The 227286-nt window shown below is 60.8% G+C and carries 220 protein-coding genes and 1 pseudogene (1 of these 221 only partly in view); 127 read left to right on the forward strand and 94 right to left on the reverse strand.

Annotated elements, in window-relative coordinates:
* The first annotated feature begins 85 nt into the window (after positions 1–85).
* From tnpB to B9N88_RS07620, 3 genes and pseudogenes are all read left to right on the forward strand, one after another.
* Entirely contained in the window at positions 86–445 is a 360-nt protein-coding gene (gene tnpB / locus B9N88_RS07610) for an IS66 family insertion sequence element accessory protein TnpB (RefSeq protein WP_019412232.1), read from the forward strand.
* Between the two features lie 18 nt (positions 446–463).
* Positions 464–1996, forward strand: a complete 1533-nt coding sequence (locus tag B9N88_RS07615) for an IS66 family transposase (protein WP_027604575.1) — start codon at positions 464–466, stop codon at positions 1994–1996.
* Between the two features lie 46 nt (positions 1997–2042).
* Positions 2043–2282 (forward strand): annotated as a pseudogene (locus B9N88_RS07620) (DUF4113 domain-containing protein); the annotation flags it as partial.
* 152 nt (positions 2283–2434) lie between these two features.
* Here B9N88_RS07620 and B9N88_RS32300 read toward each other — a convergent pair.
* From B9N88_RS32300 to B9N88_RS07645, 6 genes are all read right to left on the reverse strand, one after another.
* Entirely contained in the window at positions 2435–3415 is a 981-nt protein-coding gene (locus tag B9N88_RS32300) for a hypothetical protein (RefSeq protein WP_133822124.1), read from the reverse strand.
* Positions 3416–3492: 77 nt separating this feature from the next.
* Positions 3493–4161, reverse strand: a complete 669-nt coding sequence (locus tag B9N88_RS07625; protein WP_027604574.1) for a hypothetical protein — start codon at positions 4159–4161, stop codon at positions 3493–3495.
* A gap of 404 nt (positions 4162–4565) precedes the next feature.
* Complete coding sequence (locus tag B9N88_RS32880; RefSeq protein WP_256221149.1) at positions 4566–4700, reverse strand: hypothetical protein; 135 nt, start codon at positions 4698–4700, stop codon at positions 4566–4568.
* 137 nt (positions 4701–4837) lie between these two features.
* The gene (locus B9N88_RS07635; RefSeq protein ID WP_027604573.1) at positions 4838–5350 is read right to left on the reverse strand and encodes a GIY-YIG nuclease family protein; all 513 of its coding nucleotides are present in this window, start codon (positions 5348–5350) and stop codon (positions 4838–4840) included.
* 661 nt (positions 5351–6011) lie between these two features.
* Positions 6012–6338 (reverse strand): DUF2388 domain-containing protein, encoded by a 327-nt coding sequence (locus B9N88_RS07640; RefSeq protein WP_027604572.1) that lies wholly within the window; start codon positions 6336–6338, stop codon positions 6012–6014.
* Between the two features lie 135 nt (positions 6339–6473).
* On the reverse strand, positions 6474–6689 hold the full coding sequence (locus B9N88_RS07645) for a hypothetical protein (protein ID WP_027604571.1): 216 nt from the start codon (positions 6687–6689) through the stop codon (positions 6474–6476).
* Positions 6690–6950: 261 nt separating this feature from the next.
* Here B9N88_RS07645 and B9N88_RS32560 point away from each other — a divergent pair, with 261 nt between their 5' ends.
* From B9N88_RS32560 to recX, 23 genes are all read left to right on the forward strand, one after another.
* Positions 6951–7103 carry a hypothetical protein gene (locus tag B9N88_RS32560; RefSeq protein ID WP_155954374.1) on the forward strand — a complete coding sequence of 51 codons (153 nt, stop codon included), beginning with the start codon at positions 6951–6953 and terminating at the stop codon, positions 7101–7103.
* A gap of 80 nt (positions 7104–7183) precedes the next feature.
* Positions 7184–7927 (forward strand): LexA family transcriptional regulator, encoded by a 744-nt coding sequence (locus B9N88_RS07650; RefSeq protein WP_169899530.1) that lies wholly within the window; start codon positions 7184–7186, stop codon positions 7925–7927.
* Between the two features lie 594 nt (positions 7928–8521).
* Positions 8522–8866: a phage holin family protein gene (locus B9N88_RS07655; protein WP_027604569.1), complete on the forward strand. Its 345-nt coding sequence runs from the start codon at positions 8522–8524 to the stop codon at positions 8864–8866.
* Between the two features lie 20 nt (positions 8867–8886).
* A complete protein-coding gene (locus tag B9N88_RS07660) occupies positions 8887–9402 on the forward strand; it encodes an ATP-binding protein (protein WP_027604568.1) in 516 nt (171 codons plus the stop codon).
* Between the two features lie 3 nt (positions 9403–9405).
* A complete protein-coding gene (locus B9N88_RS07665; protein WP_027604567.1) occupies positions 9406–10017 on the forward strand; it encodes a phage baseplate assembly protein V in 612 nt (203 codons plus the stop codon).
* 9 nt (positions 10018–10026) lie between these two features.
* Positions 10027–10359 carry a phage baseplate protein gene (locus B9N88_RS07670; protein ID WP_027604566.1) on the forward strand — a complete coding sequence of 111 codons (333 nt, stop codon included), beginning with the start codon at positions 10027–10029 and terminating at the stop codon, positions 10357–10359.
* On the forward strand, positions 10356–11351 hold the full coding sequence (locus tag B9N88_RS07675; protein ID WP_027604565.1) for a baseplate J/gp47 family protein: 996 nt from the start codon (positions 10356–10358) through the stop codon (positions 11349–11351). The genes B9N88_RS07670 and B9N88_RS07675 overlap by 4 nt, the downstream gene beginning before the upstream one ends.
* Positions 11348–11977 carry a phage tail protein I gene (locus tag B9N88_RS07680; RefSeq protein ID WP_027604564.1) on the forward strand — a complete coding sequence of 210 codons (630 nt, stop codon included), beginning with the start codon at positions 11348–11350 and terminating at the stop codon, positions 11975–11977. The genes B9N88_RS07675 and B9N88_RS07680 overlap by 4 nt, the downstream gene beginning before the upstream one ends.
* A complete protein-coding gene (locus B9N88_RS07685; RefSeq protein ID WP_027604563.1) occupies positions 11978–13483 on the forward strand; it encodes a phage tail-collar fiber domain-containing protein in 1506 nt (501 codons plus the stop codon). It abuts the gene before it with no gap.
* Positions 13484–13492: 9 nt separating this feature from the next.
* A complete protein-coding gene (locus B9N88_RS07690; RefSeq protein WP_081744401.1) occupies positions 13493–13924 on the forward strand; it encodes a phage tail assembly chaperone in 432 nt (143 codons plus the stop codon).
* 84 nt (positions 13925–14008) lie between these two features.
* Positions 14009–14200: a hypothetical protein gene (locus tag B9N88_RS07695; RefSeq protein WP_027604561.1), complete on the forward strand. Its 192-nt coding sequence runs from the start codon at positions 14009–14011 to the stop codon at positions 14198–14200.
* 2 nt (positions 14201–14202) lie between these two features.
* Positions 14203–15369 (forward strand): phage tail sheath protein, encoded by a 1167-nt coding sequence (locus B9N88_RS07700; protein WP_027604560.1) that lies wholly within the window; start codon positions 14203–14205, stop codon positions 15367–15369.
* On the forward strand, positions 15369–15875 hold the full coding sequence (locus B9N88_RS07705; protein WP_027604559.1) for a phage major tail tube protein: 507 nt from the start codon (positions 15369–15371) through the stop codon (positions 15873–15875). Before B9N88_RS07700 ends, B9N88_RS07705 begins: the two co-directional genes overlap by 1 nt.
* A gap of 50 nt (positions 15876–15925) precedes the next feature.
* Positions 15926–16498 carry a phage tail assembly protein gene (locus B9N88_RS07710; RefSeq protein ID WP_027604558.1) on the forward strand — a complete coding sequence of 191 codons (573 nt, stop codon included), beginning with the start codon at positions 15926–15928 and terminating at the stop codon, positions 16496–16498.
* 128 nt (positions 16499–16626) lie between these two features.
* Positions 16627–17766 carry a hypothetical protein gene (locus B9N88_RS07715; protein ID WP_027604557.1) on the forward strand — a complete coding sequence of 380 codons (1140 nt, stop codon included), beginning with the start codon at positions 16627–16629 and terminating at the stop codon, positions 17764–17766.
* A complete protein-coding gene (locus B9N88_RS07720) occupies positions 17766–18149 on the forward strand; it encodes a phage tail protein (protein ID WP_027604556.1) in 384 nt (127 codons plus the stop codon). The genes B9N88_RS07715 and B9N88_RS07720 overlap by 1 nt, the downstream gene beginning before the upstream one ends.
* Positions 18142–18354 (forward strand): tail protein X, encoded by a 213-nt coding sequence (locus B9N88_RS07725; RefSeq protein ID WP_027604555.1) that lies wholly within the window; start codon positions 18142–18144, stop codon positions 18352–18354. The genes B9N88_RS07720 and B9N88_RS07725 overlap by 8 nt, the downstream gene beginning before the upstream one ends.
* Positions 18355–18363: 9 nt before the next feature.
* Complete coding sequence (locus tag B9N88_RS07730; RefSeq protein WP_027604554.1) at positions 18364–19374, forward strand: contractile injection system protein, VgrG/Pvc8 family; 1011 nt, start codon at positions 18364–18366, stop codon at positions 19372–19374.
* A 22-nt stretch (positions 19375–19396) separates the two neighbouring features.
* On the forward strand, positions 19397–19954 hold the full coding sequence (locus B9N88_RS07735) for a glycoside hydrolase family 19 protein (protein WP_027604553.1): 558 nt from the start codon (positions 19397–19399) through the stop codon (positions 19952–19954).
* Entirely contained in the window at positions 19942–20442 is a 501-nt protein-coding gene (locus B9N88_RS07740; RefSeq protein WP_043293401.1) for a lysis system i-spanin subunit Rz, read from the forward strand. Before B9N88_RS07735 ends, B9N88_RS07740 begins: the two co-directional genes overlap by 13 nt.
* 81 nt (positions 20443–20523) lie before the next feature.
* Entirely contained in the window at positions 20524–21024 is a 501-nt protein-coding gene (locus tag B9N88_RS07745) for a CinA family protein (protein WP_027604550.1), read from the forward strand.
* 83 nt (positions 21025–21107) lie between these two features.
* Entirely contained in the window at positions 21108–22166 is a 1059-nt protein-coding gene (gene recA, locus B9N88_RS07750) for a recombinase RecA (protein WP_003189042.1), read from the forward strand.
* 8 nt (positions 22167–22174) lie between these two features.
* Complete coding sequence (recX, locus tag B9N88_RS07755) at positions 22175–22642, forward strand: recombination regulator RecX (protein WP_016977936.1); 468 nt, start codon at positions 22175–22177, stop codon at positions 22640–22642.
* A gap of 265 nt (positions 22643–22907) precedes the next feature.
* On the opposite strand, the gene B9N88_RS07760 is transcribed toward recX, so the two are convergent.
* Positions 22908–24020, reverse strand: a complete 1113-nt coding sequence (locus B9N88_RS07760) for an LOG family protein (protein ID WP_027604549.1) — start codon at positions 24018–24020, stop codon at positions 22908–22910.
* Between the two features lie 377 nt (positions 24021–24397).
* Positions 24398–24838 (reverse strand): PA3611 family quorum-sensing-regulated virulence factor, encoded by a 441-nt coding sequence (locus B9N88_RS07765; RefSeq protein WP_027604548.1) that lies wholly within the window; start codon positions 24836–24838, stop codon positions 24398–24400.
* Positions 24839–25017: 179 nt separating this feature from the next.
* Here B9N88_RS07765 and B9N88_RS07770 point away from each other — a divergent pair, with 179 nt between their 5' ends.
* From B9N88_RS07770 to B9N88_RS07785, 3 genes are all read left to right on the forward strand, one after another.
* Positions 25018–25737, forward strand: a complete 720-nt coding sequence (locus B9N88_RS07770) for a tRNA-uridine aminocarboxypropyltransferase (RefSeq protein ID WP_027604547.1) — start codon at positions 25018–25020, stop codon at positions 25735–25737.
* Positions 25738–25989: 252 nt separating this feature from the next.
* Positions 25990–26640 carry a response regulator transcription factor ErdR gene (gene erdR, locus B9N88_RS07780; protein WP_027604545.1) on the forward strand — a complete coding sequence of 217 codons (651 nt, stop codon included), beginning with the start codon at positions 25990–25992 and terminating at the stop codon, positions 26638–26640.
* A 75-nt stretch (positions 26641–26715) separates the two neighbouring features.
* On the forward strand, positions 26716–27078 hold the full coding sequence (locus tag B9N88_RS07785) for a diacylglycerol kinase (RefSeq protein ID WP_027604544.1): 363 nt from the start codon (positions 26716–26718) through the stop codon (positions 27076–27078).
* 3 nt (positions 27079–27081) lie between these two features.
* On the opposite strand, the gene B9N88_RS07790 is transcribed toward B9N88_RS07785, so the two are convergent.
* On the reverse strand, positions 27082–28008 hold the full coding sequence (locus tag B9N88_RS07790) for a LysR family transcriptional regulator (RefSeq protein ID WP_027604543.1): 927 nt from the start codon (positions 28006–28008) through the stop codon (positions 27082–27084).
* 124 nt (positions 28009–28132) lie between these two features.
* Between B9N88_RS07790 and fpr the strand changes: the two genes are divergently transcribed.
* A complete protein-coding gene (gene fpr / locus B9N88_RS07795; protein WP_027604542.1) occupies positions 28133–28912 on the forward strand; it encodes a ferredoxin-NADP reductase in 780 nt (259 codons plus the stop codon).
* Positions 28913–29029: 117 nt separating this feature from the next.
* On the opposite strand, the gene tsaA is transcribed toward fpr, so the two are convergent.
* From tsaA to B9N88_RS07830, 7 genes are all read right to left on the reverse strand, one after another.
* Positions 29030–29725 carry a tRNA (N6-threonylcarbamoyladenosine(37)-N6)-methyltransferase TrmO gene (tsaA, locus tag B9N88_RS07800; RefSeq protein WP_027604541.1) on the reverse strand — a complete coding sequence of 232 codons (696 nt, stop codon included), beginning with the start codon at positions 29723–29725 and terminating at the stop codon, positions 29030–29032.
* 3 nt (positions 29726–29728) lie between these two features.
* Complete coding sequence (locus B9N88_RS07805; RefSeq protein WP_027604540.1) at positions 29729–30190, reverse strand: YehS family protein; 462 nt, start codon at positions 30188–30190, stop codon at positions 29729–29731.
* A 69-nt stretch (positions 30191–30259) separates the two neighbouring features.
* Positions 30260–30970 carry an rRNA pseudouridine synthase gene (locus tag B9N88_RS07810; RefSeq protein WP_027604539.1) on the reverse strand — a complete coding sequence of 237 codons (711 nt, stop codon included), beginning with the start codon at positions 30968–30970 and terminating at the stop codon, positions 30260–30262.
* Positions 30971–31041: 71 nt separating this feature from the next.
* A complete protein-coding gene (locus B9N88_RS07815; RefSeq protein ID WP_027604538.1) occupies positions 31042–31515 on the reverse strand; it encodes a GNAT family N-acetyltransferase in 474 nt (157 codons plus the stop codon).
* A 99-nt stretch (positions 31516–31614) separates the two neighbouring features.
* On the reverse strand, positions 31615–32955 hold the full coding sequence (gene rimO / locus B9N88_RS07820; RefSeq protein ID WP_005785474.1) for a 30S ribosomal protein S12 methylthiotransferase RimO: 1341 nt from the start codon (positions 32953–32955) through the stop codon (positions 31615–31617).
* 180 nt (positions 32956–33135) lie between these two features.
* Positions 33136–33471, reverse strand: coding sequence for an addiction module antidote protein (locus tag B9N88_RS07825; RefSeq protein ID WP_043293399.1), 336 nt, complete (start codon positions 33469–33471; stop codon positions 33136–33138).
* Entirely contained in the window at positions 33468–33791 is a 324-nt protein-coding gene (locus B9N88_RS07830) for a type II toxin-antitoxin system RelE/ParE family toxin (RefSeq protein WP_027604536.1), read from the reverse strand. The genes B9N88_RS07825 and B9N88_RS07830 overlap by 4 nt, the downstream gene beginning before the upstream one ends.
* Positions 33792–34204: 413 nt before the next feature.
* On the opposite strand from B9N88_RS07830, the gene B9N88_RS07835 reads away from it, so the two are divergent.
* The 3 genes from B9N88_RS07835 (at position 34205) to B9N88_RS07845 (ending at position 37795) form a co-directional block, all read left to right on the forward strand.
* Complete coding sequence (locus B9N88_RS07835; protein ID WP_027604535.1) at positions 34205–36106, forward strand: potassium transporter Kup; 1902 nt, start codon at positions 34205–34207, stop codon at positions 36104–36106.
* Between the two features lie 126 nt (positions 36107–36232).
* On the forward strand, positions 36233–37339 hold the full coding sequence (locus B9N88_RS07840; protein WP_027604534.1) for an NADH:flavin oxidoreductase/NADH oxidase: 1107 nt from the start codon (positions 36233–36235) through the stop codon (positions 37337–37339).
* Between the two features lie 270 nt (positions 37340–37609).
* Positions 37610–37795, forward strand: a complete 186-nt coding sequence (locus tag B9N88_RS07845; protein ID WP_027604533.1) for a hypothetical protein — start codon at positions 37610–37612, stop codon at positions 37793–37795.
* Positions 37796–37840: 45 nt separating this feature from the next.
* Here B9N88_RS07845 and B9N88_RS07850 read toward each other — a convergent pair whose 3' ends face one another.
* The 8 genes from B9N88_RS07850 to B9N88_RS07885 all read right to left on the reverse strand — a co-directional run bounded on the left by B9N88_RS07850 (position 37841) and on the right by B9N88_RS07885 (position 48047).
* Positions 37841–39466, reverse strand: a complete 1626-nt coding sequence (locus tag B9N88_RS07850) for a glucan biosynthesis protein D (protein ID WP_027604532.1) — start codon at positions 39464–39466, stop codon at positions 37841–37843.
* 361 nt (positions 39467–39827) lie between these two features.
* Positions 39828–41252, reverse strand: a complete 1425-nt coding sequence (locus tag B9N88_RS07855; RefSeq protein WP_027604531.1) for a gamma-aminobutyraldehyde dehydrogenase — start codon at positions 41250–41252, stop codon at positions 39828–39830.
* A 169-nt stretch (positions 41253–41421) separates the two neighbouring features.
* A complete protein-coding gene (locus B9N88_RS07860) occupies positions 41422–42231 on the reverse strand; it encodes an ABC transporter permease (RefSeq protein ID WP_027604530.1) in 810 nt (269 codons plus the stop codon).
* Positions 42221–43150, reverse strand: coding sequence for an ABC transporter permease (locus B9N88_RS07865; protein WP_027604529.1), 930 nt, complete (start codon positions 43148–43150; stop codon positions 42221–42223). The genes B9N88_RS07860 and B9N88_RS07865 overlap by 11 nt, the downstream gene beginning before the upstream one ends.
* Before the next feature lies 1 nt (position 43151).
* Positions 43152–44186: an ABC transporter ATP-binding protein gene (locus B9N88_RS07870; protein ID WP_027604528.1), complete on the reverse strand. Its 1035-nt coding sequence runs from the start codon at positions 44184–44186 to the stop codon at positions 43152–43154.
* Positions 44187–44322: 136 nt separating this feature from the next.
* Complete coding sequence (ydcS, locus tag B9N88_RS07875) at positions 44323–45474, reverse strand: putative ABC transporter substrate-binding protein YdcS (RefSeq protein ID WP_027604527.1); 1152 nt, start codon at positions 45472–45474, stop codon at positions 44323–44325.
* A 71-nt stretch (positions 45475–45545) separates the two neighbouring features.
* The gene (locus tag B9N88_RS07880) at positions 45546–47003 is read right to left on the reverse strand and encodes a gamma-aminobutyraldehyde dehydrogenase (RefSeq protein ID WP_027604526.1); all 1458 of its coding nucleotides are present in this window, start codon (positions 47001–47003) and stop codon (positions 45546–45548) included.
* A 132-nt stretch (positions 47004–47135) separates the two neighbouring features.
* The gene (locus B9N88_RS07885) at positions 47136–48047 is read right to left on the reverse strand and encodes a LysR family transcriptional regulator (protein WP_027604525.1); all 912 of its coding nucleotides are present in this window, start codon (positions 48045–48047) and stop codon (positions 47136–47138) included.
* 167 nt (positions 48048–48214) lie between these two features.
* On the opposite strand from B9N88_RS07885, the gene B9N88_RS07890 reads away from it, so the two are divergent.
* The 16 genes from B9N88_RS07890 (at position 48215) to B9N88_RS07965 (ending at position 64847) form a co-directional block, all read left to right on the forward strand.
* Positions 48215–48922, forward strand: coding sequence for a tellurite resistance TerB family protein (locus tag B9N88_RS07890; protein ID WP_027604524.1), 708 nt, complete (start codon positions 48215–48217; stop codon positions 48920–48922).
* A 218-nt stretch (positions 48923–49140) separates the two neighbouring features.
* Complete coding sequence (locus tag B9N88_RS07895) at positions 49141–50763, forward strand: methyl-accepting chemotaxis protein (RefSeq protein WP_027604523.1); 1623 nt, start codon at positions 49141–49143, stop codon at positions 50761–50763.
* Positions 50763–51275, forward strand: a complete 513-nt coding sequence (locus tag B9N88_RS07900) for a chemotaxis protein CheW (RefSeq protein ID WP_027604522.1) — start codon at positions 50763–50765, stop codon at positions 51273–51275. Before B9N88_RS07895 ends, B9N88_RS07900 begins: the two co-directional genes overlap by 1 nt.
* Positions 51272–52525, forward strand: a complete 1254-nt coding sequence (locus tag B9N88_RS07905; RefSeq protein ID WP_027604521.1) for a CheR family methyltransferase — start codon at positions 51272–51274, stop codon at positions 52523–52525. Before B9N88_RS07900 ends, B9N88_RS07905 begins: the two co-directional genes overlap by 4 nt.
* The gene (locus tag B9N88_RS07910) at positions 52522–53223 is read left to right on the forward strand and encodes a chemotaxis protein CheW (protein WP_027604520.1); all 702 of its coding nucleotides are present in this window, start codon (positions 52522–52524) and stop codon (positions 53221–53223) included. The genes B9N88_RS07905 and B9N88_RS07910 overlap by 4 nt, the downstream gene beginning before the upstream one ends.
* On the forward strand, positions 53220–55502 hold the full coding sequence (locus tag B9N88_RS07915; RefSeq protein WP_027604519.1) for a hybrid sensor histidine kinase/response regulator: 2283 nt from the start codon (positions 53220–53222) through the stop codon (positions 55500–55502). The genes B9N88_RS07910 and B9N88_RS07915 overlap by 4 nt, the downstream gene beginning before the upstream one ends.
* On the forward strand, positions 55499–56509 hold the full coding sequence (locus B9N88_RS07920; RefSeq protein WP_027604518.1) for a chemotaxis response regulator protein-glutamate methylesterase: 1011 nt from the start codon (positions 55499–55501) through the stop codon (positions 56507–56509). Before B9N88_RS07915 ends, B9N88_RS07920 begins: the two co-directional genes overlap by 4 nt.
* Before the next feature lie 49 nt (positions 56510–56558).
* Positions 56559–57560: a response regulator gene (locus tag B9N88_RS07925; RefSeq protein WP_027604517.1), complete on the forward strand. Its 1002-nt coding sequence runs from the start codon at positions 56559–56561 to the stop codon at positions 57558–57560.
* A gap of 156 nt (positions 57561–57716) precedes the next feature.
* Positions 57717–58812, forward strand: a protein-coding gene (gene prfB, locus B9N88_RS07930) for a peptide chain release factor 2 (RefSeq protein WP_098465888.1) whose coding sequence is annotated in 2 segments (ribosomal slippage) — positions 57717–57788 and positions 57790–58812 — 1095 coding nt in all. Because the reading frame shifts where the segments join, the coding sequence is not laid out codon by codon here.
* A gap of 91 nt (positions 58813–58903) precedes the next feature.
* Positions 58904–60406 (forward strand): lysine--tRNA ligase, encoded by a 1503-nt coding sequence (gene lysS / locus B9N88_RS07935; protein WP_027604516.1) that lies wholly within the window; start codon positions 58904–58906, stop codon positions 60404–60406.
* Between the two features lie 106 nt (positions 60407–60512).
* Positions 60513–61229: a TetR/AcrR family transcriptional regulator gene (locus B9N88_RS07940; protein WP_027604515.1), complete on the forward strand. Its 717-nt coding sequence runs from the start codon at positions 60513–60515 to the stop codon at positions 61227–61229.
* Between the two features lie 15 nt (positions 61230–61244).
* The gene (locus B9N88_RS07945) at positions 61245–61793 is read left to right on the forward strand and encodes a hypothetical protein (protein ID WP_027604514.1); all 549 of its coding nucleotides are present in this window, start codon (positions 61245–61247) and stop codon (positions 61791–61793) included.
* Between the two features lie 21 nt (positions 61794–61814).
* Positions 61815–63092 carry a flavohemoglobin expression-modulating QEGLA motif protein gene (locus tag B9N88_RS07950; protein WP_027604513.1) on the forward strand — a complete coding sequence of 426 codons (1278 nt, stop codon included), beginning with the start codon at positions 61815–61817 and terminating at the stop codon, positions 63090–63092.
* Between the two features lie 27 nt (positions 63093–63119).
* Positions 63120–64025: an alpha/beta hydrolase gene (locus B9N88_RS07955; RefSeq protein ID WP_027604512.1), complete on the forward strand. Its 906-nt coding sequence runs from the start codon at positions 63120–63122 to the stop codon at positions 64023–64025.
* Positions 64022–64348: a hypothetical protein gene (locus B9N88_RS07960; protein WP_003172217.1), complete on the forward strand. Its 327-nt coding sequence runs from the start codon at positions 64022–64024 to the stop codon at positions 64346–64348. The genes B9N88_RS07955 and B9N88_RS07960 overlap by 4 nt, the downstream gene beginning before the upstream one ends.
* A 169-nt stretch (positions 64349–64517) precedes the next feature.
* Positions 64518–64847 (forward strand): hypothetical protein, encoded by a 330-nt coding sequence (locus B9N88_RS07965; protein WP_043293396.1) that lies wholly within the window; start codon positions 64518–64520, stop codon positions 64845–64847.
* A 438-nt stretch (positions 64848–65285) separates the two neighbouring features.
* Here B9N88_RS07965 and B9N88_RS07970 read toward each other — a convergent pair whose 3' ends face one another.
* The 3 genes from B9N88_RS07970 to B9N88_RS07980 all read right to left on the reverse strand — a co-directional run bounded on the left by B9N88_RS07970 (position 65286) and on the right by B9N88_RS07980 (position 67179).
* A complete protein-coding gene (locus B9N88_RS07970) occupies positions 65286–66071 on the reverse strand; it encodes a lipotoxin F family OmpA-related protein LptF (protein WP_027604511.1) in 786 nt (261 codons plus the stop codon).
* 55 nt (positions 66072–66126) lie between these two features.
* Positions 66127–66552 (reverse strand): DUF4398 domain-containing protein, encoded by a 426-nt coding sequence (locus tag B9N88_RS07975; protein WP_027604510.1) that lies wholly within the window; start codon positions 66550–66552, stop codon positions 66127–66129.
* Between the two features lie 282 nt (positions 66553–66834).
* Entirely contained in the window at positions 66835–67179 is a 345-nt protein-coding gene (locus tag B9N88_RS07980) for a hypothetical protein (RefSeq protein ID WP_027604509.1), read from the reverse strand.
* 184 nt (positions 67180–67363) lie between these two features.
* Between B9N88_RS07980 and ppc the strand changes: the two genes are divergently transcribed.
* The 7 genes from ppc (at position 67364) to B9N88_RS08015 (ending at position 74600) form a co-directional block, all read left to right on the forward strand.
* Positions 67364–70009, forward strand: coding sequence for a phosphoenolpyruvate carboxylase (gene ppc, locus B9N88_RS07985; RefSeq protein ID WP_027604508.1), 2646 nt, complete (start codon positions 67364–67366; stop codon positions 70007–70009).
* Positions 70010–70308: 299 nt separating this feature from the next.
* The gene (gene adk / locus B9N88_RS07990; RefSeq protein WP_010212617.1) at positions 70309–70956 is read left to right on the forward strand and encodes an adenylate kinase; all 648 of its coding nucleotides are present in this window, start codon (positions 70309–70311) and stop codon (positions 70954–70956) included.
* Between the two features lie 89 nt (positions 70957–71045).
* Complete coding sequence (tsaB, locus tag B9N88_RS07995; protein ID WP_027604507.1) at positions 71046–71732, forward strand: tRNA (adenosine(37)-N6)-threonylcarbamoyltransferase complex dimerization subunit type 1 TsaB; 687 nt, start codon at positions 71046–71048, stop codon at positions 71730–71732.
* Between the two features lie 160 nt (positions 71733–71892).
* Positions 71893–72183: a hypothetical protein gene (locus B9N88_RS08000; RefSeq protein WP_027604506.1), complete on the forward strand. Its 291-nt coding sequence runs from the start codon at positions 71893–71895 to the stop codon at positions 72181–72183.
* The gene (locus tag B9N88_RS08005) at positions 72183–73043 is read left to right on the forward strand and encodes a DUF72 domain-containing protein (RefSeq protein WP_027604505.1); all 861 of its coding nucleotides are present in this window, start codon (positions 72183–72185) and stop codon (positions 73041–73043) included. The genes B9N88_RS08000 and B9N88_RS08005 overlap by 1 nt, the downstream gene beginning before the upstream one ends.
* A 27-nt stretch (positions 73044–73070) precedes the next feature.
* Positions 73071–73898, forward strand: coding sequence for an isocitrate lyase/PEP mutase family protein (locus B9N88_RS08010; protein WP_027604504.1), 828 nt, complete (start codon positions 73071–73073; stop codon positions 73896–73898).
* 3 nt (positions 73899–73901) lie between these two features.
* Positions 73902–74600, forward strand: a complete 699-nt coding sequence (locus tag B9N88_RS08015) for an extensin-like domain-containing protein (protein WP_027604503.1) — start codon at positions 73902–73904, stop codon at positions 74598–74600.
* Here B9N88_RS08015 and B9N88_RS08020 read toward each other — a convergent pair.
* Positions 74597–75217 (reverse strand): hypothetical protein, encoded by a 621-nt coding sequence (locus B9N88_RS08020; RefSeq protein WP_027604502.1) that lies wholly within the window; start codon positions 75215–75217, stop codon positions 74597–74599. The two genes, B9N88_RS08015 and B9N88_RS08020, sit on opposite strands and share 4 nt — an antisense overlap.
* 96 nt (positions 75218–75313) lie before the next feature.
* On the opposite strand from B9N88_RS08020, the gene B9N88_RS08025 reads away from it, so the two are divergent.
* The gene (locus B9N88_RS08025) at positions 75314–76096 is read left to right on the forward strand and encodes a class I SAM-dependent methyltransferase (protein ID WP_027604501.1); all 783 of its coding nucleotides are present in this window, start codon (positions 75314–75316) and stop codon (positions 76094–76096) included.
* Positions 76097–76140: 44 nt separating this feature from the next.
* Here B9N88_RS08025 and B9N88_RS08030 read toward each other — a convergent pair whose 3' ends face one another.
* Positions 76141–76794 (reverse strand): TetR/AcrR family transcriptional regulator, encoded by a 654-nt coding sequence (locus B9N88_RS08030; RefSeq protein ID WP_027604500.1) that lies wholly within the window; start codon positions 76792–76794, stop codon positions 76141–76143.
* Between the two features lie 93 nt (positions 76795–76887).
* Between B9N88_RS08030 and B9N88_RS08035 the strand changes: the two genes are divergently transcribed.
* The 4 genes from B9N88_RS08035 (at position 76888) to B9N88_RS08055 (ending at position 83719) form a co-directional block, all read left to right on the forward strand.
* Positions 76888–77988, forward strand: coding sequence for an efflux RND transporter periplasmic adaptor subunit (locus B9N88_RS08035; RefSeq protein WP_027604499.1), 1101 nt, complete (start codon positions 76888–76890; stop codon positions 77986–77988).
* Positions 77989–77994: 6 nt separating this feature from the next.
* Positions 77995–81057 (forward strand): efflux RND transporter permease subunit, encoded by a 3063-nt coding sequence (locus tag B9N88_RS08040; protein WP_027604498.1) that lies wholly within the window; start codon positions 77995–77997, stop codon positions 81055–81057.
* A 611-nt stretch (positions 81058–81668) separates the two neighbouring features.
* Complete coding sequence (locus B9N88_RS08050) at positions 81669–82262, forward strand: LysE family translocator (RefSeq protein ID WP_027604497.1); 594 nt, start codon at positions 81669–81671, stop codon at positions 82260–82262.
* 92 nt (positions 82263–82354) lie between these two features.
* The gene (locus B9N88_RS08055; RefSeq protein ID WP_027604496.1) at positions 82355–83719 is read left to right on the forward strand and encodes a Fic family protein; all 1365 of its coding nucleotides are present in this window, start codon (positions 82355–82357) and stop codon (positions 83717–83719) included.
* A gap of 48 nt (positions 83720–83767) precedes the next feature.
* Here the strand turns inward: B9N88_RS08055 and B9N88_RS08060 are convergent, their stop codons facing one another.
* The 3 genes from B9N88_RS08060 to plsB are packed head-to-tail and all read right to left on the reverse strand — an operon-like array spanning position 83768 to position 87437.
* On the reverse strand, positions 83768–84457 hold the full coding sequence (locus B9N88_RS08060; RefSeq protein ID WP_027604495.1) for a DUF4197 domain-containing protein: 690 nt from the start codon (positions 84455–84457) through the stop codon (positions 83768–83770).
* Positions 84458–84479: 22 nt separating this feature from the next.
* Positions 84480–84881: a YbaY family lipoprotein gene (locus B9N88_RS08065; RefSeq protein ID WP_027604494.1), complete on the reverse strand. Its 402-nt coding sequence runs from the start codon at positions 84879–84881 to the stop codon at positions 84480–84482.
* Positions 84882–84932: 51 nt separating this feature from the next.
* Entirely contained in the window at positions 84933–87437 is a 2505-nt protein-coding gene (gene plsB / locus B9N88_RS08070) for a glycerol-3-phosphate 1-O-acyltransferase PlsB (protein ID WP_027604493.1), read from the reverse strand.
* 180 nt (positions 87438–87617) lie between these two features.
* Here plsB and B9N88_RS08075 point away from each other — a divergent pair, with 180 nt between their 5' ends.
* Positions 87618–87827: a cold shock domain-containing protein gene (locus B9N88_RS08075; protein WP_017529713.1), complete on the forward strand. Its 210-nt coding sequence runs from the start codon at positions 87618–87620 to the stop codon at positions 87825–87827.
* A gap of 131 nt (positions 87828–87958) precedes the next feature.
* Here the strand turns inward: B9N88_RS08075 and B9N88_RS08080 are convergent, their stop codons facing one another.
* From B9N88_RS08080 to B9N88_RS08095, 4 genes are all read right to left on the reverse strand, one after another.
* Entirely contained in the window at positions 87959–88336 is a 378-nt protein-coding gene (locus B9N88_RS08080; protein WP_027604492.1) for a hypothetical protein, read from the reverse strand.
* A 54-nt stretch (positions 88337–88390) separates the two neighbouring features.
* Positions 88391–89200, reverse strand: coding sequence for a putative RNA methyltransferase (locus B9N88_RS08085; RefSeq protein ID WP_027604491.1), 810 nt, complete (start codon positions 89198–89200; stop codon positions 88391–88393).
* Entirely contained in the window at positions 89200–90351 is a 1152-nt protein-coding gene (dapE, locus tag B9N88_RS08090) for a succinyl-diaminopimelate desuccinylase (RefSeq protein WP_027604490.1), read from the reverse strand. Before dapE ends, B9N88_RS08085 begins: the two co-directional genes overlap by 1 nt.
* A gap of 111 nt (positions 90352–90462) precedes the next feature.
* Positions 90463–93054 (reverse strand): glycosyltransferase, encoded by a 2592-nt coding sequence (locus B9N88_RS08095; protein WP_027604489.1) that lies wholly within the window; start codon positions 93052–93054, stop codon positions 90463–90465.
* A 218-nt stretch (positions 93055–93272) separates the two neighbouring features.
* On the opposite strand from B9N88_RS08095, the gene tcdA reads away from it, so the two are divergent.
* Positions 93273–94082: a tRNA cyclic N6-threonylcarbamoyladenosine(37) synthase TcdA gene (gene tcdA / locus B9N88_RS08100; RefSeq protein ID WP_027604488.1), complete on the forward strand. Its 810-nt coding sequence runs from the start codon at positions 93273–93275 to the stop codon at positions 94080–94082.
* Positions 94083–94102: 20 nt separating this feature from the next.
* On the opposite strand, the gene B9N88_RS08105 is transcribed toward tcdA, so the two are convergent.
* The 4 genes from B9N88_RS08105 to B9N88_RS08120 all read right to left on the reverse strand — a co-directional run bounded on the left by B9N88_RS08105 (position 94103) and on the right by B9N88_RS08120 (position 97158).
* The gene (locus tag B9N88_RS08105) at positions 94103–94516 is read right to left on the reverse strand and encodes a SufE family protein (protein WP_027604487.1); all 414 of its coding nucleotides are present in this window, start codon (positions 94514–94516) and stop codon (positions 94103–94105) included.
* On the reverse strand, positions 94513–95718 hold the full coding sequence (locus tag B9N88_RS08110) for an aminotransferase class V-fold PLP-dependent enzyme (RefSeq protein WP_027604486.1): 1206 nt from the start codon (positions 95716–95718) through the stop codon (positions 94513–94515). Before B9N88_RS08110 ends, B9N88_RS08105 begins: the two co-directional genes overlap by 4 nt.
* Before the next feature lie 64 nt (positions 95719–95782).
* Positions 95783–96817, reverse strand: coding sequence for a 2,3,4,5-tetrahydropyridine-2,6-dicarboxylate N-succinyltransferase (gene dapD / locus B9N88_RS08115; RefSeq protein ID WP_027604485.1), 1035 nt, complete (start codon positions 96815–96817; stop codon positions 95783–95785).
* 32 nt (positions 96818–96849) lie between these two features.
* Positions 96850–97158: an arsenate reductase gene (locus B9N88_RS08120; protein ID WP_231982825.1), complete on the reverse strand. Its 309-nt coding sequence runs from the start codon at positions 97156–97158 to the stop codon at positions 96850–96852.
* Between the two features lie 281 nt (positions 97159–97439).
* Here B9N88_RS08120 and B9N88_RS08125 point away from each other — a divergent pair, with 281 nt between their 5' ends.
* Positions 97440–99083, forward strand: coding sequence for a Na+/H+ antiporter (locus B9N88_RS08125; RefSeq protein WP_027604483.1), 1644 nt, complete (start codon positions 97440–97442; stop codon positions 99081–99083).
* Between the two features lie 9 nt (positions 99084–99092).
* Here the strand turns inward: B9N88_RS08125 and dapC are convergent, their stop codons facing one another.
* The 3 genes from dapC to map all read right to left on the reverse strand — a co-directional run bounded on the left by dapC (position 99093) and on the right by map (position 103902).
* Positions 99093–100292, reverse strand: a complete 1200-nt coding sequence (gene dapC / locus B9N88_RS08130; RefSeq protein ID WP_027604482.1) for a succinyldiaminopimelate transaminase — start codon at positions 100290–100292, stop codon at positions 99093–99095.
* Positions 100293–100351: 59 nt separating this feature from the next.
* Entirely contained in the window at positions 100352–103054 is a 2703-nt protein-coding gene (locus B9N88_RS08135; protein ID WP_027604481.1) for a [protein-PII] uridylyltransferase, read from the reverse strand.
* Between the two features lie 65 nt (positions 103055–103119).
* A complete protein-coding gene (map, locus tag B9N88_RS08140) occupies positions 103120–103902 on the reverse strand; it encodes a type I methionyl aminopeptidase (protein WP_012722594.1) in 783 nt (260 codons plus the stop codon).
* Between the two features lie 387 nt (positions 103903–104289).
* Between map and rpsB the strand changes: the two genes are divergently transcribed.
* From rpsB to ispD, 23 genes are all read left to right on the forward strand, one after another.
* Positions 104290–105027, forward strand: a complete 738-nt coding sequence (rpsB, locus tag B9N88_RS08145; protein ID WP_003219330.1) for a 30S ribosomal protein S2 — start codon at positions 104290–104292, stop codon at positions 105025–105027.
* Between the two features lie 192 nt (positions 105028–105219).
* Positions 105220–106083, forward strand: a complete 864-nt coding sequence (tsf, locus tag B9N88_RS08150) for a translation elongation factor Ts (protein ID WP_027604480.1) — start codon at positions 105220–105222, stop codon at positions 106081–106083.
* Between the two features lie 211 nt (positions 106084–106294).
* Complete coding sequence (gene pyrH, locus B9N88_RS08155; RefSeq protein WP_003172271.1) at positions 106295–107038, forward strand: UMP kinase; 744 nt, start codon at positions 106295–106297, stop codon at positions 107036–107038.
* Positions 107035–107592 (forward strand): ribosome recycling factor, encoded by a 558-nt coding sequence (frr, locus tag B9N88_RS08160; RefSeq protein ID WP_027604479.1) that lies wholly within the window; start codon positions 107035–107037, stop codon positions 107590–107592. The genes pyrH and frr overlap by 4 nt, the downstream gene beginning before the upstream one ends.
* A gap of 17 nt (positions 107593–107609) precedes the next feature.
* Entirely contained in the window at positions 107610–108365 is a 756-nt protein-coding gene (gene uppS / locus B9N88_RS08165) for a polyprenyl diphosphate synthase (protein ID WP_027604478.1), read from the forward strand.
* On the forward strand, positions 108366–109175 hold the full coding sequence (locus B9N88_RS08170) for a phosphatidate cytidylyltransferase (RefSeq protein ID WP_027604477.1): 810 nt from the start codon (positions 108366–108368) through the stop codon (positions 109173–109175).
* Positions 109172–110362, forward strand: coding sequence for a 1-deoxy-D-xylulose-5-phosphate reductoisomerase (gene ispC, locus B9N88_RS08175; RefSeq protein WP_027604476.1), 1191 nt, complete (start codon positions 109172–109174; stop codon positions 110360–110362). Before B9N88_RS08170 ends, ispC begins: the two co-directional genes overlap by 4 nt.
* 54 nt (positions 110363–110416) lie before the next feature.
* Positions 110417–111769 carry a sigma E protease regulator RseP gene (gene rseP / locus B9N88_RS08180; protein WP_027604475.1) on the forward strand — a complete coding sequence of 451 codons (1353 nt, stop codon included), beginning with the start codon at positions 110417–110419 and terminating at the stop codon, positions 111767–111769.
* A gap of 74 nt (positions 111770–111843) precedes the next feature.
* Positions 111844–114231 carry an outer membrane protein assembly factor BamA gene (bamA, locus tag B9N88_RS08185; RefSeq protein WP_027604474.1) on the forward strand — a complete coding sequence of 796 codons (2388 nt, stop codon included), beginning with the start codon at positions 111844–111846 and terminating at the stop codon, positions 114229–114231.
* A gap of 45 nt (positions 114232–114276) precedes the next feature.
* The gene (locus B9N88_RS08190) at positions 114277–114780 is read left to right on the forward strand and encodes an OmpH/Skp family outer membrane protein (protein WP_003219314.1); all 504 of its coding nucleotides are present in this window, start codon (positions 114277–114279) and stop codon (positions 114778–114780) included.
* A 3-nt stretch (positions 114781–114783) separates the two neighbouring features.
* Complete coding sequence (lpxD, locus tag B9N88_RS08195) at positions 114784–115839, forward strand: UDP-3-O-(3-hydroxymyristoyl)glucosamine N-acyltransferase (RefSeq protein WP_027604473.1); 1056 nt, start codon at positions 114784–114786, stop codon at positions 115837–115839.
* 110 nt (positions 115840–115949) lie between these two features.
* On the forward strand, positions 115950–116390 hold the full coding sequence (gene fabZ, locus B9N88_RS08200; RefSeq protein ID WP_003172281.1) for a 3-hydroxyacyl-ACP dehydratase FabZ: 441 nt from the start codon (positions 115950–115952) through the stop codon (positions 116388–116390).
* Positions 116387–117163, forward strand: a complete 777-nt coding sequence (gene lpxA / locus B9N88_RS08205) for an acyl-ACP--UDP-N-acetylglucosamine O-acyltransferase (RefSeq protein ID WP_027604472.1) — start codon at positions 116387–116389, stop codon at positions 117161–117163. Before fabZ ends, lpxA begins: the two co-directional genes overlap by 4 nt.
* Before the next feature lie 2 nt (positions 117164–117165).
* Positions 117166–118305 carry a lipid-A-disaccharide synthase gene (lpxB, locus tag B9N88_RS08210; protein WP_027604471.1) on the forward strand — a complete coding sequence of 380 codons (1140 nt, stop codon included), beginning with the start codon at positions 117166–117168 and terminating at the stop codon, positions 118303–118305.
* The gene (gene rnhB, locus B9N88_RS08215; protein ID WP_027604470.1) at positions 118302–118934 is read left to right on the forward strand and encodes a ribonuclease HII; all 633 of its coding nucleotides are present in this window, start codon (positions 118302–118304) and stop codon (positions 118932–118934) included. The genes lpxB and rnhB overlap by 4 nt, the downstream gene beginning before the upstream one ends.
* A 77-nt stretch (positions 118935–119011) precedes the next feature.
* Positions 119012–122533 carry a DNA polymerase III subunit alpha gene (gene dnaE / locus B9N88_RS08220; RefSeq protein ID WP_027604469.1) on the forward strand — a complete coding sequence of 1174 codons (3522 nt, stop codon included), beginning with the start codon at positions 119012–119014 and terminating at the stop codon, positions 122531–122533.
* A gap of 128 nt (positions 122534–122661) precedes the next feature.
* Entirely contained in the window at positions 122662–123609 is a 948-nt protein-coding gene (locus tag B9N88_RS08225; protein ID WP_027604468.1) for an acetyl-CoA carboxylase carboxyltransferase subunit alpha, read from the forward strand.
* A gap of 161 nt (positions 123610–123770) precedes the next feature.
* Positions 123771–125081: a tRNA lysidine(34) synthetase TilS gene (tilS, locus tag B9N88_RS08230; RefSeq protein ID WP_027604467.1), complete on the forward strand. Its 1311-nt coding sequence runs from the start codon at positions 123771–123773 to the stop codon at positions 125079–125081.
* Between the two features lie 274 nt (positions 125082–125355).
* On the forward strand, positions 125356–126987 hold the full coding sequence (locus B9N88_RS08235; protein WP_027604466.1) for a CTP synthase: 1632 nt from the start codon (positions 125356–125358) through the stop codon (positions 126985–126987).
* Positions 126988–126992: 5 nt separating this feature from the next.
* Positions 126993–127838 (forward strand): 3-deoxy-8-phosphooctulonate synthase, encoded by an 846-nt coding sequence (gene kdsA / locus B9N88_RS08240; protein ID WP_027604465.1) that lies wholly within the window; start codon positions 126993–126995, stop codon positions 127836–127838.
* A 157-nt stretch (positions 127839–127995) separates the two neighbouring features.
* A complete protein-coding gene (eno, locus tag B9N88_RS08245) occupies positions 127996–129285 on the forward strand; it encodes a phosphopyruvate hydratase (RefSeq protein WP_027604464.1) in 1290 nt (429 codons plus the stop codon).
* Positions 129286–129455: 170 nt separating this feature from the next.
* A complete protein-coding gene (gene ftsB / locus B9N88_RS08250; RefSeq protein WP_003172294.1) occupies positions 129456–129734 on the forward strand; it encodes a cell division protein FtsB in 279 nt (92 codons plus the stop codon).
* Positions 129731–130438, forward strand: coding sequence for a 2-C-methyl-D-erythritol 4-phosphate cytidylyltransferase (gene ispD / locus B9N88_RS08255; protein WP_027604463.1), 708 nt, complete (start codon positions 129731–129733; stop codon positions 130436–130438). The genes ftsB and ispD overlap by 4 nt, the downstream gene beginning before the upstream one ends.
* Here the strand turns inward: ispD and B9N88_RS08260 are convergent, their stop codons facing one another.
* Positions 130439–131335 carry a LysR substrate-binding domain-containing protein gene (locus tag B9N88_RS08260; RefSeq protein WP_027604462.1) on the reverse strand — a complete coding sequence of 299 codons (897 nt, stop codon included), beginning with the start codon at positions 131333–131335 and terminating at the stop codon, positions 130439–130441.
* A gap of 108 nt (positions 131336–131443) precedes the next feature.
* On the opposite strand from B9N88_RS08260, the gene B9N88_RS08265 reads away from it, so the two are divergent.
* The 8 genes from B9N88_RS08265 to rpoS all read left to right on the forward strand — a co-directional run bounded on the left by B9N88_RS08265 (position 131444) and on the right by rpoS (position 138561).
* The gene (locus tag B9N88_RS08265; RefSeq protein WP_017137160.1) at positions 131444–132556 is read left to right on the forward strand and encodes an S-(hydroxymethyl)glutathione dehydrogenase/class III alcohol dehydrogenase; all 1113 of its coding nucleotides are present in this window, start codon (positions 131444–131446) and stop codon (positions 132554–132556) included.
* Between the two features lie 8 nt (positions 132557–132564).
* Positions 132565–133410 (forward strand): S-formylglutathione hydrolase, encoded by an 846-nt coding sequence (fghA, locus tag B9N88_RS08270; RefSeq protein WP_027604461.1) that lies wholly within the window; start codon positions 132565–132567, stop codon positions 133408–133410.
* A gap of 54 nt (positions 133411–133464) precedes the next feature.
* Positions 133465–133938 (forward strand): 2-C-methyl-D-erythritol 2,4-cyclodiphosphate synthase, encoded by a 474-nt coding sequence (ispF, locus tag B9N88_RS08275; protein WP_012722614.1) that lies wholly within the window; start codon positions 133465–133467, stop codon positions 133936–133938.
* On the forward strand, positions 133935–134993 hold the full coding sequence (gene truD, locus B9N88_RS08280; protein ID WP_027604460.1) for a tRNA pseudouridine(13) synthase TruD: 1059 nt from the start codon (positions 133935–133937) through the stop codon (positions 134991–134993). Before ispF ends, truD begins: the two co-directional genes overlap by 4 nt.
* A complete protein-coding gene (gene surE, locus B9N88_RS08285; protein WP_027604459.1) occupies positions 134981–135730 on the forward strand; it encodes a 5'/3'-nucleotidase SurE in 750 nt (249 codons plus the stop codon). Before truD ends, surE begins: the two co-directional genes overlap by 13 nt.
* A gap of 41 nt (positions 135731–135771) precedes the next feature.
* On the forward strand, positions 135772–136407 hold the full coding sequence (locus B9N88_RS08290; RefSeq protein ID WP_169899534.1) for a protein-L-isoaspartate(D-aspartate) O-methyltransferase: 636 nt from the start codon (positions 135772–135774) through the stop codon (positions 136405–136407).
* Positions 136408–136614: 207 nt separating this feature from the next.
* Positions 136615–137451 (forward strand): peptidoglycan DD-metalloendopeptidase family protein, encoded by an 837-nt coding sequence (locus tag B9N88_RS08295; protein ID WP_027604458.1) that lies wholly within the window; start codon positions 136615–136617, stop codon positions 137449–137451.
* Between the two features lie 105 nt (positions 137452–137556).
* Positions 137557–138561 carry an RNA polymerase sigma factor RpoS gene (gene rpoS / locus B9N88_RS08300; protein ID WP_025855149.1) on the forward strand — a complete coding sequence of 335 codons (1005 nt, stop codon included), beginning with the start codon at positions 137557–137559 and terminating at the stop codon, positions 138559–138561.
* A 209-nt stretch (positions 138562–138770) separates the two neighbouring features.
* On the opposite strand, the gene B9N88_RS08305 is transcribed toward rpoS, so the two are convergent.
* Positions 138771–138980: a cold-shock protein gene (locus B9N88_RS08305; protein ID WP_002554837.1), complete on the reverse strand. Its 210-nt coding sequence runs from the start codon at positions 138978–138980 to the stop codon at positions 138771–138773.
* 389 nt (positions 138981–139369) lie between these two features.
* On the opposite strand from B9N88_RS08305, the gene dcd reads away from it, so the two are divergent.
* Both dcd and B9N88_RS08315 read left to right on the forward strand, forming a co-directional pair.
* Positions 139370–139936, forward strand: a complete 567-nt coding sequence (dcd, locus tag B9N88_RS08310; protein ID WP_003172320.1) for a dCTP deaminase — start codon at positions 139370–139372, stop codon at positions 139934–139936.
* 107 nt (positions 139937–140043) lie between these two features.
* Complete coding sequence (locus tag B9N88_RS08315) at positions 140044–140244, forward strand: hypothetical protein (RefSeq protein ID WP_027604457.1); 201 nt, start codon at positions 140044–140046, stop codon at positions 140242–140244.
* 15 nt (positions 140245–140259) lie between these two features.
* Here B9N88_RS08315 and pdeM read toward each other — a convergent pair whose 3' ends face one another.
* The 15 genes from pdeM to B9N88_RS08390 form a co-directional block, all read right to left on the reverse strand.
* A complete protein-coding gene (gene pdeM / locus B9N88_RS08320) occupies positions 140260–140910 on the reverse strand; it encodes a ligase-associated DNA damage response endonuclease PdeM (RefSeq protein WP_027604456.1) in 651 nt (216 codons plus the stop codon).
* On the reverse strand, positions 140910–143390 hold the full coding sequence (locus tag B9N88_RS08325) for a ligase-associated DNA damage response DEXH box helicase (protein ID WP_027604455.1): 2481 nt from the start codon (positions 143388–143390) through the stop codon (positions 140910–140912). Before B9N88_RS08325 ends, pdeM begins: the two co-directional genes overlap by 1 nt.
* Positions 143391–143447: 57 nt before the next feature.
* The gene (locus B9N88_RS08330; RefSeq protein WP_016973168.1) at positions 143448–144212 is read right to left on the reverse strand and encodes an ABC transporter ATP-binding protein; all 765 of its coding nucleotides are present in this window, start codon (positions 144210–144212) and stop codon (positions 143448–143450) included.
* 13 nt (positions 144213–144225) lie between these two features.
* Entirely contained in the window at positions 144226–145344 is a 1119-nt protein-coding gene (locus B9N88_RS08335) for a succinylglutamate desuccinylase/aspartoacylase family protein (protein WP_027604454.1), read from the reverse strand.
* A gap of 9 nt (positions 145345–145353) precedes the next feature.
* The gene (locus B9N88_RS08340; RefSeq protein WP_027604453.1) at positions 145354–146064 is read right to left on the reverse strand and encodes an ABC transporter permease; all 711 of its coding nucleotides are present in this window, start codon (positions 146062–146064) and stop codon (positions 145354–145356) included.
* Positions 146061–146789: an ABC transporter permease gene (locus B9N88_RS08345; RefSeq protein ID WP_027604452.1), complete on the reverse strand. Its 729-nt coding sequence runs from the start codon at positions 146787–146789 to the stop codon at positions 146061–146063. The genes B9N88_RS08340 and B9N88_RS08345 overlap by 4 nt, the downstream gene beginning before the upstream one ends.
* Positions 146790–146846: 57 nt before the next feature.
* Positions 146847–147626 carry a transporter substrate-binding domain-containing protein gene (locus B9N88_RS08350; RefSeq protein WP_027604451.1) on the reverse strand — a complete coding sequence of 260 codons (780 nt, stop codon included), beginning with the start codon at positions 147624–147626 and terminating at the stop codon, positions 146847–146849.
* A gap of 233 nt (positions 147627–147859) precedes the next feature.
* Positions 147860–149494 (reverse strand): ATP-dependent DNA ligase, encoded by a 1635-nt coding sequence (locus B9N88_RS08355; RefSeq protein ID WP_027604450.1) that lies wholly within the window; start codon positions 149492–149494, stop codon positions 147860–147862.
* Positions 149491–150495, reverse strand: a complete 1005-nt coding sequence (locus tag B9N88_RS08360; RefSeq protein ID WP_027604449.1) for a ligase-associated DNA damage response exonuclease — start codon at positions 150493–150495, stop codon at positions 149491–149493. Before B9N88_RS08360 ends, B9N88_RS08355 begins: the two co-directional genes overlap by 4 nt.
* A 201-nt stretch (positions 150496–150696) precedes the next feature.
* Positions 150697–153138, reverse strand: coding sequence for a penicillin acylase family protein (locus B9N88_RS08365; RefSeq protein WP_027604448.1), 2442 nt, complete (start codon positions 153136–153138; stop codon positions 150697–150699).
* Between the two features lie 142 nt (positions 153139–153280).
* Entirely contained in the window at positions 153281–153925 is a 645-nt protein-coding gene (locus B9N88_RS08370; RefSeq protein WP_027604447.1) for a glutathione S-transferase N-terminal domain-containing protein, read from the reverse strand.
* A 175-nt stretch (positions 153926–154100) separates the two neighbouring features.
* Positions 154101–154301, reverse strand: coding sequence for an SEC-C metal-binding domain-containing protein (locus B9N88_RS08375; protein ID WP_003189235.1), 201 nt, complete (start codon positions 154299–154301; stop codon positions 154101–154103).
* Entirely contained in the window at positions 154298–154780 is a 483-nt protein-coding gene (locus B9N88_RS08380; RefSeq protein ID WP_027604446.1) for an LEA/WHy family protein, read from the reverse strand. Before B9N88_RS08380 ends, B9N88_RS08375 begins: the two co-directional genes overlap by 4 nt.
* A gap of 19 nt (positions 154781–154799) precedes the next feature.
* Positions 154800–155270: a YchJ family protein gene (locus B9N88_RS08385; protein ID WP_027604445.1), complete on the reverse strand. Its 471-nt coding sequence runs from the start codon at positions 155268–155270 to the stop codon at positions 154800–154802.
* Positions 155271–155273: 3 nt separating this feature from the next.
* Positions 155274–155771, reverse strand: coding sequence for a DUF6231 family protein (locus B9N88_RS08390; RefSeq protein WP_027604444.1), 498 nt, complete (start codon positions 155769–155771; stop codon positions 155274–155276).
* A gap of 192 nt (positions 155772–155963) precedes the next feature.
* On the opposite strand from B9N88_RS08390, the gene B9N88_RS08395 reads away from it, so the two are divergent.
* Together B9N88_RS08395 and B9N88_RS08400 are read left to right on the forward strand one after the other, a co-directional pair.
* The gene (locus B9N88_RS08395) at positions 155964–156659 is read left to right on the forward strand and encodes a PA1041 family peptidoglycan-binding anchor lipoprotein (RefSeq protein WP_027604443.1); all 696 of its coding nucleotides are present in this window, start codon (positions 155964–155966) and stop codon (positions 156657–156659) included.
* A 155-nt stretch (positions 156660–156814) separates the two neighbouring features.
* Entirely contained in the window at positions 156815–157573 is a 759-nt protein-coding gene (locus B9N88_RS08400) for a hypothetical protein (RefSeq protein WP_027604442.1), read from the forward strand.
* 45 nt (positions 157574–157618) lie between these two features.
* On the opposite strand, the gene B9N88_RS08405 is transcribed toward B9N88_RS08400, so the two are convergent.
* Positions 157619–158083, reverse strand: coding sequence for a CopD family protein (locus B9N88_RS08405; RefSeq protein WP_027604441.1), 465 nt, complete (start codon positions 158081–158083; stop codon positions 157619–157621).
* A 99-nt stretch (positions 158084–158182) separates the two neighbouring features.
* On the opposite strand from B9N88_RS08405, the gene dinG reads away from it, so the two are divergent.
* The 5 genes from dinG to pdxH all read left to right on the forward strand — a co-directional run bounded on the left by dinG (position 158183) and on the right by pdxH (position 165933).
* Entirely contained in the window at positions 158183–160327 is a 2145-nt protein-coding gene (gene dinG / locus B9N88_RS08410; RefSeq protein WP_027604440.1) for an ATP-dependent DNA helicase DinG, read from the forward strand.
* 98 nt (positions 160328–160425) lie between these two features.
* A complete protein-coding gene (locus tag B9N88_RS08415; protein ID WP_027604439.1) occupies positions 160426–162723 on the forward strand; it encodes a beta-galactosidase in 2298 nt (765 codons plus the stop codon).
* 82 nt (positions 162724–162805) lie between these two features.
* On the forward strand, positions 162806–163951 hold the full coding sequence (locus B9N88_RS08420) for an EstA family serine hydrolase (RefSeq protein WP_027604438.1): 1146 nt from the start codon (positions 162806–162808) through the stop codon (positions 163949–163951).
* Positions 163952–164094: 143 nt separating this feature from the next.
* Positions 164095–165258: an OmpA family protein gene (locus tag B9N88_RS08425; RefSeq protein ID WP_027604437.1), complete on the forward strand. Its 1164-nt coding sequence runs from the start codon at positions 164095–164097 to the stop codon at positions 165256–165258.
* A gap of 27 nt (positions 165259–165285) precedes the next feature.
* Positions 165286–165933, forward strand: coding sequence for a pyridoxamine 5'-phosphate oxidase (gene pdxH / locus B9N88_RS08430; protein WP_027604436.1), 648 nt, complete (start codon positions 165286–165288; stop codon positions 165931–165933).
* A 36-nt stretch (positions 165934–165969) separates the two neighbouring features.
* On the opposite strand, the gene B9N88_RS08435 is transcribed toward pdxH, so the two are convergent.
* Entirely contained in the window at positions 165970–166230 is a 261-nt protein-coding gene (locus tag B9N88_RS08435; protein WP_027604435.1) for a hypothetical protein, read from the reverse strand.
* Positions 166231–166387: 157 nt separating this feature from the next.
* On the opposite strand from B9N88_RS08435, the gene B9N88_RS08440 reads away from it, so the two are divergent.
* Positions 166388–166852 (forward strand): outer membrane lipoprotein, encoded by a 465-nt coding sequence (locus tag B9N88_RS08440; RefSeq protein WP_003189251.1) that lies wholly within the window; start codon positions 166388–166390, stop codon positions 166850–166852.
* Between the two features lie 77 nt (positions 166853–166929).
* Here the strand turns inward: B9N88_RS08440 and nhaA are convergent, their stop codons facing one another.
* Positions 166930–168105, reverse strand: coding sequence for a Na+/H+ antiporter NhaA (nhaA, locus tag B9N88_RS08445; protein ID WP_027604434.1), 1176 nt, complete (start codon positions 168103–168105; stop codon positions 166930–166932).
* A 216-nt stretch (positions 168106–168321) separates the two neighbouring features.
* Here nhaA and B9N88_RS08450 point away from each other — a divergent pair, with 216 nt between their 5' ends.
* Positions 168322–169416 carry a PLP-dependent cysteine synthase family protein gene (locus B9N88_RS08450; RefSeq protein WP_027604433.1) on the forward strand — a complete coding sequence of 365 codons (1095 nt, stop codon included), beginning with the start codon at positions 168322–168324 and terminating at the stop codon, positions 169414–169416.
* Positions 169417–169477: 61 nt separating this feature from the next.
* Here B9N88_RS08450 and B9N88_RS08455 read toward each other — a convergent pair whose 3' ends face one another.
* From B9N88_RS08455 to B9N88_RS08465, 3 genes are all read right to left on the reverse strand, one after another.
* On the reverse strand, positions 169478–171091 hold the full coding sequence (locus tag B9N88_RS08455; protein WP_027604432.1) for an NAD(P)/FAD-dependent oxidoreductase: 1614 nt from the start codon (positions 171089–171091) through the stop codon (positions 169478–169480).
* 106 nt (positions 171092–171197) lie between these two features.
* Positions 171198–171869, reverse strand: coding sequence for a COG3650 family protein (locus B9N88_RS08460; RefSeq protein WP_027604431.1), 672 nt, complete (start codon positions 171867–171869; stop codon positions 171198–171200).
* A gap of 96 nt (positions 171870–171965) precedes the next feature.
* Positions 171966–172565: a short chain dehydrogenase gene (locus B9N88_RS08465; RefSeq protein ID WP_027604430.1), complete on the reverse strand. Its 600-nt coding sequence runs from the start codon at positions 172563–172565 to the stop codon at positions 171966–171968.
* 103 nt (positions 172566–172668) lie between these two features.
* Between B9N88_RS08465 and B9N88_RS08470 the strand changes: the two genes are divergently transcribed.
* Positions 172669–173577: a LysR family transcriptional regulator gene (locus B9N88_RS08470; protein ID WP_027604429.1), complete on the forward strand. Its 909-nt coding sequence runs from the start codon at positions 172669–172671 to the stop codon at positions 173575–173577.
* On the opposite strand, the gene B9N88_RS08475 is transcribed toward B9N88_RS08470, so the two are convergent.
* The 9 genes from B9N88_RS08475 to B9N88_RS08515 form a co-directional block, all read right to left on the reverse strand.
* Complete coding sequence (locus B9N88_RS08475; protein WP_027604428.1) at positions 173574–174059, reverse strand: DoxX family protein; 486 nt, start codon at positions 174057–174059, stop codon at positions 173574–173576. The two genes, B9N88_RS08470 and B9N88_RS08475, sit on opposite strands and share 4 nt — an antisense overlap.
* Positions 174056–174832 carry an HvfC/BufC N-terminal domain-containing protein gene (locus B9N88_RS08480; RefSeq protein ID WP_027604427.1) on the reverse strand — a complete coding sequence of 259 codons (777 nt, stop codon included), beginning with the start codon at positions 174830–174832 and terminating at the stop codon, positions 174056–174058. The genes B9N88_RS08475 and B9N88_RS08480 overlap by 4 nt, the downstream gene beginning before the upstream one ends.
* Positions 174829–175707, reverse strand: coding sequence for an MNIO family bufferin maturase (locus tag B9N88_RS08485; protein WP_027604426.1), 879 nt, complete (start codon positions 175705–175707; stop codon positions 174829–174831). The genes B9N88_RS08480 and B9N88_RS08485 overlap by 4 nt, the downstream gene beginning before the upstream one ends.
* 22 nt (positions 175708–175729) lie before the next feature.
* Complete coding sequence (locus B9N88_RS08490; protein WP_027604425.1) at positions 175730–176026, reverse strand: BufA1 family periplasmic bufferin-type metallophore; 297 nt, start codon at positions 176024–176026, stop codon at positions 175730–175732.
* Positions 176027–176202: 176 nt separating this feature from the next.
* On the reverse strand, positions 176203–176904 hold the full coding sequence (locus tag B9N88_RS33235; protein WP_017844798.1) for an ABC transporter ATP-binding protein: 702 nt from the start codon (positions 176902–176904) through the stop codon (positions 176203–176205).
* A gap of 1 nt (position 176905) precedes the next feature.
* On the reverse strand, positions 176906–177673 hold the full coding sequence (gene livG, locus B9N88_RS08500) for a high-affinity branched-chain amino acid ABC transporter ATP-binding protein LivG (protein WP_027604424.1): 768 nt from the start codon (positions 177671–177673) through the stop codon (positions 176906–176908).
* Positions 177670–178923 (reverse strand): high-affinity branched-chain amino acid ABC transporter permease LivM, encoded by a 1254-nt coding sequence (locus B9N88_RS08505; protein ID WP_027604423.1) that lies wholly within the window; start codon positions 178921–178923, stop codon positions 177670–177672. Before B9N88_RS08505 ends, livG begins: the two co-directional genes overlap by 4 nt.
* The gene (gene livH / locus B9N88_RS08510) at positions 178920–179843 is read right to left on the reverse strand and encodes a high-affinity branched-chain amino acid ABC transporter permease LivH (RefSeq protein ID WP_003172375.1); all 924 of its coding nucleotides are present in this window, start codon (positions 179841–179843) and stop codon (positions 178920–178922) included. The genes B9N88_RS08505 and livH overlap by 4 nt, the downstream gene beginning before the upstream one ends.
* Positions 179844–180072: 229 nt before the next feature.
* On the reverse strand, positions 180073–181200 hold the full coding sequence (locus B9N88_RS08515) for a branched-chain amino acid ABC transporter substrate-binding protein (RefSeq protein WP_027604422.1): 1128 nt from the start codon (positions 181198–181200) through the stop codon (positions 180073–180075).
* A 342-nt stretch (positions 181201–181542) separates the two neighbouring features.
* Here B9N88_RS08515 and B9N88_RS08520 point away from each other — a divergent pair, with 342 nt between their 5' ends.
* Together B9N88_RS08520 and B9N88_RS08525 are read left to right on the forward strand one after the other, a co-directional pair.
* Complete coding sequence (locus tag B9N88_RS08520; RefSeq protein ID WP_027604421.1) at positions 181543–181845, forward strand: DUF2288 domain-containing protein; 303 nt, start codon at positions 181543–181545, stop codon at positions 181843–181845.
* Between the two features lie 260 nt (positions 181846–182105).
* Positions 182106–183197, forward strand: coding sequence for a hypothetical protein (locus B9N88_RS08525; protein ID WP_027604420.1), 1092 nt, complete (start codon positions 182106–182108; stop codon positions 183195–183197).
* A 36-nt stretch (positions 183198–183233) separates the two neighbouring features.
* Here the strand turns inward: B9N88_RS08525 and B9N88_RS08530 are convergent, their stop codons facing one another.
* The 3 genes from B9N88_RS08530 to B9N88_RS08540 all read right to left on the reverse strand — a co-directional run bounded on the left by B9N88_RS08530 (position 183234) and on the right by B9N88_RS08540 (position 188382).
* Positions 183234–185411 (reverse strand): hypothetical protein, encoded by a 2178-nt coding sequence (locus B9N88_RS08530; protein ID WP_027604419.1) that lies wholly within the window; start codon positions 185409–185411, stop codon positions 183234–183236.
* A 202-nt stretch (positions 185412–185613) separates the two neighbouring features.
* Positions 185614–187878: a putative bifunctional diguanylate cyclase/phosphodiesterase gene (locus B9N88_RS08535; protein ID WP_027604418.1), complete on the reverse strand. Its 2265-nt coding sequence runs from the start codon at positions 187876–187878 to the stop codon at positions 185614–185616.
* Positions 187879–188016: 138 nt separating this feature from the next.
* Positions 188017–188382, reverse strand: a complete 366-nt coding sequence (locus tag B9N88_RS08540; RefSeq protein WP_027604417.1) for a YkgJ family cysteine cluster protein — start codon at positions 188380–188382, stop codon at positions 188017–188019.
* A 251-nt stretch (positions 188383–188633) separates the two neighbouring features.
* On the opposite strand from B9N88_RS08540, the gene B9N88_RS08550 reads away from it, so the two are divergent.
* Positions 188634–189980: a spinster family MFS transporter gene (locus B9N88_RS08550; RefSeq protein WP_027604416.1), complete on the forward strand. Its 1347-nt coding sequence runs from the start codon at positions 188634–188636 to the stop codon at positions 189978–189980.
* A 121-nt stretch (positions 189981–190101) separates the two neighbouring features.
* On the opposite strand, the gene rapA is transcribed toward B9N88_RS08550, so the two are convergent.
* Positions 190102–192948, reverse strand: a complete 2847-nt coding sequence (rapA, locus tag B9N88_RS08555; RefSeq protein ID WP_027604415.1) for an RNA polymerase-associated protein RapA — start codon at positions 192946–192948, stop codon at positions 190102–190104.
* Positions 192949–193166: 218 nt separating this feature from the next.
* Between rapA and B9N88_RS08560 the strand changes: the two genes are divergently transcribed.
* Positions 193167–193508, forward strand: coding sequence for a hypothetical protein (locus tag B9N88_RS08560; protein ID WP_027604414.1), 342 nt, complete (start codon positions 193167–193169; stop codon positions 193506–193508).
* Here B9N88_RS08560 and B9N88_RS08565 read toward each other — a convergent pair.
* From B9N88_RS08565 to B9N88_RS08575, 3 genes are all read right to left on the reverse strand, one after another.
* Entirely contained in the window at positions 193505–194686 is a 1182-nt protein-coding gene (locus B9N88_RS08565; protein WP_027604413.1) for an aminotransferase class V-fold PLP-dependent enzyme, read from the reverse strand. The two genes, B9N88_RS08560 and B9N88_RS08565, sit on opposite strands and share 4 nt — an antisense overlap.
* A complete protein-coding gene (locus tag B9N88_RS08570; protein WP_027604412.1) occupies positions 194683–195153 on the reverse strand; it encodes a RidA family protein in 471 nt (156 codons plus the stop codon). Before B9N88_RS08570 ends, B9N88_RS08565 begins: the two co-directional genes overlap by 4 nt.
* Before the next feature lie 91 nt (positions 195154–195244).
* On the reverse strand, positions 195245–196117 hold the full coding sequence (locus tag B9N88_RS08575; protein WP_027604411.1) for a LysR substrate-binding domain-containing protein: 873 nt from the start codon (positions 196115–196117) through the stop codon (positions 195245–195247).
* A gap of 100 nt (positions 196118–196217) precedes the next feature.
* Here B9N88_RS08575 and B9N88_RS32320 point away from each other — a divergent pair, with 100 nt between their 5' ends.
* The gene (locus B9N88_RS32320) at positions 196218–196412 is read left to right on the forward strand and encodes a hypothetical protein (protein ID WP_131697188.1); all 195 of its coding nucleotides are present in this window, start codon (positions 196218–196220) and stop codon (positions 196410–196412) included.
* 143 nt (positions 196413–196555) lie between these two features.
* Entirely contained in the window at positions 196556–196672 is a 117-nt protein-coding gene (gene ccoM, locus B9N88_RS33060; protein WP_017530457.1) for a cytochrome c oxidase subunit CcoM, read from the forward strand.
* 136 nt (positions 196673–196808) lie between these two features.
* On the opposite strand, the gene B9N88_RS08580 is transcribed toward ccoM, so the two are convergent.
* Together B9N88_RS08580 and B9N88_RS08585 are read right to left on the reverse strand one after the other, a co-directional pair.
* Positions 196809–198284, reverse strand: a complete 1476-nt coding sequence (locus B9N88_RS08580) for an inorganic phosphate transporter (RefSeq protein WP_027604410.1) — start codon at positions 198282–198284, stop codon at positions 196809–196811.
* Between the two features lie 312 nt (positions 198285–198596).
* Entirely contained in the window at positions 198597–198797 is a 201-nt protein-coding gene (locus B9N88_RS08585; RefSeq protein ID WP_003172389.1) for a hypothetical protein, read from the reverse strand.
* A 552-nt stretch (positions 198798–199349) separates the two neighbouring features.
* Between B9N88_RS08585 and pcaR the strand changes: the two genes are divergently transcribed.
* The 11 genes from pcaR to pcaC all read left to right on the forward strand — a co-directional run bounded on the left by pcaR (position 199350) and on the right by pcaC (position 210258).
* A complete protein-coding gene (gene pcaR, locus B9N88_RS08590) occupies positions 199350–200192 on the forward strand; it encodes a pca regulon transcriptional regulator PcaR (protein WP_025855315.1) in 843 nt (280 codons plus the stop codon).
* 145 nt (positions 200193–200337) lie between these two features.
* The gene (locus B9N88_RS08595; RefSeq protein ID WP_027604409.1) at positions 200338–201678 is read left to right on the forward strand and encodes a 4-hydroxybenzoate transporter PcaK; all 1341 of its coding nucleotides are present in this window, start codon (positions 200338–200340) and stop codon (positions 201676–201678) included.
* Positions 201679–201824: 146 nt separating this feature from the next.
* Complete coding sequence (locus tag B9N88_RS08600) at positions 201825–202682, forward strand: CoA transferase subunit A (protein WP_027604408.1); 858 nt, start codon at positions 201825–201827, stop codon at positions 202680–202682.
* Complete coding sequence (locus tag B9N88_RS08605) at positions 202682–203461, forward strand: CoA-transferase subunit beta (protein WP_027604407.1); 780 nt, start codon at positions 202682–202684, stop codon at positions 203459–203461. The genes B9N88_RS08600 and B9N88_RS08605 overlap by 1 nt, the downstream gene beginning before the upstream one ends.
* Positions 203458–204660, forward strand: coding sequence for a 3-oxoadipyl-CoA thiolase (gene pcaF, locus B9N88_RS08610; protein ID WP_169898478.1), 1203 nt, complete (start codon positions 203458–203460; stop codon positions 204658–204660). Before B9N88_RS08605 ends, pcaF begins: the two co-directional genes overlap by 4 nt.
* Before the next feature lie 17 nt (positions 204661–204677).
* On the forward strand, positions 204678–205382 hold the full coding sequence (gene pcaH / locus B9N88_RS08615; RefSeq protein WP_027604405.1) for a protocatechuate 3,4-dioxygenase subunit beta: 705 nt from the start codon (positions 204678–204680) through the stop codon (positions 205380–205382).
* Between the two features lies 1 nt (position 205383).
* Positions 205384–205950 carry a protocatechuate 3,4-dioxygenase subunit alpha gene (gene pcaG, locus B9N88_RS08620; RefSeq protein ID WP_027604404.1) on the forward strand — a complete coding sequence of 189 codons (567 nt, stop codon included), beginning with the start codon at positions 205384–205386 and terminating at the stop codon, positions 205948–205950.
* 155 nt (positions 205951–206105) lie between these two features.
* A complete protein-coding gene (locus B9N88_RS08625; RefSeq protein ID WP_027604403.1) occupies positions 206106–207401 on the forward strand; it encodes an MFS family transporter in 1296 nt (431 codons plus the stop codon).
* A 10-nt stretch (positions 207402–207411) separates the two neighbouring features.
* Complete coding sequence (locus B9N88_RS08630) at positions 207412–208776, forward strand: 3-carboxy-cis,cis-muconate cycloisomerase (RefSeq protein ID WP_027604402.1); 1365 nt, start codon at positions 207412–207414, stop codon at positions 208774–208776.
* Between the two features lie 10 nt (positions 208777–208786).
* On the forward strand, positions 208787–209578 hold the full coding sequence (pcaD, locus tag B9N88_RS08635; protein ID WP_027604401.1) for a 3-oxoadipate enol-lactonase: 792 nt from the start codon (positions 208787–208789) through the stop codon (positions 209576–209578).
* Positions 209579–209865: 287 nt separating this feature from the next.
* Positions 209866–210258, forward strand: coding sequence for a 4-carboxymuconolactone decarboxylase (gene pcaC, locus B9N88_RS08640; protein WP_027604400.1), 393 nt, complete (start codon positions 209866–209868; stop codon positions 210256–210258).
* On the opposite strand, the gene B9N88_RS08645 is transcribed toward pcaC, so the two are convergent.
* The 4 genes from B9N88_RS08645 to B9N88_RS08665 form a co-directional block, all read right to left on the reverse strand.
* On the reverse strand, positions 210259–211158 hold the full coding sequence (locus B9N88_RS08645) for a polysaccharide deacetylase family protein (protein WP_027604399.1): 900 nt from the start codon (positions 211156–211158) through the stop codon (positions 210259–210261).
* A gap of 84 nt (positions 211159–211242) precedes the next feature.
* The gene (locus B9N88_RS08650) at positions 211243–212493 is read right to left on the reverse strand and encodes an OprD family porin (RefSeq protein ID WP_027604398.1); all 1251 of its coding nucleotides are present in this window, start codon (positions 212491–212493) and stop codon (positions 211243–211245) included.
* 142 nt (positions 212494–212635) lie between these two features.
* Positions 212636–214249 (reverse strand): J domain-containing protein, encoded by a 1614-nt coding sequence (locus B9N88_RS08660; protein ID WP_027604397.1) that lies wholly within the window; start codon positions 214247–214249, stop codon positions 212636–212638.
* A 10-nt stretch (positions 214250–214259) separates the two neighbouring features.
* Complete coding sequence (locus B9N88_RS08665; RefSeq protein WP_027604396.1) at positions 214260–215957, reverse strand: molecular chaperone HscC; 1698 nt, start codon at positions 215955–215957, stop codon at positions 214260–214262.
* Positions 215958–216152: 195 nt separating this feature from the next.
* Here B9N88_RS08665 and B9N88_RS08670 point away from each other — a divergent pair, with 195 nt between their 5' ends.
* Entirely contained in the window at positions 216153–217145 is a 993-nt protein-coding gene (locus B9N88_RS08670) for a hypothetical protein (protein WP_139202106.1), read from the forward strand.
* Positions 217146–217230: 85 nt separating this feature from the next.
* Here B9N88_RS08670 and adeC read toward each other — a convergent pair whose 3' ends face one another.
* Genes adeC through B9N88_RS08685 form a run of 3 tightly spaced genes read right to left on the reverse strand, consistent with a single transcriptional unit; the run spans position 217231 to position 222998 of the window.
* A complete protein-coding gene (gene adeC / locus B9N88_RS08675) occupies positions 217231–218688 on the reverse strand; it encodes an AdeC/AdeK/OprM family multidrug efflux complex outer membrane factor (RefSeq protein ID WP_027604394.1) in 1458 nt (485 codons plus the stop codon).
* Entirely contained in the window at positions 218685–221846 is a 3162-nt protein-coding gene (locus B9N88_RS08680) for an efflux RND transporter permease subunit (protein WP_027604393.1), read from the reverse strand. The genes adeC and B9N88_RS08680 overlap by 4 nt, the downstream gene beginning before the upstream one ends.
* A gap of 3 nt (positions 221847–221849) precedes the next feature.
* Complete coding sequence (locus tag B9N88_RS08685; protein WP_027604392.1) at positions 221850–222998, reverse strand: efflux RND transporter periplasmic adaptor subunit; 1149 nt, start codon at positions 222996–222998, stop codon at positions 221850–221852.
* Positions 222999–223283: 285 nt separating this feature from the next.
* On the opposite strand from B9N88_RS08685, the gene B9N88_RS08690 reads away from it, so the two are divergent.
* Positions 223284–223916: a TetR family transcriptional regulator gene (locus B9N88_RS08690; RefSeq protein ID WP_027604391.1), complete on the forward strand. Its 633-nt coding sequence runs from the start codon at positions 223284–223286 to the stop codon at positions 223914–223916.
* Positions 223917–224211: 295 nt separating this feature from the next.
* Here the strand turns inward: B9N88_RS08690 and B9N88_RS08695 are convergent, their stop codons facing one another.
* Genes B9N88_RS08695 through B9N88_RS08705 form a run of 3 tightly spaced genes read right to left on the reverse strand, consistent with a single transcriptional unit; the run spans position 224212 to position 226802 of the window.
* The gene (locus B9N88_RS08695) at positions 224212–225267 is read right to left on the reverse strand and encodes an alkene reductase (RefSeq protein ID WP_027604390.1); all 1056 of its coding nucleotides are present in this window, start codon (positions 225265–225267) and stop codon (positions 224212–224214) included.
* Between the two features lie 28 nt (positions 225268–225295).
* Complete coding sequence (locus B9N88_RS08700; RefSeq protein ID WP_027604389.1) at positions 225296–226462, reverse strand: MFS transporter; 1167 nt, start codon at positions 226460–226462, stop codon at positions 225296–225298.
* Between the two features lie 13 nt (positions 226463–226475).
* Positions 226476–226802 (reverse strand): ArsR/SmtB family transcription factor, encoded by a 327-nt coding sequence (locus B9N88_RS08705; protein ID WP_027604388.1) that lies wholly within the window; start codon positions 226800–226802, stop codon positions 226476–226478.
* Between the two features lie 154 nt (positions 226803–226956).
* Here B9N88_RS08705 and B9N88_RS08710 point away from each other — a divergent pair, with 154 nt between their 5' ends.
* Positions 226957–227286, forward strand: partial view of an acyl carrier protein phosphodiesterase gene (locus B9N88_RS08710; protein WP_027604387.1) — the 5' portion only. 255 nt of this gene lie beyond the right edge of the window; 330 of the gene's 585 nt are visible here — the first part of the coding sequence; the start codon lies at positions 226957–226959; its stop codon lies off the right edge, out of view.

The following is a 227286-nucleotide window of genomic DNA, read 5'->3' on the forward strand; positions in this document are numbered from 1 at the left end:
GTAAGCGCTCCATGAACCCCACATTCAAAGTCACCATCTGATCCCCGATGCTGTGCTCCCGATTCCTTTCCGGAGCCAGCACCTCATGATGCGTCCCGACGCAAAAGTCGAAAAAGTCTATCTCTACCCCAAACCCGTCGACTTCCGAAAATCCATCGATGGCCTAGCCGCTCTGGTCGAACTGGACATTAAGGTCGCGGTGTTTGACCCGGTACTTTTCGTGTTCCTCAACAAGCCTCGAAACCGAGTGAAAATTTTGTATTGGGAGCGTAACGGTTTTTGCCTTTGGCTAAAGCGGCTGGAGTCCGAGCGCTTCAAAACATCGCCGGATTGTTCGGATGAAGCCATCGTGCTGACGGTTCAAGAACTCAACTGGTTATTGGATGGTTTTGATTTGTGGCGCAACCGCCCGCATCAAGTTTTGACGCCTCGATTTGTCGCCTGATTCGGTATAATCCAGGGCATGATTTCCATGCCCAAAGACCTTCCTGACGACCCTGCTTTGCTCAAGCAACTGCTTGAGCAAATGCTGAGTGAGCGCGAGTCGGATAAGGGCAAGATCGTTCATCTCGAAGAAGAAAACGCGTTGTTGCGTCAGCGCCTTTTCGGGCGTAAGTCAGAGCAGACAGCCGATCCCGCGACCCCGCAAATGGCCTTGTTCAACGAAGTTGAAAGCGTGGCCGAGTCTGTCGACGAAACGGTGGAAGAAGAGGTTGTCGCTCCGACCAAACATCGCGGTAAACGCAAGCCTCTGCCCGCCGATCTTCCGCGCATCGACGTCATCCACGAACTGCCCGAGCACGAACTGACCTGCGCCTGCGGTTGCCGCAAGCACACCATTGGTGAGGAAATCAGCGAGCAGCTGGAGATCGTGCCGATGCAAATCCGTGTGATCAAACATGTCCGCAAGATCTACGGTTGCCGCGATTGCGAGACCGCACCGGTTACCGCGGACAAGCCCGCTCAACTGATTGAAAAAAGCATGGCCAGCCCAAGTGTCCTGGCGATGCTGCTGACGACCAAATACGTCGATGGCTTACCGCTTCACCGCTTCGAAAAAGTGCTGGGCCGCCACGGTATCGATATCCCACGCCAGACCTTGGCGCGCTGGGTTATCCAGTGCGGCGAACACCTGCAACCCTTGCTCAACTTGATGCGGGATCGACTGCTGGGAAGTCGCATCATCCACTGCGACGAAACGCGTGTACAGGTGATGAAAGAGCCTGATCGAGAGCCGACCAGTCAATCCTGGATGTGGGTGCAAACCGGCGGACCGCCTAATCAGCCTGTGATCCTTTTTGACTACTCGACCAGCCGGGCGCAGGAGGTTCCGTCGCGCCTGCTCGAAGGTTATCGCGGCTACCTGATGACCGACGATTATGTTGGTTACAACGCCTTGGGCGCGCAGTCCGGTGTCGAACGTTTAGGCTGTTGGGCCCATGCACGACGCAAGTTTGTCGAGGCGCAAAAGGTGCAGCCTAAAGGTAAAACCGGGCGTGCCGATATCGCCCTGAATCTGATCAACAAGCTGTACGGTATCGAGCGAGATTTAAAAGAAGTCGGCGATGAACATCGCCACGAAAGCCGACAGCAAAACAGCTTGCCGGTGTTGGCCCAATTGCAAACATGGTTGGAGAAAACCCAGCCACAAGTGACGGCGCAAAATGCACTGGGCAAAGCCATCAGCTACTTGGCCAGCAACTGGATCAAGTTGGTGCGCTACACCGAAGCCGGATATTTGCCGATCGACAACAATGCGGCCGAGCGTGCGATCCGGCCCTTCGTGATCGGGCGCAAGAACTGGCTGTTCAGCGACACGCCCAAAGGCGCGACGGCCAGCGCTCAACTTTACAGTTTGGTCGAGACGGCTAAAGCCAACGGCCAAGAGCCCTATGCGTGGCTGCGCCACGCCCTTGAGCGCCTGCCACAGGCAACCTCGGTTGAAGATTACGAAGCCTTGCTGCCGTGGAACTGTTCGCCCGCATCGCCTAGCTAAGCGCGCCGCCTATTTTTGAACAGGTGGGGTTTATGGAGCGCTTACGGTGATGTTGCTCAACCTCTGCAAGCCTGGTGAGTACACGGATGATTTGTTTGCTATATCACAGCCGGCAGAGGTGACTCGGGTGATGACGGTGCTGGACCAGATCAACGAACGATGGGGCCGGGGGACGCTGCGTTCGGCCAGTGTGCCTGTGGATCCTGACTGGGGCATGCGGCGTGAAATGATGAGTCAGAGCTATACGACGAAGCTTGATCAGCTTTGGGAGGTTTCATGCACGTAACTAGGTTGGCAGATTTTAATCTTTATTAGGTTAAACCAGATGAGCTTGCCCCCAAGTAATTTGATAAATATCTACCGCACCTCCCCCCCTAAGGGAGGTGCAAGTGGATAATTTTCAGGCCGTTCTATGTATTGGCTTTACTTATATTGTTGTCAATGCCTAATTGCCTTAAGAGTTGCGACCAATTCAGGGGCGAGTTCATGAACGAAGGCGAGCTGTGCTTCTGATACGGGCTCCCCGTGTATGGCGTAAGAACATATTGAATAGACCTCCCGAATTGCTGATACAAGTCTTGGTTCAAGCAAGTTGGACTCGGATAGGTGTCTTGCTAACTGTTGAATTGGAATTACACGTCTATGTCGTGAAGAGTTATCAGTATCAATCTGAAGCTCTTCTGCGATTCTTCGCATTTCTAATTCAATGTTGTACCTTGCTGCAAACAAAAAGGCTGTGTCGTCTGGAGCTGTAATTGGAACGGGGGCAGGTGGAAGTGGTACACCATGTGCAGCTAAGGCATCAATGAGAGCAGATTTGATACGAGCCTCTAAATCAGGAAGCTGAGCATCTGCTGCTGGCAAGGGTAGATTGAAATGTGGGCTGAACGTGGTGCGCACGTCTACAGCGTTACGAACGTCACTACGGATTTCCGATACTTGTGCGGTCAGAAATCCTTTCAATTCATCCATTTCTTGTTTGAGCTTTAGACCAAACATGGATACTTCATTAAAAAGTGGTGCCAGCAACAACGCTATCCATATTACGAATACGACTATGTCCGCTACAGATGCGTTCCCTTTTGTGAGGTCTGGGTAGCGGTTGTATAAGAAATGGGTTAGCGCTGCCGTAAGCAGTGTCCACCATACGATTTTAAACCAATTAGGTAGCTTCAATGTGTAAACCTGCTTTCTCGAAAGTGAGTAGGGTCTTGCTGATATTGATCCAATTAAAAAGGGGGTGTAGCGATAAAAACGGATGTTAGCAACACAGTCGACGTCGTTGATGAAGGGGGGGCTGCGCTGAGTTCGCTGTAGGAAACCGGCCAGCGAAACCTCTCCATCCTCAGAGACTAACTTATTGAATTTCTTAAGCTCAGTACCGCTACATTCTTTGGGGGCTTTGTTTATTCTTTCCATGCTAAGAAGCCATAACGATTAAGCTAATGGGCCACGAAGCGCGGTCCCAGCGGACGAAGTGAACGCATTGTTATATTTCAATGATTTACTCTGGCTAGGAACTCCGTTATGCCATTAAGCATGAAATTAACTTGTTCCTTTGTGTACTCATTGTATTTTCCATGAGCCGCATTGTTTCTTAAGTCCAGCCATGCTGTTATAGACTTTTGGTCGAGCTTTGTATAAACTTCAGACTTTGCCAGATCAGAGTTTAATCGGTCAGCTTTTTTAGGGATAAGCACACCGTCTTTTTCAAGTTCTGTTTCGATGTTATTTGCTGAGCAGAGTTGACGTAGATTCTCTTCTAAAACGCTGCCAATCATTACGGCTGCGGGATCTTTATATCCTTGCTCTAAAAGATGTTCAGCCATCTCAAGGAAATCATAGAATATTTCCGCTGCAATTAGCTTTTTGACTGTAAATATCCATCCGCCATCAAGCTCATTTTGAATGGAATGCAAGATTGCATGGCTTCTTTTGGCGCTAGATTCAAGGTTTCTAGGCGTTGCAGAATCATATTCTGAGTAATATGAATGGCTATTTCCATAAGTCATCGAAATGAAAGATAGCGTTGAAGCTCTAAGTCCAGCCATTGCTCCAGCGTCTACGTGGTCTTCGCCATATTGGTTGAATTTTTTTGTTGCTAATACCTTCTCAGATTGCTCAATTAGCTGGGCGACCCTTCTCGACAGATCTTTCGGTTGCATGTAATTCCCTTTGTCACATAACTATTAGGCCACATCCCATTTCGCAATGGCGTGTCGTTTAAAGTTTCTTGTCGTCCTATAAGTCCTTGTCTAGCGTAGAGGTGGCGCGGCAAACGCGACATTGCTCAGGGAAAAACGCGACATGGATGACGGCAAGCCCTGCAGCCTACTAGAGTCGAATGCAGCTTCTGTGACACTACTCATTTGCTATCATCGTGTCCACCGTCAAATTTTGGCCGGTTGCTGCCATACACAACTGAATGCTTCCGACCAAAAAAGTGGCCCCTAAGCGCAGAATGAAGGCTAAGGAGCTTGATCACTATGATGGATGCTCCGAACACTACGTCAGATAACCGGGTAGCCTCATCCAGTGCTCGCAAAGGGGTATGCAAGTCGAGAGGTGTCTATGGATTATCCCCGACTTCCAGCGAAGCCATCTGTTCTACCTGCGACGTCAGCTCCATTGCCGCCGCCTCCAGCGCGAACTGGTAGTCATAGATCCTTTCCAAAACATCGGGCAGGGAGTAATCATCTGACAAAGGGTCGACCCCTTTCGAGAAAGTGTAATAGTCAGCTAATCCCACAGACACGGGCTTAAAATATATCTAAACCCTATCCTATTCATTCTTGGAGTTGAATTTTTGATCCTGCTGAAGTGTTGGATCACGCTACGTGTCTAATGCGTGCGGAATGTGTTCCACGCCGCAGTATCAAAGTGCATGGCTGCCATTACCTCAAACAAATACAGCTCCACGTCGTTGCTGATCTCAATAAATGAGACCGACATCTCCCGGAGCCGGCTCTGGGCAGACAAGAAAACTTCACGAAATTTGTCATCCATCATTGCTTGGTCGCGCTTCATTTCGTGCGGAAAATCTTCACTTGCCATTCGATAGACCAAGCTCGCGCTGAAATGCGACTGGAAGTTCAAGTGCTGGACCAGTCGTTTGATGACTCCTCGAGAGATACCTACGTAGACAGGTTTACCTGCATTGATGAAGACGTAGCAGCCGGGAAAGTCGCTTGATCGACCAAGCCGGGATAATATCTCCTTGGTTGGACTCTTAAACCCAACAAATTTTTGCGCCGGTATAGGGTGAGCAAGTGCCTCGATAAGCCGCATCATGTGGGCTGGGAGAACGACTGAAGCAAGCGTCTCAAAAGATTCTGAACAGTTGTCGATAGGCATACACACATCTCGTGTTGAAGTATCTCGTGAGTCATACCACGGCCGCACGTCCGGAGTCGAAGAGTCGTAAAGTACTATGTCGAATCCGGCCGAGAGAAACACAACATGGTACCGCTCCACTGTCAGGCATTATTTGACGATTGCTTAAAATTTGCTACAAAACCTAGCGATCCAATATTGCTGGTTAGACGGGCCGGGGCCTCGGTGGATTACTAAGTCCAATCCATCATCGGACGGATCGTTTCTCTAAAGCATCGAGCGCCGAGCGTGGGGCAAAAATGGGGCAAACCATACGCCAATCTATGCCATCCAATGCCAAATATGCGTTTATCCAACTGGATGAATGCACGCATTACAGCCAGCAACCACGGGCCTATCCCAAAAATCCCTTACATACCCCTACACAATCGGGGTGTGAGAGGACAGATCGGACGTGTTTTTACTCATTGGATAATAGGCAAATTCGTTGAAAGGAGTGGGGCAAAGGTGGGGCACTCGGCCCTGCTGATTTTGCAATGGCCGCAAGGTTAACACGCGAGGTCGGCCCTTCGCAGGTCGCAAACGGATAGGTAAAACGCAAAGTGGGATGGCGCATTTGTTTAAATGCGCAACGCTTCTGCAGGGACGTGTCGCTGTTGGCACGCAGCCGAAAATACCTCCCTCAGTACGATGAGGCGATCGCCTTGGCCAGTTGCATGTCGGACATAAGAGGCGAGGCGTAGGTCGAGCGATAGTACCGAGATGCCTGTTCGAACTCAGCACCGCGGATCTCGCCGTCCGAACCGATAAAGGCAAGGGCATCGGTTTTGGACGATGTGAAAAGCTTTGGCGCATCGGTCGTGAGAGCGCTGGCTCCCCCAATCAGGATGGTGGGCACGAACGTCGTGTACATCAGCGCTTTATCGAAAGGGTTGGCGTTTTCTGCGGCCACTGCTGGGGCGCCGATCAATACCATGACAGCGATTGCCAGAGTCTTCCATGAGTCCATTCTTCGAAGCTTCCATTTCTATAAGAGGGGGGCACGATAGCAGAGCTGGTCACTTTGCAGATATAAGGCGCCGTCGGCACTGGGGCGGGTTGCCATGCTTGACGGGGTGGTTTTTAACGCTGTGCTCTCGACTCATCAGTTCGCCCCATAGAAATGGTTCAGCACTATCAATTCAATCACCGCGACGAAACAGCACAGCACAATGAACCCGGGGCTGAAGACCCGCTTGCGATTAGAGCCCCAGCCGCCCAGCGAACTGAAGTCTGCGCCGTCGGAGATCAACATTAGGAGCGCCAGCACGGCGTATATCCACGCCTTGCCCCAGAAGCTCTGATTTCTCCATTCGGTCATTCGTGGTCTTCCGCATACCGCTTTAAATTGAGGTGAATGGGCGTTGGCGGCAAGGTTAGCACGCAAGGTTGGGGGCTTCGCAGGTCATGAACGGATAGGTAGAACGTAAATAAAAGTGCGGGCGACCCTTTTTGTCCCTTAGCCCATCCTGATCAACGCTTCATTGCGTTGCACTGAGTGCGCAAATCGCTATTGCTGATGTTTTCGCAGCTGGAGCCACTTTGCTGGGCGTTGCAGTAGGCTCGTTGGTCAGAGTCGCTGATGCTGGTGCAACTTGCCGCAAAGGTGTACCCACTGAACATCAACAAAATGGCAAGCACGAGTTTCATTGTTTTCTTCCTTGGCTCGCCAGGAATCAGCCTGGCGCTGTTTGAGCGCATCGCATCAAGTACCGCGGTGATCATGCCAAATTGACATTATTTTGCCCGGAAGTTCCGCTGATGTGCATGGAATATGCAAATTAGCATTTGCCAACCCCAAAAACTCCCGTCACTATCGCCGCTATGCAAAAACGCAACGTTTCTATCGTCTTAAGAGAACTGCTGGACCGCGACCGGATCTCCCCCACGGAGCTTCACCGGCGTACTGGCGTGCCTCAATCCACGTTGTCCCGGATTCTCAGCGGCAAGATCGTTGATCCGTCGGATAAACACATCTCGCGCATCGCCGAGTACTTCCGCGTCAGCACCGATCAACTGCGCGGGCGCGCGGCGGTGGGGGCTTTGCGCGATGACGGGCGCGACCCGATGCATTCGGAACTCAAGGATATAAGCCTGTGGGACGATGACACCCCCGTTAATGATGACGAGGTGTCGATCCCCTTTCTGCGCGAGGTTGAATTGGCTGCTGGATCAGGAAGATTCGTCATCGAGGAAAGCGAGAAGGCCAGCCTGCGTTTTGGAAAGCGCAGCCTGCGGCATAACGGTGTGCAGTTCGACCAGGCCAAGTGTGTAACGGTGCGCGGCAACAGTATGTTGCCGGTACTGCGCGACGGCGCGACGGTCGGCGTAAATGCTGGCAAAAGTGGCATCGGCGACATCGTCGATGGCGACTTGTATGCCATCAATCACAATGGCCAGCTGCGGGTTAAACAGCTCTATCGCCTGCCTTCCGGGATTCGCCTGCGCAGTTTCAATCGCGATGAACACCCGGATGAGGACTACAGCTTCCAGGATATCCAGGATGAGCAGATCAGCATCCTTGGGCATGTGTTCTGGTGGGGTATGTACGCCCGTTGACCTCCTTGCGTAAGAGAGAGCCCGCCATCGAGCGGGCTTTTTTTCGTCTGTAGAAAATCGCCAAACCCTTTGCCCGTAAGGTCGAAAATGCATTTGTGCATGAGTTGGCTGAAAATAAATGCACTAGTGCATTGACTGTATATGCATACATGCATATCCTTCATCTCAAGCCAGCCAATAAGGTGGTGGAGGCGGCAAGGATGCTGCCAAGGAAGACAAGGAAGGCACGCAACATCGGCAGGGACGCCATCAGAGCGATGGCAGGGACGCCAGCCAACACCGGCAAGGATGCCGACGCTCTTTAGTGACACCGCTTCAGCAACAGGCAGCGATGAACCGGCCTTAACGGTTCAGAGGGTTGGCAACTGACCCGGGTGTGCAGCGTAAAGCACCAGAAGCAGTTATCCGGCAGACAGGGATCGTGGTCGGAAAAACATCGAGGAAAGATCCGTACCGCGCCAGTAGCGCCGAAAGATCGAAGCTGGACCGCATTACTGAAAAGCCTGGGCAACCGGGCTTTTTGGAATGCCTACCTATACATGGATTTACCCAAAAGCCGGTGTTTGCCGGCGTTACTCAGCCAGGAGGCGTGACATGACAAACGAGCAGCAAGCGTTAGCGGAAATGCCTATCTGGCTGGTGATCGCACTGGCGCTGATTGGCGGTGTATCCGGCGAAATGTGGCGCGCCGACAAGGAGGGCGCCCGCGGTTGGTCGCTGGTCCGGCGCCTGGCCCTGCGGTCTGGGGCGTGCATGGTCTGCGGGGTCTCGGCATTGATGCTGTGCTACGCCGCCGGCATGTCGATCTGGACCGCCGGCGCCATTGGTTGCCTGACGGCCATGGCCGGCGCGGACGTCGCCATCGGCCTTTATGAACGCTGGGCGGCCAAGCGCATCGGGGTCAACGAAGCGCCCACATCCCGCTCGGATCAGCAGTAACTGCTGCAAGGACGCAACTGATGACACTTATCGAAAAACCCTCCCAACTGCCTGTGGCCATTGAGGGGGCGCTGAAGCGTGCCTTCCCGCAACTGCAGGTAGGCAACCACCAGGACGTTGGCGGCGCCGGGGATCACACCGGCGTGCTGATCAGCGTGGAACGCAACGGCCCCGGCGTGCGTTCCCGCGAAGGGCGCAAGGCGCATGCCTTGTCGGTATCACTCAGGGTTACGGTCGCCAGCGCGGCGGCGCCTTTTGACGCGTGTGACCTGGCCAGCCAATTGATGGACCTGGCCCTGGATAACCGCTGGGGCCTGCCGTCGGACCAGTGCGATTTACCCACGGCTGTCGTCGCGGCGCCCTCTGGGCTCGCCAGCGCCGAAACGGACTACGACACCTGGACCGTGTCTTTCACCCAAACCCTCTATCTCGGCCCGTCATTGATCGAGGATCCCACCGGCACACCGCTGTTTGCCCGCACCTGGGAAGTCTCGGACATCGACGATCCGGATCAATATCGGCCCCTGCAGGAGTAGGCCATGTTCGACGCATTGTTACGCATGCAACTGGGGCCGATTGTCGAGCGCCTGGCGGAAATGGAAGCCCAGCTCGAAGACCTGTATCGACGCGCGGACAGTTTCTGCCGCATTGGCGTGTGCCAGGAGGTCGACGCTGCCAGCAATACCTGCAAGGTCAGCCATGGTGAGTTGCTTACCCCGGCGATTCGATTCTTCAACCCCAGCGCCGGTGCGCAGACCGAAACCCGTATTCCGTCGGTGGGCGAGCAATGCCTGTTGCTTAACTACGGCGGCGGGGAAGGGGGCACGCAGTCGGTGGCGCTGTTCGGGCTGAACAGCAGTCTGTTTCCTCCCGTGTCCAGCGTCGCCTCGCTGACCCGGCGGCGCCATCAGGATGGCACCCAAAGCGACTACGACGATGCCAGTCACACCTTCAACTGGATTAACGGCCCAACCACGTTCAGCGGATCCCGCGAACAGGTCGACGTCAAGGTCGGCGCTGCCAGCCTGACCCTGAGTGCCCAGGGCATCACCCTGCAACTCGGCGCCACCGGCCTCACGCTGGATGCCGTCGGCGTGCATTTGAGCGGCCCGCTGGTGGATCACCAGGGCCGCGTGATCAGCCGCGCATAAGGATTTGCCATGATCGGAATCGATAGGAACACCGGGGCAGCCGTGGATGACTGGCTGCAATTCGTACAGCGTGCCACCCGAGCGCTGACCACCCCCTTGAGCACTCGCCAGAAGCGCCCGTTGTACGGCTCGATGATCCCGCAACTGCTCGGCCAGAACCTTGGTGATGACCTGTTGATCCTCGCCCAAAGCCACGCGGCGCAAGCGTTCTACAACCGCCAGAACGGCATTGCCGACTTCCAGCCCCAGGTCATCGTCGCCACCCGCCAGGGCGCCGGGTTATTGCTGCGTTTTGCCGGTACCTGGAAAAACCGCCAACAATCCTTCGAGGTCGTGACATGAGCATGCTGATCCCAGGCCAGAACCAATTGGCGGAGCCGGCGATTATCGCGGTCGATGAGTTCGAACCGCTGCTGGCGGAGTTCAAGGCGTTTGTCGTCGACTACGTCGCCACCCGCGCGCCGCAAAGCGCGGCCAGACTCAAGGTCAGCCTCGACAACGAGAGCGAGCTGCTGACCCTGGCCCTGGAAGCTTTTTGCGTACGCCTGCAAACCCACGAACGCAAATACAACGCCCGCATCAAGCAGATGCTGGCGTGGTGGGCCACCGGCAGCAACCTGGATGCACGCCTGGCCGATATGGGCCTGGAGCGCCAAGTGCTCGACCCCGGCGACCCGGCGGCTTTCCCACCGGTGCCACCCACCCTGGAAAGCGACGACGACGCGCGCTTGCGCTATTACCTGGCGCCTCACGCGCCGGCGGCGGGTTCGCGGATGCAGTATCGCCGCGAAGTCTTCACCCTCGGTGAGCGGCCGTCGGTCAAGGTGCAAAGCGCCACACCGGGCGTGGTGACCGTCAGCTACACCTTCGATCCGGACGGCTACGCGGCCCGGGTCAAGGATGGCAACGGACGGCGCACGGCGCCTGGCGAAGTGATGGTCACCGTGCTTTCAAGGGAAGGAGACGGCACGCCGTCCGCCGATTTGCTTGACGGCGTGCGTCGACATTTCGCACGGCCCGATGTACGGCCTGAGACCGACCTGGTCACCGTCCAAGGCGCACAAATCCTGCCGTACAAAATTCGCGTGGTGGCCAGGATCAACGCCGGTCCGGATTCCGGACTCACCCAAGTCGCCGCGCAGAAATTGCTGCAAGGCTATGCAGCGTCCTGCCATCGCCTGGAAGGCCGTGTGGACCCAAGTTGGATCGACTATGCGATCCACAGCGCCGGCGCCGCGCAATTGCAGATCCTCGAGCCGCTGGCGCCGATCATCAGCACGGCATTCCAGGCCCCGTATTGCAGGGGCGTCGAGGTGGAGGTGCGCACGCTATGAGTGAACCCAAAGCGAGCTTGTTGCCTGCCAACAGCTCACCGCTGGAGAAGGCTTTGGACCTGGGGTTTGGTACGTTGCTGGAGCGGGTCACCCCACCGTTTCCCGAACTGATGGACCCGGATCGTACACCCGCGGCGTTCTTGCCCTACCTGGCGGCGGACCGGGCGGTCAACGAGTGGAGCGCCACAGGCCCTGAGGCTGAGAAGCGCCTGACCGTCAAACTCGCCTGGCCCACCGCGCGCCGGGCCGGCACCCGGCAGGCCTTGGAAAATGCCGCCAAGGGACTGCAACTCAGCCCTGAAGTGCGCGCCTGGTACGAACAGAAACCACCGGGCGTGCCCTACAGCTTTGCCGTACGCGCCTGGACCGATTTGCCCTACAGCGAAACCATCGATGCCCGACTCGACCGCCGCTTGGCCGATGCCAAAAGCGAACGCGACATCCTGTCGATCTCCGTGGGACTGAGCGCTTTCGGCCGTCACAGCATTGGCGCCGCCACGCTGTGCGGCGAACTCACCATGATCTACCCAAACGTGCTGGCGGGCGTCGAGGCCTCGGGCCGCGCCTTTATGGCGGCCGGTCTGTACAGCGTCGAAACCACCACCCTTTATCCACAGGAGCACTAAATGGCTGACTATTACACCCTGCTCACGAATGCGGGGATCGCCTACGAAACCGCCTGCAAGGCCGCTGGCGTGCCGATCAAACTGGCGCAGATTTCCGTCGGTGACGGCAACGGTGCCGTCTACAACCCCGACGCCAACGCCAAGGCGCTCAAGCGCGAAGTCTGGCGCGGGCCGCTGAATGCGCTGTTCCAGGACGAGAAAAACGCCAACTGGCTGATGGCCGAAGTCACCATTCCATCGGATGTCGGCGGCTGGTATGTGCGGGAAGCCGGACTGTGGACGGACACCGGGATCTTGTATGCCGTCGTTAAATATCCGGAGTCGTATAAACCGGTGCTGGCGACATCGGGATCGGGGAAAGAGTTTTATATTCGCTCAATCTTTGAGACGAGTAATGCGTCGATCGTGACGCTGCTGATTGATGACACGGTGGTGAAGGCAACTCGGGCTTGGGTGATGGACTACCTGGCGAAGGGGACGTATTCCAAGGCTGAGATTGAGGCGATGATTGCTCAGTCCTCGGCGCTGCCGGTGGGGTCCATGGTTGCGTTTCCGGTTGACAATGTTCCGGTGGGATTCCTGGAAATTGATGGCAGCGTGAAGAGTGCCTCGGCCTATCCCGATTTGGCGAAGTTTCTGGGGGCGGCGTTCAATAAGGGGGATGAAGGGGTGGGGAATTTCCGGCTGCCGGAGTCGCGTGGGGAGTTTTTGCGGGGTTGGGATCATGGGCGGGGAGTTGATGCTGGGCGAATGATCTGCTCCTCTCAACTCGATGCATTCCAGGGGTTCACTCCTGCTGGTTCGATCGCCTATTCGAAAAATGACCCCGCTCGATTTAAAGATCTGCGTGGGGTGCCGTGTTTCAACGGCGCTGGTGGCACAACTCCGGCAATTCCATTGGACTGGGACGCCACAGTTGTTTCAGTCGATAGTTGGTCGCTGACCGGCGGATTCATTGTCAGTGATGATGTGCATGGTACGCCACGTGTGGCGTCTGAAACCCGCCCGCGCAACCTCGCGGTGATGTGGTGCATCAAAGCCTGGAGCGCCCCCATCAATCAGGGAAATATCGATATTGCAGCGCTAGCACTGTTGGCAACGCAAGCCACCGAAAACAATCAAGGCACGGCCAAGATCGCAACGCAGCCGATGACGGACGCTGGGCTCGATGACGCCACCATCGTAACGCCGAAGAAGCTGCGCTTCGGCTTTCAATTCATTAAGGGGGTCAATGGAGCGATTATTTTCCCAACCTGGCTAGGAGGATGGATTATTCAATGGGGATCCACCCCCGATATCCCTAACGCTACAGCGGCTACATTTAATTACACCGTACCTTTCCCTACGGCCGCGATCTGCCCAGGGGCTTTTCGTCGCGCCCAAGGTAACAACTCGGCCACCGTATCGACAACGCTAAGTCAGATCACTATCAACAATCGCCCGCACTACACGCCGGATACTTCGGGAACACCAAATCCTTACTATTTCTTTTGCTTTGGTTACTGAGGGGGCGTTATGCGTAAATACCTAGCTTTGAATGACGCTCGAGAAGTGATTGCGCACTTGATTGAGGGCGTGCATGAAATCCCATCAGGTGCCGTCTTGATTGATGCCGAGCGTTGGTATGAAGTCACACAGAACATTGGCTATACATGGCACTTTAGCGATGACGGGGTGCTATCCAAACATCCCAAAATTGTTCCTCTTGAGGACCCCGCAAGGTTCGAACGTGAGAGGCGCGATACTGAGTTGGCCGCCGTCATATGGTTGCGCGAGCGCCACCGTGACCAGAAGGAAATTGGCTTTGATACAGCGTTGTCCGATGCACAGTTCGAAGAGTTGTTGTTGTACATGCAAGCCCTGCGCGACTGGCCACAATCGCCGAATTTCCCGGATATTGAGCATAGGCCCCTAAGCCCGACCTGGATCGCCAACCAAACTGAATAACGCCCCGCACCGCCGGGGCGTTTTCATTCCCTCTCTGAATACCTGCCGCGCTGAGCGGTTTTTTTTCGCCTGGAGATCCTACCTATGACCTACCGCCAAACCTACACCGTCCTCATCCCATTCCCAACCGGAGGTGGCCATTGGTCCGCCGTCGGCGAGGAACTGGACCTGCTGGACGTGGAAGCATCCGCCCTGCGCACCGCTGGCCGCCTGGAACTGACCAGCGTCCTCAACGCCACCCCGGCCAAAAAGGCCACTACCAAGAAGGCTGACTAACCATGGCTGAGGTTCTGAACTTCGAGCACAACGGCATCACCGTCAATGCCACTGAATCCCCCGAGGCCATGGGTGGCCTCGGCGATAACGTGATCGGCCTGGTCGGCACCGCGCCGAATGCCCATGCGTCGATCCCGAAAAACGCGCCATTCCGTATCAACAGTTTCACCACCCAGGCGCTGCTGGACCCTACCGGTGCGGAGTCTGGCACGCTGTTCCACGCGGTCTACCAGATCCTCAAAGTGGTCAAGGTGCCGGTCTACGTGGTGATCGTGGAAGAGGGCGCCACCCCGGCGGACACCCTCAACAATGTAATCGGCGGCAACGAGCCGGTCACCGGTCGCAAGCTGGGCCTGGCGGCACTGGCCAGCGTGCCGGAAGACCTGACCATTATCGGCGCCCCAGGCTTCACCGGTACCAAGGCTGTGGCGGGTGAGTTCGCGGCCTTCGGCAAGCGCATCAAGGCCCGTGTGGTGCTGGATGGCAAGGACGCGGCGGTGGCCGACCAGGTGACCTACAGCGGCGAACTGGGCGGTGCCGAGCTTGGTTTCGACCGTTGCCTGCTGGTGCACAACATGCCGTCGGTGTACTCCAAGGCGGCGAAGAAAAACGTGTTCCTTGCGCCGTCGTCCCTGGCGATCGCTGCGCTGGCCAAGGTCAAGCAATGGGAAAGCCCGGGTAACCAGGTGACGTTCGCCGAGGACGTTTCCCGCGTGGTCGAGTACAACATCCTCGACACCTCCACCGAAGGCGACCTGCTCAACCGTTACGGCGTGAGCTACTACGCCCGCACCATCCTCGGCGGTTTTTCGCTGCTGGGTAACCGCTCCATCACCGGCAAGTTCATCAGCTATGTCGGGCTGGAAGATGCCATCAGCCGCAAGCTGGTCAAGGCGGGCCAGAAAGCCATGGCCAAGAACCTCACCAAGTCCTTCATGGACCAGGAGGTCAAGCGCATCAACGACTGGCTGCAAACCCTGGTCGCCGACGAAACCATTCCCGGCGGCAGCGTGTACCTGCACCCGGAGCTCAACAGTGTCGAGAAGTACAAGAACGGCACCTGGTTCATCGTTATCGATTACGGCCGCTATGCGCCGAACGAACACATGATTTATCAACTCAACGCCCGCGATGAAATCATCGAGCAGTTCCTGGAGGACGTTCTCTAATGTTTACCAATCGAGTCAGACAGGCCATTGCGGCCACCCTTCAAGGCCTGCCGTTGTCCGCGACGGTCGAGGAGTTCACTCCGCCGAAGATCGAGTTCGACATGGAGTCCATGTCCGGCGGGCGCTTTATCGCCGAAGAAATGGCCAAGAGCGGCAAGGTGCTCAATGCCACCCTGGTGCTGCAAGGTGCCGGCCCGGAAATCATGCTGGCCCTGGGCGTGCGCCTGGGGGATGACATCCTGCTGAACGTGCGGGAAGCCGGCCAGGATCAGGACGGCAAGACCTACTTCACCTATCACACGGTCGGCGGCAAGCTGAAATCCCTGGTCGAAGCCAAGTTGAAGATGGGCGACAAGGCTCTCACCACGCTTGAGCTTTCCTGCCGCACTTACAACCGCCTGGAAAACGGCATCCCGGTCATCGACATCGACGTGCGCACCCAGAAGTTCGTGCTCAATGGTGTCGACATCCTCGGCGATGCCCGCCGTGCGGTGCTGATGCCGTAACTCCCCGGGGGCGGGCGTGCTCGCCCCTTACTTCATCAAGGAATTGCCCCATGGCCTGGATGCCACCGCTGCACCTCCTGCTGTCTCCGATCACCGCCGACACCGGCGCGACGATCCAGCAGGTGCAACTCAAGCCGCTGTACTACGCCGCGCAAAAAGAAGCGCTGGCCCGGGCCGGTGACGACGAGGACGATCAGTTTTTCGAACTGGCGAAACTCGCCACCGGCCTGTCGGAAAAAGAGCTCGACCAGCTCAAGCGCCCGGACTACGTGACCATCGCCCAATACGTACATGAGATGTCGACGCGCCCTGCGTCGTTTTTCCGCGGTGAGGCTGAGGAATCGGCCCACGACCAGCCGGTCCGATTGTTGCTGCCCCTCGAGGCTGCGGGTCGCAGCCTCACCGTTCTGCCCCTGGAAATGCCCGCCCTGCGCGCCACCAAGGTGATGAAAAAACTCCCCACCAACAAAGAGCGCGCCGAGTTCATCACTGCTCACTGCACTGGCCTGATGATCCCCGATCTTGCCGGCCTGACTGTGCCCGATTGGACGGAACTGCAGGAGCGTATCGACGATTTTTTAAATCAACCGGCGGACTTCTTTCGCAACGCGACATCGATGTAATCCTCGATGTGGTGCCGCTGGTGTATTCGGTCAATGAAGCGGAGATCCTTGCTTGGGACGCCGCAAAAGCATTACGCCGCTACGACATCGCGATCACTCGGCTTGGCGTTAAACAGGAGTAGCGCGGGATGCAAGAGACTAAATACGGGATCAAGCTCGTCCAGGAAGACCTGCGCTGGATGTTCGGCGAGGCGGATCTGGGCAATGCACTCGCCCCGTTTTCCACACGTGCTGTGGCGCCTGTAAGCCTGGAGGCTGCATCGCACCCGCAGTTTACGCTCGGCTCTACGTTGGCCACGCTGAGTGTGGATATCAATGCCCTGACGCAGGAGCAAGTGCGGCTGCGTGAGACGTTGGAAACGCTCAATAGTACGTTGTTCATCAACAGCAACTCTTTGGCACCGAGAGAGGCTGGTGTCACTGCGGGCGCGTTGAAAAATGAGCCGAAGGCGCCGCCTGCCGATCCTTCTGCCGACGCGGGCAAGTCGGCCTTGGATACGTTATGGGACTCTGCCAAGAGCAAAGCCGCGGATAAACTTATTGATCTTGCTATCGACAAGATTGGCAAGATGATCAAAGGCCGTAAAAAAATCGGTGGGCGCGGCTCACCGCTTCGTCGTGTGTCCGAACGCACCGGTAACTGGGTAGGGGGCTCGCAAATGGGCTTTCATTCGGGAGCCCCCTTGCAAGGCTTGCAATCCTTTGTCGGTGCAGTGCCCAGCTCGCCGAATATCCCCGCCGGTGGACTAACCGGAGTACTTGCCAAACTTGAGTCAACCGGCGTTCGCCGACTTGGCCCTCTGAAATATGCCTCCGTCGCCACTGACGTGATCCAAGGTGTCCGCAATGGCGACGCAAAAGCCGTCGGCTCAGGCCTCAGCACCGCCGGTGGCGCCTGGGCCGGTGCCTCCGCAGGTGCGGCCATTGGCACGATGGTTTTTCCTGGTGTTGGTACTGCTGTCGGGGGGGCAATCGGTGGTTTGCTGGGCAGTGAGGCGGGAGCCTGGCTCGGTAACCAGTTGTTCGGCTCAAGTGATCGCCTGCCAACGCCCGGTGCGGTGAGCAAGGAACTCAGCGGTGCACGCACGGACAACGTGCAAGTGACCCTCGCCCCGAGCATCCAGATCACCGGTGTAAACCCCGCCGATGCCCAGCAGGTCGTCAACCAGGTGATCCAGGCGCTGCAGTTTCAGTGTCTGCCGATGCTCACCGACACCCTGGGCATCCGACGCAACGCGGCACTGGCCGATCCTCCAGGAGGTGATTGATGCGACAACAAATGGTACTCGGCGACTTTATTTTCGGCTTGTCTCGAGGATTCGCCTATTCCTCGTTGGTCCGTGCCAGCGATGGCGGCTGGAGTGACCTGGCGATTATTGCCAGCAAGTCGCAGTCGCGGCAGAGCGGTCAGAAGCTGGAAAAACTCACATTCGGCGGCACGGCCATGTACGGCGTAGGCATGCAGCGCCTGGACCAATTGCGCGCGCTGCAAAATGCGCGGGCGCCGTTGCCCCTGGTTGACGGCATCGGTCGTAACTGGGGCTTGTGGCGGATCAATTCGATTGTGGAAACCCAGAGCAATGTCATCGATGACGGCACCGCCATGGTCATGGCCTGGACGCTGGAGTTGGAGGAGTTCGCCAATGCGTAGAGTACGAAGTATTGCCGGTGATTCGGTCAACCTGTTGCTTTATCGGGAGGTGGGCCGTTGCGACGACACGGCGGAAGAAACCCTCTGGCGCCTGAACCCCGAGCTTGCCGAATATGGCCCGGTGCTGCCGGCCGGCGTGTGGGTGATCGTACCTGAACTGCACGCTCGGCCCGGAGCTGTGCGACCCGTTTTGGCCTGGGATTAAGGAGGCTGCATGGCACAGGGATTTACGCCTATCGTGGAGTTTTATGGCGCCAACGCGGCGCTGCTCAATCAACGCTTGATGCACTGGAGCCACACCGACGCCGCGGGCATTGAGACCGACCGGCTGGAGCTGACCCTGAATATCGAGGGCCTGGACGGCCTGCCCACGCTGAACGGCAAGATCGGCTTGCGTGCCGGTTACCTGGAATCGGGGTTGGTGGAAAAGGGCGAGTTTGTCGTCACCCAACGCACACCGGTGCTGTTTCCCATGCGCTTGATGATCGTGGCCACCGCGGCGCCCTTCAGCGTGGTCGATGCAACGGGTTACCGCCAGCGTCGATCCGCCAGCTACGGTCCGACCACCCTGGGCGCGCTGTTTCGCCAACTGGTCAGTCGTCACGGCTATTCACCGCGAGTGGCGCCGGCGCTGGAGGGGATTGCGATCGCGCACATTGACCAGTCCAACGAAAGTGACATGGCGTTCATTTCGCGCCTTGCCCGACTTTATAGTGCAGTCACCAAACCGTTCAACGAACTCTATGTATTGGCCGAAGCCGGCCAAGCCAAATCGCTCTCCGGCCAGCTGCTGCCGGAAGTGAGGCTGTCCGTGACGGATGACAATCGCCCCGGTGAACAAAGCTTTATCACCGCCAAGCTCGACGAAAAATCCCGCTCGAAATACCAAGGCTGCCGTGCCAGTTGGTGGGATGCCTCCGCCGGCAAGCAGCGCGTCGTCCAGGTGGGGAATGCGCCGTTCAAGACCTTGCGCCAACGCTGCCAGAACGAAACCGAAGCCCGCGCTGTTGCCGAAGGTGAGCTACGCCGTGTGGGGCGTGAAAATTTGAAGTTGCTGATCGATTGCCCGGGCAATCCATTGTTGGCGGCGGAAGGGTTGTTAGTGCTGGATGAGAGCTGGCCGTCCTATATGCAGGGGCGCTGGTCGATAAAGCAGGTGGTTCATGTCGGCGATCCGGCGACGGGTTACCGCAGTTCGATCACGGCCGGTGGGTTGTCGATATAGCTACTTTTCGAGAGTAAAACCAATGGTGATAACACTCCCCCAACTGCTTGGCGTCATGCCGGATGCCCGCCTTAGAGCGGGCGTTTTTTTAATGCCCTTGAATGCGGCGTTCGTTCGCTTCGAGATTAACCGTGCCAGGCGCATTGCCGCCTTCCTCGCCCAGATCGGCCACGAATCCGGTGAGCTGCGTTACGTGCGCGAACTGGGCAGCGATCACTACCTGGGCAAATACGACACCGGCAGCCTGGCCGCACGCCTGGGCAATAGCCCCGAAGCGGATGGCGACGGCCAGTTGTACCGGGGCCGAGGACTGATCCAGATCACCGGTCGGCGCAATTACCTGGCATGCAGCCAGGCGCTGTTTGGTGATGACCGTCTGTTACGGGAGCCGATGTTGCTGGAGCAACCGCAATGGGTGGTTGAGTCGGCCGCCTGGTTCTGGCAGGTCAATGGCCTGAATGAGCTGGCCGACAAGGACCAGTTCACCAGCATTACACGGCGTATCAATGGCGGGCTGAATGGGCTGGAGGATCGCTTGCGGCTGTGGGCGCGGGCGAAGGCGGTGTTATGCGTTTCCTAGGGGCCTACCAACTGATCGGTGCTTGCCTGTTGGTGGCGGTGACCTGGCAGGTCCAGGCCTGGCGCTTGGGGGGACAGCTTGAGCGTCAGGCTTCTGCCCATGCGCAGGCGCTCAGCCAGCAACGCCAGGCGGCCTTGCATCAACAACAGGCTGAACAAGACAAACGACTGGCCCTGGAGCAACAGCTCAGTGCCAGCGACCAACATCATGCCCGGGAATTGCGCGATGCCCAACATAACCAGGCTGCTCTGCGCGACCGTCTGGCCACTGCTGATGTGCGGTTGTCAGTCCTTCTCGACGCCACCGAACCTGCCCGTGGCTGTGCAATGCCAACCGCCACCGCCACCACCGGCCTGGTTCATGCAGCCGCACGAGCCCGACTTGACCCGGCGCATGCTCAGCGAATTATCGGCATCACCGATGCCGGCGACCAGGGACTGATCGCGCTGCGCGCTTGCCAGGCATATGTGCGCGCTGTCGCCCGCTGATCTCTTGTTCCAGCCTGTCGCTTGCATGAGTGATTTGCTCCTGTAGGGTAGGCAAACCCCCGCCCACTTCTGGAGACCGTCGTGAAGGAAATCACTCAACTTGCCGCTGACCTGGGCCGCCGCCTGCAGGTGCTCAATGCCCACGTCACCACCGCGGAATCCTGTACCGGTGGCGGTATCGCCGAGGCCATTACGCGGATCCCGGGGAGTTCGGCCTGGTTCGAGGCGGGGTATGTCACCTATTCCAATCGGCAGAAGACCCGGCAGCTGAATGTGCCGGAAACCTTGTTTCCAAAGGTTGGGGCGGTCAGCCAGGAAGTGGTGGAGGCCATGGTGCGCGGCGCCCAGGAGAAAAGCCTGGCGCGCTTTGCCGTGGCGGTCAGCGGTGTGGCGGGGCCCGATGGTGGTTCGGTGGACAAGCCGGTGGGCACCGTGTGGCTGGCCTTTGGCGTTGGCGAGGAGGTCACGGCCGAGCTTCAGCACTTCCCTGGCAACCGCGACGAGGTCCGCCGACAAACGGTGAAGGCCGCGCTGGAGGGCTTGTTGCGACGAGCTGCAGCAGAAATAGAAAATCAGGGGTAGGCGATCTCCGATCTTTGTGGAACAATACTGTCTACTTATACAGGTGTTGGCCGTCAGGCCTTATTGATTACGTGAGGACTTTAATGGACGACAACAAGAAGAAAGCCTTGGCTGCGGCCCTGGGTCAGATCGAACGTCAATTCGGCAAGGGTGCCGTAATGCGTATGGGCGATCACGACCGTCAGGCGATCCCGGCTATTTCCACTGGCTCTCTGGGTCTGGACATCGCGCTCGGCATTGGCGGCCTGCCAAAAGGCCGTATCGTTGAAATCTACGGTCCTGAATCTTCCGGTAAAACCACCCTGACCCTGTCGGTGATTGCCCAGGCGCAAAAAATGGGCGCTACGTGCGCGTTCGTCGACGCCGAGCACGCCCTGGATCCTGAATACGCCGGCAAGCTGGGCGTCAACGTTGACGACCTGCTGGTGTCCCAGCCGGACACCGGTGAGCAAGCCCTGGAAATCACCGACATGCTGGTGCGCTCCAACGCCATCGACGTGATCGTGGTCGACTCCGTTGCAGCCCTGGTACCCAAGGCTGAAATCGAAGGCGAAATGGGCGACATGCACGTGGGCCTGCAAGCCCGCCTGATGTCCCAAGCGCTGCGTAAAATCACCGGTAACATCAAGAACGCCAACTGCCTGGTGATCTTCATCAACCAGATCCGCATGAAGATCGGCGTGATGTTCGGTAGCCCGGAAACCACCACCGGTGGTAACGCGCTGAAGTTCTACGCGTCGGTCCGCCTGGACATCCGCCGTACCGGCGCGGTGAAAGAGGGTGACGAGGTGGTCGGTAGCGAAACCCGCGTCAAGGTCGTGAAAAACAAAGTGGCTCCGCCTTTCCGCCAGGCTGAATTCCAGATTCTCTACGGCAAGGGTATCTACCTGAACGGCGAGATGATCGACCTGGGCGTGCTGCACGGCTTCGTTGAAAAATCCGGTGCCTGGTATGCCTACAATGGCAGCAAGATCGGTCAGGGCAAGGCCAACTCGGCCAAGTTCCTGGCGGACAACCCGGATATCGCTGCCACGCTTGAGAAGCAGATCCGCGACAAACTGCTGACCGCAGCACCAGACGTGAAAGCTGCCGCCAACCGCGAGCCGGTTGAAGAAGTAGAAGAAGCCGATACTGACATCTGAAATAAACGATGACCGTTGTACTGGATACACTCGTCGCCGTTCGGCGTACCGCAATGGACCTGCTCGCTCGCCGCGAGCATGGTCGAGTCGAGCTGACGCGTAAGCTGCGTCAACGCGGCGCGGAACCTGAGATGATCGAAACCGCCCTTGACCGTTTGACGGAAGAGGGGCTGCTTTCGGAAGCCCGTTATCTCGAAAGTTTTGTCTCCTACCGAGCCCGGTCCGGCTATGGCCCGGCGCGTATTCGCGAAGAGCTGAGCCAGCGCGGTTTACAGCGCGCCGATATCGACCTTGCCTTGCGTGAGTGCGGTATCAGTTGGCAGGCGCAACTGGAAGACACCTGGCGCCGCAAATTCTCGGGTCATCTCCCCATTGATGCCAGGGAACGCGCCAAGCAGGGGCGTTTCTTGAGTTATCGCGGTTTTTCGATGGAAATGATCAGCCGCTTATTAAGTGGCCGAGACATGGATGACTGAACACCTTGTTGTGCGGTGAACGGCCTTGTTGTGTGGTGAATAGGCTTGTTGTTTGTTGAATGGGCTTGTTGTGTGGTGAATGGGCTTGTTGTGGTGAGCGGGCTTGTTTGTGGTGAGCGGGCTTGCCCCGCGCTGGGCTGCGAAGCAGCCCCAATGGCCTCCCCTTCGATCTAAACCTGAAACACCAAACCTGAAGCCCCCAAAAAAAGGCCCGCTATGAAAATAGCGGGCCTTTTTGCGTTTCTGGATCCTGCGTTTCTGGATTTCACGCCGGCTGCGGCGCTACCCGTTGTTGCGTCTTCCCCTGAGCCTGCGCCCAGTTCTCCGGCAAGTTGATGTAATCCACCAGCTCCCGCAACCGGCCCTGGTCGCGGCCATTGAAGTTGAACACCAACCGCGTCAAATGGCTGAACTTCGGCTCATCATGCTCCTCACCGGTATAGGCCAGTTGCTGGAATTCTCCGCTCAACCGCAGGCTGGCAAATTCACTCTGCAAATGAGCCAGCGCTTGATCGCTGAGCGGGTGATTCATGCGCACCACAAACTCACGTTTCAACCAGCGTGTGGAATGGAAGTTGGCATAGAACTGATTGATCTCTTCCACTGCCTCTTCAGCGCTGTACACCAGGCGTACCAGCTTGAGGTCGGTGGGCAGGATGTAGCGATTGGCTTCCAGCTGGCTACGGATAAAGTCCAGGGCGCCTTGCCAGAAACCGCCACCGGGCGCATCCAGCAACACTACCGGCACCAGCGGGCTTTTGCCGGTCTGGATCAGGGTCAATACTTCCAGGGCTTCATCCAGGGTGCCGAAACCACCCGGGCACAACACCAGCGCATCGGCTTCCTTGACGAAGAACAGCTTGCGGGTAAAGAAGAAGTGGAAGGACAGCAGGTTCTCGGTGCCATCGATGGTCGGGTTGGCATGCTGTTCAAACGGCAGGGTGATATTGAACCCCAGGCTGTGTTCCAGGCCTGCCCCTTCGTGGGCCGCCGCCATGATGCCGCCGCCACCACCGGTGATTACCATCAGGTCCGAACGGGCCAGTGCGGCACCCACCTCGCGGGCCAAGGCGTACAGTGGGCTTTCCACCGGGGTGCGGGCCGAGCCGAACACCGTGACCTTGCGGCGCCCCTTGAACTGTTCGAGTACGCGGAAGGCGTGGTCCAGTTCGCGAATGGCTTGCAAGGTGATCTTGGCGTTCCAGCGGTTGCGGTCGTCCTGGGCCATGCGCAGCACGGTCAGGATCATGTCGCGATACAAGGGGATATTCGGGCTGTTGGGGGCGATCTGCTGGAGCTGAGCTTCAACCTGTTGCGTAAGGTCGGCCCCGTTTTCTTCAAAATGCCGGAGCAGGTGGTCATTCGGTTCGTAAGGCATTCAACTTCTCCTTCTTCACAGAGGCTGGGCCAGCGGCGAGAGATTCGTCCGGGGGCCACGACACTGCATGTGTCGCTGCATACCCAAGGCATTGCACGTGTTCGCCAGGCAGCAAACGGGCTCTGTATATTCCTTGTGATTTAAAAAACCTTTGCACTGCACGTCGCAGGAGGGCAACCCTCTTTTGCCCTGGAAATGTTACAGAACGGCGTGGAAGCCGTGATGAACGGGCGATCAGGATGACTTGATCATGGGCCGAAAAACCCTTGGCTGGCAACCGCTTATTGGTCACTCAGCAGGGAGTTTAGCCGCCTGCAGGGAAATGAAGCAGGGGAGTGCGCGCTACTGGACAGCAGCGCGCGAAGGGCAAGCGAAGATTACTTTTTCTTCTTGGCGGCAGCTGGTGCCGGGCAATCCGCTTCCACGAATTTCACCGATGCCACAGGACGATTGGTCTTGTTCTCGGTGATTTCATAGCGCATCACTGCGCCCTTGGCCATCAGCTCGCGATAACCTTTGTTCAGGCACACGCTTTGCCCCAGCTGGAAATACACCGCCTTGGGGTTGGCGCGCATCTGTTCGGCGCGATCAGGCAATACGCTGAGGTGATCGATCAGTTGCATGCCCTCAACGGTGTAGGCCACTTCCAGGGTTTTTTCGTCGATTTCTCGCGGCAGGTCCTTGTTGCTTTCAGTCGCGACGCTTTGCAGCTTCCGGTTCATTTGGGCCTCCAGCAGCGAGGCCGCCTGGGCGCCCACGGGCAGTACCAGCGCAAGTGCGATGGATGGGGCGGCAAGACGCAGCATGGAACGCAGCATGAAACTCTCCTGATTCGGTTACTGGTGCATAGACCAGCCACTGCGCTGTGCGTTCAGTGGCGCGCAATTATAGGTGACCCCTTGCCACTACAGCCAGGCGTATCGCTGGTAAACTGCGGTCACTTCAGCCTTCCACGAGTTTTCTCCGTGTCGATCTACCCCTCTGTACGGCGCATCCGATGAGCCACGCCGTCTCTCGCCTGCGTACACAGCGCCTGGCACGCGCGATCAAGCCCTTCGTCAATCGAGGCTCCCGTGCCGAACGCTGCCCCGGCTGCCGGGTCATCCCCGAATACTGCCTGTGTGCCTGGCGCCCCCAGGTCGCGGCCAGGTCCGCCATGTGCCTGCTGATGCACGATGTCGAACCCATGAAACCCAGCAACACCGGCTGGCTGATCGCCGACGTGGTCGAGGACACCACGGCATTCGCCTGGTCGCGCACCGAAGTCGACCCGGAATTGCTCACCCTGCTCGCTGACCCGCAGTGGCAGCCCTACATCGTGTTCCCCGGCGAATTCGTGGCGCCCGAGCGTGTCGTCAGTACCGTGACGGTGGCAGAAGGCAGGCGCCCGCTGTTCATCCTGCTGGATGGCACCTGGAGCGAAGCGCGCAAGATGTTCCGCAAGAGTCCCTATCTGGAGCATCTGCCGGTATTGAGCCTGGCGCCTGAGCAGCTTTCGCGCTACAAACTGCGCCGCTCCAAGCGTGATGACCATTTCTGCACCGCCGAAGTCGCCGCCCTGTGCCTGGAGCTGGCCGAGGACGCCGCAGCAAGCGAAGTGCTGGACGCCTACCTCGACGTATTCAGCACCCATTACCTGGCCGCCAAGTTCCAGCTGCCACTGGACCCGACCGACAGCGTCCATACTCGTCTTGCACCCTATATATCCGTGCTATAGCCAGACGACGTTTGCATGATGGCACCGTAAACCTGCACCCCGCTAAAATGCCCATGGGCGTAGTGCTTGACCCCCCAGGCTGCGCTGGGCATGCTGAGCGCCGATTGGGGTGCAACCGTGAGTTTTCGACGTCGTTCCAAGTGCTTTTGACGTTGAACGTACCCTGTGGCGATGGCTGCCTGGCTGTCGCCTTGTGTATTGGTGAACCCCGAACCCATCGGGGCTGCCATAAAAAACAGGATCATTTAATCAATGGCCACATACGAAATCCTGATAGCCGATGACCACCCGCTGTTTCGCAGTGCGCTGCATCAGGCCGTGACCCTGGGCCTTGGCCCCGACGTGCGCCTGGTTGAAGTGGCCAGCATTGCCGAGCTGGAAACCCGCCTTACCGAAAAATCCGATTGGGACCTGGTGCTGCTCGACCTGAACATGCCCGGCGCCTACGGTTTCTCGGGGCTGGTGCTCCTGCGTGGGCAATACCCGCAGATCCCCGTGGTGATGGTCTCTGCCCAGGAAGACGCCGACGTGGTGGTGCGTTCCAAGGAGTTTGGCGCCAGCGGCTTCATTCCAAAGTCCAGCGCGATGGAAGATATTCAGAAGGCCGTGCGCGCAGTGTTGGACGGTGATGTGTCCTGGCCGCCGCAGGCATTCGAACACATCAACGTGTCCGACGAAGCCAAGGCCGCCCGTGATGGCTTGGCCAGCCTGACGCCCCAGCAGTTTCGAGTGCTGACCATGGTCTGCGAAGGTTTGCTGAACAAGCAGATCGCCTATGAGCTGAGTGTGTCGGAAGCGACCATCAAGGCGCATGTCACGGCAATTTTTCGCAAATTGGGGGTGCGTACGCGGACCCAGGCGGCGCTGCTCTTGCAACAACTTGAGTCAATTGCTCAGCATTAAGTTGTTATCGATTCACGCTTTTTTGACTTTGCGTGATCTAGTTTCCCCACTTCTTTGGTTCAGTTGCCTACGTCTATGTCGCCTTTCAAGGGTCAAACCGGTCTCAAACGTATCTTCAATGCAGGGGGCTATTCCCTGGATGGTCTGCGCGCGGCGTTCACCGGTGAGGCGGCGTTCCGTCAACTGGTCTTGTTGAACGTCATCCTGATCCCGCTGAGTTTTTTCCTGCACATCAGCCGTGTTGAGCGCGCGCTGCTGATTGCAGTGTGCCTGTTGGCCTTGATCGTTGAATTGCTCAATTCGGCGGTAGAAGCGGCGATCGACCGTATTTCCCTCGACCGCCACCCCTTGTCGAAAAACGCCAAGGACATGGGCAGCGCCGCGCAATTCGTGGCGTTGACCATGATCACCCTGGTGTGGGCCGTGATCCTGATCTGACGATCAGGCAATGCTCGGCAGCACGATCTCGTCGCTGCGCTGAACCCCGGCGGTGAAGGCGCGGCACAGCTCCAGGAACTCCCGCATCGCGGAGGTCTGGTATTTCTGTTTATGCCAAATGAAGTAGAACTGTCGGGCCAGGTCCAGGTCCGGGGTTTCTACGGGCACCAGGCTGCCACGGCGAAATGCATCGCGCAGCGCCAGCCGGGAAATACACCCGATGCCCAAACCCGATTCCACCGCCCGTTTGATCGCCTCGGTGTGCTCCAGCTCCAGGCGGATATTCAGCGCGCTGCGGTGATGGCGCATGGCCTGGTCAAAGGTCAGGCGCGTGCCGGAGCCTTGCTCCCGCAGGATCCAGGCCTCATGGGTCAACTCTTCCAGGGTGGCCACGCCGCGCTTGGCCAAGTGGTGCTGGGGCGCGCAAAACACCACCAGCTCATCTTCCACCCAAGTTTGCACCTCGATATCGGGGTGGCTGCAGTCGCCTTCGATTAGACCCAGGTCAATTTCGTAGTGCGCAACCTGGTGCACGATATTGGCAGTGTTCTGCACATGCAGCTTCACCTGGCTTTCGGGGTGCTGCTGCATGAAGCTGCCGATCAGCAGGGTGGCCAGGTAATTGCCAATGGTCAGGGTCGCGCCGACCGCCAGGGAGCCGAAGCCGGACTTACCGTTGAGCAGGTCTTCGATCTCCTTGGCCTGGTCCAACAGCGCCACCGCTTGAGGCAACAGCTGATGGCCCAAGGCGTTGAGACTCAGGCGCTTGCCGGCACGGTCGAATAATTGGCAGCTGGATTGACGCTCCAGCTCGGTAATCGAGGTGCTGGCGGCGGATTGAGATAAGGCCAGAAGGCCAGCAGCGCGAGAGACGCTTTCCTGCTGGGCGACGGCGACGAAGACTTGCAGTTGACGGAGAGTAAATCGCATATCGATATAACCGATAACCCTTATCTTAATAATCCAGTTAACAGATATTGTCGCCGCCATTAGAATGCTGTGCAATTGCGCACTTCATCTTTGGCGCAGACCCATTTCCAGGAGTCCCCCGTACATGAGCAACATGAACCACGAGCGTGTCCTCAGTGTTCATCACTGGAACGACACTCTGTTCAGCTTCAAGTGCACCCGCGATCCGGGCCTGCGCTTCGAGAACGGTCAGTTCGTGATGATCGGCCTGCAACAGCCCAACGGCCGCCCGCTCATGCGCGCTTACTCCATTGCCAGCCCGAACTGGGAAGAGCATCTGGAGTTCTTCAGCATCAAGGTGCCGGATGGCCCGCTGACTTCCCAATTGCAGCACTTGAAGGAAGGCGACGAGATCATCATCAGCAAAAAACCGACGGGCACCCTGGTGCTTGACGATTTGAAGCCGGGCAAACACCTCTATCTGCTCAGCACCGGTACTGGCCTTGCTCCGTTCATGAGCGTGGTCCAGGACCCGGAAACCTACGAGCGCTTTGAAAAAGTGATCCTGTGCCACGGCGTGCGCTACGTCAACGAAGTCGCCTACCGCGAATTCATCACCGAGCACCTGCCGCAGAACGAATTCTTCGGCGAGGCCCTGCGTGAGAAGTTGATCTACTACCCGACCGTGACCCGCGAGCCGTTCGAAAACGAAGGCCGCCTGACCGACCTGATGCGCAGCGGCAAGCTGTTCAGCGACATCGGCCTGCCACCGATCAACCCCGAGGACGACCGCGCCATGTTGTGCGGCAGCCCAAGCATGTTGGACGAGACCAGCGAAGTGCTGAACAGCTTCGGCCTGAAAGTTTCGCCACGCATGCGTGAGCCGGGTGATTACTTGATCGAGCGCGCGTTCGTCGAGAAATAACTGCGGTAAAAAATGTGGGAGGGGGGCTTGCTCCCGATGGCGGTGGATCAGTCGATATACACGTTGACTGATCCACTGCCATCGGGAGCAAGCCCCCTCCCACATTGGGTTTCCGGTTTATCCCGCCGGCACCACTTCCAGCACACAAATCATCCCGGCCTCTGGATAGTGCCAGCGCACATCCACATCCCAGAACTGCGCCCCGTATTCGCGTTCAGGCCCAGGCGTCTGGTACGCCGGGCGTGGATCCTGTGCCAGACACTGGTCGATCAACTCCACCAACGGTTCCCCAAGGCGCTGGGCGTGGCCTTGTGCCTGCTGCAGCGCCGTCTTCAGCCACTGCACGGGAATCAGCTGCGGCGCACCACTGGCGATGCTGTTGGTGGCTGTGTCGATGATGTCGGCGTAGGGCACATACGGCTTGATATCCAATACCGGGGTGCCATCGAGCAAATCGATCCCGGAGATCCACAGCCGGCCCGGCTCCACCTTGTCCAGCTTGACCACTGACTGGCCAATCCCGTTGGGCCGATGAGTCGCGCGGGTCGCAAACACCCCCATGGACGTGTTGCCACCCAGGCGGGGCGGGCGCACTTTCAGGCGGGGCTTGTCTTCCAGGGCCTGGTGGAACAGAAACAACAGCCACACGTGGCTGACCTGCTCCAGGCCCTGTACCGCCTCGCCCTGGTCGAACGGCGCCACCAACTCCAGCACGCCCCGCGCGGCAGGCGCCAGTTGCGGTTGGCGCGGGATGGCGAACTTCTCCTTGAAGCAGGAGCGTACGAAACCGACCGGCGAGACCTGGTAACCCATGGCTTACGTGCGAACCCGCAGCGTCAGGCCCTTGAGGAAGTTGCGCAGCAACTGGTCACCACAGGTGCGGTAGTTGGTGTGGCCGAACTTGCGGAACAGCGCGCTCAGCTCAGGCTTGGACACCGGGAATTCGGCAGCCTTGAGGATGGCGTGCATGTCGTCCTCCTTCAGTTCGAAGGCCACACGCAGTTTCTTGAGGATGATGTTGTTGGTCACCGGGGTTTCGATCGGCTGCGGCGGACGGCTTTCGTCCTTGCCGCGCTTGAAAATCACCAGGCCATCGAGGAAGTGGGCCATGACCTCATCCGGACAGAACACAAAGCCTTCTTCCTCGTCTTTCTTGAGGTAGGTCAGCAGGTCTTCCTTGGTCACGTCCATGCCGCCGAGCTTGATAAGCTCGACCATCTTGTTGTCGCTGATGTCGAGCATGTAGCGCACGCTGCGCAGTACGTCGTTGTGAATCATGGTGGGCAATCCTGGTTTTCAACGGTGGGCACCGCCGAGTGGGGCGGTGCCTGGAAAGGGGGAGGCTGTTTAGAACTTTTCTTTGCCGGACAGATAACGCCATTGGCCAACCGGCACTTTGCCGATGGACACGCCGCCAATGCGAATGCGGCGGATCGCGACGACTTTCAGGCCAACGGCTTCGCAGAACAGGGCGATCACGCCTGGTTGCGGGTTTTTCATCGCAAATCGCAGGCGGTTTTCGTTCTGCCAGCTGGCTTTTACGGCTGGCAGCTCTTTGCCTTTGTAGGTCAGGCCGTGGTTCAGGCGGTTGAGGCCGTGGGCAACCATGTCGCCTTCAACCTCCACCACGTATTCCTGCTCGATCTTGGCGGCATCGGCGGTCAACTTGCGCAGAATCTTCCAGTCCTGGGTAAACACCAGCAGGCCGCTGGCCTTGGCTTGCAGGTCGGCGCTGGCGGTCAGGCGCAGGAAGTGGCCCTTGAGCGGACGCTTGCTGAAGCGGTGTTCTTCGGACAGGGTTTCGGCGCTGATCGAGGCCATTGCCGTCTCGGCATCGACACCAACCGGGGCGTGGAACAGGATGGTCACCGGCTCTGGCGCGGTGGCCTTGGCCTCCGGGTCCAGTTCGACCTTCTGGGTGGTGATCTTGAATTGCGGCTCGTCGATCACTTCACCGTCCACCGAGACCCAGCCGCCTTCGATAAACAGCTCAGCCTCCCGACGGGAGCAACCGACCAGTTCGATAAGGCGTTTGGAGAGGCGTATGGGGTCAGTCATGACAAGGGCCGTAACAAAAGGGGGCGGCTATTGTACCTGTGTGGGCGCGGTTAATCCCGGCCCCATTTCATTTAGCCCTGACGGGCGCTTTGTTGTTGCTGGCGCAGGCGCAGGTGCAGCAACGGATAGGGCTGCCCCAGGCCGTCATGTTCGGTGCGTCCGACCACTTCGAAACCCTGCTTGAAATAGAACCCCAAGGCTTGGGGATTCTGCTCGTTGACGTCGAGTTCATCGGCGTTCATGCGCTCGATCGCATAACGCAGCAACTGCCGGCCTAGGCCTTGCCCGCGGTATTGCGGGTCGATAAACAGCATCTCCACCTTACCGCACGCCACCCCGGCAAACCCGGTAATACGCTGGCGTGTGTCTTTGGTGCAGATCAGCATCACCGAATCCAGGTAGCGGGTCAGCAGCAGGTTTTTCAGCAATACGATGTAACTGTCCGGCAAAAAATCATGGGTGGCCCGCACCGAGGCCTCCCAGATGCGCGCCAGCTCTGCGTAGTCGCTGGCTTTAGGTGTGTGGATAACCGAATGCTGACGCATGCCCGCTGCCCCTTGCGATGATGGGTGCTGATGGGCAAAAGATAGACCTAAAAAAGCCCCGCATCTTGTCCAGAGGCAGGGCTTTTCAAGTTTTTTCGATCAGTCGCGCTTTTCAGCCCACAGATCGTACTCATCGGCGTCGGTCACCGTGCACCAGACCTTGTCACCTGGCTTCAAGCCGCTGGCATCGTCGATAAACACGTTACCGTCGATTTCCGGTGCATCGAAGAAGCAACGGCCGACTGCGCCTTGCTCGTCGACTTCATCGATCAGCACTTCGATTTCCTTGCCGATACGCAGTTGCAGGCGCGCCGAGCTGATTGCCTGTTGGTGCGCCATGAAGCGCTCCCAACGGTCCTGCTTGACGTCATCCGGGACCACGGCCAGGTCCAGCAGGTTGGCCGGGGCACCTTCCACGGGCGAGTACTGGAAGCAGCCCACACGGTCCAGTTGCGCTTCGGTCAGCCAGTCCAGCAGGTACTGGAAGTCTTCTTCGGTTTCGCCGGGGAAGCCGACGATGAAGGTCGAACGGATGATCAGCTCGGGGCAGATCTCGCGCCAGTTCTTGATGCGCGCCAGGGTCTTGTCTTCGAAGGCCGGGCGTTTCATGGCCTTGAGCACTTTCGGGCTGGCGTGCTGGAACGGGATGTCCAGGTACGGCAGGATCTTGCCGGCGGCCATCAACGGGATCAGCTCGTCCACGTGCGGGTACGGGTAGACGTAGTGCAGGCGCACCCACACGCCCAGGCTGCTGAGGGCTTCGCAGAGTTCGGTCATGCGGGTTTTCACCGGCGCGCCGTTCCAGAAGCCGGTGCGGTATTTCACGTCGACGCCGTAGGCGCTGGTGTCCTGGGAGATCACCAGCAGCTCCTTGACGCCGGATTTGACCAGGCGCTGGGCCTCGTCGAGTACGTCACCCACCGGACGGCTGACCAGCTTGCCGCGCATCGACGGGATGATGCAGAAGCTGCAGCTGTGGTTGCAGCCTTCGGAAATCTTCAGGTACGCATAGTGACGCGGGGTCAGCTTGATGCCTTGAGGCGGTACCAGGTCAATCAGCGGGTTGTGATCCTGGCGCGGCGGCACCACGTCGTGCACGGCATTGACCACCTGCTCGTACTGCTGCGGGCCGGTCACGGCCAGTACGCTGGGGTGCACGTTGCGGATATTGCCTTCTTCCACACCCATGCAGCCGGTCACGATGACCTTGCCGTTTTCCTTGATGGCTTCGCCGATCACTTCCAGGGACTCTGCCTTGGCCGAGTCGATAAAGCCGCAGGTGTTGACCACCACCACATCGGCGTCCTGGTAAGTGGACACCACGTCATAGCCTTCCATGCGCAGTTGCGTGAGGATGCGTTCGGAATCGACCAGAGCCTTCGGGCAACCCAGGGAAACAAAGCCAACCTTGGGGTTGGCTTTTGCGATGGTGGTGGACATGTCTAACCTCGGTATTGAATGACGCCGCCAGTCGGGCACGACAGGGCTGCGGACGGGCGCTTGCTGCGCCTCTGATCAAAAAGTGCGCAATTCTAGCGACGGGCAACGCTCTTGACCAGCTTTATGCAGGGAAATGCGACGAGTGCTGTGTTGGGTGAATCGCCCAGCCCTTACACGTTCTTAAGCCCGGACGTCCTGCTCTGTGCGGTGCGTTACAACTTTAGACATGCCCACACCTAACGCCTGAAGCACTTTCAGGAGAGTGGAAAGCTTTGGGTCGCCGCCGACGCCGAGGGACCTATAGAGATTTGCTCTATTGAGGCCCGTGTTCTGCGACAGACTGAGCATCCCGCCGCGAGCGTCCGCCACTCGACGGATAGCGACAAGGAACGCGTCTTCCCCACCCGCTTCATCGATTTCCTCAAGCGCGACAGATAGATATTCCAAGGCAAATGCTTCGTCGTCTCGGAGCATTTCAAGAACACTATCTTCATGAGAACGAGTACGAATGGTCATTTTTGCTGCACCTTGTAAGATTTCCAGAGGGCCTTGGCCTGATCAATGTCGTTCTGCTGCCTGACCTTTGAGCCGCCGCCCAACAGGAAAACAATTTTTCGATCCTGGATTGCGTAATACACACGAAACCCAGGCCCGAAGTCGAGTTTCATCTCAAAGACCCCGTCACCCACCGACTCGGTAACACCAAAGTGGCCAAGGGAAGCTCGATCCACTCTGGTGGTGATTCTTGCCTTTGAACGCGTGTCTTGCACGGTGTCCAGCCAAGCCTGGTAGATATCCACCCCGTTGACTGAAAGTACGTGTTTCACTTCGTACATGCGGAATGTACCTTAAAAGAGACAGGGCAATGATTGAGTTTTTATATCGACTACGCAGGTGATGCAGGCGCGCGATTTATTGATCAGGCAAGGTGGCCAAGGAGCTTGCGCATACACCGCTGAGGCTGCGCTACTGAGCCGGGCGGAAAATATACGGTTGGCCGTAAATGTGATCAATGCAGGCAAAAAGGCTCCAAAATGCCGCTTCATCTACGACTGACGGTGTAAATCGATACCCGAATCACTTGAGCAGGGAAATACGACGACCGCTGCGCTATGCTTCGCGCCGTTGCGCACGGGGAAAACCCTTGGGTCAATAAAACGTCTGTTACGAGAAGTAAAACAGCGCATGCTAGGGTCAGCTTAGACGCGCTGTTTATAAGAGACCTCAGGTCAAAGGGCAGGAGTGGTTGATGGGTCAGGCAAGTAGTCAGGCAGCAGGTGCCGAGCATTCCAACGCAAAGCCGATCGGCATGCTGGTGGCAGCGGTCGGGGTGGTTTACGGCGATATCGGTACCAGCCCGCTCTATACCCTCAAAGAGGTGTTCAACGGTGGTTATGGGGTGCAGGTCAACCATGACGGTGTGCTGGGGATCCTGGCGCTGATCTTCTGGTCGTTGATCTGGGTGGTGTCGATCAAGTACATGCTGTTCGTGCTGCGCGCCGATAACCAGGGCGAAGGTGGCATCATGGCCCTGACCGCGTTGGCGCGAAGGGCGGCGGGGGAGCGCAAGAAGTTGCGCAGTTTCCTCGTGGTGTGTGGCCTGTGCGGTGCGGCGTTGTTCTATGGCGACAGCATGATCACCCCGGCGATTTCGGTGCTGTCGGCCATTGAAGGCCTGGAACTGGCGTTCGACGGCTTGGAAAAATGGGTGGTGCCGATCGCCCTGGTGGTGCTGGTGGCGCTGTTCCTGATCCAGAAGCACGGTACCGACCGCATCGGCAAGCTGTTCGGGCCAGTGATGGTGACCTGGTTCCTGGTGCTGGGTGGCCTCGGCGTGTATGGCATTACCCTGCACCCTGAAGTGCTCAATGCCCTGAACCCGATGTGGGGCGTGCGTTTCTTCGAGGCCCACCCTGGCATTGGCGTGGCAATCCTCGGTGCGGTAGTGCTGGCGTTGACCGGTGCCGAGGCGCTGTATGCCGACATGGGTCACTTCGGCCGCAAGCCCATCGCCCGCGCCTGGTTCATCCTGGTGTTGCCGGCGCTGGTGCTCAACTATTTCGGCCAGGGCGCCATGCTGCTGGGCGACCCGGAAGCCGCACGCAACCCGTTCTACCTGCTGGCGCCAAGTTGGGCGCTGATCCCGCTGGTGGTGTTGTCCACCCTGGCCACGGTGATTGCGTCCCAGGCCGTGATTTCCGGTGCGTTTTCGTTGACGCGCCAGGCGATCCAGTTGGGTTATATCCCGCGTATGCATATCCAGCACACCTCAAGCGCCGAACAGGGCCAGATCTATATCGGTGCGGTGAACTGGTCGCTGATGGTCGGCGTGATCCTGCTGGTGCTGGGTTTCGAGTCCTCCAACGCACTGGCGTCGGCCTACGGCGTGGCGGTGACGGGGACCATGCTGATGACCACCATCCTGGTGTCGGCAGTCATGCTGTTGCTGTGGAAATGGCCACCGATTCTGGCCGTGCCGGTCCTGGTCTGCTGCCTGTTGGTGGACGGGCTGTACTTCGCGGCCAACGTGCCGAAGATCATCCAGGGCGGTGCCTTCCCGGTATTGGCGGGGATTGTGCTGTTCGTGCTGATGACCACCTGGAAGCGCGGCAAGCAATTGCTGGTGGACCGCCTCGACGAAGGTGGCCTGCCGTTGCCGATCTTCATCAGCAGCATCCGCGTGCAGCCGCCGCATCGCGTACAGGGCACGGCGGTGTTCCTTACCGCGCGCCCGGACGCCGTGCCCCATGCGCTGTTGCACAACCTGTTGCATAACCAGGTGCTGCATGAACAGGTGGTGTTGCTGACGGTGGTCTACGAAGACATCCCGCGTGTTCCGGCCTCACGGCGCTTCGAGGTGGATTCCTACGGCGAGGGGTTCTTTCGCGTGATCCTGCACTTCGGCTTTACCGATGAGCCGGACGTCCCCGAAGCGTTGAAGCTGTGCCATTTGGACGGCCTGGATTTCAGTCCGATGCGCACCACGTACTTCCTCAGCCGTGAAACCGTCATCGCCTCCCGCATCAAGGGCATGGCCCGTTGGCGCGAAGCGTTGTTTGCATTCATGCTCAAGAACGCCAACGGCAACCTGCGGTTCTTCAAGCTCCCGGTCAACCGAGTGATCGAATTGGGCACCCAGGTCGAAATGTAAGCCTGCGCGGTACGGGAGCCGGCAATCGGCTCCCGCTTTACGTCTGAACCCTGTGCAATCCACGGTTGTCGACTAGGCTCTAAGCACTGTTTGAATAGTGCCCACAGACCCCAGAAGAGGTGCGCCATGAGTCAGCTGCTCGAACCCTATACCCTGCGCCAATTGACCCTGCTCAACCGTATCGCGGTGTCTCCGATGTGTCAGTACTCAAGTGTCGATGGCCTGGCCAACGACTGGCACCTGGTCCACCTCGGCAGCCGCGCGGTCGGTGGCGCCGGGCTGATATTCACCGAAGCCACCGCCGTAACCGCCGATGGCCGCATCACGGCCGAAGACCTGGGCCTGTGGAACGACGAACAGATCGAACCCCTGCGGCGCATCACACGGTTTATCGCCGCCCAGGGCGCGGTGGCGGGCATCCAGCTGGCCCATGCCGGGCGCAAGGCCAGCACCCACCGCCCATGGATCGGCAAGCACGGCAGCGTCAAGCCGCAAGACGGTGGCTGGGTGCCGGTGGGGCCGTCGCCGATTGCCTTTGACCCGCAGCACACCCAACCCAAGCCTTTGGATGAGGCGCAGATCCAGCAAGTGATCGCCGACTTCGTCGCCGCCGCCAGGCGAGCCCTGACCGCCGGTTTTGAAGTGGTGGAGATCCACGCCGCCCATGGTTACCTGCTGCATCAATTCCTCTCGCCCATCAGCAACCAGCGGCAGGACCAATATGGCGGCTCCTTCGAGAACCGTATCCGCCTGGTGCTGCAAGTGACCGAGGCCGTGCGCGAGGTCTGGCCCCAGGAGCTGCCACTGTTCGTGCGGGTGTCGGCCACCGACTGGGTGGAAGATGGCTGGAACCCTGATGAAACCGTGGAACTCGCGCGTCGCCTCAAAGACCTGGGCGTGGACCTGATCGACGTGTCTTCCGGCGGCACTGCCGCTAACGCCGAAATCCCCACCGGCCCCGGTTACCAGACGCGCTTTGCCGAGCGTGTACGCAAGGAGTCGGGCATCGCCACCGGCACCGTCGGCATGATCACCGAACCGGCCCAGGCCGAGCACATCCTGCGTACCTGCCAGGCCGACATCATCTTCCTGGCCCGTGAACTGCTGCGTGACCCTTACTGGCCGTTGCATGCCGATGATGATCTGGGCGGGCGCAAGGCCATTTGGCCGGCTCAGTACCAACGAGCGACCCATCGGGACCAACCGATCCACGAGTCTGACTTGAGGGATTGATCCTGCGTCGGCGCCGTCGAAACCCACCTTGAACCGGTGGGTTTTTTTTGCCTGCTGCTGTGGGATGGGGTTGTAGGTATTTGTTACCGAAGTGATTTTTTAAGTGAATGCTCTAAAAAAATCCCACACGTAACGAGATTGTTTCTACGCTTAGGGTAGGACTGATTTCTGGCCCAGGAAGTCAGCCTGTTTGTTCACGGAGGCATTGCGCTCCCCGGGAAACGGTTTGTGGGCACAGGAGTTTTTGATCGATATCAGGAGAAACAGTCCATGGCCAAGTCCTATGGTGTAGCGGGTGCGGTGGTGTCTTTTTTTACCCGCAGGGTGTCCTTGCGTGGCCGCAGGTTGAGTTCGGACGAAGCCGAATTACTGGCGCAGTATCGCGCCCTGACCGAAAACGATCAGGTGGCGATGCGCTATCTGATTGGAGCGATGAAGAGTGTGTCGCGGTTCTGATGGCGTGCGCGAGGATCGTTCCCACGCGCGTGGGAACGATCTGGATCAGGTGTACTTGCGCTGCTCCGGTGCCGGCGGGAAGTACTGATACAACCAGGTTTCACTCAGGGTGCGGTCCTGGGTGCGAATAAACAGCCGCAGTTCCACCGGCTCCACGCTGTCGCTGGTCGGGTACCAGTCGAACAGGATGCGGTAGCCCTTGATGTTGTCGAGCACCAGCACGCTGAAGTCTTTCACTTCGCCGTGGGAGCAGGTCACCACCGGCTCGATCCCGGTGCCGGCCGGCAAACGGTCCAGGCCGCCGCCCTTGAAGTCCACGGCAAACCGGCGCGCCCACACTGGCGGGTAGTGCTCGCCCGGCGCCCAACCTTCGGTAAAGCCGCCCATGCCGGAACGGGTCGCGTCGACTTGCGCCAGCGGCGTGCTGACCGGGGGCAGGGCGCTCCAGTACAGCTTGTAGCCATAGTTGAGTGAGTCGCCGGCCGCCACCGGCTTTTTCGGGGTCCAGAAGGCCACGATGTTGTCCAGGGTCTCGCCGGTGGTGGGGATTTCCAACAGGTCGATCGAGCCTTCGCCCCAGGCGGTGGTCGGTTCGACCCACAGGCTTGGACGCTTGCTGTACCAGTCGACGGTGTCCTGGTAGCTGGCGAACTCATGGTCGGTCTGCACCAGGCCGAAACCTTTCGGGTCGGTGTCGGCGAACGCATTGAACTGCAGCTTGGCCGGGTTATTCAACGGGCGGCAAATCCACTCGCCATTACCTCGCCACATCGCCAGGCGGTCCGAATCGTGGATCTGTGGGTGGATGGTGTCGCACATGCGGCGTTCGTGGGTGCCGCAACTGAACATGCTGGTCATGGCGGCGATGCCCAACTGTTCGATGGCGGTGCGGGCATTGATGTTGGCGTCGATGGCCATCACCACTTGGTTGGCCTGGCAGTCGATATCGAAGCGGTAGGCGCCGGTGGCGCTCGGCGAGTCGAGCAGGGCGTAGACCACAAAGCGGGTCGCGTTCTTATCCGGGGTCTCGAACCAGAACTGCGTGAAGTCCGGGAACTCTTCGCGTTTTTTTGCGTAGGTATCAATCGCCAGGCCACGGGCGGAGAGGCCGTACTGGCCGGTAGAATCCACCGCGCGGAAGTAGCTGGCGCCGAGAAACGACAGCACGTCATGGCGATCCAGTTCCGGCGCCTTGAACAACTTGAAGCCGGAGAAACCCAGGTCGCCGGTCAGCTGTTTGGTGTCGACGGTGGTTTTTTCATAATTGAACAGTGAAGGGCGGAAATGCACTTCGCGGGCTTCACGGGTCTTGGGGTCGACGCTGTGCATGCGCACCGGTGTCTTGAAGCCCATGCCGACGTGGAAGAACTGCACGTCGAGCTGGCCGTTCAATTCCTTCCACAGCGAATGGTTGCCGTCGTAGCCGATGGCGTTGAAATTCTGCGGGGTCATGGTCGCCAGGGTAGGCGGCAGCACCTGTTTGGTGTCTTTATACGTGGTCCCGGCGAGCTGTTTGGCTTGGGCCTTGAGCGTTTCAAAATCGAACGCTACGGCCTTGCCATCGGCGGCACGGTTCCCGGCCCAGGCCTGCGCGGCAAGCAGGCCGCTGGCCGATAAACCGGTGTAGGCCGCAATGGCCATGGAGGCTTTGAGCAAATTCCTGCGGTGCATAGAGACAACCTGTCGTGAGCAAATCCCGCGCCGTTCCTGGCACGTGCTGGATCAGAAATTACGGTTCGGACATGCCTTCGGCCAAACGCAACGGACATTAAACAGACGCCGGATAGCTTAAGCGGTTCGATGGAGAAGGAAAATTGATTGATGGCGGGGTGATGGCATTGCAAATGCGACAAGACATTTCCGACGCTGTGAGTGAACACATTACCCACCAATTATGAAGATCCAAATGTAGGAGCGAGCTTGCTCGCGAAGAACGTCAACGATAACGCGGAGATTCTGATTAACCGCAGTGCTCTTGCGTTCTTCGCGAGCAAGCTCGCTCCTACAATAAAGCGTTACGGCACTTGGGGGATCAGTGCTTGAACATCACATGCCGAACCGTGGTGTAGTCCTCCAAGCCATACATGGACATATCCTTGCCATACCCCGACAGTTTCTGACCACCGTGGGGCATTTCGCTGACAAGCATGAAATGGGTGTTTACCCAGGTGCAGCCGTACTGCAAGCGCGCGGCCAGGCGGTGGGCGCGTCCTACGTCGGCGGTCCATACCGACGACGCCAACCCGTAGTCCGAATCATTGGCCCAGCCCAGTACCTGCACCTCATCGGTGAACTTGGTCACCGACACCACCGGCCCGAACACCTCGCGGCGCACGATCTCATCGTCCTGTTGCGCATCGGCGAGTACGGTCGGCTCAAAGAAGAAACCATTGCCTTCCACCGCCTTGCCACCGGTGACCAGGCGTATATGCGGCTGCGCCACGGCGCGTTCGACAAACCCGGCAACCCGGTCGCGGTGTTGCGCAGTGATCAACGGGCCCAGCTCAGTGGCCGGGTCATCCTGCAAGCCGTATTTGATGCTGGCGACTGCCGCGCCGAGTTTCTCCACAAAGGCGTCGTAGATGTCCGCCTGCGCATAAATCCGACAGGCAGCGGTGCAGTCCTGCCCGGCATTGTAGAAGCCAAAGGTACGAATGCCTTCCACCGCTGCATCGATATCCGCGTCGTTGAAGATGATCACGGGCGCCTTGCCGCCCAGCTCCATGTGCAGGCGCTTCACGCTGTCGGCGGTGCTGGAGATGATATTCGCGCCGGTGGCGATGGAGCCGGTCAGCGACACCATGCGCACTTTCGGGTGGTTCACCAGCGGACTGCCCACGGTAGGCCCACGGCCGAACACCAGGTTGAGTACTCCGGCCGGGAAAATCTCCGACGCCAACTCGACCATCCGCAACGCGGTCAGCGGGGTTTGCTCCGACGGCTTGAGCACCACGGTATTGCCCGCGGCCAGGGCCGGTGCGATTTTCCAGGCGACCATCATCAGTGGGTAGTTCCACGGTGCGATGGACGCGATCACGCCCACCGGGTCGCGACGGATCATCGAGGTGTGGCCGGGCAAGTATTCACCGCCGGCCGAACCGCTCATGCAACGGCTGGCGCCGGCGAAGAAGCGGAACACGTCGGCAATCGCCGGGATCTCGTCGTTCAGCGCGGCGCTGTAGGGCTTGCCGCAGTTGTCCGATTCCAGCTTGGCCAGTTCTTCGCCGTAGGCTTCGATCACGTCGGCCAGTTTCAGCAGCAACAGCGAGCGATCCTTGGGCGCGGTCTGCGACCAGCCTTCGAAGGCCGCATCGGCGGCGCGCACGGCGGCGTCGACCTGGGCTTCGCTGGCTTCTTTGATTTCCACCAGCACGCGGCCCAGTGCCGGGTTGAAGATGGCCTGGGCCGGGCCTTCGCCTTGTACCAGTTGGCCGTTGATCAGCAGTTTGGTTTGCATGATTGAGTCCTCCAAAAAACGCGTGTTATTTCCCTGAAGAAACCGGATTTAAATGTGGGAGGGGGCTTGCCCCCGATGCCAGTGGTTCAGTGACAGCTGTGTTGGCTGTCACACCGCTATCGGGGCAAGCCCCCTCCCACATTTGAACCGCGTTCCTTCAGTGGCCAAGTTATTTACCACCGCTCCCCGCCACGCTTTCACCACCGCGGGTCAGGTAATAGGCGCCCAGGATCGGGAACATCGTCACCAGCATCACCAGCATCGCGACCACATTGGTCACCGGCACATCCCGTGGCCGGCTCAATTGGTTGAGCAACCACAGCGGCAACGTACGCTCGTGGCCGGCGGTGAAGGTGGTGACGATGATTTCGTCGAACGACAGCGCAAACGCCAGCATGCCGCCGGCCAGCAGCGCCGAGCCGAGGTTGGGCATGATGATGTAGCGGAAGGTCTGCCAGCCGTCGGCGCCCAGGTCCATCGAGGCTTCGATCAGGCTGTGGGACGTACGGCGCAGGCGGGCGATGACGTTGTTGTAGACGATCACCACGCAGAACGTCGCGTGGCCGACGATGATGGTGAACATCCCCGGCTCGATGCCTAATGTCTTGAACGTCGCCAGCAGTGCAATACCGGTGATGATCCCCGGCAGCGCAATCGGCAGGATCAACATCAGCGACACGCCTTGCTTGCCAAAGAACTCGCGGCGATACAGCGCCGCCGAGGCCAGGGTGCCCAGCACCATGGCAATCAGGGTGGCGATGGCGGCGATCTGCAACGACAGCTTGATCGCCTCCAGCACATCCGGCCGGGCGAAGGCCACGCTGAACCACTTCCGGGTAAATCCCTGGGGCGGAAAGCTGAACGCGGCTTCTTCGGTGTTGAAGGCGTAGAGGAAGATGATCAGGATCGGGAAGTGCAGGAATACCAACCCGCCCCAGGCTGCGATCTTCAAGCCTAAGGATGATTTCTCAGAGTGCATCGAAGGCCCCCAGGCGTTTGACGATGGACAGGTAAACCGCGATCAGCACGATCGGCACCAGGGTGAACGCGGCGGCCATGGGCATATTGCCGATGGCGCCTTGCTGGGCGTAGACCATGCCGCCGACGAAGTAACCCGGCGGGCCCACCAGTTGCGGCACGATGAAATCGCCCAGGGTCAGCGAAAACGTGAAGATCGAACCGGCGGCAATCCCCGGCACCGACAGCGGCAGGATTACCTGCATGAAGGTCTGGCGCGGCTTCGCGCCGAGGTCGGCGGAGGCTTGCAGCAGCGACGGCGGCAAGCGCTCCAGGGACGCCTGGATCGGCAGGATCATGAAGGGCAGCCAGATATAGACGAACACCATGAAGCGCCCCAGGTGCGAGGTGCTCAAGGTGCTGCCGCCCACGCCGGGAATGCCCAGCACGAACTGCAATACCGGTTCCAGGCCCAGGTGCTGCACGAACCACTGCGCCACGCCGCCCTTGGCCAGCAGCAAGGTCCAGGCATACGCCTTGACGATGTAGCTGGCCCACATCGGCATCATCACCGCGATATAGAAGAACGCCTTGGTCTTGCCCGTGGTGTAGCGCGCCATGTAGTAGGCGATCGGGAAGGCGACGATGGCGCTGGCGATCGACACCACGATCGCCATGCCCAGGGTGCGCAGGATGATGTCGAAGTTCGACGGCTGGAACAGCGCGGCGAAGTTGGCCAGGGTCAGGTCCGGCGTGACCGCCATGGTGAAGTCGTCAAAGGTATAGAAGCCTTGCCACAGCAGGGTCAGCAACGAACCCAGGTAGATCGCGCCGAACCAGATCAGCGGCGGAACCAGCAGCATCGCCAGGTACAGGTTGGGCTTGCGGTACAGCAGGTTGGAAAACCTGCGCATCGGCGGTTGGGAAAGGGCCAGGCTCATGTCACACCTCGCCTGCGCGGTCAGTCAGCGGCGTCATGGCTTCTCGCGCCCAACGGGCGGTGATGGACTGGCCGACCTGATGGCCGCTGCTGATGTCCAGCCACTGGTTGTTGGCCTGGCTGATGTTCAGCGCCTGGCCGTTTTCCAGTTTCAGTTCATAGCGGGTGGCGCTGCCCTGGTACTGGATGTCGTGCAGCAGGCCGCTGATTTCCACTTCGCCGGCGCCCAGCGGGCCCTCGGCAAACCTTACGTGCTCCGGGCGAATCGAAAACGGCTGCGCACTGCCGCTGAGGCGCTGGGCCAACTCGCCGCGAATCACGTTGGAGGTGCCGACGAACTCGGCGACGAACGCGGTGGCCGGTTTCATGTACAGGTTGCGCGGGGTGTCGACCTGTTCGATACGGCCCTTGTTGAACACCGCCACACGGTCGGACATCGACAGCGCTTCGGTCTGGTCGTGGGTCACGAAGATAAAGGTGATGCCGAGCTGGCGCTGCAGCTTCTTCAGCTCGCTTTGCATCTGTTCGCGCAGCTTGAGGTCGAGGGCGCCCAACGGCTCGTCGAGCAGCAGCACGCGGGGGCGATTGACCAGGGCACGGGCCAGGGCTACCCGTTGGCGTTGGCCGCCGGAGAGCTGTACCGGCTTGCGCTCGCCGTAGCCATCGAGGGCGACCATCCCCAAGGCTTCTTCGGCGCGATTGAGGCGTTCGGTCTTGCCCACGCCTTTGACCTTGAGGCCATAGGCGACGTTGTCGCGCACGTTCATATGGGGGAACAGTGCGTAATCCTGGAATACCGTGTTTACGTCACGCTGATACGGCGGCAAGCCAGCGGCTTCCTCGCCATGAATGCGGATCGAGCCTGCGCTCGGCTGCTCGAAACCGGCGATCAGGCGCAGGCAGGTGGTCTTGCCCGAGCCGGATGGGCCGAGCATGGAAAAGAACTCGCCGTCCTGGATATCGATGGAAACCCGGTCAACGGCTTTCACTTCGCCGAACTGACGGGAAACGTGGGTGAATTGGACTGCAAGCGTCATGGTGCGGTGCTCCAAAAAGGCGCGGGTGGTCGCAGCGCCCGGCCTGGACTGCTGAAAAACAAAACATCCGTGAATGCGGTCGATGTGGGAGGGGGCAAGCCTCCTCCCACAGGGGATCTATGCCGTCTGCATGGTCTTAGCGGCCGCCCATGATCGCGATGTAGTCCTGGGTCCAGCGGCTGTACGGCACGAACTTGCCGCCCTCGGCCTGCGGGGTTTTCCAGAAGGCGATCTTGTCGAACTGGTTGAAGCCGTTGGTCTTGCAACCCTCGGCACCGAGCAGTTCGCTTTCCTTGCAGGCTGCGGGCACCGCTGGCAGCGAGCCGAACCAGGCGGCGACATCTCCCTGGACTTTGGGCTGCAGCGACCAGTCCATCCACTTGTAGGCGCAATTCGGGTGCTTGGCCTCGCTGTGCAACATGGTGGTGTCGGCCCAGCCGGTGGCGCCTTCCTTGGGAATGGTCGAAGCAATCGGCTGCTTCTCGTTCTGCAGGCCGTTGACCTGATACGGCCAGGCGCTGGAGGCCACCACGCCTTCGTTCTTGAAGTCGCTCATTTGCACGGTGGTGTCATGCCAGTAGCGGTGGATCAACGGCTGCTGCGCGCGCAACAGGTCGAGCACGGCCTTGTACTGGGTTTCGGTCAGTTCATAGGGGCTCTGGATCCCCAGTTCCGGCTGGGTGCTCTTGAGGTACAGCGCCGCATCGGCGATGTAGATCGGACCGTCATAGGCCTGCACACGACCTTTGTTCGGCTTGCCGTCCGGCAGGTTCTGCGCATCGAACAGCACGTTCCAGCTGGTGGGCGCGGTCTTGAACACGGTGGTGTTGTACATCAGCACGTTCGGCCCCCACTGGTACGGGGTGCCGTAGGTCTGCTGGCCCACCACGTACCACGGCGCATCCTTGAGGCGCGGGTCGATGTTCTTCCAGTTGGAGATCAACGCCGTGTTGATCGGCTGCACACGCTTGCCGACGATCAATCGCAGCGACGCATCCCCGGACGCGGTGACCAGGTCATAACCGCCCTTGGCCATCAAACTGACCATTTCGTCAGAGGTGGCGGCGGTTTTCACATTGACCTTGCAGCCTGTTTCCTTCTCGAAACCTGTGACCCAGTCGTAGGCCTTGTCGCTTTCACCACGTTCGATATAGCCGGGCCAGGCGACGATATCCAGCTGGCCTTCACCAGCGCCCACCGCCTTGAGCGGTTCGGCGGCCTGGATACTGACGCTGGCCAGCAGCGCGGTGGTCAAGGCACTGAGCAGTGCGGTCTTATGCGCAGACATGGGGATTCCCTCTTCTTTAATTATGGTCGGGGCAGTGTGTGAAGCCGTGACGCATGAGCTTAGTTGTTGTTTTAAAGATGCTGGCCGTGGCGGGCCATGATGTGGCGCACCACGCTGTAGTCCTGTAGCGAATCGCTGGACAGATCTTTCCCATACCCCGAGCGCTTCAAGCCGCCGTGGGGCATTTCGCTGACCAGCATGAAATGGCTGTTGATCCAGGTGCAGCCGTATTGCAGGCGCGCGGCGACCTGCATGGCCTTGTCCAGGTTCTGGGTCCAGACGGAGGAGGCCAGGCCGTATTCGGAATCGTTGGCCCAGTCCACCGCCTGTTCCAGTTCGTCGAAGCGGGTCACGGTGACCACCGGGCCGAACACTTCGCGCTGGACGATTTCATCGGTCTGCCTGCAGCCGGCGAGCAGCGTCGGCTGGTAATAGAAGCCGGCCCCGGAATGCACGGCCGCGCCGGTGACCCGCTCGATATGCGGCTGGCCGAGGGCGCGCTCGACAAAGCTGGCCACGCGATCGCGCTGGCGTGTGCTGATCAGCGGGCCGAGTTCGTTATCGGCATCGCGCTTGCCGGCGAAGCGCAGGCTGCTGACGGCTGCGCCCAGCTCGGCGACCAATTTGTCGTGGATGCCCGCCTGGGCGTAGATGCGGCATGCCGCCGTGCAGTCCTGGCCGGCATTGTAGTAACCGTAGGCACGCACGCCTTCGACCACGGCTTGCAGGTCGGCGTCGTTGCATACGATCACCGGCGCCTTGCCGCCCAATTCCAGGTGGGTGCGCTTGAGAGTCTTGGAGGCGGCCTGCAGGATTTTCTGGCCGGTGACGATGTCGCCGGTCAGCGAGACCATGCGCACCTTGGGGTGGCTGACCAGATGGCTGCCGACGCCTTCACCGCCACCGCACAGAATGTTGATGACCCCGCGTGGTAACACGTCCTTCAGGACCGGGGCCAATGCGAGGATCGACAGCGGCGTGTGTTCCGACGGCTTGAACACCAAGGTATTACCGGCCGCCAGCGCCGGGGCGATCTTCCACGCGGCCATCATCAGCGGGTAGTTCCACGGCGCAATCGAGGCCACCACGCCAATCGGATCGCGGCGCACCATGCTGGTGTAGCCCGGCAGGTATTCGCCGCTGAGCTGTCCGGTCTGGCAGCGCACGGCGCCGGCGAAGAAGCGGAACACATCGATGGTGGCGCTCAAGTCGTCCTGGCGCGCCAGGTGCAACGGCTTGCCGCAGTTCAGCGATTCCAGGCGGGCGAGGTAGTCGGCGTGTTTCTCGATGGCGTCGGCGATGCCCAGCAGGATGTTCGAGCGTTGTTGCGGCGTGGTCCGCGACCAGCCGGCAAAAGCGCGGTGCGCGGCGAGGATCGCACTTTCGACCTGCTCGGTGCTGGCTTCGGCGATCTGGGTGAGCACTTCGCCGGTGGCCGGGTTGAGGATCGGCTCGGCAACGCCCTGGCCCTGGACCAGTTCGCCGTCGATCAGCAACGCAGTAAGCAGCGGGGTGGGCGCGCCGGACATTTTTCGTGATCTCTTTTCTTGTGCGGTCATGGGCGTTCTCTTACAAGGCGCCGGACCTTCTCTTATGCATAGACAGAGACTAGAGGTCAGGCGCGAGGTCAACAAATACTAAATACTGAATGCAGCATTCGATTAAATAGATGGCTTGCGCGGGTGTGGTTGTTCCCGCGCAACGGTGAGGAACGGATCCACCAAGGCCGGTCGCGCGGTGCCCCGACGCCAGGCCAGGCCGACGTCCAGGGTCTGGCTGAGGTCGGCAATCGGCCGCGCTTCAATAATGTCGCCCTCCAGGGACCAGGGGCGGTAGGTCATGTCCGGTTGGATCGACACGCCCAGGCCCGCGGCCACCAGGCTGCGCACGGCCTCGGTGGAGGCGGTGCGCAGGGTCACGCGCGGTTGCAGGCCGGCAGCGGCCCACAGGCGCTGGGCGTTATGCCCCATTTCGTCGACGTTCAGCTGAATCAACGGCTCGTTTGCCACGTCGGCGAGGTTGATGCTGTCGTGCTCCAGGAGCGGGTGTTGCGCCGGCAGCCACAGGCGGTGGGGCGAGTGGGTGAGGACTTCGGTCTGCAGGGCGTGGCGATCTTCGAGGTTGGAGAGGATCAGCACGCCCACATCGATCTCGCCGCTGACCAGCAAATGCTCGATATACGGGCGTTCGTCTTCCATCACGCGGATCTCCACGTTGGGGTAGGCGCGCTGGAAGCGGGTGAGCAAATCCGCCAGGTAGTAGCCGGCGACCAGGCTGGTCACGCCGATGATCAATTGCCCGGCGACCTGGTCGGTGCTCTGTTGCAGGCTGCGCTTGGCATTGTCGACGGTGGCGAGGATCAAGTGCGCCTGGCGCAGGAACTGATGGCCCTGGTGCGTGAGGGTCATGCCCTTGGCGTGGCGGTTGAACAGGGTGACGCCGATTTCCTGCTCCAGTTGCTGGATCGCCAGGGTCAGGGTGGACTGGGAAATGAACGCGGTCTGCGCGGCGGCGGAGATCGATCCGGTCTCGGCCACGGCGATAAAATGCCGGATTTGACGCAAGGTCATCATGCTGGAATTACCAGTGGGGTGTTTTTATAGATTTGTCCGAGTGTATATCGGTTTTAGCGAACGGCAGTGGCGTTACATCTGGAAGCACTCTAGATCGCGGCTTTTTGGCACTTAGTTTTACGCTGAGGGCCTATTGGTCCATGAACCCTAGTGTCTGGAGGCTACGAATGAATACCCGTGGATTGCTCGATCAGTTGCTCAAGTCCGGCCAGGACATGTTGCAGAATAAAACCGGCGGCCAGCGCAAACAGGACGATAAAGGCGCCCTCGGCGGGCTGCTCGGCGGCGGCGGTCTGGGCAGCCTGCTCGGCGGTGCGGGCGGTGGCGCCCTAGCGGCGGGGGCGATGGGCCTGTTGCTGGGCAACAAGAAGGCGCGCAAGTTTGGCGGCAAAGCCCTGACCTACGGCGGGCTGGCCGCGTTGGGCGTGATTGCCTACAAAGCCTACGGCAACTGGCAGGCCAAGCAGGCCAACGCGCCTCAGGGCGAACCGCAAACCATCGACCACCTGCCACCGGCCCAGGTCGAGCAGCACAGCCAGGGGATCCTCAAGGCATTGGTCGCCGCCGCCAAGGCCGACGGCCATGTGGATGAGCGCGAGCGCGCACTGATCGAAGGTGAATTCACCAAGCTGGACAACGACCGCGAACTGCAAAGCTGGCTGCACGCCGAGCTGAACAAGCCGCTGGACCCGGCCGACGTCGCCCGCGCCGCCGGCACCCCGGAAATGGCCGCCGAGATGTACATCGCCAGCGTGATGCTGGTGGACGAGGAGAACTTTATGGAAAAGGCGTATCTGGACGAATTGGCCCGCCAACTCAAGCTCGAGCCGGGCTTGAAGCTGGAACTGGAAAAGCAGGTACGGCTTAACCAGTAACCAACGGGGCCGGGCAAATCCAACCTGTGGGAGGGGGCTTGCTCCCGATAGCGGTGGTCCAGTTCGAATCTCTGCAACTGACCCACGGCAATCGGGAGCAAGCCCCCTCCCACAGGCGTTTTTGCAATGTGTGTGTGCCACATCGAAACCCATTGATAAATGAGGGCTTCTGCTCAGCTATACTCCCCTCCATTTGAATGGCCCTTCGAGGAAACACTGTGAAGAATTGGACCTTGCGCCAGCGGATTTTGGCGAGCTTTGCGGTCATTATCGCGATCATGCTGCTGATGGTTGTGGTGTCCTACTCACGGTTGCTGAAGATTGAAGCCAGCCAGGAATCGGTGCGTGACGACGCGGTGCCGGGGGTTTACCTCAGTTCGATGATCCGCAGCGCATGGGTCGACAGTTATTTGCAGACCATCGATATCATTGGCCTGCGCGAGGATAAAACCTTCACCAATAGCGATAAATCGGACTACAAGGCCTTCGAATCGCGTATCGAACAGCAGATGGCCAATTACGAAAAAACCGTGCATAGCCAGGCCGATCGCATGGAGTTCGACAACTTCAAGGCCGCCCACATCAATTACAACAAGGTCCTGGCCCAGGTACTCGATCGCGTCGAAGCCAATGACCTGCCGGCCGCGCGCGAGCTCTTGGAAGAGCAATTGACGCCGATCTGGACCGAAGGGCGCATGAAGCTCAATGACATCATCACGGAAAACAAGGCCGTGTCCGACAACGCGACGGCCGCCATTGACGACGCCGTTGCCTCGGCCAAGGTCAGCATGTTCCTGTCGCTGGCCGTGGCGATCCTCGCTGCCGGCCTGTGTGGCCTGCTGCTGATGCGCGCGATCATGGCGCCGATGCAGCGTATCGTCGAGATCCTCGAGACCATGCGTACCGGTGACCTGAGCAAACGCTTGAACCTGGAGCGCAAGGACGAGTTCGGCGCGGTGGAAACCGGCTTCAACGACATGATGACCGAGCTTACGGCCCTGGTGTCCCAGGCCCAGCGCTCTTCGGTGCAGGTCACCACCTCGGTCACCGAGATTGCCGCCACCTCCAAGCAGCAACAGGCCACTGCCACTGAAACCGCGGCCACTACTACTGAGATCGGTGCCACTTCGCGGGAGATCGCTGCCACTTCCAAGGATCTGGTCCGCACCATGACCGAAGTGTCCACCGCCGCCGACCAGGCCTCGGTGGCCGCCGGTTCCGGCCAGCAAGGCCTGGCGCGCATGGAAGAAACCATGCATTCGGTGATGGGCGCCGCCGACCTGGTGAATGCCAAGCTGGCGATCCTCAATGAGAAGGCCGGCAACATCAACCAGGTGGTGGTGACCATCGTCAAGGTCGCCGACCAGACCAACCTGCTGTCCCTGAATGCCGCCATCGAGGCCGAAAAGGCCGGCGAATACGGGCGCGGTTTTGCCGTGGTGGCCACCGAAGTGCGGCGCCTGGCCGACCAGACCGCCGTGGCCACCTATGACATCGAGCAGATGGTGCGTGAAATCCAGTCAGCGGTTTCGGCGGGCGTGATGGGCATGGACAAGTTCTCCGAAGAAGTCCGTCGAGGCATGTTCGAAGTGCAGCAAGTAGGCGAGCAGCTGTCGCAGATCATCCATCAGGTACAGGCCCTGGCGCCGCGGGTGTTGATGGTCAACGAAGGCATGCAGGCCCAGGCCACCGGCGCCGAGCAGATCAACCATGCCCTGGTGCAACTGGGCGATGCCAGCAGCCAGACGGTGGAGTCCCTGCGCCAGGCCAGCTTTGCCATCGATGAACTGAGCCAGGTTGCGGTGGGTCTGCGCAGCGGCGTGTCGCGTTTCAAAGTCTGATGAGCGACCTCGCGGCTAAACGCGGCGCCGTTCCGGCAGCGAAAAAAGCCTTGTTCCTGGTGTTTCACATCGGCAGCGAACGCTTTGCGCTCAAGGCCACGGAGGTGGCCGAGGTGTTGCCACGCCTGCCGCTCAAGCCAATCGCCCATGCGCCACTGTGGGTGGCGGGCATCTTTGCCCATCGCGGGGCGTTGGTGCCGGTCATCGACCTGAGTGCGCTGACCTTCGGCACAGCGGCCCAGGCGCGTACGAGTACGCGCCTGGTGCTGGTCAATTACCAGCCGCACACCTGGGTCGAATCGCGCTGGCTCGGGCTGATCCTCGAGCAGGCGACGGACACCCTGCGGTGCGACCCGGCGGAATTCCAGCCTTACGGCCTGGATAACCGCCAGGCGCGGTACCTGGGGCCGGTGCGGGAGGATGCCCTGGGCCTGATGCAGTGGATTGGCGTGAATGACGTGCTCACCGACGATGTGCGCGCCTTGTTGTTTTCTGCCGAGCTGAGCCTATGAGCAACGACCCGCGTTTCTTTGCCTTCTTGAAAGAACGTATCGGCCTGGATGTCGCGTCGGTCGGCGAGGCCATCATCGAGCGCGCCGTGCGCCAGCGCAGCCAGGCCGTGCAGGCGCAAACGCCAGGGCAGTACTGGCAGCACCTGCAAAGCTCCGAGGACGAGCAACAAGCGCTGATCGAAGCCGTGATCGTCCCCGAGACCTGGTTTTTCCGTTACCCCGAATCCTTTGCGACCCTGGCCCGACTGGCGCTTGCACGCCTGGCCGAGATCAAGCAGATGCGCGCCCTGCGCATTCTCAGCCTGCCGTGTTCCACCGGCGAAGAACCCTATTCCATTGCCATGGCCTTGCTGGATGCCGGGTTGGCGCCTCACCAGTTCAAGGTCCTGGGCCTGGATGTCAGCCCGCTGTCCGTGGAGCGCGCCCGGCGCGGGGTGTATGGCAAGAACTCGTTTCGTGGCGGCGATATTGCCTTTCGCGACCGCCACTTCACGGAATACGGCGACGGGTTCCACATCGCCGACCGCGTGCGCGAACAGGTGCGCCTGCAAGTCGGCAACCTGCTCGACCCGACGCTGCTGGCGAACGAGGCGAGCTACGATTTCGTGTTTTGCCGCAACCTGCTGATCTACTTTGACCAGCCGACCCAGAAGCAAGTCTTCGACGTACTCAAGGGCCTGACCCATGTGGACGGCGTGCTGTTTATCGGTCCCGCCGAGGGCAGCTTGCTGGGGCGCCACGGCATGCGCTCGATTGGGGTGCCGCAGTCATTTGCCTTCAGCCGGCAGGCCGAGCCGGTGAAGCCTGAGCCGGTATTCGTGCCCATGCCGACGCCACCGCGCAGCGCCGCGCCGGTCCCGGTCAAGCCGCGACCGTTCAGCACGGCCAGCAACCAGGCGGGGCCGATCAAGGCGCCGCCCTCCGATGCGGGCACCTTGCTCAGCCGCATCGCCAGCCTGGCCAACGAAGGTAAAAGTGCCGAGGCCCGCGCCGCCTGTGAGCAGTATCTGAACAGTCACCCGCCGGCCGCCCAGGTGTTCTACTGGCTGGGGTTGCTCAGCGACGTGGCCGGCAGCGCCCTGGAAGCCCAGGGGTTTTATCGAAAAGCCTTGTACCTGGAACCCCAGCATCCGCAGGCCTTGATGCACCTGGCCGCCTTGCTCGAGTCCCAGGGCGACAGTGCGGGGGCGCGCCGTTTACAGGCGCGGGCCGCCCGCAGCGAGCGAGCAGACAGTGAGTCCAAACGATGAGTAGCACCGAGGCGCTCAACACCGCAGGCCTGGACTTGACCCTGGCCGACACCCAAGCCATCGACGACTGCTGGAACCGTATCGGTATCCATGGCGACAAGTCATGCCCGCTGCTGGTGGAGCATATCCACTGCCGCAACTGTTCGGTGTACTCGGCTGCCGCCACGCGCTTGCTGGACCGCTATGCCTTGCAGCAGGACGACCGTCGTCCGGTGGCGGCTGCCGAGGTTGACGAAAAGATCGTCACCCGCTCGCTGTTGGTGTTCCGCCTCGGCGAGGAATGGCTGGGCATCGCCACCCGCTGCCTGGTGGAGGTGGCGCCGTTGCAACCGATTCATTCGCTGCCGCACCAGCGCTCCCGTGCCTTGCTCGGTGTGGCCAATGTGCGTGGCGCGCTGGTGGCGTGCCTGTCGCTGGTGGAGTTGCTTGGCCTGGAAACAACCCACCAGGGCGCCAGCGGTGGGCGGATCATGCCGCGCATGCTGATCATCGCCGCGCAGGATGGCCCGGTGGTGGTGCCGGTGGACGAAGTGGATGGCATCCATGCCATCGATGAGCGCACCCTGAAGGCGGCGTCGGCCTCGGGTACCCAGGCCAGCGCGCGCTACACCCAGGGTGTGTTGCAGTGGAAAGGCCGTAGCCTGCGGTGGCTGGACGAGGCGCAATTGTTGTCCGCCGTGACCCGGAGCCTCACATGACCCCCGACCAGATGCGCGACGCCTCGCTGCTGGAGCTGTTCAGCCTGGAAGCCGATGCCCAGACCCAGGTGCTGAGCGCGGGCCTGCTGGCCCTTGAGCGCAACCCTACCCAGGCCGACCAGCTTGAAGCCTGCATGCGTGCCGCGCACTCGCTCAAGGGCGCGGCGCGCATCGTTGGGGTGGACGCCGGGGTCAGCGTGGCCCACGTCATGGAGGATTGCCTGGTCAGCGCCCAGGAACGCCGCCTGTACCTGCAACCCGAACATATCGACGCCTTGCTGCAAGGCACCGACCTGCTGATGCGTATCGCCACCCCTGGCAACGATGTCGGCACGGCGGACATCGACGCCTATGTGGCGTTGATGGAGCGCCTGCTGGATCCATCCCAGCCCAGTGCCTACGTCGTGCCGCTGCCCGCTGCGCCTGAGCCCGCCCCGGCGCCGCTTATCGAAGAGCTGCCGCCGGAGCCCGAGCCCGCACCGCCCGTCGCCAGCGATCCGCCGCGTCAGGGCCGGCGCATGACTGAAGGTGGCGAACGTGTATTACGCGTGACCGCCGAGCGCTTGAACAGCCTGTTGGACCTCTCGAGCAAGTCCCTGGTGGAAACCCAGCGGTTCAAGCCCTACCTGGCCAGCATGCAGCGTCTCAAACGGATTCAAAGCCAGAGCGTACGCGCCCTGGATACCCTGGATGGCCAGCTCAAGACCCTGGGCTTGAGCCTCGAAGCCGAGGAAGCCCTGGCCGATACCCGCCGCCTGTTGAGCGAAGCCCAGGCGCTGCTGGCGGAAAAGACCGCCGAGCTGGATGAGTTTGGCTGGCAGGCCGGCCAGCGTGCCCAGGTGCTCTACGACACTGCGTTGGCGTGTCGCATGCGCCCGTTTGCCGATGTGCTGGCCGGGCAGGTGCGTATGGTGCGCGACCTCGGCCGCAGCCTGGGCAAGCAAGTGCGCCTGGAGATCGAGGGGGAAAAGACCCAGGTCGATCGCGACGTGCTGGAAAAGCTCGAAGCGCCACTCACCCATCTATTGCGCAATGCCGTCGACCACGGCATCGAAATGCCCGAGCAACGCCTGCTGGCAGGCAAACCCGCCGAAGGCCTGATCCGCCTGCGCGCGTCCCATCAGGCCGGCCTGCTGGTGCTGGAGCTGAGTGACGACGGCAATGGCGTCGACCTGGAGCGCCTGCGCGGCACCATCGTCGATCGGCATCTTTCAACCTGGGAGACGGCCCTGAACCTGAGTGAAGAGGAGCTGCTGACGTTCCTGTTCCTGCCGGGGTTCAGCCTGCGCGACAAGGTCACCGAAGTGTCCGGGCGCGGTGTCGGACTGGATGCGGTGCAGCATATGGTCCGCCAACTGCGCGGCGCGGTGGTGCTGGAGCAGACGGCAGGGCAGGGCAGCCGCTTCCACCTGGAGGTGCCGCTGACTCTGTCGGTGGTGCGCAGCCTGGTGGTGGAAGTCGGCGAGGAAGCCTATGCGTTCCCGCTGGCACATATCGAGCGCATGTGCGACCTGGCCCCCGACGACATTGTGCAGTTGGAAGGCCGCCAGCATTTCTGGCACGAAGGTCGGCATGTGGGCCTGGTCGCCGCCAGCCAGTTGTTGCAGCGCCCATCGGGGCAGAGCAATGACGAAACCTTGAAGGTGGTGGTGATCCGCGAGCGCGATGCGGTTTACGGGATTGCGGTGGAACGCTTTATCGGCGAACGCACCCTGGTGGTGCTGCCGCTGGATGATCGCCTGGGCAAGGTCCAGGATATTTCCGCCGGTGCCTTGCTGGACGACGGCTCGGTGGTATTGATCGTCGATGTGGAAGATATGCTGCGCTCGGTGGACAAGCTGCTCAACACCGGGCGCCTGGAACGCATCGCCCGGCGCAGCCAGCAGGCCACCGAGGCACCGCGCAAGCGGGTACTGGTGGTGGACGACTCGCTCACTGTGCGGGAGTTGCAACGCAAACTGCTGCTCAATCGCGGGTACGAAGTGGCCGTCGCGGTCGACGGCATGGACGGCTGGAACGCCTTGCGCTCCGAAGACTTCGACCTGCTTATCACTGATATCGATATGCCTCGTATGGACGGTATTGAATTGGTCACACTCCTGCGCCGTGACAGTCGCCTGCAATCGTTGCCGGTGATGGTGGTGTCGTACAAAGACCGTGAGGAAGACCGCCGTCGCGGCCTGGATGCTGGGGCCGATTATTATCTGGCCAAGGCCAGCTTCCACGATGACGCGCTGCTGGATGCCGTGGTGGAGCTGATCGGAGGCGCGCGCTCATGAGGATTGCGATCGTCAATGACATGCCCCTGGCCGTGGAGGCCCTGCGCCGTGCCTTGAGCTTCGAGCCCCTGCACCAGGTGGTGTGGGTGGCCAGCAATGGCCTGGAGGCGGTGCAGCGCTGCGCCGAATTGACCCCGGACCTGATCCTGATGGACCTGATCATGCCGGTGATGGACGGCGTGGAGGCCACGCGGCAGATCATGGCCGAGACCCCGTGCGCGATCCTGCTGGTGACCGTCGACCGCCAGGCCAATGTGAGCCGGGTGTTCGAAGCCATGGGCCACGGCGCCCTGGATGTGGTGGACACGCCGGCGCTCGGCGTGGGCAACCCCAAGGATGCGGCGGCGCCGTTGCTGCGCAAGATCCTCAACATCGGCTGGCTGATCGGCCAGCGCGGCAGCCGTGTGCGCGCCGAAACCACGCCGGAGCGCAGCACCGGCAAACGCCAGAGCCTGGTGGCGATCGGTTCTTCGGCGGGTGGCCCGGCTGCCCTGGAAACCCTGCTCAAGGGGTTGCCCCGGGACTTTGCCGCCGCCATTGTGCTGGTGCAGCACGTGGACCAGGTCTTCGCCGCCGGCATGGCCGAGTGGCTGAGCAGCGCTTCCGGCCTGCCGGTACGCCTGGCCCGCGAAGGCGAACCGCCGCAAAGCGGGGTGGTGCTGCTGGCCGGCACCAATCACCACATTCGTTTATTGAAGAATGGCACGCTAGCCTATACCGCAGAGCCGGTGAACGAGATTTACCGGCCTTCCATCGATGTGTTTTTCGAAAGCGTGGCCAGCCACTGGAATGGCGATGCCGTCGGCGTACTGCTGACCGGTATGGGCCGTGACGGGGCCCAGGGGCTCAAGCTAATGCGTGAACAAGGTTATTTGACCATCGCCCAGGATCAGCAAAGCTCGGCGGTGTATGGCATGCCCAAAGCGGCGGCGGCGATTGATGCTGCTGTTGAAATTCGCCCACTGGATAGAATTGCGCCCCGATTGCTGGAGGTATTTGCAAAATGATCCACACCTCCCGCGGCTGGCTTGCAGGTAGTAATTCAGGTGACTGCACATGAATGATTTACAGATCGACGACATCAAGACCGACGAAAACGCCGCCATGGTGTTGCTGGTCGACGACCAGGCCATGATCGGCGAAGCCGTCCGGCGTGGCCTGGCCCACGAAGAAAACATCGACTTCCACTTCTGTGCCGACCCGCACCAGGCGATTGCCCAGGCCATCCGCATCAAACCCACGGTGATCCTGCAGGACCTGGTGATGCCCGGCCTCGACGGCCTGACCCTGGTACGCGAATACCGCAACCACCCGGCCACGCAGAACATCCCGATCATCGTGCTTTCCACCAAGGAAGACCCGCTGATCAAGAGCGCGGCGTTCTCGGCGGGGGCCAACGACTACCTGGTCAAGCTGCCGGACAACATCGAACTGGTGGCGCGCATCCGCTATCACTCGCGCTCCTACATGACCCTGTTGCAGCGCGATGCCGCCTACCGTGCGCTGCGGGTCAGCCAGCAACAGCTGCTGGACACCAACCTGGTGCTGCAACGGCTGATGAACTCCGATGGCCTGACCGGGCTGTCCAACCGCCGCCACTTCGACGAATACCTGGAGCTGGAATGGCGCCGCGCCATGCGTGACCAGACCCAGCTGTCATTGCTGATGATCGACGTGGATTTCTTCAAGACCTACAACGACAGCTTCGGCCACGTCGAGGGTGACGAAGCCCTGCGCAAAGTGGCCAACACCATCCGCGAAGCCAGCAGCCGCCCTTCGGACCTGCCGGCGCGCTACGGTGGCGAAGAGTTTGCCCTGGTATTGCCGAACACCTCGCCGGGTGGGGCACGCCTGGTGGCGGAAAAGCTGCGCATGGCCGTCGCCGCGCTGAAGATCCCGCACATCGCGCCGGCGGAAGGCTCGAGCCTGACCATCAGCATCGGCCTGTCGACCATGACGCCGGTGCAGGGTACCGATTGCCGCCGGTTGATCATGGCGGCGGACAAGGGCTTGTATACGGCCAAGCACAACGGGCGCAATCAGGTCGGTATCGAGTGACTCGAGGCCGCAGCAGATCAAAAGGTGGGAAGGGGCTTGCCCCCTCCCACATTTAACCCTGCGTAGTCTGCCTTTTCGCCAAGCGGGCTGCCGTTAGTCCCCGTTTGCCGTTATACTCGCCGGCTTTCAAAAGTTCGCCAACGAGTGCTGCCCGCCATGGAAATCAACCCGATCCTTAACACCATCAAGGACCTGTCCGAGCGCTCCGAAACTATTCGGGGGTATCTTTGACTACGATCAAAAGCATGAGCGTCTGACCGAAGTCAATCGCGAGCTTGAAGATCCGAGTGTCTGGAACAAACCTGAATACGCCCAGGAGCTGGGACGCGAGCGCGCTGCGCTGGCGCAGATCGTCGACACCCTCGACGAACTGAACACCGGCCTGGCCGATTGCCGCGACCTGCTGGACATGGCCGTCGAAGAAAACGACGAAGGCGCAGTGGGCGATGTCGTCGCCGAGTTGGCCCGTCTCGAGGAAAACCTCGCCAAGCTTGAATTCCGTCGCATGTTCAGCCACGAAATGGACCCGAACAACGCCTACCTGGACATCCAGGCCGGTTCCGGCGGCACCGAAGCCCAGGACTGGGCCAACATCCTGCTGCGCATGTACCTGCGCTGGGCCGACAAGCGCGGTTTCGACGCCACCATCATGGAGCTGTCGGCCGGTGAAGTCGCCGGCATCAAGGGCGCGACCGTGCACATCAAGGGTGAATACGCCTTTGGCTGGCTGCGTACCGAGATCGGCGTACACCGCCTGGTGCGCAAGAGCCCGTTCGACTCCGGCAACCGTCGCCACACCTCGTTCTCTGCGGTGTTCGTCTCGCCCGAGATCGATGACAAGGTGGAAATCGAGATCAACCCGGCCGACCTGCGTATCGACACCTACCGCTCCTCCGGTGCCGGTGGCCAGCACGTAAACACCACCGACTCGGCCGTACGTATTACCCACGTACCGACCAACACCGTGGTGAGCTGCCAGAACGAACGTTCCCAGCACGCGAACAAGGACACCGCCATGAAAATGCTGCGGGCCAAGTTGTACGAGCAGGAAATGCAGAAGCGCAACGCCGCTTCCCAGGCCCTGGAAGACACCAAGTCGGATATCGGTTGGGGTCACCAGATCCGCTCTTATGTGCTCGATGCCTCGCGGATCAAGGATCTGCGCACTAACATCGAACGCAGCGACTGCGACAAGGTGCTCGACGGTGACATCGACGAATACCTGGAAGCCAGCCTGAAATCTGGCCTGTAACCCCTTGTAGGAACCGGAGGGACGCCCAGTCCTTGCCGGCGATCCCCGGCCGCAGGCCGGGGACCACGAACCTGATGGAAAATTTAAAGACATGAGCGACCAACAACTCGACCCGCAAGCCCTGCAACAGGAAGAAAACTCCCTGATCGCCCTGCGCAAGGAAAAGCTGGCTGCCGAGCGCGCCAAGGGCAATGCCTTCCCCAACGACTTCCGTCGCGACAACTACTGCGATGCCTTGCAGAAGCAGTACGCGGACAAGACCAAGGAAGAGCTGGCTGAAGCGGCGATCCCGGTCAAGGTGGCAGGTCGCATCATGCTCAACCGTGGCTCGTTCATGGTGATCCAGGACATGACCGGGCGTATCCAGGTCTACGTCAACCGCAAGACCCTGTCCGAAGAAACCCTGGCCTCGGTGAAAACCTGGGACATGGGCGACATCATCGCCGCCGAAGGCACCCTGGCCCGTTCCGGCAAGGGCGACCTGTACGTGGAAATGACCAGCGTGCGCCTGCTGACCAAGTCCCTGCGCCCGTTGCCGGACAAGCACCACGGCCTGACCGACACCGAGCAACGTTACCGCCAGCGCTACGTTGACCTGATCGTCAACGAAGACGTGCGCCAGACCTTCCGCGTGCGTTCGCAGGTCATCGCGCACATCCGCAGCTTCCTGATGCAGCGTGACTTCCTGGAAGTGGAAACCCCGATGCTGCAGACCATCCCGGGGGGCGCCGCAGCCAAGCCGTTCGAAACCCACCACAACGCACTGGACCTGGAAATGTTCCTGCGTATCGCGCCTGAGCTGTACCTCAAGCGTCTTGTGGTCGGTGGCTTCGAGAAAGTGTTCGAGATCAACCGCAACTTCCGTAACGAAGGCGTCTCGACCCGGCACAACCCGGAATTCACCATGTTGGAGTTCTACCAGGCGTACGCCGACTACGAAGACAACATGGACCTCACCGAAGAACTGTTCCGCGAGCTGGCGCAACTGGTCCTGGGTAGCACCGACGTGCCGTACGGCGACAAGGTGTTCCACTTCGGCGAGCCGTTCGTGCGTCTGTCGGTGTTCGACTCGATCCTCAAGTACAACCCTGAGCTGACCGCCGACGACCTCAACGACATCGACAAGGCCCGCGCCATCGCCAAGAAAGCCGGTGCCAAGGTGCTCGGCTTCGAAGGCCTGGGCAAACTGCAGGTGATGATTTTCGAAGAGCTGGTGGAGCACAAGCTGGAACAGCCGCACTTCATTACCCAGTACCCGTTCGAAGTGTCGCCGCTGGCCCGTCGCAACGACGACAACCCGAACGTCACCGACCGTTTCGAGCTGTTCATCGGCGGCCGCGAAATCGCCAACGCCTACTCCGAGCTTAACGATGCCGAAGACCAGGCCGAGCGCTTCATGGCCCAGGTGGCCGACAAGGACGCCGGCGATGACGAAGCCATGCACTACGACGCCGACTTCGTACGTGCCCTGGAATACGGCATGCCGCCAACGGCCGGTGAAGGTATCGGCATCGACCGCCTGGTGATGTTGTTGACCAACTCGCCGTCGATCCGCGATGTGATCTTGTTCCCGCACATGCGGCCACAAGCGTAAATGTAGCGAAATCCGAAGCCGCCTTTTATAAGGCGGCTTTTTTATGTGGCGTTTTTAAGCGTCAAGCAAACAGCGCCAGGTTTTGATCTATTCAAGGATGTGTGTCGTGAACCGCGTAACCGCTCAAGAAGGTGCCGCCGGCATTGCCGCTGCCGTGGCTGAAAGCGTCCAGTACCAGGGCCGTAAGGCCAGCCGTCGGGGCAGCGAGCAACGCAGGCAAGACATTCTCGATGCAGCCATGCGCATCGTGGTGCGCGATGGCGTGCGGGCCGTGCGCCATCGGGCCGTGGCGGCCGAGGCCGGTGTGCCGTTGTCAGCCACTACCTATTACTTCAAGGACATCGATGACCTGCTCACCGATACCTTCGCCCAGTATGTTGAACGCAGCGCCGCCTTCATGGGCAAGCTATGGGTGCGTAACGAAGGCCTGCTGCGTGAGATGGTTGCCTATGGCGATGGCAGCCCGGAATCGCGCTCGCAACTGGCCGATGACATTGCGCGGCTGACCGCCGACTATGTGCTGCGCCAACTGACCAACCGCCGCGAACATTTGATGGCCGAACAGGCCTTTCGCCAGGAAGCCTTGCTCAACCCGCGCCTGGCCGAGCTGGTGCGGTCCCACCAGCAGATCCTGTTGCAGGGCACGGGACAGTTTTTCCAGGTATTGGGCTCCCGCGAGCCGCAACAGGACGCCAAGGTGTTGACGGCGATTATCAGTCGGATGGAATATCAGGGCCTGCTGGGCGGCGCAGAGCCTCTGACCGGTGAAGAGATGCTTGAGATCCTCAAGCGTTACATGCATTTGGTGTTGGCCTCGGTCTGACACCGGGGGAGTCCAATGAAAACCTGGCGTGTGGCGGTAATCGCCTTGTCGTTCCTGTTGCTCAGCGGTTGCCTGGTCACGTTCAAGGACCCGTTGCCCGCCCATGAGGCGGCGCCGGATGAGTTGCTGGGCCATTGGACCAGCAGGAATGCCTGGGGCGAACCGCTCAATCTGCGCATCAGCCGTGCCGGTGAGCACCGCTACAAGGCAGTGAGCTACCCTAAAGCCACGCCGGCCCAGCGTGATGAGTACCTGTTTACCGTTTCGCGTCATGGCAACCGCTGGTACCTGTCGGCACCGTTGCCGGCCCGGTTCGGAGGGCATTACTTCCTGGCGGGGTTCGAGTTCGACGATAAGCACGAATTGGTGGTCTATAACCTCGACCTCGAACAGATTCACCAGGCCATCGGGCAACAGGTGCTGCAGGGCAGCAGCGTGGAGACCGTCGAAGGCGCCGGCGTACGGGTCGACAGTTCCATGAGCCAGGTGTTTGCCTACCTGGATGACCCGGCCAATGCCGATGTGTTCGTTGAAGCCGTGCGCTACCAGCGTGCGGACAAATAACGTTTAGAGAGGAAGCACCGGGTGGACGATTACCAGCAGACGATACGCAGCTTGTCCGATCGCATTGTGCTGGCGCAAACACCGATTCGCGTCCTCGACGCTGTGAAGTGGGACGACAACATTCGCCAGGGATTTCTCAAGGCCAAGGGCAAGGCCATGCCCGCCGTGGATCGCGACTACTACCTGAACCGACCGCTATCGTTCGACTCCAGTGCGGTAAAGCTGGAATTCCAGAACATCGAACGCGACATCACTCGCCGCCTCGGCCAGTTCAGCCCGGTGGGGCAGATCATGCGCCGCATGTGCCGCGAATACCGCATGGTGGTGCGCATGCTCGAAGCCCGCGGCACCGAGGACTTCGGCCTGATTTCCCAGGAGCTGTACGGCGCCGCTTCCGACGCCTTCCACGCCGGCGACCCGACCCTGGCTGACCTGGGCCTGATGCTCTCCGACTACCTGAACAATATCGACGGCCGTGGCGACCTCAAGGACGAAGCCAAGACCCTGACCGCCAAGGACGCCGTGGCCCTGCTGCAAACCCGCCTGAACAAGGTATTTGGCGAAGCCGAAGAGACCATCCGCGTGTTCGAGTCCGACGGCATCGTTGCCGATGCCGCAGCGGGCGCCGACTACATCAAGATCCGCGCCGACGCGATGTTCAACGACCGCGACGTGCGTGCGCTGGAAGTCCACGAAGGCCTGGTGCATGTCGGTACCACGCTCAACGGCCAGAACCAGCCGATCTGCACCTTCCTGTCCAAGGGCCCGCCGTCGTCCACCGTGACCCAGGAAGGCCTGGCGATCCTCATGGAGATCATTACGTTCGCCTCCTACCCGAGCCGCTTGCGCAAGCTGACCAACCGCACCCGGGCGATCCACATGGTGGAAGAGGGTGCCGACTTCCTGCAGGTGTTCGAGTTCTTCCGCGAGCAAGGCTTTGAAATGGCCGAAAGCTATGGCAACGCCAGCCGGGTATTCCGTGGCTCGGTGCCGAACGGCTTGCCGTTTACCAAGGACCTGTCCTACCTCAAGGGCTTTATCATGGTCTACAACTACATCCAGCTGGCTGTGCGCAAAGGCAAGCTGGAGCAAGTGCCGCTGCTGTTCTGCGGCAAGACCACCCTGGAAGACATGCGCACCTTGCGCCAACTGGTGGACGAAGGCCTGGTGGTGCCGCCCAAGTACCTGCCTGAACAGTTCCGCGACATGAATGCACTGGCGGCGTGGATGTGTTTCTCCAACTTCCTCAACCACTTGAGCCTGGACCGGATCGAGGCGGATTACTCCAATATCCTTTAAACGCTGTTATTCACGAGGCTTCAACGGATGAGAATCCTCGGCATTCTGTGCCTGCTACTCACATTGAACGGTTGCAGCTCCCTGCTGTTCTACCCCGAACCCGGCCTGCCATTCACGCCCGAAAAAGCGCACTTGCAATACCGCGATGTCACCCTCACCACCGCCGACGGCGTAAAGCTGCACGCGTGGTGGCTGCCGGCCAAGGCCGGAGTACCCGTCAAAGGGACGGTGCTGCACCTGCACGGCAACGGCGGTAACCTGGCCTGGCACCTGGGCGGCAGCTGGTGGTTGCCGGAGCAGGGCTACCAGGTACTGCTGCTGGACTATCGCGGTTATGGGCTGTCGGCAGGCAAGCCCTCACTGCCGGCGATTTATCAGGATGTGGACGCGGCGTTCAACTGGCTCGACCAGGCGCCCGAAACCCAGGGCCAGCCGTTGATCGTCCTCGGTCAAAGCCTCGGCGGTGCGCTGGCGGTGCATTACCTGGCGGAACACCCGCAGCGTCAAGTCCAACTCAAGGCCTTGGTACTGGACGGCGTGCCGGCCAGTTATCGTGACGTAGGACAATTCGCCCTGAGCACCTCCTGGTTAACATGGCCCTTCCAGGTGCCCTTGTCTTGGCTGGTGCCTGACGCCGACAGCGCGATCAACGCCATGCCGCAACTGACCGGCGTGCCGAAATTGCTGTTCCACAGTCTGGATGACCCGATCGTGCCCGTGGCCAACGGTATCCGCCTGTATCAGGCCGCGCCACCGCCACGGGTATTGCAGTTGACCCGCGGCGGCCATGTGCAGACCTTTGCCGACAAGACTTGGCAAACCGTGATGCTGCGCTATCTGGACGACCCGCAGCACTTCAACGGCCTGCGCCGCCTGGGCGAGATTCCGAATTACCCCATTCCTAAAGTTGATCCATCAGAGAGCCCGCAATGAGCGAAGAACGCAACATGATCCCGCTGATCCTCACCGGCATCGGCACCATCATCGGCACCGTCGGCTGCCTGTGGTACTACGGCTATTTGCACTTCGCCAAGCCTGAGGATGCGTTGCTGCTCAGCGACTTCACCATGCTCAAGACCGTGCCGGGCGAGGACTACAAGATCTCCCTGACCCCCGCCGCTCAAGTGGCACAGTGCGTCGATGGCGTGCTGGTCATGTTCGATACCGAACAAAAAGGCTTGAGTGGTGTATTGGTCAATAATAAGAAACAGGCGGTGCGTTGCATGGGCCAGGAAACCCCGCAACTGCAGCAGTAAGCCAGCGCGTCGAGTCCGTGGGAAAACACCACTCAGCCTGGGGATTCGTCCCTTGGTGCAGGTCCGAGTCTTCCCAGGCCGGAACCATCTCTATTTGCCCGCCACAGACTATGGACTGATCGGTGTGACTGATCGGTCCTTTTCGTTAGTTATTGTGGAGTCGACATTTATGGCAAACATCAGCGGAACACAGTCTCCAGTGAATACGGGCAGCTATGGCGCCGGCGGGAGCGGTAGTCCCGAGCAAGATCTCAAGGGGGATATTAATAGCCTACAAAACAGAATTGACCAAATGAAGTCACAAGGCTCTCAGGGCGGGAATGGAAGCGGGGGCGGAGCTAGTCTTGAGGAACTGGAGGAGGAACTGAAGAGGATGCAGGAAAAGTTGGCAAAATTGCAGCAGTCTTTAATGGGGAACAGTGGCAGCGAAGATGGTGGCAAGGGCAATGGCCAGATTCCGCAACCCGACTATCAGGGGGGAGGCTCGATCAACCCCTGATTGCCCACCCGTTGAAAAACCCGCCTGCCATAGGCGGGTTTTTGTGTATCCGGGGTCAGGTTAGCCACGGCCCGCTCAATGCCCACAGGGGGGGCGGGATTTATTTGGAACCATATCGCGCAAGACGCCACAGAAAGCGGTGTAACTTACACAGTTCAGGGCCGAGAAAGTGGCGATATCTATTTTTTCAACTCCTGCGAATCCTGCAGCTCCTGAAAGTCCTGCATTACGTAACATGCGGGATATGGTCAGGTGCCATGAGGATCTGGAACGGCAGCAGGCTCGGGAGCAGAAAAAGCAACTGATGGAGCATTTGCCGAAACATGCCCATGCCCCGAAGATTGAGCTGCCAGCGGAGGACACAAACCGTCCTGTCCAATTCGGCGAGCCCAAAAAAAACCCACCATAAGGTGGGTTTTCTTATCCAGCATCAATCAATCAGTTGGCGACGGACGAGCGTGGCTTGACCGGCTGGTTATCGTTGGAGATGGTCACTTCAACGCGGCGGTTCATGGCACGGCCCGAGACGCTGCCGTTGTCGGCAACCGGGTATTCCTTGCCATAGCCGGTGGTCACGATGCGGCGTGGGTCAACGCCCATCTTGATCAGCGCAACCTGCACCGAAGCGGCGCGTCGCTCCGACAGGCTCTGGTTGTAGGCATCGCTGCCTGTGCTGTCCGTGTAACCTTCAACGATCACCTGGCGATCCGGGTTTTCCTGAAGGAACTGCGCCAGCTTATTGATGTTGACCAAGCCGCTGGACTTCAGGTCGGCCTTGTTGGTGGCAAACAGCACGTCGCCAAAGGTCACCAGGGTACCGCGCTCGGTTTGCTTGGCGTTCAAGCTGTCCTGCAACTGCTTGATCTGCGCATCACGGGCCTCGAGCAGGGCGCGGGCGCGTTCGTCGCCGGCGTTTTTCAGCTTGGCTTCGGATTCGCGCAGCACGATGGTGTCTTTGGCAACTTCAACGCGCTGGTTGGTCAGGTACGCCAGTTGATCTACTTTCTTCTGGTCTTCCTTGTCGCGGTAGGCCTTGTCAGCCTTGTCCAGCCAATCGCTGGCGTCCTTGGTTTCCAGCGCGGCAAGCTTGGTGGCTTGCGGGTTGGTTTGCAGGGACGAGAAGTTGGTCCGTGCGTTTTCCAGGTTCGCGTTGGGCGGGGTAGAGCAGGCCGCCAGGGCAACGCTCATCGCCAGCAGGGCAGGGATCATCAATTGTTTACGCATAGTCGTGTCGTCCTTTCAATTCGATATCGGGTGCAGTGCAATCAGGCGCGGCGCTTTATTTCTGCTGGATAGCAGCCGGGCGCATACCTTCCTGACGCAGCTCCTGAACAGCTTTCTGGGAATCCTTCACAGCCTGTTCGGCCTTGGCGGCCTGGGACTTGCGCTCTGCAACACGAGCATCCCATTCAGCCTGTTCGGCCAGGCGACGCGCCTCGTCATAATTCTTGTCGTGCATGGCGATTTCGGCTTGCTTGAGCTTGTCCTGGGCCGATTTCATTTCAACTGCTGCGTACTCGGTGCCGCCGGCGCTCACTGCGCTGTTGACCGCGGACTGAGTCACCGCGTACTGCTCGGTTGGCGGGTTGCCGGCGCAGCCAGCCAAAACGAAGCTGGTGCCGATTGCCAGCGCGGCCAATTTAAGCCCGCGCAGGTGGTTAAACGTGGATTTGGCAGTGCTGGTCTTCATCGTCTTCAACTCCATTGGATAGCTCCTAAAAACATCAAAATCCATCGCAGTCGGTGAACGGTTTGGGGCGCGGCGGTAAAGCGCGACAGGCCCTTTCAAACGGCCGTTCCAAGTGATGGCTTACTGGCTGTGACCGGAGGCTTTTTTCAAAAGTTCAGAAGAGATGGCGATTTGCCTAAAAAAATATCTGACTGATTGGTCAGGGTAAAAAATTGGAACTTTTGCCACTTGCAGGGGTACTCCGAGCCTCGACAGAGGCCCGGAATACGGGGTTCAGATGGGTGTCAATCGAGTCCGTCAGTGCTTTTGGTCGTCGGCACTGGCAGACAAATCATGCAGATAGCGACGGGACAAGGTCAGGAACCGCGGCGTAGGCCCGACGTCCTCATAGAGCGGGTCGCCCTCTTCATCGGTGGCGATGACCTGTTGCCCCTTGATGTAGGGAAAGCTGGCTTCCAGCTCCTCAAGGGCGGCGCCGATCAGCTCGCCGAGCAGTTCTTCGGTGTGGCGCTTGGGGTACATCTCGGCGATGGCTGCCAGCCGTGCAGCGGCCTCCACATCCAGATGGATGGCGTACTCGGTCTTGGTCAGGCGACCCTTGGCGTTCTCTTCCCAATGCTGGGCCAGTTCTCGAATTTTCATGGCAACCTCAATAAAGCCTGCGGTGGCGGGCGGTGATGAGTGACCAGCCGTGCGCGTGGATAAACGCGGCGGCTCACACTTGAGACTAGCTGCAAGTCACAAGGTTTAAAGTCTTGTCATAAAACGATGCCGGCGGCACTCTGACAGACCTGCGCGTCCCGGATTTCTGGCTGGAGATTGGCTGATGAGTGATATCGATGCACGCTTGCGTGAGGATGTTCACCTGCTGGGTGAGCTGTTGGGCAACACCATTCGAGAGCAGTACGGCGATGATTTTCTCGCCAAGATCGAACAGATCCGCAAAGGCGCCAAGGCCGACCGCCGCGGAGCCGCCCCGGACAAAGCCGCGGGTGATGAACTGAGCGCCAGCCTCAATCAGTTGCAGGAAGACGAACTGCTGCCGGTGGCGCGGGCCTTCAACCAGTTCCTCAACCTGGCCAATATCGCCGAGCAGTACCAGTTGATTCACCGGCGCGATGAGTCGCAACCGGCACCGTTCGAGTCCCGCGTATTGCCGGAGTTGCTGGCGCGCCTGCAGGGCGAGGGCCACAGCAATGAGTCCCTGGCCCGCCAGTTGGGACGCCTGGACATCGAACTGGTCCTCACCGCCCACCCCACCGAAGTGGCGCGTCGCACCCTGATCCAGAAATACGACGCCATCGCCGCGCAACTGGCGCTGCAGGATCACCGCGACCTTACCACTGCTGAGCGCGAGCAGATCCGCCAGCGCCTGCAACGCTTGATCGCCGAAGCCTGGCACACCGAAGAGATCCGCCGCACCCGGCCCACCCCGGTGGATGAAGCCAAGTGGGGCTTCGCGGTGATCGAGCATTCGTTGTGGCACGCCATCCCCAATTACCTGCGCAAGGCCGACCAGGCGTTACACGCGGCGACGGGCCTGCGTTTGCCGCTGGAAGCCGCGCCGATCCGCTTTGCGTCGTGGATGGGCGGCGACCGTGACGGCAACCCGAATGTCACCGCGCCGGTCACCCGCGAGGTGTTGCTGCTGGCGCGCTGGATGGCGGCCGACCTGTACCTGCGCGATATCGACCACCTGGCCTCCGAACTGTCGATGCAACAGGCCAGCCCAGCGTTGCAGGCCAAGGTCGGCGACAGCGTCGAACCCTATCGTGCCCTGCTCAAGCAACTGCGCGAACGCCTGCGCGCCACGCGCCAATGGGCCCATACCGCGTTGAGCAGCAGCACGCCGGCGCCTGCCGAGGTGTTGCAGAACAACCGCGACCTGCTCGAGCCACTGGAGCTGTGCTACCAGTCGCTGCACGCGTGCGGCATGGGCGTGATCGCCGACGGCCCGTTGCTCGATTGCCTGCGCCGGGCCGTCACCTTTGGCCTGTTCCTGGTGCGCCTGGATGTGCGCCAGGATTCCAGTCGTCATTCGGCGGCGATGACCGAAATCACCGATTACCTGGGCCTGGGCCGTTACGAGGACTGGAACGAAGACATGCGCATCAGCTTCCTGATGAAGGAGCTGGCCAACCGTCGACCGCTGTTGCCGGGCTATTTCAAGCCATCGGCCGATACGGCCGAAGTGCTCAATACCTGCAAGGAAGTGGCCGCCGCGCCTGCCGCATCGTTAGGCTCGTATGTCATCTCCATGGCCGGTGCCGCGTCGGACGTATTGGCGGTGCAACTGCTGCTTAAAGAGTCGGGCGTCCAACGGCCGATGCGCGTGGTGCCCCTGTTCGAAACCCTGGCCGACCTGGATAACGCCGGTCCCGTGATCGAACAACTGTTGCTGCTGCCAGGCTACCGGGCGCGCTTGCAGGGCCCGCAGGAAGTGATGATCGGCTACTCCGACTCGGCCAAGGACGCCGGCACCACCGCCGCCGCCTGGGCGCAGTACCGGGCCCAGGAGCGGCTGGTGGATATCTGTCGGGAGCAACAGGTGGAATTGCTGCTGTTCCATGGCCGTGGCGGCACCGTCGGACGTGGCGGCGGCCCGGCCCACGCGGCGATCCTGTCGCAACCGCCGGGTTCGGTGGCGGGGCGTTTCCGTACCACCGAACAAGGCGAGATGATTCGCTTCAAATTCGGCTTGCCGGACATTGCTGAACAGAACCTCAATCTCTATCTGGCCGCCGTGTTGGAAGCGACATTGCTGCCACCGCCGCCACCGGAGCCGGCGTGGCGCCATTTGATGGATGAATTGGCGGCCGACGGCGTCAGCGCTTATCGCGCGGTGGTGCGGGAAAATCCGCAATTCGTCGAGTATTTTCGTCAGTCCACCCCGGAGCAGGAGCTGGGCCGGCTACCTCTGGGCAGTCGCCCGGCCAAGCGCCGCGCCGGTGGTATAGAAAGCCTGCGCGCCATTCCGTGGATCTTCGGTTGGACCCAGACTCGCCTGATGCTGCCGGCCTGGCTGGGTTGGGAGGCCGCGTTGAGCAAGGCCCTGGAGCGCGGCGAAGGTGAACTGCTGGGACAGATGCGCGAACAGTGGCCGTTCTTCCGCACCCGCATCGATATGCTGGAAATGGTCCTGGCCAAGGCCGATGCCGATATTGCGCGCCTGTATGACGAGCGCCTGGTGCAGCCGGACCTGTTGCCATTGGGGGCGCACTTACGCGACCTATTGTCGCAGGCCTGCGACGTGGTGCTTGGCCTGACCGGCCAGTCGCAACTGCTGGCCCATAGCCCTGACACCCTGGAGTTTATCCGCCTGCGCAACACCTACCTCGATCCCTTGCACCTGTTGCAGGCCGAGTTGCTGGCGCGCTCGCGTCGCCAGGAAGCCGCGCAGGACAGCCCTCTGGAACAGGCGCTGCTGGTGTCCGTGGCCGGTATTGCCGCCGGCCTGCGCAACACCGGCTGAGGTTTTTTGCGTGTTCTCAAAGGCTTGCGCAGAAACCACGACGGCCGCCCCGAAAGGGGTGGTCGGCGTTTACAGCGCGGGTTGCACTCAGGCACACCCTACCTATGACGTACGCGTGGCGCGGGTTCCTGCGACTTTTGGCGGCTTGTGTGGTTAGGGCCCGCTGTGTATCTTGATCAGCCTTTGGCCGTTTGGGCGGCCTGGGCCCATAGTTTCATGAGCCCTATATTATTTTTACGAGATTGGCCCCACGCGGCGAATCCGAGCGTCATCTCTATAAAAAATTGAGGAGCACATCGATGCGCGTCATTCTGCTGGGAGCTCCCGGGGCCGGTAAAGGTACTCAGGCAAAGTTCATCACTGAAAAATTCGGCATTCCACAAATCTCCACCGGCGACATGCTGCGCGCTGCCGTCAAGGCCGGCACCGAGCTGGGCCTGATCGCCAAGAGCGTGATGGACAGCGGCGGCCTGGTCTCCGATGACCTGATCATCAACCTGGTCAAGGAACGCATCAGCCAGGAAGACTGCAAGAACGGCTTCCTGTTCGACGGTTTCCCACGCACCATTCCCCAGGCCGAAGCCCTGGTGAAAGCCGGCGTCGAGCTGGACGCGGTGGTGGAAATCGCGGTTGAAGATGAAGAAATCGTCCAGCGTATCGCCGGTCGTCGCGTCCACGAAGCCTCCGGCCGCGTGTACCACACCGTCTACAACCCGCCTAAAGTTGAAGGCAAGGACGATGTCACCGGTGAAGACCTGGTGCAGCGTAAGGACGACACCGAAGAAACCGTGCGTCATCGCCTGTCGGTCTACCATTCCCAGACCAAGCCGCTGGTGGATTTCTACCAGAAGCTGTCCGCAGCCCAGGGCAAGCCGAAGTACAGCCATATCCCTGGCGTCGGCTCGGTGGAAGCCATCACCGCCAAGGTCCTGCAAGCACTGAGCTGATCCTTTATCGGCTTGATAGACAACGGCCCGCTTGCGGGCCGTTGTTGTTTATACTGGCGCACTTTTTTTCGACTTGGACACCCACACCGATGAGCACCCTGCTGGCCCTGGACACCGCGACTGAAGCTTGCTCCGTTGCCTTGCTGCACGATGGCAAGGTCACAAGCCACTACGAGGTGATCCCGCGCCTGCACGCGCAGAAGCTGTTGCCGATGATCAAGCAGCTGCTTGAAGACGCGGGCACCACCCTGTCGGCCGTGGATGCCATCGCCTTCGGCCGTGGCCCGGGGGCGTTCACCGGGGTGCGTATCGCCATTGGCGTGGTCCAGGGCCTGGCCTTTGCGTTGGAATGCCCGGTGCTGCCGGTCTCCAACCTTGCCGTACTGGCCCAGCGTGCCTTGCGCGAACAGGGCGCGCGGCAGGTGGCGGCCGCGATCGATGCGCGTATGGACGAAGTGTATTGGGCTTGCTACCGCGAAACGGCTGGCGAAATGCGCCTTGTCGGCGTGGAAGCGGTACAGCCACCGGAATCGGCGGTATTGCCCGACGATGCCAGCGGTGACTGGTTCGGCGCCGGTACCGGCTGGGGGTATGGCGAGCGCATCGGTGTTCAACCCGCTGGCCAGGACGCCACCCTGTTGCCTCACGCCGAAGATCTGCTGACCCTGGCGCGCTTCGCGTTCGAACGTGGCGAGGCGATTCCTGCGGATCAGGCCGCACCGGTTTACCTGCGCGATAAGGTCGCGCAGACCAAGGCGGAAAGAGGGATTATTTGACGCCAAAAATGATGGCAATTTGAGGCAAAAGTCGCCAATCGTCAGAATTTGCCCGGGTTTTTAAACCTTTTTCAAATTATGTGTTCTAGTTATCACCAGAGCATTTGCGCGCGACGGACAGTGCTGCCAAAATGCCATTACTGATAGCGAGTTCGCGCCTATGCGTATAGATGGATTTTCCTCACAGTCGTACCCGATCAAGCGCAAGCCGCGTAGGGCAAACGCCACGGTGGACGACTCCGTCGAGGATTCGCCGGACTTCATTGAGGTCCAATCCGATGCGCAGGCCAGTTCACAAGCCCGCATCAGCGGCGTTCCCGCCCGTCAGCAAGACATGGTCTTCCCGCGCTCCATGAGCAAAAGCGTTGCCACCGCCCTGGCCAGCTACCTGACCACCGCCGGATTTGTCGAATGGGATATGGAAGTGCTGGGTCTCGACATCCACATCTGATGCGCCTGCCTTACTACCTCGGCTGCCCGTCCTGGAGTGAAAACGCCTGGCGCGAGTACCTGTACCCAGCCGACGCCCGCTCCGGCGATTACCTTGCCCTTTATTCCCAGGTCTTCAACGCCGTTGAAGGCAATACCACGTTCTACGCTCGCCCCTCGGCCGCTACCGTGCAGCGCTGGGCCGACATCATGCCCGACGATTTTCGCTTCACTGCCAAATTCCCCGGTGACATCAGTCACGGTGGCGACTTGCGCGAGCAATTGCCGGCGGCGGAAAGTTTTGTCGGTTTGATGAGCCCGCTCGGTGAACGTGTTTCGCCGCTGTGGCTGCAACTGTCGGCGAGTTTTTCGCCGCAACGCCTGGCTGAACTGGCCGGTTTTATCGATGGCCTGGAACGCCCGATGGCGGTGGAAGTACGCCACCCTGAGTTCTTCGCCAAGGGCGATGCCGAGCGCATGCTCAACCGTTTGTTGCGTGATCGCGGTGTCGAGCGCATCTGCCTCGACCCGCGTGCGTTGTTCAGTTGCACGTCGACTTCGGCGGCGGTACTGCACGCACAATCGAAAAAGCCCAAGGTGCCGCCCCGTCCGGCCGCGCTGACCCGGTTTCCCCAAGTGCGTTTTATCGGCCATCCGGAGCTTGAGGCCAATGACCCGTTCCTGGTGCCGTGGGTGGAAAAAGTCGCGGGTTGGATCGAAGAAGGCCGCACACCCTACGTGTTCCTGCACACCTCGGATAATCGCCTTGCCGCGCAACTGGCCCTGCGTTTTCACGCGCAGCTGATGGCGCGCCTGCCCGGCCTGCCGGCGCTGCCGACCTTGCATCGGGAACCCGAAGCCGAGCAACTGGGGTTACTCTAGGGCTCCTTTTCCCGCCAGGAGTCAGTCATGGATGCCCAAACCCTTCGCGCCGAAACCTTCAAGGCCCTGCATGAGCGCGACCGTGCCTTCGTGATGCCTAACCCGTGGGACGCCGGCTCTGCGGTGATGCTCGCCAGCCTTGGCTTTGAAGCCCTGGCCACGACCAGTGCGGGTTATGCGTTCAGCCTGGGACGCCCGGACGCGGAAGGGGCGTTGTCCCTGGAAGACACCTTGGGCAATGCCAGCATGATTGCCAAGGCCACCGCGCTGCCGGCGGCGGCCGACCTGGAAAACGGCTTTAGCGATACCCCTGATGGCTGTGCCGAGACCATCCTGCGGGCGGCGGCCAGCGGTATCGTGGGGGGCTCTATCGAAGATGCCACCGGCGTTGCCGTCGACCCGATCTATCCCTTCGACCTTTCCGTAGAACGCGTGGAAGCCGCCGTCGCCGCTGCCCGCAGCTTGCCATTCCCCTTCACACTGACGGCCCGCGCGGAAAACCTCCTGCATGGTCGCCTGGATCTGCCCGACACTATTCGCCGCTTGCAGGCCTACGCCGAAGCCGGCGCCGACGTGCTTTATGCGCCGGGCCTGCGCAGTGCCGAGGACGTGCTGGCGGTGGTCAAGGCCGTGGCGCCAAAGCCGGTGAACGTGTTGATGTCCGGCGGCCTGAAACTCAGCGTGGCGCAATTGAGTGCGATGGGGGTAAAGCGCATCAGCGTGGGCTCGGCCATGGCACTGGCGGCCTATGGTGAGTTCTACCGAGCGGCCCAGGAAGTCTATGAGCTGGGCACCTTCAGCTTTACCGAGCGCTCGATGCCCTTCAGCCAGGCCAATCAGTTCTTCAAGGACTGAGCCGTGCGTTTTTTCAAACTGCTGGGTGCTCTGCTGGTGCTCGGCGGCGCATTTGCCGTGGGTGTATGGCGTGGCTGGCTGCCGTTGCCGGCAGAATGGAACCCCTGGTCGCCGCTGGACGTGAGGTCCAGCCCTAACCTGTTGACTCGCTACAAGCTGGGGCGCCTGCAGGATGACCCTGTGCTGTGCGACCAAGTGCTGAAAACCTCTGGTTTGCGTGTCAGCCATCAGGCTGACACGCCCGCCGACGCTGCCTGTCCGCTGCGCAATACCTTGCGCGTGCAGGGGGCAGACGTGGCATTGAGCAGCAGCTTTCTCGCCAGTTGCCCGTTGGCCGTGGCGTTCGCCCTGTTCGAGCGTCACAGCCTGCAGCCGGCGGCCCAGGCGGTGTTCGGCCAGGCGGTGACGCGGGTCGATCACCTGGGCAGCTTTGCCTGTCGCAACATGTATAACCGTGCCGAAGGGCGGCTCAGCCAGCATGCGTCGGCCAATGCCTTGGATATCGCCGGGTTTCGCCTGGCGGATGGGCGCAGTATCAGCGTGCTCAAGGATTGGTCCGGGGAGGGCGACAGCGCGCGGTTCCTGCGCCAGGTGCGCGATGGCGCCTGTGATGACTTCAATGTGGTGTTGAGCCCGGACTACAACGCCGCTCACCGCAACCATTTCCATCTGGACATGGGGCGTTGGTGGGTCTGTCGCTAGGCCGCCAGGCGCAGGTTGTGGGTGATCAGCGGGCGTGCCCAGTGGTAGTCGAAGTCCAGCGCCTTCTGTTGCGCCAGCAATTCTTCGGTCGGGTAAGGCGTGGCCGGTGGTGGCAACAGGTCCAGTTCGAACTCGGCAATCGGCAAGTGCAGAGGGCGTGGTTCCGGCGCCGGGCCGGGCTCAGGCAGTGGCTGGCCGGCCGTCAGGACGATGGGGCGAACCCAAGCGCTTTCGAAATTCTGCTGGCGCTGCTGCGCGACGATTTCATCCTGTGGGAACGGCTCGGCGGCCGGTGGCAGCAATGCGGTTTCGAATTCGGCGATGGGCAGGAACAGTGGCTCAGGTGGCGCAATCTCGGTGTCTTTGACGTCGCACTCACGCTGGGTGAGGATCTGCGACAACAGGTCGGCACCGGCGCTGGGCTCTACCGCCGGGTCCGCCGGTGCCTGCGCCTTGGCGGCGAGCGCGTCCGGCGTTTCACCGAGCTGCTCGGCCAGCGCCCGGGCGAAGAAGTCCTGCCACACATGGCTCACCCCGGCCAGCGCTTGAGTATTGCGCAGGCCGTAGTGGTTATGGGTCGGCAGTACACCGATGGTTAGGGGGAGAATGTCTGACATTTTTCTCGGTCGACGCTCAGCTCTGGCAAAATACCTGACTGTTGTTTTTATCGGCCGTTGTTTGCCGATCCTTAATATTTTTGAGCGTAGCGATTGATGAGCGAACAACCAGCGGCCAGCCGCATCCAGGTCGAGGCCTTGGGCGAAGGTTTCCAGGCCCGGGCCGAGCAGTGGGCTGAACAGCTCGGCTTGCCTTTACAGCTTACGGAGGCGGATTTTTCCCTGCAGGTAGGTGAGCATGGCCTGCAACTGCAACAGCTTGGTCCCGACGCGCCGGGGCCGGTGCGGGTGGACTTCGTCGAAGGCGGCGCGGCTCACCGTCGGCTGTATGGCGGCGGCAGCGGACAGATGATCGCCAAGGCCGTGGGCATTGCCCAAGGCGTGCGTCCCCGTGTGCTGGACGCCACGGCCGGTCTGGGCAAGGACGCGTTCGTGCTGGCCAGCCTGGGCTGCGAGATGAGCCTGATCGAGCGCCAACCGCTGATTGGCGCCCTGCTCGAAGATGGCCTGGCACGCGGCGCGGAGGATTTCGACGTGGCGCCCATCGTGGCGCGCATGAAGCTGCTCAAGGGCAACTCCATTGACGTGATGCTCAATTGGCAAGGGGAGCCGCCCCAGGTGATCTACCTCGATCCGATGTTCCCTCACCGTGAGAAAACCGCCCTGGTGAAGAAAGAAATGCGCCTGTTCCGGCCGCTGGTGGGGGATGATCCGGACGCACCGGCGTTGCTGGCCGCCGCCCTGGCCCTGGCCAGCCACCGTGTGGTGGTCAAGCGCCCGCGCAAGGCGCCCTGCATCGAGGGGCCCAAGCCGAGCCATGCGCTGGATGGCAAGTCCAGCCGGTATGACATTTATCCCAAGAAAGCGCTCAAGTCTTAAGCCACAAGCTGCAAGCAAAAGCGCTTTTCACTTGCTGCTTGCAGCTAACCACTTGCAGCCGCATCTCTCCTATAGGCCCGCATAAACAACCCCACCACCTCCTGCACATGGGCTTCGGCGGCTTCCTCACTCAGTTGCCCGCCGCAGCCATACAGCAGGCAGAAGTTCGCGGTGCCCTTGAGCAGGCAGAAGAAGTGCTCGGCTGCCGTAAGCGGTCTGTCGATGCTCAGCGCGCCGCTCTGGTCGATCTTGCCGAGCAGGCGCTCCATGCCCTGGAGCATGCGCATGGGCCCGGCTTCGAAGAAGATCTGTGAGAGTTTCACGTCCTGATTGCCGGTGGTCATCATCAGGCGATGCAGGTTTACCGACTCTTCACTGTTGATCAGCCGATGGAACCCCCGCGCGATATTCAACAATACCGTTTCCACCGGCATGCCTTCGGGCAGTTCGAAGTACATCACCGGCAACTGTTCCTCGCACTTGGCCACCACGGCGGCGGTGAACAAGGTTTCTTTGTCGGTGAAGTGGCTGTAGACGGTCAGTTTCGACACGCCGGCCTCAAGGGCCACGGCATCCATGCTGGTGCTGGCGTAGCCATTGCTCAAGAACAGGGTTTTTGCTGCCGAGAGGATTGCCTGGCGTTTTGCCATGTCCTTGGGACGCCCGGGGCTATTGGTGCTTACACGATTGTCGGACATTTTCACCTTTAATACTGGACTGGCGAGTTTGGTATTAATAACATACCGGCCAGTATAATTATTCCTAGCTCCATTTGCGAAAGGTCCTTCAGCATGCGCAGTACTGTCCTGCCCTTTGCGTTGCCTGTCTGCCTGGTCTTCCTGTTAGCCGCCTGCGGCCATGAAGAAGCGGTCCAGACCATCGTCCGCCCGGCCATGGTGGTGCAGCCGCAACCCTCGGCGCAGTCGACGGACAGCTACCCCGGTGAGGTATGCGCGCGCTATGAGCCGGACCTGGCCTTTCGCATCGGTGGCAAAGTCAGCAAGCGTCTGGTGGAGGAGGGCGAGCGGGTCAAGACCAACCAGGCGCTGGCGGAACTTGACCCTCAGGATGTGCGCCTGCAACTGGAGGCCGCCCGTGCCCAGGTCGCCGCTGCTGAGGCCAACCTGCGCCTGGTGCGCGCTGAGCGTGATCGCTACAAGACCCTGATGGACCGTCAGATGGTCAGCCGTTCCCAGTACGACAATTCCGAAAACCTTTACCGTTCCGGCGAAGCGCGCCTCAAGCAGATCAAGGCCGAGTTCGACGTGGCCAGTAACCAGGCCGGTTACGCCGTATTGCGCGCCCCCCAGGATGGCGTCGTGGCCAAGCGCGCGGTGGAAGTCGGCCAAGTGGTCTCCGCTGGCCAGACCGTGTTCACCCTGGCCACCGATGGCGAGCGCGAAGTGCTTATCAGCCTGCCCGAACAAGGGTTTGGTCGCTTCAAGATCGGTCAACCGGTCGCGGTGGAATTGTGGAGCCAGCCGGGCCAGCGTTTCACCGGGCGCATCCGTGAACTGTCGCCTGCGGCTGATCCAAAATCGCGCACCTTCGCCGCTCGCGTTGCCTTCACCGGCGGCAAAGTCCCGGCGGAACTGGGGCAAAGCGCTCGCGTATTCATACAGGCCGACGGCGTTGTTCCGCTGTCGGTACCGCTGTCTGCCCTGAGTGCGGAGAACGGTGCGTCCTACGTCTGGCGTGTACAGCCGGACAACACCCTCAAGCGCACGCCGGTACGCATCGGCGCCTTTGGCGAAAAAACCGTACCGGTGCTGGAAGGCTTGACCCCCAACGACTGGGTGGTCGCAGCCGGCGTGCATGTGCTCCACGAGGGCCAGCAAGTGCGCGCGGTGGATGGCTCCAACCGTATAGTGAACCTGGCGGCCAAGGAGTAGTCCCCAATGGCTTTCAATCTTTCCGAATGGGCGTTGCGTAACCGCCAGATCGTACTGTTCCTGATGATCCTGCTGGCTGTGGTCGGCACCTTGTCCTACACGAAGCTGGGGCAAAGCGAAGATCCACCGTTCACCTTCAAGGCCATGGTGATCAAGACCAACTGGCCCGGCGCTACGGCCCAGGAAGTCTCGCGCCAGGTCACCGAGCGTATCGAGAAAAAACTGATGGAGACCGGCGAATACGAGCGCATTGTCTCGTTCTCTCGCCCGGGTGAGTCCACCGTCACCTTCATTGCGCGCGACTCCATGCACTCTGTGCAGATTCCTGAGTTGTGGTACCAGGTGCGCAAGAAGATCAGCGACATCCGGCAGACCTTGCCGCCGGATATCCAGGGGCCGTTTTTCAACGACGAGTTCGGTACCACCTTCGGCAATATCTACGCCCTGACCGGCGACGGCTTCGACTATGCCGTGCTCAAGGACTACGCCGACCGCATCCAGATTCAGCTGCAACGGGTGGCGGATGTGGGCAAGGTCGAGTTACTTGGCCTACAGGATGAGAAGATCTGGATCGAGCTGTCCAACCTCAAGCTCGCCACCCTTGGCCTGCCGTTGGCCGCTGTGCAGCAGGCGTTGCAGGAGCAGAACGCGGTGTCCACTGCCGGCTTCTTTGAAACCCCGAGCGAGCGTGTGCAACTGCGTGTGTCGGGCAACTTCAAGACGGTGGAAGAAATCCGCGACTTTCCTATTCGTGTCGCTGATCGAACCTTCCGCATCGGTGATGTTGCCGATATTCACCGCGGCTTCAACGATCCACCGGCGCCGCGCATGCGTTACATGGGGGCGGATGCTATCGGACTGGCCGTGGCCATGCGCGACGGTGGCGATATCCTGGTGCTGGGCAAGGCCCTCGAAGGCGAGTTCGCACGTTTGCAAAAGAACCTTCCGGCGGGCATGGAGCTGCGCAAGGTGTCAGACCAACCGGCAGCGGTGAAAACCGGTGTCGGCGAATTCGTGCAGGTGTTGGCCGAGGCATTGGCGATTGTCTTGCTGGTGAGTTTCTTCTCCCTCGGCATACGCACTGGCATGGTCGTAGCCCTGGCGATTCCGCTGGTGCTGGCGATGACCTTTGCCACGATGTATTACCTCGGCATCGGCCTGCACAAGATTTCCCTCGGTGCGTTGGTGCTGGCCCTGGGGTTGCTGGTGGATGATGCGATCATTGCCGTGGAAATGATGGCAATCAAAATGGAGCAGGGCTACGACCGGCTCAAGGCGGCCAGTTTTGCCTGGACCAGCACCGCCTTCCCGATGCTCACCGGTACGCTGATCACGGCGGCCGGCTTCCTGCCGATTGCCACCGCGCAGTCGAGCACAGGGGAATACACGCGCTCGATCTTCCAGGTGGTGACGATCGCGTTGCTCGCCTCATGGATCGCCGCCGTGGTGTTTGTGCCGTACCTGGGGGAAAAACTCCTGCCGGACCTGGCGAAGATTCACGCGGCCAAACATGGCACCGATGGCCCGGATCCCTACGGCACGCCGTTCTACCAACGTGTAAGACGTTTGGTGGAGTGGTGCGTGAGTCGGCGCAAAACCGTGATTGTCCTGACGTTGCTGCTGTTTATCGGCTCGGTGGCGTTGTTTCGTTTTGTGCCGCAACAGTTCTTCCCGGCCTCAGGCCGCCTGGAGCTGATGGTCGACCTGAAATTGGCTGAAGGCGCTTCCCTGAGCAACACCGCCGACCAGGTCAAGCGCCTGGAAGCCTTGCTCAAGGAACACGCCGGCATTGATAACTATGTGGCCTACGTCGGCACCGGTTCGCCGCGTTTCTACCTGCCCCTGGACCAGCAACTGCCAGCGGCCAGTTTTGCGCAGTTCGTGGTGTTGGCTAAGACCATCGAGGGCCGCGAGAGCCTGCGCACCTGGCTGATCGAAACCCTCAACGAACAATTCCCCGACCTGCGCTCCCGTGTCACCCGCCTGGAAAACGGCCCGCCCGTGGGCTACCCGGTGCAGTTTCGCGTAACCGGCGAACACATCGAGGAAGTCCGCGCCCTTGCGCGGAAAGTCGCGGCCAAGGTTCGCGAAAATACCCATGTGGTCAATGTGCACCTGGACTGGGAAGAGCCGAGCAAGATCGTCTACCTCAATATCGACCAGGACCGCGCCCGCGCCCTCGGCGTCAGTACCGCCAACCTGTCGAAATTCCTGCAAAGCTCACTGACCGGGTCCAGCGTCAGTCAATACCGGGAGGACAACGAGTTGATCGAAATTCTCCTGCGCGGCACCGTCCACGAGCGCACCGAGTTGTCGCTGCTGCCCAGCCTGGCGGTACCGACCGACAACGGTAAAAGCGTGGCCCTGTCGCAGATCGCCACCCTCGAATACGGCTTTGAAGAGGGCATTATCTGGCACCGCAACCGCTTGCCGACGGTGACGGTGCGCGCCGATATCTACGGCAAGGAACAGCCGGCTACGTTGGTCCAGCAAATCCTGCCAACCCTTGAAGGTGTACGCGCCGAACTGCCGGATGGCTACCTGCTGGAAGTCGGTGGCACCGTCGAAGACTCCGCCCGCGGGCAGAACTCGGTGAAGGCCGGCGTGCCGCTGTTTATCGTGGTGGTGCTGACCTTGCTGATGCTGCAACTGCGCAGCTTCTCACGCACGGCGATGGTGTTTCTGACCGCGCCGTTGGGCCTGATTGGCGTGACGCTGTTCCTGCTGGTGTTCCGCCAGCCCTTCGGCTTCGTGGCCATGCTCGGGACCATCGCGTTGTCTGGGATGATCATGCGCAACTCGGTGATCCTGGTGGACCAGATCGAACAGGACATCAGGGCCGGCCTGGCGCCGTGGCAGGCAATTATCGAAGCCACCGTACGGCGTTTCCGCCCGATTGTGCTGACCGCCCTGGCGGCGGTGCTGGCGATGATCCCGCTGTCACGCAGCGTGTTCTTCGGGCCGATGGCAGTGGCGATCATGGGCGGCTTGATCGTGGCGACGGCGTTGACCCTGTTGTTCTTGCCGGCGCTCTACGCGGCGTGGTTCAAGGTTCGGAAGGCGGCATAGAGGGGTAAGGGCCAATATTTGAGTGTCGAAACGGGTGGCAGGAGCCGGGAACGCTTCCTGCATTCCTGCCACTTAGAGACTACCTGATCACAGGTATGGATTTGTCGATGTCAGTTGTTGACGACAACGGTAAATGGACTCATCTCTTTGGACTTAAGGAATACTTTATGTCTCTTTGCCCCCTCAAGAACTTTTTTGCTGCGCTGTGCATGCCTCAAAGACCCCCGGTAAGCGGTCCTTGCCCGCAAGAGCCGCCACCCCGGCCTTGCCCGCCGCCGCCCCGGCCTTGCTACGCAAAACCGCCTAGCCCTTGCTGGCCTGAGCCCAGTCCCACGAGGCCACTCCCTTGTTCAATGCGTTCGGCCGAGCCGCCCATGAGTATTGGTTATGGCGTGGCAACAACGACGACTTTTGTCGTGGGCGCTTTCCTGTAGTTATCTGGTTTAACCGCTGGAACGAATCTGCATGCCCTCCCGGTGAGGGCATCTTGCGGGTACTTGCAGTAGACTTCGCGGGTTTGATGTTGGCCACTGTCGCCGGGCCATCCATGTTGACGCGTCAGTTTCGATGGGTGGAACGACTTTGGGTCGTCACTCTTGAGGAAAACCTGCATGTTCGCCTGCATTCCAGCCCTGATGTTGCTACTGCTCGCCCCCGGTCCCACCAATACCTTGCTGTTTCGTGCCGGCGTATTGTTTGGCTATCGTGCGTCCTGGTGGTTGGCATTTGTCGAGTGCCTGGCTTACGTGCTTCAGGTTTCGATATGGGGTGTTGCACTGCTCTACCTGGCGGCCTATTCGCCTTGGGCGTCGAAGTTCACGCAATTGGCGGCGGCCGGATACCTGCTGTATGTCTCGTACAAGCTCTGGCAACGCAAAAACAGCACCGACGACCCTGGCCGTGACCGCCTCAGTGGGTTGAGTTTCTTCTGGTTGACGCTGATGAACCCCAAGGGGCTGTTGATCGTGTCGTTCATTGCGCCGGCCGGTACCTTTGCCGCATGGCAAGGCTATGCCGGGTTCATGGCCACACTGGCATTGGTGGTGATACCGGTAGGGTCTGCGTGGATCGTATTCGGCAGTCGCTTCGAAGGGCTGCAAAAAGCCTGGCTGACACCCTTGAAGATCAACCGTGCGACGGCGCTGGCCATGGGGGGCTTTGCAACGTTGACGGTGGGGCGATTGGCTGAGTCGGTATTGCATTGAAGAAAGGCATGTCTCAATTTTCGTGGTTATTGAGATAGGTGGGGTTTTCTGCTGTACTCAAGTCTCAGAAATCAAAAATTGAGATTTTGATGATTAAACTGCCACCCAAGGTGCCGGAACGGGTTTTTGTTCTCATTGGCCAGGAGCCCCATCTTCAGCATCTATCTGACTATATGAAGCTGTCTCAGCCAACAGACAGTCGGGGCCGCTATTTGCACTTTGATCAGCTACGCCACCGTTTTCCTCAGCACTTGGATCCAGCGATATGTTGGGGGATCGTAAAGTCCGAGCGCTCCCGTCTGTATCAGCAAATAGTGCCCGTAGGTACGCCTGAGGTCTGGTGCAACTTTGTATTAACGCCAACCGCACAACGCGTGGTCTCCACGGTCGACAGGTATGCCTCGACTGCCGCACTTGAGTACATGAGCAGCAAGGTCGGGAAGGCTGCTCATATAAAGTATTTGCTCAACGACCTGATCGAAGATGAGGCCATCAGTAGCAGCCAGTTGGAGGGCGCGGCAACCACGACGCTCGTTGCAAAAGATATGTTGAAGCGAGAGCGACTGCCCAGAACGCCAGATGAAAAAATGATCATCGGCAATTACCGAATGATGCGTTTCGCTTGGGATAAGAGAAACGAGCCGCTAAGTGTGGAGTTGATCGCGGACATGCACGAAGTAGGTGTTCAGGGCATTGACGATGATAAATATTCTCCTGGCAGCTTTCGTTTAAACGATGAGGTGGTTGTCCAGGATGGCGATGGCAATGTTGTGCATTCGCCACCTCCTGCAGAAGGGATCATCACTCGGCTGGAGCGGTTGGCTGATTGGATCAATACTTGTCACGACGATGCTACGGCCACCCGCTACCTGCATCCACTGATCAAAGGCATTTCTCTGCACTTTGCCTTGGGTTACGAGCATCCCTTTCGGGATGGCAATGGTCGTGTTGCGCGTGCGTTGTTTTATTGGTTCATGTTTAAAAGCGATTACGCGGCATTCAGGTATATCTCCATCAGTGTCTTGCTGAAGAATGCGGCTGTTCAATACGGTATGTCTTATCTGTATACGGAGACGGATGAACTCGATCTGACTTACTTCATCGACTATCAGTGCTCCATCGTGCAACGCGCAGTTGATGGATTTAAGCAGTCTTACGAGATAAGTGTCCGAGAGGCCGAGGCGTTTGAGCATTGGTTGTGGGAGTCAGGACTTTATAAGGAACTGAATGAGAAACAAAAGACGGTATTTCAGGTCGCCAAGAGCGGTACCGCCAAACAGTTCACCGCCGTCAATGTGAAGGAAAATCTAGGCTGTTCTTACAATACGGCATCGGCCGTGCTGAACGGTCTTGTCGACTTGAATATATTTGTCAAAAAGAAGGTTGGCCGCGAATGGTTCTTTTCAATGCGAGACCAAGCAGAAATACAAAAGAACTGGTTAAAGACTTCTCATTGAGCGGCTTCCCGATGCCCACGTCTCGCTGAAACGTGGGCATCATAGCTATTACAAGGCGCCAAACACCTTCTTCGCCAGACTGGTGGCCGCCGCCGTCGGGTTCTTGCGAATCGTCTCTTCCTGCTGCGCAATCATCTTGAACAAACCATCCAGCGCCTGTTCGGTCACGTAGCTTTCGACGTTGGCGCTCTTGGCATCCACGGCGCCAAACGCGGCGGCCTTGCCTGCCAGGGCGTTGTACTGCTGGGCCACGCCCACCTTGTCGGTGGCGGCCTTGACGATCGGCAGGAACTTGGCGCGGATCTGTTCGCGACTGCTCTTGTTCAGGTACTGGGTGGCGGAGTCCTGGCCGCCGCTGAGGATGCCCTTGGCGTCGGTCACGCTCATGTTCTTCACCGCGTTGACCAGGATCGGCTGGGCCTGGGTCACGGCGGTTTCAGCGGCTTTGTTCATGCTGTCTTCCAACTGCGTGACCTGGTCACCCATGCCGAACATTTTCAGCTTGTCGGCGACTTTGCCCAGCTTGCCCGGCAGGCCGATCTTCACTTCAGGGTTGTTGCTGAAACCACCGGGTACACCCAGTTGTTTCACGGCGATCTGTGCGCCTTGGGTCAGGGCGTCCTTGAGGCCGCCGCTGGCGTCGCCCTGGGACAGGCTACTGAGGTCCAGGGCCACGGCATTGGCGCCGAGCAGCAGGCCGGCACACAGGGCAGTGAGGCGAAGGGAGTTGCGGAGCATGGGCGCTTCCTTATGTTCGAGTTCAGGGTGCTACGGCGTTCACGCGCACGCGCAGCGGCTGTGGATCCTGGCCGTTGAGCTGCACCGTGTGCCGTTCGGTGGTGATAAACAGTAGCTTGCCGTCCAGCTCGATGCGAGCGCTCACCGAATAACTGTGGCCTGGCTTGACCTGTGCGGGGTCGTAGGTCAGGTGAAACGGCAGCGGCACCTGGCCTTTGACCGGGCCTTTCTGCTCGGCCAGCGTCACCGCGGGCGCATCCGCCAGGGACACGTCCTGCAGGCTCACGCTCAAGGTGGCGGCGGGCGGCAGGGCAATGCGTTGCAGGTAGAACACCTCGCCGTCGAGGCTGGCCTTGGGCGCTGGATGCATGGATTGGCAGGCTCCGAGCAGGGCGGTGAGACCCAGGAGAATGATTTTTTTCATGGTGCAGCTCCTTTTCAACGGCGCCAGCATCCAACTGGCGCCTTGTTCAATCTAGCGTGTTTCTTCCGCTTCCACCGGCGCTTCGGCTGCGCCATCCACACGGTGCAAGGCCACCTGGCGGATCGACAAGCGAATCTCCGCGGGCAACACGCGCTTGGCCGCACCTTCGGCCAGTTCGCCGAGCAGGTCGTGGTAGCTCAACTTGCCGGCCTCGTCGCGGCGCAGCACATCTTGTTCCAGCAAGGTCTGGATGAAATGTCGGAAAAGGCTCTTGTCGAAGAATTCCGGGGCGTTGAGGCCATGCAGGATCGACAGGCGCTGGGCCATGATCGTGCACAGGTCTTCCAGTTCTTCGGCGCTGATGCTGTTCTGGCCGCTGTTGAGCAGCAGCGAGATCGCCATGTAGAAGCGTTGCAGGGTCTGGGCGATGGTCTTGGACAGCAGGGTCAGCAGCACGAAGTGCCGCGAGCTCGGTGCGGGGCGCAGGTACACGTTGTTTTCGAAGCGCAGCAGGCCCTGTTCGACGAACGCGTCCAGCCATTGATCGACCACCGTATCCAGCTCTTCCAGCGACCAGCGGATAAACAGCTCCGATTGCAGGTACGGGTACAGCGCGTGGGTATAGCGCAGGATCTGCTCGCGGCTCATCCGTGAGCTGCTCTGGAAGAAGCTGGCCAGCAGCGCCGGCAGGGCGAAGATGTGCAGCACGTTGTTGCGGTAGTAGGTCATCAGGACGGCGTTCTGCTCGTCCAGGTACAGAATCTTGCCCAAGGCATCGCTCTGTTCCGACAGCAGGTCCATGTCCTTGACGTGCTTGATCAGCGCCAGGCCGTCGCCTTCGGGCAAGGTGGTGTGGGGCGAATAAGGCACGCGGCGCAGCAGCGCCAGGTACAGGTCCAACTGGCGGGCCATGGCCTGTTCATCCAGGGCCAGGCGCGTGGTCGACAGCAGCGCCAGGGCCACCAGGTTCACCGGGTTCACGGCGGCCGCTTCGTTCAAGTGGCGGGCCACCTGTTCGCCGAGGCGATTGGTGGTTTCGTTGAGCCAGGCCGGTTTGTAGTTCGGGCCCAGTTCCTGGGTGCGCCAGTCCGGTTGCTCGGCGTCGAGGAACTCGGCCAGCTTGATCGGCTCGCCGAAGTTGACCGCGACCTGGCCAAAGCGCTGCTTGAGCGCGCCGACCACTTTGAAAATATCGAAGATCGACTCTTTCTTCTTGCTCGCACCCCGCAGCTCACCGAGGTAGGTGCGGCCTTCGAGCACGCGCTCATAGCCGATATACACCGGCACGAACACGATCGGCATGCGCGAGGAGCGCAGGAAACTGCGCAGCGTAATCGCCAGCATCCCGGTCTTCGGCTGCAGCATGCGGCCGGTGCGCGAGCGTCCGCCTTCGACGAAGTACTCCACCGGGAAGCCCTTGGTGAACAAGGTGTGCAGGTATTCGTTGAACACCGAGGTGTACAGCGGGTTGCCCTTGAAGGTGCGGCGCATGAAAAACGCACCGCCACGGCGCAACAGGCTGCCGATCACCGGCATGTTCAGGTTGATGCCGGCGGCGATATGCGGCGGGGTCAGGCCGTTCTTGAACAGCAGGTAGGACAGCAGCAGGTAGTCGATATGGCTGCGGTGGCAAGGCACATAAATCACCTCGTAGCCCTGGGCAACCTGTTGCACGCCCTCGATGTTATTGACCTTGATGCCGTCGTAGATCTTGTTCCAGAACCAGCTCAACACCACTTCCAGGAAGCGGATCGCGGTGTAGGTGTAGTCCGAGGCGATCTCGTTGCCGTAGCGCAGGGCCAGGGCCTTGGCTTTTTCCGGGCTGATTTTTTCCCGCTCGGCTTCGTCAAGGATGGCCTGGCGCACCAGCGGCATGTTGACCAGGCCTTTCACCAGATTGCGCCGGTGGGACAAATCGGGGCCGATCACCGCCGTCTTCAGGTTACGAAAGTGCACGCGCAGGATGCGTTGGGCCATGCGCACGGTGCGTTCGTGGCCTTTATTGTGCTCGATCAATTCACGCAGGTTGATGGGCGCGGAGAATTGCACGCGGGTCTTGCGCCCCAGGATCAGGATGCTCAACAACCGGCGTAGACGCCCGGTGACCGCCCAGCTGTCGGCAAACAGCAGTTTCCACGGGCTGGACTCGCTCGCAGGGGTTTGTCCCCAGAACACGCTGACCGGAATGATTTGTGCATTCTCTTCGGCGTGTTCGCTGAGGGTGTTGACCAGGCGGGTCAGGGTCGGCGGCGCGCCGCGCTTGTCCTGGCGCCCCAGCCAGTCCGGCTCGGGCGTGAGGTAGAAGAACGCCGCGGGTTCCATCAGCGGGCCTACCGATACCGGCAGTACCGGGCGCGGCAGGCCGGCCTTGGTGCACTCGGCATCGACCACGGCCAATTCGGTGAGGGAGGGCGATTGCAGGACGTAAAACACCGGCCGGCTGCGGTCCAGGTTGAGGGTAAGGGACGACTGGTTGATCGTCTCCGAGCGAACCCAGAGGTACAACAGTCGGCGCAAGGTGCCAAACACCAGACGGCGGAACGGGGAGCGGGTCATAGGCGAGCTGCTTCAAGTGGGAAAAACCGAGCAGGCGCTCGGGCGGGTAGTGTGCCGTATTCGCCGAAAATCGGCAAAAAAGCAGCGATGTAAACTTGAGTTGATCGTTTTTGAGCCTGTCTTATACTCGGCAGTTCAACGCGATCGGCTCAACAATAACAATCAAGTGGGAGTGAACAGATGGCAACGCGCGAGACAGGCAATGTGAAGTGGTTCAACGACGCCAAGGGCTATGGCTTTATCCAGCGTGAAGATGGCAAGGATGTGTTTGTGCACTACCGCGCCATTCGCGGCGACGGCCACCGTTCGTTGGCCGAGGGCCAGCAGGTGGAATACGCCGTGGTAAGCGGCGAGAAGGGGTTGCAGGCGGAGGATGTGGTCGGTCTGTAAGTTCACCACTGAACCCATGTGGGAGGGGGCTTGCTCCCGATGGCAGAGTGTCAGTCACTGAATACATTGGCTGATACACCGCTATCGGGGGCAAGCCCCCTCCCACATTTGATTGGGTTAACAGTTCAGGCTCAGGCAGTTTTCCAGGTGATCTGCTCTTCACCGTCCGCGCTGATGCGAATCCAGGTGTCGGCGCTTTCCTCACCTTCTTCCTCGACCCAGCTCCCCGGTGCGCAGCGCACTTCCACTTTCAGCGCAGCAAACGCAGCGCGGGCGCAGGCAATGTCGTCTTCCCACGGCGTCTGGTCACTTTCCAGGTACAGGCTGTTCCACTTGCCTACGGCTTTCGGCAGCCAGGTGACCGGCACATTGCCGGCCTTGCACTTGTAGGTCTGGCCACGCTGGACCCAGTCGCTGCAAGGGCCCAGGGCAGCGCCCAGCCAGGCGGCGATGGCCTTGTAGTCGACGTCGGCGTCCTTCAGGTAAATCTCGATATCGGGTTGGCGCATGGATATTCCTCGTTGCGGGATTCGAAAATCCATTCGCGGATGGTTAAAAGTCGGTTATTGAAGCACGAAATAATCGTAGCGCATCGATACCGTGACCAGCAGCGGCTCGGCCGCCTCGATCACCTCGGCACGGCGTTCGGCACTGGCGCGCCAGCCGTGGGGGGTCATGGCCAGCAGGTTGGCGCGGTCCTGGGGCTCGGCCAGGCTTAACTTGAATTCCAGGGTTTCACTGTGGGCCAGGCTCATGCCGTCCGGCACCAGGGCCAGGTGCTTGTCGTCGGTGTACTCGCGCACTTCGTCGTACAGGCGCTCGCGCAGTTCCATCAGGTGGCCGCTGGTCGGGCCGACCTTCATCAGGCCGCCGCCGGGACTGAGCAGGCGCTTGGCCTCTTGCCAATCCAACGGGCTGAACACACTGGCGAGGAACTGGCAGCTGGCGTCGGCCAACGGCACGCGGGCCATGCTGGCGATCAACCAGGTCAGCGCCGGGTCGCGTTTGCACGCGCGCTTGACCGCTTCCTTGGAAATGTCCAGGGCGTAGCCATCGGCATGGGGCAGGGCCGCGGCGATTTGCGCGGTGTAGTAACCCTCGCCGCAACCGATGTCCACCCAGCGCTGCGGTGCGCGTTCGGCGGCCAGCTCGGCCAGGCGCCTGGCCACCGGGGCGTAGTGCCCGGCGTTGAGAAAGTCACGGCGCGCCTCGACCATCGCCAGGTTGTCGCCCGGGTCGCGGCTGTTCTTGTGCTGCACCGGCAGCAGGTTCAGGTAACCCTGGCGCGCGCGGTCGAAACGGTGCCCGGCCGGGCACGCCACGCCATTGTCCACCGCGTTGAGCGGGGCGCTGCAAATCGGGCAGGCCAGCATCAGGCGAGCAACTTGATCAGGGTCTGGTAATAGATTTCAGTCAGCACATCGAGGTCGCTGGCCAGGATCCGCTCGTTGACCTGGTGGATCGTCGCGTTCACCGGGCCCAACTCGACCACCTGGGTGCCGAGGGTCGCAATGAAGCGCCCATCGGAGGTACCGCCACTGGTGGAGGCCTGGGTCTCACGCCCGGTGATCGCCTTGATGCTGGCCGACACCGCATCGAGCAACGCGCCCGGCTCGGTGAGGAACGGCAGGCCAGACAGCGCCCACTCCACATGCCAGTCCAGGCCATGCTTGTCGAGAATCGCCGCAACGCGCTGTTGCAGGCCTTCGACCGTGGATTCGGTGGAAAAACGGAAGTTGAACACCGCCGTCAGGTCACCCGGAATCACGTTGGTGGCGCCGGTGCCAGAGTTGAGGTTGGAGATCTGGAAGCTGGTCGGCGGGAAGAAGGCGTTGCCGTTGTCCCAGTGCTCGGCGGCCAGTTCGGCCAGGGCCGGTGCGGCCAGGTGGATCGGGTTCTTCGCCAGGTGCGGGTAGGCCACATGGCCCTGTACGCCGCGCACGGTCAGGGTGGCACCGAGGGAGCCGCGACGGCCGTTCTTGACCACGTCACCTACCAGGGTGGTGCTCGACGGTTCGCCGACGATGCACCAGTCCAGGCGCTCCTTGCGCGCAGCCAGGCGTTCGATCACGGCCTTGGTGCCATGGTGCGCCGGGCCTTCTTCATCGCTGGTGATCAGGAAAGCGACCGAGCCCTTGTGGTCCGGGTAGTCGCTGACGAAGCGCTCGGCCGCCACCAGCATGGCGGCCAGGCTGCCCTTCATGTCGGCCGCGCCACGCCCGCAGAGCATGCCGTTTTCGTCGATCAAGGCGTCGAACGGGTCGTTCTGCCAGGCTTGCACCGGACCGGTGGGGACCACGTCGGTGTGGCCGGCGAAGCACAGCACCGGGCCGTCATGCTTGCCATGGGTGGCCCAGAAGTTGTCCACGTCCTCGATGCGCATCGGCTCCAGCGCAAAACCGGCGTCGCCCAGGCGCTGCATCATCAGCTTCTGGCAATCGGCGTCGATCGGCGTGACCGAGGGACGACGGATCAGGTCGATGGCAAGTTGAAGGGTCGGCGAAAGGTCGGCATGGGCCGTCATGGGAAAACTCCGGGAAACATGTCTGGAAGAGCAGGGCGGGCGGACAAAACGGCCGTTATCTTATAGCAAAACGGCGGCCAGAGGCCGCCGTTTAGTGCATTGCGCAAGTTTTTAAGCCACAGGTGCAGGCTCAGGTGCCACGGCCGGTTTCGGCAGCGACGACAGGAACGCCATGATCAACGCCGCCACATACGGCAGCGATTGCACCAGCAGCATCACCACCCAGAAACGTATGTCATTGCTCGGCAGGCCCTGCACCAGGTAGATCCCCAGCGCCGCGCCCCACAACAGCAGCATGATGAACATTTCTTCGCGGGCTTCGGAAATCGCTACCCAGAAGCCGTGGTTATCCGCGTTTTTCGGTGTACGAAAGAACGGAATGCTGGTGGTGAAGAAGCCATACAGCACCGCCTTGGCGATGGTGTGGGACAACGCCAGGCCAGCCAGGGCGGCGCAGAATGCATCCTTGAGGTTCACACCTACCGCGCGGCGGTAGAGGAAGATGATCTTGCCCACCTTGAACACGAATAACGCCAACGGCGGGATCGCGAAAATCAACAGCGGCGGGTCGACCCGCGTCGGCACGATGATCATCGCCGCCGACCACAACAGCGCGCCGACGGTGAAGAAGATGTTCATGCCGTCCGCCACCCACGGCAACCAGCCCGCGAGGAAGTGGTAGCGCTGGCCACGGGTCAGCTCGGTGTCCTTGCCACGCAACAGGCTGGCGGTGTGGCGCTTGATGATCTGGATCGCGCCATAGGCCCAGCGGAAACGCTGTTTCTTGAAGTCGATAAAGGTATCCGGCATCAGGCCCTTGCCGTAGCTGTCGTGGTAGTACGCCGCCGACAGGCCTTTCTCGAATACCCGCAGGCCCAGTTCGGCGTCTTCGCAGATGCACCAGTCGGCCCAGCCCAGTTCCTCGAGCACCGAGCGACGGGTCATGGTCATGGTGCCGTGCTGGATGATCGCGTCGCGGTCGTTACGGGTGACCATGCCGATATGGAAGAAGCCTTTGTATTCGGCGTAGCAGAGCTTCTTGAAGGTGCTTTCGTTCTGGTCGCGGTAGTCCTGCGGCGACTGCACCACGGCGATTTTCGGGTCGGCGAAGTGCGGCACCATGTGCTTGAGCCAGTTCGGCGACACGCAGTAGTCCGAGTCGATCACCGCGATCACTTCGGCATCCTTGGCGGTGTGCGGGATCAGGTAGTTCAGTGCACCGCCCTTGAAACCGGCCAGGGGGGCGACGTGGAAAAACTTGAAGCGCGGGCCCAGGGTTTCGCAGTAGTCGCGCACCGGTTCCCATACCGCCGGGTCCTTGGTGTTGTTGTCGATGATCAGGACTTCGTAGTCCGGGTAATCGAGGGCGGCCAGGGCGTCGAGGGTCTGTTTGACCATCTCTGGCGGCTCGTTGTAGCACGGCACATGGATCGACACTTTCGGGCGGTAGTCCGATTCCCCTTCCACCGGCAGGAATTCACGCCGGCGCTTGTGGGTCCATACCGCTTCCGCCAGTTCGTGGGCTTCGGTCAGCAACACAATGAATACGCCCAGTGCACCCAGGGCCAACAAGATGCCGACGGTCACGCTGAACCAGGTGCTGTATTGCTGGCTGTAGTCGTAGCCGATCCACACCAGTACGGAACCGCAGAGGAACGCGATAAAAGTCAGGAAGGTGCGGCCACGCTGGCGCAGGGATGAGCCGTCGATCATCAGCAGGGTCAGGGACAGCAAGGCGAGCACCACCGAGCCGATCGCCAGGACGCGCCACTGCGGGATTGCCACCACCGGCCCTTCGAAGTTGAATTTCTGCTGGCGCGCGGCGTTGTAGACGCCCCAATACGCGCCGGCCGAGCCTTCGTCGCTGACCTTCCACGGCTGGTCGAAGGCCTCGATCACGAAGTAGTTGTAGCCCTGGCGGTTCAGCTTGTTCACCAGCGTACGCAGGTAAATGGCCTGGTCTGCGGGGGACGTTTCATTCCCGCCGCGCATACGGCCGTTACTTGGCCAGCCCACTTCCGACAACAGCAGCGGCTTTTTCGGGAACAGTTTCTTCAGGTCCCTGGCGCGGTCGAGTACGTACTGGCCGGCCTTGTCCATCGGGATGTATTCCCAGAACGGCAGGATGTGCGCGGCGATCAGGTCGACGTGCTTGGCCAGTTGCGGGTTCTTTTCCCAGATATGCCATTGCTCGGAGGTCGTCACCGGGACTTTCACGGCGGCGCGCACTCGGTCCAGCAGCACAATCAGCGCTTCAGGGGTTATCTCTTCACGGAACAGGGCTTCGTTACCGACCACAACCCGCACGACACTGCGCGAGCTGTTGGCGATCTCGATGGCGCGCTGGACTTCGCGCTCGTTACGCTCCAGGTCCGGGCTGATCCAGATCCCCAGGGTTACGCGCAGGCCGAACTCTTCGGCCAGCTTGGGAATGTCCCCCAGCGTGCCGTCGACCGAGTAGGTGCGGATGTTATCCGTCAGCTTGCTCATGATCTCCAGATCGCGACGCATCTGCTCGTCGGTGGGGTACTGGTTTTTCTGCGGGTACTGGCCTTGCTGGAACGGCGAGTAGGAAAAACCGGAGATCTGCTCGGGCCAGTTGGGAGCAGTGACCGGGCGGTTGATCAGCGCCCAGAAGCCGGTGAACAGCGCGGCAATTGCCAGCACTATCACCAGGTTGAGTCCAAATTTACGCGATGCCATGGTTATGTCGGGTTCCAAAGGGTGTGGAACGAAAAGAGGTGTCGGCCTGCACCGAACGGCGCGCATCCTACACCGGCCTTTCCCTGACCGTACAGCAAGCCGAGAAAAACCGGACATTGGGCAGCGAAAGTACATCTAAGTTCTTAACTTGTAGCTTGTAGCTTAAAACTTGTCGCTGCGTAGTCCTATAATGCGCGCCGGTTTTTGGGGTAATGGTCATGAGTACAGAAGATCCGCGGTTTGCAGGCGTCGCCCGCTTGTATGGCATTGAAGGCCTGGAGCGCTTGAAAGCGGCCCATGTGGCGATCGTCGGCGTCGGCGGCGTCGGCTCGTGGGCGGCGGAAGCCATGGCCCGTTGCGGAGTGGGCGAGATTTCGCTGTTCGACCTGGACGACGTCTGCGTCAGCAACAGCAACCGCCAGTTGCACGCCTTGGACAGCACCGTGGGCAAGCCCAAGGTCGAGGTGATGGCCGAGCGCCTGCGCGCGATCAACCCGGATTGCACGGTGCATGCGGTGGCGGATTTCGTCACCCGCGACACCATGGCGGAGTACATCACGCCCAACATTGATTGCGTGATCGACTGCATCGACGCCGTCAATGCCAAGGCCGCGCTGATCGCCTGGTGCAAGCGCCGCAAGATCCAGATCATCACCACCGGTGGCGCCGGTGGGCAGATCGACCCGACGCTGATCCAGGTCTGTGACCTGAACCGCACCTTTAATGACCCCTTGGCGTCGAAAGTGCGCTCCACCTTGCGCCGTGACTACGGTTTTTCCCGCACCGTGACCCGCCATTACAGCGTGCCGTGCGTGTTTTCCACCGAGCAACTGCGCTACCCCAAGCCGGATGGCAGCATCTGCCTGCAGAAGAGTTTTGTCGGTGATGGGGTGAAGCTGGACTGCGCCGGCGGGTTTGGCGCGGTGATGATGGTGACGGCGACTTTCGGCATGGTCGCGGCGACCAAGGCGGTGGACAAGATTGTGGCCGGGGTGCGCAGGCCCTCGGAGCGGGTCAAGCCCGCCTGAGTCTCAGAACGTTACACGGTTCAAATGTGGGTATGACTGAGTTCGCGCATGCGCTGCAGGACTGCATTCAGCCCATTGCTGCGCGACGGCGACAGTTGACGGGAAAGCCCCAGCTGATTGAACCAATCCGGCAAGTCGACCGCCTGCAACTCGTCCGTCGACAACCCATTGACCCGTGCCAGCAGCAATGCCACCAAGCCACGAATCATCCGCGCATCGCTGCTCGCGGCGAACTGCCAGTGGCCATCGTGCAAGCGCCCCACCAACCACACCAGGCTCTCACAGCCCTGCACCAGGTTGGCATCGACCTTCTCCTCGTCCGCCAATACGGGCAGGCGCTCACCCCACTGCATCAGCATTCGAGCGCGTTGCTCCCAACTGCCGATTGAGTGAAAGGTTTCCAATGCAGCCTGCGCGTCCACCGGCAGGCTCATCGCAGCATATCCAGCGCCCGGTCCAGCGCTTCAAAGAAGCGTTCCAGGTCATCGGAGTCGTTATACAGCGCCAGGGAGACACGGATCGCCCCCGACAAGTGCATCGCCTTGAGCAGCGGCATCGCGCAATGATGGCCGGCGCGTACGGCAATGCCTTGCTCGGTCAGCAGGTGTGCGAGGTCGGCATTGTGCACGCCCTCGACCACAAAACTGACCAGCGCCGCCTGCGGCGACCCCAGCACACGGACGCCATTGCGCGCGTTCAGCCCGCGCAACAGGTAGTCATGCAGGGCCGCTTCATGGGCGAGCACCGCGTGCTGATCCAGCGAACTCAGGTAGTCAAGGGACGCGCCCAGGCCGATCACACCGGCGATCGGCGGGGTGCCGGCCTCGAAGCCCAGCGGTGCCGGGCGAAAGCTCGCGCTTTGGTACTCAGCCTGTTGCACCATCTCGCCACCAAATTGCCAATGGCGCAGGTGATGCAGGGCCTCGTTGCGGCCATAGAGCACGCCGACGCCGTCCGGACCGTACAGCTTGTGGCTGGAAAACACATAGAAGTCGCAGCCCAGGGCCTGCACGTCGTGGCGGCCGTGGACGATGCCTTGGGCGCCATCGACCACGGTCAGGGCGCCGTGGGCCTGGGCCAACGCCAGCAAGGCCGGCAGCGGCTGCCAAGTGCCAAGCACGTTGGACAGTTGGCTCACCGCCAGCAGGCGTGTACGCGGGCCGATCGACTCGGCGGCGGCTTGCAGGTCGATCACGCCGTCATCGCCGAGAGGCAATACCACCAGGGTGAGCGCGCGACGCTTGGCCAGTTGCTGCCACGGCAACAGGTTGGCGTGGTGTTCCAGGGCGCTGATGACAATCTCATCGCCCGCATTGAATAAGTGCTCAAGGCCATAAGCCAGGAGGTTCAGCGCTGACGTCGCGCCGTGGGTGAACACGATTTGCCCGCTGTCACCTGCATTCAACCACTGCGCAACCTTGCTGCGACTGTCCTCGAAGGCCTGGGTCGCATGGGCACCCGGCAAATGCTGGGCACGGTGCACATTGGCGGCGCCATTGGCGTAGTAATGGCTGATGGCATCCAGCAGGGCCTGGGGTTTTTGCGTCGTCGCGGCGTTGTCCAGATAAGTCTGGTCTTGCCGTTGCAGGGTGGCGATGGCCGGAAAGTCGGCGCGCCAGGGGGAGGGCACAAGCATGGTGTTCAAGACTCGTATAAGCGGGCCCCAGGGTCGGGGCCCGCCAGTGGCATCGAGTGGCTGCTTAGTTGTGAGCGTGCAGCGCTTCGTTCAGTTCGATGGCCGATTTGTGGGTTTTGCACTCCACGGCACCGGTCTCGGAGTTACGGCGGAACAGCAGGTCGGGTTGGCCGGCCAGCTCACGGGCCTTGACCACCTTGACCAGTTGGTTCGACTCGTCCAGCAGCGCAACCTTGGTGCCGGCGGTGACATACAGGCCCGATTCCACGGTGTTGCGGTCGCCCAATGGGATACCGATACCGGCGTTGGCGCCGATCAGGCAGCCTTCGCCGACCTTGATCACGATGTTGCCGCCGCCCGACAGGGTGCCCATGGTCGAGCAACCGCCGCCCAGGTCCGAGCCCTTGCCGACGAACACGCCAGCCGATACACGGCCTTCGATCATGCCCGGGCCTTCGGTGCCGGCGTTGAAGTTGACGAAACCTTCATGCATCACGGTGGTGCCTTCGCCCACGTAGGCACCCAGGCGGATACGCGCGGCATCCGCGATACGCACGCCGCTCGGCACCACGTAGTCGGTCATTTTCGGGAACTTGTCCACCGAGAACACTTCCAGCAACTCGCCACGCAGGCGGGCTTCCAGTTGGCGTTCGGCCAACTCGTTGATGTCGATCGCGCCCTGGCTGGTCCACGCCACGTTCGGCAGTTGCGGGAACACACCAGCGAGGCTCAGGCCATGCGGCTTGACCAGGCGATGGGACAGCAGGTGCAGCTTGAGGTAGGCCTCCGGGGTGGACGTCAGTGCGGCGTCTTCGGCCAGCAAGGTGGCGACCAGCGGCGTGTGGCTTTCGGCCAGGCGGCTCAGCAGGGCGGCCTGGGTAGCGTCGACGCCTTTGAGCGCGTCGGCCAGTTGCAGGGCCTGGGCGACGGTGAAGGTGATTGCCTGGTTGCCTTCGCTGTAGCCGAGGATCGGCGCGATGGCGGCAACGATTTCAGCCGATGGGTTGAGCAGGGGTTGTGCGTAAAACACTTCCAGCCAAGCACCTTGGCGGTTCTGAGTGCCGACGCCGAAGCCCAGGCTGAACAGGGAATTGGACATGCTGTTACCTCTACAAAAATGGAAGGGCTGGCCTACTTGAGGGCCGCCGAATAACTATCTGGCTTGAAGCCAATCAGGGTTCTGTCGCCGAGATCAAGCACCGGGCGCTTGATCATCGAAGGTTGTGCGAGCATCAATTCAATGGCTTTCGACTGATCGAGATCGGCTTTGCGTTCGTCTTCGAGTTTGCGAAAGGTGGTGCCCGCACGGTTCAAAACCACCTGCCAACCGTGCTCGTTGCACCATTGGGTCAAGTGTTCGCGGTCGATACCGGCCGTTTTGTAGTCGTGGAACTCATAGCTCACCGCGTGCTCGTCGAGCCAGGTGCGCGCCTTTTTCATGGTGTCGCAGGCTTTGATGCCGTAAAGGTGCAACGTTTTGCTTGAAGCGGTCAAGGAATTGCCCCCCCTGCTTTACTGATGCAAGTGCCAATGAAAATGAAAGGTCACGGATTATGCCACGCCCAGAGATTTTGGGTGCCGCTCGTCAGCAGCGTGCGACTTTTGTGCAAAAGCCAGCGCGCAGCATAGGCCGGTAAGATAGCCGGGTAATATGGCACTTCAACGGCCAGTTGTTGCCTGATGTGTGTCGTTGCAAGCCGATCGTCCGGGAAACCCGCGTTATGCAAACCGCCTACACCGTTCTTATCCTGCTGATGCTGGTCAGCGTTTCGCGCCTGGTCGGGCGTGTCATCCCCCTGCCGTTACCCCTGGTGCAGATTGCCGCCGGCGCCTTGCTGGCCTGGCCCACGCTGGGACTGCATGTGGCGCTGGACCCGGAGCTGTTCCTGTTTCTGTTCCTGCCACCGCTGCTGTTCTCCGATGGCTGGCGCATGCCCAAGCGCGAATTGTGGCGCCTGCGTGGGCCGATCCTGACACTCGCCGTCGGGTTGGTGCTGTTCACCGTGGTCGGTGCCGGCTACTTCATTCATTGGCTATTGCCGACGATCCCACTGCCGGTGGCCTTCGCCCTGGCGGCCGTGTTGTCGCCCACCGATGCCGTGGCCGTGTCGGCAATTGCCCAGAACCGCTTGCCGACGCCGCTGATGCATATGCTCCAGGGCGAAGCGTTGATGAATGACGCCTCGGGCCTGGTGACCTTCAAGTTCGCCTTGGCGGCCGCGTTGACCGGTGTGTTCTCGTTGGCCGATGCCAGCCTGACCTTTGTCTTGGTGGCCTTGGGCGGCCTGGCGGTGGGGGTGGCGCTGAGTTGGCTGGTCGGCCGCCTGCGCGCCTGGATGATTGCCCGGGGCTGGGATGATCCGGCAACGCATGTGGTGTTCATGTTGCTGCTGCCGTTTGCGGCCTACGTGTTGGCCGAACGCCTCGGCGCCTCGGGCATCTTGTCGGCGGTCGCGGCGGGCATGATGCAAAGCTGGCTCGACCTGCTGCCTCGCCAGACCAGCACGCGCCTGCTCAATCGCAGTGTCTGGTCATTGCTGGAGTTTGCCTTCAATGGCCTGATCTTCCTGCTGCTGGGCCTGCAATTGCCGGACATCATCAAGGCCGTGGCCAGTCATGAGCCGACGCTGTGGCCCACCTTGTTGTATCGCTGCCTGGATGTGATTGCGATTTTCCTGGTGTTGGTGGTGCTGCGTTTTATCTGGGTGCAGAGCATCTGGCGCCTATCGGGTTTGCTCCGGCGACTGCGTGGGAAAAGTGAGTTGACCCTGGTGCCCACTGCGCGTTCCTGCTGGCTGTTGACCGTGGGCGGTGTGCGCGGTGCGGTGACCCTGGCCGGTGTAATGTCGGTGCCATTGCTGTTGGTGCCAGGCCAGGATTTCCCCGAGCGCGACCTGCTGATCTTTATCGCAGCGGGTGTGATCCTGCTGTCGCTGATCGCCGCCTGCATCGCCCTGCCGCTGCTCTTGCGGGGCGTTGAAAAAAGTCCGGACGAAAAGCGCCATAACGAAGTGCGCGAGGCCTGGAAAAAAACCGCCGTGGCAGCGATTCACGCACTGGAGGCGGAAGAGCCCTTAGACTCGGAAACGTCCGACGCCGCCCAGGCGGCGCTGGCTACGGAGCTAAAGGCACGGCTGATGTCGGAATACCGCCATCAGTTGGAAGTGTTCAACGACTCAGCCGAAGCCCAGGCGCTCGCGATGCAGATGGACCTGCTCGAGCGAAAACTGCGGCTCAAGGCCCTGCGTGCGCAACGCTTGGAGTTGCACAGCTTGAGCCGTCATCACCAAATTGGTGATGACGTTTTGAGGGAAGTGTTGGCGGAGCTGGATATGAGTGAGGCGAATCTGGGCCAGATGAAATGACCCGGTTGCCTATCGACGACGCTGAATGAAAGCCCGAATCCGCTCGGCCGCTTCCACACACTCGGCCAGCGGTGCAACCAGCGCCAGGCGCACACGGCCAGCCCCGGGGTTGACGCCATCCACTTCCCGGGACAGGTAAGAGCCCGGCACCACGGTCACGTGTTCCTCCACGAACAAATCGCGGCAGAACGCGGCATCATCGCCTTGCACATTCGGCCACAGGTAGAAGCCGCCGTCCGGGGCCTGTACGTCCAGCACCGGCTTGAGGATTGCCAGCACGGCATCAAACTTCTCGCGGTACAGGTCGCGGTTGGCCTGCACATGGGCCTCGTCCTGCCAGGCCGCGATGCTTGCCAGCTGGGTTTGCACCGGCATCGCACAGCCATGGTAAGTGCGGTACAGCAGGAAACCCTTGAGGATCTCGGCGTCGCCCGCGACAAAGCCGGAGCGCAGGCCTGGCAGATTGGAACGCTTGGACAGGCTGTGGAACACCACGCAACGCTTGAAGTCCTGGCGACCCAGCTCGACGCACGCGCTGAGCAGGCCCGGTGGCGGGGTTTGTTCGTCGAAGTACAGTTCGCTGTAGCACTCGTCGGCGGCGATAACGAAGTCATATTCGTCGGCCAGGGCGATGAGTTTTTTCAGGGTGTCGACCGGGATCAGTGCACCGGTCGGGTTGCCGGGGGAGCACAGGAACAGGATCTGGCAGCGTTTCCAGATGTCCGGCGATACCGCGTCGAAATCCGGGTTGAAGCCGTTTTCATCCAGGCATGGCAGGTAATGCGGCTTGGCCCCGGCCAGGAACGCGGCGCCTTCGTAGATCTGGTAGAAGGGGTTCGGGCTGACCACCAGCGCGTCGTCGCCTCGGTTGACCACGGTCTGGGTGAAGGCGAACAGCGCTTCACGGGTGCCGTTGACCGGCAGGATAGTGCGCGCCGGATCCAGCCAGCCCTTGGGTACGTCGAAGCGGCGTTCGCACCAGGCACCGATGGCCTCCCGCAGGGCCGGGATGCCCAGGGTGGTGGGGTAGACCGCCATCTGGTCGAGGTTGTTGGCCAGGGCATCGGCAACGAACTGCGGCGATTTGTGCTTGGGTTCGCCGATGGACAACGCGATCGGGCGCTTGTCCGGGTTCGGCGTGACGCTGCCCAGCAGGGCGCGCAGCTTTTCGAACGGGTAGGGCTGGAGCTGGTTCAGGGCGTTGTTCATCGGTGGATCTCGTGCAAGGCGTTAAAAACTGGGAGGGGAGCGGTAGGCCGCTCCTGGTATCAAATCGTCAGGCGCGTCAGCTCGACACCGGGTTCCTGGGGCACGCTCAGCTGCTGCACGATCGCCGCCTGCAAGCGCAGGCACAGCTCCGGGTCGGACAGCGGCTGGTTATCGGCATCGGTAATAAAGAACACGTCCTCCACGCGCTCGCCGAGGGTCGCAATCTTGGCGTTCTGCAGTGACAAATCGAATTCCAGGAAAATGCCGCCGATTCGTGCCAGCAGGCCTGGCCTGTCCGGTGCGCTGAGTTCCAGCACGGTCACCGGGCGCTGTGCATCGTTGGAAATGGTCACCTGGGGCGCAAAGGCAAAGTGCTTGAGCTGACGCGGTACCCGGCGCTGGATGATCGTCGGGTAGTCGTCGGGGTTACGCAGGGCTTCGGTCAGGCCTTCGCGGATCTTTTTCACCCGCGCCGGGTTATCGCCGATGGACTCGCCTTCGGTGTCGAGCACGATATAGGTGTCGAGGGTGAACTGGCTGCTGGAGGTGATCACCCGTGCGTCGTGGATGTTCAGGTTGAGCTGGTCCATGGCCGCCACGGTCACGGCGAAGAAGTCGTGCTGGTCGGGCGCATAGATGAAGATCTGCGTGCCACCTTCGAATTCGCGCTGGGTGGTTTCCTTGATCAACACCAGCGGGCCGCCATCGGCCGGCTGCTGCAGGATCGCGTCACTGTGCCAGGCCACATCGCCGGCGGTGTGGCGCAGGAAGTAATCGTCCCCCAATTGCGACCACAGTTGCTCGACGTCGTCCGGGTCGTTGCCGCCGCGCACCAGGATGTCCAGGGCGGCGCTTTGGGTGCGGCGGATCTGCTCTTCGCGGTCCACCGGGTTTTCCAGGCCACGGCGCAGCGCGCGCTTGGTCTCGGTGTAGAGCTGGCGCAACAGGCTGGCGCGCCAGGAATTCCACAGGGTCGGGTTGGTGGCGTTGATGTCGGAAACGGTCAGCACGTACAGGTAGTCGAGGCGGGTTTCATCGCCGACAATCCCGGCGAAGTCGTGGATCACCTGCGGGTCGGACAAGTCCTTGCGCTGGGCCGTGGTCGACATTACCAGGTGGTTCTGCACCAGCCACACGATCAGGCGGCTGTCCCACAACGGCAGCTGGTGGCGTTGGCAGAACGCCTCGGCATCGACTGCGCCGATTTCCGAGTGATCGCCATGCCGGCCCTTGCCGATGTCGTGGTACAGGCCGGCCAGGTAGATCAACTCCGGTTTGGGCAGCTTGGCCATGAGCTTGCTGGCCAGCGGGAATTTCTCTGACACCTGGGTGTACTGCAACTTGCGCAGGTGCTTGATCAGGTTGAGGGTGTGGGCGTCCACGGTGTAGATGTGGAACAGGTCGTGCTGCATCTGCCCGACGATAAACCCGAACTCCGGCAGGTAACGCCCGAGGATGCCATAGCGGTTCATGCGCCGCAGGTTGCGGTGGATGCCGATCTTGCACTTGAACAGCTCGATAAACAGGCTGGTGTTGCGAATGTCGTTGCGAAAGTCATCGTCGATCAGGTGACGGTTTTCCCGCAGCAGGCGGATGGTGTCGGCGCGTACGCCCTTGATTTCCGGCTGCTGGGCCATCAGCACGAAGATTTCCAGCATGGCGAACGGAGTGCGGCGGAACACGTTGTCGTTGCGTGCCTCGATATAGCCGTCGTGCAGTTGGAAGCGCGAATTGATCGGCTGCGGCGGTGCTTCGTCTTCCGGAGCGAGGATCACTTCTTCGAAATGCTGGATGATCAGGTCGCTGAGCTGGGCAATGCTCATGACCACCCGGTAGTACTGCTGCATGAAGCTTTCGATGCTGGTCTTCGCGTCTTCGCCTTCAAACCCCAGCAGGGTGGCGATGGAGCGCTGGTGGTCGAACAGCAGGCGATCTTCGGAGCGCCCGGCGAGCATGTGCAGGGCGTAGCGCACTTTCCACAGGAATTCCTGGGACGATGCCAGCAGGGCGTTTTCGCTCTCCACCAGGAAGCCTTCTCCGGCCAGGGCGCGCAGGTTCAGGGTGCCGTATTGGCGACGTGCGACCCACAGAATCGTCTGGATGTCGCGCAACCCGCCCGGCGAGCCTTTGACGTTGGGTTCGAGGTTGTATTCGGTGTCGTTGTACTTGTGGTGCCGGGCCTTCTGCTCCGCACGCTTGGCCAGGAAGAAATCCTTGCTCGGCCACATGTGCGCGGTGCTGGTGACTTCGAGCATGCGCTGGCGCAGGCGCTCGGGGCCGGCGATGGTGCGGCTTTCCATCAGGTTGGTGATGACGGTCAGGTCGGCGCGGGCCTCTTCGGCGCACTCATCCACCGAGCGCACGCTCTGGCCGACTTCCAGGCCGATGTCCCACAGCAGTGTCAGAAAGCGCTCGATGGAATCGCGAAAGATCTCATGGTCGGCGCTGTCCAGCAGGATCAGCAGGTCGATGTCGGAGTACGGGTGCAGCTCGCCACGACCGTAGCCGCCGACCGCTACCAGGGCAATATCGGCGTCTTCGCTCCAGCTGAACTGTTCCCAGGCCTTTTGCAGGATGTTATCGACGAACCAGGCGCGGTCTTCGATCAGCCGGCGGATGTCCCGGCCGCTGCGAAAGCGCTCGTCGAGCACCTCGCGGGCCTGGCGGATCGCCTTTTTGAATGCGGCGATGGGGCTCGCCTTCAGTGCCAGCTCGGCCTGGAACTGGCCACGATCGAAGAGTTCGGGATCCACCTGGGGCATTGATCGGCTTTCCTTTCTATCTATCAGTCAGTCACAACACAGTTTGGGAAAACCTTGGCAGCCCTTCACGCCGAAACGCGTGGGATCGTGTCGTCGGCGCGCAGGGTGAAGATCTCGTAGCCGGTCTCGGTGACCAGCAGGGTATGTTCCCACTGGGCCGAGAGCTTGCGGTCCTTGGTGATGGCGGTCCAGCCGTCGCCCAGCACCTTGGTGTCGGCCTTGCCCTGGTTGATCATCGGCTCGATGGTAAAGGTCATGCCTGCCTTGAGCTCCATGCCGGTGCCGGCGCGGCCGTAGTGCAGGATCTGCGGTTCTTCGTGGAAGACCGTACCGATACCGTGACCGCAGAATTCGCGCACTACCGAGAAACCGTTCTTTTCGGCGTGCTTCTGGATCACTTCACCGATGTCGCCCAGGCGGCAGCCAGGCTTGACGATCTCGATGGCCTTGTACATGCATTCCTGGGTGACCTGGGACAGGCGCTCGGCCCACACCGGCACGGTGCCGACGTGGAACATGCGGCTGGTGTCGCCGAAGTAGCGGTCCTTGATCACGGTGACGTCGATGTTCAGGGTGTCGCCGTCCTTCAACGGCTTGTCGCCCGGAATCCCGTGGCAGACCACGTGATTGACCGAAGTACAGATCGACTTGGGGAAGCCCTTGTAGTTCAGCGGCGCAGGAATGGCGCCCTGCACATTGACTATATAGTCGTGGCAGATCTGGTTCAGGGTTTCCGTGGTAACGCCGGGCTTGACGTGCTCGGCAATCATTTCCAGCACATCGGCAGCCAGTTTGCCGGCAATGCGCATGCCGGCGATGTCTTCGGCGGTTTTCAAACTAACGGTCATACAGGCTCTCTCTAGCGCGATGCGCTGAAATCAATACGGTTTACGGGCGTGCGACAAAAGGTTGCAGAATTCGCACAAGCGCCAAAAAACGCGATTCTAACAGACGCGGGCGGCAAATCATGAGCCCCCGACGATCGCTTCTCTCTATCAGATGGGGTTATATCGGCTCTATTCAAAGGCTTGCGTACACGTCGCCCAGGCCAAATGTGATTGCGTGTTTCGTTTTCGCCCTTCGTGTGGTATAAAATGCGCCGCTTTCCGGGGATACCCCGAAAAGCTTAAATCCACACACGTGTCGACACGATGACCTGGGTGCCGGAGGCCTTGATGCCGCTGGTTGGTCATTGGGATACGTGGAGGCCAAACCCGACTTATTAAGGAACTATCATGTCCCAAGTCAACATGCGCGATATGCTGAAGGCCGGTGTGCACTTCGGTCACCAGACCCGTTACTGGAACCCGAAAATGGGTAAATACATTTTCGGCGCGCGTAACAAGATCCACATCATCAACCTTGAAAAAACCCTGCCAATGTTCAACGAAGCTCTGACTTTCGTAGAGCGCCTGGCCCAGGGCAAAAACAAGATCCTGTTCGTCGGCACCAAGCGTTCCGCTGGCAAGATCGTTGCTGAAGAAGCAGCACGTTGCGGTTCGCCGTACGTCGATCACCGCTGGTTGGGCGGCATGCTGACCAACTTCAAAACCATCCGTGCTTCCATCAAGCGTCTGCGTGACCTTGAAGTGCAGGCCGAAGACGGTACTTTCGCCAAGCTGACCAAGAAAGAAGCGCTGATGCGCACTCGTGACCTGGAAAAGCTCGATCGTTCCCTGGGTGGCATCAAGGACATGGGCGGTCTGCCTGACGCACTGTTCGTTATCGACGTTGATCACGAGCGCATCGCGATCACCGAAGCCAACAAGCTGGGCATCCCTGTTATCGGCGTAGTCGATACCAACAGCAGCCCGGAAGGCGTTGACTACATCATCCCAGGCAACGATGACGCCATCCGCGCCATCCAGCTGTACATGGGTTCGATGGCTGACGCTGTCATCCGTGGTCGCAACCACGTTGCTGGTGGCACCGAGCAGTTCGTTGAAGAAGCTCCGGTAGCCGCAGCTGAGTAATTGACGCCCTGGCGTTGACTCAGTAAGCAAAAAGGGGGCTTGGCCCCCTTTTTGCCACCTCGAAAACCATTTGTCAGCAGCGCAGCTACATCACCTGTAACGTGCAGCGGCTAACAAGGGTGGTTCGGGAAGAATTGATCCCCCGTTCGATCGGGTGGAATGGTTGAAAACCTATCCAAGAGGAATTTGAAAATGGCAGCAATTACTGCAGCGTTGGTTAAAGAACTGCGTGAGCGTACCGGCGAAGGCATGATGGATTGCAAGAAAGCCCTGGAAAAGGCTGACGGCGACATCGAAAAAGCCATTGATGACATGCGTGCTTCCGGCGCCATCAAGGCTGCCAAGAAAGCAGGCAACGTGGCTGCTGAAGGTGCTATCGCTCTGAAAGAAGACGGCAAATCTGCTGTTCTGCTGGAAGTGAACTCCCAGACCGACTTCCTGGCCCTGCAGGACGACTTCAAGGCATTTGTTGCTGCCAGCGTTGAAAAAGCGTTCGCCGACAAGCTGACTGACGTCGCTCCGCTGATCGCCGCTCAAGAAGCTGATCGCCTGGTACTGGTCGGCAAGGTTGGCGAAAACGTCAACATCCGTCGCCTGGTGCGCGTTGAAGGTGATGTCGTCGGTGGTTACCTGCACGGCAACAAGATCGGCGTTGCAGTGGTCCTGAAGGGCGGCAACGTTGAGCTGGCCAAAGACATCGCTATGCACGTAGCGGCCAGCAACCCTGAGTTCCTGCTGCCTTCGGAAGTTTCTGCCGAAGCGATCGAGCGTGAAAAAGCTGTGTTCCTGCAGCTGAACGAAGAAAAAATCAAAGGCAAGCCAGAAAACATTGTTGAGAACATGGTCAAGGGCCGTATCAGCAAGTTCCTGGCTGAGGCAAGCCTGGTTGAGCAGGCGTTCGTCAAGAACCCTGAAATCAAGGTTGGCGAACTGGCCAAGAAAGCCGGTGCTGAAATCGTTTCCTTCACTTACTTCAAGGTAGGCGAAGGCATCGAGAAGCCGGTCGACAACTTCGCTGAAGAAGTTGCTGCCCAGCTGGCTGCCGCCAAGCAATAAGACAGTTTTTAACTGTCGCCCGAAAGAGGCTGCCCGCTCACGCGCGCAGCCTCTTTTCAAATGGGCAGGCCGATTTAATTTGGCTTACCCTCGGAACTGGCTTACAAAGCCGTGTTCCGATGGCGCTGTGAGAGCGTCCAGCTAGAGTGAACGCAAGCCGTAAACGGCTCGCCAAGAATTTTTTAAAAATACGCCGCAGGAGAGATTCGCAATGGCTCAGCAGGGCAGTGGTTATCAGGCTCGCTATAAACGCATTCTACTCAAGCTTAGCGGCGAGGCCCTGATGGGCTCGGAAGAGTTCGGGATCGACCCCAAGGTGCTCGACCGCATGGCGCTGGAAGTCGGCCAGTTGGTCGGCATCGGCGTGCAGGTCGGCCTGGTGATCGGTGGCGGTAACCTGTTCCGCGGCGCGGCATTGAGTGCGGCCGGCATGGATCGGGTCACCGGCGACCACATGGGCATGCTGGCCACTGTGATGAACGCCCTGGCCATGCGTGACGCCCTGGAGCGTGCCAATATCTCGGCTATCGTGATGTCGGCTATTTCCATGGTGGGTGTGACCGATCACTATGATCGTCGCAAAGCCATGCGCCACCTGAACGCCAAAGAGGTGGTGATCTTCGCTGCCGGTACCGGCAACCCGTTCTTCACCACGGACTCGGCTGCTTGCCTGCGCGCCATCGAGATCGATGCCGACGTGGTGCTCAAGGCGACCAAGGTAGATGGCGTGTACACCGCAGACCCATTCAAAGACCCGCATGCCGAGAAGTTCGATCATCTGACCTACGATGAAGTGCTGGATCGCAAGCTGGGCGTGATGGACCTGACGGCTATTTGCCTGTGCCGCGACCACAAGATGCCGCTGCGCGTATTTAACATGAACAAGCCCGGTGCCCTGCTGAATATCGTACACGGCGGCGCGGAAGGGACTCTGATCGAGGAAGGCCAACAATGATCAACGAAATCAAGAAAGACGCCCAAGCGCGTATGCAGAAATCCCTGGAGTCTCTGAGCCACGCATTCGGCCAGATTCGTACCGGCAAGGCGCACCCGAGCATCCTGGGCAGCGTGATGGTGCCTTATTACGGCACTGATACCCCGCTGAGCGGCGTGGCCAACGTTACCGTAAAGGATTCGCGCACCCTGCAGGTCGTGGCCTTCGAGCGCAACATGCTCGCGGCAGTCGACAAGGCCATCCAGAGCGCCGGCCTGAACCTCAACCCCACCAACCTGGGTGAGTTGCTGCTGATCTCCATGCCGGCCCTGACTGAAGAAACCCGCAAGGGCTTCACCAAGCAGGCCCGCAGCGCGGCTGAAGATGCACGGGTTGCAGTGCGTAACATTCGTCGTGATGCCTTGGGCGAGCTGAAGAAGCTGGTCAAGGACAAGGAAATCAGCGAAGACGAAGAGCGTCGTGCCGTCGCCGATATCGACAAGCTGACCAAGGAAGCCGAGGCGAAGATCACCCAGGCAACCGACGAAAAAGAAAAGGACCTGATGGCCGTATAAGGGGTCAGGACGCCTTCATGGAAAAGACCAAGCAGACTGTGCCCTCCGTGGTGCCGCGCCATGTCGCGATCATCATGGATGGGAATAATCGCTGGGCGAAGAAACGCTTTATGCCGGGTGTCGCCGGGCATAAGGCGGGTGTCGATGCGGTGCGGGCCGTGATCGAGGTGTGTGCCGAGGCCAAGGTCGAGGTATTGACCCTGTTCGCGTTCTCCAGTGAAAACTGGCAGCGGCCCGCCGAAGAAGTCAGTGCCTTGATGGATCTGTTCTTCAAGGCCCTGCGTCGTGAGGCCAAGCGCCTGAATGACAACAACATCAGCCTGCGCATCATCGGCGACCGCTCGCGCTTTCACCCGGAACTGCAGGCGGCCATGCGTGAAGCCGAGGCGATCACTGCCGGCACTGACCGCTTTGTGCTGCAAATCGCGGCCAACTACGGTGGCCAGTGGGATATTGCCCAGGCTGCGCAGCGACTGGCCCGCGAAGTGCAGGCCGGTCATCTGAGGCCGGACGACATCACGCCTGAACTGTTACAGACCTGCCTGGTGACCGGCGACCTGCCGTTGCCTGACTTGTGTATCCGTACCGGTGGTGAGCATCGCATCAGCAATTTCCTCTTATGGCAATTGGCCTATACCGAGTTGTACTTCTCCGACCTGTTCTGGCCGGACTTCAAACACGATGCCATGCGCACTGCGCTGGCCGATTTCGCTTCCCGTCAGCGTCGCTTCGGTAAAACGAGTGAGCAGATCGAAGCTGGAGCCCGGGTTTAAATGCTTAAACAACGAATCATCACCGCACTGATACTGTTGCCGATTGCCTTGTGCGGGTTTTTCCTGCTGGATGGCTCCGGCTTTGCGCTGTTTATCGGCCTGGTGGTAACCCTGGGTGCCTGGGAGTGGGCGCGATTGGCAGGTTTCAATGCGCAGTTGCCGCGTGTGGTGTATGCCCTTGTGGTGGCGGTGCTGCTGTTTCTGATGCACACCCTGTCGAGCATTATCGTGCCTTGGGTGTTGGGGGCGGCGGTGCTGTGGTGGGCGCTTGCGACCTACCTGGTGCTGACTTTTCCGCGCAGCAGTGGCCAGTGGTCCAGTGTCGCCAGCAAGCTGGTGATTGGCTTGTTGATTCTGTTGCCTGCCTGGCAAGGGCTGGTGGAGGTCAAGAATTCGCCCATGGGTAACTGGCTGATCATGGCGGTGATGGTGCTGGTCTGGGGCGCAGACATCGGCGCCTACTTCTCTGGCCGGGCCTTCGGCAAGCGCAAGCTGGCGCCGGCAGTCAGTCCGGGCAAGAGTTGGGAAGGCGTGTATGGCGGCCTGGCGTTGACGCTGGTGATCACGCTTGTAGTGGGTTTGGTGCGCGACTGGTCGGCGAAGGAGATCTTCCTGGCCCTGCTGGGCACGGCCATCGTCGTATTTATCTCGGTGGTCGGTGATCTCACCGAAAGCATGTTCAAGCGCCAGGCCGGGATCAAGGACAGCAGCAACCTGCTGCCGGGTCATGGCGGGGTGCTGGATCGTATCGATAGCCTTACCGCAGCCATCCCGATCTTTGCCGTGCTGTTGTGGATGACCGCTTCGTGAGCCGCCTGCAACAAGTGACCGTGCTGGGTGCAACCGGCTCGGTAGGGTTGAGCACCCTGGATGTGATCGCTCGTCATCCTGACCGCTATCAAGTGTTTGCCTTGACCGGGTTCACCCGCCTCAGCGAACTGCTGGCACTGTGCGTGCGCCACGTGCCGCGCTTTGCCGTGGTGCCCGGGCGTTCGGCGGCACGGAGCCTGCAGGATGACCTGCGGGCTGCCGGGCTGGCCACTCAGGTATTGGTAGGGGAGGAGGGGTTGTGCCAGGTCTCGGCCGATGCCGAGGTGGATACAGTGGTGGCCGCTATCGTCGGTGCGGCCGGCTTGCGCCCGACCTTGGCTGCCGTGGATGCGGGCAAGAAGATCCTGCTGGCCAACAAAGAAGCGCTGGTGATGTCCGGCGCGCTCTTCATGCAGGCGGTGCGCAAGAGCGGCGCCGTATTGCTGCCCCTCGACAGTGAACACAATGCGATCTTCCAATGCATGCCCGGCGACTTTGCTCGTGGCCTGGGCCAGGTGGGTGTGCGTCGGATTCTGCTGACCGCGTCGGGTGGTCCTTTCCGGCAAACTCCCTTGGGGGAGTTGGAGCAGGTGTCTCCGGACCAGGCGTGCGCTCATCCTAACTGGTCGATGGGGCGCAAGATCTCCGTCGACTCGGCAAGCATGATGAATAAAGGCCTGGAGTTGATCGAGGCGTGCTGGTTGTTCGATGCGCGACCGGATCAGGTCGAGGTGGTGATTCACCCGCAAAGTGTGATTCATTCACTGGTCGACTATGTGGATGGCTCGGTATTGGCCCAATTGGGTAATCCGGATATGCGCACCCCGATCGCCAATGCCCTGGCCTGGCCGGAGCGAATCGATTCCGGTGTGGCGCCACTGGACCTGTTTGCCATTGCCCGCTTGGACTTCGAGGCGCCGGACGAGCAACGTTTTCCGTGCCTGCGTCTGGCGCGTGAGGCGGCGGAGGCAGGTAACAGCGCGCCGGCGATGCTCAACGCGGCGAATGAAGTGGCCGTGGCGGCGTTTCTCGAACGGCGCATCCGCTTTCCGCAGATCGCGAGTATCATCGAGGACGTCCTGGGTCTTGAACCCGTGGTGGCAGTCAATGACCTCGGCGCGGTATTCGAGGCGGACACCAAGGCACGGGCCTTGGCCGAACAATGGTTGGACCGCAACGCGCGTTAGTCTTGTGGGCGCGATTGAGCCCTGGGGCACTGGATTGGAATGCGGAGAAATTAGATGAGTGCGCTTTACATGATTGTCGGCACCCTGGTTGCTCTGGGTGTGCTGGTTACCTTCCACGAATTCGGCCACTTCTGGGTGGCACGTCGTTGCGGCGTCAAGGTACTGCGCTTTTCCGTCGGTTTCGGCATGCCACTGGTTCGCTGGCACGATCGGCATGGCACCGAGTTCGTGATCGCGGCCATCCCGTTGGGTGGCTACGTCAAGATGCTCGATGAGCGTGAAGGTGAAGTGCCGGCCGATCAGTTGGACCAATCCTTCAATCGCAAGACCGTTCGTCAGCGTATCGCCATTGTTGCGGCCGGTCCTATCGCCAACTTCCTCCTGGCGATGCTGTTTTTCTGGGTCCTGGCCATGCTCGGCAGCGAGCAGGTGCGTCCTGTCATCGGCGCGGTCGAGGCGGATAGTATCGCCGCCAAGGCAGGTCTGGTCGCAGGGCAGGAAATTGTTTCCATTGATGGTGAGCCGACGACGGGTTGGGGCGCGGTCAATTTGCAGCTGGTCCGTCGTTTGGGTGAAAGCGGCACCGTCAACGTCGTGGTGCGTGAGCAGGACTCCAGTGCCGAGACCCCGCGCACGTTGGCCTTGGACCATTGGCTCAAGGGCGCTGACGAGCCTGATCCGATCAAGTCCCTGGGCATCCGTCCATGGCGTCCTGCGCTGCCGCCAGTGCTTGCCGAGCTGGATCCGAAGGGGCCGGCCCAGGCCGCTGGCCTGAAAACCGGCGATCGCTTGCTGGCCCTCGATGGCCAGGTGTTGGGTGAGTGGCAGCAGGTAGTCGACCTGGTGCGCGTACGCCCTGATACAAGGATTGTGCTGAAAATTGAGCGTGACGGTGCTCAAATCGACGTCCCCGTGACCCTGGCGGTACGTGGGGAAGCCAAGGCGGCCGGGGGTTACCTGGGTGCAGGCGTCAAGAGTCCGGAGTGGCCGCCCTCGATGGTGCGTGAGGTCAGTTTCGGGCCGCTGGCGGCCATTGGCGAGGGTGCAAAACGCACCTGGACCATGAGTGTGCTGACCCTCGAATCCCTCAAGAAAATGTTGTTCGGCGAGCTCTCGGTAAAAAACTTGAGTGGACCGATAACCATTGCTAAAGTGGCGGGCGCTTCTGCCCAGTCGGGTGTCGCGGATTTCCTGAATTTCCTGGCTTATCTGAGTATCAGCCTGGGTGTTCTGAATTTGCTGCCCATTCCAGTATTGGATGGGGGGCATCTGTTGTTTTATCTGGTCGAGTGGGTGCGTGGTCGCCCCTTGTCGGATCGGGTGCAGGGTTGGGGGATACAGATCGGTATCAGCTTGGTGGTCGGGGTGATGTTATTAGCCTTGGTCAACGATCTGGGTCGACTGTAACGCTTCGCTGAATTGCGAATCTGCCGCATTTTGCGGCAGTTTGTTTATTGCCAGTTGGAATAAGAAAGGACTTCATGAAACGTCTGCTGCTAACTGCGGTTCTCACCGTATTGATGATCGCCGAAGTTCACGCCGAGTCCTTCACCATCTCCGATATTCGCGTCAACGGCCTCCAGCGGGTTTCCGCGGGTAGCGTCTTTGGTGCCTTGCCGTTGAACGTCGGGGAACAGGCTGATGACCGTCGCCTGGTGGAATCCACTCGTGCGCTGTTCAAAACCGGGTTCTTTCAAGACATCCAACTGGGTCGCGAAGGTAACGTCCTGGTCATCACCGTCGTCGAGCGACCTTCCGTCGCCAGTATCGAGATCGAAGGCAACAAGGCGATCTCCACTGAAGACCTGATGAAAGGCCTGAAGCAATCCGGCCTGGCCGAGGGCGAGATCTTCCAGCGCGCCACCCTTGAAGGTGTGCGTAACGAACTGCAGCGCCAGTACGTTGCCCAGGGTCGCTACTCCGCGACCGTGGAAACGGAAGTCGTGCCGCAGCCTCGTAACCGTGTCGGCCTCAAGGTCAACATCAACGAAGGTACCGTGGCGGCCATTCAGCACATCAACGTGGTGGGCAACACCAAGTTCGCTGATGAAGACCTGATCGACCTGTTCGAGCTCAAGACCACCAACTGGTTGTCGTTCTTCAAGAACGATGACAAGTACGCCCGCGAAAAACTCTCCGGTGACCTGGAGCGCCTGCGTTCCTACTACCTGGACCGTGGCTATATCAACATGGATATCGCTTCGACCCAGGTGTCCATCACCCCGGACAAGAAGCACGTCTACATCACTGTCAACGTCAACGAAGGCGAGAAGTACAAGGTTCGTGACGTTAAGCTCAGCGGCGACTTGAAAGTGCCTGAAGACCAGGTCAAGGCCCTGTTGCTGGTGCAGAAAGACCAGGTGTTCTCGCGCAAGCTGATGACCACCACGTCCGAACTGATCACCCGTCGCCTGGGTAACGAAGGCTATACCTTCGCCAACGTCAACGGCGTGCCTACCCCCCACGATGAAGACCACACCGTGGACATCACCTTTGTCGTCGACCCAGGCAAGCGTGCCTACGTGAACCGCATCAACTTCCGTGGCAACACCAAGTCCGCGGACGAAGTGCTGCGCCGCGAAATGCGCCAGATGGAAGGTGGCTGGGCGTCGACTTACCTGATCGACCAGTCCAAGACCCGTCTTGAGCGCCTGGGCTTCTTCAAGGAAGTGAACGTCGAAACGCCAGCCGTACCGGGTGTGGATGACCAGGTTGACGTGAACTACGCCGTGGAAGAGCAAGCGTCGGGTTCGATCACCGCCAGTGTCGGTTTCGCACAGAGTGCCGGCCTGATCCTCGGTGGTTCCATCACCCAGAACAACTTCCTGGGTACCGGTAACAAGGTGTCCATCGGCCTGACCCGAAGCGAATACCAGAGCCGTTATAACTTCGGTTATGTCGACCCCTACTGGACCGCGGACGGTGTGAGCCTGGGCTACAACGCCTTCTATCGCACCACCGACTACAAAGACCTCGACGTCGACGTAGCCAGCTATGCAATCGACAGCCTGGGCGTAGGCGCCAACATCGGTTATCCGATCAGCGAGACCTCGCGCCTGACCTTCGGCCTGACTGCGCAACAGGATGAGATCAAGACCGGTGTGTACACCGTGGACGAGATCTTCGACTTCACTCGCAAGGAAGGCGACAAGTTCCTGAACTTCAAGGCGTCCGCCGGCTGGTCCGAGTCGATCCTGAACAAAGGCGTGCTTGCCACCCGTGGTCATTCCCAGAGCCTGACGCTGGAAGCAACGACGCCGGGCAGCGACCTGTCGTTCTTCAAGCTCGACTACCGTGGCCAGTTGTTCCAGCCGCTGAGCGATAACTACACCATGCGCCTGCACACCGAGCTGGGCTATGGCGACGGTTATGGTTCCACCAATGGGCTGCCGTTCTACGAGAACTACTACGCGGGTGGCTTCAACTCCGTGCGGGGCTTCAAGGACAGCACCCTGGGTCCACGTGGTACACCGAGCCGTGGCGTTGGTGTGACCGGTAACCAGGGCACCGTCGCTGACTCCGACAACGACCCGCTGCCATTCGGTGGTAACGTGTTGATCCAGGGTGGTGCGGAAATCCTGTTCCCGCTGCCGTTCGTCAAGGATCAGCGGTCCCTGCGTACTTCGGTCTTCTGGGATGTGGGTAACGTGTTCGACTCCAAGTGCGAACAGATCACCAACCCAAGCGGCGTGAAGTCACGGACTGAGTGCAACGACGTGAGCCTCAGCAACCTGGCGAGCTCGGTGGGTGTCGGTGTGACCTGGGTGACTGCGCTTGGCCCGTTGAGCTTTGCTCTGGCCATGCCGATCAAGAAACCGGATAACGCTGAAACCCAGATTTTCCAATTCTCCCTCGGCCAGACGTTCTAAGCGTCTGACCCAAGATAACGACAACGGATTCTGTAGGAGTACATCGTGCGTAAGTTGACTCAATTGGTTCTGCTGGCCACCGTGCTGGTAGCCACCCCGGCCTTCGCCGAAATGAAAATCGCCGTCCTGAACTATCAGATGGCCCTGCTGGAATCCGATGCGGCCAAGAAATACGCCGTGGATGCCGAGAAAAAATTCGGTCCGCAACTGACCAAGCTCAAGACGTTGGAAAGCAGCGCCAAGGGTATCCAGGACCGTCTGGTAGCGGGTGGCGACAAGATGCAGCAAGGCGAGCGCGAGCGTCTGGAGCTTGAGTTCAAGCAAAAGGCCCGTGACTACCAGTTCCAATCCAAGGAGCTGAACGAAGCCAAGGCTGTTGCCGACCGTGAAATGCTGAAACAGCTGAAGCCTAAACTCGACAGCGCCGTGGAAGAAGTCATCAAGAAAGGTGCCTTTGACCTGGTGTTCGAGCGTGGCGCCGTGATTGACGTCAAGCCTCAATACGACATCACCCGTCAGGTGATCGAGCGCATGAACCAGCTGAAGTAAGCCATGACCGCGACTATCAAGCTCGGCGAGTTGGCCGAGTTCCTGGGAGCCACCTTGCGTGGTTCCCCGGAGAAGGAAATTACTGGGCTAGCCACCTTGCAGGAGGCTGGCCCAGCTCAGTTGAGCTTCCTCGCAAACCCCCAATACCGTAAATACCTGGTCGACTGCCAGGCCGCAGCCGTGTTGCTGAAGGCCGCTGACGCCGAGAGTTACGCCGGGGATGCCCTGGTAGTGGCTGACCCCTACCTGTCGTACGCAAAGGCGTCGCATCTGTTCGACCCGAAGCCCAAGGCAGCAGGTGGTGTTCATCCGTCTGCGGTTATCGCCGATGATGCCCAGGTTGACCCTGCGGCCAGCATCGGTGCGTTTGCGGTGATCGAGAGCGGCGCACGCATCGCGGCCGGTGTAACGGTCGGTGCACATTGCTTTATCGGCGCTCGCTGTGTAATCGGCGCCGATGGTTGGCTGGCACCTCGCGTGACCCTGTACCACGACGTGCGTATCGGTGAACGTGTGGTCATTCAGTCGGGTGCGGTGATCGGCGGTGAAGGCTTTGGCTTTGCCAACTCGAAAGGCGCCTGGCACAAGATCGCCCAGGTCGGCGGCGTATTGATCGGCGACGACGTGGAAATCGGTGTCAACACGGCGGTCGATCGCGGGGCCCTGGCCGATACCGTGATCGGTAACGGCGTGAAGCTCGACAACCAGATCCAGATCGCCCACAACGTGCAGATTGGCGATCACACCGCCATGGCCGCCTGTGTAGGCATTTCCGGCAGCACCCGGATCGGCAAGCATTGCATGCTCGCCGGTGGCGTAGGGCTGGTGGGGCATATCGATATTTGCGACAACGTTTTCATCACCGGCATGACCATGGTCACCCACTCGATTACCGAACCGGGGGCCTACTCATCTGGTACCGCCATGCAGCCCGCAGCTGAATGGCGCAAGAGCGCAGCACGTTTGAGGCAGCTCGACGACATGGCTCGACGTCTCAAACAGCTGGAAAAGCGTGTTGGGGACGTGACCCCTGGCGGTAATGCTTCATCAGAAGGCTGATACCATTTCCATATCAAGTGTGCACAGCCGCTAGACTGCCTCCTTGATTTGCTAGCGGGGCGTGCGTTTAGTCGCCCGCCCCCAATCTTTATTACAGGCTTCCCCCCGAAATGATGGACATCAACGAGATTCGCGAATACCTGCCTCACCGTTACCCGTTCCTGCTGGTGGACCGTGTAGTGGACCTGAATGTTGAGGAAAAGCGCATTCGTGCCTACAAGAATGTCAGCATCAACGAACCGTTCTTCAACGGTCACTTTCCCGCGCATCCCATCATGCCGGGCGTATTGATCATCGAAGCAATGGCCCAGGCTGCCGGTATCCTTGGTTTCAAAATGCTCGACCTCAAGCCTGCCGACGGCACGCTTTACTATTTCGTGGGCTCCGACAAGTTGCGCTTTCGCAACCCGGTTACCCCGGGTGACCAGTTGATCCTGGAAGCCAAGTTCATCAGCTGCAAGCGCCAGATCTGGAAGTTCGAATGCCAGGCCTCGGTAGATGGCAAGCCGGTGTGCTCTGCCGAGATCATCTGTGCGGAACGCAAACTATGAGTTTGATTGACCCTCGCGCAATCATCGATCCGTCGGCCGTACTGGCCGCCGACGTTGAGGTCGGCCCCTGGTCGATCATCGGCGCAGGTGTGGAAATCGGCGAGGGGACTGTCATCGGGCCGCACGTGATCCTCAAGGGTCCGACCCGCATTGGCAAACATAACCGCATCTACCAGTTTTCCTCGGTAGGCGAAGACACCCCGGACATGAAGTACAAGGGTGAAGAAACCCGCCTGGTAATCGGTGATCACAACATCATCCGTGAAGGCGTGACCATTCACCGTGGCACCGTGCAGGATCGTGCCGAGACCACGCTGGGTGATCACAACCTGGTCATGGCCTATGCCCATATCGGTCATGACAGCGTGATCGGCAACCACTGCATCCTGGTCAACAACACCGCGTTGGCTGGCCATGTACACGTTGACGATTGGGCGATCCTGTCCGGTTTTACCCTGGTGCATCAGTATTGCCATATCGGCGCCCACAGCTTTTCCGGCATGGGCACTGCCATCGGCAAGGACGTTCCGGCGTTCGTCACGGTGTTCGGCAACCCGGCCGAAGCCCGCAGCATGAACTTCGAAGGCATGCGCCGTCGTGGCTTCAGCGAAGAGGCGATCCACGCCCTGCGCCGCGCCTACAAGGTGGTCTACCGTCAGGGGCTGACGGTGGACCAGGCGTTGATCCAACTGGCCGAGCCGGCAGCGTTGTTTCCGGAAGTCGCGGTGTTCCGTGACTCGATCCAGGCGTCGACCCGCGGCATCACCCGCTGATCATGGCTACTCTGCGTATCGCGCTGGTGGCCGGAGAAGCTTCCGGCGACATTTTGGGCGCAGGTCTGATGCGGGCACTCAAGGCCCGGCACCCTGCGGTGGAATTTATCGGTGTCGGCGGCCCGCTGATGCAGGCCGAAGGCCTGACGTCATACTTCCCCATGGAGCGTCTGTCGGTCATGGGGCTGGTCGAGGTGCTGGGTCGCCTGCGTGAGCTCCTGGCTCGTCGCAAGCTGCTGATCCAGACGCTGATCGAAGAAAAGCCCGACGTGTTTATCGGCATCGATGCGCCGGACTTCACCCTCAATATCGAACTCAAGTTGCGTCAGGCCGGGATCAAGACCGTGCACTACGTCAGCCCCTCTGTGTGGGCGTGGCGGCAGAAACGTGTGTTGAAGATCCGCGAAGGCTGCGACCTGATGTTGACCCTGTTGCCGTTCGAGGCCAGGTTCTACGAGGAGAAGGGCGTGCCGGTAAGGTTTGTCGGGCATACCCTGGCTGACAGCATTCCTTTGCAGGCTGATCGTGCAGCCGCGCGTGCCGAGCTGGGGTTGCCCGAAGGCCCGCTCGTTGCGCTGATGCCGGGCAGTCGAGGCGGCGAAGTGGGCCGTCTTGCCAGCGTGTTTTTCGATGCTGCCGAGCGCCTGCAAGCCTTGAAGCCCGGGATACGGTTCGTGTTGCCCTGCGCCAGCCCGCAACGGCGTGCACAAATCGAGACACTGCTGGTCGGTCGCAATCTGCCATTGACCCTGCTCGACGGCCAGTCGCACCTGGCCCTGGCGGCCTGTGATGCGGTGCTGATCGCTTCGGGCACCGCGACCTTGGAGGCCCTGCTCTACAAGCGCCCGATGGTCGTGGCCTATCGCCTGGCACCGCTGACCTTCTGGATTCTCAAGCGCATGGTCAAAAGTCCTTACATCTCCTTGCCCAACTTGCTGGCCCAGCGCTTGTTGGTGCCGGAATTATTGCAGGACGATGCAACCCCCGAAGCCCTCGCGCAAACCCTATTGCCCTTGATCGACGGCGGCGAAGAACAGACCCGCGGTTTTGACGACATTCACCGCACCCTGCGCCGTGATGCCTCGAACCAGGCGGCCGACGCCGTATTGACCTTGATCGGCCAAAAACAGGAAGCTTTATGAGCACGCAAATAGGCCTGGATTTCAGCCTCGTTGCCCAAACCCACGAACTGGTGGCCGGTGTTGACGAAGTGGGGCGCGGCCCGCTGTGTGGCGCGGTGGTGACGGCGGCCGTGATCCTGGATCCGAACCGTCCGATCCTGGGCCTCAACGACTCGAAAAAACTCACCGAAGCGCGTCGTGAAAAACTCTACGACGAAATCTGTGAAAAGGCCCTGAGCTGGCATATCGCCCGGGCCGAAGTCGAAGAAATCGACGAATTGAACATTCTGCACGCCACGATGCTGGCCATGCAGCGTGCCGTTGAAGGCCTGCATATCACGCCAAAACTGGCGATGATCGATGGCAACCGTTGCCCGAAGCTGGCGATGCCGGCTGAGGCGGTGGTCAAGGGTGATAGCAAGGTTCCAGCCATTGCCGCCGCGTCGATCCTGGCCAAGGTCAGCCGAGACCGTGAAATGGCTGCCTTCGAATTGATTTACCCCGGCTACGGCATCGGGGGCCATAAAGGCTATCCGACGCCCGTTCATCTGGAAGCCCTGGCCCGTCTCGGCCCAACGCCGATCCATCGGCGCTCGTTTGCCCCGGTGCGCCAGGCTTATGAGCTGCGCGAGAACCTCAGCGAGGTTTAGTCGCAAGGCTGATGTTTTTGCCAAGGCCCGGTACAATCCCGGGCCTTGTTGTTTCTAAGTTTCTGGACAGGATCACTATGCCGGCTTCATTCGTTCACCTGCGCCTGCACACTGAATACTCCCTGGTCGACGGCCTTGTACGGATCAAACCGCTGGTCAAGACCCTGGTGGGCATGAACATGCCTGCGGTCGCGGTTACCGATCAGAACAACATGTGCTCCCTGGTCAAGTTCTACAAGAACGCCATGGGCGCCGGCATCAAGCCGATCTGCGGCGCCGACCTGTGGCTGTCCAACAAAGACCCGGATAACCCCCTGAGCCGCATCAGCCTGCTGGCGATGAATGGCGTGGGTTATCGCAACCTCACCGAATTGATTTCCCGTGGCTTTATCGACGGCCAGCGCAACGGTTCGATCATCATCGAGCGCGAATGGGTCGCCGAGGCCAGCGAAGGCCTGATCATGCTGTCGGCCGCCAAGGAGGGCGAGATCGGTATCGCACTGCTGGGCGGCAATCCCCATGAAGCCGAAGTGCTGGCAAGGGAGTGGATGCAGGTCTTCCCCGACCGTTTCTACCTGGAAGTCCAGCGCACCAACCGCCCCAACGATGAAGAGCATCTGCACGCCGCCGTAGCCCTGGCCGACAAGCTGGGCGCGCCCTTGGTGGCGACCAACGATGTGCGCTTTATCAAGAAGGAAGATTTCGAGGCCCACGAAACCCGCGTGTGCATCGGTGAAGGCCGGGCCCTGGATGACCCGCGTCGTTCCAAGAACTACAGCGAAGAGCAGTACCTCAAGAGCGCGGAGGAGATGGCCGAGCTGTTCAGCGACCTGCCCGAGGCCCTGGAAAACTCCGTCGAGATCGCCAAGCGCTGCAATATCGAAGTGAAGCTGGGCAAGCACTTTTTGCCCAACTTCCCGATTCCCGATGGCATGACCATCGACGAGTATTTCCGCAAGGTGTCGTTTGATGGTCTGGAGGAGCGGCTCTCCGTCCTGCTGCCGAGGGACACCACCGAAGATTACGAGGCCAAGCGCCAGGTTTATGTCGATCGGCTGAATTTCGAGCTGGATATCATCATCCAGATGGGGTTCCCCGGTTACTTCCTGATCGTGATGGACTTTATCCAGTGGGCCAAGAGCAACGGCGTGCCGGTAGGCCCGGGCCGGGGCTCGGGTGCCGGCTCGCTGGTCGCCTATGTACAGAAGATCACCGACCTTGATCCGCTGGAATATGACCTGCTGTTCGAACGGTTCCTGAACCCGGAACGGGTGTCCATGCCCGACTTCGACGTCGACTTCTGTATGGACGGTCGCGACCGTGTGATCGAATACGTGGCCGAGAAATACGGTCGCAACGCCGTGAGCCAGATCATCACCTTCGGTTCCATGGCGGCCAAGGCGGTTATCCGTGACGTAGCGCGGGTGCAGGGTAAGTCCTACGGCCTGGCGGACCGCCTGTCGAAGATGATCCCGTTCGAAGTCGGCATGACCCTGGAAAAAGCCTACGAGCAGGAAGAGATCCTGCGCGACTTCATCAAGGTCGATGAAGAGGCCGCCGAAATCTGGGAGATGGCGCGCAAGCTCGAGGGCGTGGTGCGTAACGTCGGTAAGCACGCCGGTGGTGTGGTCATTGCGCCGACCAAGCTGACTGACTTTTCGCCTATCTATTGCGATGAAGAGGGCGGCGGCCTGGTCACCCAGTTCGACAAGGACGATGTGGAGGCGGCCGGCCTGGTGAAGTTCGACTTCCTCGGCCTGCGCACCCTGACGATCATCGACTGGGCACTCAAGACCATCAACCGCGACCGCGCCAAGGTCAACGAAGAACCGCTGGATATCGCCTTCATCCCGCTGGACGACAAGCCCACCTACACCTTGCTGCAAAAAGCCGAAACCACGGCGGTGTTCCAGCTTGAATCCCGCGGCATGAAAGAGCTGATCAAAAAGCTCAAGCCCGACTGCCTGGAAGACTTGATCGCACTGGTGGCCCTGTTCCGTCCGGGCCCGCTGCAATCGGGCATGGTGGATGACTTCATCAACCGTAAGCACGGTCGTGCCGAGCTGGCGTACCCGCACTCCGACTACCAGTACGAAGGCCTCAAGCCGGTATTGGCGCCGACCTACGGCATCATCCTGTACCAGGAACAGGTGATGCAGATCGCCCAGGTGATGGCCGGCTACACCCTCGGTGGCGCGGACATGCTGCGGCGTGCGATGGGTAAGAAAAAGCCCGAGGAAATGGCCAAGCAACGCGGCGGTTTCATTGAGGGTTGCGCCACCAACAATATCGATGCCGACCTGGCCGGTAACATTTTCGACCTGGTGGAAAAATTCGCCGGTTACGGCTTCAACAAATCCCACTCCGCCGCCTACGGCCTGGTGTCGTACCAGACCGCCTGGCTGAAAGCCCACTACCCGGCGCCGTTCATGGCTGCGGTACTTTCGGCGGATATGCACAACACCGACAAGGTCGTGACCTTGATCGAGGAAGTGCGCACCATGAAGCTGCGCCTCGACGCGCCGGACGTGAACGCCTCGGAGTTCAAGTTCACGGTGAACGACGAAGGCCGCATCATCTATGGCCTGGGCGCTATCAAGGGCGTGGGCGAAGGCCCGGTGGAAGCCATCACCGAAGCGCGCCAGGACGGACCGTTCAAGGATCTGTTCGACTTCTGCGCACGGGTTGACCTCAAGCGCATCAACAAACGTACCCTCGATGGTCTTATCCGCAGCGGCGCACTCGACCGTCTCGGCCCGTATTTCCATGATGAGCCGAAGGCGTACCAGGCGAATATCGACCGCAACCGCGCGGTGCTGCTCACCGCCATGGAAGAAGCGATCAAGGCCGCCGAACAGACCGCCCGCACCCACGACAGCGGCCACGCCGACCTGTTTGGCGGGTTGTTCGTCGAAGAAGATGCGGATGTGTATGCCAACCACCGCAAGGCCAAGGACCTGACCCTCAAGGAGCGCCTCAAGGGTGAAAAAGACACCTTGGGCCTGTACCTCACCGGTCACCCGATTGACGAATATGAAGGCGAAATCCGCCGTTTTGCCCGTCAACGTATTATCGACCTGAAGCCGGCGCGTGATACCCAGACCGTCGCCGGCATGATCATCGCCCTGCGAGTGATGAAAAACAAAAAGGGCGACAAGATGGGCTTTATCACCCTCGACGACCGCTCGGGCCGGATCGAAGCGTCGCTGTTTGCCGACGCCTTTCACTCCGCGCAGTCGTTGCTGCAGACCGACGCGATGGTGGTGGTGGAAGGCGAGGTCAGCAACGATGACTTCTCCGGCGGCCTGCGCCTGCGGATCAAACGGGTGATGAGCATGGAAGATGCGCGCACCAACCTGGCCGAGAGCCTGCGCCTGAAGGTGAAAACCGAAGCCCTCAAGGGCGATCAGCTACGCTGGTTGGGTGACCTGCTCAAGCGCCATCGTGGCGCGTGCCCGGTGACCATGGAGTACACCGGCAATGACGCCAAGGCCATGTTGCAGTTCGGTGAGACCTGGCGAATTGATCCCGCTGATGGCTTGATTCAAGCATTGCGTGACCAGTTCGGGCGAGACAACGTCTTCCTCCAATACCGTTGACGGTCAGAACGCCTGACCTCGGCTCAACATTTAATCTCGACCTAAACGCGCCTCTCCCTTAAGGTAGGGCGCGAATAGACAACCGGCTGGCCAGGCACTCCCTGGCCGTCGACCCAAGACGGACGCTTATGAACCCGAATTTTCTTGATTTCGAACAGCCGATCGCTGACCTGCAAGCCAAGATCGAAGAACTGCGCCTGGTCGGCAATGACAATTCGCTGAACATCGGCGATGAGATTGCCCGCCTGCAAGACAAGAGCAGCACGCTTACCGAAGACATCTTCGGCAAGCTGACCAGTTGGCAGATCGCGCGCCTGGCCCGCCACCCGCGCCGTCCGTACACCCTGGACTACATTCAGCACATCTTCACCGAGTTCGACGAGTTGCACGGCGACCGCCACTTCTCCGACGACGCGGCCATCGTGGGCGGTATCGCTCGCCTGGACGACCAGCCGGTCATGGTCATCGGTCACCAGAAAGGCCGTGAAGTGCGCGAGAAAGTGCGTCGCAACTTCGGCATGCCGCGTCCGGAAGGCTACCGCAAGGCCTGCCGCCTGATGGAAATGGCCGAGCGCTTCAAGATGCCGATCCTGACCTTCATCGACACGCCGGGTGCATACCCGGGTATCGACGCCGAAGAGCGCAACCAGAGCGAAGCGATTGCCTGGAACCTGCGAGTGATGGCCCGCCTGAAAACCCCGATCATCGCCACCGTGATTGGTGAAGGTGGCTCCGGCGGTGCACTGGCGATTGGCGTCTGCGACCAGTTGAACATGCTGCAATATTCGACCTATGCGGTGATCTCGCCGGAAGGTTGCGCCTCGATCCTGTGGAAAACCGCAGAAAAGGCGCCGGACGCTGCTGAAGCCATGGGCATCACCGCCGATCGCCTCAAAGGCTTGGGTATCGTCGACAAAGTGATCGCCGAGCCATTGGGCGGCGCCCACCGCGACCCGTCCGCCGCCGCCGCGACTATCCGTGCCGAGTTGGGTTCGCAACTGGCGATGCTCAAGAAGCTGGATAACGAAGCGCTGCTGGCCCGTCGCTACGAGCGCCTGATGAGCTACGGCCTCTAAGGCCGCAGCGGTACTAATGTGGGAGGGGGCTTGCCCCCGATTGCTGAGTGTCAGTCACTGTATTCACTGGCTGATGCTCCGCTATCGGGGGCAAGCACCCTCCCACATTTGCTTTGTGTATGCTTGGCTTGGGTATTCCAGATTTGCGGCGGTAACCTGTGATGAAACCGACTTTATCCGCCAAGCTCCTGCACGCCCTGGCCCCCTGGCGCAACGCCCCGGCTTGGCATATCGCCTTCTCCGGTGGTCTTGATTCCACTGTCCTGCTGCATCTCCTGGCCAACGCCGAAGCCCTTCCGCCTCTAAGCGCTGTCCATGTCCATCATGGCCTGCAAGCCGCCGCCGACACCTGGCCGAGCCATTGCCAGTCGGTGTGCGACAGCCTGGGCGTCCCCTTGCGGGTCATGCGCGTGCACGTGCAGCCCGGCGCCAGTCTTGAGCGTGCAGCGCGTGATGCACGTTACCGGGCGTTTACCGAGGTGATCGGGGCAGGGGAAGTGTTACTCACCGGCCAGCATCGCGATGATCAAGCCGAAACCCTGCTATTCCGCCTGCTGCGCGGTGCCGGGGTGCGAGGGCTCGCCGCAATGCCTGCGCATCGTCCGTTGGCAGGTGGTTTCCTGGTGCGGCCGTTGCTGGAGGTCTCGCGCGCCGAGCTGGAAGCCTACGCCGATGAGCATCAACTCACGTGGATTGAAGATCCTTCCAACACCGATCCACGTTTCTCCCGTAATTACCTGCGTCACCGCGTGATCCCGACGCTGACGGCGCGTTGGCCCCAAGCTTTCTCCAGTCTGGCCCGGACTGCCGACCACCTCGGTGAAGCCCAGGCGCTGCTGGGTGAACTGGCCTGCATGGACCTGCAAGCCGCCGATCAACCTTCGCGGTTTCCTTGGTTGGTGTTGCCATCATTGGACCTTGGTCCACTGCGCGAACTTTCCGATGCCCGCCAGCGCAATGTCCTGCGCCATTGGCTGGCGCCGCTGACCCGTTTACCCGACAGCGACCATTGGGCCGGCTGGTATTCCCTGCGCGACGCCAAGGGCGACGCGCAGCCCTTATGGCGTCTGGCTGATGGGGAGTTGCACCGTTGCGGCGCACGCATCTGGTGGTTGCCTCGCGGCTGGTCGGAGTTTTCCCACGCATCGGTGAGCTGGCCTGATCCGCAAAAGCCACTAGAGTTACCCGGCAATGGCCTGCTGGAAATGAGCGGCAAGGTGCCCGAAGGCCCGCTGGAGGTGCGTTATCGCCAGGGCGGCGAAATGCTTGAATTACCTGGCCGAGGCCGGCGTGACTTGAAGCGCCTGCTTAATGAACAGGGGGTGCCGGGCTTCATCCGTGGCAGATTGCCGCTGCTGTATCGGGGCGAGCAATTGCTCGGCGTGCCCCTCCTCACAGGACTCTGGGCCGCACCGAGTGAAGCTTGGCAATTACATTGGATGCCAGAGACCTGCGATCAAGGTTTGAGCTGATAGCGCCTTTCCGGTAGACTACGCTCCCTTCTTGATACAACTTCTGTGGATTCGCCTGAATCGCAGCAGTTGCCGATTACCAAGCAGTCTTTGCTGGGCGATTCCAAAAAATGTGTAGCGATCAACGTACCGGCAGTTTCACTGCTGGTCTGTCACAACGCGGCGGTTTTTTTGAAAGGTGCACTGTGATTAATGCAGGTGATCGGGGGCTTCGGCCTCTCTTCGCTTTCCCCGGCGGCTCGGACCGCTTTAACGCAGACTTCTAGGGTTTTTCATGACGCGCTACATATTCGTCACGGGCGGTGTTGTTTCTTCATTGGGGAAAGGCATTGCCTCCGCTTCATTGGCGGCCATCCTGGAGGCGCGGGGGCTTAAAGTCACCATGCTCAAGCTGGACCCGTACATCAACGTCGACCCGGGCACCATGAGCCCGTTCCAGCACGGTGAAGTGTTCGTCACACACGACGGCGCCGAGACCGACCTGGACCTGGGCCACTACGAGCGGTTCATCCGCACGACCATGACCCAGAACAACAACTTCACCACCGGCCGTGTCTACGAGCACGTGCTGCGCAAAGAGCGCCGTGGTGACTACCTGGGTGCAACCATCCAGGTGATCCCGCACATCACCGACGAGATCAAGCGCCGCATCATCAAGGGTGCAGGCGATGCCGACGTGGCGATGGTCGAGATCGGTGGCACCGTGGGTGACATCGAATCCCAGCCGTTCCTCGAAGCCATCCGCCAGCTGCGTTTCGAAGTCGGCGCCAAGCGCGCGATGCTGATGCACCTCACGTTGGTGCCGTACATCGCCACCGCCGGCGAAACCAAAACCAAGCCTACCCAGCACTCGGTCAAGGAACTGCGTTCCATCGGCCTGCAGCCGGACGTACTGGTATGCCGCTCCGACCACCCGATCGACATTTCCTCGCGTCGCAAGATCGCGCAGTTCACCAACGTTGAAGAACGTGCGGTGATCGCCCTGGAAGACGCCGACACCATCTACAAGATCCCGGGCATCCTGCATTCGCAAGGCCTGGATGATTTTGTGGTCGAGCGTTTCGGCCTGCAGTGCAACGGCGCGGACCTGTCCGAGTGGGAAGCCGTGGTTGACGCCAAGCTCAACCCTGAGCACGAAGTCACCATCGCCATGGTCGGCAAGTACATGGAACTGCTGGATGCGTACAAGTCGCTGATCGAAGCGATGAGCCACGCGGGCATCAGCAACCGTACCAAGGTCAACCTGCGCTACATCGATTCCGAAGACATCGAGAACCAGGGCACCGCGCTGCTCGAAGGTGTCGATGCGATCCTCGTTCCAGGCGGTTTCGGCCTGCGTGGCGTGGAAGGCAAGATCACTGCCGTGCAGTACGCTCGCGAGAACAAGGTGCCGTACCTGGGCATCTGCCTGGGCATGCAAGTGGCTGTTATCGAGTTCGCCCGTAACGTGATGGGCTGGAAAGACGCCAACTCCACCGAGTTCGACAGCAAGAGCGGCCACCCGGTCGTGGGCCTGATCACCGAGTGGGAAGACGCCACCGGTGCCGTCGAAACCCGTACCGAAAGCTCCGACCTGGGCGGCACCATGCGCCTTGGCGCGCAAGACTGCCTGCTGGAGCCGGGTTCCCTGGTTCACGGTTGCTACGGCAAGGACGTGATCGTCGAGCGTCACCGTCACCGCTACGAAGTGAACAACAACCTGCTGCCGCAGATCAAAGAGGCTGGCCTGAAAATCTCCGGTCGCTCCGGTGATGGCGCGCTGGTGGAAGTGGTCGAGGCCCCGGATCATCCATGGTTCGTCGCTTGCCAGTTCCACCCCGAGTTCACCTCGACTCCACGCGACGGTCACCCGTTGTTCAGCGGTTTCGTCAAGGCTGCACTGACGCAACACCAGAAGAAGGCGTAAACCTGATGGCCCAGAAGATCATTCGCGTAGGCGACATCGAGATTGCCAACGACAAGCCCATGGTGCTGTTCGGCGGCATGAACGTGTTGGAAAGCCGTGACATGGCGATGCAGGTCTGTGAAGAGTACGTCAAGGTTACCGAGAAACTGGGTATCCCCTACGTGTTCAAGGCCAGCTTCGACAAGGCCAACCGTTCGTCCGTGACCTCCTATCGCGGCCCGGGCCTTGAAGAAGGCATGCGGATCTTCCAGGACATCAAGCAAGCCTTCGGCGTGCCGATCATCACCGACGTCCACGAGCCTGAACAGGCTGCCGTGGTCGCCGAGGTGTGCGACATCATCCAGTTGCCGGCCTTCCTGTCGCGCCAGACCGACCTCGTGGTCGCGATGGCCAGGACCGGCGCGGTGATCAATATCAAGAAAGCCCAGTTCCTCGCGCCCCAGGAGATGAAACACATCCTGAACAAGTGCGTGGAAGCGGGTAACGACCAGTTGATCCTCTGCGAGCGCGGTTCGAGCTTCGGCTACAACAACCTCGTGGTGGACATGCTCGGTTTCGGCATCATGAAGCAGTTCGAATACCCGGTGTTCTTCGACGTGACCCACGCGCTGCAAATGCCCGGTGGTCGCGCCGACTCCGCCGGTGGGCGCCGTGCCCAGGTACTGGACCTGGCCAAGGCCGGCATCAGCCAGTCCCTGGCGGGCCTGTTCCTCGAAGCCCACCCGGACCCGGACAACGCCAAATGCGACGGCCCATGCGCCCTGCGCCTGGACAAGCTGGAGCCATTCCTGGCCCAGCTCAAGCAGTTGGACGAACTGGTCAAGAGTTTTCCGACGGTAGAGACCGCGTAAGCGTTGATTCTCCGGTAGACTTTCCCACGCTTTACGCTCAGGCCTACGGGCCTGAGCCTTGTCGCCTGCAAGCCTGCCCCGTTGTTCCACCCTTGCGGTCGGTCAAAAGATTTCCTTCAGCTGCGTCGTTTTCGTCAACTTTGGAGTGTTTACAACAATGGCAAAAATCGTCGACATCAAAGGTCGTGAAGTTCTCGACTCCCGTGGCAACCCCACCGTCGAAGCCGACGTGCTTCTCGATAACGGCATCATCGGCAGCGCCTGCGCGCCGTCCGGTGCTTCCACAGGTTCGCGCGAAGCGCTGGAACTGCGTGATGGCGACAAGAGCCGTTACCTGGGCAAGGGTGTCCTCAAGGCTGTAGCCAACATCAACGGCCCGATCCGTGACCTGCTGCTGGGCAAGGACCCGCTGGACCAGAAAGCCCTGGACCACGCGATGATCAAGCTCGACGGCACTGAAAACAAAGGCAGCCTCGGCGCCAACGCCATCCTCGCCGTGTCCCTGGCTGCTGCCAAGGCGGCCGCCCAGGACCAGGACCTGCCGCTGTACGCCCACATCGCCAACCTGAACGGTACCCCGGGTGTCTACTCGATGCCGGTTCCGATGATGAACATCATCAACGGTGGCGAGCATGCCGATAACAACGTCGACATCCAGGAATTCATGGTGCAGCCGGTCGGCGCCAAGACCTTCTCCGAAGGCCTGCGCATGGGCACCGAGATTTTCCATCACCTCAAAGCCGTGCTGAAAGCTCGTGGCCTGAGCACTGCCGTAGGTGACGAAGGTGGTTTCGCACCAAACCTGGCGTCCAACGAAGATGCACTGAAAGTGATCTCCGAAGCCGTGGCCAACGCCGGCTACACACTGGGCACCGACGTGACCCTGGCCCTGGACTGCGCCGCCAGCGAGTTCTACGAAGATGGCAAATACAACCTGTCCGGCGAAGGCCAGGTGTTCAACTCCGAAGGTTTTGCCGACTACCTCAAGGGCCTGACCCAGCGCTATCCGATCATCTCGATCGAAGACGGCCTGGACGAGTCCGACTGGGATGGCTGGAAGATCCTCACCGACAAGATCGGCGAGAAAGTCCAGCTGGTGGGTGACGACCTGTTCGTGACCAACACCAAGATCCTGAAAGAAGGCATCGACAAAAAGATCGCCAACTCGATCCTGATCAAGTTCAACCAGATCGGCACCCTGACCGAAACCCTGGAAGCCATCCAGATGGCCAAGGCTGCGGGCTACACCGCCGTGATCTCGCACCGCTCCGGCGAAACTGAAGACTCGACCATCGCCGACCTGGCCGTGGGCACTTCGGCGGGCCAGATCAAGACCGGCTCCCTGTGCCGTTCCGACCGTGTGTCCAAGTACAACCAATTGCTGCGTATCGAAGAGCAACTGGCCGGCAAAGCCAAGTACAACGGTCGCGGCGAGTTTCGCGGCTGATCGGTAAGTGGTAAAAAGTCGGTGGATTGCGTCGGAAAGATCACGAAGGTGCGAGTTTCGACGCTAATCTGATGGCGATCAAGCACAAGCCTGGTTCTTCCAGGCTTCGTGCTATCAGTTGCTGTAAAAGTTTTGCATGGCGTGTTTTTCCACTGGATACCCGATATTCGATGCGCAGTCCCAATTGGTTGTTCCTCGTCTTGCTCTTGTTGCTGGCTGGCCTGCAGTACCGCCTATGGGTAGGTAATGGCAGCTTTGCGCAGGTAAAAGACCTGACCCAGCAAATTGCCGACCAGCACGCCGAGAACGAACGCCTGCTGGAGCGCAACCGCGTCCTCGATGCCGAAGTGCTTGAGCTGAAAAAGGGTACCGAGACCGTTGAAGAACGGGCCCGTCATGAGTTGGGCATGGTCAAGGAGGGCGAAACCCTCTACCAGTTGGCCCAATGAGTTACCGTTTGCCGGCCTTCTGGGCCGTGATACCTGCCGCGGGCGTCGGTGCCCGTATGGCCGCGGACCGTCCCAAGCAATACTTGCAATTGGGCGGGCGCACTATTCTCGAACACAGCCTTGGCTGTTTTCTCGACCATCCCAGCCTCAAGGGGTTGGTGGTCAGTCTTGCTGCTGAAGATCCGTATTGGCCCGACCTGGCGTGTGCCGCTGACCCGCGTATCCAACGTGCGGACGGTGGTTCGGAGCGCTCGGGGTCGGTGCTCAATGCACTGCTGCAACTCAATGCCCTGGGCGCCGGCGATGACGATTGGGTGTTAGTGCATGACGCGGCGCGGCCTAATTTGAGCCGTGATGACCTCGACAAGCTGCTGGTCGAATTGGCGGACGATCCGGTGGGCGGCCTGCTGGCGGTGCCGGCTCGCGATACCCTCAAGCGTGTCGACAAGCAGGGGCGGGTGGTGGAAACCGTCGACCGCAGCTTGATCTGGCAAGCCTATACGCCGCAGATGTTCCGCCTCGGGGCCTTGCACCGCGCATTGGCTGACAGCCTGGTGGCCGATGCGGTGATCACCGATGAAGCCTCGGCGATGGAGTGGTCCGGGCAGGCGCCGCGCTTGATCGAAGGGCGCTCGGACAATATCAAGGTGACCCGGCCGGAAGACCTGGAGTGGCTGCGACTGCGTTGGGCGAATCGTCGTTAATCAACCGCTGTACTCCGGCCGCTCGGCCAAGCCCTCTTTCAAGAAATCCACCAACTTCCTGACCTTCGGCGACAAGTGCCGTTGTTGCGGATACAGCGCCCACACCGCCGTATTCGGCGGCTGATGCGCCTCCAGCAACGACACCAGCGCGCCGCTGTGCAGATGCTCCAGCACGTAATAGTCCGGCAGTTGGCATAACCCCACCCCTTGCAGCGCCGCATCCAGCACCGCTTGCCCACTGTTGCAGCGCCAGTTTCCCTGTACCCGTTGGGAAAATTCGCGCCCGTCCTGGGCCAGTTGCCAAATATCCGAGCTGCCGATCAGGCAGTTATGTCGACTCAATTCCGACAAGCTATGGGGCCGTCCGTACCGCGCCAGGTAGGACGGCGACGCGCACAGGTACATACGCCGAGGTGCGAGGCGACTGGCGACCATGCGCGAATCCTGCAAGCGCCCCAGGCGAATCGCCAGGTCGAGGCCTTCGTGCACCAGATCCAGTTGGCGGTTGCTCAATTCGATATCCACCCGCAATTGCGGGTACAGGCCCATGAACCGCGTCACCAGCGGCACGATGAAACGCTCGCCATAGGCCACCGCGCAGGTCATGCGCAACATGCCTTTCGGTTCGCTGGTGAGGTCGCCCACGGCGCGCAGGGCTTCTTCGCGGCCGTCCTGCAGGCGCTGGCAATGTTGCAGAAATGTCTGACCTGCTTCGGTCAGGGTCACCTTACGGGTACTGCGATACAGCAACCGCGTTTGCAGGCGCTCTTCCAGGCGTGCCACCTGGCGGCTGATGTGGGACGAAGACACACCCAGCCGCTCGGCAGCCGCCGTAAATTGGCTGCATTCGGCGACGGCAACGAATTCATCGATGCCTTCCCAGCGGTTCTCCAGCATAGCGATTATCCCTGTACAGCAATAAAGTTTTGCTTTTGCCTGGATTATTAATCATGGAGCCATGTTTTACACTCTCTCCATCATTTTTAACGCCCTGGAGAAACCTGGATGATCAAGTCCCGCGCTGCCGTTGCCTTTGAAGCCAAGAAACCCCTCGAGATCGTGGAAGTCGATGTGGCCATGCCCAAGGCGGGCGAAGTGCTGTTGCGTGTGGTCGCCTCCGGGGTTTGCCATACCGATGCCTACACCCTGTCCGGCGCTGACCCGGAAGGCATCTTCCCCTCCATCCTTGGCCATGAAGGCGGTGCGGTGGTCGAAGCCATCGGCGAAGGCGTGACTTCGGTGGCGGTGGGCGACCATGTGATCCCGCTGTACACCCCGGAATGCGGCAAGTGCAAGTTCTGCCTCTCGGGTAAGACCAACCTGTGCCAGGCCATTCGTTCCACCCAAGGCAAAGGCCTGATGCCGGATGGCACCACGCGTTTTTCCTACAAGGGTCAGCCGATTTTCCACTACATGGGCACCTCGACGTTCTCCGAGTACACCGTGCTGCCGGAAATTTCCGTTGCCAAAATTCCCAAAGAAGCGCCGCTGGAGAAGGTCTGCCTGCTCGGGTGTGGCGTCACCACCGGCATCGGTGCGGTAATCAACACCGCCAAGGTCAAGCCGGGTGACACCGTGGCGATCTTCGGTCTTGGCGGTATCGGCCTGTCGGCCGTGATCGGTGCGGTCAAGGCCAAGGCCGGCCGTATCATCGCGATTGACATCAACCCGGCCAAGTTCGAGATCGCCAAGCAACTGGGCGCTACCGACTGCATCAATCCGAAAGATTATGACCGCCCGATCCAGGACGTGATTGTCGATTTGACTGACGGCGGCGTGGACTTTTCCTTCGAGTGCATCGGCAACGTGCAACTGATGCGTGCCGCGCTCGAGTGCTGCCACAAGGGGTGGGGCGAGTCGGTGATCATCGGCGTTGCCGGTGCCGGCCAGGAAATCTCCACCCGCCCGTTCCAGCTGGTGACCGGTCGCGTCTGGCGTGGCTCGGCGTTCGGTGGCGTACGCGGCCGTACCGAGTTGCCAAGCTACGTGGAAATGGCCCAGACCGGCGAGATTCCGCTGGACACTTTCATCACCCACACCATGGGCCTGGAAGACATCAACAAAGCGTTTGACCTGATGCATGAAGGCAAGAGCATTCGTACCGTCATCCACTTCTGAGGTCGGCCATGAGTCTGGAAAACCTGTCGTGCCAGAAGAGCTTCGGCGGCTGGCATAAACGCTACAAACATCACTCCGATGTGCTCGGCTGCGACATGACTTTCGCCGTCTACCTGCCGCCGCAAGCGGAGCAGGGCGGCAAGCTGCCGGTGCTGTACTGGCTGTCCGGCCTGACCTGCACCGATGAGAACTTCATGCAGAAAGCCGGTGCCCAGCGCATGGCGGCGGAACTGGGGTTGATCATCGTGGCGCCGGACACCAGCCCACGTGGGCCCGGTGTACCGGGCGACCCGGATAACGCCTGGGATTTCGGCCTGGGCGCAGGGTTTTACCTGAATGCCACGCAGGAACCGTGGGCCAAGCACTATCGGATGCATGACTACGTGGTGCAGGAATTGCCGGCATTGGTTGAAGCGCATTTCCCGGCTTCGTACAAACGCGGTATCAGCGGCCACTCCATGGGCGGCCACGGTGCGTTGGTGTGTGCCCTGCGCAACCCTGGGCGTTACCTGTCGGTGTCGGCGTTTTCGCCGATTAACAATCCGATGGATTGCCCGTGGGGCCAGAAAGCTTTCTCCCGTTACCTGGGTGAAGAGCGCGCCAAATGGCGTGAATGGGATGCCTGTGTGCTGATCGGCGAAGCCTCGGAAAAGCTGCCGTTGCTGGTGGACCAGGGCGACCGCGACGATTTCCTTGCCGTGCAGCTCAAGCCCGAAGCCTTGCAGCAAGCGGCCAAGGCGGCCAGCCATCCGCTGGAACTGCGCCTGCAGCCTGGCTACGACCACAGCTACTTCTTTATCGCCAGCTTCATCGAAGATCATTTGCGACATCATGGTCGTGCTTTGCTCGGTTAATATGAGGCAAAAGTAGGTAGAATCACGCCCTGAATTAAATCGGGGCGTTTTTTTATGCGTATTGGCCACGGCTACGATGTGCACCGTTTCGCTGAAGGCGATTTCATCACCCTGGGCGGCGTGCGCATTGCACACCACCATGGGCTGCTGGCTCATTCCGACGGCGACGTTGTCCTGCATGCCTTGAGCGATGCCTTGCTCGGCGCGGCGGCGCTGGGCGATATCGGCAAGCACTTTCCGGATACCGATCCCACCTTCAAGGGCGCGGACAGCCGTGTCCTGCTGCGCCATGTGGTCGGCCTGATCCATGCCAAGGGCTGGAAGGTCGGCAATGTCGATAACACCATCGTGGCCCAGGCGCCGAAAATGGCCCCGCATATCGAATCCATGCGCGCACTGATTGCCGCAGACCTGCAAATTGAATTGGATCAAGTCAACGTGAAAGCCACCACCACCGAAAAGCTCGGGTTCACCGGTCGTGAAGAGGGCATCGCGGTGCACTCCGTCGCCTTGTTGCTGCGCGCATGAACGACCTGCAACTGCTGGGCCCGCGTGCCTATGGCGAGGCCCTGGGCAGCGCGGTCCTGAAGGCCACGGCTGAAGATTTCCAGGTCGACGAAGTGCTCGATATTCCGCTCAGCGGCGAAGGCGAGCACCTGTGGTTGTGGGTTGAGAAGCGCGGGCTCAATACTGAGGAAGCCGCGCGGCGTATCGCCAAGGCGGCTGGCGTGCCGTTGCGCACTGTCAGCTATGCCGGGCTCAAGGACCGTCAGGCGTTGACCCGCCAGTGGTTCAGCGTTCAATTGCCGGGCAAGGCCGATCCGGACATGAGCGGTGCGGAAAACGACACCCTCAGGATCCTGAAAACCGCCCGCCACAAGCGCAAGCTGCAGCGCGGCGCGCACTCGGCCAACGGCTTTACCTTGCGCCTGACCCAATTGGCCGGTGATACCGCCGCCATTGACGCTCGGTTGCAATTGATTGCCCAGTACGGCATCCCCAACTATTTCGGCACCCAGCGTTTTGGCCACAACGGTGGCAATGTCGTCGACGCGCGGGAATGGGCGGCGCGCAAGGCCCTCCCGGAGCAGCGCAATGTGCGTTCGCGGTTGTTGTCCACCGCGCGCAGTTTTCTCTTCAACAAAGTGCTGGCGGCGCGCGTCGCCGACGGTTCCTGGCAGCGCGCGCAAGTGGGTGATCTGCTGGCATTTACCGACAGCCGCAGCTTTTTTCCGGCGGGGGAGGCTGAGTGCAGCGACCCGCGCCTGGCGATCCTGGACCTGCACCCTACCGGCCCGCAGTGGGGCGAGGGTGATTCTCCGGCGACAGGCGCCACGTTTGAGTTGGAGCAGGCGGTCGCCGCCGGTGAAGCCGACCTGCGTGATTGGCTGGTGAGTGCCGGCATGAGCCAGGAACGTCGCATTCTGCGACTGCCCATTGGCGGGTTGACGTGGCATTATCCCGGGCCTGACATTCTGCAATTGGAATTCGTCCTGCCGGCCGGATGCTTCGCCACTGTCTTGGTGCGCGAGCTTGTTGATCTGGTGCCGGTGGGGCAGACGGACAGCCCATGCGTATTCTGATATCAAACGATGACGGTGCCACCGCACCCGGCCTTGCCGCGCTCTATGCTGCGCTGCAGGATTACGCCGAGTGCGTGGTGGTTGCCCCCGACCAGGACAAGAGCGGCGCCAGCAGTTCGCTGACGCTCGACCGTCCGCTGCACCCGCAGGTTCTGGCCAATGGCTTTATCAGTGTGAACGGCACCCCCACCGACTGCGTGCACCTGGCGATCAACAGTTTGTTGGACCAGGAGCCGGACCTGGTGGTGTCGGGCATCAACCTCGGCGCCAACCTGGGCGACGACGTGCTGTATTCCGGCACGGTGGCGGCGGCGCTTGAAGGACGCTTCCTCGGCCGTACCTCGTTTGCGTTTTCGTTGGCATCGCGGCAACTGGACAACTTGCCCACCGCGGCCTATTTCGCGCGCAAGCTGGTGGAGGCCCATGGCGCCCTGGACCTGCCGCCGCGCACGGTGCTCAACGTCAACATTCCCAATTTGCCCCTCGACCACATTCGCGGTATCCAGCTTACGCGCCTGGGCCATCGCGCCCGCGCGGCAGCGCCGTTGAAGGTCGTCGACCCGCGTGGCAAGGAAGGCTACTGGATCGCGGCAGCGGGCGATGCCGAAGACGGTGGCCCAGGCACGGACTTTCACGCGGTGATGCAAGGCTATGTGTCGATTACCCCGTTGCAACTTGATCGCACCTTCAGTGATGCCTTCAGTAGTCTCGATGGCTGGCTGGAGGGGCTGCGCTGATGGCTCGTGAACAAGACGACCTGCTGCGCCGGGGCATCGGGATGACCTCCCAGCGCACCCGTGAGCGTTTGATCCAGCGCCTGTACGAAGAGGGGCTTTCCAACGCCCAGGTGTTGGAAGTGATCCGGCGTACGCCTCGGCACCTCTTTGTCGATGAAGCCTTGGCCCATCGTGCCTACGAAGACACGGCATTGCCCATCGGCCATAACCAGACCATCTCCCAGCCTTATATGGTTGCGCGCATGAGCGAGCTGCTGCTGGCGGCGGGGCCGCTGGACAAAGTGCTGGAGATCGGCACCGGTTCCGGCTACCAGACGGCGGTGCTGTCGCAACTGGTGGAGCGGGTGTTCTCGGTGGAGCGCATCAAGGTGCTGCAGGATCGCGCCAAGGAACGCCTGGTGGAGCTGAACCTGCGCAACGTGGTATTCCGCTGGGGCGATGGTTGGGAAGGCTGGCCGGCGCTGGCGCCCTACAACGGGATTATCGTCACTGCCGTGGCCACGGATGTGCCGCAGGCGCTGCTCGATCAACTGGCCCCGGGAGGGCGGCTGGTCATTCCGGTGGGTTCCGGTGAAGTGCAACAATTGATGCTTATTGTCCGTGAAGACGATGGTTTTTCCCGGCATGTACTCGGCGCCGTGCGTTTTGTGCCGTTGCTCAATGGCCCGCTGGCCTGATCATTTTTCGCGGGCAGTGAATTCTGTTGGTGAGGATGTGTCTTACGGCGGGGTCTATCAAGTCAACATGATGGGCGGGGCGATTCAACGCGCTGAATGATTCGTTTCAGTCGCGTGACGGTAAAACTTCAATGCCCAGTTATACTTGCGTCATATTTCAAGCCTGATACAGGCATTCATGTTCAGCCACCACAAAGGGAGCGGCGGGTGAGTCTCACAGGTCTTGCGCAGCGTATGAGTAAAACAAGTTTTCAGCGACTGGTGCTTGGCCTTGTCTTTGGTTCCCTTCTGGTAGGGTGTTCCAGCTCGCCAAGCAGCGGTGCACGGGTGGTTGACCGCAATAACGCTGCACCACAAAAACCGACGGTGACCACCGGGCAGTATGTCGTGCGCAAGGGCGACACCTTGTTCTCGATTGCTTTCCGTTATGGCTGGGACTACAAGGCCCTCGCAGCCCGTAACAATATTCCTGTGCCCTACACGATACATCCGGGTCAGACGATTCGCTTTGACGGTCGCACCGGTTCTACCCCTACGGCAGTTGTGACAAACACCGGATCTTCGCCGTCGTCTTCGAGCAAAACCACCATCATTACCCGGCCTGCGGGTACCGCTGCGCCGAGTGTCGCGAACAAGCCGGCACCCGCGCCGTTGCCCCCCGCAGGGCCTGCGCCGACCGGTTGGGGATGGCCCTCAAATGGAGTGTTAATTGGAAAATTCTCTTCAAACGGCAGTTTGAATAAAGGCATTGATATTGCCGGGGATTTGGGACAGCCTGTTTTAGCTGCGTCTGATGGGACGGTGGTGTACGCCGGGAGTGGTTTGCGGGGCTACGGCGAGCTGGTCATCATCAAACACAGCGATACCTACGTCAGTGCTTACGGCCACAACCGTAGGCTGTTGGTTCGGGAGGGGCAGCAGGTCAAAGTCGGACAGACAATTGCCGAAATGGGATCAACTGGTACAGACCGGGTGAAACTGCACTTTGAGATTCGCCGTCAAGGGAAGCCTGTAGATCCACTGCAATTCCTACCCCGTCGTTGATATGTTGCACAGCCTGTTCCTCACGTAGAAGGAACAGGCTCCAGCGTTGCCAAGGATAAAGGCGTCGCTTGAGCTTGAGGTCGAACTCACCAAAGGACTATAACAATGGCTCTCAGTAAAGAAGCGCCGGAGTTTGACATCGACGATGAGGTTCTCCTTATGGAGACCGGCATCGCTACGGAATCGATGTCGAATGAGGGACCTGCTGTACCTTCAGTTCGCACCAAATCCAAGAACTCCACCGCGTTAAAGCAACACAAATACATTGATTACACCCGGGCGCTCGATGCGACCCAGCTGTACCTCAATGAAATCGGCTTTTCCCCTCTGCTGACTCCCGAAGAAGAAGTCCATTTTGCGCGCTTGTCGCAAAAGGGTGATCCGGCTGGGCGCAAGCGCATGATTGAAAGCAACCTGCGCCTGGTGGTGAAAATCGCCCGGCGCTACGTCAATCGTGGGCTGTCCTTGTTGGACCTGATCGAGGAGGGCAACCTGGGCTTGATCCGGGCGGTGGAGAAGTTCGATCCTGAGCGGGGCTTCCGCTTCTCGACCTATGCCACCTGGTGGATTCGCCAGACCATCGAACGGGCGATCATGAATCAGACCCGCACGATCCGGTTGCCGATCCATGTGGTCAAGGAGCTCAACGTGTACCTGCGGGCGGCACGTGAGCTCACTCAAAAACTCGATCATGAACCCTCGCCCGAAGAAATCGCCAACCTGCTGGAAAAACCGGTAGGGGAGGTCAAGCGCATGCTGGGTCTTAACGAGCGTGTGTCTTCGGTCGACGTCTCGCTGGGTCCGGACTCGGATAAAACCCTGCTGGACACCCTGACGGATGATCGTCCTACGGATCCCTGCGAGCTGTTGCAGGATGATGATCTTTCCCAAAGCATTGACCAGTGGCTGTCCGAGCTCACGGACAAGCAGCGTGAGGTGGTGATTCGCCGCTTCGGCCTGCGTGGCCATGAGAGCAGTACGCTGGAGGACGTAGGCCTGGAGATTGGCCTGACCCGTGAGCGGGTGCGGCAGATCCAGGTGGAAGGGCTCAAGCGCTTGCGCGAGATCCTGGAGAAGAATGGCTTGTCGAGCGAGTCGTTGTTTCAATAACGACGCCGCTTGAGTGCTTGAATGTGGGAGGGGGCTTGCCCCGATAGTGGTCTGTCAGTCAATGCAAGTATCGACTGCTACACCGCCATCGGGGGCAAGCCCCCTCCCACATTTTTTGCGCACGACATTTTATTCATGTATGCCCAAATCCCAGGCATAAAAAAACCCCGCTTTTAAGGGCGGGGTCTTTTTGACTGAGTCAGTACAAGTTAGATAACTTGAACTTCTTCAGCTTGCATGCCTTTCTGACCGCGGGTAGCGATGAAAGAAACCTGTTGGCCTTCTTTCAGGCTTTTGAAGCCGTCGGATTGGATAGCTTTGAAGTGAACGAACAGGTCGTCACCGGATTGTGGAGTGATGAAGCCGAAGCCTTTTTCATCGTTGAACCACTTAACGGTACCAGTTTGGCGATTAGACATGGTGTATCTCCTTGGACAAAGTTAACTGCGACTCAGGAAAAGCCCTGGCCGAGACTGAGTGCAAAGAGCAGGAAAAATTCTTGGAGATGGTTGGATCGAAATTCAACATATCGTGTAGAGATTCTCAGTGACACAAGCAGCACAGTGGCGCCACCTTAACCCTTTTTCCGGAACGTGCCAATGGTATTTCCGAAGGTTTCTCTATTTTCGTGACTGGCGGTGGTATTTACACACACTGGTTGCGGCAATGCGGGTCCCGGCCCCGCTGGCTGCGCCTTATGGCAGCCGGTGCGTTCATCAAGAAAAGCCCGACGCCCTTTGAACCCCAACGCCGGCCCCGGTAAGATGCCCCACAGAATTTTTCCACCTCGCTATTCAGGACACCCGCCATGAGCATCAAATCGGACAAGTGGATTCGCCGCATGGCGCAAGAGCACGGCATGATCGAACCGTTCGTCGAGCGCCAGATTCGTGGTGAAGGCGATGACCGCGTGATCTCGTACGGCGTTTCCAGCTACGGCTACGATGTGCGCTGCGCCGACGAGTTCAAGGTGTTCACCAACATCAACTCGGCGATCGTGGATCCGAAGAACTTCGACGAAAAGAGCTTCGTCGATGTGAAAAGCGACGTGTGCATTATCCCGCCGAATTCCTTTGCCCTGGCACGCACCGTGGAATTCTTCCGGATTCCCCGCGACGTGCTGACCATCTGCCTGGGTAAAAGCACCTACGCGCGCTGCGGCATTATCGTCAACGTGACGCCACTTGAGCCTGAGTGGGAAGGCCACGTGACCCTGGAGTTCTCCAACACCACCACCCTGCCGGCGAAAATCTACGCTAACGAAGGCGTGGCGCAGATGCTGTTCCTGCAGTCTGACGAGGCCTGTGAAGTGTCCTACAAAGACCGCGCCGGCAAGTACCAAGGCCAGCGCGGCGTCACCTTGCCACGCGCTTGATCGAAAGGTCCTACGCGTAAAGGGAATTAGTCCGCAGAAAGTGACTCTATTGGGTGTACTGCCTCGGTGCGTGCAAAACGCACCGAGCCACGCTTGAGGAGTGCCTTATGAAGATTGACCCGCGAATCAGCGCAGAACTTGCCCGGCTTGAACCCAACCAGATTGGCGTTCTGGCCTGGTCCCTGATGGCTGATCCCGCCTATGCAGGCGGCATCCCCGGCCAACCCGATGAAGATTGGCCACAGCAGCCCACCGAGCCCGGTGAGCCGACCCTTCCGGACGAGCCGCCTCCCGCACCGGTCGCCTGATACCCGCAAGGCCGGTCAGCGCACCTGCCACACCTGGTGATCGCCGATGACAAAGATTCGGCGGTCATTGTCCTGCTCCACCGTATGCCCCCCGGTAAACGCCCCAAACGCCGGCAGCAGGCTGACGCGTGTGCCGAACTGGAAACACGGCAGGCGCAGGCTCTGCCGGCCCTTGCCGCGTAAGCGATACGCCGGGTGCACATGCCCCGCCAGCACATGGTGGCTGGCATGGGCGTGCGGTTCGTGTTGCAGGGCGAAAGGGCCCATCAACAGGGGCTCCGGGACCACTTCGATGTTCAAGTCAGCCGGTGGGTCGCCCGCGCGTTTATCGTGATTACCGCGAATCAAGGTCATCGACAGGTCGCAATGACGTGCTCGCCAGGCTCTCAAGGCGCTGAGGGTGCCGCTGGCGTGGGAGCCGGGCCCGTGGAGGAAATCGCCGAGAAAGATTACCTGGGCGCACGGTACGGCCGCCAACAGCCGATCCAGGCGCTGCAGATTCTCGGTGGTGGTGCCTTGCGGTACCGGCTGGCCCAGGCTGCGATAGGCCGATGCCTTGCCAAAGTGTGCATCGGCGATCAGCAGGCACTGGCGCGCGGGCCAGTAGAGCGCCTTATCCGCCAACAGCCACAGCTCTTCGCCCTCCAGCGTCACTGAGCACACCATCAGCGTTTGCCGTTATCGGCGACTTTTTCCAAGTCCTTGACCATCCGCGCAATGCGCTCCGAGAGTTTTTCCGAACTCATGCTTTCGCGCATCCGTTCTACCAGCAGTGGGAAGGCCAGGGGCGTAGGACGTTCGATCCTATGCACGTCCAGTGTCAGCGCCGAGAGGCGAAGCAAGGTCTCTTCCAGTCGACGAATATCCAATTCGTCGCGCAGGACTTCTTCCCCCGCCTGGGCCAGCAACAGGTTTTGCGGGTCATATTGCTTGAACACTTCAAAGAACAACCCGCTGGATGCCTGCACCTGGCGCGTGCTTTTCGGCGCGCCGGGGTAACCGGCAAACACCAGCCCGGCGATACGCGCAATCTCGCGAAAGCGGCGCAGGGCGAGTTCCCCGGCGTTCAGGCTGGCTGCTACGTCTGCCAGCAACTGCTTCGGGCTCAGCAGCGCCCCATTCAGCAAGCGTGGCCAATCCAACTCGGTGGCGCTGAGCAACTCCAAGCCATAATCGTTGACGGCAATCGAGAAGGTCACAGGCTGCTGCTGGCTGACCCGCCACGCCAGCAGACTCGCCAGTCCCAGGTGCACCTGGCGGCCGGCAAACGGGTAGAGGAACAGGTGCCAGCCCTCCCGCGATTTCAAGGCTTCGGCCAACAAGTGCTCGCGCGTCGGCAAGCCGGACCAGCGCAATTGTGTCTGAAGCAGGGTTTGCACAGCCCGCATTTCCGGCCCCTCGTAGACCCCGTGCGCGGCCGCATCGAAGCGCTCCACCACGGCTTGGGCCAGCTCATTGGAAAGGGGCATGCGCCCGCCATTCCAGCGGGGTACGGCAGCTTTTTTGGCGCTGCTGCGGCGCACATAGGCGGTCATGTTTTCCACCCGCACCAATTCCAGCAGGCGTCCGGCAAACAAGAAGCCATCACCCGGCTTGAGGCGTGCGATAAAACCTTCCTCGACACTGCCCAGGTTCTTGCCACCGCCGCCCTTGCTCCAGAATTTCAGCTGGATACTGGCGTCGCTGACAATGGTGCCCACGCTCATGCGATGGCGGCGCGCAAGCCGGGCATCGGGGACGCGCCAGATGCCGTGCTCGTCCGGCGCCACGCGGCGGTAATCCGGGTAAGCGGTCAGCGATAAGCCGCCATGCCGTACAAAACCCAGGGCCCAGGCCCAATCGGCCTCGCTGAGGTCACGATAGGCCCAGGCGCCACGCACCTCCGCCAGCAGCGCCTGCGGCGTAAAGCCACCGCCCAGGGCCATGCTCACCAAATGTTGTACGAGCACATCCAACGGCTTGTGGGGCGATTCGCGGGCTTCGATGCGCCGCGCTGCAATGGCGTCCTGGGCCGCAGCGGCTTCCACCAGTTCCAGGCTGTGGGTCGGCACCAGGGTCACCCGCGACGGCCGTCCGGGTGCATGGCCGGAGCGCCCGGCGCGTTGCATCAGGCGCGCCACGCCTTTGGCCGAGCCGATTTGCAGCACGCGCTCCACCGGCAAAAAATCCACCCCCAGGTCCAGGCTGGAGGTGCACACCACCGCCTTGAGCTGACCGTCTTTCAACGCCCGCTCCACCCAGTCGCGGGTCTCGCGGGCCAGCGAACCATGGTGCAGGGCAATCACCCCGGCCCAATCCGGGCGTGCATCGAGCAGCGCCTGATACCAGATTTCCGACTGCGCCCGCGTGTTGGTAAACACCAGGCAACTGCTGCTGGCGTCGACCTCGGCCACCACCTGCGGCAGCATCTTCAAGCCGATATGCCCAGCCCAGGGAAACCGCTCGGCGAAGGGCGGCAGCAAGGTGTCGACGTGCAACTGCTTGGCCGTTTGTCCCTGCACATTAATCCCGTCCCCTTGTGGGACCAGCACTTCCAGGGCGTGGGACTGGTTACCGAGGGTGGCCGAAATGCCCCACACCATCAGTTCGGGATGCCAACGCCGCAGCCGCGCCAACGCCAGCTGCAACTGCACGCCGCGCTTGTTGCCGATCAGCTCATGCCATTCATCCACCACCACCATGCGCAGGTGCGCCAGGCTCGTTTCGCTGTCGGCGCGGGCGAGCATCAGGGTCAGGCTTTCCGGGGTGGTGACCAGGGCGGTGGGCTGGCGTCGGGTTTGCCGGGCACGCTCGCTGCTGCTGGTATCGCCGGTGCGCAGGCCGACGCTCCAGGGAATCTGCAAGGCCTCGAGCGGCGCTTCGAGGGCGCGTGCGGTGTCGGCGGCCAACGCACGCATGGGCGTGATCCACAGCACGGTCAGTGGCTCAGCCGGCGGTTTGCGTTTACCGGTGGCGGGCGGTCGGGTGATCGCGAAACGGTTGAGGGCGGCAAACCACAGGGCGTAGGTTTTGCCGGCGCCGGTGCTGGCGTGCAGCAAGCCCGAGCGGCCGTCCTTGACCGCCGTCCATACGTCTTTCTGGAAAGCGAACGGCTTCCAGCCTTTGGCGGCAAACCACGTTTTGGCGAAGTCGAGGGGTTTTGCCATGGGGCGGCGAACGCTCTGGAGGGCCTATTCCACAGACCCTCCAGGCGTCGCAAAGGTTTACTTCAAATTGCCGCTCAGGAACTGTTGCAGGCGTTCGCTCTTCGGATTGCCCAGCACATCCTCCGGCGCGCCTTGCTCTTCCACCAGGCCCTTGTGCAGGAACAGCACCTGGCTGGATACCTTGCGTGCAAAGCTCATTTCGTGGGTCACCATGATCATGGTGCGGCCTTCCTCGGCCAGGCCCTGGATGACCTTCAACACTTCACCCACCAACTCCGGGTCGAGGGCCGAGGTGGGTTCGTCGAACAGCATCACTTCCGGCTCCATGGCCAGGGCACGGGCGATGGCCACCCGTTGCTGCTGGCCACCGGACAGGAACGCCGGGTATTGGTCCGCCACGCGTGCCGGTAAACCCACTTTGTCCAGGTAGCGACGGGCGCGGTCTTCGGCGTCCTTTTTGCTGCAACCCAGCACCCGGCGCGGGGCCATGGTGATGTTTTCCAGCACGCTCATATGGCTCCACAGGTTGAAATGCTGGAACACCATCGCCAGTCGCGTGCGCAGGCGCTGCAGTTCGGCATCGTCGGCCACGCGCATGCCGTGGCGGTCGCTGACCATGCGGATCGGCTGGCCGTCGAGGGTCATGGCGCCGTCGTTGGGGGTTTCCAGGAAGTTGATGCAACGCAAAAAGGTGCTTTTGCCCGAGCCGCTGGCGCCGATCAGGCTGATCACATCACCGGTCCTGGCCTTGAGCGAGACGCCTTTGAGCACCTCATTGTCGCCATAGCTTTTATGCAGGCCTTCAACGGTCAATTTGTACATGGGGCGTGCATCCTCAAGGCGAAAGTAGATAGCCGCTGCGGTAGGCCTCGGTGCCTGCGACATGGCCGATGACCATCCCGGCAGTGGCCATGCGGCGCAGCGAACGGGCGTAAAGCAGGCCGGCCTTCTGGCAGTGCACGGGCGTTACGCGGTCGGTAATGGGGTCGATGATTTCGGCGATCAGTTGCCCGGCTTCCAGGTATTCACCGGGCAGGGCGCTGAACACCAGCAGGCCGCCCACCGGCGTTGCCACGGGTTCGACGCCCGCCAGCGGCGTGGCGGGGTAGGGCAGTTCGGGCAGCGGTGCGGCGTCGCCGGCAATCGCGCCGAAGTGAATCAGGTAGTCGATGATTGCCTGGCAGTCGAGGGCGGCCAACCCATGGTTGACGTCGCCCTGGCCACGCAGTTCGACGGTCACCGAAAAACTGCCCATGGGAATCGGGAAGCGCGCGCCAAAGCGTTGTTGCAGCTGCCACCACACTAGGGTGAAACACTCATCGAAGGATTGCCCGCCGGAATCGGTGGCAAGCAGATTGGCCTCCGAGCCGATATAGCGTGCCAGCGGTTCCACCTGCGGCCAGGCTTCGGGCGTGGTGTAGAGGTGCGCCACGGCTTCGAAGTCGCAATGCAGGTCCAGCACCATGTCGGCATCGCAGGCCAGGCGTTGCAGCACCAGCCGTTGAGCGAGCAATTGGGTCGTGGCGGTTTGCCCGGCGAGGGCGGTGCTCAACGCGGCACGGATCAGCTCGACGTTGTGCCGGGGATCATCCCCGAGCAACGCTTCGACCTGGTCGCCCACTTCTTCGCTGAGGTCGACAAACAGGCGATTGAAGTTCTGCCCGCTTTCCAACTCGTAGCGGCCCAGCGGGGTGTCCATCAACACCTGTTCCAGGCCTGCCGGATTGGCGATGGGCACCAGCACGATCTCGCTCAGTAACCGCCCGGCTGCCGCCAGCTCGGCCAGGCGCACCTTCAGGTGCCAGGCCACCAGCATGCCCGGCAGTTCATCGGCATGCAGCGATGACTGGATATAGACCTTGCCCTCGGCGTGTTCGGGGCCGAAGTGGAAACTGTGAATCTGCCGCGCCGTGCCTGGCACCGGCGCGATCAGATCGTGTACCTGATGATGCATGAAGGCTCCTTAATGGCTGGGCCCGAGAAACGCCAGCCAACGGCGCTCCGCCAGACGGAACAGACCGACCAGGGCAAAGGTCACGGTCAGGTAGATCAGCGCGGCGATACCGAATGATTGGAACGTCATGAACGTGGCCGAGTTGGCGTCCCGTGCCACCTTGAGGATGTCCGGAATCGTCGCGGTAAACGCTACCGTGGTCGAGTGCAGCATCAAGATCACTTCGTTGCTGTAGTAGGGCAACGAGCGGCGCAACGCCGAAGGCATGATGACGTAGGCGTACAGCTTCCAGCCGCTTAAACCGTAGGCCTTGGCCGCCTCGACTTCGCCGTGGGCCATGCTGCGGATGGCCCCGGCGAAAATCTCCGTGGTGTAGGCGCAGGTGTTGAGGGCGAAGGCCAGGATCGTGCAGTTCATCGCATCGCGAAAGAACGCATCCAGCAGCGGTTGTTCGCGTACGGCGGCGATGCTGTAGATGCCGGTGTAGCAGATCAGCAACTGGATATAGAGCGGCGTGCCACGGAACAGGTAGGTGTAGAACTGCACCGGCCAGCGTACCAGCGGGTTGCGCGATACACGGGCGATGGACAGCGGGATCGACACCACAAAGCCGATGACCAGGGCGGCGCTGAGCAGCCACAGGGTCATGGCCAGGCCGGTGATGTGCTGGCCGTCGCTATAGAGGAAGGGGCGCCAGTATTCCTGCAAGAGTTCGATCATCGCACCGCCTCCCGTGAGCCTGCGGAGTAGCGACGTTCAAGACGACGCAGGACGAAGTTGGACGCGCTGGTGATCAACAGGTAGATCAGCGCGGCGAGCACCAGGAAGTAGAACAGTTGGTAGGTGCTTTTGCCGGCATCCTGGGCGGCCTTGACCAGGTCCGCCAGACCGATGATCGACACCAGGGCCGTGGCCTTGAGCATCACCATCCAGTTGTTGCCGATACCCGGCAGGGCAAAGCGCATCATCTGCGGGAAGGTCACGTAGCGAAAGCGTTGCCCGCGCTTGAGGCCGTAGGCCGTGGCGGCTTCGAGCTGGCCACGGGGCACGGCGAGGATTGCGCCGCGAAACGTCTCGGTGAAATAAGCACCGTAGATAAAGCCCAGGGTGATCACCCCGGCGCTGAATGGGTCGATCTCGATGTATTCCCATTCCATGAAGTCGGTCAGGCCGGTGAGCCAGGTTTGCAGGCTGTAGAAAATCAACAGCATCAGCACCAGGTCGGGTACACCGCGAATCAGGGTGGTGTAGAGCTGGGCGGGGATACGCAGGAAGGGCAGGCTGGAAAGTTTGGCGCTGGCGCCGAGCAGGCCCAGCAATACGCTGACGATCAGGGACAGCACCGACAACTTGATGGTCATCCAGGTGCCTTGCAGCAACAACGGGCCGAAACCCTTCAGGCTGAGTGCGCTCAGCCCGAGGGTTTGCAACAGTTCTTCGAACATAAATCAGGACCTATGGCGATAAAAAAGCGCCCCTTGAGAGAAGGGGCGCCCCAGGCATTATTTGCCGCTGTACAGGTTCAGATCGCCAAAGTGTTTCTTCTGGATGGTGGCGTAGGTGCCATCATCGTGTAACGCTTTGATACCTTTATCCAAAAGGGCCTTCAGTTCAGTGTTACCTTTTTTGATACCGATGGCGGTTTTCGATGGCAGCAATGGGTCATCGATGGCGGCGCTGACTTCATAGCCGGCACCGGCCGGAGACTTCAGGAAGCCCAGTTCGGCCTGCAGCATGTCCTGCACGGAAGCGTCGAGACGACCGGAAGTCAGGTCGGCGTAAACCTGGTCCTGGTTGGCGTAGGCCTTGGTGGTCACACCGGCTTTATCCAGTACCGCCTTGGCGTAGGCTTCCTGGATGGTGCCTTGCTCGTAGCCCACGGATTTGCCCTTGAGGGACTCTGGGGTCGAGTACCCCGCGCCTTTCTTGAACACCAGCGAGGTCGGGCCGGAGAACAGCTCGCTGGAGAAATCGATGGCCTTCTCGCGCACCGGGGTCACGGTCATGGACGAAATCACTCCGTCGAACTTGTTGGCTTTGAGGCCTGGAATCATGCCGTCAAAGTCACTCTCGACCCACTTGCACTTCACTTTCAGTTCGGCGCAGATCGCATTGCCCAGGTCGATATCGAAGCCTACCAGGCTGCCATCGGCCGCCTTGGATTCGAACGGTGCGTAGGACGGATCGACACCAAAACGCAGTTCCTTGTATTCCTTGGCCAGCGCGGTACCGGCGGCCATGCACAGAGCCAGTGCAGAAAGGGTCAGCAATGCTTTTTTCATTATTTAATCCCTGGAAACCAAGATAAGCGCTTGTGGCGCGTTTAGGACTGTTACTGAACGGTGTCAGACGGATCACGAGTAGCAATTTCTGCACCATAGTTCCGAATGAGCGTTTTAAAAGGTGGGACAAGGGAGTCATGAGTGTAGGAGATGCCCGAAAATGGGCATTGAAAATCGAGCGCACTATTTCGGAACATTTGGAGATCCGATTGTGGGAGGGGCGGTGTTCTGGGTCAGGCCAGTAAGTCCTGCAGGGTGGCAAGGCTATCCGCCTCATCCACTGCCTTGTCCTGGCGCCAACGCAACATCCGCGGAAAGCGCACCGCAATCCCGCTCTTGTGCCGCTTGGAAAGGGCAATGCCTTCAAACCCCAGCTCGAACACCATGCTGGGCGTCACGCTGCTGACCGGGCCGAACTTCTCCACGGTGGTCTTGCGCACGATGGCGTCGACCTTGCGCATTTCTTCGTCGGTCAGTCCTGAGTAGGCCTTGGCGAAGGGCACCAGCGTGCGTTCACTGCCGGGCGGGCCATCCCATACGGCGAAGGTGTAGTCGCTGTAGAGGCTGGCGCGCCGGCCATGGCCGCGTTGGGCGTAGATCAACACCGCATCGACACTGAAGGGGTCGACTTTCCACTTCCACCAAAGGCCCATGTCCTTGGTGCGGCCCACGCCGTACAGGCCGTCGCGAGCCTTGAGCATCATGCCCTCCACGCCGAGGCTGCGGGAGGCTTCGCGTTGCAGTGCGAGGTCCTGCCATGTGGCGCCCGTCAGCAGGGGCGAGGGCTGCAACACGGGTTGGTTGCACTGGGCAATCACCTGTTCCAGTTGGGCGCGACGTTCGGCCTGGGGGTGGTTGCGCCAGTCGTTGCCCTGATGTTCCAGCAGGTCATAGGCGAGGAGCGCAACCGGGGCATCGTCGAGCACTTTTTTGCTCAGGGTCTTGCGACCGATGCGCTGCTGCAGAAGGGCAAAGGGTTGTACCGAGTCCTTCCACACCACGATCTCGCCGTCGATCACCGTGCCATCAGGCAGGCCACTGACCAGGCTGTGCAGTTCGGGGAAGCGCTCGGTCACCAGCTCTTCGCCCCGCGACCAGATCCACAGCCGGCCTTCGCGCTTGACCAGCTGCGCGCGAATGCCGTCCCACTTCCATTCCACCTGCCAGTCGGCGGGGGAACCGAGCAAGGCGTCGAATTGCTCCACCGGTTGCGCCAGCCCGTGGGCGAGAAAAAACGGATAGGGCTGTCCGCCCCGTTGTGCATGCTCGTCGGATGATTCGGCGGCGATCAGCTTGAGGTAGCCTTCGGCTGTCGGTCGGTTGGATAAATCGGTGTAGCCCACCAATCGCTGCGCGACGCGCTTGCTGTCGAGGTCGGCCATGGCCGCGAGCGCACGGGTGACCAGCAATTTGGACACGCCGACGCGAAAGCTGCCGGTGATCAACTTGATGCACACCATCAGGCTCGGCTGGTCCAGTTGCGCCCATAACGCCGGTAACCGTTCGGCCAGGTCCAGGGGCGACAGGCCACGCAGCGGCAGGAGTTTTTCTTCCAGCCATATGGAGAGGCCGTCCTCGGAGGTGTAGGTGGATTCCGGTAGGAGCAGGGAAATCGTCTCGGCCAGGTCGCCTACCGATTGGTAGCTCTCTTCGAACAGCCACGGCTCGATGCCGGATGCTTCGGTGGCCATGTCCCGCAGCAGACGCGTCGGTACCAATTGCCGCGGTCGTCCGCCGGACAGGAAATACACCGCCCACGCAGCGTCTTCAGGCGGCGCTTGCAGGAAGTAGGCTTGCAGGGCCGCGAGCTTGGCATTGCTGGAGGTGGTGGCATCGAGGTTGGCGTACAGCTCGGCGAAGGCTTTCATGCCGTGGCCTCCTCTTCGTCATCGCCGTATTCGGTAGTGAAGCCCTGGGCATCCAGGCCTTTTTCCCGCAGGTGGCGTACCAATACGCCGACGGAGCCGTGGGTGACCATCACCCGTTCGGCGCCGGTTTGTTCGATCGCCCACAGCAGCCCGGGCCAGTCGGCGTGGTCCGACAGCACGAACCCTCGGTCCACCCCGCGCCGCCGCCGGGTACCGCGCAGGCGCATCCAGCCGCTGGCGAAGGCATCGCTGTAGTCGCCGAAGCGCTTGATCCAACTGCTGCCACCGGCGGAAGGCGGCGCGATGATCAGGGCCTGGCGCAGCAATGGGTCGGTCTTTTTGAATTCGCCGGCGTAGAGGGTTTCGGGAATATAAATGCCGGCCTCGCGGTACACCCGGTTCAGCGGCTCGACCGCGCCATGGCTGAGGATCGGCCCGATGCTGGCGTCGATGCCATGCAGGATGCGCTGGGCTTTGCCGAAGGAATAACAGAACAACACACTGGCTTTGCCGGCGGCAATATTGCCCGTCCACCAATCGTTGATCCCGGCGAAGATCTGCGCCTGGGGCTGCCAACGGTAGATCGGCAGGCCAAAGGTGGATTCGGTGATGAAGGTATGGCAACGCACCGGTTCGAAGGGCGCGCAGGTGCCGTCCGGTTCCACTTTGTAGTCGCCGGACGCCACCCAGACTTCGCCTTGGTACTCGAGGCGCACCTGGGCCGAGCCAAGTACATGCCCGGCCGGATGGAAGCTCAGGGTCACGCCGTGGTGGACGAGTTTTTCGCCATAGGCCAGGGTTTGCAGGTTGATGTCCTGGCCCAGGCGCGAGCGCAGGATGCCTTCGCCAGGGGCGGCGGCCAGGTAGTGTTGATTGCCCGTGCGGGCGTGGTCGCCGTGGGCGTGGGTGATGACGGAGCGTTCCACGGGACGCCAGGGATCGATGTAGAAATCTCCGGCGGGGCAGTAGAGGCCTTCGGGCCGGGCGATGACAAGGTCCATGGGGTGACCGGGGCGATGGGCTTATCAGGTATGAGGCGGGGGCGAGCGCAGAAGTTCTATCTGAATGCATGCAGTCCAAATGTGGGAGGGGGCTTGCCCCCGATAGCAGTGGTTCAGTCAAAACATCGGTGACTGATACACCGCTATCGGGGGCAAGCCCCCTCCCACATTTGGATCCGGTTTCACCAGGTTGAAGTCAGGTCACTTGCCTGGGGTCAGGGTCAACCTGGCCTTCCCATATACTTTCTCGAAGTTCTGCGGCTGCATCGGGAAGCTCAGGTATTGCGCCTTGAGCGACGGGTCGATGCCATTGGCGTAGTTCGGGCTGGCCGGGTTGCCGGACTGGCCGATGCCACCCTGGCCCATCATCGGCTCCAGCTGGCCGAAGTCGACGATCATGCGCAGCGCCGGCACCTGGGTGGTGGTGAAATCCTGGCCCCAGCTGTATGGCGCCGGGTTCAAGGTGTTGTGGTCGCCACCGGACGCCAGCGGGCCGCGAATCACTTGGCCGCTGGTGTTTTTCCAGGTGGTGCTGTGCAGCTTGCCCCACTGCCAGGCCTTGTGGTCAGCACCCAGTTGGCTCTCGCCGGCGGTGATCGCGGCGGCCAGGCTGCGGGCGAGGATGGCGGGTTTGTCTTCTTTTTGCGCGGTGCGCACGTCGTCCCAGAACGGGCTGTCTTCGCGGCCCAGCAGGTGGTCGGCCTGGGCGGCATAGGACAGGTTGGCGTTGCTGACAAAGGCTTTCCAGCTGGCACTGTTTTCCGGCCCCAGTTCGTCGAGGAAGATCTGCCGGGTGCTTTCCTGCAGGAACAGTTCGTAGAGCGCCGCGTCGGCGGACGTCGATACCAGGCGACCATCGAACGCCATCAGGCGCTTCAGTGCTTCCCGCGCCTTGGCCTGCTCGGGGGCTGGCAGCGCATCAATCGCCTGCTTCAAGGGCTGGGCCATGCCCGGCGCCTGGAACATGGTCTTGAGCTTGGCGGCAAAGGTGGTGGTCTGGTCGTATTGCATGGCGATCATGCTGCGGCTGTCGTGCTTGCCCGCATTGGCCAGTTGCGCCAGGCGCTCGCTGCGCTCCGGCGCATCCCAGGAGTTGGACAGCTGCATGCCGTAGCCGCGCGGCGCGGTGCGTTGGTTGGCGGTGCCGATCCAGCCTTGGGCCGGGTCCTGGTCATAGGGGTGCAGCATCGCGTCGGCGTAACCGTCCCAGTCAAAGCGCGTATCCCAGCCGGGCGAGGGCAGCAGGCCTTCGCCTTCGCGGCGGTTGGGGAAGCGGCCGGTGACCTGCCAGCCAATGCTGCCGGCGTCAGCGAAGACCATGTTCAAGGCAATGGCGCGAATGTTGCGGGTTGCGTCCGAGGCCTTGCCGGCGTTTTGCGCGCGGGACAGGTCGAAGAATGCGTCGAGGCTCTTGTCATCCTTGAAGTCGGCGGTTTGCAGGGCCAGGCCAAAACCGCTGGTCAGGGCCTGGCTGCTGTTGAGCAGGGCACCGTGGCGGGTTTCGTACACCACTTCGCGAATCGAGCGTTGACCCTTGACGAAGAAAGTTTCATTACGCACCGCTGCCGGCAGCCATTTTCCGTTGTTCTCGTAGTACAGCGCGCTGCCCTGGCGTTTGACCTTCTCCAGGAACAGGTCCTGGGTATCGCCCTTGACCGTGCTCATGCTCCATGCCACGTTGCCGTTGAAACCGGACAACAGGGTCGGCAGGCCGGCAATCGAGGCGCCGACGGCCTGGTATTTCGGTGCGCGAATCTGCACGTAGTTCCACGGTGACGGCGCCTGCGGCTGGGCGGCGAGGTCGCCTGCCAGCAGGCTCTTGCCGCTGCGGCTGCGTTGCGGGCCGATGGCCCAGTTGCTCGACGTGGTAACCGCCAGCGAGTTGAGGCTGCTCAATTGCTGGCTGACCGCGTCCAGCCCGGCCAGGCCGGTGATCTGGCTGAGGTTCACGCCCTTGAGTTTCTCGGCCTCGGCCAGGGGGATCGGCTCATCCGGCGCGCTCGGTGTCAGCCAGGCGAGTTTGTCCACGCCGACCTTTTGCGCCAGCAGCAACGACGCCAGCTCTTCCTGCAGGTTGGCCGACTCGCTGAAATTCAGCAGGCAGAACAGCAGCGCCGAATCCTCCGGCCTCCAGTACTCAGGCTTGTAGCCGGTCTGGGCCAGGTCCGGCGGCAGCTTGTCGCGGTAGCGGAACAGGTAGGCGTTGACGCCACGGGCATACACTTCGAAGAAGCGCTTGAGACGCGGAGACGAGGCGTTGTACAGCTCGCCGGCGCTTTTTTTCAGGTTGACCGCGCGCATGAAGCGGTCCACATCCAGCACCTCAGGCCCGGACATTTCCGCCAAACGGCCCTGGGCCAGCAGGCGCAGGCTGACCATCTGGGTGATACGGTCACTGGCGTGTACGTAACCGAGGCTGAACAGCGCGTCGTGGAAAGTGTTGCTTTCGATCAGCGGCATGCCCTGGGCGTTGCGGCGTATCGAAACATTCTGTGCGAGGCCCTTGATCGGCTGTACGCCGGCCACTGGCGGCAGGGTCTCCTGGGTGCTCTGGAGCTGGCAACCGGCCAGGCTTAATGCACTGGCCACTGCCGCGGCAACGCCGAACCGGGGAAGAAAATGTGAGAGGGCTGGCGAGGCCATGGCAAAGCTCCTGCGGGGGGTAGCGTCAGTAAAGGCGCTACGTTAGTGAGCGCGGTGAAACGACGCAAGCAGGAGTTTGGGTAAAGCGTTAGATCTTGAGTCGCACCGCCCCTCCCACCTGTTGACCGCGCACGACTTCAGGTCAGGATTCAGGCGGATTGACCTTTTGGACTAATTCATACGCCCGAACCGTCGCTGGCCGTTCCTTGATGCTATTGAACCAGCGATGAACGTGTGGGAAATCTTCCAGGCGCTGGCTCTGCCACTTGTGGGAAACGATCCACGGATAGATCGCCATATCGGCAATGCTGTAGTCCTCACCCGCCACGAACGCACGGTCCGCCAGACGTCGGTCCAGCACACCGTATAGACGGGCGGTTTCATCTACGTAGCGCTTGATCGCGTAGGGGATTTTCTCCGGTGCGAACTGGCTGAAATGATGGTTCTGACCCGCCATCGGCCCGAGCCCGCCCATTTGCCAGAACAACCATTGCAGCGCTTCCTGGCGACCGCGCAGGTCTTTTGGAATGAATTGACCGGTTTTTTCCGCGAGGTACAGCAGGATCGCGCCGGATTCAAACAGCGAGATCGGCGCGCCGCCGTCGCTCGGGTTCTGATCGACGATGGCCGGGATGCGGTTGTTGGGGGCAATCTTCAGGAAGTCCGGCTTGAACTGGTCGCCCTGGCCGATGTTGATCGGGTGCACGTTGTAGGGCAGACCGGCTTCTTCCAGGAACAGCGATACTTTGTGACCGTTGGGGGTGGTCCAGTAATACAGGTCGATCATGAAGCTCTCCAAAAGTGGTGATGCTTGAGCGAATGCCTGTAGGTATAGGTAAAGGTGGGAGGGTGGAAATTCAATCAAACATTTGCGTCTACCCTTAGACGCTTTCGATTTGGAATGCGATGCAGCTGTGGAAGGGAGCGAACTCCCTCACACACACGTGGGCCCTCAGCGCGATTTACGCGCCGTGGCACTTCTTGAATTTTTTCTCACTGCCGCACGGGCAAGGATCGTTGCGGCCAACGTCCTTCAAAGCATTGCGCACCGGCTCCTGGTGAGCGTGGCCGCAGTTCGGGCCGTGGACATGGCCGTGGTCGTGATCATGGTGATCATGATCATGGTTGCAGTCAGGACCATGGACATGGGGTTGCTGAGTCATCGATGTCGCTCCGGAATAAAATCGCCGGGGATTATCTCGCCATTGTGGTTCACCTGCACGTCATAACCGATGAATAATCCGGTTTTCAGTTCACCCTCCAGACGATACGGCACAGGCTGGTCGGGTTTTTTCAGCATCTGCACCACGTCGCGGATCTGCGGCCAGAGGTTGGTGCGCACCGACACCTTGAAAAATGCATGGCCCTTGGGCGGTACCGTCAGCCATTCATTGGACTCGCCTTCGGTGAGCACAAAGTCATCCAGGGTGACCTTGTAGATCAGCCCACGCACGGTCAGGTCCGAGTCGTCGCGGTTATCCACGCGAAAGTACAGCTTGAATTTCTGCTCCAGCAGCTTGGCCCGCACCACTTCGACTTTCACCAGGGAAACGTGGGGCGGGGGCGAATCGTCTTCGAACCAGGAGGCGCAACCGGTCAGGCCGAAGGTTAACGCCAGCATCAAGCTGTAGATCCGAAGCATGGCGTGAGTCCTATGGTGGTTAGAGATAGCTGGAACAACACTTCTTGAATTTTTGCCCACTGCCGCACAGGCACGCATCGTTGCGTCCGGTTTTCACTTCCACCGTGGGGTCGATGAAGTACCAGCGCCCTTCATTCTGTACGAAAGAAGACTGCTCGCGGTGGCTATGTTCTCCGGTGCTGTCATGCCAGCGTGCGGTGAAGGTCACGAAGGCGTGTTCCGGCTGGCCGCCGAACACTTCGGAGCTTTCAACCTCCAGGCCGAGCCAGGTGCTCTGGGCGCTCCAGGCGCCGATGGCCTCACGGTCCAGGCCAGCCTGTTGCGCGGGCAAAGTGGTGGCGACCAGATAGTCCACCAGGCCCAGCACATAGGCGCTGTAGCGTGAACGCATCAGGGCGCTGGCGCAGGGTGCCGGGTGCCCGGCGTGATAATGGCCGCAGCAGGCATCCAGCAGGTTGCCACTGCCGCAGGGGCAAATGGATGTACTCATTAATTACCACCAATACTTTCCGAAGTTTTCCGGGTTGGCCCAGAAACGGGCGTTGAGCCAGTCCGGCACCTGTTTATAGTCAAGCAGATCGTAGGTAAACAGCGTCAGCACCTGCTCATCGCGCTGGAAACGCTCGCCGGCCTGCAGCGCCAGGGAGAAGAAGTCGGTTTCCTTCCAGCCGCAGGCGCCCAGGTCCACCAGCACCGCAATGCGGCTGGCGTTGAGGTTGCGGATGCCGCCGAGCAAGGTCAGGCCTTGGGGTTTTGGCAGGTGCTCGAGGCAATCGACCACCAGCGCCAGGTCAAACCGTTGGGCCGCCAGTGCTTGCGGCAATGGCCCTGGCGCGGCGCAGAACACCTGGGTGTCAGGGTGTGCGTCCTTAAAGGCGTCCAGCGCCGGGAACTGGCTGGCACCCAACAGCAACAGGCGTTTGGGCTGGTGCAGATCGAGCAAGGCGGCCAGCGCTTGCTGGGGAGTACGGGCAGAAATACCAGCGGTCATCAGAGATCCTCACATCAGGACCCTAGAGACTAGCGCGGCTGAGCGTGCGGGCCTAGAGCGGGTGGCTGCGAAAAGTCCTACGTGGGCGACGATCCCCAATGAATACGGGGGGCTTGGCGTAGTGGCGCAGTTGAAAAGAGCGGTCTTTACTCCACCCATCGGCCCCCGCCGATCCCCTCAGGAGAAAGTCAGATGAGCATCATGCGGACAGCTCTACCCTTGGTTCTGCTAACCGGAGTATTGACAGGTTGCGCAGGCTTGCAAAAAACCGATTGGCCTACCTGTGCCGCTGTCGGCGGTGTGACCGGTGCAGCGATCGGTGCGACTGAAAGCTCGGCCTACGCAGGCTATGGCGCGTTGCTGGTCGGCGGCATGGCCGGCGCCTATTGCTGGGTGCACGGCGATGGCGACGAAGATGGCGATGGCGTGCCGGACAGCCGCGACAAGTGCCCGGGCACCCCGAAAGGCGTGCAGGTTGACGCCAATGGTTGCCCACCGGCACCGCCGGCGGCGGTGGTCGAGGAGGTGGTCGTGGTCAAGGAAGAAACCATCGTGATCCGCGATGTGCACTTCCAGTTCGACTCGGCCAAGTTGACGGCGGCGGATAAAACCAAACTTGACACCATTGCCACGCGCCTGAAACAGGAAGCCCCGAGCGCCCAGCTACGGGTCAGTGGTCACACCGACAGCGTCGGTAAAGACGCCTACAACCAGAAACTCTCGGAAAAACGTGCCCATTCGGTCACCGATTACCTGATCGGCGCCGGGGTGCCCCGCAGTGCCTTTGTATCTGTCACCGGGGCGGGCGAAAGCCATCCGGTCGCCGACAACAAGACCGCTGAAGGCCGCGCCCTGAACCGCCGCACGGAAATCCAGATCAACCGCTGACAGCCCTTGCCCCTGTGGGATCCACAGGGGCATTGCCGGCCACCCTCGCTTGAACCGCTCCCTCTCAAGTTTTTTGAACCTTCACTGGCAAATCGCCTGTAGAAGTCGTTACTGTGCGTCCAAAGAAAAATTTGAAAACATTCAGGAGCCCCATGATGCGTAAGGTTTTTCTGTTGGCCCTGTTGGTCAGCCCCGTTGCCCTGGCCCAGAGCGTCAGTGTCGAAACCAACTCATTGATGCGCCTTCCCTCCAGCACCAGCGTGTTGCAACTGGAACGCCTGGACGTGGCGGACTACGGCACGTTGCTGATTCCAGCCACCATCAGCCAAGTCACGGTGGATGAACTGCACCTGGGCCGCGACGCACGCATCGCAATTGTTCCTGGCAATACGGCGCTGCAATTGCAGGTGCGGCATGCGCAACTTGAGCAGGGCAGCCAGATCACCTCGCGCGGTGCTCCCGGCACCCATGAAAAACCGGCCAAGGCCGGGCGTGACCTGACCTTGCGCATCAACTCGCTGACGGCTGAAGAACTCTCGGTGGATGCCCGTGGCGGCGCCGGTGCCCAAGGGTATGCCGGGCTGGATGGCGCCAATGGCGTGGATCCTGGGTGCACCTGGGGCTCGGCGGGGCGCGGTTTCAATGGCGATAACGGCGGCGATGGCCTGCCGGGTGGGGCGGGTGCACAGGTGCGCGTGGAGTTGCCGAAGGACTTCCCGGCTGAACACATCAAGGTCTGGGTGGATGGCGGTGCTGGAGGTTTGGCCGGCACGGCCGGCAAACCGGGCAAAGGCGGGGAGTCCAAAGGCTGCCTGGTGTACCGCGCCGATGGTGGCGAGAAGGGCCGGCCAGGGTTGGAAGGGCAGCCGGGGCCATCTGGGCCTGCGGGTACCGTGACTATTCAGCGGCTCTAAGTTCTAAAGAGCTGCAAGCTTCGAGCTTGCAGCTTGTGACTGTACTCAGAACATCGGCCGAGCCGATGCAATCGCCACCACCACCAACCCCACGATCAGGTTGATCCCCACCAGCTTGCGAATCTGCCCCAGTGCAGCCGCACCCGCCGGCCAATCCTCAGCCGCCACCGCCGCCTTCAGTTGCGGAAACTTCAGCGCCTGGATACGGATAAACAACGCCGTCATCACCAGATACAAACCCATCATCACCTGCACATAGCGCGGTGCGCTTTCAAACCCGCTGAAGCGCAGGTGCAGCAGGCCGACGCCGCTGATCGGCAAAACCAGCACTGCCACCCATACCCACACGAAAAAACGTTGAAACACATTGGCCCACAGCTTGAGTCGGGCAGGGCCCTCAAGGGCCGCCACAGCGGCTGGGCGCAGGATCATCCAGGCGAAAAACATGCCGCCGACCCAGATCAGGGCGGCCAATACATGCAGGGTGTAAACGAGGCTAAACGCGGTCATTGTGGTACTCCGTTCTGCGCGGGATTAATTAGCGGGGTATGATAGCGGCCGATCCGAACCACTGAAAATTTATCCAGCGTTTTTTGCGCCCGACTATCCATGATCAGCACTGAACTCAAAACCACGATCCAGGGCGCCTACACGCGTTTTCTCGAAGCCAAGAGCTTGAAACCGCGCTACGGCCAACGCCTGATGATCGCCGAAGTGGCCAAGGTCCTCGGGGATATCGACACCGATGACGAAGGCCGCCGCGAAGGTGAGCCCGCCGTCGTGGCCGTCGAAGCCGGTACCGGTACCGGCAAGACCGTGGCCTACAGCCTGGCTGCGATCCCGACCGCCAAGGCCGCCGGCAAGCGCCTGGTGATCGCCACTGCCACCGTCGCCCTGCAGGAGCAGATCGTCTACAAAGACCTGCCCGACCTGATGCGCAACAGCGGCCTGAACTTCACCTTCGCCCTGGCCAAGGGCCGTGGCCGCTACATGTGCCTGTCCAAGCTCGACGTGCTGCTGCAGGAAGGCCACGCGCAAACCGCCACGGCGTCGCTGTTCGAGGAAGAAGGCTTCAAGATCGAGGTGGATGAGGTCAGCCAGAAGCTGTTTACCAGCATGATCGAAAAACTGGCCGGCAATAAATGGGACGGCGACCGCGACAGCTGGCCCACCGCCCTCGAAGATGCCGACTGGGCACGCCTGACCACCGACCACAGCCAGTGCACCAACCGCCATTGCCCCAACTTCGGCCAGTGCGCCTTCTACAAGGCTCGCGAAGGCATGGGCAAGGTCGACGTGATCGTTACCAACCACGATATGGTCCTGGCCGACCTGGCCCTGGGCGGCGGTGCCGTGTTGCCGGACCCGCGTGACACCCTTTACGTGTTCGACGAAGGCCATCACCTGCCCGACAAGGCTATCGGCCACTTCGCCCACTACACGCGCCTGCGTTCCACCGCCGACTGGCTGGAAACCACCGCGAAGAACCTGACCAAATTGCTCGCCCAGCACCCGCTGCCCGGCGATCTGGGCAAGTTGATCGAGCAGGTGCCGGAGCTGGCGCGGGAGATCAAGACCCAGCAACAGTTCATGTTCAGCGCCTGCGAGCAGGTGGCCGACTTCAAGCCCGGTGAAGATGTGGAAGGCCGTGAGCGCCCGCGCCACCGCTTTGTCGGTGGGATGATCCCCGAGCATATGCGCGAAATGGGCATCGAACTGAAGAAAGGCTTTTCCCGTCTTACCGACCTGTTCACCCGCCTGACTGACTTGCTCAAGGAAGGCATGGACGGTGAGGTCAACATCGGCATCGCCAGCAACCAGGCCGAGGAATGGTATCCGCTGTTCGGCAGCCTGTTGTCCCGTTCCCAGGGCAACTGGGAGCTGTGGACGGCCTTTACCGTCGAAGACCCCGAAGACAACCCGCCCATGGCCCGCTGGCTGACCCTGTCGGAAAGCGGTGCGTTGTTTGATATCGAGGTCAACGCCAGCCCGATCCTCGCCGCCGAGATGCTGCGCCGCAACCTGTGGAACGTGGCGTACGGCTGCCTGGTGACCTCGGCCACGCTGACTGCCCTGGGCACCTTCGACCGCTTCCGCATGCGCGCGGGGCTGCCGAAAAAGGCCGTCACGGCGGTGGTGCCAAGCCCGTTCCATCATGCCGACGCCGGTGTACTGCGGGTGCCCGATCTCAAGGCCGACCCACGGGATGCACCGGCGCACACCGCGGCGATCATTCGCGACCTGCCCTCCCTGGTGGAAGGTTCGCGCGGCACCCTGGTGTTGTTCTCGTCGCGCAAGCAGATGCAGGACGTGTTCGACGGCCTCGACCGCGACTGGCGCAAGCAGGTGTTTATCCAGGGCAACCTGTCCAAGCAGGAAACCCTGAACAAGCACAAGGCGCGGGTCGATGGCGGGGATTCCAGCGTGCTGTTCGGCCTGGCGAGTTTTGCCGAAGGCGTGGACTTGCCCGGTGCCTACTGCGAACACGTGGTGATCGCCAAGATCCCGTTCTCGGTGCCGGATGATCCGGTCGAGGCCGCATTGGCCGAATGGATCGAAGCGCGGGGCGGTAACCCGTTCATGGAGATCTCGGTGCCGGATGCTTCCTTGAAGCTGGTGCAGGCCTGCGGTCGCTTGCTGCGTACCGAGGAAGACCGGGGCACCATCACCTTGCTCGACCGCCGCCTGGTGACCCAGCGCTACGGCAAGGCGATCCTGAATGCGTTGCCGCCGTTCCGGCGCGAAATTTCTTAAGCCATCGTGGGCGAATTCGCCCACTTCGTGGTCTATCTCACTGCTATCGATTTATGTCATCAGGCTATTTACCGGCCGTTTGGGAGAACCTTGTTCGTATGATTCGCACGCTGCCCGCCCTTTTTGCCCTGCTGTTCACTGCGCCCTTGATGGCCGCGCCCGCGGGGCAACAGACATTGTTCAACTTCGTCCGGCCTGCCGATGTGGTCAAGGTGGCGACCCAGGACGCCAGCCTGCCGCAATACAACGCCGAACAAACCCCCGAAGGCGAGGTGTTGCGTCGCATCACCTTCAACCCGGCCGCCGAGCCGAGCCTGGTGCTCAGCCCACAGGCCGGTGCCTGGGACTGGTCGCAGTCCGGCGCCATGAGCCTGCGTATCCAGAGTGCCATGGACTGGGCGCTGACCCTCTACGTCAAGGTGCAGAGCAGCGATGGCAAGACCCTGGTCAGCCGCATCGACCTGCCGGCCGGCCCCGCCCAGACCTTGCTGGTCCCGCTGCAAGCCAGCTCGCCGTTGAGCCAGGGCATGAAGGCCGGCCCGCCGATGCCGATCACCGTGGATGGCCAGCGCGTGTTGCTGGCCAGCAGTGCTGGCGAGATCGACCGTAGCCAGGTGGTCTCGGTGACCCTGTCGATGATCAAGCCCAACGCCGCGCAAAGCATCCTGCTGGAGCGCTTTGGTGTGCAGGACAGTGAGCCGGTGCTGAAGGCGGCCTACAGCGAACTGGTGGATACCTATGGTCAGTCCACCCGTGCGCGCTGGCCGGAAAAGGTCAGCAGCGACGAACAGCTCAAGGCGGCTGCGGCAAAGGAACAAACCCAACTGCAGGGCTGGCTGGCCGCGCGTGATAAATCCGCATTGGACACGTTCGGCGGCTGGAACAAAGGGCCGGCGTTCAAGGCCAGTGGCTTTTTCCGCACCGAAAAGCGCGACGGTCGCTGGTACCTGGTGACTCCGGAAGGCCATCCGTTCTATTCCCTGGGTGTCAATACCGTGGCCCCGGACAACAGCCAGACCTACGTGGCCGGTCGTGAGTGGATGTTCGCGGCGCTGCCAAAGGCCGGCGAACCCTTCGACAAGTACTACGGCAGCGGCGATAACCGCACCGGCAATGGTGCGGGCGAAGGTCGTGGCTTCGCTGCCGGGCGTTGGTACGATTTCTACGGCGCCAACCTGCAGCGCACTTATGGCGGCGAAGGGTTCGACCAGAAACGCTGGGTGACCCATACCCTCGATCGCCTGCAAGCCTGGGGTTTCAACACCGTCGGCAACTGGAGCGACGGCGCGTTGGCCACTGCCGATCGAGTGCCGTACACCTTGCCGCTGTCGATCGTCGGCGACTACGCCAGCATCAGCACCGGCACCGACTGGTGGGGCGGCATGCCCGATCCGTTCGATCCGCGTTTCGCCATGGCGACCGAGCGCGCGGTGGCCATTGCCGCCCGCGACCACCGCGACGACCCCTGGCTGATCGGCTTCTTTGCCGACAACGAACTGGCCTGGGCCGGCCCCGGCGATGATCCGAAATCCCGCTACGCCCTGGCCTACGGCACCTTGCGCATGACCACCGACGTACCGGCCAAGCGCGCGTTTCTCAAGCAATTGCGTGACAAGTACCGCAACGAGCAAGGCCTGTCGAAAGCCTGGGGCATCGAGTTGGCGGGGTGGGAGCTGATGGAAGATCCGGGCTTCGAACCGCCGATGCCCAACCCTGAACACCCGGAAATCGAAGCTGACTTCAAATACTTCCAGAAGACCTTCGCCGATGCCTACTTCAAGACCATCTCCGACTCGCTGAAATGGCACGCCCCCAACCAACTGCTGCTGGGCGGGCGTTATGCGGTGAGTACGCCGGAGGCCGTGGCGTCGTGCGCGCAGTATTGCGATGTGCTGAGTTTCAACATGTACACGCTCAAACCCCAGGACGGCTATGACTTTGCCGCGCTTCGTGCACTGGACAAGCCGGTGTTGATCACTGAATTCAACTTCGGCTCTGCGGACCGTGGCCCGTTCTGGGGCGGCGTGACCCAGTTGGCCAGGGAAGAAGAGCGTGGCGTGGCATATGCCAACTTCCTCAAGCAAGCCATGGCCGAGCCGTCCATTGTCGGTGTGCATTGGTTCCAGTACCTGGACCAGCCGGTGACCGGCCGGTTGCTGGACGGTGAAAACGGCCACTTCGGCCTGGTGGGTATCACTGACGTACCGTTCCAGGGGTTTGTCGACAGTGTGCGTAAAAGCAACCTGGCGGCGGTGGATCAACTGGGCAAGGAAGCGGAAAAGGCCAAGGCCGCCAGCACGGTTCATGAAAGCGAAGGCAGCAAACCTGGACGTGAGGGCAAAGGCCCGGGGCAGGGCGCCGGACACGCCGGTGGGCATTCGGGAAATGGTCATTGATTCATTGTTGACGGGTTCACAAATCCCACAATGGCTGGAACAATGTCGGCCACTTTTTACGGTGTTTTCCTAGGGGGCTTAGGTGCAGGTTCAGGGTCATTACGAGCTCCAGTTCGAAGCGGTGCGTGAAGGGTTCGCCGCGTTGTTCGATGACCCGCAGGAGCGTGGCGCCGGGCTCTGCATCCAGATCGGCGGCGAAACCGTCGTTGACCTGTGGGCCGGTACCGCCGACAAGGACGGTACCGAGGCCTGGCACAGCGACACCATCGTTAACCTGTTTTCCTGCACCAAGACCTTCACCGCTGTCACGGCCCTGCAACTGGTGGCCGAGGGCAAGTTGCAATTGGACGCGCCAGTGGCCAGGTACTGGCCTGAGTTCGCTGCTGCCGGCAAGGAAAACATTACGCTGCGCCAGTTGCTCTGCCATCAGGCCGGGTTGCCGGCCATCCGCGAGATGCTGCCCACCGAAGCCTTGTACGACTGGCAATTGATGGTCGACACCCTGGCAGCCGAAGCCCCCTGGTGGACGCCGGGCCAGGGCCATGGCTACGAGGCGATCACCTACGGTTGGCTGGTCGGCGAATTGCTGCGCCGCGCCGATGGGCGTGGGCCGGGTGAGTCCATTGTGGCGCGGGTGGCACGGCCGCTGGGGCTGGACTTCCACGTGGGCCTGGCCGACGAAGAGTTTTATCGTGTTGCACATATAGCGCGCAGCAAAGGCAATATGGGCGATGAAGCCGCGCAGCGTTTACTGCAAGTAATGATGCGCGAGCCCACCGCGATGACGACGCGGGCATTTGCCAACCCACCGTCTATTCTCACCAGTACTAATAAACCTGAATGGCGACGCATGCAGCAGCCGGCGGCAAATGGTCACGGTAATGCGCGTAGTCTGGCGGGTTTTTATAGTGGTTTGTTGGACGGTAGTTTGCTGGAAGCCGACATGCTCGAAGAATTGACCCGTGAACACAGTATCGGGCCGGATAAAACATTATTGACACAAACCCGCTTCGGGCTGGGCTGCATGTTGGATCAACCACAGTTGCCCAATGCTACATTTGGCCTTGGCGCCCGTGCGTTCGGGCATCCAGGCGCCGGCGGCTCGGTGGGTTTTGCCGATCCTGAGCATGATGTAGCGTTTGGTTTCGTGACTAATACATTGGGGCCTTATGTACTTATGGACCCGCGGGCACAGAAGTTGGTCGGAATATTGGCCGGTTGTCTGTAAACCCCTTGCTGTTTCACATTTTTTTGTTACAAAGGCAACTATAAGAAGGCGCTGAACGAAATGATGTAACTTTAATGTTCTGTAAGCGTCTGTTTAACGGGTCATCGAGACCCCCGTTTCTTTTCTCATTTTGTGGATATCTCATGTTATCGAACAAGTCCTTGGCACTGGCGCTTTGCCTCACTATTACCGGTTGCGCACAAACTCCACAAAATGATGCCGAGGGTGGGCATTGGTGGTCATTTGGATCGGATAAGGCCACGACCAAGGACGCAGTGACCCAAACCGACGCCAAGCCGGATGCCAAGCCCGCTGCCGGCGCCAAGCCTGCCGCACCTGTAGCCGCTGCTGCTGCGCCTGTCGCCTCCGCGCCAGCGCCGGCCGCCAAGGCTGACACCGGTTCCAGCTGGTGGCCGTTCTCCTCCAAGAGCGCCGACGAGAAGGCCGCTGATGCCAAGGCTGACCTGAAAGCCGACCTCAAGGCCGCGACCCCGGCTCCAGACGCCGCGCCTGCCGTCGCCAAGACCGACAGCGAAACCCACTGGTGGTGGCCGTTCGAAAGCAAACCCAAGCCATTGGCCAAGGTCGACGTGACCAATGTGCCGATGCCTGACCCGAAAATCACCCAGGCCTGGTTGGACGACTATGAGCCGCGCCTGCGCGCCGCCATCAAGGACAGCAACCTGCAGCTGGAACGTCGCGATAACGTACTCGTGGTGATTGCTCCGGTAGACGGCTCCTACAACCCGAAACGCCCGGCGATGCTGCTGCCGGTTACCCTGGGGCCGTTCACTCGCGTCGCCAAGGCGGTTGAAGCCGATCCAAAAACCGCTGTGCTGGTGCTGGGCCACGTGGATGCCACCGGTACCGCGCCTGCCAGCCAGGCGTTGACCAAGGAGCGTGCGCAGTCCATCGCCTCGATCTTCAGCCTCAGCGGCCTGAAACAGGACCGCCTGATGCTGCGTGGCATGGGTGACCTGATGCCACGTGCCGCCAACGACAGCACCCAGGGCCGCGCGCTGAACCGCCGCATGGAAATCATGTTCACCCAGCGCACGACCATGCTGGCGCTGTTGAGCAAGTATCAATCGGGCAAGACCCCGCCTGTAGCCGAAATGGTTGCGGTGCAGAACGTTCCAGCCCCGGCCCCGGCCGCCAAGACCCCGGCTAAAAAGGCACCCGCAGCTAAAAAGGCGGCTGCCAAGCCCGCGGCTAAAAAAGCCCCGGCCAAGCCCGCTGCGAAGAAACCGGCCCCGGCCAAAGCCAAGGCTGCTGCACCGGCTGCGAATGACCAGGCGAAAAACTGATCCGCTGAACCACAAGGATAAAGCCGCATGACCCAGGCACTGGCCGATATGCGCCGTGACTACACACGGGACGGTTTGAGCGAGGCCCAGGCCCCGAACGAGCCGTTTGCGTTGTTCCACCAGTGGTTTGCCGATGCGGTGAAAACCGAGCAGCCACCGGTGGAAGCCAATGCCATGACCCTGGCTACGGTCGACCAGGACGGTCGCCCGCACTGCCGCATCCTGCTGCTCAAGGGCCTGGATGCGCAGGGCTTTACCTTCTTCACCAACTATCAGAGCGCCAAGGGCGAACAGCTCGCGGCGCGGCCGTTTGCGGCCATGACGTTCTTCTGGCCGACCCTGGAGCGCCAGGTGCGTATTGAAGGGCGGGTGGTCAAGGTCACGCCTGAGGAGTCCGACGCTTATTATCAGGTCCGCCCCCTGGGCAGTCGTTTAGGCGCCTGGGCCTCCCCGCAGAGCCAGGTCATTCGTGACCGTGAAGAACTGCAGGACCTGCTCAAGGCCACCGAACAGCGTTTCAGCGATACCCAGCCCGACTGCCCCGAGCATTGGGGTGGCTATCGCCTGCTGCCGGAGCGCATCGAGTTCTGGCAAGGCCGCGCCAGCCGCCTGCATGACCGCCTGAACTACCGCCTGCAAGGGACCGAATGGACCCGCGAGCGCCTGGCGCCCTGAGCGGCACCTTTCGTCACCCCACTGGAATGATATCGATCACACCGAAGTCTCTGTTGAAGAGGCTTCGGCTGTGTAGTGCTGTGCGGCGTTCTTCAGCCACTGCGGCAACTCGCTTCGCTTGATCTTCGAGATCCGTGCCTGCTCCAGTTGTTGCAGCATAAAGGCACGCTTGTGCAGGTCGTCGCCTGCGAGGGACAGTGCCAGGTCGCGGTCTATCCAGCGTCTGATCCGCAGGTACAGCCAGCCGTGGAAGTACAGGCCGGCGACGGTAGTGACTACAATGATGAAATAGTCCATGAAGTTCCTGGTTACGATGAGAGTGCTACCGTTGGTCGGTATTTTGGCTACGGGCAGTCTGTACTGAGGCTGAATGAAAGCAATTTCCTGCCGGGCTTGTCGTGACAGGCGTCAAGCTGCAGCGTCTAATGAATACCTGTCCTTTGGAGTTGATGCTATGCGTAAGTCCGTTTTACTGGTTGCCTGCTTTACCACGCTGTCGTTGCTGCTGGGTGGCTGCGCCTCGAGTCTGACCGGCGACTCGTACTCCCGTGACGAAGCGCGTCGTGTACAGACCGTTCGCATGGGCACCATTGAATCCCTGCGTCCGGTAAAAATCGAAGGCACCAAGACCCCAATCGGCGGCGCTGCCGGCGCGGTCATCGGTGGCGTTGGCGGCAGCGCCATCGGCGGTGGCCGTGGCAGTATCGTGACTGCCGTGATAGGCGCCGTTGCCGGCGGCCTGCTGGGCTCGGCTACCGAAGAAGGCCTGACCCGCACCCAGGGCGTGGAAATCACCGTTCGCGAAGACGACGGCAGCATGCGTGCCTACGTGCAAGCCGTGCAGGAAAATGAAATCTTCCGCATCGGTGATCGCGTCCGCATCATGACCGTTGATGGCACCAGCCGCGTTACTCGCTGACCGGTAAGCCGCAGGCAAAAGAAAAACCCCAACCGGGTGACCGGTTGGGGTTTTTTATGGGCTGCGTTTCAGTCGGCTCAGGCTTTTTTGCGACTCGCTATCGCCGTCACCCCATACCCAATACACGCTGCGAGTATCGACCCGGTCAGGATCCCCATTCGATCCTCCCCGGCAAACTCACTGGCACCCGGCACAAACGCCAGGGAGCCGACGAACAGGCTCATGGTGAAGCCGATGCCACACAGGATCGCCACGCCGAAGACCTGGCCCCAGTTGGCGCCGCTGGGCAGCGCGGCAAGGCCGGTCTTGATGGCCAGCCAGGTGAGGCCGAACACGCCGACGGTCTTGCCGATCAGCAGGCCGGCGGCAATGCCCATGGGCACGTGGTGGGTGAAGCTTTCCAGGCTGACCCCGGTGAGTGACACCCCGGCGTTGGCGAAGGCGAACAGCGGCAGGATGCCGTAGGCCACCCACGGATGCAGGGCGTGTTCCAGCGTCAGCAGCGGCGAGGGCTCGGCATTCCTGGTGCGCATCGGGATGCAGAACGCCAGGGTCACGCCGGCCAGGGTGGCGTGCACGCCGCTCTTGAGTACGCACACCCACAGGATCAGGCCGATGATCAGGTAGGGACCGAGCTTGATCACGCCCAGGCGGTTCATTGCAATCAAGGCGACCAGGCAGGCGCCCGCGCCGGCCAGGGCTGCACCGGACAGGTCGGCGGAATAGAACACGGCAATAACAATGATCGCGCCCAGGTCGTCGATGATGGCCAGGGTCATCAGGAACAGCTTCAACGATACCGGCACCCGTTTGCCCAGCAATGCCAGGACGCCCAACGCGAAGGCGATGTCGGTGGCCATCGGGATTGCCCAGCCGGAGAGGGCGGCGGGGTAGTCCTTGTTGATTGCCCAGTAGATCAGCGCCGGCACCACCATGCCGCCGATGGCGGCTGCGCCGGGCAGCACCACTTGCGAAGGCTTGGACAGGTGGCCGTCAAGCAGCTCGCGCTTGACCTCCAGGCCGATCAGCAGGAAGAACAGGGCCATCAGGCCATCGTTGATCCACAGCAGCGCGGGCTTGGCGATTTGCAGTGCGCCAATCTGGGCCACCACCGGCACGTCGAGAAACGCGCCATACAGGTGCGACAACGGAGAGTTGTTGATGATCAGCGCCAAGGCGGCAGCGGCGATCAACAACAGGCCGCTGGCGGCTTCCAGCTGGAAGAAACGGGTAAAAGTGCTACGCAGAGGCAAGGGATGCTCTCCAATCCAGGTTCAATAGGTGGGTACCCTAACCCGTACCGTTAGTTGTTAAAACAAAAGTTATATTCTTATTTGTTATAAGGGATGGGGTAGGGTGGCGTAGCGCCAAAGCCTAGCAATTGTGTGTCCAATTGAGTCGTCACTGTATCTGTGTGCAGTGTAGGAAACATCCTAAGATCGGTGCTGAAATCCTTAGAGTTCTTCCTTATGAGCGACCACCGTCCCTGGGCCCGCGAAGCCATTCGCATCATCGAAGCGGACTTCCAACGCAGTGCTGACACGCATCTGATTCCGTTACCGCTGCCGGGCCTGCCGGGCATCGAATTGTACTTCAAGGATGAATCCAGCCACCCCACCGGCAGCCTGAAGCATCGGCTGGCCCGTTCGCTGTTCTTGTACGCGCTGTGCAATGGCTGGCTCAAGCCGGGCGCACCGGTCATTGAAGCATCCAGCGGCTCGACGGCGATTTCCGAAGCGTATTTTGCCCGGCTGCTCGGGGTGCCGTTCATTGCGGTGATGCCCGCCACGACATCCCAGGAAAAGATCGCGCAGATTGCCTTCTACGGCGGCAAAAGCCATCTGGTACAGGATCCCACGCAGATCTACGCCGAGTCCGAACGCCTGGCCCAGGAAAGCGGCGGTCATTTCATGGATCAGTTCACTTATGCCGAGCGTGCCACCGACTGGCGGGCGAACAACAACATCGCCGAGTCGATCTTCCAGCAGATGCGCTTTGAGCGGCACCCGGAACCGAGCTGGTTGATTTCCAGCCCCGGTACCGGCGGCACCACTGCCACGCTGGGTCGCTATGTGCGTTATCGCCAGCACTGTACCCGCGTGTTGTGTGCCGACGCCGAGCGCTCGGTGTTTTTCGATTTCTACCAGAGCGGTGACGCCAGCCTGCGTCTGGACTGTGGTTCGCGGATCGAAGGCATTGGCCGGCCACGGGTCGAGGCGTCGTTTCTGCCTAAGGTGATTGATGCGATGGTCAAGGTGCCGGATGCGCTGTCGCTGGCGGCCATGCATTACCTGGCTGAGCGCCTGGGGCGGCGAGTCGGCGGTTCCAGCGGGACTAACCTGATTGGCGCATTAATGGCGGCGCAGCAGATGAAAGCGGCAGGGGAGTCAGGTTCGATCGTGGCGATCTTGTGTGATGGGGGCGAGCGGTATGCCACCACCTATTACGACCAGGCGTGGTTGGCGGGGCAGGGCTATGCGCTCGAGGGGTTGATCGCGGCCGTGGCCGCCAGTGTGGAGCAGGGTGAACCATTGCCCGCCAGCATCCTGCGCGCGAATATCTGACCCGATGCAAACCAAATGAGGGAGGGGGCAAGCCGCCTCCCACATTTAATTTGCGCTGTTCTCAGGCCTCGATACCCAACATATCCCGTGCCAACGCCTCGGCAATCCGAATCCCGTCGACACCGGCCGACAGAATCCCGCCCGCATACCCAGCGCCTTCACCGGCCGGGAACAGGCCTTTCACGTTCAGGCTCTGCATCGATTCGTCACGGGTAATCCGCAGCGGTGACGAGGTGCGCGTCTCGATCCCCGTCAGCACGGCATCGTGCAGCGAGTAGCCCTTGATCTGCTTCTCGAACGCCGGCAGTGCTTCGCGGATCGCTTCGATGGCGAAGTCCGGCAAGGCCAGGGCCAGGTCGCCCAGGGCCACCCCTGGCTTGTAGGACGGTTCCACACTGCCGATGGCCGTGGATGGCTTACCGGCGATAAAGTCGCCGACCAACTGTGCCGGAGCCTCGTAGTTGCTGCCGCCGAGGATGTAGGCGTGGGACTCCAGGCGCTCCTGCAACTCGATACCCGCCAGCGGGCCGCCTGGGTAATCCACTTCCGGCGTGATACCGACGACGATGCCGGAGTTGGCATTGCGCTCGTTACGCGAGTACTGGCTCATGCCGTTGGTCACCACGCGGTTCGGCTCGGAGGTCGCTGCCACCACGGTGCCACCCGGGCACATGCAGAAGCTGTAGACCGAACGGCCGTTCTTGGCGTGGTGCACCAGCTTGTAGTCGGCGGCGCCCAGCTTCGGGTGCCCGGCATATTTGCCCAGGCGCGCGGCGTCGATCAGCGATTGCGGGTGTTCGATCCGGAACCCCACCGAGAACGGTTTGGCTTCCATGTAGACGCCACGGCCATGGAGCATGCGGAAGGTGTCGCGGGCGCTGTGGCCGAGGGCCAGGATCACATGTTTGGAGAGGATCTGCTCACCACCGTCGATGACCACGCCATTCAACTGGCCGTCTTCGATCAGCACGTCGGTCACCCGTTGCTCGAAACGCACTTCACCGCCCAGGGCGATGATCTGCTCGCGCATGTTTTCTACCACGCCGGTCAGGCGGAAGGTACCGATGTGGGGCTTGCTGACGTAGAGGATTTCTTCCGGCGCGCCGGCCTTGACGAACTCGTGCAGGACTTTGCGGCCGTGGAATTTCGGGTCCTTGATCTGACTGTAGAGCTTGCCGTCGGAGAAGGTCCCGGCGCCGCCTTCACCGAACTGCACGTTGGACTCGGGGTTGAGCACGCTTTTGCGCCACAGGCCCCAGGTGTCCTTGGTGCGCTGGCGTACTTCCTTGCCGCGTTCGAGGATGATCGGCCTGAAACCCATCTGCGCCAGCAACAGCCCGGCGAAGATACCGCACGGGCCAAAACCGACGACCACAGGCCGTTCGACCAAGCCTGCCGGGGCCTGGCCCACGACCGTGTAGCTGACGTCCGGCGCCGGGTTGACGTTGCGGTCATCGGCAAACTTGAGCAGCAGGGCGGCCTCACCCTTCACATTGAGGTCGATGGTGTAGATGAAGCACAGCTCCGACGACTTTTTGCGCGCGTCGTAGCTGCGTTTGAACAGGGTGAAATCGAGCAGGTCATCACTGGCGATGCCCAGGCGCTGCACGATGGCAGGCCGCAGGTCTTGTTCGGGATGGTCGATGGGCAGCTTGAGTTCGGTGATTCGTAACATGACGGGATCCGGTAGGCGGCGGACAAAGAGGCCGGCTGTTTTGCAAACCGGCGATTATAAGCCCCAATGGCGGTTTTCCGTCAGGTTAAAACAGCGCAGCGCTGAATCAGTCGTCCCGGGAACCACCAAACGCCGCGCAACCGCGCTGTACCTGGCCGTTGACGCGCAATTCCGCCGTCATGTGTTGCAGGCTGCCGCTGACGCTGTCGATGCAGCGCTGGGGCGCGACCCACAGTTCGATGTGCTGGTTGTTGGCTTCGGTCATCAGGTTGAAGCGGCCGTCGCCGATCTGCTCTTCGACATAAGGCACCGCCAGTGGCGGCTGGCCTTCACGCTCGAGCACCATGCCCTTGGCGGTGACGTTCATGGCCCAGGCTGGCTTGTGGCCGTTGGCCCGCAGGGTCATGCGCTTGAAGTCCGGGTCGGTGCAGGCAGAGGTCGAGCGCTCTACGCGGTAGAGTTGTTGCAGGTCGACGCTGCCCTGGGGGCCGCTGGCGACGCCCGAGAACTTGCCACGCAAATCGGCAAACAATGCCCCTTGCTGGCCGGCCAGGGACGCCGCTTCCTGCAGGATGCTGGTGCCACTGGTGTCGTTGACGACATAGTTGCGTTTATCGTCGCACGGCTGGAACAGCAGCTTGCTACCTACCGCCGTGAGTTCGCCCTGCATGCGGGTCAACCCGGCGGTAGACGGCTTGGTCGGCTCGTTTTCGAACATCTGGCAAGCGGCTAACACAGGAAGCAAGGCAAACAGGGCGAGGTTACGGGCGGCACGCATGATCGGGTCTCCAGACAAGTGCCGCCACGTTACGCAGGCTGGCGTTGCATCACAACCCCGCAGCCCTGCTTCAGGCAATTCTTACAATGGTTACATTCAGCCAACAATAAATGTCTGGCCGGTCTGTAAGCCCTCCACGCTTTTTGCATAGGCCAATGCCACATCGGCCCCCGGAACCGGTTTATAGCCACGGAAGTACGGTGCGTAGCTGCCCATGGCCTCCACCAGCACGGTCGGGCTCACGGAGTTGATGCGCAGCCCCCGTGGCAATTCGATTGCCGCGGCTTTGATAAACGCGTCGAGTGCGCCATTGACCAGCGCAGCCGAAGCGCCAGTACGGATCGGGTCACGGTTGAGAATGCCACTGGTGAAGGTGAACGACGCGCCGTCGTTGGCATACTCGCGGCCGATCAACAGCAGGTTGACCTGGCCCATCAGCTTGTCACGCAGGCCCAGTTCAAAGTCGCTTTCGCCCATATCCCCCAGCGCCACGAAATTCACGTTGCCTGCAGTGCAGACAAGTGCATCGAATTTGCCGGTCTGCTCGAACAGGTTGCGGATCGAGGTGCTGTCGCTGATATCCACCTGGAAGTCGCCGCTGCTGCGGCCAATGCTGGTCACCTCGTGACGCTGGGCCAGTTCGGCCTTGACTGCCGAGCCGACGGTGCCACTGGCGCCAATCAATAGGATTTTCATGGGGCTGTCCCTCCAGGAGTAAGTGAAGGTTCAGTCTAGAGTGGCTTTTTAAGCGGATAAACGTGCTAATAGGCAACCTTTGGTTTTCAAATGGAAACAGTCCATGAGCGAGATGGATGACCTGGCGGCCTTTGCCGTACTGATCGAAGCCGGCAGTTTTACCGTGGCGGCCGAGCAACTGGGCTGCAGCAAGGGCCAGTTGTCCAAGCGCATCAGCCATTTGGAAGCGCAGTTCAGCGTGGTCTTGCTGCACCGCACCACACGCAGGCTCAGCCTGACCGCCGCCGGTGCGGCGCTGTTGCCCCAGGCGCAAGCGCTGGTGGTGCAGGTGGATCGCGCCCGACAGGCATTGGCGCGTCTCAAGGACGATTTGGCCGGGCCTGTGCGTATGACGGTTCCGGTTTCATTAGGGGAAACCTTCTTCGATGGTTTGTTGCTGGAGTTTTCCAAGCAGTATCCCCAGGTGCAGATCGAGCTGGAGCTCAACAACAGCTACCGAGACCTGGCGCGAGACGGCTTTGACCTGGGGGTGCGTTCGGGGGTGATTGAAAACGAGCGTCTGGTGGCCAGGCCGCTGCTGGCCTGGCACGAGATGACCTGCGCCAGTCCCGCTTACCTGGAGCAACATGGCGAACCCCTGACCCCTGGGGATCTTGCGGCGCACAGCTGTTTACTCAACAGCCACTACAGCGGTCGCGAGGAATGGCTTTATCACCAGCAGCACGAGTTGTTGCGGGTGAGGGTGAGCGGCACCTTTGCCTCCAACCATTACAACTTGCTGAAGAAGGCCGCCCTGGTAGGGGCCGGAATCGCCCGCTTGCCGTCCTACGTGCTGCCCACGGAATTGGCTGACGGCCGATTGCGTTGGCTCCTGCGTGATTACCAGACGCGGAGTATGCCGATGTACCTGGTCCATCCTTATCAAGGCGGCCTGCCGAGACGTACCCAAGTATTGGCCGACTACCTGGTGGACTGGTTCAAGCGCAGCGGTGAGGCGCTGGATCGGCTTTAACGGTAGCGGCGCGCAATCAGGTGATCGATGGACAGGCTGCCCGGGCCTTTGGCGACTAAAAGCAACAGCAGCGCCATCCAGGTGCCGTGGGTGGGGTAGGCGTCCGGGTAGACGAACAACTGAATGACCAGGGTCATGCCGATCAAGGCCAGGGCTGAGAAGCGCGTGGCCAGGCCCGCCAGGATCAGCACCGGGAAAAAGTGCTCGGCAAACGCCGCCATGTGCGCGGCCACTTCCGGCGACAGCAATGGCACGTGGTATTCACTGCGAAACAGCGGCAATGTCGAGGCGGCGAGTCTGGGGGCACCAAGTTCGAACGTGCCGTTGATCAGGTCAATGGCAAGGCCTTCGACCTTGGTTTGCCCGGACTTCCAGAACACCGCCGCTATGGAGAAGCGCGCAATAAACGCCAGCAGGCTGTAGGGAATTTTCTCGAAAAGCGCGATGGCCTGTTTGATCAGGCACGAATCGGAAGTGTTCATGGCGATACCTGTTGTTCTGGGGGCAGATGACTGAGGGCGTCGTGGTTGATCAGCAGCGTGAGGCATTGGTGCAGGTCGAACTCGGCGCTGGCCTCGAGGGCATTGGCGACGGCCATTTCCAGCGCCGAGCCGCATTTCAGGCTATTGATAAAGGCGACCGAGCCGCCGTCGATGGCGAAGACCTTGACGCTCAACCCTTGGCGCAACACCAGCGCGCTCTGGGCATGCCAGGGATCCAGGGTGGCCAGGGCGCCCTCGGTCTGGTGTGCCGCCCATACTGCAACCACTGCGTAGGCGGAATTCAATGTGCCAACGGACGGGTGCAGTTGCAGATGCAGCGCCCCCGGCTTCGTGTGGGCTTGCAGTTGCTGCAGAACGGCTTGCGGATCCACCACGGCTGTATCCGCTGCGTGATAAGCGCGAACCCGCAAGCGTTCCAACCGGGCGACATCGGCCAGGTAGGGCACGCTGGCGGCCGGTTCAAAACCTTGGATAAAGTCGGCGAATGTGCCGCCGTACTCGCTGATCAGCGGGCTGGCGGGCGGGTAGGCCTGGACGAAAATGCCGGCCATGGCGCGGAAAAATTCATCGCCGACCAATTGCGCGGTTACGGGGTATGCGGTTGCCAGCGCATTGATCAACGAGTTGTGAACATTGTTGCGATACACCGCAAAACGACTGGCCGGGTCGGCCCCGTTGCTGCTGAACAGGCCGTCGGGGCAAGGTTGGCCGGGCGCCAGCAAGGCGCTGGAAAAGGCGTCGTGAAGGCTCATGGGTGGACCTGCGATAAGTACCGTTCAGCGTGCTGGGCTTCCGCGCATAGCACGCTGAAGGCCGGCACTTGGTTGTCGCGCTCGATCAGGGTTGCGACCGGGCCCGTCAGCGCGAGTACGTGTTCGTACAGCAGCCACACCGCGTTATCGATGGGCGCGCCATGGTCATCGATCAGCAGGCGATCGCCCAGGCTGTCGGTGTCTTCGGCGAAGCCGGCCAGATGAATCTCACCCACGGCGCGCAATGGTAGGGCGTGGATGTAGGCCAGAGGGTCGCGCTGGTGGTTTATGCACGACACGTAGACGTTGTTCACGTCCAGCAGCAGGCCGCAGCCGGTGCGGCGGATGATCTCGCTGATGAAGTCGGTCTCGTCCAGGGTCGAGCGCTGGAACTGCAGGTAGGTCGATGGATTCTCCAGCAGCATCTGCCGCTTGAGGGTGCTCTGTACCTGGTCGACGTGCTCGCAAACTCGACTCAAGGTGGTGGCGTCATAAGCCAGGGGCAGCAGGTCGTTGAGGAACACCGGGCCGTGACTGGACCAGGCCAGGTGTTCGGAAAATGAGTGGGGTTGGTAGAGTTCGATCAGTGCGGCCAAGCGTCCCAGGTGCTCACGGTTGAGCGGGCCTTCGCCACCGATGGACAGGCCCACGCCGTGCAACGACAGCGGGTAACGTTCGCGAATCAACCCCAGGTAATGATGAAACGGGCCGCCGGCCACCATGTAGTTTTCGGCGTGCACTTCAAAAAAACCGATGTCGGGCGAAGTATCGAGCACTTCCTTGAAGTGCTCGTGCTTCAGCCCCAGCCCGGTCCGATAGGGGAGCCCGGGCATCTGAATCGGTGAGACTGTGGGCAGGAGTGAAAGCGTCATCATCCGTACTCAGGCCAGGCAGGGGTCAGGACTTGGCGGTGAAGGCGGCTTCCTGGCCGAAGCCGGTCGGCGAGGTGGAGCTTGGGGTTTGGGTGCAGGTGCCGGCCGGGACCAGTTTCCAGGCGTTGGCCTGATCCTTGGTCTTCGAGGTGCCGGCGCAGGACGTGCCGGCACCGGCGGCGCAATCGTTCTTGCCGGCTTCAGCGACGCCGAAGCACTTCTGCATGTCGTCGGCAGCGTGGGCGGTGGTGGTCAGGGCAGAGAGGCTCAAGGCCGAACTCAGGGCAAGGACGAGGGAAGCGGCAGACAGTTTGGTGGTCATGGTGGATCTCCAGCAGTAGGTTGAGGAGCGGGCTTGAATGCCTGCTTGCACCACTAGAGGCGGGAGGGGGATGTTCGTTACAAGGCCAGACGAAATAATTTCAAACAATGCAAAAAAATGTGGGAGGGAGCTTGGCTCCCTCCCACATGAGACCCGGCTTATCCAGCCACCGTCTCTTAGCCGCCCAGGTACGCCTCACGCACCTTCGGATCGGTCAGCAGCTGCTCGCCCGTGCCCTGCATCACCACCCGGCCGTTTTCCAGCACGTAGGCGCGGTCAGCGATTTTCAGCGCCTGGTTGGCGTTCTGCTCCACCAGGAACACCGTTACACCGTCCTTGCGCAGTTGTTCGATGATGTCGAAGATCTGCTGGATGATGATCGGTGCCAGGCCCAGGGAGGGTTCGTCCAACAGCAACAGCTTGGGCTTGCTCATCAGCGCCCGGCCGATGGCGAGCATTTGCTGCTCGCCGCCGGACATGGTGCCGCCGCGCTGGCTGAAGCGCTCCTTGAGGCGAGGGAACAGGTGCAGCACCTTGTCCATCTGCTCCTGGTAGTCGCCCTTGTCGGTGAAGAACCCGCCCATGGCCAGGTTTTCTTCCACGGTCAGGCGCGAGAACACCCGCCGGCCTTCCGGCACCACGGCAATGCTCTTGCGCATGATGTGCGACGACTGCTGGCCCACCAGCTCTTCACCCATATAGCGGATGCTGCCGCTGTGGGCCTGCGGCGAGCCGCACAAGGTCATCAGCAAGGTCGACTTGCCGGCGCCGTTGGCACCGATCAGCGTGACGATCTCACCCTGGCGCACTTCGACGTTGACGCTGTGCAGGGCCTGAATCTTGCCGTAGAAAGTGGAAACGTTTTCGAATTGCAGCATTTTACGCTTCCCCCAGATAGGCTTTGATCACTTCAGGATTGTCGCGGATCTGCTCCGGCGTCCCGTCCGCCAGCGGCGTGCCCTGGTTGATCACTACGATATGGTCGGAAATGCTCATGACCAGTTTCATGTCGTGTTCGATCAACAGCACCGTGGCGTTGTTTTCCTCACGCAACACGCCGATCAGCGCCTTGAGGTCTTCGGTTTCCTTGGGGTTCAGGCCGGCGGCCGGTTCGTCGAGCATCAGGATCCGCGGACGGGTCATCATGCAGCGAGCGATTTCCAGGCGACGTTGCTGACCATAGGCCAGGGTGCCGGCGGGGCGGTTGGCGAACTCGGTGAGGTTGACCTTGTCCAGCCAGTACGCAGCGTATTCCATGGCCTCGCGCTCGCTCTTGCGGAACGCCGGGGTCTTGAACAGGCCCGCAAAGAAGTTGGTGTTCAGGTGACGGTGCTGGGCGATCAGCAGGTTCTCGACCGCCGTCATGTCCTTGAACAGCCGTACGTTCTGGAAGGTGCGCACCACGCCCTTGCGGGCAATCTCGTGGCCGGCCAGGCCCTGGATCGGCTGGCCGTCCAGCAGGATGCTGCCGCCACTCGGCTTGTAGAAACCGGTGAGGCAGTTGAACACCGTGGTCTTGCCGGCGCCGTTGGGGCCGATCAGCGCAACCACCTGTTTCTCTTTCACGGTCAGGGCGACGCCGTTGACCGCCAGCAAGCCGCCGAAGCGCATGCTCAAGTTTTCGACTTTCAGGATCTCGCGGCTCATTTGCGCAGCTCCATGTGTGGACGTTGCATGGGCAGCAGGCCTTGAGGTCGCCAGATCATCATCAGCACCATCATGGCGCCGAACATCAACATGCGGTATTCGCTGAACTCACGCATCATTTCCGGCAGCAGGATCATCACGATCGCCGCCAGGATCACGCCCAGCTGCGAGCCCATGCCACCCAACACCACGATGGCGAGGATGATCGCCGACTCGATGAAGGTGAACGACTCCGGGGTCACCAGGCCTTGGCGAGCGGCGAAGAAGCTGCCGGCAAAACCGGCGAACGCGGCACCCAGGGTGAAGGCGGAGAGCTTGATGATGGTCGGGTTCAGGCCCAGGGCACGGCAGGCGATTTCATCTTCGCGCAACGCTTCCCAGGCACGGCCGATCGGCATGCGCAGCAAGCGGTTGATCACGAACAGTGCCGCCAGCGCCAGCAACAGCGCCACCAGGTACAGGAACACCACTTTGCTCACCGGGTTGTAGTCGATCCCGAAGTACTCGTGGAACGTCTGCATGCCTTCGGCAGCGGTGCGGTCGAACGACAGCCCGAAGAACGTCGGCTTGGGGATGCTGCTGATGCCGTTGGGGCCACCGGTGATGTCGGTCAGGTTACGCAGGAACAGACGGATGATTTCCCCGAAGCCCAGGGTCACGATGGCCAGGTAGTCACCACGCAGGCGCAATACCGGGAAGCCCAGCAGGAAGCCGAACGTGGCCGCCGCCATGCCGGCCAGCGGCAGGCAGATCCAGAAGCTCCAGCCCAGGTAGTGCGACAGCAGCGCGTAGGTGTAGGCACCCACGGCGTAGAAGCCCACATAACCCAGGTCGAGCAGGCCGGCCAGGCCCACTACGATGTTCAGGCCCAGGCCCAGCAACACGTAGATCAGGATCAGGGTGGCAATGTCGACCGCACCGCGCGAGCCGAAGAACGGCCAGATCAACGCGGCCACGATCAGGCCGATGATGATGTAGCGCTGGGTGCGTGGCAGGGTCAGGAATTGGCTGACCTTGGGCGAGACCAGCGGGCCACGGTTGCGCTTGAACAGTGCGCCGACCTGCTGGGTGAACAGCACGCGCAGGAACATCAGCACCGAACACAGGGCGATGATGGTCAGCGTCACGGGGCCGGTACCATGCACTTCCAGGTTGATGCCGACAATGCTCAGCTTGAGACCGAGTACCGGGAAGGCCACCGCCCACACCAGCAAGGCGCTGAAAAACGCCGATTTAAGATATCTGCTCATACTTTCTCAACCTCCGGACGGCCCAGGATGCCGGTCGGACGGAACAACAGCACCAGGACCAACAGGCCGAACGCGACGACGTCCTTGTATTGGTCGCCGAAAATATCGGCACCAAACGCCTCGGCCACCCCCAGCACCAGGCCGCCGAGCATCGCGCCCGGAATACTGCCGATGCCGCCCAATACCGCTGCGGTAAAGGCCTTGAGGCCTACCAGGAACCCGGCGTTGGGGTTGATCACGCCGTACTGCATGCTCAGCAGTACGGCCGCGACGGCTGCCAGTGCGGCACCGATCACGAAGGTCAGGGCGATGATGTTGTTGGTATTGATGCCCAACAGGTTGGCCATCTTGATGTCTTCGGCGCAGGCCCGGCAGGCGCGCCCCAGACGGGAGCGGGAGATGAACAGGGTCAGGCCCAGCATGGCCACCAGGGTGACGACGAAGACCAGGATCTGCATGTAGGAAATCAACACTTCTTCCGCACCGCCCGGACCGAAGGAGAAGCTCCCCGGGATCAGGTTGGGGATGGATTTATCCTTGGAGTCCTGGGACAGCAATACGGTGTTCTGCAGGAAAATCGACATGCCGATGGCGGAAATCAGCGGGATCAAACGGTTGCTGCCACGCAAGGGACGGTAGGCAACGCGCTCGATACTGTAGCCATAGGCACTGGTTACGACGATCGACGCCAGGAACGCGGCGGTCATCAACAGCGGCAGGGAGTGGATACCCATCATGGCCAGCCCGGCAAGGGCAATGAAGGCCACGTAGGAACCAATCATGTATACCTCGCCATGGGCGAAGTTGATCATTCCAATGATGCCGTAAACCATTGTGTAGCCAATGGCTATCAAGGCATAGGTGCTGCCAATGGTCAGCCCATTAACCAGCTGTTGGAAAAAATGATAGATCTCAGGCATTACAGCGCTCCTAAAAACCCGATACGCATTTCACTGGTGGAGTCATGTTCCGGCCCCGTGCTGTGTTCTGTGAGCACATTTGCACAAAGCGTTTGCCAGCGAACCGCTGGTGACGGTTTTAAGATTTTCAGGTGAGCCAGCGCCCGGATCGCGGGTGACAGGCCCATAAACCTCGTAAAACAAAGCCCACTGCTCTCACAGTGGGCTTGTTGGACCAGTAACGCCTGGCTTACTGAGGGGAAACTTCGGTTTTTGGTTTGCCGAAGTGCCATTCGTAGACCACGAACTTGAAGTCCTTCAGGTCGCCCTTGGCGTCGAAGCTCAGCTCGCCGGTAGGGGTCTTGAAGGTGCCCGCGTGGATGGCTTCGGCCACTTTTGCGGTGTCTTCGCTCTTGGCGGCCTTGATGCCGCCGGCGATGACTTCAATGGCCGAGTAGGCCGGGAACACGAACGGACCGGTTGGGTCCTGCTTGTTCTTGGCGAACTCTTCAACGATGGCTTTGTTGGCCGGGTCGGTATCGAAGGATTTCGGCAGGGTTACCAGCAGGCCTTCGGAAGCGCCCTGGGCGATTTGCGAGATGGAGTCGTTGCCGACACCTTCAGGGCCCATGAACTTGGCGTTCAGGCCTTTTTCCTTGGCTTGGCGCAGGATCAGGCCCAGCTCCGGGTGGTAGCCGCCGTAGTAGACGAAATCGACGTTGGCTTGCTTGAGCTTCTGGATGATCGAGGAGAAGTCTTTGTCGCCGGCGTTCAGGCCTTCGAAGACGGCAACCTTGGTGCCTTTCTTCTCAAGGGTCTGTTTGACGGCGGTGGCGATACCTTCACCGTATTGCTGCTTGTCGTGCAGGACGGCAACGATTTTCGGCTTCACGTGGTCGGCGATGTAGTTGCCGGCCGCCGGGCCTTGGGCGCTGTCCAGGCCGATGGTGCGGAAGATCAGCTTGTAGCCACGGGCGGTGATTTCCGGGCTGGTGGCTGCCGGGGTAATCATGATCACGCCTTCGTCTTCATAGATGTCGGACGCAGGCTGAGTGGAGCTGGAGCAGAGGTGACCGACCACGAACTTGACGCCGTCGTTGACCACTTTGTTGGCCACGGCCACGGCTTGTTTAGGATCGCAGGCGTCGTCGTATTCCTTGGCTTCGAGCATCTTGCCGTCGACGCCGCCCTTGGCGTTGATGTCGGCGATGGCCTGCTTGGCACCCATGAATTGCATGTCGCCGTATTGCGTTACAGGACCAGTCTTTGGACCGGCGATGCCGATCTTGATGGTGTCGGCTGCGAACGAATGGCCGGCAACCCCAGCCAGGACCATAGCGGCAAACAGTTTGGAAATCTGCTTAGTAGCCTTATTCATAGTGCTCCACTCTTACTGTTGTATTTTTTATAGTTCTAGCGGCCTTGTGAGCTGCAGAACCGGATCGGATATCTCGGATATCCCCCCGGCAGTGCCCTGGCAACTGTACCGGTACAGTGTAGAGCGCCGGTTGATCGCTTGAAAAGCTGGCTGCCGGGGGCAAACCCCGGGGGTGTCGCTTAAATGAAAGAAAAAGACAGAATTGCGGCGGGGGTAATGCCTGACTCTCGCGCATTCCTTGGCTTTCCTGACACTTTCAATCGATAACGCATTTGCAACTGGGTTTTTCTGCCTGAAGCGTGACGTTATGATTGCGCCGATTTTTTCTTCAGGTGAACTCCCATGACGCAAGAACCTAGCACCCTCTATGCCAAGCTGCTCGGTGAAACCGCCGAAATCTCCTGGAAAGAGCTTGAACCGTTCTTTGCCAAAGGTGCCCTATTGTGGGTCGACCCAAGCCTGGATTTGATCGAAGCCGCCGAGGGAATGGCCGAGGACAATCGCGACAAAGTCGCTGCCTGGCTGGCCGCGGGCAGCCTTGGCGAAGTGTCTGCACCGCGGGCATTGGACCTGGTTGAACGCGACCCGAGCTTGTGGGCGGTGGTGGTTTCGCCGTGGATACTGATCCAGGAAAGGGCGGCGTGATAAAGGGTTGCACTGAAAAGGTGCGTTATTTTCCGTTTTAAAAGTGTGTAGCTGAGTAACCGCTGTTGCCGTGATGGCATCTTGCCGTGAAGAAAGGTCACAGCGCTGGGTGACGCGCACGTCATGGGAACAGTTTTCTCGCCGTTGAATAGGCCGGAGAATTGTTTCTCAGTGTGAATAAAAGGGTGGTGCCTGTCAGATCGCGGCGTAGGAAACGGCGAATTCCGGTAAAGTTCGCCGCTTGTCACCCGGAGCTAGTCATGCCGTCAGCGCTGTCCCCCTTAGCGAAGCCTTCGCACCAACTGCTTTACCTTATCTACGGTCGCCAGGACGTTTATCGGCGCGAAGCCAAGTTCAGCATCCTCACCGCCCTGTCCCAACTCAAACCGGGCGAGTCGCTGTGCATCCGGGTCATGACCGATCGGCCTCAGGAATACATGGGCTGGCCGGTTGAAACCATCGCCCTGGACGAGCAGACCCTGGCCCAATGGCAGGGTGAAAACGGTTACCCCCATCGCCGCAAGGCCTGCGCGATCGCCCAAGGGCTTATGCGGGCGGACAAGACCCTCTTCGTTGACACCGACACGCTGTTCCTCAAGTCCCCCCATCGTGTGTTCGAACTGATAGAGCCGGGCCAGTATGTGATGGACGGCTTCGAATACGACTGGAGCTATGTCTGCAAGCGCCCTGACTATCTCAAGTTGGGCGAGCACCTGCAGGCCCATGGCATCTCTGCGGATAACAGCTTCAAGCTCTATAACAGTGGTCTGTGCGGCGTGCGTGCCAGCGATGCGCCGCTGCTCGAAGCCTCTATCCGCCTGATCGACGAGTGGACGCGGAACTCGTTCGATATTCACACCATCGAGCAAATCGCGATTTCCTTCGCGATGCGCGACCAAAAGGTGCGCGAGGCGCATAAATTCGTTCATCACTACTTCGCCGATAAGCGCTTCTTCCATGCCATGCAAGCGCACTTCTTCACCCTTCACGGTGAGGCATTCGGCCCCGAGCTGGTCGCGCGATGCAGGGATGTGCCGCGAGTCAAGCCGGTGCCCTCGCCCTGGCAGCGGCTGCGCATCAAGTGGAAGCTGCGCAATCAGCGCAAGCACCTGAAAAAGGTCGGTCGTGACTTGCTCTACGGCAGTTCGGCGCCTGCGCATCCGTACTACGACGTGTGCCGACACGGGTGGTGGGAATCGGCTTCGCGGGAGATTCGTGGCTGGGATGAGGCGGAGCAGAAGCGGTTCTTCGGCGCAAAAAATTCCGGCTGGCCGAAGCATTTGCCCCGGCCTGCAAGACGCGCCGACGAAAAGACCATCATCGCGTTCCTGCGCCAACGCATGACGCACTGAGGTTGCAACGGCGCCAGGCGGCGCCGTCATACTGGGCTAGGCGGTCTTGCCGGTGTGGTTATTCAACGAAATAACCTTGGTCTTGCCGATGCGGTGACGGTAGATCTCGCGCAAGTACTTGATCGCCTTCTTCACGCAATCCCGTGACAGGCGAATGTCATTGATCGACACGAACTTCTCTTTGTCGTTGATCAACTCGCGGTACTTCTTCTCATACATCGGCTTGATCGCGTACCAGTTGGTATCGAGGATCTTCGCCGGGTTTTCAAACTCGTTGAGCAACTCGTCGATGCGGTCTTCGTCGAAGTCCTCGTGGATGATGAAATCCAGGATCGAGTTGTCCAGGGTGTCGTCGAAGCGGTACGGGTTGCGTGCAAAGCAACGCTTGATAAAGGCCACGATCAGCGTCAGGAAGTCATCCGACAGGCACGGGCTCTTGGCGATCAGGGTGGTCAGCGACAGGTTGGCGGACGCGCCGATTACCAGGGCATAGCGCTTGAGGGTGGTGTTGGGGAACAGGCTGTTGAGGTGCGTCTTGAGCCGGTTCAGGTCCATGTAGGACAGCTTGTAGTCCTTGGGCAGCGAGACGATCGACACCACCGACGAGCAGTTCTTGAAAAAGTGCAGGTCATGCAGCGCCGCCGCATCGTAGCCGGAGTTCTTGTATTGCTCCAGGGACGCCTTGTAGCGCTTGGACTCGATCGGCAACAGGCTGATGCCTTCGATGGCCTGGGTGACCTTGTTGAAATGCGGCAGGTCGATGGAGCGGAAGAACAGGTCATCGATGTTCAGGCGCTGGGGCTCTTTCTCGAAGACTTTGAACTTGTCATTGGACGGCGCCGGGGTTTCCGGTACTACGGATTCGGCGTAGGCAATCGCCACCGGCCCGGCCAGGCTCATGAACAGGTCATTGGCGTCCAGGCGGATGGTTTCGCCGATGTCGATGCCGGCGCGACGGAAGTAGTTCTGGTCGTAGTCGGTGGTCACGGCCTGGGCGGTGAGGATGTTGAAGATCTGCTGGGAGATGTACTGGTTGGCGTGTTTTTCCATGGCATTGACGTCAATGTTCTGGATATTGCCGTCATCGCTCTCTTCGGCGTAGCGCATGATGTCGTTGGAGATCAGCATCATCGCGTTCCACGGCCGGATACGCCCCTTTACGCTGGCTTCGCTGCTGTCTTCATTGTCGAAGTTGTATGAGAAGTCCCATTCTTCCGACAGGTACTTGCACAGCAAGCGTCCGGCGTTGATGTGCAGCGCCTCGGACATTTCGCTGCGGTGGTCGGAGATGTTCGGCAGCACGCAAATACCGCTGGTGAAGATCGGTTCGAACACGAAGGCGTGGCCGCTTTTGCTGTCGTGCTCGTCGGCGGGCTTGGTGTCGAACGTCTTGTTCATGTACGAATGCTGCTGCGCCAGGCCGAATTCCGAGGCCATGCCCGAACCGGTACCGCCGCCGGCGCTGAAGATCGAGAAGTACAGGCGCGACTGGTTGGCCTTGATGCCGCAGGAGTCGATCAGGTACGAGTGGATCATCTTCCAGTCGGGGCTGGAAAAGCGCTGGGTGTCTTTGTTCAGGATGATCTTGGCCAGGTACTGGCCGAGGATCGGCGCGTTACCGGCGCCACCGGCATGGACTTCGGAGAGGTCCATGATTTTCATCTTGCTGTAGTCGCGCAGGAAGCCGCTTTTTTCGCCCTTGCGCGAGAAACGGATACGCCCGGCGATGTCCTTGTCCAAGTCGCCGAGCATCACCAGCGGTTCCACCAGGAACACCGGCTTGCTGGCCTTGCCGCCGCCCAGGCGCAGGTTGTTGCGAATCCACTGGGCCGGGCTGTAGCCCTTATCCAAGGATTTGTCTTCGGTGCTGAATTCGTTGAGGTAGAACTTGCGCGCGTTGTACACCAGCTCCGCCACGTCCAGCGCGATGTTCGAACCGCAGCGGCCCAGGCCGATCAGGCAGACCGAGGGGAATTCCTGCTCGCTGTGCTGCTCGCTGTCGCCTTCCAGGTGAGGCGGGCGCGGGAACACCATGTCGCGCAGGCCGTCGAGGTTATCGAGGATGCGGTCGGTATTGGTTTCGGTGAAGTACAGGTATTGCTGGGTGGCCAGCGGGCGGGCGGTGCTCAATGACTTTGAACCTGAGGGCTTGTCCGCAGGAGCTGGGAGCAACACATCGGATACCACGGTGGCTGGGTTATTTTTAGAAGTCATTGTGCGCCATGTGCCTGGGAGGATGGCTGAAAAGTATCAAATGGCCATCACGGAATGGGAGTTCGCGACTTTACAGTGCGTCCTTGTCCGGAACGCTCAGGCTGACCCTGTGTGCTCAGGAAAAACCTGGCCGGACTCTGATGGATCGGCCGTTTGTCGGCGATCTTTAGGTAAATGATGGCGAAATGCCAAAGATTGGACCTCAGCGAATGGGTCTGACGATGGAGTGGGGTACGGAGCGGCTCAAGGAGAGCTCTTTTTTCAGGGGCGTGTCCTTGGTTCCCGCCACGTTGGATGAGTTGAGCGGGTTGCGTCGGTCGATGCCCTGCATTGCACCCATTATTTCACTGGCGGGCACCGCCGGGCTCAACAGGTAGCCCTGGACGAAATCACAGCCATGGTTGAGCAGCAGATCGAATTGGGCCTGGGTTTCCACGCCTTCGGTCACCACTTGCAGGTGCAGGGTGTGAGCCATGCCGATAATCGCCTGGACGATCTCGATGTCGGCGGTCGACTTGGGAATGTCCTGGATAAACGAGCGGTCGATCTTCAGGGTGTTGAGCGGCAGGCGCTTGAGGTAGGCGAGTGAGGAGTAGCCGGTGCCAAAGTCGTCGATGGCCAGCGACACGCCCAGCGCGCGGATTTGCCGCAGCAGGGCCAGGGTGCTGCTGATATTGCCCATCAAGGCATTTTCGGTCACTTCCAGCTCCAGGCGGTTGGCGCCGATCCCGCTGAAGCGCAGCGCATCTTCGATCTCATCCGCCAGCTCATCGCGGGCCAGGTTCAGGGCCGAGCAATTCACTGTCATGGTCAGTTCGGTATAGCCTCGGTCGGAGAGCAGGCTCAAGTCATGACAGGCCTGGCGCAAGACCCAGTGGTCGAGTTCGGCGATCAGCCCGTTGCTTTCGGCAATTCCGATAAACCGGTCTGGGGTCAGTAGCCCCTGTTGCGGATGCTGCCAGCGCACCAGGGCCTCCAGGCGTGTCACTTTGCCCAGCTTCATGTCAAAGATCGGTTGGTAGAACAGTACCAACTGGTTCTGGGCGCGCAGGGCGCTGCGTAGCTCTTCTTCCAATTGCAGTTCGAGGAAGGCACGGGTCTTCAGGTTGGAGCTGAAGAAGTTCAGGCCATTGCGTCCCATGTCCTTGGACTGGTACAGCGCCAGGTCGGCATTTTTGAGCAGCTCTTCGCAGGTCAGGCCATCCTCCGGAAACAGGCTGATGCCGATGCTGGTGGTCATCACCATACGGCGGCCGGCGAGTTCGACCGGGTCCTTCATCTTCTGCATGATGCGCTGGGCCAGGTGTCGCGCTTCGTCGCGGTGGTGAACGCTGATCAGGATGCAGAACTCATCGCCGCCAAACCGTGCGACCACGTCCGCATGGCTGCGCACGGAGCCTTTGATATGGCTGGCGAGCACGCTGAGCAATTGATCCCCAGCGTCATGGCCGAGGCTGTCGTTGATGCGTTTGAAGTGATCGATATCGAGGAAAATAACCGCCATCATGCCGTTTGAAGCCGTTTTTTCGGCGATTTTTTCCGCAAAAATCTGATTGAAGCCGCGCCGATTAAGCAGGCCGGTCAGCGCATCGTAATGCGCCACCTGTTGCAGGGAGGCGCGGGCCTGGTCCAGTTCGCTGAGCAGCGCGTTGACCCGACGCAGGTCGCGCTCCTTGTGCTGCAGCTTCTTGTCCGCCAGCGCGGCGCTGATGCTGCTGCCGATCACCAGCAGGGTGATCACGGCGACCGACAGGCCCAGTTGGATAGGGTTATTGTTCAGTGGTAACGAGAGATCGGCGCCGGTGTGGACGATCAGTTGCATGGCGGCCATGCCGGTAAAGTGCATGCTGATAATGCCTGCGCCCAACATCAGGCTGGCGGCGTATTTGAGCAGTTGATGGAAGACGCCGGCGCCGGTACGCAGGTAGCTCGACAACAACAGAGCGGCCAGGCTGGCGCCAATGGCGATGCCCACCGAGGCGAGCAGCAGGCCCGACTCGAAATACGCCTGGGCCTGGGAACGCATGGCCGACATGCCGACGTAATGCATCAGGGCGATGCCGATGCCCATCCACAGCGATGCCAGCAGGTATTGGTTAAACCGCAGTCTGGTGTGACCGAGGGTTTGCATGGCGAACAACGAGGCGATCAGGGCGATGACCAGCGAGGCGAACGTCATGAGCAGGTCGTAGTGAATCGCGATGGGGGCCTGGAAGGCCAGCATGCTGATGAAGTGAGTGGACCAGATACCCCCTGCCAGGCAACCGGCACCCAGCCAACGCCAATGGCGGCGAGCGGTAGGGTCTTCGACATGGCCAACCCGTTCGGCCATGTCCAGGGTGCCGAACCCCGCCGCACAGGCGACCAGATAGGCCAGCAGCACCAGAAAAGGGTTATGACTGCAATTGAGTAATAAGTGCCCGTTCGCTGGGAGGTCGGTAAAAAAGTGCAGACCTAGCCATTCCATAGCATGTCCCGTCATAGCGTCACGTCACAGCCTACGGCGATGACCTATGAGGTCGAGTATAGAAGCCTCGCGGGATTTTCCAGCGATAATGGCACTTTGCTCGGAATGATTTTGGCATGCCGTGCATAGCAATTAGTGCTAAGCGCTGATGGGCAACTCCAACTCGAACGGGGCTTGTAACGGTGGCAGGCCGAACGCAGCACGGGCCGCGTCGCAATCGACATTCTGCTCGCCCTGGCTCCATGAAGCTTCGAATTCCCGGCAGGGGCTTGAGCGTTGCTCATAAATCGAGCAGCTCGTACCTTTGCCGACTTCGCCTTCAAGGCTGCAGCAGCGCGCGGGCTTCTGGTCGGTGCCGATCATTGCCACGCGGGTCGGGTTGATCTGCACCACCAGGTCATCAGGCACCGTACCCCCCGAGGAGGCGCACTCACCCCAGAAGAAAGACACACGAAAGTGTGAACAGCAGGCACCGCAACTCAGACACGGACTGGCTTCGGACATGGGCGTCATCGATAAGAAAAGTAGAGTGGGGTACTACTGGAAGGCTCGCCATTCTAATCGGGTCATGGCCGTTGGGAAGGGGGGCAGGCACTTATATTTTTGTCGGCAAAGTCCCGTGTTGTCGGGTGAAATCATGCCCTATCAGCTTTACGAATCATTACAGACAACCACGGCTCGCCTGACTATGTTGCAGGTACCGGGCGGGATGCATCGGGCATCGCAGCTCTCATAACAATAAAAGAGACGGACCCATGCAGAACTCGACCCAAGCGGCGAATGCCTGGCGCATTCTGTTCCTGCTGTTCCTCGCCAACCTGTTCAACTTCTTCGACCGCACCATTCCGGCGATCATCATCGAACCGATCCGCATGGAATGGCACCTGAGCGACTTCCAGCTCGGCATCATCGGCACCGCCTTCACCATCGTTTATGCCATTGCCGGCCTGCCGCTGGGGCGTCTGGCCGATACCGGCTCGCGCAGCAAACTGATGGGCTGGGGCCTGTTCGCGTGGAGCGGGCTGACAGCGGTCAACGGCCTGGTTGGCAGTTTCTGGACGTTTTTGCTGGTGCGCATGGGCATCGGTATCGGTGAAGCCAGCTATGCGCCGGCTGCCAACTCGCTGATTGGCGACCTGTTCCCGGCGCACCGCCGCGCCCGGGCCATGGGGATTTTCATGCTGGGCCTGCCTTTGGGCCTGTTGCTGGCGTTCTTCACCATCGGCTGGATGGTCAAGGCCTTCGACAGCTGGCGCGCGCCGTTCTTCATCGCCGCCGTGCCGGGGCTGATCCTTGCGGTGTTCATGTTCTATATCAAGGAACCCAAGCGCGGCGCCGCCGAAGCCGTACAAGTCTCCCAGGAGCGCGTCGATCGCCCGATTCGCCGCGTGCTGGCCGTGCCGACCTTCCTGTGGCTGGTGCTGGCCGGGTTGTGCTTCAACTTCGCCACCTATGCGTGCAACTCGTTCCTGGTGCCGATGCTGCAGCGCTATTTCCTCATGCCACTGCAGGACGCGGCGGTCGCCACCGGCGTCATCGTCGGGTTGACCGGCCTGGTGGGCCTGACCTTGGGGGGCTGGATTGCCGACAAGATCCATCAACGCGTTGCCAATGGCCGACTGCTGTTTGCGGCGTGCAGCCTGATCATCTCCACCGTCACCACCGCCTGGGCCCTGCATGCCGGGCGCATCGAGATCGGCGTGTTTGTGGTGCTGTTCAGTGTGGGCTGGTTGTTTGCGTATAACTTCTACACCTGTGTGTACACCGCGATCCAGGACGTGGTCGAGCCGCGCCTGCGGGCCACGGCGATGGCGCTGTTCTTTGCCGGCTTGTACTTGCTGGGCGGAGGCATGGGGCCGATTGTGGTGGGCGGGTTGTCCGATCACTTTGCCCATGCGGCGATGTATGCGGCGGGGGCCGAACAGATGACCGAGGCTTACAAGGCGGTGGGCTTGCATGACGCCATGTACCTGATTCCGGTGGCGTTGTTCTTGACCATGCTGTTCCTGTTCCAGGCGTCACGCAGTTTTGTGCGTGATGCCAAGCGGATGAAGGAGGGGTTGAAGGGGGTTGAGGTGCCGGCTGCGGCTGCGATGGCTTGATTCTGCGGTGACGCCATCGGGGGCTTGCCCCCCGATGAGGCCCGCAACGCCAACGCTGTTCTCAAGCGAATAAAAAAGGCCCGCAGTGCGCGGGCCTCTATTCAACCGGGCAGGGCGGTAATCAACCGGCCACCAACACCCGAATGGCTTCCAGTCGCAGCGCCGCCTTGTCGAGCATGGCCAGGCCTTGCTCACGTTGGTTGCGCAGGGCGACCAGCTCGCTGTCGCGAACGGTCGGGTTGACCGCTTGCAACGCGGTCAGGCGCGCCAGTTCTTCGTCGGTGTCTGCCGCCAGGCGACGCTTGGCTTCGGCCACACGTTCGGCGTGACGCGGCGTGATCTTCTCTTCACCGGCATTGATCCGCGGTGTGAGTTGATCGCGCTGGGCCTGCACGAACTTGTTGGCGCTGGCCCGAGGCACGCTTTCCAGCTGGTCGTTCAAGGTTTCGAACGAGACGCGGCCGGACAGGTCGTTGCCATTGGTGTCCAGCAGGCAGCGCAGTGCCGCCGGAGGCAGGTAACGGCCCAGTTGCAGCGCGCGGGGCGCGACCACTTCGCTGACATAGAGCAGCTCCAGCAACACGGTGCCCGGCTTGAGCGCCTTGTTCTTGATCAGCGCCACGGCGGTGTTGCCCATGGAGCCGGACAGCACCAGGTCCATGCCGCCCTGCACCATTGGGTGTTCCCAGGTGATGAACTGCATGTCTTCACGGGACAGCGCCTGGTTACGGTCGTAGGTGATGGTCACGCCTTCGTCGTCGCCCAGGGGGAAGCTGGCGTCGAGCATCTTCTCGCTGGGCTTGAGGATCAGCGCGTTTTCCGAATGGTCTTCGCTGTCGATGCCAAAGGCGTCGAACAGGGTTTCCATGTAGATCGGCAGGGCGAACTGGTCGTCTTGCTCGAGGATGTCCTCCACCAGCGCATCACCTTCACCGGCGCCACCGGAGTTGAGCTCCAGCAGGCGGTCGCGGCCGGTGTGCAGTTCCTGCTCCAGGCGCTCGCGCTCGGCACGGGCCTCGTCGATCAGGGCTTGCCACTCGCTGTCGTCGGCGTTTTCCAGCAGCGGCAGCAGGCGCGGGCCGAACTGATGCTGCAAGGCGTTGCCGGTCGGGCAGGTGTTGAGGAACGCGTTCAAGGCTTCGTGGTACCACTGGAACAGGCGCTGTTGCGGGCTGGTTTCCAGGTAGGGCACGTGCAGTTCGATCACATGTTTCTGGCCGATCCGGTCCAGACGGCCGATCCGCTGTTCCAGCAGGTCGGGGTGGGATGGCAGGTCGAACAGCACCAGGTGGTGGGAGAACTGGAAGTTGCGGCCTTCACTGCCGATTTCCGAGCAGATCAGTACCTGGGCGCCGAATTCCTCATCGGCGAAGTAAGCGGCGGCGCGGTCACGCTCGAGGATGTTCATGCCCTCGTGGAATACCGTGGCCGGGATACCGGAGCGCACGCGCAGGGCGTCTTCCAGGTCCATCGCGGTTTCGGCGTGGGCGCAGATCACCAGGACCTTGGTGCGCTTGAGCATTTTCAACTGGTCGATCAGCCATTCGACGCGCGGGTCGAAGCGCCACCAGCGGTTTTCTTCGTCGATGTCCGGTTGCGACTGGAAGCTGACTTCCGGGTACAGCTCGGCGTGTTCGCCCAGGGGCAACTCGAGGTATTCGTCCGGGTTCGGCAGCGGGTAGGCGTGCAGCTTACGCTCCGGGAAGCCCTGCACGGCGGCACGGGTGTTACGGAACAGCACGCGGCCGGTGCCGTGGCGGTCGAGCAGTTCACGCACCAGGCGCGCACTGGCTTCGGCGTCGCCATCGTTGACGGCGGTCAGCAGCGCTTCGCCTTCGTTGCCGAGGAAACCCTGGATGGTCTTGTGCGCGGCAGGCGACAGGCGGCCCTTGTCGAGCAGCTCCTGCACGGCTTCGGCCACCGGGCGATAGTTCTCGCTTTCGGCACGGAAGGCGTGCAGGTCGTGGAAACGGTTCGGGTCCAGCAGGCGCAGGCGCGCGAAGTGGCTGTCCTGGCCCAGCTGTTCCGGAGTGGCGGTGAGCAGCAGCACGCCGGGAATCACTTCGGCAAGCTGCTCGACCAGCGCGTATTCCGGGCTGGCTTTGTCTTCATGCCAGACCAGGTGGTGGGCTTCGTCGACCACCATCAGGTCCCAGCCGGCGGCGAACAGTGCGTCCTGGGCCTTCTCATCGTCCACCAGCCACTCCAGCGCGACCAGGGCCAGTTGGGTGTCTTCGAACGGGTTGGCGGCATCGCTTTCGATAAAGCGTTCTTCATCGAACAGCGCCACTTGCAGGTTGAAGCGGCGGCGCATTTCCACCAGCCACTGGTGCTGCAGGTTTTCCGGTACCAGGATCAGGACTCGGCTGGCGCGGCCCGACAGCAGTTGGCGATGGATCACCAGGCCGGCTTCGATGGTCTTGCCCAGGCCCACTTCGTCCGCCAGCAAGACCCGTGGTGCGATACGGTCAGCGACTTCACGGGCGATATGCAATTGGTGGGCAATAGGTTGCGCACGCACGCCACCCAGGCCCCACAGCGAGGATTGCAATTGGCGGCTGGTGTGTTCAAGGGTGTGATAGCGCAGCGAGAACCAGGCCAGCGGGTCGATCTGCCCGGCGAACAGACGGTCGCTGGCCAGGCGGAACTGGATAAAGTTGGAGAGCTGGGTTTCCGGCAGGGTGACCTGCTCGTTCTGCCCATTGAGGCCGTGGTAGACCAGCAGGCCGTCGACGTCGTCGACTTCCTGCACGGTCATTTTCCAGCCTTCGAAATGGGTGATGGAGTCACCCGGCGAGAACCTCACACGGGTGAGGGGCGCATTCCGTAGCGCATACTGGCGGGTGTCGCCAGTGGCCGGATAGAGCACGGTCAACAAGCGGCCGTCCTGTGCCAGAACGGTGCCTAACCCCAGCTCTGCTTCGCTGTCACTAATCCAGCGTTGCCCCGGTTGATACTGCTGCGCCATGCTGCCTGACTCCCGCCGTGAAAAAGCCGACTATGTTAACGGAACAAGGCCCCACGCCCAAGGACTCTGACAAAAACTACTCCGTTTGGGCGGCCGGGTGAGCACGCAATCGACGGGTGGCGGGCACTTGTGAGTGTCGACTGGGTCACAGGTTGGCGAACCTGCGCTCAAGTCGTCGCGCGGCCCGCCGACAGCCTGCTGACAGGAGAACAACTATCATGCTTCCACCTATGCTGCCCGTCAGCGTCGTACCGGTTACGTCGCAACTCGACCCGGTCCGCCAGAAACCCGATATTCCGCCCGTGGTTCCTGTGCAAGCGGGCTCCAACGAAAGCACCATCGACCTGAAAAAGGGCGATGCCGAGCAGTCGACCCTGTTGTTGCGTGAAGAGCAACGCCGCCAGCAGGAACAGCAGAAACGCCGGCGCGAAGCCGATGAAGACCCGGATCAGCACTTGGCGATCCCGGGCGACCTGCTCAATGCCGACAACACCGTACCGGTCGTGCCGCTGATCGAAGATGCGCCGCGCCAGGGTTTGTGGGTGGACGTCGAGGTTTAACCGCGCAGTTCCTCCAGAGCCGCGATCAGCAATTCGATGTCACGCTCGTTGTTGAAGGGGCTGACGGAGATCCGCGCAATGCTGGTCAGGCCACGGGCCTGCATATCCAACGGGGTGTAGGCCACACCGTTGGCGCCGATATTGATCCGTTTCAATCCCAATTGTCGCTTGAGTTCGAAGGCGTCCCAGCCGGCGAGGTTGAAGGCGATCAAGCCTGATTGAAGCGTGCCCAGGTCATGCAGCGACACGCCGGGAATCCCACGCAATGCTTCGCGGATTCGCCTGCTGGTGTGCGTGATGCGTTCCCATACACGCTCGATCCCCAATTGATTCATCTCCTGCAGCGCATTGCCCAGGCCCGCCAACAGGGCAAAGGACGCCTCACTGGTTTCAAAGCGTCGGGCGTCGTTGCGCAGGTCGAAACCGTCGGCGCTCCAGGGGGCGGAAAACACGTCGCGCTGGGCGGGGTTCAAGTGCGGGAGGAAATCCGGTCGTACATACAGCAGCGCTGTCCCCCGTGGCCCGCGCAGGTGCTTGCGCCCGGCCGCCTTGAGCACGTCGCACTGCAACGCCTGCACATCCACCGGCACCTGGCCGACGGCCTGGCCGGCATCGATAAAGTAGGCAATGGCATGACGCCTGGCCACTTCACCGATGGCCTGGGCGGGGTTGATCAGGCCGCCGTTGGCGGGGAGCCAGGTGAGGTCGATGAGTTTTACGCTTGAATCGATCATTGCTTCCAACGCCACGGGGCACACCGCGCCGGTGGCATCGCAGGGGATGACGTCCACCCGCGCGCCGGCTTGCACCGCCAACTGCATGCTCGCCAGGTTGCCGCCCCATTCGTGGCGCCCTACCAGAATGCGGTCGCCCGGCTGCCACGGGCCCAAGGCCTGGAACGCCATGCTCCAGGCGGTCGAGCCGCTGCTGGCAAAGGCAATCGATGGGGTGGGCGCGTTGAGCAACTGCGCGGCCGCGCGGCGGGCTTTTTCTACCAGCAACGCGCCATGCTCGCCGGCTTCCATCGGGCCGTCGCGGGCTTCGCGTTGTAGTTGGTCAATGATGGCGTCAAGGGTCGCCTGGCTCGGCAAGGAGGCACCGGCAGAGTTGAAGTGCACGATGCCCGATTGGCAGCCGGGAGTGCCCTCGCGCAGATGTTGCACGTGCAGCGGGCTCACGGCTGCAACTCGAAAATCCCGTCAACCTCCACCGCCACGCCGGCCGGCAGACTTGAAACGCCCACTGCCGTGCGCACATGCCGGCCTTTTTCGCCGAGGGCATTCACCAGCAGGTTGGACGCACCATTGGCCACGGCGCCCTGGTGCTGGAAGTCGCTGCTGCTGGCGATAAACACTCCCAGGCGCAGGATGCGCACCAGGCGCGACAGGTCATCGCCCAGGGCATCGCTCAATTGCGCGAGTAAGCCCAGTGCAGCCAGTTCCGCTGCCTGGATACCTTCTTCCTCGCTGAGGGATTCGCCCAGGCGGCCCACGTAGGCAGGCTTGCCGTCTATCAGCGGGATTTGCCCAGAGATAAACAGCTGGTTCTGGCTGACCACATGGTTGATGTAGTTGGCAATCGGTTGGCTGGGTGATGGCAGCGTCAGGCCGAGGGCTTGCACGCGGTGGCGGAGGGAGTCGCTCATGGTGAATCCTCTTGGGTCAGGAGGTTTCAGCATGTGGGGCAGGGGGGAGTGTCGACAAACGGATAGATCTCATCCGACGTATCGAAATAACTCACGTGTCGCGGCAGATGTCCTTCAACCACTCGCTGAAACACCGCGCGGCGTCGCTGGCAGGGCCTTGCGCTGCAATCAACCAGTAGCCTATTTCACTGTGATAGGGCGGCCAATCGAAGGCTTCTACCAGGCTGCCATCATCCAGCCTGCGTTGGATCAAGCGATGACGGCCCATGGCAATGCCCTGGCCGGCCACCGCAGCTTCGACCACGATGTTGTAGTCGTGGAGCATGACGCGCGGATGGTGCTTGAGGTCGACTTGATAATGCCCAGACCAGTCCGTCCACTCAAAAGGCCGGTGCGAAGTGGCCATCAACAGCGCACCGTTGTGCACTTGGCTGGCCTTGAATGCCGGGCTGCACACCGGAGAGATCACCTCCGGCATCAGTCGTGTGGCCTGTACGTCGGGCCAGTCGCCCTTGCCGTAGCGAATGGCCAGGTCGACTTCGGCCGCCGCGACGTTCGCCAGTTGAATCGCCGGCAGCAATTCCACCTGGATATGCGGATAGCGATTGAGAAAACCGGCCAGGCGCGGCGCCAACCACAAGGTGGCGAACGACGCCAGCAGGCCGACACGTAACACCGTGGCGCCGGGCACCACCCGTTGGGCGCGGGTCGCGACGGCAATGGCGTTCAGGGCGGGACGGATTTCGGCGTAGTACTGCTGGCCGTCTGCAGTCAGATCGATCGCGCGGGTGCGTCGGATAAACAGCGATTTACCCAGGTGCTGTTCGAGTTTTTGTACCTGATGGCTCAGGGCACTCTGGGTTACCGACAACTCCTGCGCGGCCTTGATAAAGCTCAAGTGCCGGGCCACGGCTTCAAAGGCGCGCAGGGCCAGCAGCGGCGGAAGATCCTTATGCAGTGCCACCTGGATGGGCCTCCTTGAGTGGTTGGAAAGTGCCGATTTTGGGCGTCGCTCGGCCTTTTGTCGCCGGTTGATTTGCCGTCGGGCGCAGGAGTCCGCATTATTGAGCCTTACTCGCCACGACGTAAGCCAAGCCATGAGTGATGACGACAAGCTGATCGACCTGAACGCCGAGCGCGCCAAGCGCGTGCATGACCTGAATGACAAGCGCCTGAATGAAGTGCGCCAGGCGTTCGAACAGGCGATGCCTTTAGGCAAAGCCAAGAAAAAATCAAAGAACAAACCCAAAAAGCGTTAAAACGGCCTGCATCTATTGATGCAGGTCAGTTACTGCCCTTCTTTACGCCCCGTCGCGGGCGACATTGATCCCCGTCAATTTTCCAATCCGCCTTCTCCATTAACTTAGCCCTATCGCAACAAGGCAAGTGCAGGAGGCCGGTCATGTTTATCGATAATGTGGTATTCGCCGGAGTGCTGACTGTAAGCCTCATGGTGCTGTTTTTTGTAGGGTTTGGATTTTTTATCTGGAAAGACGCGAACAAGCGTAAAAAACCTTAGGTCTTTCCGGGTTACATGAGCACGCAAGGCATTTTGGGCGACTTCGGTCGCCCTTTTTTTTGGGTGTTCAATTCTGGTCCATAAAAAAAGGTGCGGTCCTCACAGAGGCCGCACCTTTTTTGTCAGCGCCTGGCGATCAGTTGCCCAGTGCCTTGGAGGCCAGCCAGAACAAGCCGGCCGAGAGGCCCACGGTCGCAGGCAGGGTCAACACCCAAGCCATCAGGATGGTCTTGACCGTGCCACCTTGCAGGCCGCTCTTGTTGGCGACCATGGTGCCCGCTACGCCGGAAGACAGGACGTGGGTGGTGGAGACCGGCAGGGCGAAGATATTGGCGAAGCCAATCATGGTGGCGGTGGTGATCTGTGCCGACATGCCCTGGGCATAGGTCATGCCCTGCTTGCCGATCTTCTCGCCGATCGTCAGTACCACACGCTTCCAGCCCACCATGGTGCCCAGGCCCAGGGCCAGTGCGACCGCGAGGATCACCCAGAATGGCGCGTACTCGGTGGTGGCGGTGAGGTCCTTGCGCAGTTTGTCGAGGTCGGACTTCTCACGCGCTTCCAGGCCCGGCAACTTGCCGACTTTTTTCGCGGTGTCGTCCAGGCACAGCAGGTAGCGGCGCACTTCGATGCGGTGATCGGCACTCAGGGAATGGTAATCGGAGACGCCTTTCAAGGTATCCAGCAAGGCATTGATGGTGGGTTCGGTCTGCTGCGGGTTGCAGCGGAACTTGCCCGGCAGGTCGTCTTTCACGCTTTTGCCCAGGGCCAGGAACTCACCCAGGGTCTCGTGGTTGCGCTGGTAGAACTGGTTAAGGTGCAGCGTGGCGTCGCGAGTACGCTCGATCTGGTAGGTGGTGCTGCCCAGGTCGAGTACGAACTGCGCCGGCACGATACCGATCAGCACCAGCATGATCAGGCCGATGCCTTTCTGGCCATCGTTGGAGCCGTGCACGAAACTCACGGCCATGGCCGAAATCACCAGGACCAGGCGGTTCCAGAACGGCGGGTGCTTCTTGTCGTCGAGCTTGCGGCGCTGGTCCGGGGTCTTGTGCATCTTCGACAGCGGGCGCCACCATTTCAGGCCGATCAGCACCAGGGCTGCGACCAGGAAGCCGGCCATCGGCGAGAACACCAGGGACGCGCCGATATCGACGGCCTTCTGCCAGTTCACACCGTCAGCCAGGGGGATGTCGTTGATCAGGGCATTGGCCAGGCCGACACCGAGGATCGAACCGATCAGGGTGTGGGAGCTGGAGGCGGGGATACCGAAGTACCAGGTGCCCAGGTTCCAGGTGATCGCCGCGGCTAACAACGAGAAGACCATCGCCAAGCCATGGCCGGTGTTCACATTGATCAGCAACTCCACGGGCAGCAGGTGCACGATGGCGTAGGCGACACCGACACCACCGAGCAACACGCCGAGGAAGTTGAACACCCCGGAGAAGAACACGGCCAGATGCGGCGGCATGGCTTTGGTATAGATGACTGTGGCCACCGCGTTAGCGGTGTCATGAAAGCCATTGATGAACTCGAAGGCGAGGACAAAGGCCAGGGCGAGCAACAGGCTCACGAGAACCCAAGCATCCAGTCCGCTGAATAAATCGATCATGAAGGTTTTCTGACCCGGTCGTAAGGGGGCGCGATTATGCCAGAAAACCTCGGTAATCGATGCACTAGCTGCTCATCGGTATCAATCTTCATCGAATCGCCAGGGGCAAAAGCTGGCGATCCCAGGGTTTTCGGGGCTTTGGCAAGTCTTTGATTTATAAAGCGCAGGGCTGAAAGGACAGGGTTTTGTCACCAAATCGTCATGCCTGAAACATTTGTATGAAATTTTACAGGCGATGGTGGGATTCAGGTCGGCTGGAGGATGGCTAAATGGCATCGCTGCAGGCAGGGCCCTGGACTCGATCCGAAGCGCTTATGGCTCTTCGGCCTTGAGTTCCTGTTCAATCTTTTGGATTTCCTGGGCAAATGCCTGGTCGAGCAGGCTGGCTCGCTTGCGCCATGGTTTGCGTTCAGGTTCAGGCTGGGCGGCGTAGGTGGTGACTTCCCCGCCGTAAACGTCCTTGTAACGTTGCTCCTGGCGCTCAAGTTCCGCGCGCAGTTCATCTTTCGTCACGTTGTTACCTAATTGAGTTGGGTGTAAGTACATTGCAGTGTTTGGCCTGAATGTCGCCCTCGGGTTGTTCCAACTTGAACCCACGAAGTGTTCAAGTTTGAATGAAAACGGGAGGCCACTGTTGGGCGGTCATTCCAGGCAGGTAGTTGCGATCGTCCATGCACGGCCTGTGCATGGTTTGGCGAGTTCCAGCTTCAATATGAAACCGGGCTCTCCTCCGCACAGGATGCATTATAGCGGCGCATTTGAATAACACTATCGGCATAAAGTTAAAAACCGTCAACTTTGTGTGAGTGTTTTGTTACGTCGACGCGTCAGTATTTGCTGAAATTCTGGCGTCATAAACTCAACAAGGAAACAAGCTATTAAATTAACGGCTTAACATCGCCGGGGACGTGGTTGATAGATCGCCCTCAGCGCTAAATTGCGATAATCGCATGGTTGTCCGATAATCGCCCAATGTTGCCGGGCCTGCCTTGTGCATCACGGCCGGCCCGGCTTGTAATAGCAGCCCAATCCCCTGCGGTTGACAATAAGAGAAAGGAACCTGGCATGAACGATCAATTGCGCAACTCTTTCGCGTCAGTGGCGCCGCCGATCGTTGCCTCGCCGGCCAAGCGTATCCAGGCGTTTACCGGTGACCCCGACTTCATGACCTCCCTGGCCCGCGGCCTGGCGGTGGTGCAGGCGTTCCAGGAGCGCAAGCGCCACCTGACCATCGCCCAGATCAGCCACCGCACCGAGATCCCCCGCGCCGCCGTACGCCGTTGCCTGCATACCTTGATCAAGCTCGGCTACGCCACCACCGATGGGCGCACCTATTCATTGCTGCCCAAAGTCCTGACCCTGGGGCATGCCTACCTGTCCTCCACGCCTTTGGCGGTATCGGCCCAGCCTTACCTGGACCGCATGAGCGAACAACTGCACGAAGCCTGCAACATGGCCACCCTTGAAGGCGATGACATCCTCTACATTGCCCGTTCGGCCACCACCCAGCGCCTGATTTCGGTGGACCTGTCGGTGGGCGGACGGTTGCCGGCCTATTGCACCTCCATGGGCCGTATCCTGCTCGCGGCATTGGATGATGCCTCGCTGCAGGACTACCTCGACCATGCCGACCTGCAAACCAAGACCAGCCGCACCCTGACCACCCCTGAAGCCTTGTTCGAATGCCTGCAACAAGTGCGTCAGCAGGGCTGGTGCATTGTCGACCAGGAACTGGAACAGGGTCTGCGCTCCATCGCCGTGCCGGTGTATGACGCGTCCGGCCAGGTGCTGGCGGCGCTCAATGTCAGTACTCACGCTGGACGGGTCAGCCGCAGCGAACTGGAGCAGCGTTTCCTGCCGAGCATGCTCAGTGCCAGCCGTGAGTTGAGTGCGCAGTTGTTTGCCTAAGGTGTTCGGTGACCGCACAGATCCCCGCTTGATCAATTGACGATGTTTCCCCCGGCTTATTACTGTGCGGCAGCGCTCTTGAGGGCGCACCAATAATAATGACGGCCCCAGGCCGTTGGCCCGCCATCGGTGTGGAATAAGAATAATGAATCAACCTTCTGTCGGCACGACCCTGGACGTCCAGTCCTTCATCAACACCCAGCCACTGTCCCGTTACCAGTGGCGCGTGGTGATCCTGTGTTTCCTCATCGTTTTCCTCGATGGCCTCGACACCGCCGCCATGGGCTTTATCGCGCCCGCGCTGTCCCAGGACTGGGGCATTGACCGCGCCAGCCTTGGCCCGGTGATGAGCGCTGCGTTGATCGGCATGGTGTTCGGCGCCCTGGGTTCCGGACCGCTGGCTGACCGTTTCGGGCGCAAGGTTGTACTGGTGGGCGCGGTGCTGGTGTTTGGCGCCTTCAGCCTGGCCTCGGCCTACAGCAGCAACGTGGATCAATTGCTGGTGCTGCGTTTTCTCACCGGGCTGGGCCTGGGGGCCGGCATGCCGAACGCGACGACCCTGCTCTCCGAATACACCCCTGAACGCCACAAGTCGCTATTGGTGACCAGCATGTTCTGTGGTTTCAACCTGGGCATGGCCGGTGGCGGGTTTATCTCGGCCAAGCTGATCCCGGCGTTCGGCTGGCACGCCTTGTTGATGATCGGCGGCATCCTGCCGTTGATCCTGGTGGTGGTGCTGATGCTGTGGCTGCCGGAATCGGCGCGTTTCCTGGTGGTGCGTAATCGAGGTGTCGATAAGGTGCGCAAGACCCTGTCGCCCATCGAACCCTCTATTGTTGCCCAGGCCACCGCCTTCAGCGTGCCCGAACAAAAAACAGTCAAGGCGCGCAACGTGTTCGCGGTGATTTTCTCGGGCACCTACAGCGCCGGCACCTTGCTGCTGTGGCTCACGTACTTCATGGGCCTGGTGATCGTGTACCTGCTGACCAGTTGGCTGCCGACCCTGATGCGCGACAGCGGCGCCAGCATGGAGCAGGCCGCCTTCATCGGCGCGCTGTTCCAGTTTGGTGGCGTATTGAGCGCCGTCGGCGTGGGATGGGCGATGGACCGGTTCAACCCCCACAAGGTCATCGGCACCTTCTACCTGCTGGCCGGGGTGTTTGCCTACGCGGTGGGGCAAAGCCTGGGCAATATCACCCTATTGGCCACCTTGGTGCTGGTCGCCGGGATGTGCGTCAACGGTGCGCAATCGGCGATGCCATCCCTGGCCGCGCGCTTCTACCCGACCCAAGGCCGCGCCACCGGCGTGTCGTGGATGCTTGGCATCGGCCGTTTCGGCGCGATCCTCGGCGCGTGGATGGGTGCCACCTTGCTGGGCCTGGGCTGGAACTTCGAGCAGGTGCTCACCGCCCTGGTGATTCCGGCCGCTTTGGCCACGGCAGCCGTGGTGATCAAAGGCATGGTCAGCCATGCGGATGCGACCTGAGATCAATCGATAGCCTGCCAACAATCCGTTCGATAATCGAACGCTGAGTCGATTATCGGATTGTTTGGCCGATTTCCCCGGCTTAATCTTCAAGCACTTCGGCGCCACCTCAGCGCCTTTTCGATCCACATCGGGAGCCCAACCCCATGGCTGAAATTCTTGCGCTGCGCGACGCGGTGAAGCAATTCGTGAACGACGGCGACACTGTCGCACTGGAAGGCTTCACCCATCTGATCCCTACGGCAGCGGGTCATGAAATCATTCGTCAGGGCAAGAAAGACCTGACGCTGGTGCGTATGACGCCTGACCTGATCTACGACCAGTTGATTGGTGCCGGGTGCGCGCGCAAGTTGATTTTTTCCTGGGGCGGTAACCCGGGTGTAGGTTCCCTGCATCGCCTGCGTGACGCGGTCGAAAAGCAATGGCCGCAACCCTTGGAAATCGAAGAACACAGCCACGCCGACCTGGCCAATGCCTACGTCGCCGGCGCATCGGGCCTGCCGTTCGCGGTGCTGCGCGCCTACGCGGGTTCCGACTTGCCCAAGGTCAACCCGCTGATCAAGAGCGTGACGTGCCCGTTCACCGGTGAAGTGCTGGCAGCGGTGCCGTCGGTGCGTCCGGACGTCACCGTGATCCACGCGCAAAAGGCTGATCGCAAGGGCAACGTGCTGCTCTGGGGCATTCTTGGGGTGCAGAAGGAAGCGGCCCTGGCGGCCAAGCGCTGCATCGTCACCGTGGAAGAAATCGTCGATGACCTGAACGCGCCGATGAACAGTTGCGTACTGCCGACCTGGGCCCTGACTGCGGTGTGCCACGTACCCGGTGGTGCCCATCCGTCCTACGCCCACGGCTACAACGAGCGTGACAATCGCTTCTACCAGGCGTGGGACCCCATCGCCCGCGACCGTGGGACCTTTACTGCCTGGATGGATGAATACATCCACGGCACTGCCGATTTCAGTGAATTCCAGGCCAAGCTGACCACGCAGCAGGAGGCCAAGTAATGGCTTACTCGACCAATGAAATGATGACCGTCGCCGCCGCGCGCCGCCTCAAGAACGGCTCCGTGTGCTTTGTGGGCATCGGCCTGCCGTCCAAGGCCGCCAACCTGGCGCGCCTGACTTCGTCGCCGGATGTGGTGCTGATCTACGAGTCCGGGCCGATTGGCGCCAAGCCCAGCGTATTGCCACTGTCGATCGGTGATGGCGAGCTGGCGGAAACCGCCGACACCGTGGTGCCGACCGGCGAGATTTTTCGCTACTGGCTGCAGGGCGGGCGTATCGACGTGGGCTTCCTCGGTGCCGCGCAAGTCGACCGCTTCGGCAACATCAACACCACCGTGGTCGGTGATTATCACCAACCCAAGGTGCGCCTGCCGGGCGCCGGTGGCGCGCCGGAAATCGCCGGCTCGGCCAAGAGCGTGTTGATCATCCTCAAGCAGTCGTCCCGTTCGTTTGTCGACAAGCTGGACTTCATCACCTCGGTCGGCCACGGCGAAGGTGGGGATTCGCGCAAACGCCTGGGGCTGCCGGGTGCCGGTCCTGTCGGAATCATTACCGACCTGTGCATCATGGAACCGGAAGAGGGCACCCATGAATTCGTGGTCACCGCCCTCCATCCGGGCGTGACCCGCGAGCAAGTCGTAGCGGCCACCGGTTGGGCGATTCGATTTGCCGAGCAGGTCAGCACCACCGCCGAGCCGACCGAGGTCGAGTTGACCGCCCTGCGTGACCTCGAAGCACGCACGGCCGCCGCCCACGGCCAAGCACCGGGAGAAGCCTGATGCGCGAGGTGTTTATCTGCGATGCGATTCGCACCCCCATCGGCCGCTTTGGCGGTGGCCTGTCCAGCGTGCGCGCCGATGACCTGGCGGCCGTGCCGATCAAGGCGCTGATCGAGCGCAACCCTTCCGTGGACTGGTCGGCCGTTGACGAGGTGTTCCTCGGCTGCGCCAACCAGGCCGGTGAAGACAACCGCAACGTCGCCCGCATGGCGTTGCTGCTGGCCGGCCTGCCGGAAAGCATTCCCGGCGTCACCCTCAACCGTCTGTGCGCCTCGGGCATGGATGCGATCGGCACCGCGTTTCGCGCCATCGCCAGTGGCGAAATGGAGCTGGCGATTGCCGGTGGCGTCGAGTCGATGTCCCGTGCGCCGTTCGTGATGGGCAAGGCGGATGCGGCGTTTTCGCGCAACATGAAGCTGGAAGACACCACCATCGGCTGGCGTTTTATCAACCCGTTGATGAAGGCCCAGTACGGCGTGGACGCCATGCCGCAGACCGCCGATAACGTCGCCGACGACTACCAGGTCTCCCGCGCCGACCAGGACGCCTTTGCCCTGCGCAGCCAGCAACGCACCGCCGCCGCCCAGGCGGCCGGGTTCTTCGCCGAAGAAATCGTGCCGGTGCGGGTCGCCCATAAAAAAGGCGAAACCGTGGTGGAGCACGATGAGCACCCCAGGGACACCACCCTTGAAGCCCTGGCCAAACTCAAACCGGTCAACGGCCCGGACAAGACCGTCACCGCGGGCAATGCCTCGGGGGTGAACGACGGTGCGGCCGCACTGATCCTGGCGTCTGCCGAAGCGGTGAAAAAACACGGCCTGACTGCCCGCGCCCGGGTGCTGGGCATGGCCAGCGCCGGTGTTGCGCCACGGGTGATGGGCATCGGCCCTGTGCCGGCGGTACGCAAGCTGGTGGAACGCCTGGGCCTGGCCGTGACTGACTTCGATGTGATCGAACTCAACGAAGCCTTCGCCAGCCAAGGCCTGGCGGTGCTGCGTGAACTGGGCATCGCCGACGATGCACCCCAGGTCAACCCGAACGGTGGCGCCATCGCACTGGGCCACCCCTTGGGCATGAGCGGTGCACGGCTGGTATTGACGGCCCTGCATCAGTTGGAAAAAACCGGCGGCCGTAAAGGCCTGGCGACCATGTGCGTGGGCGTCGGCCAAGGCCTGGCCCTGGCGATCGAACGCATCTAATAAGAGAGGACAGCTCCATGAGTGACAAGCCCGGTTACCGGCGCCCGCAAGCGGGCACTCAACCTGATTACCTGCACCCGGCCTACCAGTCGACGAACCTGCGTTCGCCGTCCCAGCCGTTGGTGTTCCTGCCCCATTCCTTGTCGGAAATCACCGGCCCGACCATCGGCGCCGAGCGAGTCAGCGAGAAGGACAACGACCTCACCGCCCAACACGACGGCGAACCGTTGGGCGAACGCATCATCATTCATGGCCGCGTGCTGGATGAAAACGGCCTGCCGGTGCCGGGCATCCTCGTGGAGATCTGGCAGGCCAACGCCGCCGGTCGCTACAACCACAAGCGCGACCTGCACGATGCGCCGCTGGACCCGAACTTCACCGGCACCGGGCGCACCGTCACCGACGCCGATGGCTGGTACCAGTTCCAGACCATCAAGCCTGGGGCCTACCCATGGGGCAACCACCACAACGCGTGGCGTCCGGCGCATATCCATTTTTCGCTGTTCGGCCCGAGCGTGCTGACACGCCTGGTGACGCAGATGTATTTCCCTGGCGACCCGCTGCTGGAATACGACCCGATCTACAACTGTGTGCCGGATACCAGCGCCAAGGAACGCCTGATCGCCCGTTTCGACCTGGAAAAGACCATTCCTTCCTATGCCCTCGGCTACCGCTGGGACATCGTCCTGCGCGGCCGCGACGCCACGCCGATGGAGAAATGAGATGACACTCAACGCGACCACGTCCCACACCGTCGGGCCGTACTACCACATCGGCCTGACCTGGCTGAACCGCGAGGATTTGACCGTCGCCGCCACCCTCGGCGAGCGCGTGGCGATCAGCGGGCAAGTGGTGGACGGCAACGGTGATGTTGTCAACGACGCCATGCTCGAAGTCTGGCAGGCCAATGCCGCCGGCAAGTACGACCACCCTGAAGATGAGCAGGACAAGGCGCTCGACCCGAACTTCGAAGGCTTTGGCCGGGTGCCGGTGGATGCCGAAGGGCGCTTCCGCTTTACCACGATCAAGCCGGGCAGCGTGCCGGGCCTGCAAGGCACGACCCAGGCGCCGCACCTGGTGGTGCTGGTGTTTGCCCGTGGGCTGGTGAAGCACCTGCTGACGCGGATTTATTTCGAGGGCGAGGCGTTGAATGGGGATGACCCGTTGCTGGCCTGTGTGCCTGCCGAGCGGCGCGGCACGTTGATTGCCAAGCCGGACGCGGCGGGTGTGCATCAGTGGAATGTGATTTTGCAGGGCACAGATAAGGAGACGGTGTTCTTCGATTATTGAGTCGCTTGTCAGGGCCCCATCGGGGGCAAGCCCCCTCCCACATTTTGATGTGGGAGGGGGCCGGTTCAGGCACTGCCTACGCAAAAGTCTGCTTGCGGAACATGGTTGTTGCAAAGTATGTCTAGGCTATAACCGTTCCCACTGAGTGAAAAACCATGACAACAACCACCAGTCACTACACCGGAGAAGAGCGCAGCAAACGGATCTTTGCGATTGTCGGTGCCTCCTCCGGCAACCTGGTCGAATGGTTCGACTTCTACGTCTATGCCTTCTGCGCCATCTACTTCGCCCCCGCGTTTTTCCCGTCGGATGACCCCACGGTCCAACTGCTCAACACCGCTGGCGTGTTCGCCGCCGGCTTCCTGATGCGCCCCATCGGCGGCTGGCTGTTCGGCCGGGTCGCCGACAAGCACGGGCGCAAGAATTCGATGATGATCTCGGTGCTGATGATGTGCGCCGGTTCCCTGGTCATCGCCTTTTTGCCCACCTACAAAGACATCGGCGCCTGGGCCCCGGCCCTGCTGCTGGTGGCGCGGCTGTTCCAGGGCCTGTCGGTGGGGGGCGAATATGGCACCACCGCCACCTACATGAGTGAAGTCGCACTCAAGGGCCAGCGTGGGTTTTTCGCCTCGTTCCAGTACGTGACCCTGATCGGTGGCCAACTGTTGGCGGTGCTGGTGGTGGTGATCCTGCAACAGATCCTCACTGAGGAAGAACTGCGGGCCTGGGGCTGGCGGATTCCGTTCGTGATCGGTGCGATTGCCGCGGTGATCTCCCTGCTGCTGCGCCGCACCCTCAAGGAAACCACCAGCAAGGAAACCCGCGCGGACAAGGACGCCGGCAGTATCGCCGCGCTGTTCCGTGACCATAAGGCGGCATTCATCACCGTGCTCGGCTACACCGCAGGCGGTTCGCTGATTTTCTACACCTTTACCACCTACATGCAGAAGTACCTGGTGAACACCGCCGGGATGCACGCCAAGACCGCCAGTTACATCATGACCGGCGCGCTGTTCCTGTACATGTGCATGCAGCCGCTGTTCGGCATGCTGGCCGACAAGATCGGCCGGCGTAACTCGATGCTGTGGTTCGGCGCGTTGGGCACACTGTGCACGGTGCCGATCCTGCTCAGCTTGAAAACCGTCAGCAGTCCGTTCCTGGCGTTTGTGCTGATCACCCTGGCCCTGGCGATTGTCAGCTTCTACACCTCGATCAGCGGCCTGGTGAAGGCGGAAATGTTCCCGCCACAAGTGCGCGCCCTGGGCGTGGGCCTGGCCTATGCGGTGGCCAACGCGATCTTCGGCGGCTCGGCGGAATACGTGGCCCTGGGCCTCAAATCCATGGGCATGGAAAACACCTTCTATTGGTATGTCACCGGCATGATGGCGGTGGCCTTCCTGTTCAGCTTGCGTTTGCCGAAACAGGCGGCGTACCTGCATCACGATTTGTAAGGGATGAGTTATGACACTGCGCACGAGCAATCAACTGTTCGACGCTTACTTCACCGCTGACAGCATGGCCGAGGTGTTCTGCGACCAGGGACGCCTGCAGGGCATGCTCGATTTCGAAGCCGCGCTCGCCCGGGCGCAGGCCCGGGTCGGGTTGATCCCGCAGGCGTCCGTGGCGCCGATTGCCCAGGCCTGCCTGGCGTCGCTGTACGACGTGGACGCCCTCGGCGTGGCGATTGCCACGGCGGGGAATTCCGCGATTCCGCTGGTGAAGGCCCTGGGCAAGTTGATTGCCAGCGGGGATGCCGGGGCCGAACGTTATGTGCACCTGGGCGCGACCAGCCAGGACGTGATGGACACCGGGCTGGTGCTGCAACTGCGCCGGGCCCTGGGGTTGATCGAAACGGACCTGGCGCGTCTGGGCGACGTGCTGGCCGCCCAGGCCCAGCGTTATGCGACGACGCCGTTGGCCGGGCGTACCTGGTTACAGCACGCGACGCCGGTCACCCTGGGGATGAAGATTGCCGGTTGGCTGGGCGCGGTGACGCGCAGTCGCCAGCGTTTGAAAGAACTGCAACCGCGTTTGCTGGTGCTGCAATTCGGCGGCGCGTCCGGGACGTTGGCGGCACTCGGCGAACACGCCATGCCGGTGGCCGAGGCGCTGGCGGCAGAGTTGAAGCTGAGCTTGCCTGAACAACCCTGGCACACCCAACGGGATCGTCTGGTGGAGTTCGCCTCCGTCCTGGGCCTGATCGCCGGCAGCCTCGGCAAACTGGGCCGCGATATCAGCCTGCTGATGCAAACTGAAGCGGCCGAAGTGTTCGAGCCGTCGGCGCCCGGCAAGGGCGGTTCGTCGACCATGCCGCACAAACGCAACCCGGTGGGCGCGGCTGTGCTGATCAGCACCGCCACGCGCGTGCCCGGCCTGGTGGCGACGATGTTCAACGCCATGCCCCAGGAACATGAACGCAGCCTGGGCCTGTGGCACGCCGAATGGGAAACCTTGCCGGAGATTTGCCGCCTGGTGTCCGGGGCCTTGAAACAAGCGCTGCTGGTGAGCGAAGGGTTGGAAGTCGACCCCGGACGTATGGCCCACAACCTCGACCTGACCCAAGGCCTGGTGCTGGCCGAAGCCGTCAGCATCGTGCTGGCTCAACGCCTGGGCCGGGAAACCGCGCACCACCTGCTGGAGCAATGCTGCAAACGCGCCGTCGCAGAAGGGCGCCACTTGCGCGCGGTGCTGGCGGACGAACCGCAGGTCACCGCCGAGTTGTCCGCCCCTGAGTTGGACCGCCTGCTCGACCCGGCCCACTACCTGGGCCAGGCGCCCACCTGGGTCACTCGCGCTGTCACCGAACACTTTGCATTGACCGCCTAAGGAGAACGCTGTGGCTTTCGTACAACTCGCCGAGGGCGAACTGCATTACCAACTCGATGGCCCCGTGGACGCACCGGTGCTGGTGCTGTCCAACTCGCTGGGTACCGACCTGCATATGTGGGACATCCAGATCCCGGCGTTGACCGAGCATTTCCGGGTGTTGCGTTTCGACACCCGTGGCCACGGCAAATCCCTGGTGACCGAGGGACCGTACAGCATCGAGCAGTTGGGCCACGACGTGATCGCACTGCTGGATGCGCTGGATATTCAGCGTGCGCACTTTTGCGGGCTGTCCATGGGCGGCTTGATCGGCCAATGGCTGGGGATTAATGCCGGTGAGCGCCTGCAGCGCCTGGTGGTGTGCAACACCGCCGCCAAAATCGGCACGCCGGAGATCTGGAACCCACGGATCGAGATGGTCCAGCGTGATGGCGCGGCGGCCATGGTGGCCTTGCGCGATGCGTCGATTGCGCGTTGGTTCACCGCCGATTTTGCGGCAGCCAACCCGCACCAGGCCAAGCAGATCACCGACATGCTTGCCGCGACTTCGCCCCCAGGTTACGCGGCCAACTGCGCCGCCGTGCGTGATGCGGATTTCCGTGAGCAGTTGCCGAAGATCAAGGCACGCACCCTGGTGATTGCCGGCACTGAAGACGCCGTGACCCCACCGGCCGGTGGCCACTTTATCCAGCACCATGTGCAGGGCGCCGAGTACGCCGAGTTCTACGCGGCGCACCTGTCCAACGTACAGGCTGGCGCTGCATTCAGTGACCGGGTTATCAAATTCCTGCTGGCCCGCTGAGGCCGCTGTTGTGGCAACTGGCTCGTTGTGGCAAGTGGGCTTCCTGTGGCGAGCGGGCTTCCTGTGGTGAGCGGGCTTCTTGTGGTGAGCGGGCTTGCCCCGCGCTGGGGCGCGAAGCGGCCCCAAATCAGGCGCCACGGTCTGTCTGAAATAATTCGGCGTCCGTATTGGGGCTGCTTCGCAGCCCAGCGCGGGGCAAGCCCGCTCACCACAAGAAGCCCGCTCACCACAGGAGCCCGCTCGCCACAGGTCATCGAGTTGAAATTTTATTGAACCAGGAGTTTTTTGTGGACGAGAAACAACGTTACGCCGACGGCCTGCAGGTGCGCCGCGAAGTGCTGGGCGATGCCCATGTCGACCGCAGCCTCAATGCCTTGACCGAGTTCAACAGCGAGTTCCAGGACATGATCACCCGCCACGCCTGGGGTGACATCTGGACCCGCCCCGGGCTGCCTCGCCACACCCGCAGCCTGATCACCATCGCCATGCTGATCGGCATGAACCGCAGCGAAGAACTCAAGCTGCACCTGCGCGCCGCCGCCAGCAACGGCGTGACCCGTGCCGAGATCAAGGAAGTGCTGATGCAGAGCGCGATCTATTGCGGGATCCCGGCGGCGAATGCCACGTTTCACCTGGCGGAGTCTGTATGGGATGAGCTGGGTGTCGAGTCGCGCGAGTGATCAGTGGGAGTCGGCGTCCCACACCCAATTCCACACGCCCGGAAGATGCACGGCTTCATTCACGTCTTTGACCGTACGCGCCAGCGCCGCGCGTTGCAGGGCGGCCGTATCGGTGTAGAACGGTTCGGCAGCCGTCTTCATGCCATTGACTCGTGCGCTGTCCAGCAGGATCTGCAGGTATTCCTGCATATGCCGCGCGGTATAGCGGTTGATATCGTGGAAGGTCACCACCACCGGTATCACGCCGTCCACCGTCGGTAGCTCCCCCAGCGCGATGCGCTCGCGCACCACCGACAGTTGTCGATACAGGTTGGCGCGGCGCCTTGGGCTGCCATTGAAGCCCCAGATCTTGCCGTCATTGGCGCTCAGGTCGGTCAGCAGGACCTGCATGCCATGGCGCTGGTAGGCGGCGAAGGTGCGCCGGTCGTAGTTCCAGAACGGCGGGCGGACCAGCACGGGCGGCGCGCCGGTGATCGAGGCGATATCGCTCGCGCCCTGGCTGAGGGTGCGCTCCAGCTCGGCATCATTCAGCCAGCGGTGGTTGGTATGAAAGGTCGTGGCAGTGTGAAAAGCCAGCACATGCCCGCCGGCGTATTCACGCTCCATCGTCTTGCGCCCCCGCGAGCTGCCGCCGGAACGCGACGATTCGGTCTGCAGGAAGAACACCGCCTTGATCCCCGGCAGCACCGGGTTGTGCGCCAGGTCGGCGAGCACTGAACGGCTGGGGTTGTCGTAGCCCGAGGCGCTGGGGCCGTCATCGAAAGTCAGCAAAAAACGGATCGGCGCCTGGGCCTGCAGGCGTTGCTCGGTCTGCGCGGTCAGGGCGATGGGTGCGCCGATACAGCCGCTGAGGCTCAAGGCCAGGGCAAGCACGGCGGATGCGATGGCAAAGGATTTCATGGTGTGCACAGGCTCGGATAAGAGGCCGCTGCTGGGCGGATCAGCAGCGGCAGGCGCGCACCATACAGTAAGTGCGGCGCCGGATTACAGCAGACTTATCGGGTAACTGACGATCAACCGGTTTTCATCGAACTCATTGTTGCTGTAGTCGCGGCGCATGCTCGAATTGCGCCAGCGCACCGTGAGGTTCTTCACCACGCCGCTTTGCACGGTATAACCCAATTCGCTTTCGCGGCCCCACTCCTTGCCGTCGGTGACGGTGCCGGTGTGCACGTTGCTGCCGCTGATATAGCGGTTCATCAGGGTCAGGCCCGGTACGCCGAGGGCGGCGAAGTTGTAGTCGTGGCGCACCTGCCAGGATTTTTCCTCGGCGTTGTCGTAACTCGAGTTGTAGCTGTCGTTGGCCAGGGTGCCGCCGCTGGTGCCGTTGACGCGCATCCACGCGCTGTTGCCGGTGAGTTTTTGCAGGCCGACGTAGAAGGTGTTGCCGCCATACTTGGCCGAGAACAGGCCGGACCAGGTCTTGTTGTCCAGGTCGCCGGCGCGGGCGCTGCCGTCGTCCTTGCCGTAGAAGAACCCGAGGTTGGCGCCCAGGGTCCAGTCGCCCAGGGGCTGGCTGTGGATCAGGTTGACGAACTGCTGGCTGTAGATGTCCTTGAGCTGGGCGTTCCACACGCCGACCTGGGTGCGTTTGTCGTTGAAGGCGTACTCGCCGCCCTGGAAGTTGAAGCGGTCCGAGGTGAACGCGGTTTTGCCGACCATCGACATGTCCGACATGCTGCTGTCGTCGCGCGGGCTGTTGGCGCGGAACTGGCCGCCGTACAGGGTCAGGCCGTCGATTTCCTTCGAGGTGATCTGCCCGCCGCGCAGGGTTTGCGGCAGGGAGCGGCCATCGTCGGCACGCAGGATCGGCAGCACCGGCATCCATTCGCCGACCTTCACTTCGGTCTTGGAAATACGCGCCTTGAACGCCACGCCGAGACGCCCGAATTCATCCGCAGGGCGGCCATCGTGGTCCAGCGGCAACAACTGGGTGCCGCCGGTACCGCGCCCGCCATCGAGCTTCAACGAGTACAGCCCGAGCACATCCACACCGAAACCGACGGTGCCTTGGGTAAAGCCGGACTTGGCGTCGAGGATGAAACTCTGTGTCCACTCCTGCGCGCCACCCTGGGTTTTGGTGGGGTTGGTGAAATTGCGGTTGAAGAAGAAATTACGCAGGTTGAGGTTGGCGCTGGCGTCCTCCAGAAAACCGTGTTCTTCGGCGACGACGGGCAGGGCAAGACTGGCGATAGCGGTGGCCAGCAGGAGCCGGCGCGGGTGAAAAGTGCTCATGGTGGTGGACCTGTTGTTATTGGGTTTATGCAGGTGGCGGCCATGGTGCGGGGCGGTGCGGGGGCGGTTCAATCGGGGCAGGGCGGGTTGTGGGCGATGATCGAACGCAAGTTGCCGGGCGCTGAGGCCCGGCATTGGCGGGTTATCGTTTGGGCAGGTCGAAGTGGGTCCAGGGCACCGCCGGCAAATAATGCTGGGCGGCAATGATCAGCGCCACCATCACCACCAGGAACACCCCTTGCAGAGGGCTCCAGAAGGCCCAGTGCAGGCCGTTCAACCAGGGGTAGCCTTCGGCGAACTTCTGGCTCATATGACCGATGCGTTTTTTGTGCAGCAGGTTGATCAGCAGCGCGCCGGCATAGGTCAGCGCACCCAGTACACCAAGCATCAAACCGCAGGCCACCAGCATGATCGCCTGCGGTACGCCGTGGCGAATCACCAGCCAGTAGTCGTTGGGGTTGATTCGCTTGGGGATCAGGTACTGGCTCAGCCACACATCCAGCACCCGATAGGTTGAACTCATCCCGGCCCACATTTGGGTGACGCGAAAGCCAACGGCCGCCGGCACGAACGCCATCAGCATGAAAATGACCAGCGACATCCCGTCCATTCTGTCTGGCTTATCATGGGCGATGCTCAGGCCAAGCCCCAGGGCGAAGACGGCCCATAGCCGGATAAACACCTGGGTGTAGATCGGCCGGGGCACGAATTTGCGCCAAAAGAACAGGTCTGTTTGAGGCAGGCGCTCGACCAGTTGCGGATAGCGCCAGGTCAGTGTTTGCGCCAGGTGCTGGCAGGCGTTCCACTCGTTCTCGCCAAATCCATCGATCAGGCGTTTGTGTTGCGTGGCGGACATCGGCATCAGCAGCAGGCGTGCGGCCAGGGCATCGGCTGATGTGCGCCGCGTGTCCTGGGCCTTGTCCTGCAGGTTGGCGTAGAAGCTTTCCTGTTCGCAACGGGACACCAGTTCGCGCCACATCCACGCCGGTTCCGGGTAGACGCCTTTCTGGTCGTCCCAGCCGAATGCCTGGCACACCCGCTCGAACAGCGGCACGCTCCACTGGGTGTCATGCAGCAGGTGCAGGACGATGCGCTGCCACTGCTGTTGCAGGTCGAACACCCGCAGCCAGGGTTGGTCGTTGTACTGCGTGAGCTGGGTGATGAACTCGCGCTCGGCCTTTTGCTCCAGCAGTTCCTGCAGGGTGCGGCGGTAGTCTTGCAGCAGCTCGCCGGTCAGTGCTTCGTATTGCCAGGACGTCATCGCCACCTGCTGCCAGGGGGTCAGCCATTCCAGGTGTTGCGCGGCCCAAGCGGCGATGGCGCTGCGTTCGCCCGGTGCTTCGAAACAATGGCGCAACAGGCCGGCCTGGAACGCCTCGGTGCAGCCCTGTTGCCGAGCCTGGGCCCAGCGTTCATCGAGGTTACCCGCGGTCAGGCCGTCGAGCAGGGTCTGGGCCGGGTCCGGAGTGGGTGCGTCGAAGGGCGCCGGGCTGACGGGGCTGATGTCCAGCAGTTCGGCCAGGTCATTCAGGTTGGTGTAGACCGCTTCGGCCACGGGCGCCTGGACGGGTTCTGCCTCTTCGTTATCCGCTCGCCAGCGTGCTTCATTCAGCGCGTGTTCATAGGCCTCGCGCAGGCGCTGGAAGCCTTGGGCGTCGTCGTCCGGGCGGCAGCCTTTGAGCAAGCGCGCATAGCTGCGCTTGATGCTGCGCTCGTCGGCGTCCTCCGGCAGTTGCAGTACGGTCCAGCAATCCATCGGTGTGCCCTCAGCGCCAGAACCCGTTGTCGAGTTGCTCAAGTTGACGGCTCAGTTCGCTGCGCGCTTCGCGGATGCGGCGTTCGTCCTGGGTGTCGAGTACCTGCTGGAACTGCGCCGCCCAATGCCCGAGCTGTTCGCGCAGCTCGCCGAGGTTTTCCTGGTAGAGCCGTTCGAGGCGGGCGACGAGCACGGTATTGACCTGCTGGTCGCGGGGGTGGACCTTCAATTGCGCCAGGGCTTGCAGGCGTTGCTGGATCTCCTGCGGGTTGAGCACGCCGGGGTTGTTCTCGATCACCAGCGAATGCTGCTCGCCGGTCAGCGGGATATTCACCTGGGCTTCCAGCAGGCCGTTGTTGTCGTAGGTGAAACGCACGTCCAGGGAGACTTCACCGGCCTTGCGCTTGGGCACCGGAATATCCAGTTGGCCCAGCTCGATGTTGTCTTTGACCAGGCGGCTTTCGCCCTGATAAATCTTCAGCAGTACGTGGGCCTGGTCGTCGTGCAGGGTGACCACGCTTTTGACCCGGCTCACCGGCACGCTGCTGTTGCGTTCGATCAACGGCAGGTAATGGCCGCTTTCGATATGGCCGCCGTACTGGTTGGAGGTTTCGATCCCCAGGGTGTAGGGGCAGACGTCGGTCAGCACCACTTCTTCGAGGGCCGCGGAACGGGCCTTGAGGGCGGCCTGGATCGCCGCACCATGGGCGACCACCTGATCGGGATCGAGGCTGATGGAGGGAAAGCGCCCGAACAGGCCGGCGGCGAGTTTGCGCACCAGCGGCATGCGTGTGGTACCGCCCACCAGCAGGATTTCATCCAGGTCGCCGACCCGAATCCGCGCATCGCGCAGGGCGCGTTCGATCGGCGCGCGCAGGCGTTCCAGCAGCGGCGTGTAGAGCTTGGCCAGTTCCTGTTGGGTGATGGTTTTTGTCCATTGCTGGCCGTCGACGCGCAGGGCGAACTCGGCGCTGTCGTCCTGGCCCAAGGCTTTGCGTACGCGCTCGGCTTCGCGGCGCAGGGCTTGCAGCACCGTGCTGGTGGGCGGGAAACCCGTGGCGTTGCGTTGGCTGTCGACAAAGTGTTCGAGCAACAGGGTGTCGAAGTCTTCGCCGCCGAGAAAGTTGTCGCCGGCGCTGGCGCGTACTTCCATCACCCCGTCGAACAGCTCGATGATCGACACGTCGAAGGTGCCGCCGCCAAGGTCGAAGACCAGGAACGAGGTTTCTTTATCACGCTGGTGCAGGCCGTAGGCCAAGGCCGCGGCGGTCGGTTCGTTGATCAGTTTCTCAACGCTGAGCCCGGCCAGTTCACCGGCGATGCGCGTGGCCTTGCGTTGGCCGTCGCTGAAATAGGCGGGCACGCTGATCACCGCGTCGGTAACGGTTTGGCCGTAGGTGCGCTCGATGTCTTCCTTGAGGCTTTTGAGTACCAGCGCCGAGAGTTCTTCGGGGCGGAACGAGCGGTCGCCCAGGCGCACCTCGGTGGCGCTGCCCATGTAGCGCTTGAACAGCGAAGTCGTCAGGTGCGGGTGGGTGTGCAGGCGCTCCTTGGCGGCCTGGCCCACCAGGACACGGCCTTGGTCATCCAGCCCGACCACGCTGGGGGTCAGCAACTGGCCCAGGGCATTGGGCACCATTTCGGCGGCATCGCCGCGCCAGACGGCTGCGAGACTGTTAGTGGTCCCCAGGTCGATTCCTACGATCATTACGACAAGCTCCCTCTGTGGTCTGTAAGAATCTGTGACAGATTTTAACCTGAAAGGTTGAGCGCAAAGCAAGGCGGGAGCGCTTTGTGACGAGCGGGGCAAGCCCGCTCGCCACAAAGCGCTTGGCCAACCTGTCAGCCTTATGTTTAACCGCTTCTGCGTCTACTGTCAGGGTTGACAGTAGATGGCCCGTTTTTGAACGCCTATGTTCAAGGCGGTGGCAGTATTTTTCTGGTGCTCAAGGGAGAAGTGCTCATGAGCTTTGGAACAGACATAGGTGAGTTGTTAACGTCGTCGAATACGTTCAACGCGGACCTGATCTTTGGGAGTAACAAGAAGATCCCGATTACATTCGACACATTCGAGTTGATCTATATCGAGGGTGCTCAGTTTTCCATTTGTTTAGGGTTTGAAGACAATCCCGGTTCGAAAAATGAACTGACCCTTAAGGCTGAAGGGCTGAAAGCAGGCCAGACCTATCCGATCCGGCCGGAGGACCCTGGAGTCAGGGCGGCTTTTGCCTTGGGAAACCGCATCGAGTATTTCCCGGACGAATATTCGGGGTCCCTGACGGTTGACCTTCTTGAATACAAGGACGGCCGTATAGCGCTGAGCATGCAGTTTTCCATCTACTTCAAGCCAGATGGCAAGGGCGATATGGAAGTTGTCTGCCATGCCCTTCAAATCACCTGCGCGTTAGCAAACCACGGCGCAACGGGTAAGTTTGTCCCCAAGCACCGAGTGCAAGCGAAGGTTCCAGTTCTTTGTGAGATCAACGCCAGTGTCAATGGCAGTTATGACCCCATCGACCTGGGTAATGTATTTTTCGTGATCTACTCAGACTCGAGTTATTTTATTCAGTGCTTGCCCCGTGATGGAGGTGATCGTGCGGTCCTCGAGTTCGCAGGGAGAGAGCTGAAAACCTTTACTGATTACCCGATCACAGGGCCTGGGGGGCCGCCAAATAGTGTTGATACGCTTTTTATTATGCGGCCTGAATTCTCATACGGGTTTTCTGATCCGACGGGTACATTCCGCGTAAGGCGCACTGATCATCCAGACGAAGGGTTCTGGTTTATCGGTGAGTTTAATTTCTCAATCACTGCTCGTGGCTCGGACGGTCAAAACACCCAGTATGATATTTCGAGTTCTGTGTTCCAGGTTCAAGTCAGTGAATTGAGAACTTAACCTTGGCACCCAGCCTGTAAAATATCGCGGGCCATAAAAAACCGCCTCCTGATAAGGGAGGCGGTTTTTGTTTATTGCGGCGCTATCAGAACAACTTCAACGCCGGTGCTTCTTCTTTCAACGGCTCGTTCTTCGCGGTCTGCTCGTTCCAGCCACCACCGAGGGCCTTGTACAGGTTGACCTCGCTGGTCAGCTGCGCCAGGCGGTCGGTGATCAGCGATTGCTGGGCACTGAACAGTTGGCGCTGGGCGTCGAGGAAGGTCAGGTTGCTGTCGACACCGATGCGGTAGCGACGCTCGGCCAGGCGGTAGTAATCCTGGTTGGCCGCGACGAAGCCACGCTGGGCCTCCAACTGCTGCTTGTAGGTCTCACGCGCGGCGAGGCCGTCGGAGACTTCCTGGAAGCCGGTCTGGATCGCCTTCTCGTAGTTCGCCACGTTGATCTCTTTCTGGATCTTCGAATAGTCCAGGCTGGCGCGCAGGCTGCCGGCGTTGAAGATCGGGATGTTGATCTGCGGGGCGAACGACCAGGTGCCCGAACCGCCTTTGAAAAGGCCGCCCAGGGTAGGGCTGGCGGTACCGGCGCTGGCGGTCAGGCTGATGCTCGGGAAGAACGCTGCACGGGCCGCACCGATGTTGGCGTTGGCGGCCTTGAGGTTGTACTCGGCCTGCACGATGTCGGGACGACGTTGCAGCAGGTCGGAGGGCAAGCCGGCCGGTACGTCGCTGAGCAGGTCATCCGACAGCGGCTTGCTGGCGATATTCGCCGGCAGGCCGGTGCCCAGCAGCAGGGTCAGGTTGTTTTCGTCCTGGGCCACCTGGCGGGTGTAGCGTGCCAGTGCCACGCGGGCATTTTCCACCGAGGTGCGCGCCTGGCTGAGGTCGAGGGCCGACGCCACACCGACTTCATTGCTGCGCGAGGTCAGTTTGAAGCTCTGCTCGTACGCGCCGAGGGTGTCCTGGGTCAGCTTGAGCAGTTCCTTGTCGGCCTGCCAGGTCAGGTAGGCATTCGCCACGCTGGCCACCAGGCTGATCTGGGTGCTGCGCCGTGCTTCTTCAGTGGCGAAGTACTTTTGCAGCGCTTCTTCACTCAGGCTGCGCACACGACCGAACAGGTCCAGCTCATAAGAACTGATCCCGAGGCCGGCCGAGTACTGGCTGGTGATGGTCGATTCGCCGGTCTGCGACAGCTTGGCCGGGGTGCGCGAACGGCTGCCGCTGCCCGTGGCCGATACGGCCGGGAACAGGTCGGCACGCTGGATCTGGTACTGCGCCGCATACGCGTCGATGTTCAGCGCCGCGACACGCAGGTCACGGTTGTTCACCAGCGCGGTCTGGATCAGCTGTTGCAGGGCAGGGTCATGGAAAAACTGCTTCCAGCCCTGCTCGGCAGCGGCCTGGCCCGGCGCCTGGGCCGACGAATACGCCGGCCCCTGTGGGAACTGAGCTGCCACCGGCGCTTCAGGGCGCTGGTAGTCAGGGATCAGCGAGCAGCCACTGAGCACGAATGCGGTGACGGCTAAGGAAAGTAGCGACTTGCTCATTGGCCAGCCTCTTGAGGAGTTTGCTTAGGTTCAGTCTTGTTACGTTCGCCCATGGCGGACACGCTCGCGAAGAACAGGGGGACCCAGAAGATCGCCAGCACCGTGGCCGTGATCATACCGCCAATGACACCGGTACCGATTGCGTGCTGGCTGCCTGAGCCGGCACCCGAGGAGATCGCCAGCGGCAACACGCCGAGGACGAACGCCATGGAGGTCATGATGATCGGCCGCAGGCGCATCCGCGAGGCCTCGATGGCCGCCTCGACGATGCCTTTGCCTTGCTCGTGGAGTTCCTTGGCGAACTCCACGATCAGGATGGCGTTCTTCGCCGCCAGGCCCACCGTCACCAGCAAGCCCACCTGGAAGAACACGTCGTTGGACAAGCCGCGCATGCTGGTGGCGATCAACGCACCCACCACGCCCAGTGGAACCACCAGGATCACTGCGATCGGGATCGACCAGCTTTCGTACAGCGCCGCGAGGCACAGGAACACCACCAGCAGCGACAGCGCATACAGTGCCGGCGCCTGGGAGCCGGACAGGCGTTCTTCATACGACAGGCCCGTCCAGGCGTAGCCCACGCCCGCCGGCAGTTGCTTGGCGATGCGTTCGACTTCGGCCATGGCGTCACCGGTACTGTAGCCCGGTGCCGGGGTACCGAGGATTTCCATCGCCGCTACACCGTTATAACGCGAGAGCTTCGGCGAGCCGTAGATCCACTTGCCCGAGGCGATGGCCGACAACGGCACCATCTTCCCGGAGTCGCTGCGCACGTACCATTTGTTCAGGTCTTCCGGGGACATCCGGCTGGCGGCTTCACCTTGCACGTAAACCTTCTTCACCCGACCACGGTCGATGAAGTCGTTGACGTAGCTGCCACCCAAGGCAATCGCCAGGGTCTGGTTGATGTTGGACAGCGTGATGCCCTGGGCACTGGCCTTCTCGTCGTCGACGGTGAGCTCGTATTGCGGCTCATCGTTCACGCCGTTGGGGCGCACACCGGCCAGGATCTTGCTCTGGGCAGCCATGCCCAGGAACTGGTTACGCGCCGCCATCAGCTTTTCATGGCCGACACCGCCCTGGTCTTGCAGGAACACGTCGAAACCGGTGGCGTTACCGAGTTCCAGTACAGACGGCGGCACAATGGCAAACACCATGGCGTCCTGGAAGGTCTGCATGAAGTAACCCTGGGCACGCTTGGCAATCTCGAACACCGAGGTGGACGAGTCGCGCTCATCCCACGGCTTGAGCATCACGAAGGCCAGGCCCGAACTCTGGCCACGACCGGCGAAGTTGAAGCCGTTCACGGTAAACACCGATTTCACGCCTTTGCCTTCGCCCGGCTCGCCTTCCTTGTCATTGAGCAGGTAGGCGCGCATGTCGTCGATGACTTTTTGCGTGCGTTCAGCCGACGAACCTACCGGGGTCTGCACCTGGGCAAAGATCACACCCTGGTCTTCATCGGGCAGGAACGCAGCCGGGATGCGCATGAACAGCCAGATCATGCCGGCGATGATCAGGGCGTACACCAGGAAGGCCGGGATCTTGTGCTTGATCATGTTACCCACGCCGCGCTCGTAGCTCAGTACGCCACGGTCGAAGGTGCGGTTGAACCAGCCGAAGAAACCACGCTTGGGTTGGCCGTGTTTTTCCGGGTCGATCGGCTTGAGCATGGTGGCGCACAGGGCCGGGGTGAAGATCAGGGCAACCAGTACCGACAACGCCATGGCCGAAACGATGGTGATGGAGAACTGTTTGTAGATCACACCGGTGGAGCCGCCGAAGAATGCCATCGGCAACAGTACCGCCGACAGTACCAGGGCAATACCCACCAGGGCGCCCTGGATCTGGCCCATGGACTTGACCGTCGCCTCTTTCGGCGACAAATGCTCCTCGGCCATTACCCGCTCGACGTTTTCCACCACGACGATGGCGTCGTCCACCAGCAGGCCGATGGCGAGGATCATGCCGAACATGGTCAATGTGTTGATGGTGAAACCGAACGCCGCGAGGATCCCGAAGGTACCCAGCAATACCACCGGTACGGTCATGGTGGTGATGATGGTGGCGCGGAAGTTCTGCAGGAACAGGAACATCACCAGGAACACCAGCACGATCGCTTCGATCAGGGTGTGCACTACACCGGAGATCGATTCGGTCACGACCGGGGTGGTGTCATACGGCACCACCGCCTTCATGCCAGGCGGGAAGAACGGTTCCAGGGACGCCACGGTGGCACGGATGGCCTTGGCGGTGTCCAGGGCGTTGGCGCCCGACGCGAGCTTGATCGCCATACCGGAAGCCGGGTTGCCGTTGAACTGCGCGCTGATGCTGTAGTTCTGGCCGCCGAGTTCGATACGCGCCACGTCACGCAGGCGAACCTGGGAACCGTCGGCATTGACCTTCATGAGGATATTGCCGAACTGCTCAGCCGTCTGCAGGCGGGTCTTGCCGATGATGGTGGCGTTCAGCTGGTTGCCGGGCAGGGCAGGCAGGCCGCCCAATTGACCGGTGGCCACCTGGACGTTCTGTGCCGAGATGGCCGTGCTGACATCCACCGGCGTGAGCTGGAAGTTGTTCAGCTTGGCCGGGTCCAGCCAGATACGCATGGCGTACTGCGAACCGAACACCTGGAAGTCACCCACACCTGCGGTCCGGGAAATCGGGTCCTGGATGTTGGAAACGATGTAGTTGGACAAGTCATCCTTGGTCATGCTGCCGTCTTCCGACACCAGGCCGATCACCATCAGGAAGTTCTTCACCGACTTGGTTACGCGGATACCCTGTTGCTGCACTTCCTGCGGCAGCAATGGGGTCGCCAGGTTCAGCTTGTTCTGCACCTGCACCTGGGCGATGTCCGGGTTGGTACCCTGGTTGAACGTCGCGGTGATGGTCATGCTGCCGTCGGAGTTACTGTCCGAGGCCACATAACGCAGGTTGTCGATACCGTTGAGCTGCTGCTCGATGACCTGCACCACGGTGTCCTGCACGGTTTGTGCGGACGCGCCTGGGTAGGTTACCTGGATGTCGATGGCGGTTGGCGCGATGGCCGGGTATTGGTTGATGGGCAACTTCAGGATCGACAGTGCCCCGACCAGCATGATCACCAGGGCAATTACCCAGGCGAAAATGGGACGGTCGATAAAAAATTTCGACATGGATTACTCCCCCTGGCCAGGCGCGGCAGCAGGAGCAGCGGCGGAACCGGCGGGCTTGGCGTTGTCAGCCTCCTTGACCTTTACCTCCACACCCGGCTTGACGTACTGCAGGCCTTCGGTGATCACGCGGTCACCGGCGTTCAGGCCTTTCTCCACCAGCCAATAGGCGCCGGCGGTGCGGTTGGCCACCAGTACACGCTGCTCGACCTTGTTGTCGGCGTTGACCACCAGCGCTGTCGGGATGCCCTTGAGGTCGCGGGTCACGCCTTGCTGCGGCGCGAGGATCGCCTTGCTGTTCACGCCGGCTTGCAGCTGGGCGTGTACGAACATGCCCGGCAGCAGGGTGTGGTCAGGGTTGGGGAACACGGCGCGCAGGGTCACGGAGCCGGTGGTCTGATCGACCGAGACTTCGGAGAATTCCAGTTTGCCGTCATGACCGTAGTCGCTGCCGTCTTCCAGGGTCAGCTTGACCTTGGCGGCGTTGGCGCCGGCTTTTTCCAGTTGGCCGCTTTCCAGGTCGCGGCGCAGTTTCAGCATTTCAGCCGAAGACTGCGTGACGTCGACGTAGATCGGGTCCAGTTGCTGGATTACCGCCATGGCATCGGTCTGGCCATTGCTGACCAGCGCGCCTTCGGTCACCGAAGAACGACCGATACGCCCGGAGATCGGCGCGAACACCTTGGTGTAGCGCACGTTGATCTGGGCGGTTTGCACGTTTGCTTCCGCAGTCATGCGGTTGGCCACGGCGGTGTCGTATTCCTGGCGGCTGACGGCTTGCTCATCGACCAACTGCTTGTAGCGGTCGGAGATGGACTTGGTCTGGGTCAGGCTGGCTTGTGCGCTTTTCAGCGTGGCTTCATAGACCGACGGATCGATCTGATAGAGCTGCTGGCCTTCCTTCACATCCGCGCCTTCCTTGAACAGGCGCTTGAGGATGATGCCGTTGACCTGTGGGCGAACTTCCGCGATGCGGTAGGCGGTGGTGCGGCCTGGCAGCTCGGACGTCAGGGTATAGGCTTGCGGTTGAATGGTGACCACGCCGACCTGAGGGACTTGAGCGGGCGGAGCCGCTTCTTCCTTTTTACATCCGCTGAGCAGCGATGCCAGGGCGACGGCAGTGACCAGAGCGGTAACAGCTGGCTTAAGTTGCATGAAGATCCTCGGGTCAGGCGCGCAGGGTGCGCACAAGAAGTGTGGAAGGGTAAAAAACACGCTGTGAGTAGATAAGTAGCTTGCTACGCAATATACTTACGTTCATGGTTGTTTGTAAACTCTTGACAGGCTGCGCGGATTGTTGACAAAGCAAGCCAAAAGCCTCGATTCCACTACGTTCGGCGCCCATGACGGTGTCGTCCCACAAATATTCGGATGATCGTTAACGTCTATTAACACTGCGTTAGCGATAGTCTTATGTGTCCTGATTGAGGTTGTACTGCCATGGTTCGTCGCACTAAAGAGGAAGCTCAGGAAACGCGCAGCCAAATTCTCGAAGCCGCCGAGCAAGCCTTTTATGAACGCGGCGTTGCACGGACTACGCTGGCGGATATCGCTGCGCTGGCCGGTGTCACGCGGGGCGCCATTTATTGGCACTTCAGTAATAAATCCGATCTGTTGCAGGCCCTGCTGGACACGCTGCATGAGCCACTGGACGAATTGGCCAGGGCCAGTGAAAGCGAGGACGAAGTCGATCCGTTGGGGTGCATGCGCAAGCTGCTGATTCATTTGTTTCATCAGGTGGCCCTGGACCCGAAAACCCGGCGCATCAATGAGATTTTGTTTCATAAGTGCGAATTCACCGATGAAATGTGCGACATGCGCCGTCAGCGCCAGACCCACAGCCTGGAATGCAACCTGCGCATCGGCCTGACACTGCGTAACGCGGTCCATCGCGGGCAACTTCCGGAAAACCTCGACACCACCCGTGGCGCAGTGTGCATCCATGCCTACATCAACGGGCTGATTGGCCAGTGGCTGCTGGTACCCGACAGCTTCCAGCTACATCAGGAGGCCGAACGCTGGGTGGATGCAGGGCTCGATATGCTGCGCCTGAGCCCCAGCCTGCGCAATTGAGACAAAATGCGTAATTGCATCAGGTTGTGTCAACAGTAAAGCCTAAGGACCGTCAATCGTCCTTCTGCCTGATAGGTGGGGTGACTTTATATACGGGCTGGCGGGCGGTTGATACATAGCCGCCTAAGTATTTTGTAGGGATTTTGTTGCAAGGCTGTTAAGGAGTGTTTCCCAGGGCAACAATGTGGGAGGGGGCTTGCCCCCGATGGCAGTGGTTCAGTCAACACATACAGTGACTGAGGCACCGCCATCGGGGGCAAGCCCCCTCCCTCATTTGGTTTCGCGTGTCGGGTGATTACAGTGGCAGCGTCGGGTAATCGATGTAGCCCACCGGGCCCTGGCCGTAGAAGGTTTCCGGATGCGCTTCGTTCAACGGCGCATCGGCTTTCAGGCGTGCTGGCAGGTCCGGGTTGGCAATGAACGGCACACCCCAGGCCACGGCGTCCGCTTTGCCTTCGGCCAGCCAGGCATTGGCACTGTCCTTGGTGAAACGTTCGTTGGCGATGTACACGCCGCCAAAGGCTTTTTTTAACTGAGGACCGAGGCTGTCCGCACCTGCCTTTTCACGGGAGCAGATGAAGGCGATACCACGCTTGCCCAGCTCGCTGGCGACGTAGGTGAAGGTCTCCTTCAGGTTGTCGTCGCCCATGTCGTGGGCATCGGCGCGCGGTGCCAAATGCACACCCACACGGCCAGGGCCCCAGACCTCGATGGCCGCATCGGTCACTTCCAACAGCAGGCGTGCACGGTTTTCCAGGGACCCACCATAGTTATCGGTGCGCTTATTGGTGCTGCTTTGCAGGAACTGGTCGAGCAGGTAGCCGTTGGCGCCGTGGATCTCCACGCCATCAAAGCCTGCGGCCTTGGCGTTCTCGGCGCCGGTGCGGTAAGCGTCGACGATGTCGGCGATTTCAGCGGTTTCCAGAGCACGCGGCGTTGGGTAGTCGGCCAATGGGCGCACCAGGCTGACGTGACCTTTAGCCTGGATCGCGCTCGGCGCCACCGGGGTTTCGCCGTTCAGGTAGGACGCGTGGGAAATGCGGCCGACGTGCCACAGTTGCAGGAAGATCTTGCCCCCTGCGCCATGCACGGCCTTGGTGATATTGGCCCAGCCGCGCACCTGGTCGTTGGACCAGATGCCCGGCGTGTCCGGGTAGCCCACGCCCAGCGGTGTCACCGAAGTGGCTTCGCTGAGGATCAGCCCGGCGGAAGCACGTTGCACGTAGTACTCGGCCATCAGCGCGTTGGGTACGCGGCCGGCATCGGCGCGGCAGCGGGTCAGCGGCGCCATGATGATGCGGTTCGACAGCTCCAGGTCGCCCAGTTTGATCGGATCGAAAATAGTCGTCATGGGAAAACACCCTTCTCTTTGAAGTTGATCAGTGGGTCGCAGGGGCCAGGTCGGCATCGCCGCCCTGACGGAAAGTAATCAGGGTCACCAGCAGCGCCAGGATCGCCAGGGCCGCTGCCGCCAGAGGCACGCTGCTCAGGCCGAAACCGTGGGCAATCACGCTGCCGCCCACCCAGGCGCCGAGGGCATTGCCGATGTTGAAGGCACCGATGTTCAGGGTGGACACCAGGTTCGGTGCGGCCTTGCCGAAGGTCACCACGTTGATCTGCAGCGCAGGTACGGCGGCAAATGAAGCGGTGGCCCAGAGGAACAGGGTGATCTCGGTCGGGATCACGGCGACGCTGGTCCAGGTCAGCGCGGTGGACACCACCGCCATACTGATAAACACGCCGATCAGGGTGGCTGCCAGGCGTTTGTCCGCCAGCTTGCCGCCGATGATATTGCCCACGGTGAGGCCCAGGCCGATCAGCAGCAGGGTCCAGGTCACGCCTTTGGGCGACACGCCGGTGACATCGCCGAGCAGCGGCGCAACATAGGTGAAGAGGGTGAACATGGATGCGGCGAACAGCGCGGTCATGCTCAGCGACAACCAGATGCCGGCACCCTTGAGGGCGGCCAGTTCGGCGCGCATGTCGAGTTTTTCTTCGTCACGCTTGGCCGGCAGGAAGCGGATCAGGCCGATCAACGCCACTACGCCAATCACCGTCACTGCCCAGAAGGTCGAGCGCCAGCCGGCTTCCTGGCCCAGCGCGGTGCCCAGTGGCACACCAAGCACGTTGGCCAGGGTCAAGCCGGTGAACATCAGGGCCACGGCCGAAGCGCGCTTGTTGGCCGGCACCAGGTTGGCGGCGACCACCGAACCGATGCCGAAGAACGCACCGTGGCATAGCGCGGTGATCACACGGGCAACCATCAGCACGTTGTAGTCACTGGCCAGGGCGCAGAGCAGGTTGCCGATAATGAAGATGCCCATCAACGCTACCAGGGCCGCCTTGCGGGGCAACCTGGCGGTGGCCAGTGCCATAAATGGCGCACCAATGGCCACGCCCAGGGCATAGCCGGTGACCAGCCAGCCGGCGCCGGGAATCGACACGCCGAGGTCCGCCGCCACATCAGGCAGCAGGCCCATGATCACGAACTCGGTAGTGCCGATGGCGAAGGCGCTCAGGGCCAGGATGAGTAGCGAGAGGGGCATTATCGTTTCCTTGTTACAACGTCGCGCTGATTTCAGCGCTGAGTTCAGTGGTAAGCGCCGCGAGGAAGGCTTGGATCACTTCCTCATTGCGCTTGAAAAAGTGCCACTGCCCGGCCTTCTGGCTGCTGATCAATCCCGCCCGTTGCAAGGTGGCCAGGTGGGCCGACACGGTCGACTGGGACAAGCCGCAGCGCTGGTCGATCTGCCCGGCACAGATGCCGTATTCGTGGTTGTGCACTTGCTCGGGGAACTGCACTTTCGGGTCTTTCAGCCAGGTGAGGATGTCTCGTCGTACTGGGTGCGCCAGGGCTTTTATTATTTCGTCGAGGTCGATGGACATGGCAGGTGCTCGGTGTCGTAAAGCGTTATATCGCGATGAGGCGAACTTTAAATCGTTATATCCCGATATACCAATATGAATTTGCTCTGAGCTCAGGCTGAATCGGTATATCGGGTTATAACGATACGTTGGCGCCAGTGCTAGACTGCGCGGCATGAATTATCTCGCACATCTGCACCTGGGCGGCCAACTTCCTGCGCAACTGCTGGGCAGCCTGTATGGCGACTTTGTCAAAGGCCGCCTGCAAGGCCAGTTCAGCCCGCCAATCGAAGCGGCGATCCAGTTGCATCGCTCGATCGACCGCTTCACCGACAGCCACCCGTTGGTGGGCGAGGCGTTGTCGCGCTTCAGCCTCACCCGGCGGCGCTATGCCGGGATTGTCCTTGATGTGTTCTTCGATCACTGCCTGGCGCGGGATTGGGCGCTGTACGCCGATCAGCCCCTGGAGCACTTCACCTCGCAGGTGTACCGCGTGCTGGCGGCC

Source organism: Pseudomonas sp. LAMO17WK12:I1 (assembly GCF_900177315.1).
GTDB lineage: Bacteria > Pseudomonadota > Gammaproteobacteria > Pseudomonadales > Pseudomonadaceae > Aquipseudomonas > Aquipseudomonas marginalis.

Bases quoted from the DNA above. Each gene is read 5' to 3' on its own strand.
- tnpB (WP_019412232.1), top strand. From the start codon at position 86: ATGATGCGTCCCGACGCAAAAGTCGAAAAAGTCTATCTCTACCCCAAA.
- B9N88_RS07615 (WP_027604575.1), top strand. From the start codon at position 464: ATGATTTCCATGCCCAAAGACCTTCCTGACGACCCTGCTTTGCTCAAG.
- B9N88_RS32300 (WP_133822124.1), bottom strand. From the start codon at position 3,415: ATGGAAAGAATAAACAAAGCCCCCAAAGAATGTAGCGGTACTGAGCTT.
- B9N88_RS07625 (WP_027604574.1), bottom strand. From the start codon at position 4,161: ATGCAACCGAAAGATCTGTCGAGAAGGGTCGCCCAGCTAATTGAGCAA.
- B9N88_RS07635 (WP_027604573.1), bottom strand. From the start codon at position 5,350: ATGCCTATCGACAACTGTTCAGAATCTTTTGAGACGCTTGCTTCAGTC.
- B9N88_RS07640 (WP_027604572.1), bottom strand. From the start codon at position 6,338: ATGGACTCATGGAAGACTCTGGCAATCGCTGTCATGGTATTGATCGGC.
- B9N88_RS07645 (WP_027604571.1), bottom strand. From the start codon at position 6,689: ATGACCGAATGGAGAAATCAGAGCTTCTGGGGCAAGGCGTGGATATAC.
- B9N88_RS32560 (WP_155954374.1), top strand. From the start codon at position 6,951: ATGCTGGTGCAACTTGCCGCAAAGGTGTACCCACTGAACATCAACAAA.
- B9N88_RS07655 (WP_027604569.1), top strand. From the start codon at position 8,522: ATGACAAACGAGCAGCAAGCGTTAGCGGAAATGCCTATCTGGCTGGTG.
- B9N88_RS07660 (WP_027604568.1), top strand. From the start codon at position 8,887: ATGACACTTATCGAAAAACCCTCCCAACTGCCTGTGGCCATTGAGGGG.
- B9N88_RS07665 (WP_027604567.1), top strand. From the start codon at position 9,406: ATGTTCGACGCATTGTTACGCATGCAACTGGGGCCGATTGTCGAGCGC.
- B9N88_RS07670 (WP_027604566.1), top strand. From the start codon at position 10,027: ATGATCGGAATCGATAGGAACACCGGGGCAGCCGTGGATGACTGGCTG.
- B9N88_RS07675 (WP_027604565.1), top strand. From the start codon at position 10,356: ATGAGCATGCTGATCCCAGGCCAGAACCAATTGGCGGAGCCGGCGATT.
- B9N88_RS07680 (WP_027604564.1), top strand. From the start codon at position 11,348: ATGAGTGAACCCAAAGCGAGCTTGTTGCCTGCCAACAGCTCACCGCTG.
- B9N88_RS07685 (WP_027604563.1), top strand. From the start codon at position 11,978: ATGGCTGACTATTACACCCTGCTCACGAATGCGGGGATCGCCTACGAA.
- B9N88_RS07690 (WP_081744401.1), top strand. From the start codon at position 13,493: ATGCGTAAATACCTAGCTTTGAATGACGCTCGAGAAGTGATTGCGCAC.
- B9N88_RS07695 (WP_027604561.1), top strand. From the start codon at position 14,009: ATGACCTACCGCCAAACCTACACCGTCCTCATCCCATTCCCAACCGGA.
- B9N88_RS07700 (WP_027604560.1), top strand. From the start codon at position 14,203: ATGGCTGAGGTTCTGAACTTCGAGCACAACGGCATCACCGTCAATGCC.
- B9N88_RS07705 (WP_027604559.1), top strand. From the start codon at position 15,369: ATGTTTACCAATCGAGTCAGACAGGCCATTGCGGCCACCCTTCAAGGC.
- B9N88_RS07710 (WP_027604558.1), top strand. From the start codon at position 15,926: ATGGCCTGGATGCCACCGCTGCACCTCCTGCTGTCTCCGATCACCGCC.
- B9N88_RS07715 (WP_027604557.1), top strand. From the start codon at position 16,627: ATGCAAGAGACTAAATACGGGATCAAGCTCGTCCAGGAAGACCTGCGC.
- B9N88_RS07720 (WP_027604556.1), top strand. From the start codon at position 17,766: ATGCGACAACAAATGGTACTCGGCGACTTTATTTTCGGCTTGTCTCGA.
- B9N88_RS07725 (WP_027604555.1), top strand. From the start codon at position 18,142: ATGCGTAGAGTACGAAGTATTGCCGGTGATTCGGTCAACCTGTTGCTT.
- B9N88_RS07730 (WP_027604554.1), top strand. From the start codon at position 18,364: ATGGCACAGGGATTTACGCCTATCGTGGAGTTTTATGGCGCCAACGCG.
- B9N88_RS07735 (WP_027604553.1), top strand. From the start codon at position 19,397: ATGGTGATAACACTCCCCCAACTGCTTGGCGTCATGCCGGATGCCCGC.
- B9N88_RS07740 (WP_043293401.1), top strand. From the start codon at position 19,942: ATGCGTTTCCTAGGGGCCTACCAACTGATCGGTGCTTGCCTGTTGGTG.
- recA (WP_003189042.1), top strand. From the start codon at position 21,108: ATGGACGACAACAAGAAGAAAGCCTTGGCTGCGGCCCTGGGTCAGATC.
- recX (WP_016977936.1), top strand. From the start codon at position 22,175: ATGACCGTTGTACTGGATACACTCGTCGCCGTTCGGCGTACCGCAATG.
- B9N88_RS07760 (WP_027604549.1), bottom strand. From the start codon at position 24,020: ATGCCTTACGAACCGAATGACCACCTGCTCCGGCATTTTGAAGAAAAC.
- B9N88_RS07765 (WP_027604548.1), bottom strand. From the start codon at position 24,838: ATGCTGCGTTCCATGCTGCGTCTTGCCGCCCCATCCATCGCACTTGCG.
- B9N88_RS07770 (WP_027604547.1), top strand. From the start codon at position 25,018: ATGAGCCACGCCGTCTCTCGCCTGCGTACACAGCGCCTGGCACGCGCG.
- erdR (WP_027604545.1), top strand. From the start codon at position 25,990: ATGGCCACATACGAAATCCTGATAGCCGATGACCACCCGCTGTTTCGC.
- B9N88_RS07785 (WP_027604544.1), top strand. From the start codon at position 26,716: ATGTCGCCTTTCAAGGGTCAAACCGGTCTCAAACGTATCTTCAATGCA.
- B9N88_RS07790 (WP_027604543.1), bottom strand. From the start codon at position 28,008: ATGCGATTTACTCTCCGTCAACTGCAAGTCTTCGTCGCCGTCGCCCAG.
- fpr (WP_027604542.1), top strand. From the start codon at position 28,133: ATGAGCAACATGAACCACGAGCGTGTCCTCAGTGTTCATCACTGGAAC.
- tsaA (WP_027604541.1), bottom strand. From the start codon at position 29,725: ATGGGTTACCAGGTCTCGCCGGTCGGTTTCGTACGCTCCTGCTTCAAG.
- B9N88_RS07805 (WP_027604540.1), bottom strand. From the start codon at position 30,190: ATGATTCACAACGACGTACTGCGCAGCGTGCGCTACATGCTCGACATC.
- B9N88_RS07810 (WP_027604539.1), bottom strand. From the start codon at position 30,970: ATGACTGACCCCATACGCCTCTCCAAACGCCTTATCGAACTGGTCGGT.
- B9N88_RS07815 (WP_027604538.1), bottom strand. From the start codon at position 31,515: ATGCGTCAGCATTCGGTTATCCACACACCTAAAGCCAGCGACTACGCA.
- rimO (WP_005785474.1), bottom strand. From the start codon at position 32,955: ATGTCCACCACCATCGCAAAAGCCAACCCCAAGGTTGGCTTTGTTTCC.
- B9N88_RS07825 (WP_043293399.1), bottom strand. From the start codon at position 33,471: ATGACCATTCGTACTCGTTCTCATGAAGATAGTGTTCTTGAAATGCTC.
- B9N88_RS07830 (WP_027604536.1), bottom strand. From the start codon at position 33,791: ATGTACGAAGTGAAACACGTACTTTCAGTCAACGGGGTGGATATCTAC.
- B9N88_RS07835 (WP_027604535.1), top strand. From the start codon at position 34,205: ATGGGTCAGGCAAGTAGTCAGGCAGCAGGTGCCGAGCATTCCAACGCA.
- B9N88_RS07840 (WP_027604534.1), top strand. From the start codon at position 36,233: ATGAGTCAGCTGCTCGAACCCTATACCCTGCGCCAATTGACCCTGCTC.
- B9N88_RS07845 (WP_027604533.1), top strand. From the start codon at position 37,610: ATGGCCAAGTCCTATGGTGTAGCGGGTGCGGTGGTGTCTTTTTTTACC.
- B9N88_RS07850 (WP_027604532.1), bottom strand. From the start codon at position 39,466: ATGCACCGCAGGAATTTGCTCAAAGCCTCCATGGCCATTGCGGCCTAC.
- B9N88_RS07855 (WP_027604531.1), bottom strand. From the start codon at position 41,252: ATGCAAACCAAACTGCTGATCAACGGCCAACTGGTACAAGGCGAAGGC.
- B9N88_RS07860 (WP_027604530.1), bottom strand. From the start codon at position 42,231: ATGCACTCTGAGAAATCATCCTTAGGCTTGAAGATCGCAGCCTGGGGC.
- B9N88_RS07865 (WP_027604529.1), bottom strand. From the start codon at position 43,150: ATGAGCCTGGCCCTTTCCCAACCGCCGATGCGCAGGTTTTCCAACCTG.
- B9N88_RS07870 (WP_027604528.1), bottom strand. From the start codon at position 44,186: ATGACGCTTGCAGTCCAATTCACCCACGTTTCCCGTCAGTTCGGCGAA.
- ydcS (WP_027604527.1), bottom strand. From the start codon at position 45,474: ATGTCTGCGCATAAGACCGCACTGCTCAGTGCCTTGACCACCGCGCTG.
- B9N88_RS07880 (WP_027604526.1), bottom strand. From the start codon at position 47,003: ATGTCCGGCGCGCCCACCCCGCTGCTTACTGCGTTGCTGATCGACGGC.
- B9N88_RS07885 (WP_027604525.1), bottom strand. From the start codon at position 48,047: ATGATGACCTTGCGTCAAATCCGGCATTTTATCGCCGTGGCCGAGACC.
- B9N88_RS07890 (WP_027604524.1), top strand. From the start codon at position 48,215: ATGAATACCCGTGGATTGCTCGATCAGTTGCTCAAGTCCGGCCAGGAC.
- B9N88_RS07900 (WP_027604522.1), top strand. From the start codon at position 50,763: ATGAGCGACCTCGCGGCTAAACGCGGCGCCGTTCCGGCAGCGAAAAAA.
- B9N88_RS07905 (WP_027604521.1), top strand. From the start codon at position 51,272: ATGAGCAACGACCCGCGTTTCTTTGCCTTCTTGAAAGAACGTATCGGC.
- B9N88_RS07910 (WP_027604520.1), top strand. From the start codon at position 52,522: ATGAGTAGCACCGAGGCGCTCAACACCGCAGGCCTGGACTTGACCCTG.
- B9N88_RS07915 (WP_027604519.1), top strand. From the start codon at position 53,220: ATGACCCCCGACCAGATGCGCGACGCCTCGCTGCTGGAGCTGTTCAGC.
- B9N88_RS07920 (WP_027604518.1), top strand. From the start codon at position 55,499: ATGAGGATTGCGATCGTCAATGACATGCCCCTGGCCGTGGAGGCCCTG.
- B9N88_RS07925 (WP_027604517.1), top strand. From the start codon at position 56,559: ATGAATGATTTACAGATCGACGACATCAAGACCGACGAAAACGCCGCC.
- lysS (WP_027604516.1), top strand. From the start codon at position 58,904: ATGAGCGACCAACAACTCGACCCGCAAGCCCTGCAACAGGAAGAAAAC.
- B9N88_RS07945 (WP_027604514.1), top strand. From the start codon at position 61,245: ATGAAAACCTGGCGTGTGGCGGTAATCGCCTTGTCGTTCCTGTTGCTC.
- B9N88_RS07955 (WP_027604512.1), top strand. From the start codon at position 63,120: ATGAGAATCCTCGGCATTCTGTGCCTGCTACTCACATTGAACGGTTGC.
- B9N88_RS07960 (WP_003172217.1), top strand. From the start codon at position 64,022: ATGAGCGAAGAACGCAACATGATCCCGCTGATCCTCACCGGCATCGGC.
- B9N88_RS07965 (WP_043293396.1), top strand. From the start codon at position 64,518: ATGGCAAACATCAGCGGAACACAGTCTCCAGTGAATACGGGCAGCTAT.
- B9N88_RS07970 (WP_027604511.1), bottom strand. From the start codon at position 66,071: ATGCGTAAACAATTGATGATCCCTGCCCTGCTGGCGATGAGCGTTGCC.
- B9N88_RS07975 (WP_027604510.1), bottom strand. From the start codon at position 66,552: ATGGAGTTGAAGACGATGAAGACCAGCACTGCCAAATCCACGTTTAAC.
- B9N88_RS07980 (WP_027604509.1), bottom strand. From the start codon at position 67,179: ATGAAAATTCGAGAACTGGCCCAGCATTGGGAAGAGAACGCCAAGGGT.
- ppc (WP_027604508.1), top strand. From the start codon at position 67,364: ATGAGTGATATCGATGCACGCTTGCGTGAGGATGTTCACCTGCTGGGT.
- adk (WP_010212617.1), top strand. From the start codon at position 70,309: ATGCGCGTCATTCTGCTGGGAGCTCCCGGGGCCGGTAAAGGTACTCAG.
- tsaB (WP_027604507.1), top strand. From the start codon at position 71,046: ATGAGCACCCTGCTGGCCCTGGACACCGCGACTGAAGCTTGCTCCGTT.
- B9N88_RS08000 (WP_027604506.1), top strand. From the start codon at position 71,893: ATGCGTATAGATGGATTTTCCTCACAGTCGTACCCGATCAAGCGCAAG.
- B9N88_RS08005 (WP_027604505.1), top strand. From the start codon at position 72,183: ATGCGCCTGCCTTACTACCTCGGCTGCCCGTCCTGGAGTGAAAACGCC.
- B9N88_RS08010 (WP_027604504.1), top strand. From the start codon at position 73,071: ATGGATGCCCAAACCCTTCGCGCCGAAACCTTCAAGGCCCTGCATGAG.
- B9N88_RS08020 (WP_027604502.1), bottom strand. From the start codon at position 75,217: ATGTCAGACATTCTCCCCCTAACCATCGGTGTACTGCCGACCCATAAC.
- B9N88_RS08025 (WP_027604501.1), top strand. From the start codon at position 75,314: ATGAGCGAACAACCAGCGGCCAGCCGCATCCAGGTCGAGGCCTTGGGC.
- B9N88_RS08030 (WP_027604500.1), bottom strand. From the start codon at position 76,794: ATGTCCGACAATCGTGTAAGCACCAATAGCCCCGGGCGTCCCAAGGAC.
- B9N88_RS08035 (WP_027604499.1), top strand. From the start codon at position 76,888: ATGCGCAGTACTGTCCTGCCCTTTGCGTTGCCTGTCTGCCTGGTCTTC.
- B9N88_RS08040 (WP_027604498.1), top strand. From the start codon at position 77,995: ATGGCTTTCAATCTTTCCGAATGGGCGTTGCGTAACCGCCAGATCGTA.
- B9N88_RS08050 (WP_027604497.1), top strand. From the start codon at position 81,669: ATGTTCGCCTGCATTCCAGCCCTGATGTTGCTACTGCTCGCCCCCGGT.
- B9N88_RS08060 (WP_027604495.1), bottom strand. From the start codon at position 84,457: ATGCTCCGCAACTCCCTTCGCCTCACTGCCCTGTGTGCCGGCCTGCTG.
- B9N88_RS08065 (WP_027604494.1), bottom strand. From the start codon at position 84,881: ATGAAAAAAATCATTCTCCTGGGTCTCACCGCCCTGCTCGGAGCCTGC.
- plsB (WP_027604493.1), bottom strand. From the start codon at position 87,437: ATGACCCGCTCCCCGTTCCGCCGTCTGGTGTTTGGCACCTTGCGCCGA.
- B9N88_RS08075 (WP_017529713.1), top strand. From the start codon at position 87,618: ATGGCAACGCGCGAGACAGGCAATGTGAAGTGGTTCAACGACGCCAAG.
- B9N88_RS08080 (WP_027604492.1), bottom strand. From the start codon at position 88,336: ATGCGCCAACCCGATATCGAGATTTACCTGAAGGACGCCGACGTCGAC.
- B9N88_RS08085 (WP_027604491.1), bottom strand. From the start codon at position 89,200: ATGCTGGCCTGCCCGATTTGCAGCGCCCCGCTCAACGCGGTGGACAAT.
- dapE (WP_027604490.1), bottom strand. From the start codon at position 90,351: ATGACGGCCCATGCCGACCTTTCGCCGACCCTTCAACTTGCCATCGAC.
- B9N88_RS08095 (WP_027604489.1), bottom strand. From the start codon at position 93,054: ATGGCATCGCGTAAATTTGGACTCAACCTGGTGATAGTGCTGGCAATT.
- tcdA (WP_027604488.1), top strand. From the start codon at position 93,273: ATGAGTACAGAAGATCCGCGGTTTGCAGGCGTCGCCCGCTTGTATGGC.
- B9N88_RS08105 (WP_027604487.1), bottom strand. From the start codon at position 94,516: ATGAGCCTGCCGGTGGACGCGCAGGCTGCATTGGAAACCTTTCACTCA.
- B9N88_RS08110 (WP_027604486.1), bottom strand. From the start codon at position 95,718: ATGCTTGTGCCCTCCCCCTGGCGCGCCGACTTTCCGGCCATCGCCACC.
- dapD (WP_027604485.1), bottom strand. From the start codon at position 96,817: ATGTCCAATTCCCTGTTCAGCCTGGGCTTCGGCGTCGGCACTCAGAAC.
- B9N88_RS08120 (WP_231982825.1), bottom strand. From the start codon at position 97,158: ATGAAAAAGGCGCGCACCTGGCTCGACGAGCACGCGGTGAGCTATGAG.
- B9N88_RS08125 (WP_027604483.1), top strand. From the start codon at position 97,440: ATGCAAACCGCCTACACCGTTCTTATCCTGCTGATGCTGGTCAGCGTT.
- dapC (WP_027604482.1), bottom strand. From the start codon at position 100,292: ATGAACAACGCCCTGAACCAGCTCCAGCCCTACCCGTTCGAAAAGCTG.
- B9N88_RS08135 (WP_027604481.1), bottom strand. From the start codon at position 103,054: ATGCCCCAGGTGGATCCCGAACTCTTCGATCGTGGCCAGTTCCAGGCC.
- map (WP_012722594.1), bottom strand. From the start codon at position 103,902: ATGACCGTTAGTTTGAAAACCGCCGAAGACATCGCCGGCATGCGCATT.
- rpsB (WP_003219330.1), top strand. From the start codon at position 104,290: ATGTCCCAAGTCAACATGCGCGATATGCTGAAGGCCGGTGTGCACTTC.
- tsf (WP_027604480.1), top strand. From the start codon at position 105,220: ATGGCAGCAATTACTGCAGCGTTGGTTAAAGAACTGCGTGAGCGTACC.
- pyrH (WP_003172271.1), top strand. From the start codon at position 106,295: ATGGCTCAGCAGGGCAGTGGTTATCAGGCTCGCTATAAACGCATTCTA.
- frr (WP_027604479.1), top strand. From the start codon at position 107,035: ATGATCAACGAAATCAAGAAAGACGCCCAAGCGCGTATGCAGAAATCC.
- uppS (WP_027604478.1), top strand. From the start codon at position 107,610: ATGGAAAAGACCAAGCAGACTGTGCCCTCCGTGGTGCCGCGCCATGTC.
- B9N88_RS08170 (WP_027604477.1), top strand. From the start codon at position 108,366: ATGCTTAAACAACGAATCATCACCGCACTGATACTGTTGCCGATTGCC.
- rseP (WP_027604475.1), top strand. From the start codon at position 110,417: ATGAGTGCGCTTTACATGATTGTCGGCACCCTGGTTGCTCTGGGTGTG.
- bamA (WP_027604474.1), top strand. From the start codon at position 111,844: ATGAAACGTCTGCTGCTAACTGCGGTTCTCACCGTATTGATGATCGCC.
- lpxD (WP_027604473.1), top strand. From the start codon at position 114,784: ATGACCGCGACTATCAAGCTCGGCGAGTTGGCCGAGTTCCTGGGAGCC.
- fabZ (WP_003172281.1), top strand. From the start codon at position 115,950: ATGATGGACATCAACGAGATTCGCGAATACCTGCCTCACCGTTACCCG.
- lpxA (WP_027604472.1), top strand. From the start codon at position 116,387: ATGAGTTTGATTGACCCTCGCGCAATCATCGATCCGTCGGCCGTACTG.
- lpxB (WP_027604471.1), top strand. From the start codon at position 117,166: ATGGCTACTCTGCGTATCGCGCTGGTGGCCGGAGAAGCTTCCGGCGAC.
- rnhB (WP_027604470.1), top strand. From the start codon at position 118,302: ATGAGCACGCAAATAGGCCTGGATTTCAGCCTCGTTGCCCAAACCCAC.
- dnaE (WP_027604469.1), top strand. From the start codon at position 119,012: ATGCCGGCTTCATTCGTTCACCTGCGCCTGCACACTGAATACTCCCTG.
- B9N88_RS08225 (WP_027604468.1), top strand. From the start codon at position 122,662: ATGAACCCGAATTTTCTTGATTTCGAACAGCCGATCGCTGACCTGCAA.
- tilS (WP_027604467.1), top strand. From the start codon at position 123,771: ATGAAACCGACTTTATCCGCCAAGCTCCTGCACGCCCTGGCCCCCTGG.
- B9N88_RS08235 (WP_027604466.1), top strand. From the start codon at position 125,356: ATGACGCGCTACATATTCGTCACGGGCGGTGTTGTTTCTTCATTGGGG.
- kdsA (WP_027604465.1), top strand. From the start codon at position 126,993: ATGGCCCAGAAGATCATTCGCGTAGGCGACATCGAGATTGCCAACGAC.
- eno (WP_027604464.1), top strand. From the start codon at position 127,996: ATGGCAAAAATCGTCGACATCAAAGGTCGTGAAGTTCTCGACTCCCGT.
- ftsB (WP_003172294.1), top strand. From the start codon at position 129,456: ATGCGCAGTCCCAATTGGTTGTTCCTCGTCTTGCTCTTGTTGCTGGCT.
- ispD (WP_027604463.1), top strand. From the start codon at position 129,731: ATGAGTTACCGTTTGCCGGCCTTCTGGGCCGTGATACCTGCCGCGGGC.
- B9N88_RS08260 (WP_027604462.1), bottom strand. From the start codon at position 131,335: ATGCTGGAGAACCGCTGGGAAGGCATCGATGAATTCGTTGCCGTCGCC.
- B9N88_RS08265 (WP_017137160.1), top strand. From the start codon at position 131,444: ATGATCAAGTCCCGCGCTGCCGTTGCCTTTGAAGCCAAGAAACCCCTC.
- fghA (WP_027604461.1), top strand. From the start codon at position 132,565: ATGAGTCTGGAAAACCTGTCGTGCCAGAAGAGCTTCGGCGGCTGGCAT.
- ispF (WP_012722614.1), top strand. From the start codon at position 133,465: ATGCGTATTGGCCACGGCTACGATGTGCACCGTTTCGCTGAAGGCGAT.
- truD (WP_027604460.1), top strand. From the start codon at position 133,935: ATGAACGACCTGCAACTGCTGGGCCCGCGTGCCTATGGCGAGGCCCTG.
- surE (WP_027604459.1), top strand. From the start codon at position 134,981: ATGCGTATTCTGATATCAAACGATGACGGTGCCACCGCACCCGGCCTT.
- B9N88_RS08290 (WP_169899534.1), top strand. From the start codon at position 135,772: ATGACCTCCCAGCGCACCCGTGAGCGTTTGATCCAGCGCCTGTACGAA.
- rpoS (WP_025855149.1), top strand. From the start codon at position 137,557: ATGGCTCTCAGTAAAGAAGCGCCGGAGTTTGACATCGACGATGAGGTT.
- B9N88_RS08305 (WP_002554837.1), bottom strand. From the start codon at position 138,980: ATGTCTAATCGCCAAACTGGTACCGTTAAGTGGTTCAACGATGAAAAA.
- dcd (WP_003172320.1), top strand. From the start codon at position 139,370: ATGAGCATCAAATCGGACAAGTGGATTCGCCGCATGGCGCAAGAGCAC.
- B9N88_RS08315 (WP_027604457.1), top strand. From the start codon at position 140,044: ATGAAGATTGACCCGCGAATCAGCGCAGAACTTGCCCGGCTTGAACCC.
- pdeM (WP_027604456.1), bottom strand. From the start codon at position 140,910: ATGGTGTGCTCAGTGACGCTGGAGGGCGAAGAGCTGTGGCTGTTGGCG.
- B9N88_RS08325 (WP_027604455.1), bottom strand. From the start codon at position 143,390: ATGGCAAAACCCCTCGACTTCGCCAAAACGTGGTTTGCCGCCAAAGGC.
- B9N88_RS08330 (WP_016973168.1), bottom strand. From the start codon at position 144,212: ATGTACAAATTGACCGTTGAAGGCCTGCATAAAAGCTATGGCGACAAT.
- B9N88_RS08335 (WP_027604454.1), bottom strand. From the start codon at position 145,344: ATGCATCATCAGGTACACGATCTGATCGCGCCGGTGCCAGGCACGGCG.
- B9N88_RS08340 (WP_027604453.1), bottom strand. From the start codon at position 146,064: ATGATCGAACTCTTGCAGGAATACTGGCGCCCCTTCCTCTATAGCGAC.
- B9N88_RS08345 (WP_027604452.1), bottom strand. From the start codon at position 146,789: ATGTTCGAAGAACTGTTGCAAACCCTCGGGCTGAGCGCACTCAGCCTG.
- B9N88_RS08350 (WP_027604451.1), bottom strand. From the start codon at position 147,626: ATGAAAAAAGCATTGCTGACCCTTTCTGCACTGGCTCTGTGCATGGCC.
- B9N88_RS08355 (WP_027604450.1), bottom strand. From the start codon at position 149,494: ATGAAAGCCTTCGCCGAGCTGTACGCCAACCTCGATGCCACCACCTCC.
- B9N88_RS08360 (WP_027604449.1), bottom strand. From the start codon at position 150,495: ATGGACCTTGTCATCGCCCGGCCCGAAGGCCTCTACTGCCCCGCCGGA.
- B9N88_RS08365 (WP_027604448.1), bottom strand. From the start codon at position 153,138: ATGGCCTCGCCAGCCCTCTCACATTTTCTTCCCCGGTTCGGCGTTGCC.
- B9N88_RS08370 (WP_027604447.1), bottom strand. From the start codon at position 153,925: ATGATCGACCTGTATTACTGGACCACCCCCAACGGTCACAAAGTATCG.
- B9N88_RS08375 (WP_003189235.1), bottom strand. From the start codon at position 154,301: ATGACTCAGCAACCCCATGTCCATGGTCCTGACTGCAACCATGATCAT.
- B9N88_RS08380 (WP_027604446.1), bottom strand. From the start codon at position 154,780: ATGCTTCGGATCTACAGCTTGATGCTGGCGTTAACCTTCGGCCTGACC.
- B9N88_RS08385 (WP_027604445.1), bottom strand. From the start codon at position 155,270: ATGAGTACATCCATTTGCCCCTGCGGCAGTGGCAACCTGCTGGATGCC.
- B9N88_RS08390 (WP_027604444.1), bottom strand. From the start codon at position 155,771: ATGACCGCTGGTATTTCTGCCCGTACTCCCCAGCAAGCGCTGGCCGCC.
- B9N88_RS08395 (WP_027604443.1), top strand. From the start codon at position 155,964: ATGAGCATCATGCGGACAGCTCTACCCTTGGTTCTGCTAACCGGAGTA.
- B9N88_RS08400 (WP_027604442.1), top strand. From the start codon at position 156,815: ATGCGTAAGGTTTTTCTGTTGGCCCTGTTGGTCAGCCCCGTTGCCCTG.
- B9N88_RS08405 (WP_027604441.1), bottom strand. From the start codon at position 158,083: ATGACCGCGTTTAGCCTCGTTTACACCCTGCATGTATTGGCCGCCCTG.
- dinG (WP_027604440.1), top strand. From the start codon at position 158,183: ATGATCAGCACTGAACTCAAAACCACGATCCAGGGCGCCTACACGCGT.
- B9N88_RS08415 (WP_027604439.1), top strand. From the start codon at position 160,426: ATGATTCGCACGCTGCCCGCCCTTTTTGCCCTGCTGTTCACTGCGCCC.
- B9N88_RS08425 (WP_027604437.1), top strand. From the start codon at position 164,095: ATGTTATCGAACAAGTCCTTGGCACTGGCGCTTTGCCTCACTATTACC.
- pdxH (WP_027604436.1), top strand. From the start codon at position 165,286: ATGACCCAGGCACTGGCCGATATGCGCCGTGACTACACACGGGACGGT.
- B9N88_RS08435 (WP_027604435.1), bottom strand. From the start codon at position 166,230: ATGGACTATTTCATCATTGTAGTCACTACCGTCGCCGGCCTGTACTTC.
- B9N88_RS08440 (WP_003189251.1), top strand. From the start codon at position 166,388: ATGCGTAAGTCCGTTTTACTGGTTGCCTGCTTTACCACGCTGTCGTTG.
- B9N88_RS08450 (WP_027604433.1), top strand. From the start codon at position 168,322: ATGAGCGACCACCGTCCCTGGGCCCGCGAAGCCATTCGCATCATCGAA.
- B9N88_RS08455 (WP_027604432.1), bottom strand. From the start codon at position 171,091: ATGTTACGAATCACCGAACTCAAGCTGCCCATCGACCATCCCGAACAA.
- B9N88_RS08460 (WP_027604431.1), bottom strand. From the start codon at position 171,869: ATGCGTGCCGCCCGTAACCTCGCCCTGTTTGCCTTGCTTCCTGTGTTA.
- B9N88_RS08465 (WP_027604430.1), bottom strand. From the start codon at position 172,565: ATGAAAATCCTATTGATTGGCGCCAGTGGCACCGTCGGCTCGGCAGTC.
- B9N88_RS08470 (WP_027604429.1), top strand. From the start codon at position 172,669: ATGAGCGAGATGGATGACCTGGCGGCCTTTGCCGTACTGATCGAAGCC.
- B9N88_RS08475 (WP_027604428.1), bottom strand. From the start codon at position 174,059: ATGAACACTTCCGATTCGTGCCTGATCAAACAGGCCATCGCGCTTTTC.
- B9N88_RS08480 (WP_027604427.1), bottom strand. From the start codon at position 174,832: ATGAGCCTTCACGACGCCTTTTCCAGCGCCTTGCTGGCGCCCGGCCAA.
- B9N88_RS08485 (WP_027604426.1), bottom strand. From the start codon at position 175,707: ATGATGACGCTTTCACTCCTGCCCACAGTCTCACCGATTCAGATGCCC.
- B9N88_RS08490 (WP_027604425.1), bottom strand. From the start codon at position 176,026: ATGACCACCAAACTGTCTGCCGCTTCCCTCGTCCTTGCCCTGAGTTCG.
- B9N88_RS33235 (WP_017844798.1), bottom strand. From the start codon at position 176,904: ATGCTGCAATTCGAAAACGTTTCCACTTTCTACGGCAAGATTCAGGCC.
- livG (WP_027604424.1), bottom strand. From the start codon at position 177,673: ATGAGCCGCGAGATCCTGAAAGTCGAAAACTTGAGCATGCGCTTCGGC.
- B9N88_RS08505 (WP_027604423.1), bottom strand. From the start codon at position 178,923: ATGAGCAGATATCTTAAATCGGCGTTTTTCAGCGCCTTGCTGGTGTGG.
- livH (WP_003172375.1), bottom strand. From the start codon at position 179,843: ATGCCTGAGATCTATCATTTTTTCCAACAGCTGGTTAATGGGCTGACC.
- B9N88_RS08515 (WP_027604422.1), bottom strand. From the start codon at position 181,200: ATGAATAAGGCTACTAAGCAGATTTCCAAACTGTTTGCCGCTATGGTC.
- B9N88_RS08520 (WP_027604421.1), top strand. From the start codon at position 181,543: ATGACGCAAGAACCTAGCACCCTCTATGCCAAGCTGCTCGGTGAAACC.
- B9N88_RS08525 (WP_027604420.1), top strand. From the start codon at position 182,106: ATGCCGTCAGCGCTGTCCCCCTTAGCGAAGCCTTCGCACCAACTGCTT.
- B9N88_RS08530 (WP_027604419.1), bottom strand. From the start codon at position 185,411: ATGACTTCTAAAAATAACCCAGCCACCGTGGTATCCGATGTGTTGCTC.
- B9N88_RS08535 (WP_027604418.1), bottom strand. From the start codon at position 187,878: ATGGAATGGCTAGGTCTGCACTTTTTTACCGACCTCCCAGCGAACGGG.
- B9N88_RS08540 (WP_027604417.1), bottom strand. From the start codon at position 188,382: ATGTCCGAAGCCAGTCCGTGTCTGAGTTGCGGTGCCTGCTGTTCACAC.
- B9N88_RS08550 (WP_027604416.1), top strand. From the start codon at position 188,634: ATGCAGAACTCGACCCAAGCGGCGAATGCCTGGCGCATTCTGTTCCTG.
- rapA (WP_027604415.1), bottom strand. From the start codon at position 192,948: ATGGCGCAGCAGTATCAACCGGGGCAACGCTGGATTAGTGACAGCGAA.
- B9N88_RS08560 (WP_027604414.1), top strand. From the start codon at position 193,167: ATGCTTCCACCTATGCTGCCCGTCAGCGTCGTACCGGTTACGTCGCAA.
- B9N88_RS08570 (WP_027604412.1), bottom strand. From the start codon at position 195,153: ATGAGCGACTCCCTCCGCCACCGCGTGCAAGCCCTCGGCCTGACGCTG.
- ccoM (WP_017530457.1), top strand. From the start codon at position 196,556: ATGTTTATCGATAATGTGGTATTCGCCGGAGTGCTGACTGTAAGCCTC.
- B9N88_RS08580 (WP_027604410.1), bottom strand. From the start codon at position 198,284: ATGATCGATTTATTCAGCGGACTGGATGCTTGGGTTCTCGTGAGCCTG.
- pcaR (WP_025855315.1), top strand. From the start codon at position 199,350: ATGAACGATCAATTGCGCAACTCTTTCGCGTCAGTGGCGCCGCCGATC.
- B9N88_RS08595 (WP_027604409.1), top strand. From the start codon at position 200,338: ATGAATCAACCTTCTGTCGGCACGACCCTGGACGTCCAGTCCTTCATC.
- B9N88_RS08600 (WP_027604408.1), top strand. From the start codon at position 201,825: ATGGCTGAAATTCTTGCGCTGCGCGACGCGGTGAAGCAATTCGTGAAC.
- B9N88_RS08605 (WP_027604407.1), top strand. From the start codon at position 202,682: ATGGCTTACTCGACCAATGAAATGATGACCGTCGCCGCCGCGCGCCGC.
- pcaH (WP_027604405.1), top strand. From the start codon at position 204,678: ATGAGTGACAAGCCCGGTTACCGGCGCCCGCAAGCGGGCACTCAACCT.
- pcaG (WP_027604404.1), top strand. From the start codon at position 205,384: ATGACACTCAACGCGACCACGTCCCACACCGTCGGGCCGTACTACCAC.
- B9N88_RS08625 (WP_027604403.1), top strand. From the start codon at position 206,106: ATGACAACAACCACCAGTCACTACACCGGAGAAGAGCGCAGCAAACGG.
- B9N88_RS08630 (WP_027604402.1), top strand. From the start codon at position 207,412: ATGACACTGCGCACGAGCAATCAACTGTTCGACGCTTACTTCACCGCT.
- B9N88_RS08645 (WP_027604399.1), bottom strand. From the start codon at position 211,158: ATGAAATCCTTTGCCATCGCATCCGCCGTGCTTGCCCTGGCCTTGAGC.
- B9N88_RS08650 (WP_027604398.1), bottom strand. From the start codon at position 212,493: ATGAGCACTTTTCACCCGCGCCGGCTCCTGCTGGCCACCGCTATCGCC.
- B9N88_RS08660 (WP_027604397.1), bottom strand. From the start codon at position 214,249: ATGGATTGCTGGACCGTACTGCAACTGCCGGAGGACGCCGACGAGCGC.
- B9N88_RS08665 (WP_027604396.1), bottom strand. From the start codon at position 215,957: ATGATCGTAGGAATCGACCTGGGGACCACTAACAGTCTCGCAGCCGTC.
- adeC (WP_027604394.1), bottom strand. From the start codon at position 218,688: ATGAGCAAGTCGCTACTTTCCTTAGCCGTCACCGCATTCGTGCTCAGT.
- B9N88_RS08680 (WP_027604393.1), bottom strand. From the start codon at position 221,846: ATGTCGAAATTTTTTATCGACCGTCCCATTTTCGCCTGGGTAATTGCC.
- B9N88_RS08685 (WP_027604392.1), bottom strand. From the start codon at position 222,998: ATGCAACTTAAGCCAGCTGTTACCGCTCTGGTCACTGCCGTCGCCCTG.
- B9N88_RS08690 (WP_027604391.1), top strand. From the start codon at position 223,284: ATGGTTCGTCGCACTAAAGAGGAAGCTCAGGAAACGCGCAGCCAAATT.
- B9N88_RS08695 (WP_027604390.1), bottom strand. From the start codon at position 225,267: ATGACGACTATTTTCGATCCGATCAAACTGGGCGACCTGGAGCTGTCG.
- B9N88_RS08700 (WP_027604389.1), bottom strand. From the start codon at position 226,462: ATGCCCCTCTCGCTACTCATCCTGGCCCTGAGCGCCTTCGCCATCGGC.
- B9N88_RS08705 (WP_027604388.1), bottom strand. From the start codon at position 226,802: ATGTCCATCGACCTCGACGAAATAATAAAAGCCCTGGCGCACCCAGTA.